General features: G+C 73.7%; 173 protein-coding genes, 1 tRNA gene and 2 pseudogenes (1 of these 176 cut by a window edge). 81 read left to right on the top strand and 95 right to left on the bottom strand.

Annotated elements, in window-relative coordinates:
* Nucleotides 1–9: 9 nt before the first annotated feature.
* Nucleotides 10–228 carry a hypothetical protein gene (locus ACIQVI_RS03690; RefSeq protein ID WP_351973764.1) on the bottom strand — a complete coding sequence of 73 codons (219 nt, stop codon included), beginning with the start codon at nt 226–228 and terminating at the stop codon, nt 10–12.
* Between the two features lie 323 nt (nt 229–551).
* Between ACIQVI_RS03690 and ACIQVI_RS03685 the strand changes: the two genes are divergently transcribed.
* Both ACIQVI_RS03685 and ACIQVI_RS03680 read left to right on the top strand, forming a co-directional pair.
* A complete protein-coding gene (locus ACIQVI_RS03685) occupies nt 552–1124 on the top strand; it encodes a potassium channel family protein (RefSeq protein ID WP_351973765.1) in 573 nt (190 codons plus the stop codon).
* 97 nt (nt 1125–1221) lie between these two features.
* Entirely contained in the window at nt 1222–2589 is a 1368-nt protein-coding gene (locus ACIQVI_RS03680; RefSeq protein WP_403590560.1) for a chloride channel protein, read from the top strand.
* A 51-nt stretch (nt 2590–2640) separates the two neighbouring features.
* Here ACIQVI_RS03680 and ACIQVI_RS03675 read toward each other — a convergent pair whose 3' ends face one another.
* From ACIQVI_RS03675 to ACIQVI_RS03635, 9 genes are all read right to left on the bottom strand, one after another.
* Entirely contained in the window at nt 2641–3780 is a 1140-nt protein-coding gene (locus ACIQVI_RS03675; RefSeq protein WP_403590557.1) for an agmatine/peptidylarginine deiminase, read from the bottom strand.
* Nucleotides 3781–3854: 74 nt separating this feature from the next.
* Complete coding sequence (locus tag ACIQVI_RS03670) at nt 3855–4652, bottom strand: ABC transporter ATP-binding protein (RefSeq protein WP_403590554.1); 798 nt, start codon at nt 4650–4652, stop codon at nt 3855–3857.
* Nucleotides 4645–5622 (bottom strand): ABC transporter ATP-binding protein, encoded by a 978-nt coding sequence (locus ACIQVI_RS03665; protein ID WP_403590551.1) that lies wholly within the window; start codon nt 5620–5622, stop codon nt 4645–4647. The genes ACIQVI_RS03670 and ACIQVI_RS03665 overlap by 8 nt, the downstream gene beginning before the upstream one ends.
* Nucleotides 5619–6473, bottom strand: a complete 855-nt coding sequence (locus ACIQVI_RS03660; RefSeq protein ID WP_403590549.1) for an ABC transporter permease — start codon at nt 6471–6473, stop codon at nt 5619–5621. The genes ACIQVI_RS03665 and ACIQVI_RS03660 overlap by 4 nt, the downstream gene beginning before the upstream one ends.
* On the bottom strand, nt 6470–7429 hold the full coding sequence (locus ACIQVI_RS03655; protein ID WP_403590546.1) for an ABC transporter permease: 960 nt from the start codon (nt 7427–7429) through the stop codon (nt 6470–6472). The genes ACIQVI_RS03660 and ACIQVI_RS03655 overlap by 4 nt, the downstream gene beginning before the upstream one ends.
* Entirely contained in the window at nt 7426–9087 is a 1662-nt protein-coding gene (locus tag ACIQVI_RS03650) for an ABC transporter substrate-binding protein (RefSeq protein WP_403590543.1), read from the bottom strand. Before ACIQVI_RS03650 ends, ACIQVI_RS03655 begins: the two co-directional genes overlap by 4 nt.
* A 78-nt stretch (nt 9088–9165) precedes the next feature.
* Complete coding sequence (locus ACIQVI_RS03645) at nt 9166–10242, bottom strand: agmatine/peptidylarginine deiminase (protein WP_403590540.1); 1077 nt, start codon at nt 10240–10242, stop codon at nt 9166–9168.
* A gap of 390 nt (nt 10243–10632) precedes the next feature.
* Nucleotides 10633–11226, bottom strand: a complete 594-nt coding sequence (locus ACIQVI_RS03640; protein ID WP_403590537.1) for a TetR/AcrR family transcriptional regulator — start codon at nt 11224–11226, stop codon at nt 10633–10635.
* 142 nt (nt 11227–11368) lie between these two features.
* Nucleotides 11369–12976: a serine/threonine-protein kinase gene (locus tag ACIQVI_RS03635; protein ID WP_403590535.1), complete on the bottom strand. Its 1608-nt coding sequence runs from the start codon at nt 12974–12976 to the stop codon at nt 11369–11371.
* Nucleotides 12977–13105: 129 nt separating this feature from the next.
* Between ACIQVI_RS03635 and ACIQVI_RS03630 the strand changes: the two genes are divergently transcribed.
* The 3 genes from ACIQVI_RS03630 to ACIQVI_RS03620 all read left to right on the top strand — a co-directional run bounded on the left by ACIQVI_RS03630 (nt 13106) and on the right by ACIQVI_RS03620 (nt 15481).
* A complete protein-coding gene (locus ACIQVI_RS03630; protein ID WP_403590532.1) occupies nt 13106–13687 on the top strand; it encodes a TetR/AcrR family transcriptional regulator in 582 nt (193 codons plus the stop codon).
* 261 nt (nt 13688–13948) lie between these two features.
* Nucleotides 13949–15124 (top strand): agmatine deiminase family protein, encoded by a 1176-nt coding sequence (locus ACIQVI_RS03625; RefSeq protein WP_403590531.1) that lies wholly within the window; start codon nt 13949–13951, stop codon nt 15122–15124.
* A gap of 21 nt (nt 15125–15145) precedes the next feature.
* Nucleotides 15146–15481: a DUF4436 family protein gene (locus ACIQVI_RS03620; RefSeq protein ID WP_403590528.1), complete on the top strand. Its 336-nt coding sequence runs from the start codon at nt 15146–15148 to the stop codon at nt 15479–15481.
* Nucleotides 15482–15518: 37 nt separating this feature from the next.
* Here the strand turns inward: ACIQVI_RS03620 and ACIQVI_RS03615 are convergent, their stop codons facing one another.
* Nucleotides 15519–16112: an MBL fold metallo-hydrolase gene (locus ACIQVI_RS03615; RefSeq protein ID WP_403590525.1), complete on the bottom strand. Its 594-nt coding sequence runs from the start codon at nt 16110–16112 to the stop codon at nt 15519–15521.
* 82 nt (nt 16113–16194) lie between these two features.
* Here ACIQVI_RS03615 and ACIQVI_RS03610 point away from each other — a divergent pair, with 82 nt between their 5' ends.
* The 6 genes from ACIQVI_RS03610 to ACIQVI_RS03585 all read left to right on the top strand — a co-directional run bounded on the left by ACIQVI_RS03610 (nt 16195) and on the right by ACIQVI_RS03585 (nt 23209).
* Complete coding sequence (locus tag ACIQVI_RS03610) at nt 16195–17151, top strand: helix-turn-helix domain-containing protein (RefSeq protein WP_351970216.1); 957 nt, start codon at nt 16195–16197, stop codon at nt 17149–17151.
* A gap of 582 nt (nt 17152–17733) precedes the next feature.
* Complete coding sequence (locus tag ACIQVI_RS03605; RefSeq protein WP_351970215.1) at nt 17734–18711, top strand: ketoacyl-ACP synthase III; 978 nt, start codon at nt 17734–17736, stop codon at nt 18709–18711.
* Nucleotides 18712–18783: 72 nt separating this feature from the next.
* Nucleotides 18784–20133, top strand: coding sequence for an aminotransferase class III-fold pyridoxal phosphate-dependent enzyme (locus ACIQVI_RS03600; protein ID WP_403590521.1), 1350 nt, complete (start codon nt 18784–18786; stop codon nt 20131–20133).
* A gap of 28 nt (nt 20134–20161) precedes the next feature.
* Nucleotides 20162–21307, top strand: a complete 1146-nt coding sequence (locus ACIQVI_RS03595) for an acyl-CoA dehydrogenase family protein (RefSeq protein ID WP_403590518.1) — start codon at nt 20162–20164, stop codon at nt 21305–21307.
* 47 nt (nt 21308–21354) lie between these two features.
* Nucleotides 21355–21771, top strand: a complete 417-nt coding sequence (locus ACIQVI_RS03590) for a thioesterase, FlK family (protein WP_351970212.1) — start codon at nt 21355–21357, stop codon at nt 21769–21771.
* A 91-nt stretch (nt 21772–21862) separates the two neighbouring features.
* Nucleotides 21863–23209: a hypothetical protein gene (locus ACIQVI_RS03585; RefSeq protein ID WP_403590515.1), complete on the top strand. Its 1347-nt coding sequence runs from the start codon at nt 21863–21865 to the stop codon at nt 23207–23209.
* 80 nt (nt 23210–23289) lie between these two features.
* Here the strand turns inward: ACIQVI_RS03585 and ACIQVI_RS03580 are convergent, their stop codons facing one another.
* Nucleotides 23290–23850 carry a CGNR zinc finger domain-containing protein gene (locus ACIQVI_RS03580; protein WP_351970210.1) on the bottom strand — a complete coding sequence of 187 codons (561 nt, stop codon included), beginning with the start codon at nt 23848–23850 and terminating at the stop codon, nt 23290–23292.
* Between the two features lie 61 nt (nt 23851–23911).
* On the opposite strand from ACIQVI_RS03580, the gene ACIQVI_RS03575 reads away from it, so the two are divergent.
* The 3 genes from ACIQVI_RS03575 (at nt 23912) to ACIQVI_RS03565 (ending at nt 27582) form a co-directional block, all read left to right on the top strand.
* Nucleotides 23912–25162, top strand: a complete 1251-nt coding sequence (locus ACIQVI_RS03575) for an MFS transporter (RefSeq protein ID WP_351970209.1) — start codon at nt 23912–23914, stop codon at nt 25160–25162.
* A 150-nt stretch (nt 25163–25312) separates the two neighbouring features.
* Nucleotides 25313–27124 carry a GAF domain-containing SpoIIE family protein phosphatase gene (locus tag ACIQVI_RS03570; protein ID WP_351970208.1) on the top strand — a complete coding sequence of 604 codons (1812 nt, stop codon included), beginning with the start codon at nt 25313–25315 and terminating at the stop codon, nt 27122–27124.
* Between the two features lie 5 nt (nt 27125–27129).
* Nucleotides 27130–27582 (top strand): response regulator, encoded by a 453-nt coding sequence (locus ACIQVI_RS03565; RefSeq protein WP_403592238.1) that lies wholly within the window; start codon nt 27130–27132, stop codon nt 27580–27582.
* On the opposite strand, the gene ACIQVI_RS03560 is transcribed toward ACIQVI_RS03565, so the two are convergent.
* From ACIQVI_RS03560 to ACIQVI_RS03540, 5 genes are all read right to left on the bottom strand, one after another.
* Complete coding sequence (locus ACIQVI_RS03560) at nt 27543–29963, bottom strand: ATP-binding protein (protein ID WP_403590510.1); 2421 nt, start codon at nt 29961–29963, stop codon at nt 27543–27545. The two genes, ACIQVI_RS03565 and ACIQVI_RS03560, sit on opposite strands and share 40 nt — an antisense overlap.
* Before the next feature lie 190 nt (nt 29964–30153).
* Nucleotides 30154–30576, bottom strand: a complete 423-nt coding sequence (locus ACIQVI_RS03555) for a secondary thiamine-phosphate synthase enzyme YjbQ (RefSeq protein ID WP_403590507.1) — start codon at nt 30574–30576, stop codon at nt 30154–30156.
* A gap of 70 nt (nt 30577–30646) precedes the next feature.
* Nucleotides 30647–31303 carry a hypothetical protein gene (locus ACIQVI_RS03550; protein WP_403590504.1) on the bottom strand — a complete coding sequence of 219 codons (657 nt, stop codon included), beginning with the start codon at nt 31301–31303 and terminating at the stop codon, nt 30647–30649.
* On the bottom strand, nt 31303–31836 hold the full coding sequence (locus ACIQVI_RS03545) for a SigE family RNA polymerase sigma factor (protein WP_403590501.1): 534 nt from the start codon (nt 31834–31836) through the stop codon (nt 31303–31305). The genes ACIQVI_RS03550 and ACIQVI_RS03545 overlap by 1 nt, the downstream gene beginning before the upstream one ends.
* A gap of 417 nt (nt 31837–32253) precedes the next feature.
* Nucleotides 32254–33303, bottom strand: a complete 1050-nt coding sequence (locus ACIQVI_RS03540) for a LacI family DNA-binding transcriptional regulator (protein WP_403590498.1) — start codon at nt 33301–33303, stop codon at nt 32254–32256.
* Between the two features lie 370 nt (nt 33304–33673).
* On the opposite strand from ACIQVI_RS03540, the gene ACIQVI_RS03535 reads away from it, so the two are divergent.
* The 4 genes from ACIQVI_RS03535 to ACIQVI_RS03520 all read left to right on the top strand — a co-directional run bounded on the left by ACIQVI_RS03535 (nt 33674) and on the right by ACIQVI_RS03520 (nt 38526).
* Nucleotides 33674–35008 carry an ABC transporter substrate-binding protein gene (locus ACIQVI_RS03535; RefSeq protein ID WP_403590495.1) on the top strand — a complete coding sequence of 445 codons (1335 nt, stop codon included), beginning with the start codon at nt 33674–33676 and terminating at the stop codon, nt 35006–35008.
* 91 nt (nt 35009–35099) lie between these two features.
* Nucleotides 35100–36104 (top strand): carbohydrate ABC transporter permease, encoded by a 1005-nt coding sequence (locus ACIQVI_RS03530; RefSeq protein WP_403590492.1) that lies wholly within the window; start codon nt 35100–35102, stop codon nt 36102–36104.
* 3 nt (nt 36105–36107) lie between these two features.
* Nucleotides 36108–37019 (top strand): carbohydrate ABC transporter permease, encoded by a 912-nt coding sequence (locus ACIQVI_RS03525; RefSeq protein WP_403590489.1) that lies wholly within the window; start codon nt 36108–36110, stop codon nt 37017–37019.
* Nucleotides 37020–37077: 58 nt separating this feature from the next.
* Nucleotides 37078–38526, top strand: coding sequence for a GH1 family beta-glucosidase (locus ACIQVI_RS03520; protein WP_403590486.1), 1449 nt, complete (start codon nt 37078–37080; stop codon nt 38524–38526).
* Between the two features lie 67 nt (nt 38527–38593).
* On the opposite strand, the gene ACIQVI_RS03515 is transcribed toward ACIQVI_RS03520, so the two are convergent.
* Nucleotides 38594–39064 (bottom strand): hypothetical protein, encoded by a 471-nt coding sequence (locus ACIQVI_RS03515; RefSeq protein ID WP_403590484.1) that lies wholly within the window; start codon nt 39062–39064, stop codon nt 38594–38596.
* A 192-nt stretch (nt 39065–39256) separates the two neighbouring features.
* On the bottom strand, nt 39257–39907 hold the full coding sequence (locus ACIQVI_RS03510; protein WP_351972706.1) for a helix-turn-helix domain-containing protein: 651 nt from the start codon (nt 39905–39907) through the stop codon (nt 39257–39259).
* Nucleotides 39908–40232: 325 nt separating this feature from the next.
* Here ACIQVI_RS03510 and ACIQVI_RS03505 point away from each other — a divergent pair, with 325 nt between their 5' ends.
* Nucleotides 40233–41159 (top strand): glycerophosphodiester phosphodiesterase, encoded by a 927-nt coding sequence (locus ACIQVI_RS03505; RefSeq protein WP_403590480.1) that lies wholly within the window; start codon nt 40233–40235, stop codon nt 41157–41159.
* A 230-nt stretch (nt 41160–41389) separates the two neighbouring features.
* Here the strand turns inward: ACIQVI_RS03505 and ACIQVI_RS03500 are convergent, their stop codons facing one another.
* Nucleotides 41390–41920, bottom strand: coding sequence for an HD domain-containing protein (locus tag ACIQVI_RS03500; protein ID WP_403590477.1), 531 nt, complete (start codon nt 41918–41920; stop codon nt 41390–41392).
* A gap of 125 nt (nt 41921–42045) precedes the next feature.
* Here ACIQVI_RS03500 and ACIQVI_RS03495 point away from each other — a divergent pair, with 125 nt between their 5' ends.
* Nucleotides 42046–42972 carry a TIGR03564 family F420-dependent LLM class oxidoreductase gene (locus tag ACIQVI_RS03495; RefSeq protein ID WP_351972703.1) on the top strand — a complete coding sequence of 309 codons (927 nt, stop codon included), beginning with the start codon at nt 42046–42048 and terminating at the stop codon, nt 42970–42972.
* On the opposite strand, the gene ACIQVI_RS03490 is transcribed toward ACIQVI_RS03495, so the two are convergent.
* Complete coding sequence (locus ACIQVI_RS03490) at nt 42969–45242, bottom strand: MMPL family transporter (RefSeq protein ID WP_403590474.1); 2274 nt, start codon at nt 45240–45242, stop codon at nt 42969–42971. The two genes, ACIQVI_RS03495 and ACIQVI_RS03490, sit on opposite strands and share 4 nt — an antisense overlap.
* 132 nt (nt 45243–45374) lie before the next feature.
* Entirely contained in the window at nt 45375–46079 is a 705-nt protein-coding gene (locus ACIQVI_RS03485) for a DUF2470 domain-containing protein (protein WP_121832426.1), read from the bottom strand.
* A 140-nt stretch (nt 46080–46219) separates the two neighbouring features.
* Between ACIQVI_RS03485 and ACIQVI_RS03480 the strand changes: the two genes are divergently transcribed.
* From ACIQVI_RS03480 to meaB, 3 genes are read left to right on the top strand one after another with little or no spacing between them, the layout of a single operon-like run.
* Nucleotides 46220–48034 (top strand): methylmalonyl-CoA mutase family protein, encoded by a 1815-nt coding sequence (locus ACIQVI_RS03480; RefSeq protein WP_403590471.1) that lies wholly within the window; start codon nt 46220–46222, stop codon nt 48032–48034.
* On the top strand, nt 48031–50205 hold the full coding sequence (gene scpA, locus ACIQVI_RS03475) for a methylmalonyl-CoA mutase (RefSeq protein WP_403590468.1): 2175 nt from the start codon (nt 48031–48033) through the stop codon (nt 50203–50205). The genes ACIQVI_RS03480 and scpA overlap by 4 nt, the downstream gene beginning before the upstream one ends.
* The gene (meaB, locus tag ACIQVI_RS03470; protein WP_403590466.1) at nt 50202–51185 is read left to right on the top strand and encodes a methylmalonyl Co-A mutase-associated GTPase MeaB; all 984 of its coding nucleotides are present in this window, start codon (nt 50202–50204) and stop codon (nt 51183–51185) included. Before scpA ends, meaB begins: the two co-directional genes overlap by 4 nt.
* Before the next feature lie 74 nt (nt 51186–51259).
* Here meaB and ACIQVI_RS03465 read toward each other — a convergent pair whose 3' ends face one another.
* From ACIQVI_RS03465 to ACIQVI_RS03445, 5 genes are all read right to left on the bottom strand, one after another.
* Complete coding sequence (locus ACIQVI_RS03465) at nt 51260–52132, bottom strand: geranyl diphosphate 2-C-methyltransferase (RefSeq protein WP_351969952.1); 873 nt, start codon at nt 52130–52132, stop codon at nt 51260–51262.
* Nucleotides 52133–52147: 15 nt separating this feature from the next.
* Complete coding sequence (locus ACIQVI_RS03460) at nt 52148–53374, bottom strand: family 2 encapsulin nanocompartment cargo protein terpene cyclase (RefSeq protein ID WP_403590461.1); 1227 nt, start codon at nt 53372–53374, stop codon at nt 52148–52150.
* A 144-nt stretch (nt 53375–53518) separates the two neighbouring features.
* Nucleotides 53519–54928: a family 2B encapsulin nanocompartment shell protein gene (locus ACIQVI_RS03455; protein WP_403590458.1), complete on the bottom strand. Its 1410-nt coding sequence runs from the start codon at nt 54926–54928 to the stop codon at nt 53519–53521.
* Nucleotides 54929–55175: 247 nt separating this feature from the next.
* Nucleotides 55176–55517 (bottom strand): GNAT family N-acetyltransferase, encoded by a 342-nt coding sequence (locus tag ACIQVI_RS03450; protein WP_121832431.1) that lies wholly within the window; start codon nt 55515–55517, stop codon nt 55176–55178.
* Nucleotides 55518–55618: 101 nt separating this feature from the next.
* The gene (locus ACIQVI_RS03445; RefSeq protein WP_403590455.1) at nt 55619–56074 is read right to left on the bottom strand and encodes a MarR family winged helix-turn-helix transcriptional regulator; all 456 of its coding nucleotides are present in this window, start codon (nt 56072–56074) and stop codon (nt 55619–55621) included.
* An 89-nt stretch (nt 56075–56163) separates the two neighbouring features.
* On the opposite strand from ACIQVI_RS03445, the gene ACIQVI_RS03440 reads away from it, so the two are divergent.
* Complete coding sequence (locus ACIQVI_RS03440; protein ID WP_403590452.1) at nt 56164–56862, top strand: NAD(P)H-dependent oxidoreductase; 699 nt, start codon at nt 56164–56166, stop codon at nt 56860–56862.
* Here the strand turns inward: ACIQVI_RS03440 and ACIQVI_RS03435 are convergent.
* The 4 genes from ACIQVI_RS03435 to ACIQVI_RS03420 all read right to left on the bottom strand — a co-directional run bounded on the left by ACIQVI_RS03435 (nt 56843) and on the right by ACIQVI_RS03420 (nt 63823).
* Nucleotides 56843–57439 (bottom strand): hypothetical protein, encoded by a 597-nt coding sequence (locus ACIQVI_RS03435; protein WP_403590449.1) that lies wholly within the window; start codon nt 57437–57439, stop codon nt 56843–56845. The two genes, ACIQVI_RS03440 and ACIQVI_RS03435, sit on opposite strands and share 20 nt — an antisense overlap.
* Entirely contained in the window at nt 57436–59118 is a 1683-nt protein-coding gene (locus tag ACIQVI_RS03430; protein WP_403590446.1) for a protein kinase, read from the bottom strand. The genes ACIQVI_RS03435 and ACIQVI_RS03430 overlap by 4 nt, the downstream gene beginning before the upstream one ends.
* A gap of 111 nt (nt 59119–59229) precedes the next feature.
* The gene (locus tag ACIQVI_RS03425) at nt 59230–61101 is read right to left on the bottom strand and encodes an RICIN domain-containing protein (protein WP_403590443.1); all 1872 of its coding nucleotides are present in this window, start codon (nt 61099–61101) and stop codon (nt 59230–59232) included.
* Between the two features lie 100 nt (nt 61102–61201).
* Nucleotides 61202–63823: a beta-glucosidase gene (locus tag ACIQVI_RS03420; RefSeq protein ID WP_403590440.1), complete on the bottom strand. Its 2622-nt coding sequence runs from the start codon at nt 63821–63823 to the stop codon at nt 61202–61204.
* A gap of 277 nt (nt 63824–64100) precedes the next feature.
* On the opposite strand from ACIQVI_RS03420, the gene ACIQVI_RS03415 reads away from it, so the two are divergent.
* A complete protein-coding gene (locus ACIQVI_RS03415) occupies nt 64101–64664 on the top strand; it encodes a TetR/AcrR family transcriptional regulator (RefSeq protein WP_403592235.1) in 564 nt (187 codons plus the stop codon).
* A gap of 22 nt (nt 64665–64686) precedes the next feature.
* On the opposite strand, the gene rpsR is transcribed toward ACIQVI_RS03415, so the two are convergent.
* The 4 genes from rpsR to rpmG are packed head-to-tail and all read right to left on the bottom strand — an operon-like array spanning nt 64687 to nt 66569.
* The gene (rpsR, locus tag ACIQVI_RS03410) at nt 64687–64923 is read right to left on the bottom strand and encodes a 30S ribosomal protein S18 (RefSeq protein WP_351969961.1); all 237 of its coding nucleotides are present in this window, start codon (nt 64921–64923) and stop codon (nt 64687–64689) included.
* Nucleotides 64924–64970: 47 nt separating this feature from the next.
* Entirely contained in the window at nt 64971–66122 is a 1152-nt protein-coding gene (locus ACIQVI_RS03405; protein ID WP_403590437.1) for a CobW family GTP-binding protein, read from the bottom strand.
* Nucleotides 66122–66367 carry a type B 50S ribosomal protein L31 gene (locus ACIQVI_RS03400; RefSeq protein ID WP_351969963.1) on the bottom strand — a complete coding sequence of 82 codons (246 nt, stop codon included), beginning with the start codon at nt 66365–66367 and terminating at the stop codon, nt 66122–66124. Before ACIQVI_RS03400 ends, ACIQVI_RS03405 begins: the two co-directional genes overlap by 1 nt.
* 37 nt (nt 66368–66404) lie before the next feature.
* Nucleotides 66405–66569, bottom strand: a complete 165-nt coding sequence (gene rpmG, locus ACIQVI_RS03395) for a 50S ribosomal protein L33 (protein ID WP_030493469.1) — start codon at nt 66567–66569, stop codon at nt 66405–66407.
* Between the two features lie 77 nt (nt 66570–66646).
* Here rpmG and rpmB point away from each other — a divergent pair, with 77 nt between their 5' ends.
* The 4 genes from rpmB (at nt 66647) to ACIQVI_RS03375 (ending at nt 68239) form a co-directional block, all read left to right on the top strand.
* Nucleotides 66647–66883 (top strand): 50S ribosomal protein L28, encoded by a 237-nt coding sequence (rpmB, locus tag ACIQVI_RS03390; RefSeq protein ID WP_403590433.1) that lies wholly within the window; start codon nt 66647–66649, stop codon nt 66881–66883.
* Nucleotides 66883–67188 carry a 30S ribosomal protein S14 gene (gene rpsN, locus ACIQVI_RS03385; protein WP_351969965.1) on the top strand — a complete coding sequence of 102 codons (306 nt, stop codon included), beginning with the start codon at nt 66883–66885 and terminating at the stop codon, nt 67186–67188. Before rpmB ends, rpsN begins: the two co-directional genes overlap by 1 nt.
* 148 nt (nt 67189–67336) lie before the next feature.
* Nucleotides 67337–67507, top strand: a complete 171-nt coding sequence (rpmF, locus tag ACIQVI_RS03380) for a 50S ribosomal protein L32 (RefSeq protein WP_403590430.1) — start codon at nt 67337–67339, stop codon at nt 67505–67507.
* Nucleotides 67508–67597: 90 nt separating this feature from the next.
* Nucleotides 67598–68239, top strand: coding sequence for a class I SAM-dependent methyltransferase (locus ACIQVI_RS03375; RefSeq protein ID WP_403590427.1), 642 nt, complete (start codon nt 67598–67600; stop codon nt 68237–68239).
* A gap of 60 nt (nt 68240–68299) precedes the next feature.
* On the opposite strand, the gene ctaD is transcribed toward ACIQVI_RS03375, so the two are convergent.
* Entirely contained in the window at nt 68300–70027 is a 1728-nt protein-coding gene (gene ctaD / locus ACIQVI_RS03370; RefSeq protein ID WP_403590424.1) for a cytochrome c oxidase subunit I, read from the bottom strand.
* Between the two features lie 313 nt (nt 70028–70340).
* Here ctaD and ACIQVI_RS03365 point away from each other — a divergent pair, with 313 nt between their 5' ends.
* Entirely contained in the window at nt 70341–70568 is a 228-nt protein-coding gene (locus ACIQVI_RS03365) for a DUF5133 domain-containing protein (RefSeq protein ID WP_351969969.1), read from the top strand.
* 23 nt (nt 70569–70591) lie between these two features.
* On the opposite strand, the gene ACIQVI_RS03360 is transcribed toward ACIQVI_RS03365, so the two are convergent.
* The 5 genes from ACIQVI_RS03360 to ACIQVI_RS03340 all read right to left on the bottom strand — a co-directional run bounded on the left by ACIQVI_RS03360 (nt 70592) and on the right by ACIQVI_RS03340 (nt 76206).
* Nucleotides 70592–71239 (bottom strand): class I SAM-dependent methyltransferase, encoded by a 648-nt coding sequence (locus ACIQVI_RS03360; RefSeq protein WP_403590420.1) that lies wholly within the window; start codon nt 71237–71239, stop codon nt 70592–70594.
* A 107-nt stretch (nt 71240–71346) separates the two neighbouring features.
* On the bottom strand, nt 71347–72765 hold the full coding sequence (gene pntB, locus ACIQVI_RS03355; protein WP_351969971.1) for a Re/Si-specific NAD(P)(+) transhydrogenase subunit beta: 1419 nt from the start codon (nt 72763–72765) through the stop codon (nt 71347–71349).
* A gap of 1 nt (nt 72766) precedes the next feature.
* Nucleotides 72767–74290 (bottom strand): Re/Si-specific NAD(P)(+) transhydrogenase subunit alpha, encoded by a 1524-nt coding sequence (locus ACIQVI_RS03350; protein WP_403590417.1) that lies wholly within the window; start codon nt 74288–74290, stop codon nt 72767–72769.
* Nucleotides 74291–74524: 234 nt separating this feature from the next.
* Nucleotides 74525–75400: a PhzF family phenazine biosynthesis protein gene (locus tag ACIQVI_RS03345; protein WP_403590414.1), complete on the bottom strand. Its 876-nt coding sequence runs from the start codon at nt 75398–75400 to the stop codon at nt 74525–74527.
* A gap of 92 nt (nt 75401–75492) precedes the next feature.
* A complete protein-coding gene (locus ACIQVI_RS03340; RefSeq protein ID WP_403590411.1) occupies nt 75493–76206 on the bottom strand; it encodes a hypothetical protein in 714 nt (237 codons plus the stop codon).
* Between the two features lie 103 nt (nt 76207–76309).
* Here ACIQVI_RS03340 and ACIQVI_RS03335 point away from each other — a divergent pair, with 103 nt between their 5' ends.
* Together ACIQVI_RS03335 and ACIQVI_RS03330 are read left to right on the top strand one after the other, a co-directional pair.
* Nucleotides 76310–77512, top strand: a complete 1203-nt coding sequence (locus ACIQVI_RS03335; RefSeq protein ID WP_403590408.1) for a serine hydrolase domain-containing protein — start codon at nt 76310–76312, stop codon at nt 77510–77512.
* 43 nt (nt 77513–77555) lie between these two features.
* Entirely contained in the window at nt 77556–78260 is a 705-nt protein-coding gene (locus ACIQVI_RS03330; protein ID WP_403590405.1) for a TetR/AcrR family transcriptional regulator, read from the top strand.
* A gap of 14 nt (nt 78261–78274) precedes the next feature.
* Here ACIQVI_RS03330 and ACIQVI_RS03325 read toward each other — a convergent pair whose 3' ends face one another.
* The 3 genes from ACIQVI_RS03325 to ACIQVI_RS03315 form a co-directional block, all read right to left on the bottom strand.
* Nucleotides 78275–78451, bottom strand: a complete 177-nt coding sequence (locus tag ACIQVI_RS03325; protein WP_351969977.1) for a hypothetical protein — start codon at nt 78449–78451, stop codon at nt 78275–78277.
* Nucleotides 78452–78777: 326 nt separating this feature from the next.
* Nucleotides 78778–79797 carry a hemolysin family protein gene (locus ACIQVI_RS03320; RefSeq protein WP_403590402.1) on the bottom strand — a complete coding sequence of 340 codons (1020 nt, stop codon included), beginning with the start codon at nt 79795–79797 and terminating at the stop codon, nt 78778–78780.
* Entirely contained in the window at nt 79794–81113 is a 1320-nt protein-coding gene (locus ACIQVI_RS03315; protein ID WP_351969979.1) for a hemolysin family protein, read from the bottom strand. The genes ACIQVI_RS03320 and ACIQVI_RS03315 overlap by 4 nt, the downstream gene beginning before the upstream one ends.
* 514 nt (nt 81114–81627) lie before the next feature.
* On the opposite strand from ACIQVI_RS03315, the gene ACIQVI_RS03310 reads away from it, so the two are divergent.
* Entirely contained in the window at nt 81628–81846 is a 219-nt protein-coding gene (locus ACIQVI_RS03310) for a hypothetical protein (RefSeq protein WP_351969980.1), read from the top strand.
* Between the two features lie 149 nt (nt 81847–81995).
* A complete protein-coding gene (locus ACIQVI_RS03305) occupies nt 81996–82226 on the top strand; it encodes a hypothetical protein (protein ID WP_351969981.1) in 231 nt (76 codons plus the stop codon).
* A 28-nt stretch (nt 82227–82254) separates the two neighbouring features.
* Here the strand turns inward: ACIQVI_RS03305 and ACIQVI_RS03300 are convergent, their stop codons facing one another.
* Nucleotides 82255–82620, bottom strand: coding sequence for a hypothetical protein (locus tag ACIQVI_RS03300; protein WP_403590398.1), 366 nt, complete (start codon nt 82618–82620; stop codon nt 82255–82257).
* Between the two features lie 126 nt (nt 82621–82746).
* Nucleotides 82747–83688 (bottom strand): pirin family protein, encoded by a 942-nt coding sequence (locus tag ACIQVI_RS03295; protein ID WP_403590395.1) that lies wholly within the window; start codon nt 83686–83688, stop codon nt 82747–82749.
* Between the two features lie 121 nt (nt 83689–83809).
* Between ACIQVI_RS03295 and ACIQVI_RS03290 the strand changes: the two genes are divergently transcribed.
* From ACIQVI_RS03290 to ACIQVI_RS03275, 4 genes are all read left to right on the top strand, one after another.
* Nucleotides 83810–84301, top strand: a complete 492-nt coding sequence (locus ACIQVI_RS03290) for a carboxymuconolactone decarboxylase family protein (RefSeq protein WP_403592232.1) — start codon at nt 83810–83812, stop codon at nt 84299–84301.
* A 124-nt stretch (nt 84302–84425) separates the two neighbouring features.
* Entirely contained in the window at nt 84426–84947 is a 522-nt protein-coding gene (locus ACIQVI_RS03285; RefSeq protein ID WP_403590392.1) for a SigE family RNA polymerase sigma factor, read from the top strand.
* A complete protein-coding gene (locus ACIQVI_RS03280) occupies nt 84944–85426 on the top strand; it encodes a hypothetical protein (RefSeq protein WP_403590389.1) in 483 nt (160 codons plus the stop codon). The genes ACIQVI_RS03285 and ACIQVI_RS03280 overlap by 4 nt, the downstream gene beginning before the upstream one ends.
* A 138-nt stretch (nt 85427–85564) precedes the next feature.
* Nucleotides 85565–86788 carry a mannosyltransferase family protein gene (locus ACIQVI_RS03275; protein ID WP_403590386.1) on the top strand — a complete coding sequence of 408 codons (1224 nt, stop codon included), beginning with the start codon at nt 85565–85567 and terminating at the stop codon, nt 86786–86788.
* Here ACIQVI_RS03275 and ACIQVI_RS03270 read toward each other — a convergent pair.
* Genes ACIQVI_RS03270 through ACIQVI_RS03250 form a run of 5 tightly spaced genes read right to left on the bottom strand, consistent with a single transcriptional unit; the run spans nt 86763 to nt 91519 of the window.
* Nucleotides 86763–87464 carry an HAD family hydrolase gene (locus ACIQVI_RS03270; RefSeq protein WP_403590383.1) on the bottom strand — a complete coding sequence of 234 codons (702 nt, stop codon included), beginning with the start codon at nt 87462–87464 and terminating at the stop codon, nt 86763–86765. The genes ACIQVI_RS03275 and ACIQVI_RS03270 overlap by 26 nt on opposite strands.
* A complete protein-coding gene (locus tag ACIQVI_RS03265; RefSeq protein ID WP_403590380.1) occupies nt 87457–88548 on the bottom strand; it encodes an ABC transporter ATP-binding protein in 1092 nt (363 codons plus the stop codon). Before ACIQVI_RS03265 ends, ACIQVI_RS03270 begins: the two co-directional genes overlap by 8 nt.
* A gap of 6 nt (nt 88549–88554) precedes the next feature.
* The gene (locus tag ACIQVI_RS03260) at nt 88555–89478 is read right to left on the bottom strand and encodes an ABC transporter permease (protein ID WP_403590377.1); all 924 of its coding nucleotides are present in this window, start codon (nt 89476–89478) and stop codon (nt 88555–88557) included.
* Nucleotides 89466–90401, bottom strand: a complete 936-nt coding sequence (locus ACIQVI_RS03255; RefSeq protein WP_403590374.1) for an ABC transporter permease — start codon at nt 90399–90401, stop codon at nt 89466–89468. The genes ACIQVI_RS03260 and ACIQVI_RS03255 overlap by 13 nt, the downstream gene beginning before the upstream one ends.
* Nucleotides 90401–91519: an ABC transporter substrate-binding protein gene (locus tag ACIQVI_RS03250; RefSeq protein ID WP_403592229.1), complete on the bottom strand. Its 1119-nt coding sequence runs from the start codon at nt 91517–91519 to the stop codon at nt 90401–90403. The genes ACIQVI_RS03255 and ACIQVI_RS03250 overlap by 1 nt, the downstream gene beginning before the upstream one ends.
* Nucleotides 91520–91814: 295 nt before the next feature.
* Here ACIQVI_RS03250 and ACIQVI_RS03245 point away from each other — a divergent pair, with 295 nt between their 5' ends.
* A complete protein-coding gene (locus ACIQVI_RS03245) occupies nt 91815–92564 on the top strand; it encodes a GntR family transcriptional regulator (protein ID WP_403590371.1) in 750 nt (249 codons plus the stop codon).
* Between the two features lie 8 nt (nt 92565–92572).
* On the opposite strand, the gene ACIQVI_RS03240 is transcribed toward ACIQVI_RS03245, so the two are convergent.
* Entirely contained in the window at nt 92573–97396 is a 4824-nt protein-coding gene (locus ACIQVI_RS03240; protein WP_403590368.1) for a DNA repair ATPase, read from the bottom strand.
* Nucleotides 97397–97494: 98 nt separating this feature from the next.
* Nucleotides 97495–99546 carry a flotillin family protein gene (locus ACIQVI_RS03235; RefSeq protein ID WP_403590365.1) on the bottom strand — a complete coding sequence of 684 codons (2052 nt, stop codon included), beginning with the start codon at nt 99544–99546 and terminating at the stop codon, nt 97495–97497.
* Between the two features lie 609 nt (nt 99547–100155).
* Here ACIQVI_RS03235 and ACIQVI_RS03230 point away from each other — a divergent pair.
* On the top strand, nt 100156–101202 hold the full coding sequence (locus ACIQVI_RS03230) for a PucR family transcriptional regulator (RefSeq protein WP_403590362.1): 1047 nt from the start codon (nt 100156–100158) through the stop codon (nt 101200–101202).
* A gap of 36 nt (nt 101203–101238) precedes the next feature.
* Here ACIQVI_RS03230 and ACIQVI_RS03225 read toward each other — a convergent pair whose 3' ends face one another.
* Nucleotides 101239–103194: an NAD-binding protein gene (locus tag ACIQVI_RS03225; protein ID WP_403590359.1), complete on the bottom strand. Its 1956-nt coding sequence runs from the start codon at nt 103192–103194 to the stop codon at nt 101239–101241.
* Between the two features lie 331 nt (nt 103195–103525).
* On the opposite strand from ACIQVI_RS03225, the gene ACIQVI_RS03220 reads away from it, so the two are divergent.
* Nucleotides 103526–104587 carry a BTAD domain-containing putative transcriptional regulator gene (locus tag ACIQVI_RS03220; protein ID WP_403590356.1) on the top strand — a complete coding sequence of 354 codons (1062 nt, stop codon included), beginning with the start codon at nt 103526–103528 and terminating at the stop codon, nt 104585–104587.
* Between the two features lie 19 nt (nt 104588–104606).
* Here ACIQVI_RS03220 and ACIQVI_RS03215 read toward each other — a convergent pair whose 3' ends face one another.
* The 8 genes from ACIQVI_RS03215 to ACIQVI_RS03180 all read right to left on the bottom strand — a co-directional run bounded on the left by ACIQVI_RS03215 (nt 104607) and on the right by ACIQVI_RS03180 (nt 117460).
* Nucleotides 104607–105641 (bottom strand): alpha/beta hydrolase-fold protein, encoded by a 1035-nt coding sequence (locus tag ACIQVI_RS03215; protein WP_351973295.1) that lies wholly within the window; start codon nt 105639–105641, stop codon nt 104607–104609.
* 137 nt (nt 105642–105778) lie between these two features.
* Complete coding sequence (locus ACIQVI_RS03210) at nt 105779–108274, bottom strand: penicillin acylase family protein (RefSeq protein ID WP_403590354.1); 2496 nt, start codon at nt 108272–108274, stop codon at nt 105779–105781.
* 48 nt (nt 108275–108322) lie between these two features.
* On the bottom strand, nt 108323–109903 hold the full coding sequence (locus tag ACIQVI_RS03205; RefSeq protein ID WP_403590351.1) for a serine/threonine-protein kinase: 1581 nt from the start codon (nt 109901–109903) through the stop codon (nt 108323–108325).
* Nucleotides 109900–110709 (bottom strand): serine/threonine protein kinase, encoded by an 810-nt coding sequence (locus ACIQVI_RS03200; RefSeq protein WP_403590348.1) that lies wholly within the window; start codon nt 110707–110709, stop codon nt 109900–109902. Before ACIQVI_RS03200 ends, ACIQVI_RS03205 begins: the two co-directional genes overlap by 4 nt.
* 448 nt (nt 110710–111157) lie before the next feature.
* Nucleotides 111158–113185 carry a family 43 glycosylhydrolase gene (locus ACIQVI_RS03195; protein WP_403590345.1) on the bottom strand — a complete coding sequence of 676 codons (2028 nt, stop codon included), beginning with the start codon at nt 113183–113185 and terminating at the stop codon, nt 111158–111160.
* Between the two features lie 77 nt (nt 113186–113262).
* Nucleotides 113263–114759 carry a hypothetical protein gene (locus ACIQVI_RS03190; RefSeq protein WP_403590342.1) on the bottom strand — a complete coding sequence of 499 codons (1497 nt, stop codon included), beginning with the start codon at nt 114757–114759 and terminating at the stop codon, nt 113263–113265.
* Nucleotides 114760–114805: 46 nt separating this feature from the next.
* Nucleotides 114806–116350 (bottom strand): peptidoglycan DD-metalloendopeptidase family protein, encoded by a 1545-nt coding sequence (locus ACIQVI_RS03185; protein WP_403590339.1) that lies wholly within the window; start codon nt 116348–116350, stop codon nt 114806–114808.
* A gap of 126 nt (nt 116351–116476) precedes the next feature.
* On the bottom strand, nt 116477–117460 hold the full coding sequence (locus tag ACIQVI_RS03180) for an esterase family protein (protein ID WP_351971366.1): 984 nt from the start codon (nt 117458–117460) through the stop codon (nt 116477–116479).
* 673 nt (nt 117461–118133) lie between these two features.
* On the opposite strand from ACIQVI_RS03180, the gene ACIQVI_RS03175 reads away from it, so the two are divergent.
* On the top strand, nt 118134–119084 hold the full coding sequence (locus tag ACIQVI_RS03175) for an aldo/keto reductase family oxidoreductase (RefSeq protein ID WP_403590335.1): 951 nt from the start codon (nt 118134–118136) through the stop codon (nt 119082–119084).
* A gap of 6 nt (nt 119085–119090) precedes the next feature.
* Here the strand turns inward: ACIQVI_RS03175 and ACIQVI_RS03170 are convergent, their stop codons facing one another.
* The 3 genes from ACIQVI_RS03170 to ACIQVI_RS03160 form a co-directional block, all read right to left on the bottom strand.
* Nucleotides 119091–119933, bottom strand: a complete 843-nt coding sequence (locus tag ACIQVI_RS03170) for an AfsR/SARP family transcriptional regulator (RefSeq protein WP_351971368.1) — start codon at nt 119931–119933, stop codon at nt 119091–119093.
* Between the two features lie 133 nt (nt 119934–120066).
* Complete coding sequence (locus ACIQVI_RS03165) at nt 120067–121191, bottom strand: IS701 family transposase (protein ID WP_403590331.1); 1125 nt, start codon at nt 121189–121191, stop codon at nt 120067–120069.
* A 307-nt stretch (nt 121192–121498) separates the two neighbouring features.
* Nucleotides 121499–122179, bottom strand: a complete 681-nt coding sequence (locus ACIQVI_RS03160) for a ScbR family autoregulator-binding transcription factor (RefSeq protein WP_351971370.1) — start codon at nt 122177–122179, stop codon at nt 121499–121501.
* Nucleotides 122180–122278: 99 nt separating this feature from the next.
* Here ACIQVI_RS03160 and ACIQVI_RS03155 point away from each other — a divergent pair, with 99 nt between their 5' ends.
* Nucleotides 122279–123244: a ScbA/BarX family gamma-butyrolactone biosynthesis protein gene (locus ACIQVI_RS03155; RefSeq protein ID WP_403590328.1), complete on the top strand. Its 966-nt coding sequence runs from the start codon at nt 122279–122281 to the stop codon at nt 123242–123244.
* Between the two features lie 92 nt (nt 123245–123336).
* Here ACIQVI_RS03155 and ACIQVI_RS03150 read toward each other — a convergent pair whose 3' ends face one another.
* From ACIQVI_RS03150 to ACIQVI_RS03115, 8 genes are read right to left on the bottom strand one after another with little or no spacing between them, the layout of a single operon-like run.
* Nucleotides 123337–124101 (bottom strand): SDR family NAD(P)-dependent oxidoreductase, encoded by a 765-nt coding sequence (locus tag ACIQVI_RS03150; protein ID WP_403590325.1) that lies wholly within the window; start codon nt 124099–124101, stop codon nt 123337–123339.
* On the bottom strand, nt 124091–125107 hold the full coding sequence (locus tag ACIQVI_RS03145) for a Gfo/Idh/MocA family protein (protein ID WP_403590322.1): 1017 nt from the start codon (nt 125105–125107) through the stop codon (nt 124091–124093). Before ACIQVI_RS03145 ends, ACIQVI_RS03150 begins: the two co-directional genes overlap by 11 nt.
* The gene (locus tag ACIQVI_RS03140) at nt 125104–126492 is read right to left on the bottom strand and encodes an NDP-hexose 2,3-dehydratase family protein (protein WP_403590319.1); all 1389 of its coding nucleotides are present in this window, start codon (nt 126490–126492) and stop codon (nt 125104–125106) included. The genes ACIQVI_RS03145 and ACIQVI_RS03140 overlap by 4 nt, the downstream gene beginning before the upstream one ends.
* On the bottom strand, nt 126489–127793 hold the full coding sequence (rfbH, locus tag ACIQVI_RS03135) for a lipopolysaccharide biosynthesis protein RfbH (RefSeq protein WP_383411729.1): 1305 nt from the start codon (nt 127791–127793) through the stop codon (nt 126489–126491). Before rfbH ends, ACIQVI_RS03140 begins: the two co-directional genes overlap by 4 nt.
* Before the next feature lie 10 nt (nt 127794–127803).
* Entirely contained in the window at nt 127804–128781 is a 978-nt protein-coding gene (gene rfbB, locus ACIQVI_RS03130; protein ID WP_351971375.1) for a dTDP-glucose 4,6-dehydratase, read from the bottom strand.
* Nucleotides 128778–129845 carry a glucose-1-phosphate thymidylyltransferase gene (locus ACIQVI_RS03125; RefSeq protein WP_351971376.1) on the bottom strand — a complete coding sequence of 356 codons (1068 nt, stop codon included), beginning with the start codon at nt 129843–129845 and terminating at the stop codon, nt 128778–128780. The genes rfbB and ACIQVI_RS03125 overlap by 4 nt, the downstream gene beginning before the upstream one ends.
* Nucleotides 129842–130456, bottom strand: a complete 615-nt coding sequence (locus ACIQVI_RS03120; protein WP_351971377.1) for a dTDP-4-dehydrorhamnose 3,5-epimerase family protein — start codon at nt 130454–130456, stop codon at nt 129842–129844. The genes ACIQVI_RS03125 and ACIQVI_RS03120 overlap by 4 nt, the downstream gene beginning before the upstream one ends.
* Nucleotides 130457–130488: 32 nt before the next feature.
* On the bottom strand, nt 130489–131640 hold the full coding sequence (locus ACIQVI_RS03115; protein WP_403590315.1) for a DegT/DnrJ/EryC1/StrS family aminotransferase: 1152 nt from the start codon (nt 131638–131640) through the stop codon (nt 130489–130491).
* A gap of 473 nt (nt 131641–132113) precedes the next feature.
* On the opposite strand from ACIQVI_RS03115, the gene ACIQVI_RS03110 reads away from it, so the two are divergent.
* From ACIQVI_RS03110 to ACIQVI_RS03100, 3 genes are all read left to right on the top strand, one after another.
* Nucleotides 132114–132983, top strand: coding sequence for an NAD(P)-dependent oxidoreductase (locus ACIQVI_RS03110; RefSeq protein ID WP_403590312.1), 870 nt, complete (start codon nt 132114–132116; stop codon nt 132981–132983).
* A gap of 117 nt (nt 132984–133100) precedes the next feature.
* Nucleotides 133101–134279 carry an acyl-CoA dehydrogenase family protein gene (locus ACIQVI_RS03105; protein WP_403590309.1) on the top strand — a complete coding sequence of 393 codons (1179 nt, stop codon included), beginning with the start codon at nt 133101–133103 and terminating at the stop codon, nt 134277–134279.
* A 163-nt stretch (nt 134280–134442) separates the two neighbouring features.
* The gene (locus ACIQVI_RS03100) at nt 134443–135339 is read left to right on the top strand and encodes an NAD(P)-dependent oxidoreductase (RefSeq protein ID WP_403590306.1); all 897 of its coding nucleotides are present in this window, start codon (nt 134443–134445) and stop codon (nt 135337–135339) included.
* 99 nt (nt 135340–135438) lie between these two features.
* Here the strand turns inward: ACIQVI_RS03100 and ACIQVI_RS03095 are convergent, their stop codons facing one another.
* The gene (locus tag ACIQVI_RS03095) at nt 135439–135645 is read right to left on the bottom strand and encodes a ferredoxin (RefSeq protein ID WP_403590303.1); all 207 of its coding nucleotides are present in this window, start codon (nt 135643–135645) and stop codon (nt 135439–135441) included.
* 18 nt (nt 135646–135663) lie between these two features.
* Nucleotides 135664–136800 carry a cytochrome P450 gene (locus tag ACIQVI_RS03090; RefSeq protein ID WP_403590300.1) on the bottom strand — a complete coding sequence of 379 codons (1137 nt, stop codon included), beginning with the start codon at nt 136798–136800 and terminating at the stop codon, nt 135664–135666.
* Between the two features lie 645 nt (nt 136801–137445).
* Between ACIQVI_RS03090 and ACIQVI_RS03085 the strand changes: the two genes are divergently transcribed.
* Both ACIQVI_RS03085 and ACIQVI_RS03080 read left to right on the top strand, forming a co-directional pair.
* Nucleotides 137446–138912 carry a flavin monoamine oxidase family protein gene (locus ACIQVI_RS03085; protein WP_403590297.1) on the top strand — a complete coding sequence of 489 codons (1467 nt, stop codon included), beginning with the start codon at nt 137446–137448 and terminating at the stop codon, nt 138910–138912.
* Nucleotides 138913–139230: 318 nt separating this feature from the next.
* On the top strand, nt 139231–140598 hold the full coding sequence (locus ACIQVI_RS03080) for a nucleotide disphospho-sugar-binding domain-containing protein (protein WP_403590294.1): 1368 nt from the start codon (nt 139231–139233) through the stop codon (nt 140596–140598).
* Between the two features lie 111 nt (nt 140599–140709).
* Here ACIQVI_RS03080 and ACIQVI_RS03075 read toward each other — a convergent pair whose 3' ends face one another.
* Nucleotides 140710–141477, bottom strand: coding sequence for an SDR family oxidoreductase (locus tag ACIQVI_RS03075; protein WP_403590291.1), 768 nt, complete (start codon nt 141475–141477; stop codon nt 140710–140712).
* 157 nt (nt 141478–141634) lie between these two features.
* Here ACIQVI_RS03075 and ACIQVI_RS03070 point away from each other — a divergent pair, with 157 nt between their 5' ends.
* Nucleotides 141635–145093, top strand: a complete 3459-nt coding sequence (locus ACIQVI_RS03070; RefSeq protein WP_403590288.1) for an AfsR/SARP family transcriptional regulator — start codon at nt 141635–141637, stop codon at nt 145091–145093.
* Between the two features lie 135 nt (nt 145094–145228).
* Here the strand turns inward: ACIQVI_RS03070 and ACIQVI_RS03065 are convergent, their stop codons facing one another.
* Both ACIQVI_RS03065 and ACIQVI_RS03060 read right to left on the bottom strand, forming a co-directional pair.
* A complete protein-coding gene (locus ACIQVI_RS03065) occupies nt 145229–145645 on the bottom strand; it encodes a YybH family protein (RefSeq protein WP_403590285.1) in 417 nt (138 codons plus the stop codon).
* A gap of 163 nt (nt 145646–145808) precedes the next feature.
* The gene (locus tag ACIQVI_RS03060) at nt 145809–146186 is read right to left on the bottom strand and encodes a nuclear transport factor 2 family protein (RefSeq protein WP_121831663.1); all 378 of its coding nucleotides are present in this window, start codon (nt 146184–146186) and stop codon (nt 145809–145811) included.
* A gap of 294 nt (nt 146187–146480) precedes the next feature.
* On the opposite strand from ACIQVI_RS03060, the pseudogene ACIQVI_RS03055 reads away from it, so the two are divergent.
* The 4 genes and pseudogenes from ACIQVI_RS03055 to ACIQVI_RS03040 form a co-directional block, all read left to right on the top strand.
* Nucleotides 146481–151100, top strand: a pseudogene (locus ACIQVI_RS03055) (type I polyketide synthase); the annotation flags it as partial.
* Nucleotides 151101–151189: 89 nt separating this feature from the next.
* Nucleotides 151190–157678: pseudogene (locus ACIQVI_RS03050) on the top strand (type I polyketide synthase); the annotation flags it as partial.
* Nucleotides 157679–157768: 90 nt separating this feature from the next.
* On the top strand, nt 157769–158302 hold the full coding sequence (locus tag ACIQVI_RS03045; RefSeq protein WP_351970691.1) for a flavin reductase family protein: 534 nt from the start codon (nt 157769–157771) through the stop codon (nt 158300–158302).
* A gap of 12 nt (nt 158303–158314) precedes the next feature.
* A complete protein-coding gene (locus ACIQVI_RS03040) occupies nt 158315–158818 on the top strand; it encodes a hypothetical protein (protein WP_403590281.1) in 504 nt (167 codons plus the stop codon).
* Between the two features lie 145 nt (nt 158819–158963).
* Here the strand turns inward: ACIQVI_RS03040 and ACIQVI_RS03035 are convergent, their stop codons facing one another.
* Together ACIQVI_RS03035 and ACIQVI_RS03030 are read right to left on the bottom strand one after the other, a co-directional pair.
* Entirely contained in the window at nt 158964–159584 is a 621-nt protein-coding gene (locus ACIQVI_RS03035; RefSeq protein WP_403590278.1) for a TetR/AcrR family transcriptional regulator, read from the bottom strand.
* Nucleotides 159585–159657: 73 nt separating this feature from the next.
* On the bottom strand, nt 159658–160563 hold the full coding sequence (locus ACIQVI_RS03030) for a zinc-binding alcohol dehydrogenase family protein (protein ID WP_403590275.1): 906 nt from the start codon (nt 160561–160563) through the stop codon (nt 159658–159660).
* A 265-nt stretch (nt 160564–160828) separates the two neighbouring features.
* On the opposite strand from ACIQVI_RS03030, the gene ACIQVI_RS03025 reads away from it, so the two are divergent.
* From ACIQVI_RS03025 to ACIQVI_RS03005, 5 genes are all read left to right on the top strand, one after another.
* On the top strand, nt 160829–161494 hold the full coding sequence (locus ACIQVI_RS03025; protein WP_403590272.1) for a ScbR family autoregulator-binding transcription factor: 666 nt from the start codon (nt 160829–160831) through the stop codon (nt 161492–161494).
* A gap of 187 nt (nt 161495–161681) precedes the next feature.
* Complete coding sequence (locus ACIQVI_RS03020) at nt 161682–162479, top strand: thioesterase II family protein (RefSeq protein WP_403590269.1); 798 nt, start codon at nt 161682–161684, stop codon at nt 162477–162479.
* 111 nt (nt 162480–162590) lie between these two features.
* Nucleotides 162591–164975, top strand: coding sequence for a BTAD domain-containing putative transcriptional regulator (locus tag ACIQVI_RS03015; protein ID WP_403590266.1), 2385 nt, complete (start codon nt 162591–162593; stop codon nt 164973–164975).
* 241 nt (nt 164976–165216) lie between these two features.
* Nucleotides 165217–166788: an aspartate aminotransferase family protein gene (locus tag ACIQVI_RS03010; RefSeq protein ID WP_403590264.1), complete on the top strand. Its 1572-nt coding sequence runs from the start codon at nt 165217–165219 to the stop codon at nt 166786–166788.
* A 132-nt stretch (nt 166789–166920) separates the two neighbouring features.
* Nucleotides 166921–180858, top strand: coding sequence for a type I polyketide synthase (locus tag ACIQVI_RS03005; RefSeq protein ID WP_403590261.1), 13938 nt, complete (start codon nt 166921–166923; stop codon nt 180856–180858).
* A gap of 69 nt (nt 180859–180927) precedes the next feature.
* On the opposite strand, the gene ACIQVI_RS03000 is transcribed toward ACIQVI_RS03005, so the two are convergent.
* Nucleotides 180928–181001, bottom strand: a tRNA-Pro gene (locus ACIQVI_RS03000).
* Between the two features lie 53 nt (nt 181002–181054).
* A complete protein-coding gene (locus ACIQVI_RS02995; protein ID WP_351971803.1) occupies nt 181055–183817 on the bottom strand; it encodes an AAA family ATPase in 2763 nt (920 codons plus the stop codon).
* Between the two features lie 200 nt (nt 183818–184017).
* Between ACIQVI_RS02995 and ACIQVI_RS02990 the strand changes: the two genes are divergently transcribed.
* On the top strand, nt 184018–184704 hold the full coding sequence (locus tag ACIQVI_RS02990) for a DUF309 domain-containing protein (RefSeq protein WP_403590258.1): 687 nt from the start codon (nt 184018–184020) through the stop codon (nt 184702–184704).
* 18 nt (nt 184705–184722) lie between these two features.
* Here the strand turns inward: ACIQVI_RS02990 and ACIQVI_RS02985 are convergent, their stop codons facing one another.
* Both ACIQVI_RS02985 and ACIQVI_RS02980 read right to left on the bottom strand, forming a co-directional pair.
* Complete coding sequence (locus ACIQVI_RS02985) at nt 184723–185106, bottom strand: DUF488 domain-containing protein (RefSeq protein ID WP_403590255.1); 384 nt, start codon at nt 185104–185106, stop codon at nt 184723–184725.
* Between the two features lie 29 nt (nt 185107–185135).
* Entirely contained in the window at nt 185136–185738 is a 603-nt protein-coding gene (locus tag ACIQVI_RS02980; protein ID WP_403590252.1) for a TetR/AcrR family transcriptional regulator, read from the bottom strand.
* Between the two features lie 150 nt (nt 185739–185888).
* Between ACIQVI_RS02980 and ACIQVI_RS02975 the strand changes: the two genes are divergently transcribed.
* From ACIQVI_RS02975 to ACIQVI_RS02945, 7 genes are all read left to right on the top strand, one after another.
* Nucleotides 185889–186764, top strand: coding sequence for a phosphatase PAP2 family protein (locus ACIQVI_RS02975; protein WP_403590250.1), 876 nt, complete (start codon nt 185889–185891; stop codon nt 186762–186764).
* A complete protein-coding gene (locus tag ACIQVI_RS02970) occupies nt 186761–187816 on the top strand; it encodes a DMT family transporter (RefSeq protein ID WP_403590247.1) in 1056 nt (351 codons plus the stop codon). Before ACIQVI_RS02975 ends, ACIQVI_RS02970 begins: the two co-directional genes overlap by 4 nt.
* 82 nt (nt 187817–187898) lie before the next feature.
* A complete protein-coding gene (locus ACIQVI_RS02965) occupies nt 187899–188927 on the top strand; it encodes an SPFH domain-containing protein (RefSeq protein WP_351971798.1) in 1029 nt (342 codons plus the stop codon).
* A complete protein-coding gene (locus ACIQVI_RS02960; protein WP_403590244.1) occupies nt 188924–189823 on the top strand; it encodes a hypothetical protein in 900 nt (299 codons plus the stop codon). Before ACIQVI_RS02965 ends, ACIQVI_RS02960 begins: the two co-directional genes overlap by 4 nt.
* A 613-nt stretch (nt 189824–190436) precedes the next feature.
* Nucleotides 190437–191294 (top strand): GNAT family N-acetyltransferase, encoded by an 858-nt coding sequence (locus ACIQVI_RS02955; RefSeq protein WP_403590241.1) that lies wholly within the window; start codon nt 190437–190439, stop codon nt 191292–191294.
* A 348-nt stretch (nt 191295–191642) separates the two neighbouring features.
* Nucleotides 191643–193445 (top strand): S8 family peptidase, encoded by a 1803-nt coding sequence (locus tag ACIQVI_RS02950; protein ID WP_403590239.1) that lies wholly within the window; start codon nt 191643–191645, stop codon nt 193443–193445.
* A gap of 227 nt (nt 193446–193672) precedes the next feature.
* The gene (locus tag ACIQVI_RS02945; RefSeq protein ID WP_403590236.1) at nt 193673–196762 is read left to right on the top strand and encodes an AAA family ATPase; all 3090 of its coding nucleotides are present in this window, start codon (nt 193673–193675) and stop codon (nt 196760–196762) included.
* Here ACIQVI_RS02945 and ACIQVI_RS02940 read toward each other — a convergent pair.
* On the bottom strand, nt 196752–197420 hold the full coding sequence (locus ACIQVI_RS02940) for a 1,4-alpha-glucan branching protein (RefSeq protein WP_403590233.1): 669 nt from the start codon (nt 197418–197420) through the stop codon (nt 196752–196754). The genes ACIQVI_RS02945 and ACIQVI_RS02940 overlap by 11 nt on opposite strands.
* Nucleotides 197421–197579: 159 nt before the next feature.
* On the opposite strand from ACIQVI_RS02940, the gene ACIQVI_RS02935 reads away from it, so the two are divergent.
* Both ACIQVI_RS02935 and ACIQVI_RS02930 read left to right on the top strand, forming a co-directional pair.
* Nucleotides 197580–198044 carry a GreA/GreB family elongation factor gene (locus tag ACIQVI_RS02935; RefSeq protein WP_351972195.1) on the top strand — a complete coding sequence of 155 codons (465 nt, stop codon included), beginning with the start codon at nt 197580–197582 and terminating at the stop codon, nt 198042–198044.
* 7 nt (nt 198045–198051) lie between these two features.
* Nucleotides 198052–198867 (top strand): hypothetical protein, encoded by an 816-nt coding sequence (locus ACIQVI_RS02930; protein WP_403590230.1) that lies wholly within the window; start codon nt 198052–198054, stop codon nt 198865–198867.
* Between the two features lie 21 nt (nt 198868–198888).
* Here ACIQVI_RS02930 and ACIQVI_RS02925 read toward each other — a convergent pair whose 3' ends face one another.
* Genes ACIQVI_RS02925 through ACIQVI_RS02915 form a run of 3 tightly spaced genes read right to left on the bottom strand, consistent with a single transcriptional unit; the run spans nt 198889 to nt 201329 of the window.
* Nucleotides 198889–199524 (bottom strand): DUF1345 domain-containing protein, encoded by a 636-nt coding sequence (locus ACIQVI_RS02925; protein WP_351972193.1) that lies wholly within the window; start codon nt 199522–199524, stop codon nt 198889–198891.
* A 3-nt stretch (nt 199525–199527) separates the two neighbouring features.
* Entirely contained in the window at nt 199528–200343 is an 816-nt protein-coding gene (locus ACIQVI_RS02920; protein WP_403590227.1) for a family 1 encapsulin nanocompartment shell protein, read from the bottom strand.
* A gap of 5 nt (nt 200344–200348) precedes the next feature.
* Nucleotides 200349–201329: a Dyp-type peroxidase gene (locus ACIQVI_RS02915; RefSeq protein WP_403590224.1), complete on the bottom strand. Its 981-nt coding sequence runs from the start codon at nt 201327–201329 to the stop codon at nt 200349–200351.
* Between the two features lie 489 nt (nt 201330–201818).
* Here ACIQVI_RS02915 and ACIQVI_RS02910 point away from each other — a divergent pair, with 489 nt between their 5' ends.
* A complete protein-coding gene (locus ACIQVI_RS02910; RefSeq protein ID WP_403590221.1) occupies nt 201819–204155 on the top strand; it encodes an FdhF/YdeP family oxidoreductase in 2337 nt (778 codons plus the stop codon).
* 6 nt (nt 204156–204161) lie between these two features.
* Here ACIQVI_RS02910 and ACIQVI_RS02905 read toward each other — a convergent pair whose 3' ends face one another.
* Nucleotides 204162–205733 (bottom strand): FUSC family protein, encoded by a 1572-nt coding sequence (locus ACIQVI_RS02905; RefSeq protein ID WP_403592224.1) that lies wholly within the window; start codon nt 205731–205733, stop codon nt 204162–204164.
* A 550-nt stretch (nt 205734–206283) separates the two neighbouring features.
* On the opposite strand from ACIQVI_RS02905, the gene ACIQVI_RS02900 reads away from it, so the two are divergent.
* The 3 genes from ACIQVI_RS02900 to ACIQVI_RS02890 all read left to right on the top strand — a co-directional run bounded on the left by ACIQVI_RS02900 (nt 206284) and on the right by ACIQVI_RS02890 (nt 210488).
* Nucleotides 206284–208584 carry an FdhF/YdeP family oxidoreductase gene (locus ACIQVI_RS02900; protein ID WP_403590218.1) on the top strand — a complete coding sequence of 767 codons (2301 nt, stop codon included), beginning with the start codon at nt 206284–206286 and terminating at the stop codon, nt 208582–208584.
* A 78-nt stretch (nt 208585–208662) separates the two neighbouring features.
* Nucleotides 208663–209499 (top strand): formate dehydrogenase accessory sulfurtransferase FdhD, encoded by an 837-nt coding sequence (gene fdhD / locus ACIQVI_RS02895; RefSeq protein WP_403590215.1) that lies wholly within the window; start codon nt 208663–208665, stop codon nt 209497–209499.
* A 59-nt stretch (nt 209500–209558) separates the two neighbouring features.
* On the top strand, nt 209559–210488 hold the full coding sequence (locus ACIQVI_RS02890; RefSeq protein ID WP_403590212.1) for a LysR family transcriptional regulator: 930 nt from the start codon (nt 209559–209561) through the stop codon (nt 210486–210488).
* A 13-nt stretch (nt 210489–210501) separates the two neighbouring features.
* Here the strand turns inward: ACIQVI_RS02890 and ACIQVI_RS02885 are convergent, their stop codons facing one another.
* The 3 genes from ACIQVI_RS02885 to ACIQVI_RS02875 form a co-directional block, all read right to left on the bottom strand.
* Nucleotides 210502–213039: an ATP-dependent Clp protease ATP-binding subunit gene (locus tag ACIQVI_RS02885; protein ID WP_403590209.1), complete on the bottom strand. Its 2538-nt coding sequence runs from the start codon at nt 213037–213039 to the stop codon at nt 210502–210504.
* A gap of 198 nt (nt 213040–213237) precedes the next feature.
* Complete coding sequence (recQ, locus tag ACIQVI_RS02880; protein WP_403590206.1) at nt 213238–215265, bottom strand: DNA helicase RecQ; 2028 nt, start codon at nt 215263–215265, stop codon at nt 213238–213240.
* A 156-nt stretch (nt 215266–215421) separates the two neighbouring features.
* Nucleotides 215422–217245, bottom strand: coding sequence for an ABC transporter ATP-binding protein (locus ACIQVI_RS02875; protein ID WP_403590203.1), 1824 nt, complete (start codon nt 217243–217245; stop codon nt 215422–215424).
* Nucleotides 217246–217428: 183 nt separating this feature from the next.
* On the opposite strand from ACIQVI_RS02875, the gene ACIQVI_RS02870 reads away from it, so the two are divergent.
* Entirely contained in the window at nt 217429–217680 is a 252-nt protein-coding gene (locus ACIQVI_RS02870; protein ID WP_351973710.1) for an EF-hand domain-containing protein, read from the top strand.
* Between the two features lie 44 nt (nt 217681–217724).
* Here ACIQVI_RS02870 and ACIQVI_RS02865 read toward each other — a convergent pair whose 3' ends face one another.
* Together ACIQVI_RS02865 and ACIQVI_RS02860 are read right to left on the bottom strand one after the other, a co-directional pair.
* On the bottom strand, nt 217725–218021 hold the full coding sequence (locus ACIQVI_RS02865) for a hypothetical protein (RefSeq protein ID WP_351973422.1): 297 nt from the start codon (nt 218019–218021) through the stop codon (nt 217725–217727).
* Between the two features lie 172 nt (nt 218022–218193).
* Nucleotides 218194–220365 (bottom strand): hypothetical protein, encoded by a 2172-nt coding sequence (locus ACIQVI_RS02860; protein WP_403590200.1) that lies wholly within the window; start codon nt 220363–220365, stop codon nt 218194–218196.
* Between the two features lie 166 nt (nt 220366–220531).
* Between ACIQVI_RS02860 and ACIQVI_RS02855 the strand changes: the two genes are divergently transcribed.
* The gene (locus ACIQVI_RS02855) at nt 220532–220720 is read left to right on the top strand and encodes a CsbD family protein (protein ID WP_351973420.1); all 189 of its coding nucleotides are present in this window, start codon (nt 220532–220534) and stop codon (nt 220718–220720) included.
* A 140-nt stretch (nt 220721–220860) separates the two neighbouring features.
* Here the strand turns inward: ACIQVI_RS02855 and ACIQVI_RS02850 are convergent, their stop codons facing one another.
* Nucleotides 220861–221655 carry a polysaccharide deacetylase family protein gene (locus tag ACIQVI_RS02850; protein ID WP_351973419.1) on the bottom strand — a complete coding sequence of 265 codons (795 nt, stop codon included), beginning with the start codon at nt 221653–221655 and terminating at the stop codon, nt 220861–220863.
* 377 nt (nt 221656–222032) lie between these two features.
* On the opposite strand from ACIQVI_RS02850, the gene ACIQVI_RS02845 reads away from it, so the two are divergent.
* The 7 genes from ACIQVI_RS02845 to ACIQVI_RS02815 form a co-directional block, all read left to right on the top strand.
* Entirely contained in the window at nt 222033–222566 is a 534-nt protein-coding gene (locus tag ACIQVI_RS02845; RefSeq protein ID WP_403590196.1) for a hypothetical protein, read from the top strand.
* A gap of 390 nt (nt 222567–222956) precedes the next feature.
* Nucleotides 222957–225083: a hypothetical protein gene (locus ACIQVI_RS02840; protein ID WP_403590193.1), complete on the top strand. Its 2127-nt coding sequence runs from the start codon at nt 222957–222959 to the stop codon at nt 225081–225083.
* Nucleotides 225084–225171: 88 nt separating this feature from the next.
* A complete protein-coding gene (gene pelF / locus ACIQVI_RS02835) occupies nt 225172–226686 on the top strand; it encodes a GT4 family glycosyltransferase PelF (RefSeq protein WP_351971725.1) in 1515 nt (504 codons plus the stop codon).
* Complete coding sequence (locus tag ACIQVI_RS02830; RefSeq protein WP_351971724.1) at nt 226683–228083, top strand: hypothetical protein; 1401 nt, start codon at nt 226683–226685, stop codon at nt 228081–228083. The genes pelF and ACIQVI_RS02830 overlap by 4 nt, the downstream gene beginning before the upstream one ends.
* A 66-nt stretch (nt 228084–228149) precedes the next feature.
* Nucleotides 228150–229151 carry a GDP-mannose 4,6-dehydratase gene (locus ACIQVI_RS02825; protein ID WP_403590190.1) on the top strand — a complete coding sequence of 334 codons (1002 nt, stop codon included), beginning with the start codon at nt 228150–228152 and terminating at the stop codon, nt 229149–229151.
* Nucleotides 229152–229182: 31 nt separating this feature from the next.
* Complete coding sequence (locus ACIQVI_RS02820) at nt 229183–229896, top strand: nucleotidyltransferase family protein (RefSeq protein WP_351971722.1); 714 nt, start codon at nt 229183–229185, stop codon at nt 229894–229896.
* A gap of 6 nt (nt 229897–229902) precedes the next feature.
* On the top strand, nt 229903–230686 hold the 5' portion of the coding sequence (locus tag ACIQVI_RS02815) for an NAD-dependent epimerase/dehydratase family protein (protein ID WP_351971721.1). It continues 167 nt past the right edge of the window; the window shows 784 of its 951 coding nt (coding positions 1–784); it begins with the start codon at nt 229903–229905; its stop codon lies off the right edge, out of view.

Genomic DNA, 230686 nt, shown 5'->3' with positions numbered 1-230686 from the left:
GTCCGGCCGCTACACGATCTGTCCGGCGCAGGCCGGAAGGCAGGCGGCGGCGAGGCGCTCCTGCGCGACGGCCTCGGTGAGGTGCGCCCCCAACTGCGCCGAGCTGATCTGCTGGGGCTTGGGCGACGACGGCTGCGCGGACGCGGTGCCCCCTCCGCCGAGGAGAAGCGCGGCAGCGGCGGCGGCCGCCGCGGCACCGCCGACGGCGGAACGACCCGAGTACGTCATGACGAAACCTCCTGGATTGACCTGTGGAAACGGGATGTACGAGGAAGGTAGGGCGCCTCCGGGACCACCGGCGGCAGTTCCGGCGGCGGCCCGGCGGCGGCTTCGGGCGCGTGCGGGGCTCGCCCGGGCGGGGTCGTACGCGAAGGTCCGGTCACCGGCGTACGTCTCCCGGCGGCATCCGGCGGGGTTTCCGGTCGCGGGATCCGGGAGGAGCGCTTTTGCTGGACGGGCGGCGGGTGCTTCGTCGCGCGCGAGTTCCCCGACGACGCCGGTGCGGTGGACCGGAGCGGCCGTCAGGAGGCCGGGAAGGAGCCGAGGCCCTCATGAATCCGCTGCCGGGACGTGCCGGGAGCCGGCCCGCGGGTCCGCGCCGCGCGCGTTCGTTCCTGCCGCTGCTGCGGTCGACGGTCGTGTCGGCGGCGGCCACCGTCGGCTACTACCTGCTCCCCTTCGACAAGGACCTCGACCGGCACACCGTCGTGGTGCTCGCCCTGGGCCTGACGGCGCTCGGCGTGCTGCTGGCCCTGCAGGCGGTCGGCATCGTCCGTTCGCCCCACCCCAGGCTGCGCGCCGTCGAGGCCCTGACCACCGCGATCCCCCTCTTCCTGCTGCTGTTCGCGGCCACCTACTTCCTGTACGCGCGGCAGCAGGGAGGGCAGCCCTTCTCCGAACCGCTCAGCAGGAACGACGCCCTGTACTTCACGGTGACCGTCTTCGCCACCGTCGGCTTCGGCGACATCGCGCCCGTGTCGCAGGCGGCCCGCGTGCTGACCACGTGCCAGATGGTGGCCGATCTCGTCCTGGTGGGCCTGGTCGCGAAGGTCCTGGTCGGGGCGGTCCGCATGGGAGTGGAGCGGCAGCGGTCCGCCACGGCGCCCGAGCGGCCCGAGCCGTGACGCCCGTACAGCCCGTACAGCCGGCTCCGCCCGTACAGCCGGCCCTGCCCGTACAGCCGACCCCGCCCGCTCCGTCCGCTCCGGAAGGACGGAATCCATGACCGCGCCGCACACGCTTCCGGCCTCCTCGCCGGAGCCCGAGGAGCGCTCGGAGGCCGACCGGCTGCGGGACCTCCTGCGGACCCCCGCGTACCTCAAGGCACTGGTCTTCAGCGCTCTGGTCGGCGTCCCCGTCTCGCTGGCCGCCTTCTGGTTCCTCGTCGGGCTGCACCAGCTGGAGCACGTGCTGTGGGCGGACCTGCCGAAGGCGCTCGGCCTGGGGACTCCTCCGGCCTGGTGGCCGCTGCCGCTGCTCGCCGTCGCCGGAGTCGTCGTGGGCCTCGTGGTGACCCGGCTGCCCGGCGCGGGCGGCCACGTCCCCGCCGACGGGCTGCGGGCCGGAGGGTCCTCGGCGGACGCCCTGCCGGGGGTGGTCGTCGCCGCGGTCGCGAGCCTGCCGTTCGGTGCCGTCCTCGGCCCCGAGGCGCCTCTGATCGCGCTCGGCGGCGGTCTGGCCCTGCTCTTCCGGGGGCTCGTCCGCGCCCCGGCCACCCCGCAGAGCACCGCGCTCCTGGGCGCGGCCGGTGCGGCGGCGGCCATCGCCGCGATCTTCGGCAATCCCCTCGTCGCCGCCGTGCTCCTGATCGAGGTGGCGGGCGTGGGCGGGCCGCGGCTGTTCGTCGTCATGCTTCCCGCGCTGCTGTCCAGCGGCGTCGGGGCCGTGGTGTTCACGGGCTTCGGACGCTGGACCGGTCTCGAGACGGGCGGTCTCACGGCCCGCTTCCCCACCGCTCCCCCGCGGCTGGACGCCGGGGACGTGGTGTGGTCGGTCGTGCTGGCGGCGGGGATCGGCGCGCTGGTGCACCTGGTGCTCGTCGGCGGCCGGCTGACCGCCGCCTTCGTGGCGGCCTCCCCCTTCGTACGGACGGTGGTCTGCGCCGTCGGCGCCGGGGGCTGCGCCGCCCTCTACGCGGTCGCCACGGGGCGCAGCCCCGCCGAGGTCGCCTCGTCGGGTCAGGCCACGCTGGTCGGACTCGCCGCCGACCCCCACGCCTGGAGCGTGGGCGCGCTGCTCGCCGTCCTGCTGTTCAAGGGCGCCGCGTACGCGCTCTGTCTGGGCGGTCTGCGCGGCGGCCTTGTGTTCCCCGTGCTCTTCCTGGGCGCGGCCGTGGGCGTGCTGCTCGCGCCGCTGCCCGGTCTCGGGGTGATCCCCGGCGCCGCCGCGGGCATGGCCGCGGCGACGGCCGCCGCCCTGCGGCTCCCGGTCAGCAGCGTGGTCCTGATCGTCCTGGTGCTCGGCAACTCCGAGACGATCCCGGTGGTGATCCTGGCGGCCGTGACGTCCTTCGTCGTCGCGGAACTGCTCCCTCCGGGCCCGTCGCCGAAGAAGGCCACCGGCGGTCCCGTACGGGTGCCGGGGGCGTAGGGGCCGGTGCGGGGGCGGCGGTGGCCACCGCACCGGCGGTCGTGCGGGGTGTCAGCGGACGGGCTGCTGCTGGGTGACGCAGTGGATGCCGCCGCCGCCCGTGCCGAGGCGGTCGATGTTCAGCTGCTCGATCACGCGGTCCGGGTAGAGGCCGGCCAGGGTCGCCTTCGCGGCCGCGTCCGCCCGCTGGTCGCCGAAGTGGGCGCTGATGACGGCGTCGTTGCAGAGGTAGAAGTTGGCGTAGGAGGCGAGGAAGTCCGGGTGGGCGGAGCGGATCTTGTCGTAGTCCGGGCCCTGGAGGCGCATCGTGTCCATCGGGACGCCGTCGGCGGACGTCGAGGCGGACAGGACGGCGTACTGCTGACGTGCGTCGCGGGCGTAGGCGTCGTTGTCGGACGCGAGGGGCAGCTGGACGAGGGCCTCGCCGGGGGCGAGGAAGCGGGACGTGGCGTCGACGTGGTCGTCGGTGATGTCCTGGCCCCGGACGCCGTCGAACCAGATGACCTTGGAGGCGCCGTACGCCGCCAGCATGGCCGACTCCACCTGGCGTTCGGTCATTCCGGGGTTGCGGTTGCGGTTCACGAGGCTGCTGCGGGTGGCCATGAGGGTGCCGGCGCCGTCCTGTTCGACGGCGCCGCCCTCGCCGACGAGACCGGCGTAGGTGATCGGTACGCCGACGTAGGAGGCGATCCGTCCGGCGACGAGCTTGTCCTTCGCGTGGGCCTGCTTGTTGCCCCAGCCGTTGAAGTTGAGGCCGACGGCGTCGAGGCCGCCCCGGCCGTCGGTCCGGAAGACGGGCCCGGTGTCGCGCATCCAGCAGTCGTCGACGGGAATGGAGCCGATGACGGTGACCGAGGAGCCGCACAGCGAGCGGGCCCTGGCGGCGCTGCCGGAGTTGGCGCACATGACGACCGGCTCGTACTTCGCGATCGTGCGGGCGATCAGGGCGATGTCCGCCTGCACTCCGCTCAGCCTGTTGGACCAGATCGCGGTGCTGTCGGGCCAGGCCATCCACGTACGGGTGTGGCGGACGTCCTCCACCGGGACGCGGAAGGCGCTCGCGGCCGCGTCGGCCCTGTTCGGGAGGGTCGTCGCGAGGGCGGCGCCGACGGCGGTCGCTCCGGCGGCGGCGAGGAATCCCCGTCTGTTCAGGGCTCCGCGCGAGGGGCGGTGTGTGGGGTGATCGTTCATGGTGACCTCCTGTTTCGGCGAGCGCTCGCGGGCGGGTCGCGGGCGAGCGACGTGGACCCGGGCGGGCCGGGTCGTCAGAGCGCCCGGCGGGCGGCGGCGATCGCCCGGGGATCCCAGCCGGGGCGGGGCACGGACTCCAGCAGGAGCCGCGTGTAGGGGTGCCGTGGCGCGGCGAGCACCTCGGCGGTGGGGCCGGCCTCGACGACGGCGCCCCGGCGCATGACGACGATCTCGTCGGTGACGCACCGGACCACGCCGAGGTCGTGGGTGATGAACAGGTAGCCGACCCGGGTCTCCTCGCGGATGTCGGCGAGCAGGTTGAGGATCTGTGCCTGTACGGACACGTCGAGGGCGGCGACCGCCTCGTCCAGGACGAGGACGGCCGGTTCGACGGCGAGGGCGCGGGCGATGGCGACGCGCTGGCGCTGGCCGCCGGAGAGCTGTCGCGGCCGGGCGTCGGCGGCGCGGGTCCCCAGGCCGACCTGGTCGAGGAGTTCCCGGACGCGCCGGTCGTGGTCGGTTCCGGGGAAGTGCAGGCGGAGGGTTTCGCGCAGGACGCCTTCGACGCTGGTCCGGGGGTCGAGGGAGAGGTACGGGTCCTGGAAGACCATCTGGACCTCGCGGGCGCGGGCCAGGCGCCGGGCCCGGCCCCGGCTCCGCGTGTCGCGGGCCCGGCCCCGTACCCGGACCTCGCCCGCGTCGACCCGTTCCAGGCCGACGACGATCCGGGCGGTGGTGGTCTTGCCGGAGCCCGATTCGCCGACGATGCCCAGGGAGCCGCCTTCGGGGAGGGTGAACGACACGTCGTCCACGGCGCGGACGCCGCCGAAGGCGCGGTGGAGTCCGACGGCCTCCAGCACGTTCTCAGGCATCGGCGTGGCTCCCTTCGAGCAGGTCGCCGTGGTGGCAGGCGGCGCGGTGGAGCGGCTGTCCGGGGGCGGGGCTCGGGTCGGGGGCGCTCAGGTCGCAGATCTCGGTGGCCAGCGGGCAGCGGGCGGCGAACGGGCAGCCGGTGAGTTCCCGGCGCAGGTCCGGGGGTTGGCCGTGGATGGCGGTGAGCCTGCCCCGGGGGGCTTCCGGGCGGGGGGTGGAGGCGAGCAGTGCCGAGGTGTAGGGGTGCCGGGGGCGGGCGAAGAGGGCTTCGGCGGGCCCGCTCTCCGCGATCCGGCCGGCGTACATGACGTAGACGCGGTCGCTGATGGCGGCGGCGAGGTCGAGGTCGTGGGTGACGAAGAGGAGGCCGGTGCCGAAGCGTTCGCGCAGTTCCGCGAGGAGGGCGACGACCTCGGCCTGGGTGGTGACGTCGAGCGCGGTGGTCGGTTCGTCGGCGAGGAGGAGGGCGGGGTCGCCCATCAGGGAGGCCGCGATCATGACGCGTTGCAACATGCCGCCGGAGACCTGGCCGGGGTACTTGCGCAGCGCGGAGGCGTCCAGGCCGACCGCTTCGAGGAGTTCGACGGCCCGTGCGGTGGCTTCCGTACCGCCCATGGTCCGGGTGAGGGTCACGCTCTCGGTGAGGAAGTCGCCGATGCGGCGCAGCGGGTTGAGGGCGGCGCGCGGGTCCTGGAAGATCATGGACACCGTGCCGGTGCGCAGGGCCCTCAGTTCCCCGGCGTTCATGGTGAGCACGTCCCGCCCGTGGACGCGGACGGCGCCTTGGACCGCGGCTCCGGGCGGCAGGAGGCCCAGGGCGCTGCGGGAGGTGAGGCTCTTGCCGGAGCCGGACTCGCCGACGAGGGCGACGGTCTCACCGGCGGCGACGTACAGGTCGACGCCGTCGAGCACCGGGCGGGCCGTGCCGGGCAGGGTGACGCGGAGGCCCCGGATGTCGAGTGTGTTCATCGGTCTCTCCTGGCGACGCGGTCGGCCCAGCGTTCTCCGACCACGTTGAAGGCGACGACGGTCAGCACGATGAGGAGGCAGGGCAGGATCGCGGACAGCGGGTAGCCGTGCTGGACGGCGGTCTGGCCGTCGAAGACCATGCGGCCCCAGTCGGGGGTGAGCGCGGGCACGCCGAGGCCGAGGAAGGACAGTCCGGCGAGGTCCATGAGCGCGTAGCCGAAGTTGATGGTGGACTGGGCGAGGACGACGGGCGCGATGTTGGGCAGGACGTGGCGCAGGCAGATCTGGAGGGCCGAGTGGCCCTGGACCCGGTAGGCGCTGACGTACGGGCGTTCGCGTTCGGCCAGGACCAGGGAGCGGGTGAGCCGGCTGACGTACGGCAGGTAGGCGAGGGAGAGCGCGAGGACGGGGGCGAGCAGGCCTTCGCCGTACACCGAGATGATCAGGATCGCCAGCAACATGCCGGGGAACGCGAAGACCAGCTCGGTGCTGCGGGACAGGACGGAGTCCAGCCATCCGCCGCGCCAGGCGGCCGCGGTGCCGACGGCGACTCCGGCGAGGGTGGAGAGGACCACGACTCCGAGGGGCCCGAGGAGTGAGGTGCGGGCTCCGAGGAGCAGCCGGGAGAGGGTGTCGCGCCCGGCCGCGTCCATCCCGAGCGGGTGCTCGGCGGAGGGGCCGGCCAGGGCGTCGCCGAGGTCGACCGCGTTGGGGTCGTGGGGCGCCGCCCAGGGTGCGAGGAGGGCGGCGGCGGTGACGAGCACGACCAGGCCGAGGCAGGTCAGGTACAGCGGGGACCGGGTCGCGCGGATCCTGGAGAGGCCGGGCCGGCGGGTGAGGACGGCGGTCATGGGGAGGAACTCCTCGATCCGAGGGCGACGCGCGGGTCGACCAGGGGCAGGACGAGGTCGACGATCAGGTTCACCGCCATGAACAGGGCCACGACGACGAGGGAGATGGCCTGGACGGTCGGGAAGTCCTTGGTGGTGGTGGACAGTTCCAGGAGCTGGCCGACGCCTCCGACGCTGAAGGCGGTCTCGACGAGGATCGTGCAGACAAGCAGGGTGGAGACGATCAGTCCGCCGGTGGTCAGGACGGTGCCGAGCGAGTTGCGGAAGACGTGACGGCGGACGACCCGCCCCTCGGGAACGCCCCGGCTGCGGGCGACCGTGACGTGTTCGCCGTCGAGCGCTTCGCGCATGGCGGAGCGGGTGACGCGGGCGAGCATCCCGATCAGGTAGAGCGCGAGGGCGATCGCGGGCAGCGTCAGGTGCCGGATCCTGTCCAGGAGGCCGTCTCCGGCTCCGCTGCTGGGGAACCAGCCCAGTTCGACCGCGAACAGCGCCTGGAGGAGCACGGCCGCGACGAAGGACGGGGTGCCGACGGCGAGCGTGGTCCCGACCAGGATCGCGGAGTCGGCGGCTCCGCCGCGTACGGCGCCGATCCAGCCCAGTGCCAGACCGACCACCACGACCACGACCAGCGCCATCGCGACGAGCAGCAGGGTGGTGGGGAGGCGGTCGGCCAGGAGCCGGGAGACGTCGGTGCGGTAGGTGAGGGAGCGTCCGAAGTCCCCCTGGACGACGTCGCCGAGCCAGTGGAGGTAGCGGACGAGGAACGGATCGTCCAGGTGGTAGCGGGTGTTGATCGCGGCGAGGGCCTCCGGCGAGGCGGACCGTCCCGAGAGCAGGAAGGCGGCCGGGCTGCCCGGGGCGAGGTACATGGCGCCGAAGACCACGAACGAGGCGGCGAGCAGGGTGGCCGTCATCTCCGCGACGCGGCGTACGGCGAATCTCGTGAAGTTCACCGCGCGGCCCCCACGCCGGCGGCCCACGGGTAGTACATGTAGGCGATGGTGGCGGGGGCTCCGGTGATCCTCTTGTTGAGGAAGAGGGCGGTGGGCCATTCGGCGACCGGGATCCACAGCAGTTGCCGTGCGGCGTGCTTCTGCAGCTCGGCCTCGATCCTCATGCGCTGTTCGGGCCGGTAGTCGGAGGTGGCCCGGTCGACGAGGGTGTCGTAGTGCCGGTCGCTGTAGCCGGCGAAGTTCAGGTACGCGCCGGTCTTGAAGTTCGTCAGCAGGTCGAGCGGGTCGGTGATCGAGTCGTAGTAGGTGAGCGGGAACATGTCGATGCCCTCGCGTGCCCGGGGATCGGTGAACAGGGCGGTGAAGGCGTTGGGGGCGATGGTCTTGAGGCGGATGTCGAGGCCGATCCGGGTGCCGGCGGCCTGGACCGCGGTGGCCAGGAGGGAGACGTCCTGGCCGATGGCGCTGGTGGCGACGGTCAGGGTCTTGCCCGTGGCGCCGGCCTCCTCGATCAGCGCTTTCGCCTTCCGGAGGTCCGGCTCGGTGGACGGCAGCGACGCGAAGGCGGCCCGCCGGGTCTCCTCCGAGGCGCTCGCCCAGGCGGCGCGGGTGGTGAGGGATCCGGTGGCGGTGCCCGCGCCGCCGAGGCCGGCCTTCACGAATCCGGACCGGTCCAGGGCCAGGGACAGCGCGCGGCGTACGCGGACGTCGCCGAGCGGGCCCCGCATGTTCGTGATGGTGACGTTGACCGTGCTCAGGCCCTCTCCGAAGTACAGCGTGCCCACGCCGCTGTCGCGCAGGCGGCCGTAGCTCTCGGTGGGGATGAGGTAGCCGCCGTCGGCCTCGCCGCTGAGCAGGGCGTTGGTGCGGGCCGAGGGGTCGGTGAGGATCCGGAAGACGGCCTTCTTCGCCTTGGCCCGGGTCCCCCAGTAGCCGTCGAAGCGGTCGAGCTCGATCGACTGGCCCTTGCTCCACGTGCCCAGTTCGAAGGGGCCGGTGCAGGCGAGGCCGCCGGTGGTGCCGTAGTCCCCGCCCGCCGCCTCGACGCCGGCCTTGGAGGCGATCACGCCCGCGGTGGTGGCCATGTACTGGGGGAACTGGGAGTCGGGCTTCTTCAGGTCGACCGTGATCTGGAGCGGGCCGGTCTTGCGTATGGAGGTGACGTTCTGGAAGGTCTGGGCCCAGGCGGCGGCGTTGTCCGGGTCCCGCTGCCGGTTCAGGCTGTGGACCGCGTCGTCGGCGGTCATCGTCCCGCCGTCGTGGAAGCGCACGCCGGGGCGCAGGTCGTAGACCCAGCTGGTGGGGGTGGGGTTGGTCGCCCGGCGGGCCAGGCCCGGTTCGAGGGTGAGTTCCGGCGTCCAGCGCATGAGGCTCTCGCACACGTTGGACAGGATCGTGTTCTGCGGGTAGTCGAAGGCCACCGTGTAGTCGAGGGTGGGGGGTTCGGCGTACACGGCCCAGGTGAAGGAGTCGATCTCGCCGCGGGCCGGGGGCGTGGTGGTGGAGAGTGCGACCTCCTTTCCGGTGAGGCCCGCGTCCTTGGGCGGGCCGGAGCAGGCCGCGAGGGCGGCGAGGGAGGTCAGGACGGCCGTCGTCGCGGCGATCCGTCGGCGTCCGCCCGGGGGGCGCCGCCCGCCGGGAGGCAGGGGTGGGGTCATCGTCGCGCTCTCTTTCCGTGAGGGGTGCGGCGGGGGAAGGCCGTGGGAGCGGCCCTCCCGGAGCGGTCCGGTGTCGGTTCAGGCGGGGAGGGCGGTGGCGGCGGGACGTGCGGTGGCGTTGGGGAGGACGGTGGCGGCGGGGAGGGCCGTGGTGGTCGCGGCGGGGATCTGCTGGGTGATGCAGTGGATTCCGCCGCCGCCGAAGGCGATCGCGGGCGTCCGCACCCCGACGACCTTCCGTCCGGGGTATGCCGCGGCGATGACCGCGAGGGCGTCCTCGTCCTGGGGCAGGCCGGCCACCGGGACGACGACGCCGCCGTTGGCCACGTAGTAGTTCAGGTAGGACACCTCGACCTCGCCGCCGGCGATGCCGACGAACGCGGTCTGCGGGACGTCGACGATCTCGAACCGCCGGCCGCGGGCGTCGGTGGTGGCCTCCAGGACCGCGCGGTTGGCCCGCATACGGGCGTGGTCGGGGTGATCGGGGTCGTCGGGCAGGGAGACGACGACCTTGCCGGGGGCGGCGAAGGCGCAGACGCCGTCGACGTGCCCGTCGGTCTCCGTGTCGAGGAGGCCTCCGTACGGGAGCCAGACCACCTTCTCGACGCCGAGCCGGGCCTTCAGCTCCGCCTCGATCCCGCTCCGGTCCCTTCCCGGGTTCCGGTTGGGGTGCAGCAGGCACTGCTCGGTGGTGATGAGCGTGCCTTCGCCGTCGACCGTGATCGCCCCGCCCTCCAGGATCATGTCGGAGGGGACGCGCTCGACCCCGAGGTGCTCCAGGAGGAGGGCGGCGACCCGGTCGTCGGAGTCGTACGGGTGGTGCTTGCGGCCCCAGGCGTTGAAGCGGAAGTCCACTCCGGCGCGGTTGCCGTCGCCGTCGAGCACGAAGAGCGGGGCGGAGTCACGGAACCAGGAGTCGTCCTGGGCGATCTCCACCACCGCGACCTGCGGGCCGCACCGCTTCGCGGCCTCCTCGCCGTGGCCGGGCGGCGCGACCATGGTCACCGGCTCGAACGCGGCGACGGCCCGGGCGACGTTCGCGTACTCCTCCTTGGCGTCGTCGAGCACGACGCCCCACAGGTCCTCGCGGACGGGCCAGGCCATCAGACATCCCTCGTGCTCGGACCATTCGGCGGGCATACGGAACGCAGTCATCACGGGTCTCTCTTCGTCGCGCCAGAAGCACCCGTCGGCAGTGGCCGGCTCGATCCGGCCGAAGCTCGGGAACGGGTACGCGGTGTGGACAGAATCCTGCCCTCGACTGAAAATTCAGTCAAGAGTCGTGGTGGCGAGATTTCTCCTGCCTGACCGGTAGGTTTCGGGTACTGATGGGCGTTTCGGGTGGAAAGAAAAGGCCGCCCTCCCGGTGGAGTGAACCGGGAGGGCGGCCTTGGCGGTGCGATTATTGAAATTATGGTCAGCTTGTGCGCCGACTGGTGGGTGCGCACCCGTTCGGCGCGGGCCGGGCCGGGCCGGGTCGGCCGGTCGGATCAGATCAGGCCGGTCGGTCGGTCGGTCGGTCGGATCAGGTCAGGTCAGGTCAGGTCACTGGGACGCGTCCGGGCGGCCCAGGCGTTCGACCTCGGCGTCGATGGCCTCGGTCATCAGGGTCCGGGCGTGGGAGATGCGGAGCGTGCCGCTGAGCCAGCGCATACTCAGCCCTTCCAGGAGGGCGGTGAGCCGTTCGGCGGAGGCGGCGAGGGCGGCGGCAGGGGCCGTCGGCCGGACGGCGCCCAGCAGGGCCGCCACCTCCTGGATCCAGACCAGGGTGGCGCGTGCCAGGTCTTCGCGCAGGACCTCGTCGAAGACGGCGCTGGCCCGCAACTCGCCCCAGGCACTGCTGTTCTCCCGGACCTCGGTGGTGTCCTGGAGTTCCAGCAGGAGCGTCTGGTCCAGCTCCTCCCGGGGGCTGAGCGGCTCGGCGTCCGGGTCGCGGTGGGTGGTGTAGCGCTCGGCGCGGTCGTTGATGAACTCCAGCGTCTTGAGCAGGATCCCGGTGCGGTCCTTGAAGTGGTAGTAGATCAGCGCGGTGGACACGCCCGCCTCGGCGGCCAGTTCCTCCACGCGCAGGCCACGGACCCCGCGCCGGGCGATCACCCGGGCTGCGGCTTCGAGAATCTGAGTGCTGCGAGACGCCATGGCCCGAACCATACCGGGCCCCTCCCGCCCACGGGATCACGGCCCTGACCAGTGACGGAGGAGGTCCGGCCCGTCGGGCACACGGCCTTCGCGGCGTCCCGCGCCGGTCGCGCGGGGCCGTGCGACGGAGGCGCGGAAGCCGCTATTTCCGTTGGTAGCGCGCGAAGGACGCGGTGACCGGCCCGCCGGGACGGGCCTCCAGGAGACGTACGACGACGAGGTCCAGCCCGTCGGGGCTGCGGACGCAGAAGGGGCGCTCGTCGGCCAGGTCCGCATAGGCGACCCTGGTGACCGGCCCCGTCTCGATGCCCCGCACGCAGTCGGCCGGGCCGAGCTCGTACCCCGTCGAAACGAAGGCGTCGCCGTCCTCGGGGAGTACGAACTCCGCCGCGTCGCGCGCCAGGTACCAGGCGGCCGTGTCCGCCGGGACGACCTTCCCGGTCTTCAGGTCGAATTCGTACGTGGCGTCGGGCGAGGTCAGCTCGACCTCGTCGCCGAGCGCGTACGAGGACGCCGGGACCGGACCCCCGCCCGACCCGTCCGGCTCCCGGAAGGGGGCGAGCAGCTGGACGGCACCGCCGAGGACGGCGAGGACCGCGCACGCCGCCAGGAGCATCGGGACCGGACGGCGCCCGCCCCTCCTCCTCGCCGCCCGACGCGGGGACGGAACGGCCGGGGCGCCGGGGCCGGGGCCGGCAGGAGGAGAAGGGGGTTCCGGGGCGGTGAGGGTGGCCTGCGCGTACACCGGTACCGGTACTGGTACTGGTACTGGTACCGGCCCTGATCCCGACCCCGACCCCGGTCCCGGCTCCCCTCCCGGCCCCGGCCGCTCCGCCCGCTCCGTCCGCCCCGCCACCTCCCCGCCGATCGACCGGGGCAGCCAACCGTCGGTGAACTCCGGCCGGGGCCCCACCAGCGGGTGGGCGTGGACGGCCGCGATCAGGTCCGCCGTCCCGGGGCGCTCCTCCGGCCGCTTGGCCAGGCACCGGGCGACGAGGTCCCGCAGGTCGTGGGGCACGCGCGCGAGGTCGGGCCGCTCGTGGACCACGCGGTAGAGCGCCGCCGACTCCGGCCCCGCGCCGAAGGGGAGTTCCCCGCTCGACACGTACGCGAGGAGCGCGCCGAGCGCGAAGACGTCGGTCGCGGGCGACACGGGCCGCCCCAGCGCCTGCTCGGGCGCCATGAACGCCGCGGTCCCGATGCGCAGCCCCGTGCCGGTCAGCGCGCCGGCGTCGGCCGCACGCGCGATGCCGAAGTCGATGACGCGGGGCCCGTCCTCGGCGATGAGCACATTGGCCGGCTTGAGGTCGCGGTGCACGACACCGGCCCGGTGGATCGCGTCCAGGGCCTCGGCGATGCCGGCCGCGAGGAGCAGCACGGTGCGCACCGGGAGCGGGCCGTGGCGCTGAACCGCCTGCTGCAGGGAAGGACCGGGGACGTAGGCGGTGGCGAGCCACGGGGTCGGGGCGTCGACGCCCGAGTCGACCACCTGGGCGGTGAAGAGACCGTGGATGCGCCGCGCGCTGGCCACCTCCCGGGCGAAGCGCTGCCGGAACCCGGGATCGCCGGCGAAGTCCTCCCGCACGACCTTCAGCGCGATCGGGCGGCCGCCGGGGGTGTGGGCCAGGTACACCACGCCCATGCCGCCCGAGCCGAGCCGGGCGTGGAGTCTGTAGCCGCCGATCTCGTGGGGGTCGTCGGCCGACAGCGCCGTGGGGGCGGGCCGGGCACCGGAAGGCTGAGCGGACATGTGAGGGCTCTTTCGACGGGGCGGAACGGCTGACGCGGGCGGTCGGCCGGATCCGCGCACAGCGACTCTAACTAAAGATTCAGTCAATATGCGAGACTGTCGGTTCAGACCGCTCCAGGAGGGGAACGCGTGGCGACCGACCGCAGAAGGGCCATCTTGGAAGGCGCCGCCCGGGTCATAGCCCGGCACGGGGTGCGCGGACTGCGCATGGAGACGCTGGCGGCCGAGGCCGGGGTGTCCACCGCGCTGATCTACTACCACTTCAAGGACCGGGCCGGCACCCTGCGCCACACCCTGGAGTTCATCAGCGACCGGGCCGACCGGTACACGTGCGAGGGGGACGACGACCCCGGCACCCGCGACGCCCGGCAGGAGCTGGAGCAGTCGCTCCTCCTGGAGTTCCAGGACGTCCCCGAGGTCCGCGAGAACAGCATCGCGTGGGGGGAGCTGCGGGCCAGCGCGATCTTCGAGCCCGAACTGCGCGGAGACCTAGCCAGGGCCACCCTGACGTGGATCCACGACGTCGCGGACCTGCTGGGACGCGTGCGGCCCACGGCCCCGGCACCGGCCCTCACGGCCTCCGCGGAAAGGCTCACCGGCCTCCTGGAGGGGCTCAGCACCCGCTGGCTGAGCGGCGTCCTGCCCCTGCCCCACGCCCACAATCTGGTGAGGGAGGCCGTCTCCGTCGAGATCGAGCGCCTGGGCCGCTGACGACGGACGAGCCGTCCACCCATCGGCGGGCGGATGACGGCATCGAGTTTGACTGAATTATCAGTCAGTGTCAGAGTGGCGACACGAAGGCCGCACTCACCCTCGCGGTAGAGGCGATTTCCGGGGGACCGGATGCACCCTGTTCCTCGGGGCAGCGAGTGAACCCGCCTCCGGCGACGGGCCGCGCTCCACCTCCCCGTCCCGCACGACGCCCGCCGTCACCGGACGCCTCGCCGCACACGTCCACGATCGGAGACCCCGATGTCCGACTTCCTCTCCTCCCGCCGCTCGGCTCTGCGAGCGATCCTCGGAGTCGGCGCGTTCGCCTTCGGCGCCGCGGCCTGCGGACCCGGCGATCCCGGCGGCCCTGGCGGGTCGGCCGGCTCCTCCCCCACGCCCACGAGCCGTGCCGGCCGGGCGAGAGAGGGCCGCCGTCTGGGCGCCGAGTGGGAGAGCCACGCCCGTACCTTCATGTCCTGGCCCGCCCTGGAGTCCGTCTGGGAGGACGACCTCCCCTCCGTACGGCAGGACATCGCGCGCGTCGCACGGGCCATCGCGGAGTACGAGTACGTCGTGATGATGGCGCGGCCGGACCAGCGGGCCGCGGCCCAGAAGCAGTGCGGTTCCGGCGTCGAGGTCATTCCACTGCCCGTCGACGACCTGTGGGCCCGCGACACCGTCCCCGTGTTCGTCGAGGAGGAGGGGGAGGTCGTCGGCGTCGACTTCCACTTCAACGGCTGGGGCGACAAGCAGGTGCACACGAACGACGGCCGGGTCGGCCGGGCCCTGCTGACGAAGTACGGGATCCCCCGCGTCGAGGCGCCCCTCGTCGCCGAGGGCGGCTCGTTCGAGACGGACGGCGAGGGAACCCTGCTGATCACCGAGAGCTCGATCGTCAACGACAACCGCAACCCCGGCAAGAGCCGCGACCGGATCGAGGCCGAGCTCAAGGAGCTCCTGGGCATGGAGAAGGTGATCTGGCTGAAGGGCGTGCGCGGCGAGGACATCACCGACGCCCACGTCGACAGTCTCGTACGGTTCACGGCCCCCGGCGTGATCCTGCTGGACCGGGCCTTCCCGGGGACGCCCCCCGACTCCTGGTCCCGCTCCTCGGACCAGGCCATGTCCGTGCTGGGCGAGGCGACCGACGCGCGGGGCCGCCCCTTCGAGGTCATCGACCTCCCGCAGCCCGATCCCGACCGGATCACCGGCTACAGCGACGACTTCCTGTCCACCTACGCGAACTTCTACATCGGCAACGACGCGGTCTACGTGCCCAGGTTCGGCGACAGGAAGGCCGACGACCGGGCGCGGGGCATCCTGCGGGAGCACTTCCCCAAGCGGGACGTCGTGCAGGTGAACATCGACACCATCGCCACCGGCGGCGGCGGGATCCACTGCGCCACCCACGACCAGCCCGGCAAGCCGGTCGACTGAGCACGAGCCGAGGAGCCCTCCGTGTCCGCCGTCCGACGCCGCGAACCGCGCCGAACGAGACTTCTCCCCGCCACACCGGCCTGCCTCGCGGTCGTGGCGGCCGTCGCCCTGGGCACCTGGCTCCAGTTCGGCGAGCGCCAGGCCCTGGACAGCACGTACGGCGCAGGCAGCACCGCTCCCGACCGCGTGGACGTCGACGCCTCGATCCAGTGCGTCGACGCCGCCGGCCGGGAGCCGGTCCTGCGCGTCCTCGCCACCCCGCGAGGAGACCTCGCGGAGGCCGGCGGCCCCTCCCCCACCGAGGACCTCACGCTCCAGACCTCGACCTCCACCCGGGGCGACCTGCCCACCCCTTGAGGTGCCGGAGGCCCCGGCCCGTACGCGGGCCGTGTGCTCAGCGCGGTGTGTTGGCGTCGCCCCTGAACGGACCTCCGTGCCCTGGCACGATCAGGTCCGCGGCGGCCAGCACCCGGAGTCGGGAGGCGCGCAGCAGTGCGCGGTCGGGGGCCACGGGGTCGTCCGCCGGGCCGTTCGCGTGCCACCACAGGTCACCGGCGAAGGCGACCACGCCCGACTCCGTGCCCGCCAGCAGGGTGATGTCCTCGGCGCTGTGGCCCGGAGTGCGGATCAGCCGCAGCGACGGGGTGAGTTCGTGCCCCTCCGCGTCCCGGTTCCGCCAGCCGTCGCCGGAGTACTCCACCTTGTGGTCGTGCACCCGGGCCCGCCCGAACAGGCCCGCGTTCATGGTGTTGTCCGGGTGGTGGTGGCTGAGCACCACGTCGGTGATGTCGTCGGGGCCGAGCCCCAGCTCCGCGAGCGGGGCGAGGATCAGGTCGCGGCTCGCCACCATGCCCGGGTCGAAGACCACGTGCCGGCCGGCGTCGGCGACGTAGGAGACGGTGGCGGCGACCCCGGGGCCGGTGGAGCCGACGTATCCGGTGGTCAGGATCGTGTACACGGCGCTGCGGCCGAGCGGTGCGTCTGTCATGCCCTCCATGTTTTCCGGCCGGAGGTCCGTTCACGAGTGGCACATCTGCCGCTGATCGCAGGATCAGTGCCACACTGCGCGCATGGCTCCCTTCGCGACCGTCGCCGCGTACGCCCCGCCCGGTGTCGGGATGCTCGCCGTCGGCATCGTCGCCGAGGTCTTCGGCCCGCACGGCGAGGCGCTGCCCGGCTTCGACTTCGCCCTGTGCGCCGAACGGCCCGGTCCCGTCCCCACCGACCTCGGGGTGCCGCTCGCCGTCACGCACGGCCTGGACCGGCTCGCCTCGGCCGATCTGGTGATCGCCCTGCCGTGGGCCGGCTTCCGCACGCCGCCCGCCCCCGCCGTGCTCGACGCGCTGTCGGCCGCGCACGGGCGCGGCGCGCTGGTCGTGGCCCACTGTGTCGGGACCTTCGCGCTCGCCGCCGCCGGGCTGCTCGACGGCCGGCGGGCCACCACCCACTGGCGGTTCGCCGACCTGCTCGCCCGCCGCCACCCCGACGTCACCGTCGAGCCCGACGCCCTCTACGTCGACGAAGGACGCGTCGTCACGGGCGCGGGAGCCGCCGCCGGCTTCGACCTCTGCCTGCACCTGCTGCGGCGGGAGCACGGAGCCGCGATGGCCAACGCGGTCGCCCGGGACATGGTGCTGCCCTCCCACCGCGACGGCGGGCAGGCGCAGTACCTGGCCGCCCCCGTCCCCGAGGGCTGCCGCGACGAGCGCCTCTCCGAAGTCCTCGCGTGGGCCCGCGAGAACCTCGACCAGCCCCTTCCCGTCGCGGAACTGGCCCGGCGCGCCCTGATGAGCAAACGGTCCTTCGCCCGCCGCTTCGCCGCCGCGACCGGCACCACTCCCCACGCCTGGCTGCGGAACCTGCGGCTGAGCGGCGCCGAGGAGCTCCTGGAGACCACGGACCTGCCGGTCGAGGAGATCGCCCGCCGCGTCGGCTACGGAAGCGCGACCGTCCTGCGCGAACAGTTCGTGCGCCGCCGGGGAGTGCCGCCCCGCGCCTACCGCCGCGCCTTCACCAACACGCCGTGACGAAGCGGATGTGAGGGGGCCGGTTCGAAGCCCCTCCGCGGACGCCCGCCCCGAACGCTCCGCCAGCCCCGGCCACTCCGCCCGCTCCGGCCACTCCCACTGCCGCAGTGCTTCGTGGCGCGCCCGGGTACCCCGTACCCCCCTTGAACAAAATCCATAGCCGGTAAACATCTGTCGACGAGCGAGTCGGATCGCCGCCCGGGGTCCACTTCGGCCATGGCGCGTCCCCCTCTCTTGCGCGGTCTTCGACCACCCGCCGGAACGGGCGTACGAGGCTGCCGCCGCGCGACGGAACCCCCTTCGCCCACCTGGGGTTTCCCGCCGTACGGGCCGAGTCGCCGCACCACGACACCCCGCCGCGACCCCGATCGGCGGGAACCGTCACGGCTTTCCTGAAGAGAACCTTCCGGCCGATTTCCGGTCCGAATCGATCAACAAACCTGTCCAGAAAGGAACTTGGTGACACCTCTCACAAGCCGGGACACCCGTGTTTACCGCCGTAGGCGTGAGGTAGGCGACCCTTCGCAGTCACCGACCGGTCATTACGGGATCAGGTCGATCATTTTCCTGAATGGGGAGAACATGCCGAACGGGATACTCCGGGTGGCCGGTCACGTGCCGTCCCGCGTGGTGGACAACAGCAGGATCAGCGACTGGGCGGGGACCGACGAGGACTGGATCGAGGAGCGCACCGGCATCCGCGAACGCCGTTACGCGGACGGGGAGTCGGCGACGTCCGACCTCGCCGCGGCGGCGGCCTCCCGGTTATTGGGCACGCGGTACGGGCCCCACGACATCGACGCCCTGATCGTCGCGACCACCACCCCCGACCAGCCGCAGCCGGCCACCGCCGTCTTCGTCCTGGAGCGGCTCGGCCTCGGCGCCCTGCCCGCCTTCGACCTGAACGCCGTCTGCTCCGGCTTCCTCTACGCCCTGGACGTGGCGGACTCGCTGCTGTGCGCCCACGCCGACTGGCGCAACGTCCTGGTGATCGGGGCCGACACCTACTCGACGATCATGGACCGGACGGACCGCAGGACCGTCAGCCTCTTCGGCGACGGCGCGGGGGCCGTGCTGGTGGGGCGTGTTCCCGACGGCTACGGCATCCACGCCAGCTCCCTGCTCGCGGACGGGACGACCACCGACCACGTACGGGTCGAGGGCGGCGGCTCGCGGCGGCCGGCCGCCACCCTCCGGGACCCCGGCGCCCACCACTTCCGCATGAACGGACGGGCCGTCAAGGACTGGGCCGTCCAGCACGTGCCCAAGGCCGTGCACCAGGCGCTGGACGAGTCCGGCGTGGGCCTCGGCGACATCGACCGCGCCGTCTTCCACCAGGGCAACCTGCGGCTGGTGGAGACCCTCGCCGACACGCTGGGCATCGACTCCCGCAAGGTCGCGGTCACCGCCGACCGCTACGGCAACACCGCCGCCGCCTCCATCCCGCTCACCCTCAGCGAGAGCCACCGCGCCGCGCCCCTGCACCGGGGCGAGCGCGTCCTGATGGCCTCCGTCGGCGGCGGCATGACGGCCGCCGCGTCCGTCATGACCTGGTACTGAGCCGCTTCACGACCCGGTACCGAACCGCTTCACGACCCGGTACCGAGCCCCGTCCGGCCGTACCGCCGCACGGTGGCCCCACCGTCCACCCCGCACCCCACACACCGCGTACACCACGCACACCACGCACACCACCAGGAGACACCCATGCTTCCCACCGTCAGCCACGGGGCCGGCGTCCACGTCTACGACACCGAGGGCCGGGAGTACCTCGACGGCTGCTCCGGGGCGATCAACACCAACCTCGGCCACGGGCTCCCCGAGATCACCTCCCGGATGCACCGGCAGCTCGACGCCATCGCCTTCGCCTACCGGACCCAGTTCACCTCCGAGCCGCTGGAACGGCTCTCCGCCCTCCTGACCGAGCTCGCCCCCGGCACCCTCGGCAACCCGGTGTACGGCAACTCGGGCTCCGAGGCCGTCGAGGCCGCCCTGCGCCTGACGACCCTGTTCCACTCCGAGGCCCACCGGCCCTTCAAGTGCACGGTGCTGACCGAGGAGCCCAGCTACCACGGGATGACCGCCGGAGCGCTCGGCGCCTCCGGGCACCCGGCCCGCAGGCACGGCCTCACCCCGCTCCTCGCGAACCAGGCCACCGTCGCCAAGGTGCGCCCCCGGCAGGGCGACATGCGCGCGGACGTCGAGCAGTGGGAGCGGGCGATCGAGGAGGTGCAGCCGCAGAACCTGGCCGCGGTGATCGTCGAGCCCGTCGGCGGCGCGTCCTCCGGAGCCGTACCGTGCGACCCGGCCGTCCTCAGGAGGCTGCGGGAACTCGCCGACGAGCACGGCTTCCTGCTGATCGCCGACGAGGTCATGACCGGCCTCGGCAGGACCGGCACGTGGTTCGGCTGCGACCACGCCGGGATCGTCCCCGACGTGCTGGTGCTCGGGAAGGGCGTGACGGCCGGATACGCGCCGCTGTCCGCCGTCCTGGTCCGCGACGAGATCGCCGCCGCCTTCGACCGGCCGCTGGGATCGGTGGTGTTCGGGCACACGATGGCCGGCGCGCCGCTCGCCGCCGCCGCGGGCCTGGCGACCGTGGAGTACCTGAAGGAGCACGACGTCCCCGCCCTCGCCGCCCGCTCCGGCCGCCGTCTGCGCACCCTCCTGGAGGGCCTGGTCGACCGCCACCCCGTGGTGCGCGACGTCCGCGGCCGCGGCCTGCAGCTCGCCCTCGGCCTGCACGCCACCCCCGGCCGGTCCCCCGGGACCGCCCACGACCTGGTCCTGGCGGCGCGCGAACACGGCCTGCTGCTGTACCCCGCCGGGGTGAACGCCCTGACGGAATCCGTACTGGTGGCACCGCCGCTGAACAGCACGGAGGCCGAGCTGGAGGAGCTGGCGGTCCGTCTGGACCACAGCCTCACCGCCCTCACCCCGGTCCCCGCCGACCGGGTCGACGCACTCGTCGCCGCCCACTGACCCGCCCCCTCGCACCGAAAGGCAGACCATGCTCCAGCACTTCACCGACCCGGCCCTGCGCACGCGCTACGCGGACCTGGCCGCCTCCACCGTCGCCAAGCGCGCCGACGGCTGCAGGGCCGAGGGCGTCCTGGACCGGGAGTCCTGGCAGGAGGTGAGCGACGCCGGCGTGTGGCGGCTGGCCGTGGACCGGGAGTGGGGCGGCGACGGCGGCACCTGGTGGGACTTCACCGCGGCCTTCGAGGGCGTCGCGGCGGGCGGCCGCGACCTCGGCTTCTCCCTGTCCATGGTGGCGCAGGCGGGCCTCATCCGTTCCCTGCTCACCTACGGCAGCGACGACCAGAAGGGGTACTGGCTGCCCCGGCTGCTGTCCGGGGAGGTCGGGGCCACCGCCCTGACGGAGACCACCGGCGGTTCCGACGTCACCCGGATCAGGACGGCCGCCACCCGCGACGGCGAGGTCTACCGGCTGAACGGGCACAAGGACCACATCACCAACGGCCCCGTCGCCGACATGGCCCTGGTCCTGGGCCGCGTGCCCGAGCAGGGCGCCCGGGACATCACCCTCTTCATGGTCGACCTCCACGACGAGGGCGTCAGCCAGGGCCCCGTGGAGCGGATGATCGGCAACCAGACCAGCCCGACCGGGCCCATCGGCTTCGACAACGTGCGGGTCGACGCCCGGAACCTCGTCGGCGAGATCGGCGGGGGCATCGAGGCGATCTACAACACCATCGCCCTCGACCGGCTGCTGTACGGGGTCCTCGCCGCGGCCTACCTCGATCCCCACCTGGACGAGGTGCTCGCGTACGCGCGCCGCCGCCAGGCCTTCAAGCAGCCGATCGCGGACCACCAGTACGTGCAGGGCCGGATCACCGACGCCAAGTTCGCCATCGAGGCGACCCGTTACGTCTCCTACGGGGCCCTGGACGCCCTGCTGAGCGGCGACCCGCAGGCGTCCCTGCTGTGCTCCATCGCCAAGTACCACGCCGGCGAGACGCTCCGGATCGGCACCGAGACCGCGCTGCGCGTCTACGGCCACCTCGGCTACATGGACGGTCCCGCCGCGCACGCCCTCCAGGACGCCCTGGGCACCCTCATCGCCGGCGGCACCGCGGAGATGCAGCGCAAGAACGTCTTCAACCAGATGCGGGCCCTCGCGCAGGCCTCCTGACCGCTCCCCCACCGACCGAAAGTCCGCCGCCCGACCGAAAGGCAGTCATGTCCGACACCACCACGTCACCGCGTCCCGTGCTCGACTCCCTCGTCGGCTCCTCGGCCACCCGCCACCACGTGGTCGGGCCCCGCGACTCCGCCACCGCCTGGGAGAACGACGTGGACGTCCTCGCCACCCCCGTGCTGCTGTGGCTCGGCGAGGTCACCGCCATGGACGTCCTGCGGGAGGAGATCACCGCGCCCTGGATGACCCTGGGCCTGAACCACGACTCCGCGCACGTGGCGCCGACGCCCGTCGGCGAGGAGATCACCGTCACCGCCACGCTGACCGAGGTCGACGGCAAGATCCTCACCTTCGCCGTGGAGGCGCGGGACAGCCGCGCCGTCATCCTCCGCGGCGTGCACGGGCGGGCCGTCGTCAACCGCGACTCGTTCGTGCGGAAGCTCGCCGAACGCGCCTGACCCCGCCCCGCCGTCCCCGGGGGCCGCGCCCGGCGCGGCCCCCCTCGTGCGCGGGAACGCGCGCGCCGGAACTCGTACGAAAGGACCTTCCGTGCCCCAGCTCGTCCTCGGCAACGTCACGAGCGAGTACATGTTCGCCAGCCCGCTCACCTCGTTCGGGCCCAAGGAGGCCCACAAGCAGCACGCCGTCTCCACCCGTACGGCCTGGCTGCTGGAGGACGGCGACGCGATGCTCGCGCACCGGCGGCCGACGCCCGACTTCCTGGACTACCTCGTCCCGTCGCTCGGCCTCGACCGCTCCGCGCTGACCTTCCTCACCCCCGACGGGCCGGACGAGGGCGTGTTCCTCGACGCGCGCACCGCCCTGGCCGAACCGCTGGTGGAGCGCCTGCGGGAGACCGTGGGACCGGACTGGACGCTGACGCCCTACCTGTACGACCGGACCGTCGCCGACCTCGCGGGCCGGCTCGGTCTGCGCGGCGCGGGTCCCGCGTTCTTCGCGCAGGGCGGCAGCGACTTCTTCAACAGCAAGTCCTTCTTCCGGGCCTGGGCGACCGGCACGGGCGTCCCGGTCGCCCGGGGGGAGGTCTGCCGCAGCCGGGGGGCCACCGCGCGGGCCGTGCGCGACCTGCTGCACCACACCGGCAGCGTGATCGTGAAACAGGACTTCAGCGCCAGCGGATACGGCAACGTCCTGTTCACCGTCGACGCCGGGGTCCCCGCCATCGGGGCCTCCGCGAAGCACGTCGTCGGGCCGCTCTCCGGGCTCCGGGAGATCGAGGCGGCGCTCGCCGACTCCTTCCCCGTGGTGGCGGAGGTCCGCGACTTCCCCACGGGCCTGCGCCCGAGCGAGGCCGTCGTCGAGGTCTACCACCCCCACAGCCGCACCCTCTACAGCGAGCTGTTCCTTCCCGACCCGCCCGGCGAGCCCGTCCTCCTCGACCACGGGGACATGCGCATGGAGCCGGTCTGGAACGGCTTCGCCATCCCCCCGGTGGCCCTGGACCCCGCGGTGGAACGGCGGATGCTGGAGGCGTCGCTGGCGATGGCGCGGACGATCCGGCAGCTCGGCCACCGCGGCTACCTGAACTGCGACTCCATCGTCACTCCCGAGGGCGAGGTCCTGTTCAGCGAGGTGAACGCGCGCATCGGCGGCTGCACCCACGTGCACGCGGCGGCCCGGCGGCTCCTCGGCGACGACTACCTGGACGCGTACACGGTGCTCACCCGCAACGACCTGCCGGTCCGGGACTTCGCCAAGCTCGCCCTGGCGATCGAGCGCGACCCCCGGCTGGCCCCGGACGGCGAGAGCGGCGCCGTCGTCCTCGTCGACGACAGCCCGTACACCCGTACGGTGGAGTACCTGGTCTACGACCGGGGTCCGGGGGCGGCCGAGGAGACGGAGCGGCTGCTGCGACAGGTCGCCTCGACCCTCTGACGGCCTCCGGGTCCTACGGGATTCCACGGAGGTTCCACGGGGGTTCTACGGAGGTGGGGGCGCCGGCCGGGCCGGTGTCCTCACCCCGCCTCCACGGCGGTCGTCCGCCGCTTCTGGGTCTCGCGCATCCGCTTGACCTTGGCGATGCTGCCGCAGGCCCGGCCGCTCTCGCCCGCGTACATGCTGCACCAGGTGCGCGTGTTGTTCCGCGACTGGTCGTAGAAGACCCAGCGGCAGTCGGGACAGGCCCTGAGCCGGCGCCAGCGCTCGGCGAGCACCAGTCCGGCCGCCTGGCGCAGGACGACGTCGACGGGGGCGGCCGGTCCTTCGAGCCGCAGTTCGCCCTCGCCGATGCGGACCGTCTGCGGTCGCCGGGCGAGCCATTCGTCGAGGCGTCGCGTGCCGCGCTCGCCCACGTCCTCCCGCAGGTCGTCGCGGAGCCGGAGCAGGTCCGCCAGTTCGTCGGTACGCGGACGCGGCAGCTGCGGCAGCGCCCGCGCCCAGTCGTCCGGGGACGCGGCGAGGTCCGGGAGGTTCTCCGTCTCCTGCCGCGTGTCGTTGGGGATCACCCAGGTGTTGAGGAAGGCCCTCATGTCCTCCACCTGCGGTCCGGCCACCGTCGTTCCCGTCCGATTTCCCATGCGTAAATCATAGCCGGTAAACAAGGTTTGACACCCGGGCGAACGGTTACCGGTAAAAACTATGAGTGGTAACACAGCGCCGGTCACGCGACCCACCCCGACCTACCGCGACGTGTTGTGCCGCGAGGGCGGCACCGCCTGGTACGTCGCCATGGGGCTGATCCGGGCACCCGTCGCCATGGCCCCCCTGGCCCTGGTCTTCCTGGGCCACAGCACGGGCTCGTTCTCCGCGGGCGGCGTCCTGGCGGCCTCGCACGCGCTCGGCGAGGCCGTCGGGGCCCCCTTCATGGGACGCGGCTTCGACCGGCGGCCCTTCCTGGGACAGCTCCGCTTCGCCCTGCTCGCCGAGGCGCTCGTCTTCGCCGCCATCGCCGTCCTGGCGGGCCACACGTCCCTGGTCCTCCTGGTGGCCATGGCCTTCGCCGCCGGAGCGGTGGCCGCGGGCGTCCCCGGCGGGATGCGCGCGCAGCTGTCCGGCACCACCCCGGAACACCTCCGGCACACCGCGCTCGGCCTGGAGAGCGCGCTGAACCAGGCCGTCTGGGCCGCCGGCCCGGTGCTGGCCTCGCTGGTGTCCACCCAGGCGTCGCCCCGGACCGCGCTCCTCCTCATGGCCGTCGTCTCGGCGGCCCCCCTGGCCTTCGCCGGACGCATCCGGCACGCCGCTCCCGACGTACGGGAGAACGCCCCCGAGCCCGCGGGGACGCTGAGCGTCGTCAGGATGGCCTGGCCCACCGTGCTGCTCGCCGCGGCCATCATGTTCCTGGTCGGCGCCATGGACGTGGCCCTGCCGGCCCGCCTGGAGTCGACGGGCCAGGAGCTGGCGCTGACCGGCGTCATCACGGGGGCGTTCGCCGTGGCGAGCATCGCCGCCGGGCTGGTCTACGGGCGGCGCACCTGGCCGGGCTCCCCCGGGACGCAGACCCTCTTCCTGCTGCCGGCCATGACGGCGGCGCTGACGCTGTGCGCCGTCACCGGCCGGCTCTGGGCGTTCTTCGCCGCGTTCCTGCTCGGCGGCCTCTTCTACAGCCCGCTCATGATCATCCGGAACCTGGCCCTGCAGAACCGCCTCCCGCAGAACGTGTGGGCCACGGGCTTCTCCCTCCTGTACGCGGCGGGCGGCCTCGGCTACGGCGCGGCCGCCCTCCTGACGGCCGGCCTCGTCAAGGCCACCACCCCGGTCGTCACCATCGTCGTCTGCACGGCGCTGACCACCGTGATCGGCCTGGTCGCGGGTATCGGGGAACGCCGGGGAACCGCACCGGCCGAGCGGTCCGGGGCACGGACCCCGGCCGCGCCGACGTCCTCCTGAGCGGCGGACCGGACGCCCCGGCTCCCGCCCGGGGCGCGACGGCGGCGACGTACGCTGGGACCTGCGGCCCGCCCGGAGTCACCCGACGTCCGGTCCCGGGGCGGCGGGGCGAGAGCTCCGGCCAGTACGGCCGACACGATCGAGGAGACTGTGAGGCGAGTCGAGGGAGCGACCGGTACGGACCCGGAGAACTGGTCCGCCGGCCTGCACCGCCTGTGGCAAGCCGCGCAGGACGCCCAGGACGTCACGGACATGGCCCGGCACGTCTACACGCTGATGCTGGCGGAGCGGGCCGTGGTCGCCGTCGCGGGAAGCCGGTGGGACGGCCTCGGGCTGCGGTACGTACGGCGGCTCACGGCCGACGGCGGCGAGTCGGCGGCCACCACCACCCCCCGCCCCGGCACGGTGCGGACCGTCCCCTCCCGGGTGCCCGCCGGGGGCGAGGAGGACGCCGCGAACCGCGCGCCGGTGCACCTGTACGAGCACGACCTCACGGTGGACGACGAGGAGTTCGCGCCCGAGGCGGCCCTGCTGACCGAGGCGGGGGCACGGTGGGCCCTGGAGGCCCGCTTCTCGCTCGGGGACGACGACTGGGCGTCCTTCTCGCTGGGCCTGAGCCGCCGGGAGGACGCCGACCCCCTCCTGCCGACGCGGCTGCTCCAGCTGAGCGAGGTCCTGGTGGCCGGCAACCGGCGGGTCCTGGAGCACAGGGCCGCGGAGCGCCGCCGGGTGGAGGAGGCGTTCCTGGCCGAGGCGTCCCTGCAGATGGACGCCAGCCTCGACGCGCGGGAGACGCTGGAGCGCGTCGCCCGGCTCGCCGTCCCGGCGGTGGCGGAGGCCTGCGTGGTGCACCTGTGCCGGCCGGGCGACCGGCTGTCCCCGGTGGCCGCCGTGCACGTGGCGGCGGCCGTACAGCCCTGGCTGCGCGGGGTGGCCTCGGACGACCCGTGGCTGGACGGGGCCCTGCGGGCCGCGGCGGGCCTGCCGCACGGCACCCTGCTCTCCGGCGAGGCCCTGGGAACGTCCGCGTTCGGCCCGCACGGCGAGGGGCCGGGCCGGGCGGTGCGGGCCCTGAGCATCAGCCCGCTGCGGGCCCGGGGGAAGCTCCTCGGCACGCTGACGTTCGTCTATCACCGTCCCGAGCCGGAGATCGTCGACCTGCGGGTGCTGGACGACCTGGCCCGCAGAGCCGCCCTCGCCATCGACACCACCACCGCCTACGAGCAGCGCCGCCGCAACACCGAGCAGCTCCAGCGGCACCTGCTGCCGGGCACGCTGCCCGACTGGCCGGGCGTCGGGCTGACCGCGGCGTACGAGGTGGCCGACGACTCCCTGGAGGTCGGCGGCGACTTCTACGACGCCGTGGTGCGCCGGGACGGGGCGCTGGCCCTCTTCGTCGGGGACGTGTGCGGCCGGGGCGCCGAGGCCGCGGCCCTCGCCGGCCTGGCCCGGCACACCCTGCGCGTCCTGCTGGAGGACAAGGCGCCGCCCGGCGAGGCGCTGAACCGCCTCAACAGCGTGCTGACCGGCCAGCAGGCCGCGCGGTTCGTCACCGCGTTCGTCGGCGTGCTCACCCCGGCCGGCGACGGCTACACCGTCGAAGTGGCCTCGGCCGGGCATCCGCGTCCGCTGATCCGCCGCGCGGACGGGCGGGTCGAGGAGGTCCGGGCGTCCGGGCTGCTGCTGGGGGTCGTGCCGGACGCCCTGTACGAGCCGGGGGCGACCGTACTGGAGCCGGGCGACGCGCTGGTGATGTTCACCGACGGCCTCTCGGAGGCGCGCTCGGCGGACGGGACGATGTTCGAGGACGTACTGCCCGAGGCGGTCGGGGAGTGCTGCCGCGACGGGAGCGACGCCGCCGGGCTGATCGCCCGCGCGGCCGCCTTCCGCGCCCTGGGCGACGACGACACCGCTGTACTGGTCGCCCGGGTGGCGGAGGAACGCGTGGAGGACGCACCATGAGCCGGATGCCGGAGACGACGGACGAGCGGCGCCCGGCCCCCGACCGGATCCTGGTCGTGGAGGACAGTCCGGAGGACGCCGAGGCGATCGAGCGCGCGCTGCGCCGCACCCACCCGGACCTGGAGCTGGAGTTCACCGACCGGGGAGAGGGCCTGGTGGACGCGCTGCTCGCGCGCGAGGACCTGCCCGGCCTGATCCTGCTGGACCTCAACATGCCGGGGGTCGGCGGGCACGCGGTCCTCGAGCGGATCCGCTCCCGGCCGGAGCTGGGCGCGGTGACGGTGGTGGTCTTCACCTCCTCCACCGCCCCCGCCGAGGTCGACGCCTGCTACGCGGCGGGGGCGGACAGCTACGTCTACAAGCCGGTCAACTTCGCGCTCTTCCAGACCGTGCTGAAGGGTGCCGTCGACTACTGGCGTCAGGCCGGGTCCGGGTCGGGCGACCCGAGCGTGAAGTAGAACGCCGTCCCGCCGCCGGGGACGGCCTCCAGCCAGATGCGGCCCCCGTGCCGTTCGACGATCCGCTTGACCAGGGCGAGGCCCACCCCCGTACCGCCGCCGTGCTCGGTCGGCCCGTGGAGGCGGCGGAACAGGTCGAAGACCTCGTCCCGCCGGTCCGCGGGGATGCCGATGCCGTTGTCCCGGACGACGACGACCTGCTCGGGTCCGGCGGGGGTGCCGGGGTCGTCCGCGTCCGCGCCGCGCGCCTGCGGGTCGCCCCCGGCGGGCGGGACCGGGCGGCGCTCCACGGTGACCTCGACCCGGCGCTCCCCGTCCCGCCGGGCGTACTTGGCCGCGTTGACGAGCAGGTTGACCAGGATCTCGTCCAGCCGGTCGGGGTCGGCCCACACCCGGGGCAGCGTGCCCCGGACCACGGCCACCCCCTGCTCGGCCAGCCGGGGCCCGGCCACCTCCAGGGCCGCGTCCAGGGCGACGGCGAGCTCCACTTCGCGCACCCGCAGCCCGGCGCGGCCGAGCCGGGCGTAGTGCAGCAGCGAGTTGAGCAGCTCGTCCATGCGTCCGGCGAGCCGCTGCATGGTCCGCAGCCGGCGCAGCGTGACCTCGTCGAGCTCCTCCCCGGCGTCCTCCATGGCGAACGTCGCCGCGTTGGAGATGCCGCGCAGCGGCTCCTTGAGGTCGTGGGCGGCGGCGTGGGCGAAGGAGTCGAGGTCGACGTTGCGCATCCGCAGCTCGTCGTTGATCGCGTCCAGGACCTCGGCGTGCCGCAGGACCAGGCCCGTGAGGAGCCGCCACAGCTCCTTGGCCACCGCCCGGTCACGGACGGTCCAGGGCAGGCTCCGGCCGCGCACGGTGGCCCGGAAGACGGCGCCGGAGCCGCGCGGCGTCAGCCGCTCGCCGTGCGGCCCGACCCGTACCGGCAGCGAGGGGTCGGCGGCCCACTGCCGGGGCATCGGCCGCTCCGGGCGGCGCCAGGCGATGTACTCCCCCGCCCCGGACAGCGGCACCATCAGCACCCCGGCGGGCCGTCCGCCCGGCCCTCCCTCCGCCCCTCCGTCCGGCCCTCCCTCCGTCCTTCCCTCCGGTCCTCCGTCCGCCGCCTCCGCGCCGTCTCCCGGTCCGTCCTCCTCGGCCAGCCGGTCGGTGCACCACGGCTCGCCCGGCGTGAGCCCGCGCGCCCGCGTCTCCAGGGCCCGGAGCAGGCCGGGCGCGAACGCCTCGCCCGCGCCCAGGGTGCGCTCGGCCCGCCGGAGCACCACCCCGTCCGCGTCGAGCAGCTCCATGAGCGGGCCGCCGGCGCCGCCGAGGCCCTCCTCCAGGCGTTCCCGTTCGAGCGCCTCGGCCACCGCGGCGGACCGTGCGGTGGACTCCAGGTGCGCGTCCGCCCGCTCGCGTTCCTCGATCGCGGACAGCTGCAACGAGAACGCGGCGCCGAACATCTCGCACGCCGAGCGGACTTCGGGGGTGATCCGCGCGGGCTCCGCCCCGTGGCAGGCGATCAGCCCCCACAGCCGGCCTCCGCGCAGCACCGACACCGACATGGAGGAGCGCACGCCGATGTTGCGCAGGTACTCCAGGTGGAATCCGGAGACGGTGCGCAGGGCGGCCTGCGACAGGTCCAGGGGCGCGCCGGTGGCCTCCCGCACGGGAGGGTGCAGTCCGACGGCGACGTCGTCCACGTCCCCGATGACCCGGATCCAGTTCTCCCGGTACAGCCGCCGGGCCTGGGGCGGGATGTCGGTCGCCGGGAACCACAGCCCCAGCCAGGGCTCCCAGTCCTCCCGCACGTCCTCGGCGACCACCTCGCCCGGGCCGTCCTCGCCGTCGAAGCGGTAGGCGACCACCCGGTCGAACCCGGTCAGCGCCCGCACCTCGCGCACCGCCACCCGGCAGCAGTCCTCGACGTCCTCCGCCGACCGCAGCCGGGCCAGCGCCCGGCGCACCCCCTGGTAGAACCCGCGCGCTTCGGCGCCGCCGGCGCCGCGCGGCTCGAACTCCATGATCAGCAGCCCGTCCCTGCGATGGGCGGACACGTCGAAGCTCCGGCCCGGGGCCGTCACGTCGTCCGACAGGGCGAGCGCGGCCGGCACCCCTCCCTCGTCACCGGCCGCCTCCACCGCCTCCTCGAAGAGGGCGGCGGACACCAGGCGCGTCACCGGCCCGCCGACGAGGTCCTCCGCCTCCACGCCGAGCAGGGGTCCCGTGTTGCGCGCGGCGACCTCGACCACACCGGTCTCCGGGTCGACCGCCACCAGCGAACCGGAGGACTGCACGCTCCCGAGCAGATGGATCGGCTCGCGCACGCACCGCGTGAGGTCGAAGCCCCCTCCCGAGGCCCCTTCGGCCTCCCGCGCCCGCCGCGACAGCCATGGCTGCTCCACTGCCTCACCACTCTCCCCGGACCCGACCGGCACCTCCGACCCGTCCCGGCCCCATCCTCTCCCGCCGACCGGAGCCGTGGGCGACGCCATGTCGGGGGTCAGCGGTTCGATGCCGCGCTTCCACAGCAGGCGGCGGTACTTGCCGAAGGGGATCGGCGGCCGCGCCCGGGGCCATCCCGGTCGCCCCGGGTCATCCCAGGAAGCTCAACCGCACCTGACGGTCGGGGTTGTCCTTGTTGGTGTCCACCAGGCACACCGACTGCCACGTCCCGAGGGCCAGTTCGCCGTCGATCACGGGGAGGGTCGCGTGGGGCGGGACGAGGGCCGGGAGGACGTGGTCGCGGCCGTGGCCGGGGCTTCCGTGGCGGTGTTGCCAGCGTTCGTCGGCGGGGAGGAGGCGGTGGAGGGCGGAGAGGAGGTCGTCGTCGCTGCCCGCGCCCGTTTCGATCAGGGCGATGCCCGTGGTGGCGTGGGGGGCGAAGACGTTGAGGAGGCCGTCCCGGCCCTGGGCCACGTCCGCCAGGAAGGCGGCGCATTCCCGGGTCAGGTCGTGGACCGTCTCGGAGGATCCGGTGGTGACGGCCAGGGTGCGGGTTTCGAATCCGTGGGTCATGGCTCCATGGTGGCCGACATGGTGGTTCCTCCGGGTTCTCCACGCGGGCCGCCCGGGATCGGTCTCCCCGTTATCCGAAGCCGCCCCGGAGGGTGGTCCGGCCGCCGTCCGGGGCCGTCAGGGTGACGCCGTACGTGTCGGACGAGGCGTCCCGTACCCCTTCGGGGTGGTTGTACTGGGCCGCGAAGACGTGCGGGCCCGGCGGCAGGGCGCGGCCCTCCTTCAGGGTCCAGCGGTAGACCAGGGCGCCGGGTTCCTCGGTCACCGTCACCGTGAAGTCCCCGGCGGGGCGGGTGCGCCAGTGGCCGGTGCTCACGACGCCGGCGGTACGGGCGATCCGCAGTTCGACGACGAGGCCCGTGACGGGCGACCCGGTCGTCACGCCGAGGTCGCTCTGCGCCCACCAGCTGTTGCTGCCGGGATTGATCGTGGCGGTCGCCCGGGCCGCCGGGCCGGGGGCCGGCAAGGGGGCGGTGGCCGGGGTCGCCGGGCGGTCCGGTGGCGCCGTCGCCATGGTTCCGGCCAGGCCCACCGCCCCCGCGACCGCCGCGGTCACCGCCGCCACCGCCGCCCAGCGGCGGCCGGACCAACGGGCCCGGGGACGCGGCCGGGCCCCGGGGGCGGGCGCGGCGAGGCCGCGTTCCACCCGGGCCAGGATCCGGGCGCGGTCGGGCCGGTGGGCGAGGGCCGCCTCGCGCAGCTCGTGGCGGAGCCGTGTGTCGTCCATCAGCGCCTTCCCGCGGTGAGTTCGGTCGCGGCCCGGTCGCCGAGCAGCCGCTGGAGGTGCGCCATGCCCTTGGCGGTCTGGCTCTTGACCGTACCGACCGAGACGCCGAGCGCCAGGGCCGTGTCGCGCTCGGAGAGGTCGAAGGCGTGCCGGAGGACGACGCAGGCGCGCTTGCGGAACGGCAGGGCGCGCAGCGCGGTCCGGACGTCGAGGACGGCGGGGACGTCCGGGTCCTCGGTGTGCTCGGGGCGCCGGTCCCAGAACGCGGTGATCCTGCGCCGCTCGCGCACGGTGCTCCGGATCCGGGTGCGGACGAGGTGGGCGACGACGCCCCGGGCGTAGGCGGCGGGGTGGTCGGCGGCGCGGACCCGGTCCCAGCGGTGCCACAGGGCGAGCATCGCGTCGGCCGCCAGGTCGTCGGCGGCGTCGGTCTCGCCCGTCAACAGGTACGCCAGGCGCGCGAGTTCGGCGTAGTGGCGCTCGAAGAAGACCCGGAACTCGGCCTCGGCGGCATCGCCCCCGGTGTCCGTCACGGCCACGGACGTTCCCGAGGGGCGTGGAGGGGGGTGACCACGTACGCGCTCCTGGACGGTTCCTGGTGTCACGGGCTGCCGCCCGACGGTTCGGGTCCCGACCCTAGGCGGCGGCGCGACGGGCTGTCCAGGCAGGTCGGGGGCGTGCTCGTTCTCTTGGTTCGCGGTGGGGAGTTCGGCGCGGGGTCGGTTCCCCTCGCCCGTCGTCGGCGCTACGGTCCGCCCGGCCCGGTGGGAGCGATTCCGTCCGGTCGGCACGCCGTCAGGCGCGTGCCCTCGCCGCGAGGACCCGCACATGCGACAGCCCGCACCTCTCGTACCTCTCGTACCTCTCTTACGTGTTCCGCGTCCGCCACGCGGGCGGCACCACCCGGCGCCGCAGCGGCCCGCGCGGTAGCGCCCCGCGCCCGAAGCCCCTCAAGAGGATTCCCGTACCACCAGCTCCGTCGGCAGTACGTGCCGACGGAGCCCGGCCGGCTCCTCCCGACCCTCAGCGCCCTCGGCGCCCTCAGCGATCCCCCGGATCAGCATCCGCGCCATCGTGCGGCCCATCTCCTCGATCGGCTGGCGCACGCTGGTCAGCGGCGGGTCCATCAGCCGTGCCACCGGCGAGTCGTCGACCCCGACGAGGGCCACGTCCTCGGGCACCCGGCGGCCCGCCTCCCGCAGGGCCCCGCGCGCCCCGGCCGCCATCACGTCGGAGGCGGCGAAGACCGCGTCCAGGTCCGGTCTGCGGTCGAGCAGCAGCCGCATCGCCCGCCGGCCGCCCTCCTCGGTGAAGTCGCCCGCCGAGACCAGCTCCTCGTCGGGCGCGAGACCGGCCTCCGTGAGCCCGGCCCGATAGCCGCCGAGCCGGGCGCGCGCCACGTACATGTCGAGCGGCCCGGTGACGGTCGCGATCCGGCTCCGGCCGCGCCCCACCAGGTGGGCGACGGCCGCCCGCCCCGCCCCGATGTTGTCGGAGTCCACGTACGGCACGGGTTCGGCCTCCGTGCGGCGTCCGTTCATGACGACCGGCAGGCCCAGCTCCCCGATCCGGTCGGGCAGGGGGTCGTCGCCGTGGACGGAGGCGAGCAGCACCCCGTCGACGCGCTGGGCCGCGAGGTACTGCTCGAAGCGCTGCCGCTCCTGCTCGGTGCGGACCAGGGTGAGCAGCAACTGCTTGTCGGAGTCGGCCAGTTCGGCGCTGACGCCCCGGATGAGGTCGAGGAAGTAGGGCTCCGCGAAGAGCCGGGCCTCGGCCTCGGGGATGACGAGCGCGATCGCGTCGGTGCGGCTGCCGGCCAGGGCGCGGGCGGCCTGGTTGGGCACGTAGCCGAGCTCCGCGACGGCCCGGGCGACGGCCGTCCTGGTCCGTTCGCTGACCCGGGGCGAACCGTTGATGACCCGGGAGACCGTGCCCCGGCCGACCCCGGCCCTGGCCGCGACCTGTTCCAGGGTGGGTCTGCCGCTCTGCCGTCCGTTCACGCCCCCACCGGCTCCCTTCGTGGGCAGAAGTGCTGTTCACGCGGCCCCCGTGCATTTGGGAGCGCTCCCACATTAGATCATCCGCGCCCCTCCGTGCCACGAGGCGCACCCCGGAGATCGTTCAGGAGGTGACGTCACGGGGGCGCCGGGAAGGCGCGAAACCCCCGGAAAACCTTCCGGTAACGAATCCGCCTTCATGTCTTGACACTTGAGCCCGGCAGGCAGCAACCTTCCGACAACGACGTGGGAGCGCTCCCATACGAGAGGCGCACACCCCGTGACGGGTCCCGGTCGGCCGCCGCCGAGCCGCGTTCAGCCGGCCGGACCCCTTGGCGCACAACGAGCACCACCTTTGGACGAGGAGAGTGGAATGCGCACTTCCAGCAGCAGACGCGGGCGCCGCACGGCGATCGCGGCGGTCGCCGCCGCCCTGACCGGCACGACCCTGCTCACCGGCTGCGGCAGCGACGATGACGACGGCGCCGAGAGCGGCGGCACGATCACGCTGCGGGTCGGGACCTTCGGTTCCTTCGGCTACGACGACAAGACCGGCGCCAAGCTCTACGCCGAGTACGAGAAGACCCACCCCGGCATCAAGATCGAGGAGTCGAACGTCGCCGACGGGCAGAAGTACTGGGACACGCTGAAGCTGCGCCTCTCCCGCAACAGCGGACTCGCGGACGTCCAGGCGATCGAGGTCGGCTACATCGCCGAGGCGACCGGCTCCACCATGGCGGACAAGTGGGTCGACCTGGGCAAGGAGGGCGGCGCGAAGCTCGACGCCTTCCTCGACTGGAAGGTGAAGCAGGCGACCACCGCCGACGGCAGCGTGATCGGCCTCGGCACCGACATCGGCCCCATGGCCGTCTGCTACAACAAGGACCTCTTCGCCAAGGCCGGGCTGCCCACCGACCGCGACGCCGTCGGGAAGCTGTGGGCCGGGGACTGGTCCACGTTCCTGGAGGTCGGCAAGACCTATCAGAAGAGCGCGCCCGCCGGGACCGCCTTCCACGACTCGGCGAGCGGCCTCTTCAACGCGGTCGTCTCCAGCGACCCGGTGCAGTACGCCGACGCGAACGGCAAGCTCGACTGGGAGAACAGCCCCGGCGTGAAGAAGGCCTGGGACACCGCCGTCGCGGCGGCGCGGGGCGGACTCACCGCCAAACTGCGCCAGTTCGACGAGAAGGGCACCTGGAACGCGGCCTTCAAGAACTCGAAGTTCGCCACCGTCGCCTGCCCGAGCTGGATGACCGGCATCATCAAGGACCAGGCCGGACCGGCCAACCAGGGCAAGTGGGACATCGCCGCGCCGCCGGTGGCCGGCAACTGGGGCGGCGCCTTCCTCGCCGTGCCGAAGTCCGGGAAGCACGTCAAGGAGGCGGCCGAGCTCGCCGCCTGGCTGACCGCCCCGGAGCAGCACGCCAAGGTGTTCGCGGTGAACGGCAACATCCCCTCGTCCAAGGACACGCTCACCTCGGTCGCCGTCCAGGAGGCGAAGCTGCCGTACTTCGGCGACGCCCCGGTCGGCAAGATCTTCTCCAGTGCCGCTGTCAAGATCACGCCCGCCGGCATCAGCCGCTGGGACGGCCAGGTGAAGACCTTCCTCACCGACAACGGCATCCTCGACATCGAGCAGCGCGGCACCGACCCGGCCAAGGCCTGGGAGAACGTCAAGAAGCTGGTCGACGACAAGATCGACCAGTAGCGGGGGCCGCGTGCCGGTCCGCCGCCGCCTGCCGGGCGGCGGACCGGCACCGTCCGCACCGGCGCACGCATCGACCTGGAAGGACGCCCCCGTGGCCACCTCCGTCCGGACGCGGTCCGACGGCTCCCCGCCGCCCGCCGCCCCGACCTCCTCCCCCGGCCCGCGCGGCCGCCGCCCCGCCCCCGGCGGCTGGCGCAGCACCCTCTACCGCTGGGACCTGAAGGCGGTCCCGTACGTCTTCGTCGCCCCCTTCTTCCTCACCTTCGCCGCCTTCGGCCTCTTCCCGCTGATCTACACGGGCTGGCTCTCCCTCCACCGGGTGGAGCTCGGCGGCGGTGCGCAGTGGAAGGGCCTGGAGAACTACAGCGACCTGGCGACCAGCGAGTTCTTCTGGAACGCGCTCTTCAACACCTTCACCATCGGCGTCGTCTCGACCGTCCCGCAGCTGCTCATGGCCCTGGGCCTGGCGCACCTGCTGAACTACAAGCTCCGGGGCCGCGGCTTCTTCCGGGTCGCGATCCTCGCCCCGTACGCCACCTCGATCGCGGCGGCGACCCTGGTCTTCGCCCAGCTGTTCAACACCGACTACGGGATGATCAACAGCCTCCTGGAGTGGACCGGCATCGGCCCGGTCGACTGGGAGGCCTCCAAGTGGCCCGCGCAGATCGCCATCTCGACGATCGTGACCTGGCGCTGGACCGGCTACAACGCGCTGATCTACCTGGCCGCCATGCAGGCCGTGCCGCAGGACCTGTACGAGGCGGCGTCCCTGGACGGGGCCTCGCGCTGGCGCCAGTTCCTCAGCGTCACCATCCCCTCCATCCGGCCCACCGTCCTCTTCACCATCGTGGTCTCCACCATCGGCGCCACCCAGCTCTTCGGCGAGCCGATGCTCTACGGCGGCAGCGTCGGCATCAGCGGCGGCAGCGGCAACCAGTTCCAGACACTGAGCCTGCTGATGTACGAGAAGGGGTGGGTCACCGGCGCCCTCGGGCAGGCCTCGGCCATCGCCTGGGTGATGCTGCTGCTCCTGCTGCTCGTCGGCGGCGTCCAGGCGCTCGTCGCCCGCCACAACCGCAAGAAGCTTGGGGGCTGACCCATGGCGCGCACACTCGACACGCCCAGGCCGACGGACCCGGCCGCCGGAAGGTCCGCGCCCGGCCGGCGCTTCCGCCGGGCGGCCGGAAAGCAGCACCACGCCGGACCGCTGACGTACGTCCTGCTCGCCCTCGCCGCGGTGGTCTCCCTCTTCCCGCTGTACTGGAACCTGGTGGCCGCCTCGCACACCGGCGAGCGGGTCGTGGAGGCCCCGGCGCCGCTGCTGCCCGGCCCCCGCCTCTTCGACAACCTCACCTTCGCCTGGAACCAGGTCGACATGGGCGAGGCCCTGGTCAACACGACGATCGTGGCGAGCCTGGTGGCCGTGTCCACCGTCCTCTTCTCCACGCTCGCCGGCTTCGCCTTCGCCAAGCTCCCCTTCCGGGGACGGACGATGCTGCTCTCGCTGGTGGTCGCCACGATGACGATCCCGCCGCAGCTCAGCGTCATCCCGCTCTACCGGATCGTCACGGACCTCGGCTGGGTCGATCAGCTCCAGTCGGTCGTCCTGCCCTCGCTCGTCGCCGCCTTCGGCGTCTTCTTCATGCGCCAGTTCCTCGTCGAGGCGCTGCCCGTGGAGCTGGTGGAGGCGGCCCGGATGGACGGCGCGCACAGCCTCCGGGTGATCTGGCACGTGGTCTTCCCGGTGGCCCGGCCCGCGATGGCGGTGCTCGGCATGTTGGTCTTCGTCCAGTCGTGGAACGACTTCTTCTGGCCGTTCATCGCGCTCACCCCGGACGGCAACCCCACCCTCCAGGTGGCGCTCGCCGGGCTCGGCGCGGGCAACCACAGCGTGGACCACGCCATCGTGCTGACCGGCGCCCTGATCTCCACCGTGCCGCTGCTGCTCGTCTTCGCCTTCCTCGGCAAGCACATCGTGGGCGGCATCACGGCCGGCGCCGTCAAGAGCTGACCGGCCCCTCCCCCACCACCACGTACCGATCCCGCACCAGCGTTGGGAGTTCCCTCCTATGACCGCGTCCGACACCCGGCCGCTCACCGCCGTCCGTTCGTTCCCGCCCGGCTTCCTCTGGGGCGCGGCCACCGCCGCGTACCAGATCGAGGGAGCGGCGGCGGAGGACGGCCGCACCCCGTCCATCTGGGACACCTTCTCGCACACCCCGGGCAGGGTCTTCGAGGGCCACACCGGCGACGTGGCCGTGGACCACTACCACCGGTTCCGCGAGGACGTCGCCCTGATGTCCGAACTGGGCCTGAACGCCTACCGGTTCTCCGTCTCCTGGTCCCGGGTGCAGCCCACCGGGCGCGGCCCCGCCGTGCAGAAGGGCCTGGACTTCTACCGGGCGCTCGTGGACGAGCTGCTGGCCGCCGGGATCGAGCCGGCCCTGACGCTCTACCACTGGGACCTGCCGCAGGAGCTGGAGGACGCGGGCGGCTGGCCGGAGCGGTCGACCGCCGAGCGGTTCGCCGAGTACGCGGGGATCGTCGCGGACGCCGTCGGCGACCGGGTCTCCCGCTGGACCACGCTCAACGAGCCCTGGTGCAGCGCCTTCCTGGGGTACGGCTCCGGGGTGCACGCGCCGGGCCGCACCGAGCCGGTGGCCGCCCTGCGCGCGGCCCACCACCTCAACCTGGGGCACGGGCTCGCGGTCCAGGCGCTGCGGGCCGCGCTGCCGGCGGGCCGTCCGCGGCAGCTCTCCGTCTCGCTCAACCTGCACGAGGTGCGGCCGCTGACCGGTTCCGCCGGGGACCTGGACGCGGTCCGCCGCATCGACGCCGTCGGCAACCGGATCTGGCTGGGTCCGATGCTGGAGGGTGCCTACCCCGAGGACCTGCTCGCCGACACCGCGCACCTCACCGACTGGTCCTTCGTACGGGACGGGGACGCGGCGACGGCGAAGCAGCCGCTGGACCTGCTGGCGGTCAACTACTACGCGCCGACCCTGGTGTCGGAGGTAGCGGAGGGCGCCGAGAAGCCGCAGGACGACGGGCACGGCGACAGCCCGCACTCCCCGTGGCCGGGGGCGGACCGGGTCGCGTTCCACCGGGCGCCGGGCGAGCGGACGGCGATGGGCTGGCCGGTCGACGCGGGCGCGCTGTACGACCTGCTGAAGCGGGTGTCCGCCGCGTACCCCGGCCTTCCGCTGGTGATCAGCGAGAACGGGGCGGCGTACGAGGACGTGGTCGGCCCGGACGGCTCGGTGCACGACCCGGAGCGGGCCGCCTACGTGCACGCGCACCTGGAGGCGGTGCACCGGGCGCTCGCGGACGGCGTGGACGTGCGCGGCTACTTCCTCTGGTCGCTGCTCGACAACTTCGAGTGGGCGTACGGCTACGCGAAGCGGTTCGGGGCGGTCCGGGTCGACTACGACACCCTGGAGCGGACGCCGAAGTCGAGCGCCCGCTGGTACGCGCGGGTGGCGCGGTCGGGCGAGTTGACGGCGCCGGACGCGGGCTGAGACGGGAACGGAAGCGGAGGGCCGTGCCGGGGTTCCGGCACGGCCCTCCGGGTCTTCCGGCCGGGTGTCAGATGTCGATCACCCGGTAGCCGATGACGTAGACGCCGCCGGAGCCCTCGACGGTGCGCCACTGGGTCTCGGCGCCGACCTCGGTGCCGGTGACCAGGGTGGCGCCGAGCTTGTCGTCCCCGCCGAAGGAGTCCTGGTCCCACAGGGTCAGGGTGCGGGCCTGCTGCTTGCCCAGGATGAGGGCCGCGTTGCCGTTGCCGTCGGCCATGGAGCGGACGTAACCGGTGCCCATGGTCTGGTACTTGAGGCCGCCGCCGGGCCAGACCTTGACGGCGTTGCCGTTGGCGTCGGTGATCTTGAGGTAGGCCTCGTCGTGGTCGCCCTCGCTGTTCTTCTGGCAGTGCAGCTCGACGAGTTCGATCTTCACGTAGTCGATCGGCTCGGCGTGCGCGGTGCCGGCGAAGGCCCCGAGGGTGCCGAGTCCGAGCAGGGCGGTGGCGGTCAGTCGGGCGGCTCGGTTCTTGCGCATGTGGTGTCCCCCCACACATCGGGTCACGGGTGTGACGTGGTGTCCGGTCCGCCGTTCCCGGCGGTCCCGGTGTGCCGTTTCCCCCCGGCACGACATCCACTGTGCCCGGCGCCCCCGTCTCGGTTCTACGCGCGTTCCACTGGACGGAACGGGGGCTGCCTGAGACCTCTTCGGGGGCTGCCGACGGCCTTCTCACGGTACGAGGGCGGCCGACGGGAGCGGTCCGCGCCGGCCCGCCCCGGCGAGCGCCCGGGTGATTGCGGCTCCGGCCCCGGCGACGGCGTGGGCGAGCCCGTCGAGCCGGCGGCCCGCCGGGACCAAGGCGGCGAGGGCCGCGACCGTACGTCCGTCCGGGGCGCGGACCGGCAGCGAGGCGCAGCACACCCCTTCCATCACGTCCTCCCGGTCGAGGACGGCGCCGCCCTTCAGGGGTCCGCGCAGGGCCTTTCCTGCGGCCGTGTCGAGCCGGAACGCGAGGCCGTTCCGTACGGGCAGGAGGGGTTCCAGGTCTCCCGGCACCGAGCCGACCGTGAGGGCCGTCTCCTCGCGCAGGACGACGAGGACCACGCTCGCGCCGGTGGCGGTCCGGAGCCGCTGGAGCGGCAGCCGGGCGGCGGGCCGGAGGCCGGGGTGCGGTTCCCAGGCCTGGCCGAGGCGGTAGAGCTGCGGGCCGACCCGGTAGCGGTTGCCGGTCCGCTCGACGGCGCCGACGCCGACCAGTTGGTCGAGCAGCCGGTGGACGCTGCCCTTGGGCACCCCGCAGGCGAGGGCCAGTTCGGTCACCCCGGCCTCGTCGCCGTTCCGGCGGAGGGCGTCGAGCAGGGCGAAGGCCCCTTCGAGCACGCCGCGCCCGCGTTCCCGCCGGTCCGGGGCGGTGCCCCGTCCGGCGCCGCCGGGTCCCCGGCCCGTGGCAGCGCCCGTATCCGTACTCCTCCCCGTATCCGTACCCGTGTCCGCACCCGTGCTCGTCCCCGTGTTCAATGAGTCCCCCTCACGTCGCACGCCCGGCCGTGGTCCCCCGACGGCACGGCTCCGGGCACGGTTCCTACGATGCCGCAGACCGGACGTTCCGGCGAAGGGGCTCGAACCGCGCGTCGTGGTGCGAACACGCCGTTCCCGGCGTCCCCCTTCCGCGGTGTGCGCCGGGAACGCTCTAAGGTGTGCGCTCATGAGAGACGCTCACCCGCCCGCCTCCCGGACGCGCCGGCGCCGGATCGCCGCCCTCGCCGCCGGGGCCGTCGCCGCGGCGGGGCTCACGACCGCGTTCATCGGTTTCGCCCCGGCCTCGCGGTCCGAGCCCCGGCCGGTGGCTTCGGACGCCGGGGCGTCGTCGAGCCCCTGGATCCGTCCCGCCGGGGCGCCCCTGACGGTGTTCGCCCACCGGGGGGCCTCCTCCGCAGCGCCCGAGAACACGCTGGTCTCCGACGAGGTCGCCCGGCGCGGCGGGGCGAAGTGGATCGAGAACGACGTCCAGCCGAGCAAGGACGGCGTGCCGTACATCCTGCACGACGCGACCGTCGACCGGACGACGGACGGGACGGGGGCGGTCCGGTCGCTGTCCTCCGAGCAGCTGGACGCCCTGGACGCCGGTTCCTGGTTCGCCCCGGCCTACGCGGGGGCCCGCGTCCCGACCCTGGCCGCCCAGCTGGCGGACCTGCGGGAGCGCGGCGGGAACCTGCTCCTGGAGATCAAGGGCCGGCACAGCCGCGCCGAGGTGGCGCGGATCGTGCGGGAGGTCCGGGACCAGGACATGGCGGCCCGGGTCTTCGTCCAGAGCTTCGACGTCACCGCCCTGCGGTACGTGCGCGAGCTGGCGCCCGAGCTGCCGCTGGGGCTGCTGCGGGACACGGTGGACGCCGATCCGGTCGCGCTCTCCGGGGAGCTGGGGCTCTCCGCGTACAACGTCTCGCACGTCGCCCTGGAACGGCGGCCCGAGGTGGTCGGGGCGCTGCACGCGGCGGGCGTGGCGGTGAACGTCTGGACGGTCGACGCCCCCGCCCGCTGGAAGACGATGGACGCCCTCGGCGTGGACGGCATCATCACCAACCGGCCCGCCGAGCTGGCGGGCTGGACGGCGGGACGGAGCGCGGGCTAGGACCCTGCCGGGCGCCGCTGCGCGTCTCGACGCAGACGTACCGGCCCGCGCGGCGGCGGCCGCCCGGTAGCGGCGGGTGCCCCGGCAGTGGTTGCGGGCCGCGTCGGTGGCGACGCCGAGCAGCCGGGGGGGGCGGAGCGATCCGCCGCCGGGGTCGTCCTTGTTCCGGAGCCGCCACGCCTCCAGGAGGGTCGCCGCCATGACGTCCTCGGCGACCGACCGGTCGTCCGTCAGCCGGAAGGCGTGCCGGTGTCCGGGGAGCGGCCGTCCAGTTCGGCCAGGAGGTCCGGGTTGACGACGCGCAGGATCGTGGCGATCCGGTCGGGGTCGGCGGCGGGCCAGAGGACGGCGCGGGCCGCGCGGTACTTGGCGGCGAGCCGTTCCCGCTGGTCGGGCGGGAGCGCGGCGGACCGGTCGGTGCGGCTGTTGTGCGCGTTGTCGGCGATCTTGACGAGGGTGGCGTCGGGGTCGGCCGTGATCCGCCGGATCTTCTCCTCGTAGGTGAGGTCCGGCCGGTTGGTGACGGCTTCGACGAGGTCGACGACCCGGTCGGGGATTCCGGCGGCGCGGAGCCCTTCCGCCGTCCACGCGGTGTCCTCGACGACGTCGTGCAGCAGTCCGGCCATGGCCAGGTGGGTGCCGAGGGGTGCCAGGCCGGCCGCGACCGCGCGGACGTGTGCGACGTACGGGACGCCGGTCTTGTCGACCTGTCCGGCGTGCGCGCGGTCGGCCAGTGCGTCCACCTCGGCGAGAGTCTTCATGCCCCCATCATCGCGGGGTGCGGCGGGCGGTGCCCCGGCGGGCCGCCGTTCCCCCCTCCCCCACGACACATGTTTGTCACACAGGAACGGGAATGCCGGTGCGGGAAGGGCCCGTTGGCGGGTGCATGACTCTCGGCGTAACGCTCAGCTCGACTTCCCGTCAGCTTCCGATCGACGACACGGTGCGGCTCGCGCGGGAGGCGCGCGACGCCGGCCTGCACTCCGCGTGGTTCGGCCAGTCCTTCGCGTACGACTCGCCCTCGCTCGCCGCGATCGTCGGGCGCGAGGTGCCCGGCCTCCAGGTGGGGACGGCCGCGATCCCGGTCTTCGGCCGGCATCCGCTGGTGGTCTCGGCGCAGGCGCAGACGGCGCAGGCCGCCACCGGCGGCCGCTACCACCTCGGGCTCGCCCTCGGCACCCGTCATCTGACCGAGACCGGTTTCGGCATCCCGTACGAGCGGCCCATCGCGCTGCTCAGGGAGTTCCTGACCGCCCTGCGTCCGCTCCTGGAGACGGGCAGTGCCGACTTCCACGGGGAGCTCCTGACAGCCACGACCCCGTACTCGGCGTCGGTGCCGGGCGCCGAGCCGCCGGTGCCGGTCCTGGTCGCCGCCATGGGGCCGCAGGCGCTGCGGGTGAGCGGTGAACTCGCGGACGGCGTCCTGCCGTTCCTGGCGGGTCCCCGGGCGCTCGCCGAGCACGTCGTCCCGGCGGTGAACGCCGCCGCCGAGGCCGCGGGCCGTCCCGCGCCCCGGGTCGTGGCCCTGGTGCCGGGCGTGGTCACCTCCGACGCGGACGCCGTGCGGGAGGCCTCGGCCGAGGCCCTCGCGCTCTACGAGCGGATCCCCTCCTACCAGCGGGTGATCGAGCTCTCGGGGGCGGAACGGGCCGCCGACCTGGCCCTGATCGGCGACGAGGAGACCGTGGCCGCGGGGATACGGCGCTACCGCGAGGCGGGGGCGACGGAGGTGGTGTTCACCGCGACGGACGTGAACGGCGAGGACGACCGGCGCCGCACCTGGAAGCTGCTCGGGGAGCTGTCCGGCTCCTAGGGGGTGCCCTTCGGGGTCGGCCGTTCCGGTTCGCCCTCGCCCTCGGTGTCCAGGTGGGGCAGGATCCGGTCGAGGCGGTCGGGGATCCACCAGGCGTGTCTGCCCAGGAGGGTCATCACGGCGGGGACGAGGAGCAGCCGGACCACGGTCGCGTCGATGAGGACGCTGGCGGCGAGGCCGAGGCCGAGCATCTTGACGACGATGTTGTCGGAGACGACGAAGGCCGCGAAGACGCTGACCATGATGAGCGCGGCGCAGGTGATGACCCGGGCGGTGATCTCCAGGGCGTGGGCGACCGCCGCCTCGGGGTCGCCGGTGCGCAGCCAGGCCTCGCGGACGCGGGACAGCAGGAAGATCTCGTAGTCCATGCTGAGGCCGAAGACGATGGCGAACATCATCATCGGGACGTAGCTCTCGATGGGCACCTTGCCGGAGACGCCGAGCGCGGGTCCGCCCCAGCCCCACTGGAAGACGGCGACGACCACGCCGTACGAGGCGGCGATGGAGAGGACGTTGAGGACGGCGGCCTTGAGCGCGACGAGGAGGCCCCTGAAGACGATCAGGATGACGAGGAAGGCGAGGCCGACGACGACGGCGATGATCAGCGGGAGCCGGCTGGAGACGAGGTCGAGGAAGTCGACCTGGGCGGCCGTGGTGCCGGTGACGTAGGTCTTCGCCTCCGTTCCGGCGACCGCCTGCGGCAGGACGTCGTCGACGAGGTGGTCGGTGAGTTCGGTGGTCCGCTCGTCCTGCGGGGAGGCCACCGAGTAGGCGGTTCCGACGAGGACCTGGCCGTCGGAGGTGGGCTGGAGGGGGGTGATGGAGGCGGCGTCCGGGACGTCGGTGAGGGACTGCTGGAGTTTGGTGGCGAGGGCCGAGCGGTCGTCGGCGGGGACGGCCGACTGGTCGACGACGAGGGTCAGGGGGCCGTTGGCGCCGGGGCCGAAGGCCGTGGCGACGAGGTCGTAGGCGCGCCGGTCCGTGAAGGACTTCGGGTCGGCTCCGTCGCCGATGTGGCCGAGCTGGATGAAGAGCAGGGGGAAGGCCAGGACGAGGAGGGCCAGGACGCCGCCGGTCAGGAACCACCAGGGGCGCCGTTCCACCCGTTGGGCGTAGCGGTGCCAGGTTCCGTGGGCGGGCTCCCCGGGTTCGGCGTCGGTCTCCGCGACGGGCTTGCGGACGTGGTAGCGGTCGATGCGGTGGCCGACGAGTCCGAGGAGGGCGGGGACGAGGGTGAGCGCGGCGAGCACGGCGGTGACGACCGTGAAGGCGGCGGCGAGGCCGAGTTTGCCGATGAAGGTGACGCCGGAGACCCACAGGCCGGACAGGGCGATGACGACGGTGCAGCCGGAGACCAGGACGGCGCGGCCGCTGGTGGTGGTCGCGAGGCCCGCCGAGTCGGCGGGATCGTGGCCGTTCATGAGGTTCTGGCGGTGCCGGGTGATGAGGAAGAGCGCGTAGTCGATGCCGACGCCGAGGCCGATCATGGTGGCGAGGGTGGGCGAGACGGTGCCGAAGGTGAAGGCGGCGGCCACGAGGCCGAGGAGGGCGAGGCCGCAGACGGCCCCGAGGAGCGCCGTGAGGAGGGGCAGGACGGCGGCGATCAGGCTGCCGAAGCCGATGAGGAGGACCACGATCGCGACGGCGAAGCCGATGGCCTCGCTGGTGCGGTCGTCGGCGGCGGGGCGGGCCAGCTCGCCGAGGGTGCCGCCGTACTCGACGGTGACGCCGGCGTCCCGGAGCGGCTGGACGGCGGTGTCGACGCCGTTCAGGTAGTCGGTGCCGAGGGTGGAGGGCGGCACGCTGAAGCGCACGGTGATGTAGGCGGTCTTGCCGTCGGTGGAGAGCGGTCCGGTGTCGGGGGTTCCGGCGGGGGTGGTGGGCGGGGTGGTGCCCGGCGGCGGCAGCGGGTTCTGGGCGCCGAGGACGTCGGGCAGCTTCTCCAGGGCGGCGACGGTCGAGTTGACGGCGGACGCCTCGTCGGTGAGGGGGCCCGAGGGCCGGTTCAGGACGATCTGGGCGCCGTAGCCGCCGGCCGCGGGGTCGTGTGCCTCCAGGACGTCGAGGCCTTGTGCCGACTGGACTCCGGGGAGGTCGAAGTCGTCGGAGTACTGACCGCCGACGGCCCGGTCGACGAGTTGGAGGCCCACCATGGCGGCCAGCCAGAGCGCGATGACGACGACGAAGTGGCGGGCGCACCAGTGACCGGTCCGGTACAGGGCGCCCTTCGGCGGTGGCGGTCGGTCCTTGGCCGGGCTTCCTGCGTTCATGGCATGGCCGTGTCCCGGTAGGGGATCCCCGAGCGGTTCCGGCGCCGGCGACGTACGGGCCGACCCGTCCATTCTTCGTCCACGGCCGTGCTTCGGCATCTCGGCGGGGCGCGGGCCCCGGGCCGGGGCCGTTCAGGTGAGCAGGCGGTTGGGGTGGGAGGAGCGGCGGGCGGCGGCGAGCAGGGCGTGGATGCGGGGGCCGGCCTCGTCGATGTCGGTGACGGGGGTGGGGAAGGGCAGCCGGGCGTCCTGGTGGCCGGTGGGGTGTTCGAGGCGCAGGGTGATGCCGTAGCGGTCCAGGGCGACGGGGAGGGCGCGGATCATGTCCCGCTCGGGGCGCGGCCGGACGAGGCGGAGCAGCAGGGGGACGAGCTCGGCGTGGTCGTCGACCAGGTGGGTGAGCATGGCCGCCTCGCAGGTGGCCATCGGGTCGGGCTCGGTCGCCTGAAGTTCGTCGAGCGCGACGAAGGTGCGGCCGTCGGCGTCCTCCAGGAGGGCCTGGCCGAACTCCATGCAGGTGCTCCGGGTCGCCTCGGACTCGTAGGGGGCGTCGAGGAGGCCGGTGAGGGTGACGCGGGCGCGGAGGCGGTCGCGGACCGGGGTGGGGGCGATGTCGGTGAGTTCGAGGCGCACGGGGAGGCGTGCGGTCCGTCCGGTGGGGCAGTCCTCGGAGGGGTCGTGCAGGTGGATGTGGCCCATCGGACCCGTGCCGTCCAGCCGGTGCACCTCCTGCTCGCCCCCGTCGGTGACGACGGTCATGGAGTGGGCCGCGGTCAGGATCGAGCGCACGCGTTCGGCGGGGGTGGGACGGGTGGCACGGGTGCTGAAGGGGCGCATGGTGGTTCTCCCGGGGCAGGGGACGGAAAGGCCGGAGCTCGATACTTAGGCAAGCCTAACCTAACCCATCATGGCGAAGAGAAGAAGGTCACAGTCGTGCGCTCTCCTGATCCTTTAGAGATCTCCCCTAGCATCCGAACATGACGGTCCTGCCTGACGACGGGCTCTCCCTGGCGTCCGAATTCCCAGACGCGCCACATGAGCAGTGGCACAACCTCGTGGCGGGCGTCCTGCGCAAATCGGGCAAGGAGGTCTCCGGCGCCGAAGCCGAGGACGCCCTGTCCACCCTGCTGGAGGACGGCCTCGACACGCGCCCGCTGTACACCGCGCGCGACGCCGCGCCCGACCCCGGCCTGCCCGGTTTCGCACCCTTCGTGCGCGGCGGCCGGGCCGAGGGCAACACCGCCGGCGGCTGGGACGTGCGCCAGCGCCACCTGGCCGCCGACAACGCCGCGGTCCTCTCCGACCTGGAGAACGGCGTCACCTCACTCTGGCTGGGCGTCGGCGGCACGGGCATCCCGGTCGACGCCCTCGACCGGACCCTCGCCGGTGTCTACCTCGATCTCGCGCCCGTCGTCCTCGACGCGGGCGAGGAGACGGCGGCCGCCGCCGAGCGCCTCTTCCGGCTGTACGAGGAGCGGGGCGTCGCCCCGGACGCGGCCCGGGGCAACCTGGGCGCGGACCCGCTGGGCCACGAGGCCCGCACCGGCCGGCAGGCGTACGACCTGGCCTCCGTCGCCGGACTCGCGCGCCGCTGCGCCGACGGGTACCCGGGCCTGCGGGCCCTGACCGTGGACGCCCTGCCGTACCACGAGGCCGGCGGCTCGGCCGCGCAGGAGCTGGGCTGCTCCCTCGCGACGGGCGTGGCCTACCTGCGCGGACTCACCGGGGCCGGGCTGAGCGTCACGGAGGCGCTCGGGCAGCTCGAGTTCCGCTACGCGGCCACCGCCGACCAGTTCCTGACGATCGCCAAGCTCCGCGCGGCGCGCCGGCTCTGGGCCCGGGTGGCCGAGGCCTCCGGCGCCCCGGAGGCGGGCGCGCAGCGCCAGCACGCGGTGACCTCGCCGGTGATGATGACCCGCCGCGACCCGTGGGTGAACATGCTGCGGACCACGATCGCCACCCTCGCCGCCGGGGTCGGCGGCGCGGAGAGCGTCACCGTGCTCTCCTTCGACGACGCGCTCGGCCTGCCGGACGCGTTCGCCCGCCGCATCGCCCGCAACACCTCCACCGTCCTCATCGAGGAGTCCCACCTCGCCCGGGTCATCGACCCGGCCGGCGGCTCCTGGTACGTGGAGCGGCTCACCGACGAACTGGCCCACGCCGCCTGGGAGTTCTTCCGCGCGATCGAGCGGGAGGGCGGCCAGGAGGCGGCCCTGCGCTCCGGCTTCACCGGCGAGCGCCTGGCCGAGACCTGGGCCGCCCGGAGCAAGAAGCTCGCCACCCGCCGCGAACCGATCACCGGCGTCAGCGAGTTCCCGCACCTCGCCGAGAAGCCCGTCGAGCGCGCCCCCGCGCCCGAGCCGCCCTCCGGCGGACTGCCCCGCGTCCGGCGCGACGAGGCGTACGAGGCGCTGCGCGCCCGCTCCGACGCCCACCTCGCGGCGACCGGCGCCCGGCCCCGGGTCTACCTGGCCGCGCTCGGCCCGGCGGCCGCGCACTCGGCCCGGCTGACGTTCGCCGCCAACCTCTTCCAGGCGGGCGGCATCGAGCCGGTCACCGAGGGCACGTTCGAGGAGAGCGGCGCCCCCGAGGCCTGCCTCTGCTCCAGCGACGCGCTGTACGAGGAGCGGGCGGAGGCCACCGCGGCCGAGCTGCGCGCGGCGGGGGCCGGGCACGTGTTCCTCGCCGGCCGTCCGAAGCAGTACTCCGGCGTCGACTCGTACCTCTTCGCGGGCTGTGACGCCGTCGCCCTGCTCTCCACCGCCCTCGACCGCATGGGAGTGTCCCGATGACCATCCCCGACTTCTCCGGGATCGAACTCGGGGTCCCCACCGCCGGCGGCGGCCCCGACGAGTGGCGCACCGGCGTCAAGAAGGCGACGGGCGGCGACGACCTGCTCTGGGAGACCCCGGAGGGCATCGGCGTCAAGCCGCTGTACACCGGGCAGGACCTGGAGGGCCTCGACTTCCTGGACACGCGTCCGGGCATGGCGCCGTACCTGCGCGGCCCGTACCCGACGATGTACGTCAACCAGCCCTGGACGATCCGCCAGTACGCGGGCTTCTCCACCGCCGAGGAGTCCAACGCCTTCTACCGGCGCAACCTGGCGGCCGGGCAGAAGGGCCTGTCGGTCGCCTTCGACCTGCCGACCCACCGCGGCTACGACAGCGATCACCCGCGCGTCACCGGCGACGTCGGCATGGCGGGCGTCGCCATCGACTCGATCTACGACATGCGACAGCTGTTCGACGGGATCCCGCTGGACAGGATGACCGTGTCGATGACGATGAACGGCGCGGTCCTTCCGGTCCTCGCGCTCTACATCGTGGCCGCCGAGGAGCAGGGCGTACCGCCCGAGAAGCTGGCCGGGACCATCCAGAACGACATCCTCAAGGAGTTCATGGTCCGCAACACGTACATCTACCCGCCCGGCCCGTCGATGCGGATCATCTCCGACATCTTCGCGTACACCTCGCAGCGGATGCCGCGCTACAACTCGATCTCCATCTCGGGCTACCACATCCAGGAGGCGGGCGCGACGGCCGACCTGGAGCTGGCGTACACGCTCGCGGACGGCGTCGAGTACATCCGCGCGGGCCGCGAGGCCGGGCTCGACGTGGACGCGTTCGCACCGCGCCTGTCGTTCTTCTGGGCGATCGGCATGAACTTCTTCATGGAGGTCGCCAAGCTGCGCGCGGCCCGCCTCCTGTGGGCCAAGCTGGTCAAGCAGTTCGACCCCAAGAACACCAAGTCCCTCTCGCTGCGCACCCATTCGCAGACCTCGGGCTGGTCGCTGACCGCGCAGGACGTGTTCAACAACGTCACCCGCACCTGCGTGGAGGCGATGGCCGCGACCCAGGGCCACACCCAGTCGCTGCACACCAACGCGCTCGACGAGGCGCTCGCCCTGCCGACCGACTTCTCGGCGCGCATCGCCCGCAACACCCAGCTCCTGCTCCAGCAGGAGTCGGGCACCTGCCGGGTCATCGACCCGTGGGGCGGCAGCGCGTACGTCGAGCGGCTGACCTACGACCTCGCGCGCCGCGCCTGGCAGCACATCCAGGAGGTCGAGGGCGCCGGCGGCATGGCGAAGGCCATCGACGCGGGCATCCCCAAGCTGCGCGTGGAGGAGGCCGCGGCCCGCACCCAGGCCCGGATCGACTCCGGCCGGCAGCCGGTGATCGGCGTCAACAAGTACCGGGTGGAGACCGACGAGCAGATCGACGTGCTCAAGGTCGACAACTCCTCGGTGCGCGCCCAGCAGATCGCCAAGCTGCGCCGGCTGCGCGAGGAGCGCAACGAGACCGCCTGCCGGGACGCGCTCGACGCGCTCACCCGCGCGGCGGGCGGCGAGGGCAACCTCCTCGAACTGGCCGTGAACGCGGCCCGTGCGAAGGCCACCGTCGGCGAGATCTCGGACGCCCTGGAGAAGGTGTACGGGCGCCACGCGGGCCAGATCCGTACCATCTCCGGTGTGTACCGCAACGAAGCAGGGGAGTCCCCCTCCGTGGAGCGCACCCGGACCCTGGTCGACGCCTTCGGCGAGGCCGAGGGGCGGCGCCCGCGCATCCTGGTCGCCAAGATGGGCCAGGACGGCCACGACCGCGGCCAGAAGGTGATCGCCACGGCCTTCGCCGACCTGGGCTTCGACGTGGACGTCGGCCCGCTGTTCCAGACCCCGGCCGAGGTCGCCCGCCAGGCCGTCGAGGCGGACGTGCACATCGTCGGGGTCTCCTCGCTGGCCGCCGGTCACCTCACCCTCGTGCCGGCGCTCCGGGAGGAGCTGGCGGCGGAGGGCCGCGAGGACATCATGATCGTGGTCGGCGGGGTGATTCCCCCGCAGGACGTGGCGACGCTCCTGGAGATGGGCGCGGCGGCGGTCTTCCCGCCCGGCACCGTCATCCCGGACGCGGCCCACGACCTGGTGACGCGCCTGGCGGCCGGACTCGGGCACGACCTGTGATCGGACTCGACACGTACGTGAAGGGGGTGCTCGACGGGAAGCGCGCGCTGATCGCCCGGGCGATCACCCTCGTCGAGTCCACCCGGCCCCAGCACCGGGCCCTCGCCCAGGAACTCCTCACCGAGCTGCTGCCGCACAGCGGCCGGGCGGTGCGGATCGGGATCAGCGGGGTGCCCGGGGTCGGCAAGTCGACCTTCATCGACGCGTTCGGGACGATGCTGACCGGGCTCGGCCACCGGGTGGCGGTCCTCGCCGTCGACCCGTCGTCGAGCCGTACGGGCGGCTCCATCCTCGGCGACAAGACGCGGATGGAGCGGCTCGCCGTCGACCCGGCGGCGTTCGTCCGCCCCTCCCCCACCGCCGGCACGCTCGGCGGGGTCGCGAAGGCGACCCGGGAGTCGATCGTCGTCATGGAGGCGGCCGGGTACGACGTGGTCCTGGTGGAGACGGTGGGCGTCGGGCAGTCGGAGACGGCCGTCGCCAACATGGTCGACTCCTTCCTGCTGCTCACCCTGGCCCGCACCGGCGACCAGCTCCAGGGCATCAAGAAGGGCGTCCTGGAACTGGCCGACGTGGTCGCCGTCAACAAGGCGGACGGCCCGCACGAGCGCGACGCGCGGGCCGCCGCGCGCGAACTGGCGGGCGCGCTGCGGCTGATGCACGGCGCCGACGCGTTCTGGACGCCGCCGGTGCTCAGTTGCAGCGCCCGGGAGTCCTCGGGCCTCGACGAGGTGTGGGGCCGCCTGGAGCGGCACCGCGCCCTGCTCGACTCGACCGGCCGCCTCACGGCCAAGCGGCAGGACCAGCAGGTCGACTGGACCTGGACCATGGTCCGCGACGAACTCCTCGACCGGCTGCGCACGAACCCGGCGGTCCAGGAGCTCGCGCCCCTGCTCGAACGGCAGGTCAGGGACGGCGAGTTGACCGCGACGCTGGCGGCGGAGCGGGTCCTGAGGGCGTTCGGTCAGCACGACGGTTAGACGTCGCCGGGGGCGACGGGACCGTAGGAGGTCGGTCCCGTCGCCCCCGGCGGGTTCGTGCGCCCCGGCCCGGTTCAGACCCGGTCGGCCGCGATCAGGACGTACTGGAAGGAGCCGTCCTTGTACGACTCGATGAAGGCCTCCTCGATGCCGGTGACCAGGGACGACGTGGCCCGCAGCTCCCAGTAGGGCAGGGTCGCCGGGGTCAGGTCGACGACGGCCTGCGGGACGAGCCGGTTGTCGGCCATCGCGCGCAGGTACTCGCGGCGGGAGTGGATGTTGCACTCGAAGTGCGCGTTGATCTGCGAGACCCACTTCGACGGCTGGCCGTACTTCGGGTTCCAGCAGCCGGTGACGGTGACGTACCGGCCGCCGATCTTCAGGAACCGGGAGTGCTCGGCGAAGAGGTCGTCCAGGTCGACGTACATGCTCGACTCGTTGTTCCACGAGGCGGTGACGGAGCCCTTCTCGAAGGGGGTGTCGAGCATGTTGCAGACGCGGGCGCGGACGTGGTCCTCGATGCCCAGTTCCCTGGCGCGCCGGTTGCCGAACTCGGCCTGCGCGGAGGAGAGGGTGACGCCCTCGACCTTGCAGCCGAAGCGCTGGTGGGCCATGACGCTCGAACCGCCCCGGCCGCAGCCGGCGTCGACGAGCGTGTCCCCGGGCCCGACGTCCCCGAGGTGGTCGAGGAGGACGTCGGTCTGCGCCGACTCCAGGCGGTGCAGCTCGGCGACGAGCCTCTTCTCGTACGCGGCGTCCTGCGGGTCCCCGAGGGCGGCGTGGTCGACGTCGCCGACGCCGTAGTGGTGGTGGTAGAGCCCGTCGACGTCGCCGAGGCGCAGGTTCACGGGCCGGGCCTCGGCGTTCCAGTAGCGCGCGATGTCGCCCTGGTAGGGGGTCGCGGGGCCGGGGACGAACGCGGCGGTGGTGGTGTCGGTGCTGGTCACTGAGGTTTCCGTTTCTTACCAGAAGTCGGGCAGGCTGTAGCGGTAGGTGTTGGTCCGGTGCCAGTGGTGGTTGCCGTCGACCCACACGGCGACGCCGCGCAGGAAGCGCAGCACGCTCGGGACGGGGCAGGCGACGGCCAGGGCGGCCGCCTCGGCCTCGAAGTCGCGCATGAGGTCGTTGTGGACCTCGATCGCCTTCAGGTACGCGTCCTTCTCGGAGAGGGACTCGCGCTCGGCGAGCACCACGGGCAGGTTCAGGTGGCGGCCGGGACTCGCGAGTTCCTTGGTGTACGAGTACAGGTCGTTGACGATGGTGCTGGCGTTGCCGGCGAGCGCCAGGACCCGCTGCATGTCCGGCCGGGCGTGCAGGTCGGCGGGGAGTTCGTAGCCGCCGACGGTGTCGGTGATGGTGGGGCAGGGGCGGAAGTTGTTGAACTGCCGCATCGCGAGGTACTCCCACACCTCCGGCAGGTGGTCCGTCTCGGCCCAGGCGGCCTCGGCGAGGTATCCGAGGTGCAGCCGGGCCATGTCGTGCCGGTAGCGGTCGGCCTGGGAGGGGGTGGCCTGCCGGACGAAGTACTCCATGGCGGAGCGGTACGCGCGCCGGGGGGCGTCCGCGTGGAGCGACTCCGCCCACTGCGGCTGGTAGTCCGCCGTCGTGTGCAGCGGGTCGAGGGCGGTGTGGGCGAGGAGGAGGCGGCCGCCGAGGCCGACGGGGGAACCGCCGTGGTCCTCGCAGTAGCAGTCGTCGACCGCGTTCTCGGCGACCATCAGCCGGGTGGCGACCATCAGGTGGTCGACGGTCGGGGCGTCGGGGTGGCAGGCGACCATGTAGCGGCCGACGAGGAAGCCGTCGAACTGTCCTTCCCAGTCGTCGGGGAACAGGTCGACCTCGTCCACCGCCCACTCCTTGATCCGGCGGCTGACCTCCGCCACGCGCGCGGGGTCGGGCTCCGGCACCGGGTGGAAGTAGAGGCCGGGGATCGGACGGCCCTCCGCGTGCTCCTCCGGCGGTTCTTCTGCCGCAGGAGGTGCGGGGGGGTCCGCGCGCGGGACCAGGGAGAGGCCCGCCGTGCCCAGGCCGCTGGGGCCGCGCAGGATCCGTTCGAGGTCGGGCCGGGGCGGGACGGCCGGGACGGCCTCGGGAGCGGCGGGGGCGGCGGGGGCGGTCGGCAGGGTGAGGGCGTGGGAGGCGGCGGTGGGCAGGCCCGACCGCAGGGGGGAAGGCCCGGGTTCGGGCATCCGTGACTCCTTGGAGGGGTGGGCGGACCGCCCGTTTCCGGGCGCGCCCGCCCGGCCCGGGGACTCCGGGCCGTGCTGAACGGGATGTGCTGAGGGGGGTGTGCTGAAGGGGATGTGCTGAACGGGGCCGGGGTCGTCCGGGCGCTAGCGCCTGCGGGCGATCTGTACGTTCTCCAGGACGCCGAGCGCGTTGGGCACCAGGACGGCGGCGGAGTAGTAGGTGGTGACCAGGTAGGAGGCGATCGCCTTCTCGTCGAGGCCCGTGAAGCGGACCGAGAGGCCCGGTTCGTACTCCTCCGGCAGGCCGGTCTGGCGCAGGCCGACGACGCCCTGGTTGTCCTCGCCGAGGCGCATGGCGAGGATCGAGCTGGTCTGCTCCGCGCTGACGGGGATCTTGTCGCAGGGCAGGATCGGGACCCCGCGCCAGGCCTGGACCCGCTCTCCTTCGAGGTCGACGTGGTCCGGGTAGATGCCCCGGGCGTTGAGCTCGCGTCCGATCGCCGCGATCGTCCGGGGGTGGGCGAGGAAGAGCTTGGTGCCCCGGCGGCGGCAGAGCAGTTCGTCGAGGTCGTCCGGGGTGGGCGGGCCGGAGTGCGGCTGGATCCGCTGCTTGAAGTCGGCGTTGTGGAGCAGGCCGAACTCCCGGTTGTTGATCAGCTCGTGCTCCTGGCGCTCGCGCAGCGCCTCGACGGTGAGCCGGAGCTGTTCCTCGGTCTGGTGCATCGGGCCGTTGTAGAGGTCGGCGACGCGGGTGTGGACCTTGAGGACGGTCTGGGCGACGGAGAGTTCGTACTCGCGCGGCGCGGGCTCGTAGTCGACGAAGGCGCCCGGAAGCGGGACCTCGCCCGTGTGCCCGGACGACATCGGGATCGCGGCCTCGCCGTACTTGTTCCGCGGCAGGTGCGCCCGGGCGCCGAACTCCCGTACGTGCTCCTGGAGTCCGGGGGACGAGTCCCGTACGGCGGCGAAGTCGGCGCGGGAGAGGGTGAGCAGGGTGCCGGAGGTCTCGGCGGTGGCGGTGCGGTCCCAGGCGGCGTCGGCGTCGAGGAGGGCGCCCTCGCCGAAGTGGTCGCCGTCGGCGAGGACGGCGACGGGGTCCTCGCCGCCGTACTTGCCGGCGGAGGTCTGGCCGATCCGGCCGTGGGCGATCAGGTGGATCCCCTCGGCGGGCTCGCCGCGCCGGACCAGCACCTCTCCGGGACGGAAGTCGCGCTGGACGCAGCGGGCGGCGAGCGCGGTGAGGACCTGCTCGTCGTCGAAGCCGCGCAGCAGGGCCAGTTCGCCGAGTTCGCGCGGGATGACGCGGACGCGGGCGCCGTCCTGGACGAACTCGACGCGGCCGTCGCCGACGGTGTGGCTGAGGCGGCGGTTCACCCGGTAGGCGCCGCCCTTGACGTCCACCCAGGGGAGCATCCGCAGCAGCCAGCGGGAGGTGATCTCCTGCATCTGCGGGGCGGACTTGGCCGTGTGGGCGAGCCTGCGGGCGGCCGAGGTGCTGAGACTGGACTGCCTGGGCGGCTCGGGCCGCACGTCCGGGCGGTCGTCAACGGTCATCGGGCGAGCTCTCTTCCACGAAGGCGGTGACCGGCGCCTGGGCGCGGCACATCGCCGAAAGGAGAAACGGGGTGCGAAGACCCGGCGGTTCGCCCGGATCCGGGGGAACAGTAACGGCCGTCGCACCCGCCTCGCCCCATGAGAACGGGGCCTTTACCTCCATGCAGTGATCTTGATCCGAACGGGGTTTACCGACCCGAACACAGGTTTTCGCGCCATCTGTTCGCGTGTCGGCCAATGGTCGGGGTCAGCGTCCCAGCTGGGCGTCCAGCCACTGGAGGACCTCGGGGGTGACCGGGTCGGCGAGGTCGGCGAACTCCTCGTGCTTCTTCAGGAACTTCGCCACGTACGGGCAGACGGGGACGAAGCGCAGGCCGGAGGCGCGCACGTCGTCGAGGGCCCGCTCGACGAGGATCCCGGCCAGGCCCTGCCCGGCGTAGGCGTCGTCGACCTCGGTGTGGAAGAAGACCCGCCGGTCGTCGCGGTCGCGGTAGGCCGTCAGGCCGGCGCGCTCGCCGTCGACGAGGATCTCGTAGCGGTGCCGGGCGTCCACCCGGCGCACGTCGGGGGAGGAGGCCTGCTGGGTCATGGGGATGCCTTTCGGACGACGGGGGGAGAGCGGGGCGGCGGCCGGATTCGAACGTCCGCGCCGCGCGGGGCCGACGATATCCGCGCGACCGGGGCCGGGACTCAGCGGTACGCGCCGAGCGCGTCGTTCATGCGGGCGAGGACGCGGACGGCGGCGCGCAGGTCGTCGGGGTCGACGAGCGGCAGGACGCCCTCGCGCTCCCGGTCGAACGCCACGTCGCCGCGCCGCACCAGGTCGGTGCCGGCCGGGGTGAGGCGGACCGCGTTCTCGCGGCGGCTGTGCGGGGAGGGCCGGACCTCCACGAGACCGGCGGAGACGGCGTGGTCGATCTGGCGGCTGACGGTGCCCTTGGTCAGGCCGAGCCGGTCGGCGACCTGCTGCTGGTTGAGCGTCCCGGGGTGGGCGTCGATGACGGAGAGCACGAGGAACTGCGCCAGGGAGATGCCCAACTCCTTTTGGAACAGGGCCTCTCCGTTGCGGTCCATCAGTCCCGCGACCCGGCGGGTGAGGTACCAGAAGGTGGCCAGGTCGTCGGGGAGCGGCGGCTGGTTGTCCATGGGGTCAGGGTAGCCCATACGTTTGACAGACAACCGTTTGGACTGCAACCGTTGCCTTCGAAACGGTCCTTCGTCCTCCGGGAGTCCCCGTGCGCGTCCTGCTGGTCCTCGACCACCCCTACACCCTCGCCTCGGCCGACAACGTGCCGCACCGGCGCAGCTTCACCGCCGCCGTCGCCGCGGCCGCCGTCCGGGGCGCCACCGCGGCCGGACACGAGGTGGACGTCATCGACCTGGCCGCCGACGGGTTCTCGCCCGCGATGACCCGGGAGGACCTCGTCGCCTGGCGGCAGGGCGCCGTGGCCGACCCCTTGGTGGGCGACTACCAGCGGCGGCTGCTGGCCGCCGACCACCTGGTGTTCGCCTTCCCGGTGTGGTGGGAGGCGATGCCGGCGGCCACCAAGGGCTTCCTCGACCGGGTGCTCACCAAGGGTGTGGTCTTCGCCGAACGGCCCGGCGCCCGGGGCAATCCCTTCCACAACCTGATGCCGCGCCTCGGCGGGGTCACCGTCCTGTCCGTCATGACCACCCCGGACAAGGCCTACCGCTGGTGGTACCGCGACCCGCTGACCAAGATCCTCTTCAAGGGCACCTTCGGCAAGATCGGCGTCCGGAACCTGCGGTGGATCAACTTCGACCGCGTCGCGGGGAGGACCCCGGAGCAGCGCGGGCGGCTGCTCGCCGACACCGAGAGGCGGTTCGCCGCCCTCGCCCCGGGCCGGGGAGCGGCCCCCACCCGCAAGGGCTCGCCCACCCGCGGGGGTCCGCTCACCCGCAGCGGTACGTGAAGGTCCCCTCGGCCGTGCGGGCGGCGGGCGACGTGATCACCAGGCGCGCCACGGCCCGGTGGGTGCCGGGTCCGTGGAAGGTCCAGAGGAGGTGGAGCCGGGCCTCCTCCTGTCCCCGGGCCAGGGTCTCGCGCAGGGGCGCCGACCGGGTGCCGTCGCTGCGTTCCCAGTGGTACGTCAGGGTGCCGGGCCGGCCGTCGGTGCGCACGACGCCCACGACGTCCGCCGTGCCGTCGCAGCCGAGCGGCCCGGGAGCGGCGACCGCGACGTCCCGCACCGCCGCCCGGGGGCCGTACTCCCGCCACGCGAGGAAGGCCAGGACGGCGACGAGGACCAGCGCGGCGAGCGCGTGGCGGCGCGGCCGCCGGGGGCGGGCCGGGCGCGGCGGCGGGGTGCCGGGCAGGGTGCCGTGCCAGATCTCGACCGCCGTGGGGGTGTTCCCGGCGCGGTGGGCGGCGGCCGCGGTCACCCCCGGTCCGAAGCGCAGGACGTCGCCCTCCCGCCGGTCGGGCTCCGGGTCGGGGCCCTGGAACCAGTGGCTGCCGAGTGCGGTGGCGCTGTAGTCGTCGTCGTTCACGCGATCACGCACCGTCGGACGAAGACCTGCTGGAGGGAGCCGCCGTTTCCGGCGGCCGGGTCGGTGGTCGCGCGCGCTCCCCAGTAGCAGCCGGAGCCCCGGAAGGAGTGCGGGAGCGTGAGGACGTAGTGGGTGTCCCCCTCGCGCCGGAAGGTCTCGGAGCCGTCCGGCGCGCCGGGCGACCCCTTCTCGTCGCCGGTGGACCACTCGACGAGGAGCGTCACCGGTCCCGTGCCGTCGGTCGTGATCTCGACGGTGGCCTCGGCGGTCACGGGCCCGGTCTGCCGCAGGCTCGTGACGGAGACGGCCGTCACGGAGACGGGCGGCGTCGTCGGGGGCGTGGTCGGCGGGGTGGTGGGGGGCGTGGTCGGCGGCGTCGACGGAGGTTCCGGGGTCGGAGGGGTCGGGGCGGTCGGATCGGTGGGGGCGGTGGGAGTGGCCGGGACCGTGGAGGTGGGCGTCGCGGTCGGTGTGCCGTCCGTCGGGGAGGGCGTGTCCGAGGTGACGGAGGGTTCGGGATCCGTCGGCGTGGGCGCGGGTGTGGACGTGGCCCCGGAGGAAGGAGTGGGGGACGTAAGCGGATCCGGCGGGGGCGCGGTCGACGCGGTGTCCGTCGTCGCGAAGGCCTGTGCGGCCCGGTCTCCGTCCGGCTCCCCTCCCCCGGCCCGTGCGGCGAGGGCGAGCAGCAGGGCCAGGACGAGCGCGGCCGCCCCGGCGGGCAGGCCTCGGGGGAAGCGGCGGCGGGGTCGCGGCGCGGGCGGCCGGGGCAGGGTGGTCGTGGCGAGCGCGGTCGTGCCCTGGGCCGTACCTCCGGAGGAGGGGAAGAGCAGCGGCAGGAGCGCGGCGAGGGCCGCGAGGCGGCCCCGGCCCCGCTCCTCCCAGTCCGGGCCGTACGCGGCCGTGGCGGCCGACTCCAGTTCGCCGACGAACGCGTCCGCGTTCTCGGGGCGTTCGTGCGGGGCCTTGGCGAGGCCCCGGCGGATGAGCGGGCGCAGCGGCTCCGGAGCCTCCGCGTCGGGGACGGGCGCCTCCAGGTGCTGGAGGGCGAGTTCGGCGAAGTTGTCGCCGGTGAAGGGCTTGCGCCCGGTCAGGCACTCGAAGAAGGTCGCGGTCGCCGCGTAGACGTCGGCCGCCGGGGAGGCGGGGGCGCCGTTCCACTGCTCGGGTGCCATGTAGGCGGGCGTCCCGGCGACACCGGGGCTGCTGTCGCGGCCGGTCGCGATGCCGAAGTCGACCAGCTTGGACGAGCCGTCGGCGGCGACCAGGACGTTCTCGGGCTTGTAGTCGCGGTGCACGACGCCCGCCCGGTGGGCGGCGGCCAGGCCCAGGAGCGACCCCTTGAGCACCACGAGGGCGGCCTCGGGGCCGGTCGAGCCCTCCCGGGCGAGGAGGGCGCGCAGCGCGACGCCGTCCACCAGTTCCATCACGATGGCCGCGCCCTCCGGCGCCTCGACGTACTCGTAGAACCCCACGACGTACGGGGTGTCCAGGGCGCCGAGCAGCCGGGCCTCGGACCGGAAGGCGCGGACGAACGCCCGGTCCGAGCGGAGCCGCTCCCCCAGGTACTTCACGGCCACCGGCGTTCCGGTCGCGTCGTGCGCGGCCAGCACCACGCGACCGCTGGCACCCGCCCCCAGTTCCCGGGTCTCCGTGTACCCCGGGACCACCCATGCGCTCATCCCCGTCCCCTCCCCGGCGCCGTGGCGACCCTCCTCCACAGGGACAGTTTCTCGCCACGGCCGGTTCCGGGGAGGGGGAAACGAGGAAAGGAGCGGTGGTTCCGGAGGGGGTCAGCCCGTCAGGGCGAACCGCTGGGCGGCCGAACCGTCGCAGTCCCGCTGGGACAGCCGGGCTCCGTCGGCGGTCGAGGCGTTGTCGACGGCGAGGCACTTGGCGCTGTGGCGGGCGACGAAGCGGTACTGGCCGGCGGTGCCGGTGGCCTCGGGGCGCCACTGCTGGTTGGTGCCGCCCACGTAGCTCCACAGGTGGACCCTGACGCCCGCGGCGGTGGCGCCGGAGCCGCCGTCGACGTCCCAGACGCGGGAGTTGAACTGGTTGACGACCTGGTAGTGGCCGTCGCTCGTGGGGCGGAACTGCCACTTCTGGTTGGCGCCCGTGCCGCAGCTCCACTGCTGGAGGGCGGTCCCGTCGGCGGTGCCCCAGTCGGCGGCGTCCAGGCAGGCGCCGCTGTGGGCGTTCGCGACGCGGTACCAGGCAGCCGGGTCGACCGGACCGCCGGGAGCGCTGCCGCCGCCGGTCCAGACGACGGTCGCCACGGCACCGGCCGGGAGGGTGTACGCGAGGGTCTTGCCGCCCTCGGTCAGGGAGAAGCGCTGGGCGCTCCCCGCGGTGTTGACGACGTAGGCGGCGAAGGAGCCGTCGGGGTTCTGGAAGGCGACGTTCCGCACGCCTCCGGCACCCTGGCTGGTGGAGCCGATCCGGGTGGCGCCGGGCTTGACGAACTTGGTGACGTGGCCGAGGACGTAGTACTCGGCGTTGCGGGTGACGGTGCCGTTCGCGATCTCGACGACGCCGTTGCAGCGGGTGGTGCAGTGGCCCTGGTGGGGGCCGCCGTTCCGGTCGAGCGCGAGGTTCCAGTTGACGACGGTCTCGCCGCCGTTGCGCATGTTCTGCACGACGAGGTTCTCGGCGTGCCAGCGCAGGGTGTCGCCGAAGGTGGCGGCCGGGTCGGCGCTGTCGGTGCCGGAACACTCGGTGAAGAAGACCCGCTTCCCGGCGTCGACGACCTGCTGCTGGGCGGCGGGGGCCCCGCCGTAGCAGTGGAAGGCCGCCCCGATGACGCGCTGGATCCCCTGTGTGGCGGCGAAGACCTCCAGGGGGTAGTTCGGGTGGTCCCAGTTGTGGTCGTAGGCGAGGACGTTGGTCGGCAGCCCGGCGGCGGTGAGGGTCCGGTCGAGGACCTTGAGGAACGCGGCCTGTTCGGCCGAGGTCATCGCCATGGAGGGGTAACTGGTCGCGAACTCGGGCTCGTTCTGGACCGTGAGGTCGGTGAGCGCGATGCCCTGCTGCCCGTACGCCTTGATCGCCTTGACCAGGTAGTCGGCGTACGCCTGGTACTGGTCGGTCCTCAGGCCGCCGCCGTTGAGCGAGTTGCCGGTCTTCATCCAGGCGGGCGGCGACCAGGGCGAACCCATGAAGCGGATCGAGGGGTTGAGGGCGGTCGCCTGCTTGACGACCGGGATGATCTTCTCCTGGTCGCGGGCGATCGAGAAGGAGCCCTTGGTGTCCTCGTACGTGTAGAAGCCGCCGGAGTTGAAGTCGGTGCTGCCCAGGGGCTGGCGGAGGTAGTTCAGTCCGATGCCCTCGCTCGGGGAGAAGAGCGACTTCATCAGGTCGGCCCGCTTGTCGGCGGGCAGGCCCTGGACGAGGTGGGCGGAGGCCTCGGTGACGGAGGCGCCGGCGCCGGTGAACCGCTGTCCCCTGCTGCCGGCGTCGACGCGGATGTCGACGGGCTGGACCGTGCCGGTGAAGGGGACGGTCTCGGCGGCGAGCTTCCTGGTTCCGTCCGGGGTGGTGACCCAGACCTGGGCGGTGGGGTCGGCGGCCTGGGCGCTGCCGGTGCCGGAGGCGCCGAGACAGGCGACGGCGAGGACGAGTGCGGCGCCCGCTGCGCGGGCCCGTGCGGTCGTTCGGTGGGACACGGTGCGGCTCTCCTTCGGTGGGGATGACCTGACACGAGGGGGTGGTGCGTCCGTGCGGAACGTGGCCCACCGCGCCCGGTGAACGGCGGGGCGGGGAGCGTCAGTCGAGGTCGGTATCCGGGTCCGGGCCGAGGCCGAGGCCCAGGTCCAGGTCCAGGTCCAGGTCCAGGTCCAGGTCCAGGTCCAGGTCGAGTGTCAGTCGCAGGTCGCGGCTGGAGCGGCCGACGCGCAAGCGGCGGCGTCCGGCGGGCGGGCGCCAGGCGCGGTGCCGCTCGTCCCAGGTCTGGAAGATCCGCCGGGGCAGGGTCAGGACGACCGTCGCGGTGCCGCCCGCCGGGACCTCGGCGACGGCGAACCCCGCCAGGACGCGGACGGGCTCGCCGGGCTCGCCGTCGGGGGCCTCCAGGTACGCCTGGACGACCTCCCGTCCGGTCCGGGGGCCGGTGTTGGTGAGGGTCACCGCGATCCGGGGCCCGTCCCCGCCCGCGAGGACGGGGGAACCGGCGGGGGCGGAGGGTTCGCGGGCCTCGGCGCGGTCGTAGGACCAGGTGGTCCAGCCGAGTCCGTGGCCGAAGGGGAAGGCGGGCTCGGTCCCGGCGCGGTCGTAGCCGCGGTGGCCGATGTGGAGCCCTTCGCGGTAGTCGAGGACGCCGTCGGCGGGGAGGGCGTCGGGGACCGGGACGTCCCCGGCGCGGGCGGGCAGGGTCCACGGCAGGCGGCCGGAGGGTTCGGCCCGGCCGAACAGGACGTCGGCGAGGGCGTGTCCCGCCTCCTGGCCGGGCAGCCACGCCCAGAGCAGGGCGGGGACCTCGTCGGCCCAGGGCAGCAGGACCGGCGCTCCGGCGTTGACGACCACCACGGTACGGGGGTTGGCCGCGGCGACGGCGCGCACGAGCCGGTGCTGCTGCGGGGTCAGCTCCAGGTCGGGGCGGTCCCAGCCCTCGGACTCGACCTCCTCGTTGGTGCCGACGACCACCACGGCGACGTCGGCCGCGCGGGCCGCCGCGACGGCCTCGGCGATCTCGTCGTCGACGCCCGGGCCGGGCGGCCGGTGGCGTACGTGGGCGGTGACGAAGCGGCCGTAGGAGTCGGCGTCGACGACCCGGAGGTCGATCCTGAGGTCCAGGTGGACGGGGTCGGCGTCCACGCGGACGGTGTGGCGGTGGGTCGCCGGGTGGTTGTGGCTCGACTCCAGGATCAGTTCGACGCCCCGGTCGTCCTCGCCGGTGTGGACGGGCGCGCCGTCGAGGGCGACCGTGAAGCGTCCGGCGCAGCCGAACTCCAGGAGGTGGTCGCCCGGTTCGGCGAGGGTGACGCGGCCGGTGAGGACCACGTCGGCGGTTCCGTCCGGTACGCCGAAGGCCCCCCAGTCGCCGGTGCGACGGACCTCCTCGCCCAGCGGCGTGCCGTTCCCGTCCAGGTACACGGCGCGCATCCCGGTGAGGAGGGCGGGGTCGACGAAGGGGGCGTGCCGCCGGGACGAGCCGCCGCGGTGCACGGTCAGCGCGACCCCGTCCGGCAGGGCGGCCCGCAGCCCCTCGGCGTACCCGACCGTGCGGACGGCGGGGACGTAGGCGCTGCCGCCGCCCTGGAGGTAGGGCTCGACGGCGTTCGGCCCGATCAGCGCCACGCTGCCCAGCCGGTGCGCGTCCAGGGGCAGCAGGGCCCGCTCGTCGCGCAGCAGGACGGTGCCCCGGGTGAGGACCTCGCGCAGTACGGCGAAGTCCGCCTCGCCGACCGGTGCGGGCGCGGGCGCGGCCGGGAGCGGCGGGGGCTGCCCGCCGGGCGTCCAGGGCTCGGTCAGCTTGCCGACGCGGGCGGCGAGCCGCATCAGCCGCAGGACCTTGTCGTCGACGACCGCCTCGTCCACCTCGCCGCAGCGGACGGCCTCGACGAGGGCGTCGCCCCAGGGTCCTTCGGGGCCGGGCATCACCAGGTCGAGGCCGGCGAGGGCGGTGGCGGCGGTCGTCCGGGTGGCGGCCCAGTCGCTGATCACGACCCCGTCGTAGCCCCACTCGTCCTTCAGCACGCCCCGCAGGATCCGCCGGTGTTCGAGGACCGGCGCCGACTCGGTGCCGTCGTCCAGGCCCGAGTACGCGCCCATCACGCTCCACGGTCCGGTCTCGGCGAGGATCCGCTCGAACGGGGCGAGGTAGACCTCGCGGAGGGTACGGGGGTCGATCCTGGCGCGGTAGCGGGTCCGGTCCGTCTCGGAGTCGTTCGCGACGAAGTGCTTCAGGCAGGCGGCGACGCCCTCGTCCTGGAGGCCCCGCACGAGCGCGGCGCCGAGCGCGCCGGACAGGAGGGGGTCCTCCGAGAGGCACTCGAAGTGGCGGCCGGCGACCGGGGTGCGCTGGAGGTTGACCAGCGGGGCCAGGACGACGTCCACGTTCTTCCGGCGGGCCTCGGCGGCGAAGACGCGTCCGAGGCGCTCGGCGAGCTCCGTGTCCCAGGTGGCTCCGGTGGCGCTCGGGGCGGGGGCGAGGAGGCCCGTTTCGCCGGGCACGTCGCCGGTCCCCCGGACGCCCTGCGGTCCGTCGGACGTGGTCACGGGGTGGAGTCCGAGGCGCGGCTCGCCGTGCAGCGTCCACAGGGACGCCCCGGTCAGCAGCCGCACCTTGGCCGTCAGGTCGAGGTCCCCGATCAGCGCGGCCCAGCGGCTCTCGTCCGCCGCCTCCGGCCGGGCCGGGGAGGCGGGAAGTGCGGGCGACGGGGCAGACATGGGCTTCCCTCCGGCCGTGACGACGGCAGGTCGTCGTGACGACGGCGTGTGGCGGTGGCGGCGTGCGGTGGCGACGACGGCGTGTGGTGGTGACGAGGGGGACGCGTCGTGATGACGGCCACATGAAAGCACACCCGCTAAGTACTTAGTAAGTGATGCGGCCCACACGCCTCCGGGGACGCCTATGCTGACGCGCGTGAGCAACCACCCGGTAGGCAAGACGAAGCGTCCGCCCCGTACGCCCCGCAGCGCGGAGGCCAAGCAGCGCCGGCAGGACATCCTGCACATCGCGATGGACACGTTCGCCGCCCGCGGCTACCACAACGCGCCGCTCCAGGCGATCGCCGACCGCGCCGGTCTCACCCAGGCCGGGGTCCTGCACTACTTCCGGACCAAGGCCCAGCTGCTCACCAGCGTCCTGGAGCTCCGCGACCAGTCCGACATCGAGCAGCTCGGGCCCGACCGGCCGCGCGGGACGGAGTTCCTGCGCCACCTCGTCGACACCGCCGCCCGCAACGCCGAGCGCGAGGGCATCGTGCGCCTGTACGCGGTGCTCTCGGCCGAGTCGGTCACCGACAACCACCCCGCGCAGTCCTACTTCCGCGACCGCTACACCGGGCTGCGCGCCTTCGTGGCCGACGCGCTGCGCGAGGCGGGCGGCCTCGCCGCCGACGACGTCCGCGTCGAGCCGGCCGCGAGCGCGATCATCGCCGTCATGGACGGCCTCCAGGTCCAGTGGCTCCTCGACCCCGACTCGGTGGACATGGCCGTGTCGACCGAACTCGCCCTGGACTCCCTGCTCACCGCGCTCGCGCCGGACCGCTTCCCCTCCGGGGGGTGAGCGGGTCCGGCCGCGACGGGCGTCAGCGGCTCGCGTACGGCAGGAGGGCCATCTCGCGGGCGTTCTTGATCGCGGCGGCGAGGGCCCGCTGCTGCTGGGCGGTCACCCGGGTGACGCGCCGGCTGCGGATCTTGCCCCGGTCGGAGAGGAACCTGCGCAGCAGGTCGGTGTCCTTGTAGTCGATGTACGTGATCCCGGCCGCGTCCAGCGGGTTGGGGCGGGACTTGGCGGGCTTGCGGGGCTCGGGGCGTCGGGCCACGGGGGTTTCTCCTTCGGTGGGCGTGTCGTGCGTGTCGTACGGCGGGGTCAGGCGGCGTCGAGAAGCGGGGCGAAGGCCGCGGGCAGGCGCTTCCAGGCCTCCGGCCCCGACGCGTACTCCGCGTCGGTCAGCAGGCAGGAGTCGAGGAGCCGTTCGAGGCCGTCCCGGTCGAGGCCGGGCGAGGTGAAGACGAGGTGCTGGCAGCAGTCGCCGTGCTCGGCGTGCCAGTCGAGCGCGGCGGCCGCCCGGCACACGGGCGGGACCATCTCCCAGGCCGCGTCCGGCAGCGAGGCGAGCCAGGGCCCGGCGCTCTCCACGCACAGCGCCCCGCCGGCCGCGTCCCAGGCGAGCAGCGTGTCCGGGCGGTCGGCGAGCCAGAACCGGCCCCGGCTGCGGGCCGCCGCGCAGCACAGGTCCTCCAGGGCCTGGTAGAGGCGCTCGGGGTGGAACGGCCGCCGCCGGTGCCAGACGAAGGTGGTCACGCCGGCCTCGTCGGCGTCCTGGGGCAGGAGCGCGCACGCGGGGTGCTGGGCGGCCGCCGCGGCCTCGACGTCGAAGCCCGCGAACGCGGCCCGGGCGAGGTCGGCCGAGGCGGCCGGCACGCGGCGGGCGGTGGGGTGCAGCTGGGCGAGGAGCGCGTGGTCCTCGTCGTCCGCCTCCGCGCTGTCGACCACGGCGAGGACGGGGGCGTACTCCAGCTGGCGGGCCCAGGTGTCGCCGACGGTCCGCCGGTCGGTGGGGGCGGCGGCGAGCCCCGCCTCCGCGAGGTCGTCGCCGTTGGCGAGGTAGGGCAGGACGAGCGCCGGGTCCACGGCGGTGATCACGCCCGTCACGGCCAGACGGTCCCCGCCGTGTCCGGCGATCACCTCGGCCATGGCCTTGGGCTCGACCGAGTCCCACAGCTCGACCACCGCGAGACGGGTGAGGCCGTCGTCCGCGAGGCGTTCCAGCTCGGGGACGAGGTCCTCGCGCAGCGCGCAGCACGCGCAGTCGTTGACCAGCGGCGTCTCGCCCCGGGAGACGGGCCCCGAGGCGTCCCGGACGAGCCGGAGCACGGTGCCGTCGGGAGCCGAGGCGAGGTCGTGGTGGAGCGCCACGCTCCCCGGGACGGCCCGCAGGAGGCGGTCGACGACCTCCTTCCGGGCCTCCGCGTGGAGTCCGGCGACGATCACGACGGGGAGTTCGCGCACGTGCTCCATCAGCGGGCTCCGTAACGGCGCTCGAAGCGCTCGACGCGACCGGCGGTGTCGAGGACGCGGGCGGTGCCGGTGTAGAAGGGGTGGCTCGCCGAGGAGATCTCGACGTCGACGAGCGGGTAGGTGTTCCCGTCCTCCCAGTCGACGGTCTTGTCGCTGGTGATGGTGGAGCGGGTGAGGAAGGCGGTGCCGGAGGCGGAGTCGCGGAAGACGACGGGGCCGTAGGCGGGGTGGATGCCGGGCTTCATGGCCGGGGCCTTTCAGTGCTGGGGGACGGGGGTGGGCTCAGCGCTCTTCGCGGAAGTCGACGTGCCGGCGGGCGACGGGGTCGTACTTGCGCAGCACCATGCGGTCGGGGTCGTTGCGGCGGTTCTTGCGGGTCACATAGGTGAACCCGGTGCCCGCGGTGGAGCGGAGCTTGATGACGGGGCGGATCTCGTTGCGTGCCATGGGGCTAGTATATGACAACGGTTTTCATTATCGAAAACCGTCCAGCCACGACCCCGCCCCCGAGAGGTGACCCACCGATGTCCGCCCACTGCCAACTGACCGGCGCCAAGCCGGGATTCGGCAACACGATCTCCCACTCGCACCGGCGCAGCTCGCGCCGCTTCGACCCGAACATCCAGCGCAAGCGCTACTGGCTGCCCAGCGAGGGGCGCCACGTCCGCCTCACCCTGAGCGCCAGGGCGATCAAGACGGTGGACGCGATCGGCGTCGAGGCGGCCGTGGCCCGGATCCGGGCGCGGGGAGGGAAGGTCTGATGGCGAAGAAGAGCAAGATCGCACGGAACGAGCACCGCAAGGAGGTCGTCGAGCGGTACGCCGCCCGGCGGGCCGAGCTCAAGGAGATCATCCGCCGCCCGTCCACCGCCCCGGCGGAACGGGAGGCCGCACAGGCCGAGTTGCGCCGGCAGCCGCGCGACGCCAGCGCCACCCGGGTGCGGAACCGTGACAGCGTGGACGGGCGCCCCCGGGGCTACCTGCGCACGTTCGGCCTCTCCCGCGTACGAACCCGGCAGCAGGCGCACGCGGGCTTCCTGCCCGGGGTGACCAAGTCGTCCTGGTAGCCGCCGATGCCGGCCCGGCCGCGCCGTTCCGCGCGGCCGGGCCGGTCGGGAGGCATTGATTTGAAAATGGCACCCATTTCCACCTAGCCTCTTCCCCGCCCCTTTCTCCCCCCTCACTCCCTTCTCGCCCTCACTCCAGGAGCCGACCATGGCCGTTCCCAAGCGCAAGACCTCCCGCAGCAACACCCGCCACCGCCGGGCCCAGTGGAAGGCGACCGCCTCGCAGCTCGTGCCGGTCACGATCGACGGGACCGTCCACCGGGTCCCCCAGCGGCTGCTGAAGGCGTACGAGCGCGGTCTGCTCCGCCCCGAGGGCTGAGCGCGCGGTCGCTCGCGGGGGCTCTTGTGGGTGGCTTCCCGCCGGTGGAACGATGCCACGGCACCGGATCGCCCGACTGGAGGGACCCCCGTGACCGACGAGCAGCGACGACCGCCCGCCGCAGCCGTGTTCGACGCGCTGGGAGCGTCGTACGAGAAGGCGTTCGCAGGCTCCGGGGCGCACCGGCGCTCGCTGGAGTGGCTGCTCGGGCGGCTCGCGCCCGGCAGCCGCGTGCTGGACGTGGGCAGCGGCACGGGCCGGCCCACCGCCGAGGCGCTCGCGGGCGCCGGGCACGAGGTGCTGGGCGTCGACGTCTCCCCCGTCATGGTCGAGCTGGCGACCCGGCAGGTGCCGGCCGCCTCCTTCCGGTGCGCCGACGTCCGCGAACTGCCGCTCGACGACGCCTCGTTCGACGCGGTCTGCGTGTACTTCTCCCTGCTCCAGCTGGACCGGCGTGAGCAAGCGGATACGGTGCGGCGGCTGGTCCGGGCGCTGCGGCCGGGCGGTCATCTGGTCCTGGCCACCGTGCCGCTGGACGTGGAGGGCGTGGACGCCGTCTTCATGGGGCAGCCCGTGCGCGTGACCAGCTTCGCCGCTGCGGACCTCGCCGCCGTCGCCGAGGAGGCCGGTCTCGACGTGCTGGAGCGCGAGGAGACGCTGTTCACTCCGGCCCACCCGGACGCCGGACCGGAGCCGCACGTCTTCCTGCACTGCCGCCGGGCCGCCGCCTAGGTTCTGCGTCCGGCCCCGATCCGCCGGACGGGCCGCAGGAGCCGGTGGAGCCGTACGCGGTCAGGTGTCCCGGCCCGCGTCGGGGCCGTCGTGGGTGGCGGCGCCGGAGTCGTCGAGCACGTCCCGCTTGTGGTCCTTGCCCTGGTCCAGGCCCGCGACGACCGGGTGGTTGAGGTCGAAGGCCGGGGACTCGGAGCGGATGCGCGGGAGGGTGACGAAGTTGTGCCGGGGCGGCGGGCAGGAGGTGACCCACTCCAGGGAGCGCCCGAAGCCCCACGGGTCGTCGACCGTGACGCGCGGGGCGGTCTTGGCGGTCACCCAGACGTTGTAGAAGAACGGCAGGGTGGACGCCCCGAGCAGGAACGCGCTGATGGAGGAGACCGTGTTCAGGGCGGTGAACCCGTCGGCCGACAGGTAGTCGGCGTAACGCCTCGGCATTCCTTCGGCACCGAGCCAGTGCTGGACGAGGAAAGTGCCGTGGAAACCGACGAAAAGGGTCCAGAAATGGACCTTGCCCAGGCGCTCGTCGAGCATCTTCCCGGTCATCTTGGGCCACCAGAAGTAGAAGCCGGCGAACATCGCGAAGACGACCGTGCCGAAGACCACGTAATGGAAGTGGGCGACGACGAAATAGCTGTCCGTGACGTGGAAGTCCATCGGCGGCGAGGCGAGGATGATGCCGGTCAGACCGCCGAACAGGAAGGTGACCAGGAAGCCGATCGACCACAGCATGGGCGTCTCGAAGGAGAGCGACCCGTTCCACATCGTGCCGATCCAGTTGAAGAACTTCACCCCGGTCGGGACCGCGATGAGGAAGGTCATGAAGGAGAAGAACGGCAGCAGCACCGCCCCGGTGGCGAACATGTGGTGCGCCCACACCATCACCGAGAGGCCGGCGATCGCGATGGTGGCGCCGACGAGCCCCACGTAACCGAAGATCGGCTTCCGGGAGAAGACCGGGAAGATCTCGGTGACGATGCCGAAGAACGGCAGCGCGATGATGTAGACCTCGGGGTGCCCGAAGAACCAGAAGAGGTGCTGCCACAAAAGCGCCCCGCCGTTGGCCGGGTCGAAGACGTGGGACCCGAACCGGCGGTCCGCCTCCAGGGCGAACAGGGCGGCGGCCAGGACGGGGAAGGCGAAGAGGACGAGCACCGAGGTCAGCAGGACGTTCCAGGTGAAGATCGACATCCGGAACATCGTCATGCCGGGTGCGCGCATCCCGATGATCGTGGTGATGAAGTTGACCGCGCCGAGGATCGTGCCGAAGCCGGCGAGCGCGAGCCCCATGATCCACAGGTCGCCGCCCACGTAGGGCGTGTGTTCCGCGCCGCTGAGGGGCGTGTAGGCGGTCCAGCCGAAGTCCGCGGTGCCCTGGGGGGTGAGGATTCCCGCGAAGACGATGACGCCGCCGAAGAGGAAGAGCCAGTACGAGAACATGTTGAGGCGGGGGAAGGCGACGTCGGGCGAGCCGATCTGCAGGGGCATGATCGCGTTGGCGAAACCGGCGAAGGTGGGGGTGGCGAACAGCAGCAGCATCACCGTCCCGTGCAGGGTGAAGATCTGGTTGTACTGCTCGGGCGAGACGATCTGCAGCCCCGGCCGCGCCAGCTCGGCCCGGAGCACGAGGGCCAGCAGGCCTCCCAGCAGGAAGAACACGAACGACGTGATCAGGTAGAGGTGCCCGATCTTCTTGTGGTCGGTCGTCGTCAGCCAGTCCACGACGGCCTTCCCCCGGCTCTTCCCCTTCACGGGGGCGAGGGCGGGCGGCTCCGTGGAGACGGTCATGGGAACTCCTGCGGGGGCTCGGGCGAATGCACGCGGCAGGGCGACCGTAGACCAGCTTTTTCCGCAAACCGATCACATGCGGACGTGTGGGCGAAATCGTTTCATCGCACGAGCCATGACCTGCGGCATTCGTCCACCCGGGAGAAAAAGCACCCGCACGGCGGGCACGGATCCGTCGCGCGTGCCGGACGGTTTCCGCCGCGCGGTTCGGGGCACACGCGCGGAACGGAACGTGTGTTCCCCGTACGGAACTTCAGAACTACAGAGCTTCAGAACTACAGGGCTTCAGGACTTCGGAACGAGGAGACGGTCGATGCGGATGGCGCACCCCCTGGTGCTGGAGAGCCTCGTCGAGCAGTACGGGGTGCTGCGGGGCCTGTACGCCGAGAGCCGCTCGGCCGAGGCCCGGCGGCAGATCGAGGACCTCACCCACACCCTGTGCGCGTCCACCGGCGCCCGCGACATCGACGCCGCCCTCGCCGCCGCCCGTCGCCAACTGGCCCGCGCCCGCTCCGAGAGCGACTTCGCGCTCGTCGGCTGAGCGCGCGGCCGGGCGGCTCCCGTTCAGGCCTTGCGGGCCAGCAGGTGGATCTCCTGGAACTGCCGCCGGTCGGTCGGCTCCGGCTGGCGGACCGTCCGGGCCGTCTCGGCGAGTCCGTGCGCGCGCAGCAGCGCGGAGAGGTGGTCGGGCCACCACCGGTGGGCCGGTGCGACCGCGTGGTCGAAGACCTGCGTCGGGTGTGCGGGGCCCTCGCTCCCCGAGAAGGCGATCAGGAGGTGGCCGCCGGGTGCCAGTACCCGGTGGAACTCCGCCAGGACGGGCGGGAGTTCGTCCGGCGGGAGGTGGATGACGGACCACCGCGAGAGCACGCCGTCCAGCGTGCCGTCGGCGATGTCGAGGGCCTCCATCGAGCCCACCTCGAACCGCAGGTGCGGATGGGCCCGCCGGGCCAGTTCGATCATCGCGGGAGAGGCGTCGACCCCGAACGCCGACAGCCCCAGGCCGTCCAGGTGGGCGGTGACGTAGCCGGGCCCACAGCCCAGGTCCGCGACCCGGCCGCCCCCGGCCGCGCGTACGACCTCGGCGAAGACGGCCAGGGCCGCACGGTCCAGGGGGCGGTCCCGCAGGGTGTCGCGGAACATCTCCTCGTACGTGGAGGCGACGGCGTCGTAGGCCTCGCGGACGGCGCCGGGAGCATCGTGTTCGACCATGCCCGCGACAGTAGCCCGGGGTGACGGCCGAAGGCCTCCCGGGCCCGGCGCGGGCGTCCTTCCGCCGCGCCGGGCCGGGAAGCCCTCCCCTCGTCCGCCGTCGTGCCTCAGAGGGCGCCGACGATGTCCTCCACCCGGGCCTTCGCGTCGCCGAAGAGCATCGAGGTGTTCTCCTTGAAGAAGAGCGGGTTCTGCACGCCCGCGTAGCCGGAGGCCATCGAGCGCTTGAACACGATGACCTTGCCGGCCTCCCAGACGGTGAGGACCGGCATTCCCGCGATCGGGCTGCTCGGGTCCTCGGCCCCGGCCGGGTTGACCGTGTCGTTGGCGCCGATCACGAGGACGACGTCGGTCGCGGCGAAGTCGTCGTTGATCTCGTCCATTTCGAGGACGATGTCGTACGGCACCTTGGCCTCGGCGAGGAGCACGTTCATGTGGCCGGGCAGGCGGCCGGCGACCGGATGGATGCCGAACCGCACGTCGACGCCCTTGGCGCGCAGCTTCGAGGTGAGCTCCGCGACCGGGTACTGGGCCTGGGCGACGGCCATGCCGTACCCGGGCGTGATGACCACGGACCGGGCCGAGCCGAGCAGTTCGGCGGCGCTCTCGGCGGTGATCTCGGTGTGCTCGCCGTAGTCGACGTCCGAGCCCGACGGCGCCTCGATGCCGAAGCCTCCGGCGATGACCGAGAAGAAGGAGCGGTTCATCGCCTTGCACATGATGTAGCTGAGGTAGGCGCCAGACGAACCGACGAGGGCGCCGGTGATGATCAGCAGGTCGTTGCCGAGCAGGAAGCCCGAGGCGGCCGCGGCCCAGCCGGAGTAGCTGTTGAGCATCGAGACCACGACCGGCATGTCGCCGCCGCCGATCGAGGCCACCAGGTGCCAGCCGAGGGCGAGCGCCAGGACCGTCACGACGACGAGCAGCCACAGCTCCGGGGTGATCACGAACCACACCGTCAGGGCGACGAACAGGGCGAGGGAGCCGAGGTTCAGGGCGTTCTTGCCCGGGAGCACCAGCGGCTTGGAGTCGATCTTCGCGGAGAGCTTCAGGTACGCCACGACGGAGCCGGTGAAGGTCACCGCGCCGATGAACAGGCCGATGAACACCTCGGCGTGGTGGATGCCGAGCGTGCCGAGCGCGTCCAGGGCCTTCGCCTCGTGGCCGTCCGGGTCGTGCTCGACGTTCAGGAAGCCGTTCCAGCTGACCAGGACGGCGGCCAGACCGACGAAGGAGTGCAGCAGCGCGATCAGCTCGGGCATCCCGGTCATCTCGACGCCGCGGGCCCGCTGGAGGCCGATCAGGGCGCCGACCAGCATCGCGACGCCCATCAGGCCGAGGCCCGCGGTGCTGACGTCGCCGTCCACCGCGAGCACGACCGTCGCGACGAGCGCGACGCCCATGCCGAGCATCCCGAACGCGTTGCCGAGCCGTGCCGTCTCGTGCTTGGAGAGTCCTGCCAGCGCCAGGATGAACAGCAGCGCGGCAACGAGGTACGCCGCCTGTGCGGCAATGGTCGCAGACATGTCAGCTCCGGTTGAACATGGCGAGCATACGACGCGTCACCGCGAAGCCGCCGAAGACGTTGATACTGGCCAGGAGGATCGCCACGGACGACAGCACCGTGACCGCCGTGCTGGTGTGGCCGATCTGCAGGAGCGCGCCGACGACGATGATCCCGGAGATCGCGTTCGTCACCGACATCAGCGGGGTGTGCAGGGCGTGGTGCACGTGGCCGATGACGTAATAGCCGATCACGATCGCGAGCACGAAGACCGTCACGTGGGGCAGCAGCGCCGCCGGCGCGAACGCGGCGGCGAGGAAGAGGGCGAGGGCGCCGAGGGTGACGCCGCCGAACTTCTGCCCCGCCGTCATCGGCGGCTTCTTCGGCGCGGGTTCCACCGGGGCGGCGGGCGCGGGGGCCGGGGCGGCCGAGACCTGGACCGGCGGGGGCGGCCAGGCCGACTCGCCCTCGCGCACGACGGTGATCGAGCGCTGGACCGGGTCGTCCCAGTCGAGGACGAGGCGGGCGTCCTTGTCCGGGGTCATCAGCTTCAGCAGGTTCACCAGGTTCGTGCCGTACAACTGTGAGGCCTGCGCGGGCAGTCGGCCCGCGAGGTCGGTGTAGCCGATGATCGTCACGCCGTTCCCGGTGACGGTCCGCTCGCCCTTCACGGTGCCCTCGACGTTGCCGCCGTTGGCGGCCGCCATGTCGACGATCACCGAACCCGGCTTCATGGCCGCCACCATCTCGGCGGTGATCAGCGTCGGCGCGGGGCGGCCGGGGATCAGCGCGGTGGTGATGACGATGTCGACGTCGCGGCACTGGGCGGCGTAGAGCTCGGCCTCGCGCGCCTTGTAGTCGTCGCCCATCTCCTTGGCGTAGCCGGTCTTCGAGACCTCGGTCTCGGGGGACTCGATCGACAGGTACTCGCCGCCGAGGGAGCGGACCTGGTCGGCCACCTCCGGCCGGGGGTCGGTGGCGCGGACGATCGCGCCGAGCGAGCCCGAGGCGCCGATCGCCGCCAGTCCCGCGACGCCGGCGCCCGCGATCAGCACCTTCGCCGGGGGCACCTTGCCCGCCGCGGTCACCTGGCCGGTGAAGAAGCGGCCGAACTCGTGCGCCGCCTCGATGACGGCCCGGTAGCCGGCGATGTTCGCCATCGAGGACAGCACGTCCATGGACTGCGCGCGGCTGATGCGCGGCACGGCGTCCATCGACAGGGCGGTGAAGGGGCGGCGGCCCAGGTCCTCGACCATCGCCGGGTCGAAGGCGGGGGCGAACAGGGCGATCACCGTGGCCTCCGGCCGGACCCGGTCGAGCTGGTCCGGGGCCGGGGCGTTGACCCCCAGCACCACGTCCGCCGCCACCGCGTCGCCGACGGTCGCACCGGCGGCCTCGTAGGCGCCGTCGGTGAAACCGGCCGCGACGCCCGCGCCGGGGTCGACGACCACGCCGTACCCCAGCTTGCGGATCTGTTCGACCGTGGCCGGCGTGGCCGAAACGCGACTTTCACCTGCCCGCGCTTCCTTGAGGACTCCGACAATCACGAGTGTTCTCCGTTCGCTGCTCTGGCCGTCAACGGCGTGTTCCGACTCGATCAGAAGTGCGCCCTCGACGCTCCGGAGCACGCCGCTCAGCTTGGCCGCCCGGAGCTCTCCTTGAACAGCGTCCACGGGTGAGGCACACGCAACACTTGACGGACCGGCTCCCGTACCCCAAGGGACGGCGCGCGTACGGGAACGGCGACCGCCGGATGCCGCGCGGCGGTCGCCTCCGGCGCCTCAGCCGATACGGGCTCCCTCGCCGCCGACCCGGACGCGCGGGTCGCCCGCGCGCAGCGTCACCGTGAGCTCGCCGGGGCGGCCCATGTCCTCGCCCTGGCGCAGGGTGAGGACGGCGTCCTCGGGGACCAGGCCGAGTTCACGGGCGTAGGCGCCGAACGCGGCGGCCGCGGCGCCGGTCGCGGGGTCCTCGACGACGCCGCCGACGGGGAACGGGTCGCGGACGTGGAAGACGGTGGCCGACTCCCGCCACACCAGCTGGACCGTGGTCAGGTCCAGGCGCCGCATCAGGGCTTCGAGGCGCGCGAAGTCGTAGGCGAGGTCCGCGAGGCGGGCGCGCGTGGCCGCCCCCAGGACGAGGTGGCGGGCGCCGGCGAAGGCGACGCGGGGCGGGAAGGCCGGGTCGAGGTCGGCGGCCGGCCAGCCGAGCGCGGCGAGCGCCTCCGCGAGGTCGGCGCCGTCGATCTCCTCGACGTGCGGCTCGACGCTGGTGAGCGTGGCCCGGAGCGTCCCGCCCTCCCGGACGACCTCCACCGGCACGGTGCCGGCGGGCGTGGCGAAGACCAGCTTCCCGGGGCCCGTGCGCTCGGCGAGCGCGACGGCGGTCGCGACGGTGGCGTGCCCGCAGAACGGCACCTCGGCCCTGGGGCTGAAGTAACGGATGGCGTACGCCCGTTCCTCCCCGCCGCCGAGGCCCTCCGGGGGCGCGGTGAGGAAGGCGGTCTCCGAGTATCCGAGGTCGGCGGCGACGGCCAGCATGGCGTCGTCGTCCAGGCCGGTGGCGTCCAGGACGACACCGGCGGGGTTTCCGCCGCCGGGTGCGCTGGAGAAGGCGGTGTAGCGCAGCACCTCGGGCCGCGGCGTATCGGTCGTCATGATCGTGGCAACTCCGGTGGGGACCGGGGCTATTCCTGGGGGTGGGCGGGGGCTATTCCTGAGGGCGGGCGGGGGGCAGCCCGTGCTCCTTCTCAGCCGCCGCTGAGCGGGGACGCCCACGCGGGATCGTGTCGGGATCTCCTCGCGAGGTGGGCGAGCAGGTGGTCCGCCGTGGCGGAGGCGGTGTGCGCGGGCGCGCCGACCTCGGTCAGGGCGGCGGCGACCCGCGCCGAGGCCTCTTCCGGTATGTCCGGGTCGGTGAGGAGGGGGAGGAGCAGGAGGAGGCGGGACGGGGTGTCCCGAACGCCTTCGGCCGGTTCGGAGGCTTCGGCCGGTTCAGGCGCTTCGGGCGCTTCAGGTGCTTCGGCCGGTTCAGCCGCTTCGATCGCTTCGGTCGCTTCGGCCGCGGAGGAGGCCCCGTCGGCGATGCCGGTCAGTTCGCGCCACGTCAGCCCGGCGCCCGTGAAGTACGCGTCCCAGCGGGCGATCCGCCGGGCGCCGCTCCCGTCCGGGTCGGTGAGGAGGTAGTCGGTGCCGTGGTCGCCGACCAGGTTGCGGTAGACCACCACGGCTCCGGGGCCGGTCCCGGCGGGCACCCGGAACACCGGCCAGTGCCCGGGATCGAAGAGGACCTCGGACAGGGCGTCGGCATCGGCGCCGTCGTCGCCGAACCACTCCGGATCCGGCCGCTCGGCGCAGTCCCCGTCAGCGCACAGCACCGGAAGGTGGTTCGACCAGAAGCCCGGACGGTCGAGGAGTGGTTCGCCCGCCGTCAACGGGCCGTCGTCGTATCCCTCGATCAGCATCCCCCGATCCTGCCACCGGCCACCGACACGACCCCTCCTTGCTCTTTCGTCACCACTGGTGTCACCATTGGTTCGAAATAATGGAGCGAGAGTGGAGGACGGCATGGGGCTCAACGCGCGAGGGCTCGGGGGCGCGGCGGTCGCGGGGGCGGGCCTGGCGGCAGGGGCGGTGTGGCTGTGGCGCAACCAGGGGGCGGTGGCCACCGGGCGGCCGGTCAACGAGTGGACGTTCACGCACATGTCGGCCCTGATGCCCACGGACACCGTGCCCCGTTCCCCCCGGCCGAGGCCGTTCGTCCGGCGCGTACGGACCCTGGAGTGCTCCTACGAGTTCGACGGGCGGCGCACCCTGGAGGACCTCCACCGCCGCACCCACACGACCGGGTTCGCCGTGGTCCACCGGGGCGTCCTGGTCCACGAGAGCTACCCCGGCCGCTTCGCCTCGCCCGGCGCGCGGTTCCAGCTGTTCTCCCTGACGAAGTCGGTGACGTCGATGCTGGTGGGCATCGCCCTGGAGGAGGGCGCCCTCTCCCTGGACGACCAGGTGGTCTCCCACCTCCCCGAGCTGGCCGGTTCCGCCTACGACGGGGCGACGGTCGGGCACCTCCTCGACATGTGCAGCGGCGCCGGCGGCGTCGAGGACTACACCGACCCCGACGCGCCGATCGGCCGCTTCGAACGGGCGGTGACCGGGGGCGGGTCGATCCTGGACGTCCTGCGCTCGCTGCCGCGCGCCGCCGAGCCCGGGACCGCGTTCAACTACTCCACCCTGGACACCCAGGTACTGGGCCAGGTGCTGGAGGCGGCGACGGGCACGCCGCTGGCCCGCTACGCGGCCCGGCGCCTGTGGGATCCGGTCGGGGCGGAGAGCGACGCGTACTACTTCCTGACCCGGGGGCGTCCGCGCACCGCGCTCGGCGGCGGCTCGTTCAACGCGACGGTCCGGGACCTGGCACGGCTCGGGGTGCTGATGGCGCACGGCGGGGTCTGGGACGGACGGCAGGTCGTACCGGCGGCGTGGGCCGAGCGCAGCCGGGGGGCGGGGCTGCCGCACCTGGAGGTCGGGGCCCTCGGCTGCGACCTGCCCGCCCACTACGGGTACGCGAACCAGTGGTGGACGCTGGGCGGGGAGCACCGGGCCTTCACCGGCCTGGGCATCCACGGCCAGTTCCTCTGGGTCGATCCCGTCGCGGACGTGGTGGTGGTGAAGACCAGCGCCTGGCCGACGGCCGACGATCCGGAGCGGGACGCCGAGACGGTGGCCGCGCTCACCGCGCTCACGGCCCGGCTGGCCCAGGACGGCTGAACGGACCGGAGAAGCCCTGGTGGCGGCCGGTAGGATGGCGGCCATGACGGAATCCACAGGGCGGGACGCGCCCCCGGGGAAAGCCCGCCGTGGCCGTCCGCCCACCACCGCCCTGAACCAGAAGCGGATCCTGGACACCGCCCTCGCCCTGGTGGAGCGCGAGGGCCCCGACGCGTTGACGCTCCGCCGCCTCGGCGCCGAGCTGGGCGCGAACCACACCGCGGTGCTCCGGCACTTCTCCGGCAAGGACGAGATCCTGCTCGGCCTCGCGGACCGGCTGGTCGAAGAGGCCCTCGACGGCTTCGCGCCGGCGGACGACTGGCGGCGGACGCTGGAGACGCTGGCGCGCCGGATGCGCGCGGCCTGCCTCGCCCACCCCCAGGTCGCCCTCCTCTCCACCACCCGGGTGTCCCGGCGCGCCGCGGAGTTCCGGGGCGCGGACGTGGTCGTCGGCGCGCTCCGCGCGGCGGGCTTCGGCGAGCGGGACGCGGCCCGCTACTACCGTTCCCTGGTCGACACGGCCCTCGCGCTCTCCTCGTACGAGGCGGCCGCGGCCGCGCTCGACGGCCGCTCCAGGGAGGGCGACAGGATGGCCTGGCGCCGGGAGTACCTCGCCGTCCCGCCGGCGCTCCACCCCCATCTGGCCGCCGTCGCCCCCCACTTGGCCGAGGCCGACGACGACGACCAGTTCGAGACGACCCTCGGGCTGCTCCTCGACGCGATCGCCGCGCGCGCGGACGCGGCCTGACGGGGCCGCCGGGATCACTCCTGCGGCGTGACCGGCGGCGTCTCGTCGACGGTGTCCCCCTCCAGCAGGTCGTACAGCTTGTCGGCCGACGGCAGGGGGGCGGTGCGGCTGGTCAGTTCCGCGGGCGCGGTCATGGCCGTACCCGCGGCGAAGGCGCCGGTGAACAGTGCGGTTGCGATGAGCTTCTTCACGGTTTCTGTATCTGTAGCGACGGTGGCGGGACGCCACGCCGAGGTGCGGAACCCACCCGGTGAGCCACCCCGAAGCGGAGTCGCAGATACGTTCCTGCGAAGGGAATCGCGGTGGCTCGGGCGAGCATCGGTCGGTTGTGATCGGTTTCGGAATTCCAGACTCCCCAACGACCCCGCCCACCGAAGGGAACGCCCCGTTCGGGTGATCTCACCGGATCCGCTCCCGCGACGCGGCCGGACGACGGGCCGGGGGTCCTGCTCCCCCGGACCTCAGGTCGTCTCCGGCTCCCCCGGCACCTCGGATCGTCTGCGGCTCCCCCGGGATCTCAGGTCGTCTGCGGCCCCATCAGCCGGACCAGCAGGTCGTCGAGGCTGACCAGTCCGGTGAGGGTCCCGTCCTCGTCGCGCACGACGGCGAGGGAGGAGCGGCGGCGGCGCAGTTGCTCGACGGCCTCGGAGACCGTGGTGGCGGTGGTCAGCTCGGGTACGGGGCGGGCGAGGTCGCGGGCGGTGAGGTCCCGGCCGCGGGTGCGGGCGACCAGGGCGTCGCGGGCGTGGACCGAGCCGAGGAACCGGTCGCCGTCGCGGACCAGGAGGCGCGAGCGGCCCGCTTCGGAGGCCCGGGCCAGGAGGGCGTCGAGGTCGGCGTCGGCCGGGACCGTGACGATGTCGGCGGTCGGGGTCCGCAGGCCCGCCACCGGCGTCTGGGGCTCGGTCAGCGAGCGGGTGATGAGCTGGGAGTCGGTCTTGTTGATCAGTCCCAGCCGTTCGGACTCCACGACGAGGTGGGTGAGCTGTTCGCGGTTGTGGACGGCGGTCAGTTCGTCGCGGGGCTGGACGCGGCACAGCCGCACGAGCGCGTTGCTGACCTTGTTCAGGAGCCGGATCAGCGGGCGCACGGTCTTGACCAGGGCCCTGAAGGGCGGGGCGAGGAGCATGGCCGAGCGCTCCGGGCGGGCGATGGCCCAGGACTTGGGGGCCATCTCGCCGACGGCCATGTGGAGGAAGACCACGACGATCATGGCCACGGCGAAGGAGATCCCGTAGCTGAGGCTCGCGGGCAGGCCCAGCCCGACCAGCAGCGGGTCGAGTTCGTGGGAGACGGCCGGTTTGGAGATCGCGCCGAGGCCGAGGGTGCACAGGGTGATGCCGAGCTGGGCTCCGGCGAGCATCAGGGACAGTTCGCGCATACCGGCGAGCGCCGCCCTGGCGCCGCGCCGTCCCTCGGCGACGGCCTTCTCGATGCGGTGGCGCTTGGCGGCGACGAGGGCGAACTCGGCGGCGACGAAGAATCCGCTGCCGATCAGCAGCAGGACGGTGACGAAGAGTGCCATGGGGAAGCTCATGTCCGGGCCTCCTCGGCCTGCTCGGCGCGGACCTTCTCGATGCGGACGCGCTCGGGGACGTGGCGGTCGAGGCCGAGGACCTCGATCCGCACGTCGTCGACGGTGAGCCGGTCCCCGATGGTCGGGAAGCGGCCGAGGCGGTCGATGATCAGGCCGGCCACGGTGTCGTAGTCGTCCTCCTCGGGCAGGGCGATGCCGGTGGCCTGTTCGATCTCGTCGAGGCGCCGGCCCGCGTCCACCCGCCACCCCTCGCCGTCCCGGGCGGCGACGGCGACGATCCTGTCGTTCTCGTCGGCGATGTCGCCGACGAGTTCTTCGGCGATGTCCTCGTAGGTCACGATGCCGGCGACGCCGCCGTGTTCGTCGAGGACGACGGCGAACTCGTCGTCGCGCTCGCGCATCTGCGCCACCGCCCTCGGCAGCGGCAGCGTGTCGGGCAGCAGGAGCGGGCGGCGGGCGGCCTCGCCCGCGGTGGTGGTGTCGAAGGCGGCCCCGGGCAGGCGCATCAGCTCGTTCACGCCCAGGACGCCGGTGATGTCGTCGGGGTGGTCGCCGAGGACCGGGTAGTTGGAGTGGCCGTGCCCGGCGATCAGCTCCACGGCTTCGGTGAGGGTGGCGTCCTTGCGTACGAAGACGGCGTCGGCGCGCGGCACCATGACCTCGGCCATGGTGCGTTCGGAGAACTCCAGGGCGTGGTCGAGCAGCTCGGCGGTGGCGGGCGGCAGCTCGCCCTGTTCGTGGGACTCGCCGATCAAATGGCTCAGCTCCTCCAGCGTCGCGCCGTGGTGCAGCTCCTCGACCGGCTCGATGCCGACCTTGCGCAGCAGCTTGTTGGCGGCGCCGTCGAAGACGCGGACGACCGGGCCGACGACCTTCAAGTAGAGGAGGGTGGAGGGGGCCAGCGACTTGGCCAGTCGCTCGGGCACCGCCAGTGCCAGGTTCTTGGGCGCGAGTTCGCCCAGGACCATCTGCAGGACGGTGGCCAGGGCGAAGGCGAGGACGACGGAGATCGCGGAGACCGCGCCGGCGGACAGGCCCGTGCCCTCCAGAAGGGGCCTGAGGAGGGCGGAGACGGACGGTTCGGCGAGGAAGCCGACGACCAGGCCGGTGACGGTGATGCCGAGCTGCGCGCCCGACAGCATGAACGAGAGGCGTTCGAGGACCTTCAGCGCGCGGGCCGCCCGCCTGTCCCCCGCTTCGGCCTCCCGGGCGAGCGCGAGGCGGTCGGCGGCGACGTAGGCGAACTCCTGGGCGACGAAGTAGCCGGTACCGGCCGTCAGCACGAGGACGGCCAGCAGGCCGAGAGCGGCGTTCATCGGCCACCGCCCCCGGGCACGTGGGGGCGGGTCGTTCTGGCGGACAAGAAGGTGCTCCTTCTGGGGACGGTGGTCGGAACCCGAGTATCCGCGGGTACGTGACGGGGGCGCGGGATCACACGGCGGCGGGGCCGACGAGTTCCCCCGGGACGCCCTCCGTCGTCACGTGGCCCGGGACGACGTCGTCCGTCGCGGGTCGCTCGCTCCTTCTCGCTCCGGAGGGGGAGGCGATCATGGAAGCGCACAGACCTCTACGTAACTGTAGAGGAGAGGCGAACGGGCATCGAGGGCCGGGGGACGTCCACCGGGGCGACCGGCTCGACGGTGGGCCGTACGGCCTTCGTCACCACGTGATCATTTTCGGACTTTCTGGCCGGAGGTCCACGAGGAGCACCCTCGTCGAGGTGTCCACCCTCTACGCTTCTACAGCACTGTAGAAAGTTCGGGGACGGGGCGCCCGCGTGTCGGCGGGCGGGTCCTTCCCGTGCCCATTCGTTTCCCCCGGGAGGGTGTCATGGCTTCGATCGACCTGGACAAGGTGCTGGACAAGGCGTGGGCGGACAAGAGCCTGCCCGAGATCCTCGCGGCCCCGGTCGCCGCGCTCAAGGGCGTGTCCGACCGGGACGGCGAACTGCTGCGGGAGGCCTTCGGGGTCGAGACGGTCTCCGACCTCGCGGAGCTGAAGTACGCGCGCTGGGCGCAGGCGCTCGCCGCGCTCGCCACCACCAAGTAGCCCTGCCACCGCCAAGCAGCCCTACCACCCCTGAGTAGCCCGCCACCGCCGAGTGGTCCGGCCCCGTTCCGCCCGGCACCCCCTGCCACTCGGGGGTGCCGCCGCGGTCCGGTGCCCGCCCGCTCCCGTACCGCCTTCGAGGTGCCACCATGCCCAGGAACGAGGACGAGCACGCGTACGGGTCCGCCCTTCTCGTCGGCGGTCCGGCCGACGGCGTGCGCATAGAGGTGCGAGGGTCCCCCGACGTGATCCAGGTGACCGTGCCGTGCCGGGTCGAAACCCCCGGCAGCGAGGTGCGAGCGGCCGCCGTCTACGTCTACCGCCGGGAATCCGGCGGGTCCGCGAGCCCGCGCTACGGCTTCGACCCGGCGAGCCCCTGAGGGCGGCAGCCCGTACGCCCGGATCCGGTCAGGCCCGGTCCGTCAGCTCTTCCGCGAACACCTGGGAGAGGGGCTGCGGCCCCACGTACTGCTGGCAGTTGCACTGTCCGGCCTCGTAGCGCAGGGGCTTCTTTTCCTCGTCCCAGGCGGTCGGCACCTCGACCCGCTCGTGGCACCGGCCCTGCTTGTCGTGCTTGGCGAGGTGGTGCGTGCATCCGCACACGGGCTCCGGCGACCTGTGCGCCGCCTCGATCGCCAGCCGCTCCTGCTTGGCGGCCTCCAGCAGTTCCATCCTGCGCTCGTGCCGGTGCTTCAGCGCGGTGCGGATGTTGTCCGCCGCCCACGCGAAGCCGCCGGTCCAGAAGAGTATGAGAACCACCCAGATCCAGTTCATCCGCTTCCCCTTCCCCGTTCCCACGGATTCCAGGATAGGACGAGGACCCCGAGGACCCCGAGCCGCGAACGCGCCGGGTTCCCCGCCGACGGAAGCACGACCGGCCCGTCTCCGGGTTTCCCCGGGTCAGCGCACCCGTCCGCGCGGCTTCAGAGGAGTCGCGGGCAGTTCCGGGGCGGGCAGGCGGGTCCCGGGGTAGCCGGTGACCTCGCCGAAGCGGTCGGAGGCGGCCGCCCAGTCCTCCCGGGCCCGCCGGATCTCCTCGTCCGTGCGGGCGACGAAGTTCCACCACATGACGATCTCCTCCTCGAACGGCGGGCCGCCGAGGAGGACCGTGCGGGCCGGAGCGTCCGATGTGTTCGTCAGGGTGAGGGCGGTGGAGCCCGGGGCGGTGTAGCCCAGTTCGGCCGGGTGCAGGAGGGTGTCGGAGAGGCGGACCTCTCCTTCGTCGACGAGCAGGCCGTGTTCGAAGGCGGGGTCCGTGGCGAGCGTGACGGTCGCCCCCGGGTCGAGGAGGAGTTCGGCGCCGAGCAGGGGGGTGAACGTCCGTACCGGGGAGGTCTCGCCGGCCAGGGAGCCGAGGAAGACCCTGACGTCCGCCCCGTCGAGGCGGACGGTCCCCGGCGCGTAGTGCTGGAAGTCGCGGGCCGCGTCCCGGTGCTCCCCGGGGAGGGCGACCCACAGCTGTACGCCGTGCAGGAGCGTGGTGCGGGCGGTGGAGACCTCCGAGTGGCTGATGCCGCGGCCGCCCGTCATGAGGTTGAGCTCGCCGGGCCGTACGAGGGCGTGGCTGCCCAGGCTGTCGCGGTGCTCGATCTCCCCGCCGAACAGCCAGCTCACGGTCTGCAGACCGATGTGCGGGTGCGGGGCCACGTCCATGCCGCCGGACTCCGCGACGTCGTCGGGGCCGTAGTGGTCGGCGAAGCACCAGGCCCCGATGAGGGTGCGGGCCCGCTGCGGGAGCGTGCGCCGTACGGTCATCGCCCGCGGGCCGCCCAGGGGGACGTCCCGCGCGGACAGCACCTCGACCCCGAAGGGCCCGGGCCCCGTCTCCGTCTTCCCGCTCATCCTCGACCCCTTCGGAAGCTTATAGTTTCATTTTAAACAATCATGGGCGATGATAGCTTCCACGGCCGCCGAGATCCCGGAGATCCCGAAGATCCCGGAGATCCCCGAGAAGGAGTGCGCAGTGAGCGACACGGCAGGAGCCCCCGCCGCCGGGCGGATCCACCTCGACAAGCAGAGCCCCCAGGCCTATCACGCCCTGGTCCGGACGGCCGAGGCGGTGCGGGCGACGGCCGCCGACGCCGGGCTCGACCGGCGCCTGGTCGAACTCGTCAACCTCCGGGTGTCCCAGATCAACGGCTGCGCCTCCTGCCTCGACGTGCACACCCGGGCCGCCCTGCGCGCCGGCGAGACGACCCGCCGCCTCGGCGTGCTCGCCGCCTGGCGGGAGACCGAGCTCTTCACGGCGCGCGAGCGCGCGGCGCTGGCCCTGGCCGAGGCCACCACCCACCCCGCCGACGCCCTCGCGCAGAAGGGCGCCTACGCCGACGCCCGCCTGGCCCTCACCGACGACGAGGTCTCCGCCGTGCTCTGGGTGGCGATCACCATCAACGCCTTCAACCGCGTGTCGATCCTGAGCAAGCACCCCGTACGGGACGCCTCCCCCGAGGCCTGAGCGACGGGGCACCCCTTAGGGTCGACGGTCGGCGGACGACCGCGCGGATCCGCGGTGTGACCGGGCTCACGCGCTTCCCTCGGAAACCGTGTAGACCGTCGAGGCCGTGCCAGGCGTATGCCCGGTGAAGCGAGAGACCCGGGAGTTGCCGTTGACCGTCGAAGAGTTCGAAGCGTTCTACGTCCAGTCGGTCGGGCGGCTCACCGGACAGCTCTACGTCATGCTCGGCGATCTGCAGGAGGCTGAAGACGTTGTCCAGGAGGCGTTCATCAAGGGCTGGAACCGGCGGCGCCAGCTGGACCGCGACAGCGGACCGGAGGCGTGGATCCGCACGGTCGCCTGGCGCCTCGCCGTGAGCCGCTGGCGCTTCCGGAGGCGTACGGCCGACGCCTGGAGCCGGCGGGCGGCCCCGGCCGACACCGCCGGGCCGGGACCGGAGCACGTCGTCCTGGTCGACGCCCTGCGCACCCTCCCCGCCCAGCAGCGGCGCACCGTCACCCTGCACTACCTGTGCGACCTCACCGTCGAGCAGATCGCGGGCGAGACCGGGCTGTCCGCCAGCACCGTCAAGACCCACCTCGGCCGGGGGCGCACCGCCCTCGCCGACCGGCTCAAGGACACCGAGCAGGAGGCCGGATCCCGGTGAACGATCACTCCGACCCCTCCCTGAGGGCCCTCTTCCGGGCCGCCGCCGACCACGGCAGCCGGGAGGCCACGACGCCCCCGGTCGCCCAGGTCGTCGCACGGGGCAGGCGGGCCCACCGGCGCCGACTGGCCCTCGCCACGGCCACGGCGGGCGTCGCCGCCGTCCTCGGCGTGGCGACGGCCGCCACGCTCGCCCCCGGCCCCGCCGGTCCCGTCCTGCCCGCGACCAGTCCCTCCGTACCCCTGCCCGGCCCCAGCTCCACCGACCTCCCCGGGCCTCCGCCCCGGGAGACGGAGGGCGCCACTCCGCCGCACCCCGGCAGCACGACGGAAGGCCGGCGGACCCACCCGCCGACGACTCCCGGCGGCTCGGCGACCACGTCCCCCGGCGGCTCGGGCACGACGACGGCACCGGTGGGGACCGAACCGGCGACGACGGCACCGGCGACCGCGACGACGACGGCAACGACGCAGGGCTGACCCGCCCGCCCCCGCCCCCGCCCCCTCGCCTTCCCTTCCCCCTTTCTCGCGCGCTCGTACCCGCTCACCCCCGTGCCGCCCTCGCCGCCCCACGGGTGTGACCGTGCGTACCCATGCCCTCACGGAGAGACCTCACCCATGCCGATTTCGGCACCGCCCTCCCCCCGGCGCGCCCCCGTACGGGGCGCCTCCGCCGTGCGCCCGGTCCCCCCGGAAGTCCCCTCCCGGGCCGCGCCGCCCCGGCTCCGCCCCGCCGACCGCGAGGTCCTGTGGCTGTACCTGATGACGCGGGTGGCCGTGTGGACGACCGCGTACTGCACCCGCTGGCTGTTCCCGGCGTCCGGTGACGCCCGGGTGCCCGCGCCGGTCCTCTCGTCCTTCGAGCACTGGGACTGGGGGCACTTCCTGAACATAGCCAGGGACGGCTACTTCCCCGGAGGGCCGGGCCCCGGGGACAACCGGGAGGCGTTCTTCCCCGGACTCCCCCTGGTCCTGCGCGCCGTGCACGTCCTCGTGCCGCACTGGACCGTCGCCGGGCTCCTCGTCTCCCTCGTCGCCGGGGCCGTCGCCGCCGTGGCCCTCGCCCGGATCGCCGAGCTCCACCTGCCCGGTTCCGGCGCGGGCCGCCGCGCCGCCCTGTTCCTCCTGCTGTCGCCCTGCGCGGTCTTCCTGGCCGCCGGGTACAGCGAGGCCCTCTTCCTGGCCCTCGCCCTGCCGGCCTGGCTCGCGGCCCGGCGGCAGCGGTGGCTCCTCGCCTCGGTGCTCGCCGCCGGCGCCACCACCGTCCGCGTCAGCGGCCTCTTCCTCGCCGCCGCGCTCGTCGTCCTCTTCCTGACGACGCGGCGGGACGAGGGGGCGGGCCGGAAGCGCGATGCCGCCTGGCTCGTCCTCCCCGGGCTGCCCGCGCTCCTCTACTTCCGCTACCTGTACGGGCGGACCGGCGACCCCATGGCGTGGAAGCACGCGCAGGAGCGCGGCTGGTACCGCCACTTCCGCGCCCCCTGGGAGGCCTGGTCGCAGACCTGGCACGAGGCCTTCGACCGTACCCAGGCCACCGGTTACGCGGCCCAGTTCCAGGCTGACCTGCTCGCCATGACCCTCGGTGTGGTGCTGCTCGCCGTCCTCGTCGTGCGGCGCCGCTGGCCGGAGGCCGTGTACGTGGCGCTGACGCTGTGGGCGCTCGGCACCTCGTACTGGTACATGTCCGTGGCCCGCAGCACCCTCCTGTGGTGGCCGCTGTGGGTCGGGCTCGCGGTCTGGAGCGTGCGCCGGCGGTGGGTCGCGCTCGCGTACCTCTGTCTGGTCGCGCCGCTGAGCACCGTCCTGGCGATCACGTTCATGTCGGGACGCTGGGCGGGCTGACGGCCGGGGAGCGGCCGTGCCGCACGTGGTCGCGCAGGGTGGCGAGGGAGACCTCCTCCAGGCTCTCCGCGAAGACCCGCCCCGGTCCCGGCTCCACCGGGAGCAGGGAGGGGACGACCAGGACGACGCAGCCCGCCGCGTCGGCCGAGGCGGTTCCGTCCGGCGAGTCCTCGACGGCCACGCAGGATCCGACCGGAACTCCCAGGCGGTGGGCGGCCGTTCGGTACGGGTCGGGGTGCGGCTTCGTCCGGGCGGTGTCGTCGGCCGAGAGGGTGAAGGCGAACGGGACGCGGGCGAGCGCGCCGCCGGTCACCGCGTCGACCACCGACCGGGGAGAGGCGCTGACCAGAGCGAACGGCACGCCTGCGGCCTCCAGTTCGGCGAGCAGCCGTCCGGCGCCCGGGCGCAGCGGGGCGCCCGCGTCGACGCGCCGCCGGAACGCGGTGGTGAGCGCGGAGGCGACCCCGGCCGTGCCCGACGTGCCCGACGTGCCCGTGGCCCGTACGAGGTGGGCGGCGGTGTCCTCGACGGCGCGGCCGACGACCTCGGGGGCGTCGGCGGCCGTCAGGCGGTGGCCGAGCCGGGCGGCGACCTCCTCGACGGCGTCCCACCAGAGGGTCTCGGTGTCGACGAGGGTGCCGTCCATGTCGAAGAGGACCGCGGCGAGTTCACTCACCGGCCGTCTCCCGGGCCACGACGAGGGCCGGGTGGTGGACCACGCCGAGGGCGACGCGTACGTCCGGGGCGAGCGCGCCGGCGTCCCGCGACGGCAGGTCGGCCTTGACCGGCGCGCCGGCGCGGTCGAGGTGGACGCGGGTGACCGGGCCGAGGAAGGAGGTGGAGACCACCGTCGCGTCGCCGTCGGGGGCCTCGGTCACGGTGAGGTTCTCGGGGCGGACGAGGACGTCGACCCCGGGTCCTTTCGGCGCCTCGCCGTCGACGGGCAGCCGGACGCCCGCGACCTCCACGAGCCCGGGGCCCGCGAGGCGGCCCGGCAGCCGGTTCATGGTGCCGATGAACGAGGCGACGAACGCGGTCGCGGGGCGCCGGTACAACTCGGCCGGGGTCGCGCACTGTTCGAGGCGTCCGGCGTTGAGGACGGCGACGCGGTCCGCCATGGACAGCGCCTCCTCCTGGTCGTGGGTGACGAAGACCGTGGTGATGCCGAGGTCGAGCTGGAGCCGCCGGATCTCCTCGCGGAGGCTGAGGCGGACCTTGGCGTCGAGCGCGGAGAGCGGTTCGTCCAGGAGCAGGACGCGGGGGCGCAGGGCGAGGGCGCGGGCCAGGGCCACGCGCTGCTGCTGGCCGCCCGACATCTGGTGCGGGTAGCGGTCGCCGTGCTGCGGCAGGCCCACCAGGTCGAGGAGTTCGGCGGCGCGGGCGTGCCGCTCGGCCGCCCCGGCCTTCCGTACGCGCAGGCCGAAGGCGACGTTGTCGCGGGCGGTGAGGTGGGGGAAGAGGCTGTACGACTGGAAGACCATCCCGGCGTCGCGGCGGTTGGCCGGGACGTGGGTGATGTCGGCGCCGTCGACGAGGACCTCGCCCGCGTCGGGCCGCTCGAAGCCGGCGAGGACGCGCAGGGCGGTGGTCTTGCCGCAGCCCGACGGGCCGAGGAGGGCGAGGAGTTCGCCCGGTTCCACGGTCAGGTCGAGTCCGTCGAGGGCGGTGGTGGGGCCGAACGAGCGGCGCAGGCCGCGGAATTCGACGCGGGCGCCGGTGACGGGGGCGGTCCCCGTCCGTTCCGCTGTTGCTGAGGTCATGGCGGGTCAGGACTCCTTGGGGGCGGTACGGCGAGCGGGGCGGGGGCCGGTCGGCGCCGTTCCCGCCCGGGACAGGACGAGCAGCAGGACCCAGGTGACGAGCAGGCTGAGCAGGGAGACGGCCACCGACATCCGGGCCTGGGCGCCGGAGACGGAGACGATCCACACCGCGAACGGCCGGAAGCCGAGCAGCGAGGCGACGGTGAACTCGCCGAGCACCAGGGCCAGGGTGAGGAACGCGGCACCCGCGAGCGAGGGCCGCAGGTTGGGCAGGATCACGCGGACCAGTACGTACGTCCGGCCCGCCCCGCAGTTGCGGGCGGCCTCGACGAGGGTCGGGACGTCGACGGCGCGCAGTCCGGCGTCGAGGGAGCGGTACACGAACGGCAGGGCCATGACGGTGTACGCGAGGACCAGGACGACGGGGAAGTCCTCGTTCTGGACGGCGAGGAACGTCTGGTAGAGCGGGGTCCGCGCGAGGTGGTCGGGGCCCCAGCGCAGGACCGTGGTGATGCCGGTGACCAGGGCGATCGGCGGCACCACGAGCGGCAGGGTGCACAGCACCTCGATCACCGGGCGCAGCCGGGGCGCGCCGAGCCGCACGGCCACCAGGGCGGGCACGGCGAGCAGCAGGGACAGCGCGATCGTGGCGGCGGCGAGGCCGAGGGAGAGCGTCAGGCTGCTCAGGAAGCCCTCGGCGCCGAGGAGTTCGGTGTACGCGGCGAAGGAGACGCCCTGGCCGGGGGTGTGGACCGTGAACACGAACGAGGCGATCAGCGGGACCAGGAAGTACGCGCCGCCGAGGCCGAGGACGAGTCCGCGCCACACCCGGGGGCGGGGGCGGGCGTTCCGTGCGGGAGCGGCGGGCCGGGCCGTCCGCGCCCCGGTGTCCGGCGCGGTGTCCGGTGCGGTGGGGGTCATCGCAGCCATCGGGCGCTCCTGCGCTGGAGGGGGAGGTAGAGGGCCATGACGAGTCCGGCGACGAGGACCATGTCGAGGCCGAGGGCGAGGGCGACGTTCTCCTGGCCGACCAGGACGTTCCCGGAGAGCGCGTCGGCGATCTTCAGGGTGACCAGGGGGACGGAGCCGCCGACGAGCGCGGCGGCCGTCGCGTGGGCGGCGAAGGCGCTGCCGAAGAGCAGGACGAACCCGCCGAGCAGCGAGGGCGCGAGGACCGGGAGGCCGACGTGGCGCCAGTACTGCCACCCGCCGGCACCCGCGTTCCGCGCGGCCTCGCGCCACTGGGGCCGCAGGCCGTCGAGGGCGGGGGCGATGACCAGGACCATCAGCGGGATCAGGAAGTACAGGTAGACGACGGTGAGGCCGGTGAACGAGTACAGGTTCCAGCCGAGGGAGGTGAGGTCGGCCAGCTGGGTGACGACGCCGGAGATGCCGAGGGTCGCGATGAACGCGAACGCGAGCGGAACGCCGCCGAAGTTGGCGAGGACGCCGGAGGCGGTGAGGACCGCTCCGCGCAGGGCCCGGGAGCGGGAGGTGACGACGGCCTGGGCGATGAGGACGCCGAGGACGGAGCCGAGGAGCGCGGTGAGGGCGGAGAGCTGCACGCTGCCGATCAGGGAGCCGAGGTAGGGGCCCTGGAGGGAGCGGGCCAGGTGCTCGCCGGTCGGGGCGGTGGCTCCGGTGGCCGGGTCGGTGCGGGTCACGGCCCCGTACAGCAGGGCGCCGAGCGGGAGCCCGAAGCACAGGGCGGTGAAGGCGATCAGCGGGAGGGCGGCGAGCCAGGGGCGGGGGCCGCGCCGCCGGCGGCGCGGGCCGCCGGCGGCTCCCGTGGCGGGAGCGGCCTCCGTCGTGGAGGCGGTTCCCGTGGTGGGGGTGGAGGAGGCGGAGGACATCAGGAGACGGCCTTGTCCCACTTCTCGGCGAGGGTGGCCTTGGCCTTGTCGAGTTCGGCGGAGGCCGGGAAGGAGGGGGTGCCCTCGACCTTCGGCAGCTTGGCGACGAACGTCTTGTCGGCGGTGCCGTCGGCGGTCATGGCCGGGAGCAGGACGGGGCGGGCGTACCCCTTGAGCCAGAGGTTCTGGCCCTCGGCGCCGTAGAGGAACTCCATCCACAGGCGGGCGGCCGCCGGGTGCGGGGCGTCCTTGTTGATCGCCTGGGAGTAGTACTGGGCGTAGACGCCGTCGGTGGGGACGGCGACCTTCCAGTCGACGCCCTTGGACCGGAACTGGTCGGCGTAGCCGGCGTTGAGGTAGTCCCAGTCGATGCTGATGGGCGTCTCGCCCTTCTCGACGGTGGCCGGGGTGGACTCGACGGGGATGAAGTTGCCGCGCTTCTTCAGCTCGCCGAAGAAGTCGATGCCGGGCTGGATGTCGGCGAAGGAGCCCTTGTTGGCGAGGGCGGCCGCGTAGACGCCGCCGAAGGCCGAGCCGGACTTGGTCGGGTTGCCGTTGAGGGCGACCTTGCCCTTGTACTCGGGCTTGAGGAGGTCGGCGAAGGTCGTCGGGCAGTTCGGGATCCGCTTGGCGTCGCAGCCGATGGAGACGTAGCCGCCGTAGTCGTTGTACCAGCGGCCGGCCTCGTCCTTCTGGCCCGCCGGGATCTTGTCCCAGGCCGCGACCTTGTACGGGGCGAAGAGGCCCTCCTCAGCGCCGCTGCGGGCGAAGGCGATGCCCAGGTCGAGGACGTCGGGGGCGCGCTTCTGGCCCTTGCGGGACTTGACGGCGGCGATCTCGTCGGCGCTGGAGGCGTCCGGGTTCTCGCTCTCGACCTCGATCCCGTACTTCGTCTCGAAGGCCTTGATCAGCTCGCCGTAGTTGGCCCAGTCCGGCGGCAGCGCGATGACGTGGAGCGCGCCCTCCTTCTTGGCCGCCGCGACGAGGGCGTCCAGGCCGCCGAAGTCCTCGGCGGAGGCCGCGGTGGCGGCCTTCGCGCCGTCGCCCTTCGCTCCGGCCTCGCCCTCGGGGGCGGCGCCGCAGGCGGTGACGGTGGTGAGGACGACGGCGCCGAGCAGGACGGCGGCACCGCGGACGGGGGTTCTGCGCACGGGTTCTCCCAGGAGCGAGGCGGAAACTTGTCTGGACAAGACGCCCCCAGTTCGCCCGGACGTCCTGTCCGGCGGGTGAACGGCGCGTGACGGGTCCCCCACGCCTTCCGGAAGAGCCGGTGGTGGACAATCGCAGGTGGGAGCGGTGGAGTTGGGATGCTCCGGCGGGGCCTTCCCCCGCCCTTGCCTCGGGTTAGGGTGGGCGGGGAACAGCGCGCGCCGTGACCGGGTGTGCGCGGTCACGTGCGAGAAGGGGGACGCCGTGCCGGTGCTCTACGTGGAGATCGCCGAGGGACTCCGCCGCTCGATCCTCAGCGGCGAGTACCCCGTCGGCGCCCGTCTGCCGTCCGAGAGCGACCTCGCCGTCCGCTGGTCCGCCTCGCGCGGCACCGTGCGCCAGGCCGTCGCCCTCCTCACCTCGGAGGGGCTGATCGGCTCCCGCCAGGGCGCCCGCCGCATCGTGCTCCGCCGCGAGCGCCGGCACAGCTTCGCCGAGTTGCACAGCTTCGCCCAGTGGGCGCGGGCCATGGGCTACCGGGCGACGAGCCGCTTCCTGCACCGCGAGCGGCGCCCCGCCACCCCGGAGGAGGCGCGCCGGCTGGTCCTGCCGGAGGGGGCCGGGGTCCTGGACGTGCTGCGGCTGCGGTACCTGGACGGGGAGCCGGTGATGGTGGAGCGCACCGCGTACGCGGCCTGGGTCGCCCCCGCCGTGGAGGCGCTGCCGGTCGACTGCGCCTCGATCATGGACAGCATGGCGGAGGAGGCCGGGATCGTCGCCCACTACGGCGAGCACCTGATCGACGCCGTGCCCGCGGGCAGCGACGACGCCCGGCTGCTCCGCGTGCGCCGGGGCAGCCCCCTCCTGCGCCAGCGCCACCTCACCAGCAATCCGGACGGCCGTCCCATCGAGTGGACCGAGGACCGCTACCGGGCGGGGAGCGTCACCTTCAACGTGAGCAATTCCGTCGGTACGGCCCCGCTGGTCCGGGACCCGGGCGCGCTCCTCATGTGAGGCCCCCCTCAGCCGTGGCGCGGGGCCCGCAGCAGGTTCCTCGGGTCCGCCGCCCGGTCGATCGCGGACTCGACGGCGGCGACCCGGTCGGCGAGCAGCCCGAGGGCGGCGACCGCGCGGGCGAGGGGGTCGTCCTCGGAGCCGCCGAGCGCCCGCGCGCGGACGTACGCGGCGCTCACCTCGGCCCAGCGCGCGGCCTGTTCGGGGGTGAGCGTGCCCCGGAGTTCGGCGAGGCGGAGGAGGTTGGCCTCGGCCTCGGTGGTGAGGGTCTGGGCCTCGGCGGTGTAGTGGTCGTCGATCACGGCGGCCAGCTCGGCGTCGTTCATGGCGGGCGAGATCCGGGCCGCGATCTTGTTCATGGTGCGGTAGGAGCCCTGGAGCCGGAACGGCGGCGCGGTGCGGGCCGCGTCGCTGCGGGCGGCGGAGGCGATGTACTCCTCGTTGACGGCGAGGACCGTCTCGCGGGCCGTGAGGAGCCGGCCGAGGACGGCGAGGATCCGCTCCAGCTCGGCCGGGGCGTACGGGTGGACGAGCCGGTCGCGGCGCGCGGTCGGGTCGCCGGACGCGATCCGGACGAGCAGCTCCAGGTCGGCCCGGTCGCGTCCGGCGAGCGGGGCGAGGGCCGGGTGGGAGGTGAGGGCGTTCTCGACGAAGCTGAGCGCGAAGACGTCCTCCTTGCCGGTCAGGACGTCGCCGAGGTTCCACACGTCGGCCCGGTTGGCGAGCATGTCGGGCACCCGGAAGGCCTGCCCGGACTCGGTGTACGGGTTGCCGGCCATGCAGACGGCGAAGCGCTTGCCCCGCAGGTCGTGCCCGTTCAGGGTGCGGGTGGCGTCGCAGAGCGGGATGAACTTCTGGAGGAACTCCGGCGAGGTGTGCTGGATGTCGTCCACGTACAGCAGGACGTTGTTGGCGGCGGACAGCGCGAAGGCGATCTTCTCCAGCTCCCGGCGGGCGGTGGCGTCGGGCGCCTCGGCGGGGTCGAGGGAGGTGGTGCGCTGCCCGAGGGCCGGTCCGTCGACCTTGACGAGGAGCAGGCCGAGGCGGTCCGCGACGTACTCGATCAGGGTGGTCTTGCCGTAGCCGGGCGGGGAGAGGAGCAGCAGCAGGCCGTGGGAGTCGCTGCGCTTGGCGTCCCCGGCGGCGCCGAGCTGCTTGGCGAGGTTGTCGCCGACGAGCGGCAGGTAGACCTCGTCCACGAGCCGGTTGCGGACGAAGGAGGACATGACCCGGGGGCGGTACTCGTCCACGCGGAGCCGGGCCCGCTCGGCCGCGACCAGCCGCGTCCTGCGCTCCTGGTAGGCGCGGAAGGCGGGCACGTCGCCGGTGGCGAACTCCCGTGTCCTGGTGAGGAACTCGTCCAGCCGCAGGTCGAGCGAGCGGTTCCGTACGCGGGGGTGGGCGCCCAGGAGTCCGGTGACCGTCGCGGTGGTCGGGGCGTCGACCTCGTACCGTGCGAGTCCGGGGCAGAGTTCGACGGCGACGGCCTCGGTGAGCGCTCCCCCGTCGAGCACGTCCCCGTCGAGCGGTTCGCCGGAGGCGGAGGCGTAGGCGGTGAGCCAGGCCTCGACCAGCTGGCGCCGCGCGCCGAGGTCCGCGAGCCCGGCGAGGGCGTCGTCGTACGCGGAACCGCCCACGGTGCGGCGGAACTTGTCGAGCAGGGTGCGGGAAGCCGCCGAGACGGCGAAGCCGGACGGGGCGGCGGCGAGTTCCTCGATCAGGTACTCGGCGGCCACCGGGTCCCCGATCTCCCCGGCCAGTTCGTCGCGCAGCCCGTCGACGGCCGACGCGGCGCCGAAGAGGTCGCGGGCGCGGGTCAGCGAGACCGCCCGCCGGGTCCACTGCTCGCGGGCCTCGTCGTCGGCGGTGTGGGCCCAGAAGAGCTGGGCGGCGGCCCGCGCCGCCGCCGGGTAGCGCAGCGGTCCGGCCCCCTCGCGGAGGGCGAGCAGCGTCTCCAGGATCGCCGCCGCGTCGTGGTCGTGGACCCCGCGCTCGTACCCCTCGTCGTAGGCGGCCCCGGCGGCGGACCGGGTCAGCGCGGGCAGGTCGGCGTCCGCGAGGCCGCCCGCGCCGTGCTCCGCGAGCAGCCGGGCGGCCAGGTGCTCGGCCCGGTAGACGGCGGGCGACTCGGAGGGCAGGGTCCGGTCCCAGAACGGGCGGGTGGCGGCGAAGTCCGGGTCGGTGACGGGCGTGCGGTGGTCGGTCCCGGTGAGGGCGAGGGCGAGGGTGTCCCCGTACGGCACGAGGGTCAGTTCGGGCGCCTGCCGGTTGACGGCGAACCGGTGGCGGCCGAGGCGGAGGGTGTCGCCGCCGTCGGAGAACAGCTCGGTGCGGTCGCGCAGCGCGCGCCCGGCCTCCTGGCGGGCGGCGCCGAGCCGCCCCTCCAGCTCCTCGGCCCGTACCTGGTCGCCGAGTTCGCGCAGTTCGGCGGCGGTGCGCCGGACCTTGGCGACCATCGGGTCGGAGGCGAAGTACGTGTGCACCTCGTCCGGTCCGGTCAGGGTGGCGGCCCGGCGGGCGATCGTCTCCAGGACGCGGTCGGCCGATCCGGCGAGGCGCTCGGCGCGGCGGGCGCGGGCGTCCTGGAGGGACTGCTTGCGGGCGGTGAAGGCGTCGTGGATCTCGGTGCGCCGCTCGGCGATGTCGTCGAGGAAGCCGTCGTGCTCGGCGAAGCGGGACTCCAGGTTCTCCAGCTGGAGGAGCAGGAGGCCGAGCTGGTCGTCGCAGTGGTCGGGGGTGTCGGCGGCGGCGAGCGCGCCCGTGACGGCCTGGCCGAGCAGGGCGAACTCGGCGGCGAACTCCGCCCGGCCCTCCCGGTCGAGGAGTTCGGCGCGGCGGGCGGCGAGGACGGCGCGGGCGCGGTTGAGGACGCCCAGGACGTCGGCGACCCGGCCCAGGATCGCGGTGCGGACGGTGGCGTCGCCGATGTCGAGCCCGGCGATGATCTCGCTGAGGGTCCGCAGGCCGGTGGTGCGGCCGTCGATCAGCTCCGCGACCGGGCCCGTCTCCGCGACGGTGGCGACCTCCCCGGCCTCGGCGGCGAGCCGCTCCGCCTCGGCGTGCGGGCCGGCGAAGGCGTCCTCGCCCCGGAGGAAGGCGACGGCCCGCCGGCCGGCCGCGGCGATGTCGGACTCGACGTCCGCCGCGAGGGCGTCGACGGCGTCCACGTCGGCGTACCGCATCTCCTTCAGGGTGATCAAGTGACCCTGGGTCTGCCGGAGTTCGGTGATGCGGGAGATCCACTCCTCCGCCGTGGCGGGCGCCTCGCCGCGGACGCGCCGGACGAGCCGGGCGATCCGCTCGGTGGCCCCGGCGAGGGCGTCGGCGGCCTGCCGGGTGAGGGTGGTGACGGTGGCGAACTCGTCGAGGACCTGCCCGGCGGTGGCCCGGAGTTCGGTCAGCGGGGTGCGCAGGTCCCCGGTCTCCGGGTCGCCCAGCCAGTGGTGGACGTCGGCGGCCCGCTCGCAGGCGGCGACGAGCGCCTCGTACACCTCGCCGGCGGGGGTGAGTTCGGTGGCCTGCCGGGCGATCGACAGGCAGTCGGAGACGCCCCGGACGAGGTCCGCGTTGCCGATGCGGGCCAGCGGGTCGTCGCTCACGGGAGCCACGTGCGTGTCGGAGACGTACGGCGTCTTCCAGACCTGCACGGGGTGGACCCGGCCGGGCTCGCCGGACTCGCCGCGCAGGACGACCATCGTCCCGTCGTCGAGCAGCGCGTGTCCCCGGCAGGCGAGCGGGGTGGCGATCTCCTTGCGGATCAGGTTGTACGGCAGGAGGAGGCCCCGGCCCTCGGCCTCGGCGTGGAAGGCGAAGAGGAGGTCCTCGCCGTTGGGCGAGCGGACCGCCCGGTCGAAGGCGAGGCCGGAGGTGTCGGTGTCGAAGGTCTTCACGGCCCCGGAGGAGAGGCAGTAGCCGCCGGGGAAGACGACGCCCTCGTCGTCGGGCAGCCGCAGACAGGCCTGCCCGATGCCGTCGAGCCGGACGACGCTCCCGGTCAGCGCGTTGAAGACGAGGTACCGGACGGCGTCTTCCTTGTACGGGCGGACCCGGATCAGGGTCAGGGCGCCGACGACGGCGTGGGCGACCTCGGCGTCGGCGAGGGACTGCAGCGGCTCGTCGACCGGCTCCGTGTGGATGCCGTCGGCGGTCTCGGGGTCGTTCTCCGTCTTGACGGTGAGCGCCCCGCCGGTCGTGGAGACGTAGAGGCGTCCGCCGAGCGAGATGTGCGGGTGGCGCCCGGAGACGTGGTCGTCCCGGGTGCTCTCCGTCCAGTCGAGGTCGTGCGCGGGCGGGAGGACGTGGTCGCGCTCGCCCCGGGCGTCGAGGAAGCGCGCCCCGCCGGACGGTTCGAGGGCCCAGCGCAGCACCCGCAGGTCGTCGGCCTTCTCCCCGGTCCGGAAGACGGCGAGGAGCCGGTCCTCCACGCGCCGCAGCCGGAGCAGTCGAGCGCCCCGGAAGTAGCGGTGCAGCGCGGCGAACTCGCGGAGGAAGCCGGGGTCGTCCAGGAGGCCGGGGACCGCGTCCCCGGGGAGCTGGTTCAGGTCCCGGTCGTGCAGGGTGAGGACGTCGGCCACCGCCGGTCCCTCGCCGCCCGTGGCGACCGCGCGGCCGCCGAAGAGCAGGACGCCGTCCCCGACGGCGGCGACGTCGAGGAGCGTCCCGGGGCGTTCGGTGCGGACCCGGTCGGTGCCGGTGAGGGCGAGTCCGCCGGAGCCGAAGGCGGCGGTACGGGCGGTGTTGAGCGCCTCGGCGCGCCGGGCCAGTTCCCCGGCCTGCGCGGTGAGGCGGTCGCGGAGCACCGCGTACGTGTCCTGGTCGATTCCGCCGCTCATTCCTGTGCTCCCTTGTACCGTAGTGACTGCGGGTCCGGTGCCGGCCACTCCCCCGTTCGCCGGCACCGGACCCGTGCTGACCACCCCCCCGTGGGCGGTCAGTCCTTGGCCGCGCCGTTCAGCGCGGCGGTCTCGACCGGCGCGGACGGCGTCGGCAGGTGGCCGTCGAGCGCGCCGGACTTCATGAGCTTCGCGAGCAGCGCCGAGACGCTGAGGTCGCGCACGTCGGAGCTGGAGAGCGAGCCGAGCACATTCGTCAGGTCCTCGGTGAAGGGCTGCGAGCCGTCCAGCCACGGGCCCGCGAGGGCCTGCGCGGTCCGCGAGCTGCCGACGAAGCCGTCGACGGACTTGCCGAGCGAGACGGACTGCACGAGCCGGTCGAGGAAGACGGACTCGCCCCCGACGATGTTGATGTCGGCGTTCTCCAGGCCGGTGGCGAGGACGGTGGCCTGCGCCTCCGCGACCTGCCGCTGCACGTCGAGGCCGGCGAGCCGGACCTCCTTCTCGGCCTCCAGGCGGAGGCGGTACTCCTCGTGGGTGCGGGACGCCTCGTCGAGGGCGGCCATCGCCGCCGCCTTCTCGGTCAGGCCCGCGGCCTCGGCCTTCAGCTTCTCGCCGATCGCGGTGGCCTCGGCGAGGGCCTTCTCGCGGGCGCCCTCGGCCTCCGCGAGCGCCTTCTCCCGGGCACCGGCGGCCTCGGCGCGCAGCCGGGCCTCGGTGGCCTCGGCCTCCGCGCGGCCCGCCTTCTCGATGACGTCGGCCTCCTTGTCCCGGACCTGGACCGCCGCGAGCCCCTCGGCTGCGGCCTCGGCCTGGACGCCCTCGGCGAGACGGATCTTGGCGCGGGCGTCCATGTCGGCGGCCTTGTTGCGGGCCTCGGCGAGGGTGAGTTCCTCGGCGGCCCGGTGCACGGCGGCCTGCTCGGCGGCCTCCGCGGCCTTGATGTCCTTGACCAGCCGCTCCTGGGCCTCGGCCTCGGCGGCGATGACGATCGCCTGACGGTTGCGCTCGGCCTCCTCGACCGCCCGCAGCCGCTTGATGGACTCCTCCTGCTCGGCGACCGTGCGGTCCACCGCGACCCGCTCGCGGATCACCTCGGCGATGTCCCGGCGCTCCGCCTCGACCTCCTTCTCGGCGGAGATGCGGGTCAGTTCGGTCTCCCGGTCGCGGGCGATGACCTCCAGGAGGCGGTCCTTCTCGATCCGCTCGTTCTCGACGGCGATGACCCGCTCGCGGTTCTTCTGCGCGACCGCGACCTCGCGGGCCTGGTTCTCGCGCTGGACGCCGAGCTGCTCCTCGGTCTTCAGGAAGGCGCTCTGCGCCCGCAGCCGCTCCTCCTCCACCACCCGGGCGGTCTCGGCCTCCTCGCGGGCCCGTACGGTGTCGATCTCGCGCTTCTGCTTGATCTCGGCGTCGGCCTGGCGCCGCTCCAGCTCCAGGATGGCCTCGCGGGCGTCGACGTTCTGCCGGGTGATCTCCTTCTGCTCGTGCTGGCGGAACTCGTTGGTGCGCACGTTCTCGGCGGCGGTCAGCTCGGTGATCTTGCGGATGCCCTGGGCGTCGAGGATGTTGCCGGGGTCGAGCTGGCCCAGCGGTGTCTGCTCCAGGTAGTCGATGGCCGCGTCCTCCAGGCTGTAGCCGTTGAGGTCGATGCCGATGATCTCGATGATCCGGAAGCGCAGTTCCTCGCGCTTGGTGTAGAGGTCGGTGAAGTCGAGCTGCTTGCCGACGGTCTTGAGGGCCTCGGAGAACTTGGCGTTGAACAGCTCCTGGAGGGTGTCCTTGTCGCTGGCGCGGGCGGTGCCGATGGCCTGGGCGACCCGGATGACGTCCTCGGCGGTCTTGTTGACGCGGACGAAGAAGGAGATCCGGATGTCGGCGCGGATGTTGTCCCGGCAGATCAGGCCGTCGCGGCCGGTGCGGGAGATCTCGATGGTCTTGACCGAGATGTCCATGACCTCGGCCTTGTGCAGCACGGGCAGGACGACCTGTCCGGTGAAGGTGACGTCGACCTTCCGCATCTTCGAGACGATCAGCGCCTTGCCCTGTTCCACCTTGCGGAACAGTCTGCCGACCACGAGGACGAGAACGAGGACGAAGAGCAGGACGACGGCGACGAGCACGCCGATGCCCAGGGTGATGGCATCCATGGAAAACCCCGTGTGTAGGAAGGAGAGGGGAGAGCAGGGCGGCGTCGCGTCCGCGCCGCGGGCCGGTGGGGGGCCGCGACGGGGCCGCCCCGCGCGGGCGCTGTCGCCCGCCGGCCGTGGAGGAGCCGTGCCCGGGGACCGGAGTCCTCCCGGGACGGCTACGGTTCGTCGGGGAAGAGCTTCGCCGTGCGCCGCGCGAGGCCGCGGCACGCCGGCGCGACCGGGAGACGGTCGCCGGACGGGAAGCGGAAGCCGGCCGGAAAGCGTTCGTGGGCCGGGAAACCGGCACGGACGAGGAGATCGGTACGGACCGGGGAACCGGCACCGGACGGGAAGCGGGCACCGGTCGGGGACTCACTCATCGTGTTTCCCTCCCCCTCGGTGCGCGGCTGTCGTTGCCCGTCCACGGCGTCCCGCCGGTGGACGTGCTCTCCGTGGAACCATCGTGGCATGGCCATCTACTTGTTCGCATTGCCGGTTTCCGGCAATCTTGACGCATCCTTGATGCCGGTGGCCGCCCCTGGGCGGTGCCCGGCCGCGACCGGGCCGGTGCGTCGAGGGGGTTCGAGTGAGGCAGAAGGGGCGGGGAGTCCGATGGTGGAACGGGTGATGTCCGAGGAGTATCTGGAGGGGTACGCGGAGATCCTGGCGGGGGCCTCGGCGACGGGCCGGCGGCTGACCCGCGACGAGCTGGAGACGCTGCGGGACCGCGGCGAGCGGGCCGCCGAGGCGGGGGTCGGGCTGCGCGCCCTGATACGGGCGCACCTCTCGGCCGCCGGGGAGCTGCGGACGGACCTGCCGCGCGCCTCCGTCGACCACCTCCTCGCCGCCGTCGAGCAGGCGGTGGACGCCTTCGCGGAGGGGCACGAGCGGGCGGGGCTCCTGGCCGTGCGTCAGGAGGAGGCGTCACGACGCGAGTTCATCGACGACCTGCTGTACGGGCGGAGCGACCTGGGGCGCCTCGCCCAGCGCGCCGAGCGCTTCGGCCTGCTGCTCGCCCACGCGCACGCGGTGGCCGTGGCGCAGGGCAGGGAGCCGTACGAGGACGGGGCGTCCGTCACCCGGACCGTCGAGACGGCCCTCACGGCCCGGTTCGGCCGGCGGCGCATCCTGATCACCACGAAGGAGGGACGCCTCGTCTGCGTCGCCCCGGCGGACCAGCAGGAGGTGCTGTCCTTCTTCGCGAAGCAGGCGTACGCGGCGACCGACGGCGGCCAGGTCGCCCTCGGGCGCGCCCACTCGGGGCCGGGCGGTGTCGTCCACTCGTACGAGGAGGCCCTGAACGCGCTCGACCTGGCGGCCCGGCTCGACCTGAACGACCCGGTCCTGCGCGCCGCCGACCTGCTCGTCTATCCGGTCCTCACCCGTGACCGCCAGGCCATGGCCGACCTGGTGGTCAGCGTCCTGGGCCCGCTCCAGGAGGCGCGGGGCGGCGCCCGGCCGCTGATCGACACGCTCTCGGCGTACTTCGACACCGGCTGCGTCGCCGCCGAGACGGCCCGGCGGCTCTCCCTGAGCGTCCGGGCCGTGACCTACCGGCTCGACCGCGTCCACCGCCTCACGGGCGCCGACCCCGGCGACCCGGCCCAGCGCTACACCCTCCAGACCGCCGTCATCGGCGCCCGCCTGCTGGGCTGGCCGGGTCAGGAGCTGTGACGGCGGCTCCCGGGCCCGGGTCCGGGAGCGGCGGGTTCACCGCCCCCGGTCGGCGGACGTGCGGGAGCGTTCGAGGAGTTCGGCGAGGCCGGCGCGGGTCGCCGCGATGACGACGCGGTCCTCGGGGCGCAGGACGTAGCCGGAGTGGAGGTCCCACAGGAGGCCCGGCGGGGCGTCGGGGTCGTGGGCGGCGGTGAGGTCGGGGCGGCGGGCCTGGGGGGCGGTGGTGTCGAGGGCGAGGACGCGCCAGGCGCCGGGCCGGAAGGCCTCCTGGACCGTGCGCCCCTCCCACTGCGGCTGCCCGGCGACGTCGAGCGCGGCGAAGAGCAGCACCCGGCGTTCGACGGGGATGGCGCCGAGGATCTGGCGGCCCATCATGGCGGTGGCGAAGGCGGGCGCGGCCAGGGTGGACACGCTGCGGCTGCGGGTGAGGGCCTCGGGGTGGGCGGCGCGCAGGGTGCGGTAGACGGCGGTGGCGAAGTCGTCGTCGTACAGGCGCAGGGCGACGAGCAGCTCCGGGGCGAGTGTGCGCGCGTACAGCGCGGCCTCCAGGTTGGTGGTGTCGGCGCTGGTGAGGGCGAGGAGCGCGTGCGCGCGGTGCACCTTGGCCGCTTCCAGGACGCCCTCCTGGGTGACGTCGCCGAGGACGACGGGGACGCGCAGGCTCCGGGCGAGCGCGACGCCCCGGGCGTCGGGGTCGTCCTCCACGCACACCACCGGGATGTCGAGCTCGCGGAGCCGGGCCAGGACACGGGTGCCGATCTTGCCGAGACCGAGCAGGACGACGTGCCCGGCGAGTCCGCGCGGCGGCCGGCGCAGCGCGGCGGCGCTGCGGTAGGCGCCGAACGCCTCCAGGGCACCGGCGACGAGCAGGGGCAGCAGGGCGAGGCCGACGAAACCGGTGAGGAGCTGGAGGATCTGGCGGGGGGCGGAGTCGTCGACGGCGGGTTCGGCGATCGCGAACAGGTCGAGCAGGGTGATGTAGACGGCGTGCAGCGGGGAGTCGTCGGTGATGACCGAGGAGACGACGGCCAGGACGGTGACGGCCGCGACGACGCCCGCGAGGGCCCAGCGCAGCCGGCGCGAGAGGAGTTCCTTGAGCGAGGCCCCCCGGCTCGTGCGCCTGCGGGGCGTGACCGGCTCGTGGGTGACGGCCTCCAGGACGATGGTGCCGCGCCCGGTGGCGGCCCGTACGGCGGCGTCGTCGGGGAGCAGCTGGGGGGCGTGCGGGCCGCTGCGGTCGGAGCCCTCGGCGCCGGCCGGGTCGCTGGTGGTGGAGGACAGCAGGGCGAGGGTCGCGAGGCCGGGCGCGGCCACGTCCCCGGGGCGGCCGGGCAGCCGCTCGGCGGCGCGCAGCAGCAGTCCGTCGGCCTGGACGATCTTGCGGGTCCCGGCGACGGCGGTGGCGGCGAGCGCCGGGGCGGTGGTGTCGGCGTCGGAGAGGACGATCGTCGAGGCGTCGTGCCGGCCCCGGTCGTTCTCGGGGAGCGTGAGGTCGGTGGCCTGGTCGAGCAGTTCGGCCATGCGCCGGCCGAGGTTGCGGTTGTACATCCTGAGGACCAGCCGGATCCTCGGGTTGAGGCGCCGGGCGAGGAACGCGGCCCGCATGTTGGCCTCGTCGTCCTCGTAGAGGAGGGCGAGGGCCGAGGCCCGTGCCACGCCGACCTCCGACAGGGTCCGGTCGTCGGGCAGGGCGGCGGTCACCTCCCGCACCCCCGCGCCCGGCGCGGCCTCCACGACCTCGCCCGGCGGTCCGCCGGGCCGCCCGACCGCCGCGCTCATCCGGCCGAACAGCGCCGAGGCCCGGGAGAGGCTCGTCGGTTGGCTCGCCGCTCCCTCGAAACCGAGCGGCGGCGGTACGACCAGGGTGACGGACTGCCGGTACACGTCGGCGAGTTCGGCGGCGATCCGGTGCGCGAGCGCGTCGTCCCCGCACACGACCATGTGCCCGCCGGTGTGCAGCCGCCCGTTCGCCTGAGGCACTACGGTCATGGTTCCCCCCTCGGATGCCAGGGTCCGGAACCGGCGCCGTTCCCGACGGCCCCTCATGATCGCTCCGGCGCGGGCCGGTCCATGGTGCCACGCGGCGGTACGGGGGTTCACTGCCGGATCCCGGAAGTCTTCCCGGCCGCCGGCTGCCGCCTCCCGCTCCCCCGCGCGGGCGGGGCCCTCCGGGCCCGGCCGCGCGTGTCACTCCGGATCGTTCCGGATGCCCCGCGCGGCGCTCCCGCGGCTACCTTGTCGACCGCGTCCGCCGGGCCGGCCGGTTCGCGGACCGCAGTCCGTAACTACCGGGTTGGGATTCGCAGTTCGGGGAGCAGTGTTGTCGACGACCGCCACCACGGACCGGCCGACGGCCGCCGTGCTCGGGCCCCGGGAGCGCGAGGTGCTCTCCGCGGTCGGCTGCGGCCTGCGGGACGACGAGATCGCCGCCGCCCTCGCCGTGCCGGAGGACGCCGTGGCCGAACACCTCGCGCGGATCCTGGTGAAGCTCGGTCTGCGCGACCGGGCCGCCGCCATCGTCCACGCCTTCGACTGCGGTCTGGCCGTCCCCGGCCGCGGCCCCCGCGCCCGGCGGGCGGAGCGGGTGCCGGGGGCCGCCGTCCGCCGGGCGGCCGGACCGGAGGTGCGGATCTCCGTGCTCGGGCCGGTGCGGGCGTGGCGGGACGGGCGGCCGCTGCCCCTGGGCCACCTCCGCCAGCAGGCCGTCCTGGCGGCGCTGGCGCTGAGCGCGGGGCGGACGGTCAGCCGACGGGTGCTGCTCGACGGGGTGTGGGGGACGGAACCGCCGGTCGCGAACGTGGTGCCGGTGTACGTCTACCGGCTGCGCAAGGCCCTGTGTGCCGGGGACGGCCCGGACCGGGTCATCGAGTACGACCGGCGCGGCTACCGGCTGGCCCCCGGCGCGGTGGACGTGGACGCGGCGCGCCTGGAGGAGCTGATCGCCCGCGTCGGGGCGGCGGAGCGGGCGGACGCCCCGGACGAGGTGGTCCGCCTGTGCTCCCTGGCCCTCGGGCTGTTCCGGGGGGAGCCCCTGGAGGGCCTGCCCGGTCCGCTGGCCGAGCTGGAGCGGCTGCGGCTCGGCGAGCGCAGGACCGCCGTCGTCCAGCGGAAGCTGGAGTGCCAGCTGCGCCTGGGGCAGTACTCCGAGACGATCGCCGAGCTGTTCGCCCTGTCGGCGGCCCGCCCCCTGGACGAGCCGGTGGCGGCGATGCTGATGCGCGCGCTGCACCGGACGGGCCGGCAGGCCGACGCGCTGGCCGTGTTCGACGGCGTCCGCCGCCGGCTCGCCGAGGAGCTGGGGGTTCCGCCGAGCCCGCTGCTGCGGCGGACGCACCGGAGGATCCTGCGCGGGGACGAGGCCGGTCCCGTCACCGGGCGGTGACGGGACCGGCCCGTACGGGTCAGGAGGCGAAGGACCGCTCCAGACGGGGGATCAGGTCCCGGAGGTCCTCCTCCCAGCAGCCCGCGTTGTGGTTGCCGTCGCACCGGGTGCCCCAGCCGGAGCCGTCGCCGTAGTTGACGTAGTAGTACGGCATTCCGAGGGCGTCCAGCCGGGCCTTGACGTTCTTGGCCGCGCCCGCGACCCAGAACTCCAGGGTGCCGATCGAACCGCCGCCGTCACCCGTGTAGATGGAGATCCCGATCCCGGCGAGCTTGTCCATGTGCTGCTGCGGGTCCACCTGGTTCCACCGCCAGTCGGCGTTGAACACCGGGTAGGGCGAGCCGAACGCGGCGTCGCTGTCCACGCCCGGCTTGTACGGCGAGTCGTTCGGGTCGCAGAACCCGGACGCCGAGGCGCAGACCGCGCCCTGGGCGTCGATGAGGGAGGCGACGACCGCGAACCGCAGGTCCATGGACCTGGCCGACAGGTCGATGTCTCCCGACAGGGACGCGGTCTGGCTGAACAGGTCGGGCCGGACCTGGGCGTAGTGGAAGGCGCCGAACCCGCCCATGGAGACCCCGGCGACGGCCCTGCCCTTCTTGGTGGCGACCGTTCGCAGGTTGGCGTCGATGAACGGGATGACCTGCTTGAGGTGGAAGTTCTCCCAGTTCTGGGCGCCGGCCGCGGTCTTCTGGTTGAGCCAGTTGGCGTACCAGCCCCGGGCGCCGCCGTCCGGAATGACGGTGATCATCCGATCGGACATGCGCAGCGCCGGATAGTTCTGCCCGACCGGGTCGTCGGGCGAGCCGTGCAGGAAGTAGAGCACGGGGTAGCGCCGGGTCGGGTCGTCGTAGTACCCGCTCGGCAGGATGATCTTGATGTGCTGCTCGCCGGCCACCTCGGGCGTGGTGACCGTGAGGTGGAAGTCGCGGGCGGTGCCCACGGGCGGGGCGGCCTGGGTGAGGCCGAACCCGTCCTCCAGCTTCGGCGGGACGGTGGGCTCGGCGGCCCGCGCCGTCCCCGCCGGGGCGAGGACGGCCACGGCCGCGACCATCCACGCCACGGCGGTCCTCCACCAGTGCGACGCCCTGTGCGACGTCCTGCGCGATGTCCCCCTGGGGGATGTGCTGCGCGGTGTCCCGTGCGGTGTTCTTGTCATGGCGTTCCCTTTCGTGAGGGTGCGGAGCGGTTTCAGTCCAGGACCTTGATCCGCAGTTCCGGCGAGGCCGCGATCTGCTCCTCGGTGAACCGCCCGGTGACCCATCCGCTCGCCGCGAACAGCCTGGTCTGGTCGGCGTGGTGCGGCGAGGTCGGGTCGGCCGACTGGGAGTAGGCCGTGACGGAGTACGCCTCGGGCGGACCGTCTGCGGTGAACCGCACCTGCTGGACGAAACTGGATCCGAAGGTGACGTCGAACTTCCCGTCGACCCGTCCGGGAGTGATGACGTTCAGCACGCCCAGCTCGCCGAGCGAGCCGTGGATCGGGATCTGCTCGCCGGCGCGGGTGATCCGCTGGACGTCCGACAGCTGCGCGTTCAGCGGGACGCCCGCCTTGCGCAGCGCGAGTACGGCCCGGGCGAGGGCGTCGCGGACGGCGGAGTTCCCGGAGTCCAGCGAATTCGGCGTGTGCACCGGGCTCTTCGGGTCGAAGGGGACCTTCCACGGCAGGTCCCCGAGCTTCTTCCCGCCGCTCAGGTACGCCCAGTAGTGCGCGAACAGCCAGGATCCCCGGCTGTCCGCCGTGAAGTCGTGGCTCTTCCAGGCGGCGAGGACCGGGCACGCCTCCCGGACGTCGACCAGGTTGCCGTCCACCAGGACGAGTCCGAAGGGGACGTCCCGGCAGGCCTTCACCGTGGCGTCGAGGGTGAGGTCGGCGGCCCTGCTGTTGTCGGAGAAGAGCAGTCGCCCCATGGTCTCCGGCGTGAAGCCCCGGCCCGGGAGGCCGTCGGTGCCGTCGATCCGCTTCCGCGCGGTCAGGATCAGTTCCTGGGTGCGCAGCGACCGGGGCGCCGCCGTGTCGCCCATCACCCGGGGGTAGGACAGGGGCTGTTCGGGGTGGGCCAGCCAGGGGCTGTCGTTGGCGTTGCCCACGAAGTCGGACCGGATCAGGCGCGGCTGCGCGTGCGGGTCGAGGAGGCCCGGCGCGGCCGCGTCGGGGTCGTCGGGCCAGTCGCAGGCGCTGCGCTTGCCGTCGAGGATGGAGACCGGCGGGGCGTTCGACCCGGGGACCGTCTGGTGGAAGAGGAGCTTCCCGGTCTCGGTGAGGCACGCCCGCGCGTGCTCGTCGGTGATGTTCGGTACGGCCTGGATGTTCGCGTACAGCGCGTTGCCCCCGCGGTCGGCGGCGACCGTGTTGAAGAAGGGGACGCCCTGGGTGGTCTCCAGGACGTCCACCACGTCGTGGACGTCCCGGGCCCGGTCGAGGCCGAACCAGGTGTTCAGCGCCCGCAGGTTGTCCCTGTTCGGGTCGCGCACCACGTGCGCGCTGACCACCCAGGGCAGCGGGTAGCCCATGATCGAGTTCGTGACCGGCCCGTAGCGGGTGGACCACAGGGTCCGGGTGACCTTGCCGAGCGAGCCGTCCGCGTTCCGCACGTCGACGGAGACCCGCTGCGAGGTCATCTTCTCCCAGGCGCCGTCGACCAGGTACGTGGTCGGGTTCAGCGGGTCGACCTGCACGTCGAAGAGGCCGAAGGGGGCCACCGTGGCGACGGTGTGGCTCCAGGCGACGTCGTCGTTGTGCCCGATGTTCACGGCGGGCAGCCCGAGCAGACTGGCGCCGGAGACGTTGAGCTTCCCCGGGATCGTCAGGTGGCTCTGCCACATCCGGTTCTTGCCCTGCCAGGGGAAGTGGGGGTTGGCGAGCAGCATCGCGGTGCCGCCTGAGACGCCCTGCGAGCCGACCGCGAGCGCGTTGCTGCCCATGCTGTCCCGGCGGTTGGCCTCCAGGGCGGCCCGGATGCCCTTCGCGACCTCCTCGGGCTTCGCCGGCTTCACCGGCTTCGAGGGCTTCGCCTGGCCCGCGTTCCCGGCGGACGCGGACGCCGCCGACGCGCCCGGGGGCACGGCGTTCACCTGTCCGTCGAGGAGGGCGTCGGCTCCGCCCATGATGATCTCGGCGTGGGCGTGCCGGTAGACGTCCAGCTCCGTGATCGGCCGCACCCAGGCCGCTCCCTTGCAGGCCGGGTCGGTGATGCCGGACGCGCCCGTCTCCGCCAGGTACCGGTTGTACCCCCGGACGTAGCCGCGCACGGTCTCCCGGACCTCCGGCTCCGGCCCGTCGGGCGCGGGCAGGTCGAGCAGCCGCTCCACCACGCGGTCGTCCTTGAGGCGCTGGAAGTACAGGTCGCTGTTGAGGTTGGTGGTGGTGTCCTGGTTCTGCCCGGGGCTCGCCCTGCCGTCGGGGCCCAGGTACCGGGACCGCTGGGCGTCGACCATCAGATAGGTGTCGGCCAGGACGCAGACGTTGTCCTTGGCCGCGGCGTACCCGTAACCCGTTCCCAGCCCCTCCCAGTCCGAGGCGATGATGTGCGGGATCCCGTACTCGGTGTAGCGGATCGTCGGCCGGTCCGGTCCGGCGGCGGGCGTCGCGGCGGCCGGTGTTCCGGTGGAGGCCGTCGTGCTCGTCACCGCCAGCGCGGCCATGACCGCGACCGGCAGTCTCGCTCTGGTTCTCCTGCGTGGCACGGAGGCGTCCTTCCCTGGGGTACTGGCCTTCGCCCGGACGCGGCCACGCTAGGGAGGACCGATGAAATCCCGATGACGCCACCGCGTCTCGGCGCACCGGGGCAGCGCCGGGCGGTCCTTCGTGCGGACGGCGGGGAGCCAGGCGCCGGACGGTTCGGAGCCGTACGGGAGGCGGACGCGGAACCACCGGGTGGACCGCAGGTCCTCCTCGTCGACGACGGGCTCCCCGTCGGGCACCTGGCAGTCGGCCGTGAGGAGGTCGCCGTGCCACACCCGGGTCGGGACGACGTTGTCCGCGGTGTACGGGCTCCGGGGGTCGACCGCCAGGCCGAGGCTGCACTGCGGGTCCCGGTCGGTCCGGTCCTGGCAGCCCCGCTCCGCGTTGAAGACCCGGACCGTGCCGTACGGCGTGGCCGCGCCGCCCTGCGGTGCGGGGGCGCCGCCCCGGACGGCGTCCGACCAGAGGGTCGCGCCGGCGGTTCCGCAGAGCGCGGCGGCGAGGACGACGGCACGGGTCCTCCGGCCGCGCGGCCGTCCCGCCGCCGCCTCCCGTTCCTCCGGCCGGGCGGCGGCGCGGGCGAGCAGGCTCTCGGCCGTGTGCGGGGCGCGGGCCGCGTGGGTCGGGGCGAGGCAGTCGGTGACGAACGCGCGCCAGAACGGGGGCAGGGCGTGGCTCGTCCGGAGGGGCGCGCGCCCCTCGCCGTACGCCTGGACGGCGGCGCCCCGTGCGACGGGCGTGGCCCCGGGGAACGGCGGGACGCCGGAGGCGAACAGCTCGTGGACGACGATGCCGAGGGCCCAGACGTCGGCGCTGGGCCGGATCCGGACGCCGAGCTCTCCGAGGGGCGCCCGCCAGCGCTCGGGCGGGAGGTAGTCGAGGGTCCCCATCGGGGGCACGTGGCCGTGGGTGCCGGTCAGTTCGGTGGCGAGGCCGAAGTCCGAGAGCTTCACGGAGCCGTCCCCGCCGAGGAGGACGTTCTCCGGCTTGAGGTCGGCGTGGACCCAGCCCGACCGGTGGAGGTGGGCGAGCCCTTCGCAGATGCCCTCGACGATCCGGCCTCGATCGGCCTCGGGCACTCCCGCGTCGATGAGGTCGCGGAGGCTGCGCTCGGCCCGCTCCATGACGAGCACGATCGCGCCGTCCAGGGAGGGGCGGTCCGGCGCGGAGAGGACGAAGGAGTCCAGGAGGCCGATCAGCCGGGGGTGTCCGGCCCTGCGGCCGAGTTCGACCTCGCGGCGCGCGGACTCCACGATCCCCCGGGCCTGACGCGGCGCGAGCCCGGCGGTCGGCATGATCTTGAGGGCGACGTCCGCCCCGCTGGTACGGGAGGCCCCGTCGGTACGGGAAGCCACGTCGGTACGGGAGGCCCCGTCGGGCCGGGAAGTCACGTCGGTACGGGAAGTCACGTCGGTACGGGAAGCCACGTCGGTGCGAAAGGCCATGTCGGCGCGGGAGGCCCCGTCGGCCCGGTCCTCGGGGCCGCCGGCCGGACGGCCCGCGTAGACCGTGGCCCAGCCGCCGGATCCGATCGGTTCGACGACCTCCCACCGCCCCACCCGGTGGCCGGGCGGGAGCAGGTCCGTACCGTCGCGTCCCGTGGTGCCGTCCACGGCGTGCGGCGGTGTCATCGCGCGGTCTGCCGCTCCCGCCCGCCGGCCCCGGTCACGGGCGGCAGCAGCGCGAGGTGTTCCTCCCGTACGAGCCCGAACCTGAGGGCGAGCCCGACGATCTCCTCCCGTTTGCCGTTGCGGCGTTCGCCCTTGCCCGGGTCGTGGGCGCCGGGGACCTCGATGCGCAGCTTCTCCTCGGCGAGGTAGTCGATGTGCGAGCTGATCGCCCGGGCGGTCAGGGCGGCGTGGGCGGGATGGGCCCTGAGCCGCTCGGCGATGCTGGGGGTGGTGGGGACCGCCACGCGGGACTGGTCGCGCAGGCGCGGCTCGCAGAGCGCGACGAGGACGAGGAAGTAGGTGGCGGTCTCGTCCAGGGAGTACGCGGTGACCGTGCGGCTTCCCCAGGGGCCGTCCACGGCCTCGGGGTCGAGGTAGACGTGGTCCGGTGCGAACACCTGGAAGGAGACGGGGGTTTCGCCCCGGGCGGGCAGGACGACCCGGGCGAACTCGAAGGGGACGGGCGCCCCGACCCGCCGGGGCGGGACCCTGAGGTACTCGCCCGCGCCCTCCGGGTTCTCCACCAAGTAGCTGTGGCTGGTGCTGTGGTTCGTCAGCTGCCAGTGGTCGTCGGTCACGCGGATCTCCCCGGCGAGCCGGGAGACCGCCGCGTCGGCCAGGCGGAGTTCGACGGGGACGGCCGGGGAGCCGCGCCCGAAGCGGGCGACCTCGCCCGGGCCGAGCCGCAGCGTCACCGCGCCGGTGCGCCGTTCGTCGCCGTCGGCGCCCCCGACGCCCTGCGGCAGATGGACGACTACGCCGCTCACCGTTCCCCCCGTTCCCCGTCCCGGTTGTCGGACGAGCGGAACGATACCCACCCGTCCGGGCGGTTCACCGCCGTGCTTCGGCCACTTCGGCCGGGACTCGACGTTCGGGTTCCACGGCCGTCCGGCGGGCGGGCGAGGGGGTGTTCCGGGGCGCGGGGCCGTCCCGGCCGCGTTGTGACGCGGGACACCACGACTCCCCCGCCGAAACGGTCATGAGAGCTTTTTTCCGGTTCCCGGAACGGCGGAAGGTGGCGTTCCGGTGTCTGCGGGGAGACGGGCCCCGGCGAGAGGGACCCCGACCCGGGGCGGACACAAGGTGGGAAAGGTCACTGCCCCGGACGGCGGCGGAGGCCGGTCCTTCACGGTCTCCGCCCCGCCGGTCCCCCTTTCTCCCGCACCTCTCTTGGCGCGATCCGAGCGGCCCGGCCGGAGACCGGAGCGGCGGGGGTCAGCCGGAAGGGGTTCCGGACACGAGCGGCGCGACCGGGCGGTCGCCGAACGCGCTCCACGGGCGCCAGCCGCCGCTGGGCCGTTCCTGCACCCGGGTGCGGACCAGTCCGTCGGTGGTGACGGCGAGGACGTGGATCCGTCCGGTGGCGTCGACCGCGGCCGTGGGCGTGGCGGCGAGCCGGAGACCGGGCTCGCCGAACTCCCGGGCGGGGTCCCAGGGTCCGCCGGGGCCGGTCTGCCAGCGGTGTACGAGCCGGGCGCCGCCGGGGGCCAGGGAGAAGGCTTCGAGGCGCCCGTCGGCGTTGACGGCGAGCGCGGGGGCGGCGGCGCTCCAGCCGAAGAGCGGGAGCCACTCGTCCCAGCCGCCGCTCGGCACGGTCTGGCGCCGGGCGAAGGTTCCCGCGCCCGAGGGTCCGACGGCGGTGACGGTGAGCCGCCCGCCGCCGTCCCTCGCCGCGCGCGGTGCGGTCCCTGCGACGGTGCCGAACCGGTGCCACGCGGCGGTCCAGGCCCCGCCGGGGCCCTCCTGCCACCGGTGCCGGATCCCGGAGCCGCCGGGTTCGAGGGCGAAGACCTCCAGGCGCCCGTCGGCGTTGACGGCCACCGAGGGAGGCGCGCCCACGGCCCCGCAGAAGCCCGGCTCCCACGGGTCCCAGTCGGGCGACCCGGGCGTCCGCTGCCGGCGCCGGGCGACGGAGGCGCCGCCGGGGCTCGGCGCGAAGACCTCCAGACGGCCGGCGGCGTCACGGGCGACGGCGGGGGCGGCGCCCGCCGGGCCGCCGAACTCCTCCCAGCCGTACCAGCCGCCGTCGGGCCGCTGGACCCGGTGGTGCAGGTTCGCTCCTCCCGGCGCGAGCGAGAACACCTCCAGGCGGCCGTCCGCGTTCCGGCCCAGGGTGGGGACCGCTCCGGCCGGGCCGCCGAAGGCCTCCCAGCCCGACCAGGTGTCGGCGGCCGGGTCGAGCTGGACGCGCCGGAGCATCGAGCGGTCGGCGGCGGCGAGCGCGAACACCGTGAGGCGGCCGGAGGCGTCGAGGGCGGCCACCGGGTTGTCCGGGCTCTGCCAGGGCGGCGGGGTGTCCCGCCACTCCAGGGGCGCCACGTACAGCCCCTGCCGGAACCAGCCGGCGGCACTGGCGTACCAGGTGTCCCCGTCGGCGACCACCTCGACGGCGTGGCCGGCCACGTGGCCCGCGTACCCCGTGACGTCGAAGCGGTGGGGGTCGCGGGACGCCAGGACGTCGGTCCCCTCGTAGCCTCCCCTGGGGCCGAGGAACAGGTAGTACCAGCCGTCGCGCGCGACGACGTACGGCGACTCGGTGACCGAGACGGTGGCGTCCGTGCTCGCGTCGGCGAAGGCCACGCCCGGCGCGCTCCAGCGGACGAGGTCGGCGGACCTGCGGTGGGCCACGACGTGGTGGCCGCCCGGGCCCGAGAGCTCGGTGTAGTACATGGTCCAGGCGTCGCCGGTCCGCAGCACCATCGGGTCGCGCGCGACGAGGCCCCGGAAGAGCGGTCCGGACGGCTCGCGGGTCCAGGTGAACAGGTCGGTGGAGGTGGCGAGGTTGATCGCCGCGCCGCTCGCGCCGCCGGCGGCGTAGAACATCCAGAACCTGCCGTCCGCCTCGATGACGTGCGGCGCCCACAGGTGTTCCTCGCCGTGGTACGACGGGTCGACGGTGAGGGCGTCGGCGTGGGTGGTCCAGGGCCCGTACGGGGTGGGGGCGGAGGCGTGGGCGAAGGAGGTCTCCGCCGCGCTGTCCGGGGACTCGCCGCGCGGGGCGCTGTTCCCGACGATGCTGAACAGGTGCCAGCGGCCGCGCGCCCTGATCAGCGTGTGGTCGTTGAGGTAGCGCGGACCGGCGGCGGTGGAGGGGTCGTACACGTGCGTGAAGGGGCCCGCGCCGATCCACCTCGGGGCCGGGACGGTCCCCGCTATCGCGGCGGTCGCGCCGGCTCCGAGGAGGGGGAGGGCTCCCGCCGCCGCGGTGCCCCGCAACAGGTTCCGTCTGCTGATCGGTCGCATGTACGTCTCCGGAAAGGGGCCCGAGGCCGGCCGTGCGGGGGGCTCGGCCGGCCTCGGGCCGTGAGGGTGGGGGCGGGTCAGTCGAGGGCGGGCCCCGCGGTGTTGTTCACCCAGGCCCAGTCGGACCAACTGGCGAACCCGGTCTGCCACTTGTGGTAGACGCCCGCGCGGCTGGTACCGAAGACCTCGATCCGGCCGTCCGCGTTGGTGGCGGCGACGACCTCGGTGCCGCCGGTGCCGAAGGTCTCCCACGGGCCGTAGGGAGCGTTGACCCCGGTCTGCCAGATGTGCGCGGCCGTACTGCCGTTGATCGCGAACACCTCGACGCGCCCGTCCGGGGTGCGCTCGCTGCTGAGCCGCGAGTCGGCGGGCCCGCCGGTCGGCTCCCATGCGGACCAACTCGTGGCGCTCGTCTGGTACTTGTGGAAGACCCCGACGGGTCCGGAGGCGAACACCTCGATCCGGCCGTCGGCGTTGTGGTCCACGGTCACGTCCTTGCCGCCGCCGCCGAAGTCCTCCCACCGCGACCAGCCGCCGCTCGGCGCCGTCTGGTACTGGTGCTGGAAGGTGTTCCCGTTGATCGCGAAGACCTCCAGGCGTCCGTCCTTGGCCTTCTCCATCTCCACCTGGCTGTCGGCGGGGCCGCCACCGGTCGGCTCCCAGTCCGACCAGCCACCGTTCGGCGCCTTCTGGTACTTGTGGAACAGCCCCACCGGACCTGAAGCGAACACCTCGATCCGACCGTCCGCGTTGACCCCGGCGGCCACGTCCTTGCCACCGCCACCGAAGGACTCCCAACCCGACCAGCCACCCGACGGGGCCACCTGGTAGCGGTGCTGGAAGGTGTTCCCGTTGAGCGCCAGCAGCTCCAGGCGCCCGTCCGCGTTCGGCGCGATCGCCAACTCCGCGTTGCCGGGACCGCCGAGGGGCTCCCACGCGGACCAGGCGCCGTTCGCCTCGACCTGCCAGGCGTGGTGGATCCCGTCGGCTCCGGCCGCGAACACCTCCAGACGCCCGTCCGCCGACCGCGCCGACACCACACGGCCCGACTCCGCCGGGTAGACCAGGGGCTTGGGGCCGGGTTCGCCGGGACGGCCGAGGCGGTCCACCGCCGACCGCGCCTCGCCCAGGTGTCGCTTGTGCGCGCCCTGGTTGTAGGTGGACCAGGGCTGCCAGTTCGTACCGCCGGAGGAGATGCGGAAGGCCTCGTCGGCGTTGCACTGGGCGTCGTACGCGCAGGCGTCGCCGACCTCGGAGTGCCAGTAGTCGTTGATCTGCCACAGGCCCCGGTCGGTGGAGGGGGGCGTGTTGTTCTGGACGTTGGACGCCGACGGGTTGCAGCTGGACTCCGCGAGGGCGACGGCGACGGCGGTCACCAGGCTGTCGCCCCGGAAGCCGGCGTTGTACCCGACCTGGGCGCACAGGTCGCTCGGGGCGGCGTGGGCGGGCGAGGCCCCGACGAGGACGCCGGCGGCGACGAGCAGGGACGTCAGGACCGAGAGAGCGAACCGGTGCGGGGCGCGGCGTCGGGGTGGCGTGGTGCTCGTCGGCGAGAAGCGCTGGACGCTGGTCACCTGCTGTCTCCTTCGGTGTCGTGGTGCGTGGGGTGGGCGTGGCGGGTCAGTCGAGGGCGGGGCCCGCGGTGTTGTTCACCCAGGCCCAGTCGGACCAACTGGCGAACCCGGTCTGCCACTTGTGGTAGACGCCCGCGCGGCTGGTACCGAAGACCTCGATCCGGCCGTCGGCGTTTCCGGCCGCCGTGATCTCCGTACCGCCGGTGCCGAAGGTCTCCCACCCGCCGTACGGCGCGTTGACCCCGGTCTGCCAGATGTGCGCGGCCGTACTGCCATTGATCGCGAACACCTCGACACGTCCGTCCGGGGTGCGCTCACTGGTGAGCTGCGCATCCGCCGGTCCGCCGGTAGGCTCCCAGTCCGACCAACTCGTGGCGTTTTTCTGATACTTGTGGAAGACGCCCACGGGCCCGGAGGCGAACACCTCGATCCGGCCGTCGGCGTTGTGGTCCACGGTTACGTCCTTGCCACCGCCACCGAAGGACTCCCAACCCGACCAGCCGCCGCTCGGCGCCGTCTGGTACTGGTGCTGGAAGGTGCTCCCGTTGAGCGCGAAGACCTCAAGACGCCCGTCGGGCGACTTCCCCATCTCCACCCGGCTGTCGGCGGGACCACCGCCGGTCGGCTCCCAGTCCGACCAACCGCCGTTCGGCGCCTTCTGATACTTGTGGAACAGCCCCACCGGACCCGAGGCGAACACCTCGATCCGACCGTCGGCATTGACCCCGGCGGCCACGTCCTTCCCGCCCCCGCCGAAGCCCTCCCAGCCCGACCAGCCACCCGACGGGGCCAGCTGGTAGCGGTGCTGGAAGGTGTTGCCGTTGAGCGCCAGCAGCTCCAGGCGACCGTCCGCGTTCGGCGCGATCGCCAACTCCGCGTTGCCCGGGCCGCCGAGGGACTCCCAGGCCGACCAGGAACCGTTCCGTTCCGTCTGCCAGGCGTGGTGGATCCCGTCGGCTCCGGCCGCGAACACCTCCAGACGCCCGTCCGCCGACCGCGCCGACACCACACGGCCCGACTCCGCCGGGTACACGAGCGGCTTGGGGCGCGGACCGCTGCCCGGGAGGCAGGGCAGGGTGATGCCGCCCTGCGCGAGGTAGATCTCGGGGTCGATGCCGTACGAGGTGGAGGCGTTCGCCCAGATCCGCAGGTGGAGGTGGGGGCCGGTCGAGTTGCCCTCCTGGCCCATCAGCGCGATCTGCTGGCCGGCCACGACGCGGTCGCCGACGGAGACGTCCCGCCGGTACATGTGCCCGTACTCGGAGATCTTCCCGTCGGGGTGCAGGACGCGGATCCATTGGCCGTAGTCCGATGTGTAACCGGAGATGGTCACCTCTCCGTCGCCCACGGCGTAGATCGGCGTTCCGACGGCGTTGGCGATGTCGACGCCGTTGTGGCCGCTGTGGAAGGGCTGGCTCACCATGCCGGCGGCCGGGCACGCCGAAGCGGACACGGCGGCCGCCGCCCGGGGCGCGGCCGGGGCGGCGGCGGCCGGAACCGCCAGTGCGGGCAGCAGCGCGGCCGCCAGGACGAGGACGCGGCTCAGCACGCGTCGGGAAAGACCGGGGAATCCGGAGGGACCGGGAGACACGGAACGCTCCTCACCTTGGGGGGTCTGGCTTCGCATCGGGACGGGCGGCCCGCTGCCGGGGTGTCGTGCGGAGGACGCGGAAGACGCGGAGGGTCCGGAGGGCGCGGAGGACAACGAGGACTCCGCTCACGCCTTGCGGAGACGGGCGATGACGCCGTCGATGTCCCGGCGCATCATGTCGTGGCGGATGAAGTGGCCGCCCGACGGCTCGTGCCACTCGTGCGGGATTCCCGCGTTCCCGAGGAGGGAACGGAACTCCCGCTGCCCGGCCAGGACATGGGTCTCGTTGGCGGTGTCGAACCAGTTCACCGGGTCGGGGCTGGTGCCGGCGACCAGGAAGACGCGCTTGTGGCGGTAGCTCTCGATCCGCTGGACGGGGTTGTCGGCGTTGACCCGGGCCTCGTCCCAGAACGGTGCTCCGTAGACCGTGCCGCCGCCCAGTTCCAGGGCAGCGGAGGTGGCGTTGGCCCAGTGGACCACCATGCCGTTGTCGCGGCGGAGGCTGGCCGGGCCGGAGTGGGCGCTGACGGAGGCGAAGTGCCCGTAGTACTTGGCGGCGTACTTCAGCGCCCCGAAGCCGCCCATCGAGAAGCCGGACACGGCACGGCCGTCGTACTCGGCGTAGGTGCGGAAGTTCGCGTCGATCCACGGGATCAGCTGCGCGATGTGGAAGTGCTCCCAGTTCCGCGGGCCGACGTTGGAGCTCACGGGGTTGGAGTACCAGCCGGTCCGGCCGCCGTCGGGCATGACGACGATGATCGGCTTGCCCGCGGTCCAGGCGCGGACGCCCTCGCGGTCGAAGGTGATGAAGTCCTGTTCGCCGCCGTGGAGGAGGTAGAGCACCGGGTAGCGACGGCCGCTGCCGTGGTAGCCGTCGGGCAGGAGGACGTTGACGGCGGGGTTCCAGCCGATCGCGCTGGTGGCGAACCGGTAGTACCACATGCGGTGGTCGGTCTCGCCGCGCTCCACGATGCGCAGCCCGAAGCCGTCTCCGACGGCGGAGGCCGGTCCGGCCGCGGCCAGGACGCCCGCGCCGCCCAGGGCCGCCGCGGCCGAGAGGCCGCCCGCGGCCCTGAGGAGGTTCCTTCGGGAAGGGTGCTGTGCGCTCAACGTGACCTCCGGGTCGGAAAGCGTGGGAAGGCGCCCGGCGCGGCGGAGAGCACCGTTCCGCCACCGGACCGCGCGGACCCGGCGGCCGGGCCGTGTGGCCGGGCGGTCTGGAACGTAGCAACGGGGTGGCGTCCGGGAGACCCCGGAAGGTTACGGACTGACAGCCGGGGGCGCGTGGGTTAGGGGGCCCTACCGGACGGGCCGGACACCGCGCACCCGGCGTGACACCCCTACGGGGTGTACGCCTCGGGCCCATGGCGGAGGATCCGGCGTTCCCGGTGGCCCGGAGGGGGCGCCGCTGCCGACCGGGGTCGAGGTGTCCGGCGTACGGGGGCGGGACGCGGTGCGCGGGGGACGGGCGGACGGGCGGACGGGCGGACGGGCGGACGGGCGGACGGGCGGACGGGATACGCGTACGGGCGCGGCCGTGGGTACGGGTACGGCCGTGGGTACGGGTACGGGTACGGGCGCGACCATGGGCACGGCGCGACCGTGAGTACGGGTACGACCGGTCTTCGCGCCCCGCGCGGGAACGGCAGGGCGGCCGCATTCCGCCGCGTGCCGCCCGGGGTAGCATTCCACCGGCCGATCCACCAGCGGCCCACCACCGGTCGGGCGTGCCGGCCGGCCCGGTGCCGGGTCGGTCGCCCCGTGCCCCGCAGGAGGCTCCCTCGTGACCACATCCCCGAGAACGGAGCGGCTGGTCCTCGGCTGCATGGGGCTCGGCGGCCCCTGGGACGCCGAGTCGTACGCGGCCGCCGACGTCGAGGCCGCGGAGAGGGCCGTCGAGGCCGCGCTGGACAGCGGGATCACCACCTTCGACCACGCCGACATCTACGGGCAGGGCAAGGCCGAGGCGGTCTTCGGCGAGGTCCTGTCCCGGCACCCCTCGCTCCGCGCGCGCATGAGCATCCAGTCGAAGTGCGGCATCGTGCTCTCCCGCGGCGACCGGCCGGGCCTGTACGACCTGCGGGGCTCGTCGATCCGGCGGAGGGTCGAGGAGAGCCTGACCCGGCTGCGCACCGACGTACTGGACACGCTCCTGCTGCACCGTCCCGACCCGCTCGCGGACCCCGAGGACGTGGCGGAGGCCCTGCACTCGCTGCACGCGCAGGGGCTCGTCCGCCGGTTCGGCGTCTCCAACATGAACGCCCCGCAGATCGCCCGCCTCCAGGCCCACCTCTCGCTGCCGCTGGCGGTGAACCAGCTGGAGATGAGCCTGGCCAGGCGCGACTGGCTGGAGGACGGGGTCCTCGTCAACACCCCGGCCTCGGCCGCCAACGGCTTCCCCGCCGGCACCGTCGAGCACTGCCTGGCCCACGGCGTCGGCCTCCAGGCGTGGGCGCCGCTCGCCCAGGGGCGCTTCACCGGGCGGCAGGAGACCAAGGAGGAGCACGCCACCGCCGATCTGGTGGCCCGGCTGGCCGAGGCCAAGGGCACGACCCCGGAGACGATCGTCCTGTGGTGGCTCCGGCGGCACCCGGCCCGCATCGTCCCCGTCATCGGGACCACCAGCCCCGCCCGCATCAAGGCCTGCCGGGACGCCGCCACCGCCGAACCGCGCCTCACCCACGAGGAGTGGTACGAGCTCTGGATCACGGCGCGCGGCACGCCCCTCCCCTAGGGGCCGTTACAGGGGTGCGCCGCTCGTCAGCCGGCGCGCCGAGAGCCGGCCGGTGTGCCCGTGCGGGGCGCGGCGCGGCTCGGGGACTTCGGTGTGGAGGATCTCGGACCGGAGGATCTCGGACTGGAGGCGCTGGAGTTCCGCCGAGGGCTCCAGGCCCAGTTCGCTCCTGAGGATGTGGTAGAGGCTCTGGTAGGCCTGCAGGGCCTCGCCGCGGCGGCCGGCGCGGTGCAGGGCGGAGATGAGCTGGCCGTGGAACCACTCGTGCAGCGGGTGGTCGTTGACGAGGGCGCGCAGTTCCGGGAGGAACTCGCGGGAGCGGCCGAGGCGCAGCTCGGTCTCCACGCGTAGCTCCAGGGCGTGGATGCGCAGTTCCTGGAGGTGGGCGATGCGTCCGGTCAGGACCGCGTTGACGGAGAGGTTGCTGAGGACGGGGCCGCGCCACAGCCGCTGGACGTCGGCGAGGAACTCGGCGGCGCGCTCGGGGTGTCCGTCCGTGAGGGCCGACCGGGCCTGGCGGACGCGCCGTTCGAAGACGAGGGCGTCGACCTGGTCCTCCCCGATGTCGAGGAGGTAGCCGGGCGCCCGGGTCGTCAGGAGTTCGTCGGCGAGGGGCAGCACGTCCTTGAGCAGTCGGCGCGCGTGGTAGATGTGCGTCTGCAGCGTCCTGAGCGCTCCCGCCGGTGCCTGTTCGCCCCAGAGCTCGCGGGCCAGGGTGTCCGTGGCCACGGCCGTGCGGGGCTGAAGGGCGAGCACGGCGAGCATCTGACAGATCTTGGGCGCGCGCGGCGCGTGGGAACGGCCGTCATCGGTCACGATCTCGAAGGGGCCGATGAGGTTGAACTGCACGGTGCACGCTCCCGTTCCGGCATGTGGCCGCCTGTATCGGTGTGCTGCGGTGTCCTTGTCGACCCTAGGGACCATGGGGGCCCGGGGTCTCGGAATGGCAAAGAGAGTGTCAAGTTACCGGACGGTAGTCCCGTCACTTTCCGTCACCTCGGTGGGCATGCGCGGCGGCGACCTGATGGGCGATGGAGGCGAGGGTGATGTGCCGGTGCCAGCCGGCGAAGGAACGGCCCGCGAAATCGGTGACCCCGACCCGGAGGGAGACGTCCGCGAAGTCGCGCGCGACGACGGTCGGCAGCCGCATCAGGCGCACCAGCGCGGGCAGTTCGGCCGGGTCGGCGTTCGTCAGCCACAGCCCGCTCCCGGCCGGGCCGTTGAGCCACTCCCCCACCAGCAGGAGTTCCCTCCCGCGCGCGCGGGGCTGCGCGACGGGCACGACCACCACGGTCGCCGGCCCGCCGGCCGCGTCGATCCTCCGGCGCAGGCGCGGCAGCGCGGCGGCCAGCTCCCCGGCGGTCCGGTCCCGGTCGCCGAACCGGGGTAACTTCGCCCGGTTCAGGCGCAGGGGGGTGTCCCCGTGGACGCGCACCAGGAAGCGCCCGCCGCCGGAGGCGAGCCGGCCGGCGAGCGCGGAACCGTCGATCCCCTCGGCGTCCACGACGACCGGACCGCGGGGCACGCCCTCGAATCTGCCCAGGTCGGCGACGGTCTCGCGGAGGAAGTCCTCCAGCGTTCCGGAGGAGGCGCCGGGGGGTATGCCGACGCGCCGCCGCAGCGGTTCCTCCAGCCAGCGGCCGGAGAGCCGCAGCCGCCAGTCGACCGGCACCGCGTACCGGCTCCCGGCCAGCCACATCCCGACCGCCTGCTGGCCGTAGAGCCCCCGGTCCTGCGGATCGGCGCCTATCGAGTGCGGTCCCGCCTTGGGGATCACGGTCGGCCTGATCACCCACGCCTCGGGGGCGAGCGTGCGGTGCACGTGCCCGGCCAGGGCGTCGCGCACGGGCATCCAGTCCCAGGGGGAGGCGCTGATGAAGTGGTGCACGCTCTGCTGCGCGGAGCCGCCGCCGAACTGCTGGGCGATGTTGCGGAGCGTCTTGCGGCCCGGCTGCGCGAGCAGTCCCCGTACGTACCACCCCGCCTTGCGCCGCTGCTCGGCGCGGGGGAGCGAGCCGAACAGCACCTCGCCGAGACCCGCCTCCAGAGCGGGAGGGGGTGAACTGCCGTCCTGTGCGCGGGCGTCGGGCGGAGCGTGCCGGTTCAAGTTTCCCCCATGATGTGTGACGGACCGGTGTACGGGCCCTGGGAGTCCCGGTCGGCACGGACCGAAACCGGACGTCGGTCCTCTTTCGGTGAGCGGGTGTCGGCCGCACGCCGGGACCACCTCGCAGGGAAACACGCGTCGGACCGGCCCGCCCCCGCCCGTTCCGCGCGCACGGTGGATCGGGATCGCATGACGACGGACCGGCCCGACTCCCCGGGATCGAGGGCCAAGACGGTCGGAAACAGTACAGGCAGCAGGTTACGGCGGCGAGCGGGCGCGCGCCGGTAGTCCGGGGCCGCTGTTCCCCTCAGGCGGAGCGGTCGAGCGACCGGCCGGGCGAGGGGAGCGGAGCGCGATCGTCCGCGCGCGCGTCGGCGAGCAGACGCTCGGCCCGGTACGGGGAGGTCTCCAGCTTCGCCAGGACGCCGGGGGAGGCGACGTTGGGCAGCATCATCGCGTAGAGGGCGGAGATCTCCCGGGAGAGGTCGCCGTCGGGGAGCGCCTCGGTGACGAGCTGGACGCCCGTCCAGGCGCCGACGAACAGCCGGGCGGTCTCGGCGGGGTCGACGTGGGGCAGGAGCTCGCCGCGCTCGGCGGCCTCGGCGAGCAGCTCGGTCCCGAGGGTGATCCAGTCGGGCCACCTGGTTCCGAAGAGGGCCCGGGCCCGGGGGTCGACCGACAGCCGGACCGAGGCGCTGAGCAGGGGTTCCTTGGGCAGCCGGTGGGCCAGCAGCAGCCCCAGGTCCACCCACTCCTGCAGCTTGAACCGCTGCGGCACGGCGCCCTCGGTCGTCACTGCCTCGTCCAGGACCGCCCGCGCCAGCTGCTCCTTGGAGGTGAAGTGGAAGTACAGCCCGCCGCGCGTGAGTTGGATGCGCTCGATGAGGCCGCCGACGGTCGTGGCGTCGTAACCGAGCTCGTCGAACATCTCCGCCGCGGTCTCGAGGATGATCCTCCGCGTGCGGATGGCCCGCTCCTGTCTCGCCACGCCCAGCCTCCAATTGACACTTTCTTTGCCCGCGCTTGAACTCTCGTTGACCCACCCCGTAAAACCGAACGGAGGGCCGGTACTTTACAGCCACAACACATGACAGCGCTCACAGGACAGACCCAAGGGGGGGCCTTGCCCGCAGTCTCTGTTGCCCGTCAGCCGTCGGACGGATCCGGTTCCGAAGCCGGTGGCACCACCGGCCCGCCGGAAATCCTCGGCCGTTACACCCACTTGACGGACCCCGGGTCGATCCTGGTGTCCGGCTGGAACCGCTCCGGGGAGAACTCCCTGGCCCTGACCGTCCACTGGCCGCCCGTCACCGGGGAGCGGCCGTACGACCCGCGCGTCCTCGCCCAGACCGTCCGGCAGAGCGGCCTGGTCGTCGCCCACGCGGAGTACGGCGTCCCGCTCGACCACCAGACCGTGCTGAGCTTCCTGGACTTCACGATCCCGGACCGGCTCCCCCCGGGCGGAGGGAAGGCCGCGCGGCTGGACGTCGACGTGCTCGTCTCCCCCGCCGGGGACACCGGACGGGCCCGGCGGTCCCTGCGCATGTGCTTCCTGCTGCGCCACGAGGGCGTCACGATCGCCCGGGCCGACTCGGAGTTCGGCTGGATACCTCCCCGGGTCTACCGGCGCCTCAGGGGAGACCGGATGCCGGCGGTCTGGGGGGCCTGGGAGCTTCCCGAGCCCCTGGATCCCGCGCGCGTGGGGCGGACCGGCTCCGGCGGTGTGCTCCTCTCCCCCACCGGCGAGCCGAACCGGTGGCGGCTGCGCAACGACGTGTCCGACACGGCCCTGTTCGACCATCCCGTCGACCACGTCCCCGGTCTGGTCCTCGTCGAGGCGGCCGACCAGGCGGCGCACGCGGTCCTGGGGCCCCGGGCGTTCCGGGCCGGCGAGATCGCGACGCGCTACTTCCGGTACGTGGACTTCGACCGGCCGTGTCTGATCGAGGCCCGGACGCTGCCCGCCGAGCCGGGCCGGTTCGCCCTCGCGGTCGACGGGACCCAGGACGCCGAAGTCGCCTTCTCCACCGTCCTGCGCGGCCCCGCGGACTGACGGGCCCGGGTCCGCCGTACGGCGGGTGCGCGGGCGGACCGCGGTGCGCGGGCGGCGGGCCTTCTCCTCCCGTCCGTCCGCGCACCCCCGGGTCACTTGTTGACGAAGCCGCCGTCCACCGGCATCACCGTGCCGGTCAGGAACGGACAGCGATCGCTGAGGAGCCACGCCACCGCCTGCGCGATCTCCTCCGGCTCGGCCGTACGGCCCTGCGGCGTCAGCGAGTTGGCGACCTCCTCCAGGCCCGGGTTGCGTCCGAACCAGTCGCGGGTGATCTCGCTGCGCGTGGTCCCGGGCGCCACCGCGTTCACCCGGATGCCCTGCTGGGCGTACTCGTCGGCGGCCGCCCGGGTCAGACCGATCACCGCGTGCTTGGAGGCGATGTACGGGGCGGCCGTGGGGATCGCGACCAGGCCCCCGACGCTGCTGTTGTTGACGATGGACCCGCCGCCGCCCTCCAGCATCGCCGCCAGCTCGTGGCGCAGGCAGTTGAACACCCCCCGGACGTTGGTGTCCATGATCGACTCGTAGACCTCGTCCGGCATCAGGTGCAGCGGAGTGCGGTCCCCGCCTATGCCGGCATTGTTGAACGCCCCGTCCAGGCGGCCGTACGCGGAGACCGCGAAGTCCACCGCCTTCCCGGCGTCCCCGGCGGCGGTGACGTCCGCGACGACGTACGACGCCCTGGCTCCCCCGGCGTTCAGTTCCTCGGTGAGAGCCGCGAGGCGGTCCTCCCTCCGTGCCGCGAGGACGACCGCCGCCCCCTCCTGGGCGCAGGCCCGTGCCGTCGCCGCGCCGATACCACTGCTCGCCCCCGTGATCAGGACGACCTTCCCGGACAAGAGATCACTCGACATGGCGGAAGTCTTTCAGCTCGTCCTCCCCGGGGCATGGCTTTGCCGCGACGGCGGCCCGGGCCGCGATGTCCTCCAGCAGCACCGCCTGCCGCAGGACGTCCGGGTCGGGCGCCCCGCCCGTGCGCACCGCGCGCGCGAACGCCCCGACGGCGCGGGCGACCTGGTCCTCGGCGGCGAGGCGGACCTCCGTGACCTCGCCGCCGCGCTCCAGGCGGAGCACCGGGGCGTGGTCGGCCGGGGGCGTGAAGGCCCTCCCGACGGTGAGGCGCCCCTCGGTGCCCGCGTAGGCGTACGTGTTGCGGTAGGCGTCGTCGAGGCCGAAGGCGAGCTGGGCGCTCACCCCCTCGGGGGTGTGGAGCAGGGCCGTGCCCCCGGTGTCGACGTCCAGCCGGGCGTCCCGGACGGCGACCGCGCCCGCGACCCGCAGGTCGCCGCCGAGGGCGAGGAGGGCGGCGCGGACCGGGTAGACGCCGGTGTCGGACAGCGCTCCCCCGCCGAGGTCGGCGCGGTAGCGGATGTCGTCCTCGGCCCGCCGGGGGACGGTGAACTCCGCCCGGAAGGAGCGGAGTTCACCGATGGCGCCGGAGGCGACGAGTTCCCGTGCCCGGGCGTGCTGGGAGTGGTGGGGGAAGAGGACGTTCTCGACCAGGGCGAGGCCCCTGGAGCGGGCCAGGTCCAGGAGTTCGGCCGTCTCGCCCGCGGTGGTGGCGAGGGGCTTCTCCGCGAGCACGTGCTTGCCGGCGAGCAGCGCCGCCCGCACCCAGCGGGCGTGGAGGGCGGCGGGCAGGGGGACGTACACCGCTTCGACGTCGTCGTCCTCCAGGGCGGCGGCGTAGCCGTGCAGGGCGCGGCAGCGGTGGGCCCCGGCCAGCGCGCGGGCCCGGTCGGGGTCGCGGCTGGCGATCGCGGTGAGGGCGACGTCCTCGCGGGCGGCGAACGCGGGGATCATCCGCCGCCGGGCGAAGTCGGCGGAGCCGAGGACCGCGATCCGTACGGGTGGGGTCACAGCCGCACCGCGCCGGTGTTGAGGAGCGCGAGCAGGGTGCGCGCCTGGACGTTCACGTAGTGGCTGTGCCGCACCAGCCACCGCAGCTGGCCGGGGGTCACCCAGGCGTATCCGGGCGGGGCGTCCAGGGGGGCCTCGTCCTCGTCGGCGTCCAGGAAGAGGTAGCGGCTCTCGGCGTTGAGGAAGCGGCCGCCCTCCTCCGAGTGGAGCACGTCGTACCGTACGCGCGCCGGGTCCGCCGACAGGACGAGGTCCAGGAACGGGGGCCGGTCGTCGCCCGTGCGGTCCGCGTGGTTGGCGGCGGTGTGCTGGACGGTGGGGGCCAGCTCGATCCGGTCGAGGAAGCCGCCTTCGAGCTTGGCGTGCGCCAGGAGGTGGGGGACGCCTCCGAAGCCGCGGGTGACGAAGGCGGTGTGGCCGGTGCCGCGCGGCTCGAACAGGGGCTGCGACCAGCCGCGCACCTCGCGGTTGCCGGCCTCGACGGAGACCGCGACCACGCGGAAGTACCGGCCCTTCGCGTGGTCGAGGGACCACGCGCCGCGCACCCAGTCCCTGACCTCCCCCAGCGGGATGCGCTCCGCGCGCACGTCGGGTGCGGAGCGCCGGGCGGTGAACCAGGAGAGCAGGGCCGTGTCGGGCAGGACCGCGCCGGGCTCGTCGGAGGCGACGGGGGCGCAGGCCAGGACGGTGCGGGCGTCCATGTTCACCACGTTGTCGCGGCGCAGGAGTTCGCCGATCTGGCCGAGGGTGAGCCAGCAGAAGTCGTCGTCCACCGGGACGTCCTCGTCCGTCTCGACGATCATGTTGCGGTTGGCCTTGCGGAAGAACCAGGCGCCGTGCTCGGACTGGAGGACGTCCGCGAGGACCCGGCCGCGGCCGGGGGCCGTGAAGTGGTCGAGGTACTTCACGTCCGCGCCCCGGTGGACCTTGGTGTAGTTGCTGCGGGTGGCCTGCACGGTCGGGGAGAGCTGGAGCAGGTTGCGGTTGCCCGGCTCCATCTTGGCCTGCATGAGGAAGTGCAGGACCCCGTCGAACTCCTTGGCCAGGATGCCCAGGATGCCGACCTCGGGCTGTTTGATGATCGGCTGCTGCCAGTGCCGGAAGGGGCCGGTGTCGGTCTCGACGGAGAGTCCCTCGACGGTGAAGAACCGGCCGCTGTGGTGGCCGAGGTTGCCGGTGGCGGGGTCGAACGACCAGCCGTCCAGGTCCGCGAACGCGATGCGCCGCACCCGGAAGTGGTGGGCGCGCCTGCGGCCGTCGAGCCAGTCGTCGACGTCCGCCGTCCGCAGCGCGGCCCCCTCGCCGGTGGCGTCGGCCGAGCGGGCCAGCCTCGCGGCGACCGTCTCGTCGTGCCGCGGGCGCAGGCCCGGGGGGAGGGTGCTCATCCGCGGGCCTCCACGAACTCCCTGACCGTGGTGATCACGTAGTCGAGCATCGGTTCGGTGAGCCCCGGGTAGACCCCGATCCAGAAGGTGTTCTCGGTGACGACGTCGGAGTTGGCGAGGTCGCCGACGACCCGGTGGGGGCGGTCCAGGTAGGCGGGGTGGCGGGTGAGGTTGCCGGCGAAGAGCCTGCGGGTGCCGATCTTGCGCTCTTCGAGGTGGTGGACGAGTTCGGCCCGGCTGAAGGGGGCGTCGGCGTCCACGGTGATCACGAACCCGAACCAGCTGGGGTCGCTGCCGGGGGTGGGTTCGGGCAGCAGCAGGTGGGGGACGCCGTCGAGCCCTTCGCGCAGCCGCCGCCAGTTGCGCTTGCGGGCGTCGACGAAGCCGTCGAGCTTGTCCAGCTGGGAGAGGCCGAGGGCGGCCTGGAGGTCGGTGGCCTTCAGGTTGTAACCGACGTGGGAGAAGATGTACTTGTGGTCGTAGCCCTCCGGGAGGGTGCCCATCTGGTACTCGAACCGCTTGAAGCAGGTGTTGTTCTTACCCGGTTCGCACCAGCAGTCCCGGCCCCAGTCGCGCAGCGACTCGACGATCCGGGCGAGCTTCAGGTCGGAGGTCAGGACGCAGCCGCCCTCGCCCATGGTGAGGTGGTGGGCGGGGTAGAAGCTGACGGTCGTGACGTGCCCGAAGGTGCCGGTGAGCTGCCCCCGGTAGGTGGAGCCCACCCCGTCGCAGTTGTCCTCGACGAAGAACAGGTCGTGCTCGGCGGCGAGTTGGGCGATCTCGGCGGCTTCGAAGGGATTGCCGAGGGCGTGCGCGATCATGATGGCGCGGGTCTTGGGGCCGATGGCCTCCGCGACGCGGTCCGCCGTGGTGTTGTAGGTGCCCAGCTCCACGTCCACGAAGACGGGGACGAGGCCGTTCTGCACGATCGGGTTCACGGTCGTGGGGAAGCCCGCCGCGACGGTGATCACCTCGTCTCCCGGGCGCAGGCGGCGGTCCTCGTAGAGGTGCGAGGTGTACGCCGAGAGCGCCAGGAGGTTGGCGGAGGAGCCCGAGTTCGTGAGGTGGGCCTTGCGGCGGTGCAGCCGGCGGGCGAAGGCCGACTCGAACTTCCGGGAGCTGGGGCCCGCCGCGATCCGCAGGTCGAGGGCGGCCTCGACGAGGGCGACCCGGTCGTCGGCGTCCAGGACGGCGCCGGAGGGCCAGATCTCCGTGACGCCGGGCACGAATCCGCCGGTGTCCTGCCGGTCGAGGTGGTACTTGCGCACCTCGTCCAGGACCAGCGCCTTGTGGTCCGTCATCGTTCGCTCCTCAGTCACGGGCCCGCTCCTCGGACGCCTTCCACCACTGCCCGTTGTCCCGGTACCAGGCGACGGTCTCGGCCAGGCCCTCGGCGAAGTCGACGCCCGGCGCGTATCCCAGCTCTTCTCGGATCTTGGTCTCGTCGAGCGAGTAGCGCAGGTCGTGGCCCTTGCGGTCCGCGACGTGGCGGATGCTCGACCGGTCCGCCCCGCAGAGTTCGAGGAGGCGCTCGGTGACGGAGAGGTTGGTCTGCTCGTTGCCGCCGCCCACGTTGTAGATCTCCCCGGCGCGGCCCTTGGTGAGGACCAGCTGGATGGCCCGCGAGTGGTCGTCGACGTGCAGCCACTCCCGTACGTTCAGGCCGTCGCCGTACAGCGGGACCTGCCGGCCCTCCAGGAGCCGGGTGATGAACAGCGGGATGAGCTTCTCGGGGTGCTGGTGGGGGCCGAAGTTGTTGGAGCAGCGGGTGATCGACACTTCGAGGCCGTGGGTGCGCCAGTAGGCGCGGGCGATCAGGTCGGAGGCCGCCTTCGAGGCCGCGTACGGGGAGTTGGGCATCAGCGGCCAGTCCTCGGTCCACGAGCCCTCGGCGATGGAGCCGTACACCTCGTCGGTGGAGACGTGCACGACCCGGTCCACGCGTGCGGCGAGGCAGGCGTCGAGGAGGGTCTGGGTGCCCAGGACGTTGGTGCGGACGAAGGCGTCGGGCAGGGACAGCGAGCGGTCGACGTGGGACTCGGCGGCGAAGTGGACGACGGCGTCGTGGCCGGGCAGCACGTCGAGGAGCAGGTCGCGGTCGCAGACGTCGCCCTCGATCAGGTCGAGGCGGGGGTGGCCCAGGGGGATGTTGTCGCGGTTGCCGGCGTAGGTGAGCTTGTCGAGGACGGTGACGCGGGCCCGTTCGTAGCCCGGGTAGCCGCCGGCCAGCATGGTGCGGACGTAGTGGGAGCCGATGAAGCCGGCCCCGCCGGTGACGAGCACCTTCACGCGGCCACCTCCACGTGGGTGTGGTCGCCGACCACGAGGCGGTGGTGGGCTTCGGCGTGGTCGCTCGGGCCGATGTTGGCGGAGCGGCCGATGAGGGAGCCGTGCAGTCCGGGGACCTGGGTGATCGTGGCGCCGGCCATCACGATGGAGTCGGCGAGCCGGGTGGCGCGCAGGACGCAGTCGCGTCCCACGGAGGTGTCCGGTCCGATGCGGCAGTCCTCGACTAGGGTGCCGGCGCCGATGACGGCCGGGCCGACGATCCGCGAGCGGACCACGCGCGCGCCGGGCTCGACGACGACCCGGCCGACGAGTTCGCTCGTCGCGTCGACGTCGCCCTCGACGCTGCGGTCCAGCGTGCCGAGGAGGTGCCGGTTGCACTCCAGGACGTCGTCGGCCCTGCCGGTGTCCTTCCAGTAGCCGTCGTACTCGCCGGCCTTCACCTCGTGGCCGTGGGTCAGCAGCCACTGGATGGCGTCGGTGATCTCCAGTTCGCCCCGGGCGCTGGGCTCGATGGCGCCGACGGCCTCGTGGATGGCGCCGGTGAAGAAGTACACGCCGATCAGGGCGAGGTCGCTGCGCGGCCGGCTCGGCTTCTCCACCAGGGCGACCACGGCGCCTTCGGCGTCGAGTTCGACGACACCGAAGGGCCGGGGGTCGGGGACCTTGGAGACGACGATCTGGGCGGCCGGGCGGCCGGAGCGGAACTCGTCGGCGATGGCGGTGATGCCGTCGGGCAGCATGTTGTCGCCGAGGTACATGACGAAGTCGTCGTCGCCGAGGAACGGGCGCGCCAGCTCGACGCAGTGGGCGAGGCCGCGCGGCTCGTCCTGGTGGATCGGGGTGATGCGGACGCCGAAGCGGCTGCCGTCGCCCAGGGCCTCGGTGATCTGCGCGGCCCGGTCCCCGACGATGACGGCGACCTCGGTGACGCCGAGCGCGGCGATGTTCTCCACGGCGTATTCGAGGACGGGTTTGTTCACGATCGGGATGAGCTGTTTCGGCATCGAATAGCTGAAGGGGCGCAGGCGTGTTCCCGCCCCGCCCGACAGCACCAGAGCCTTCATGGCAGTGCCTTCCTTGAAACAGGGGAATGTGTGTCGCGGACGGCTTCCTGCCAGGAGGCGAGGAGTCCCGCGGCCGCGGCTTCGCGCACGCCGGGGGCCGTCGCGTCCTTCCGGGACATCAGCGGGGGTTCGGTGAAGCCCCAGGGCAGGGCGAGTTCGGCGTCCAGGGGGTTGATGTCGATCTGCGTTCCGGGCACGTACACGCTGGAGAGGACGTAGCAGACGCACGTGTCGTCGGTGAGGGTGAGGAAGCCGTGGCCGACGCCCTCGGGGACGTAGACGGCCCGTCCCGACGCGGCGTCGAGTTCGTGGGTCGCGTACGCGCCGAAGGCGGGCGATCCGACCCGCAGGTCCACCACGATGTCGCGCAGGGCCCCGCGCACGCAGGTGACGTACTTGGCCTGTCCCGGGGGGATGGCCACGCCGTGGATTCCGCGCAGGGTGTTGCGGCGCGAGGTGGAGTAGTTGATCTGGCGGGGGACGAAGGGGTGTCCGGTCGCGGCTTCGAGGTGGTCGGTGCGCAGGCCCTCGAAGAAGTCGCCGCGTTCGTCGGTGTGCGGCTCGGGGGTGACGACGTAGGCGCCGGGGACCGCGGTGTCGGCGATGTGCACGGAGGTGACAGCCTCTCCTGGTCGCGTCCGGTTCAGCGGGCGAGCTCTGCGAGGCGGTGCTCGACCGACTTGCGCAGCTCGTCGGCGACGGTCCTCACCTCGGTGTCGTCCAGGCCCTGGTGCAGCGGCAGCAGGAGGGTGGTGTCGGCGGCGTGGTCGGTGCCGGGCAGGTGGGTGCCGGGGTCGCCGTAGGCGGGGACCTTGTGCAGCGGGGGGTAGCGGAAGGTGGTGTAGATGCCCTTGTCGAGGAGGTCGGCGGCCACGCGGTCGCGGATCCCGGCGTCCATCTGCACCCAGTGGAAGTAGTACGTGGAGTCGTGTCCGGCGGGCAGGGCGGACGGGAGCCGCAGGCCCTCGACGTCCTGGAGGAGGCGGTCGTACTGCTCGGCGACGGCGCGGCGGCGGGCGACGAAGCCGGGGAGCCGGCGGAGCTGGACGCCCCCGATGGCGGCGGTGACGTCGTTGCCGATGACGCGGCGGCCGAACTCCCTGACGTTCAGCTCCCACCAGCGGTGCGAGACCTTCGCGGCCGAGAAGCCGCTGGACTGCTCCAGGCCGTGGTAGGCCAGGCGGCGGGCCGTACGGGCGAGTTCGGGGTCGCGGACGTACAGCATCCCGCCGTCGCCAGTCACGAGGACCTTCATGGAGTCGAAGCTCCACATCGCCACGTCGCCGAAGGTGCCGCACCTGGCGCCGTCGACGGACGAGGCGACCGCGCAGGCGGCGTCCTCGACGAGCCGGACGCCCCGGGAGCGGCACAGCTCGGCGATGGCGACGACGTCGCCGGGGCGGCCGCCGTAGTGCAGGAGCAGGACGGCCTTGGTGCGCGGGGTCAGGGCGCGTTCGACGTGTTCGGCGGTCGGGTTGAGCAGGTACGGGTCGACGTCGCAGAAGACCGGGCGGGCTCCGGTGGCGGCGACGGCGTTGCCGGCGGCGACGAAGCTCGCGGAGGGCAGCACCACGTCGTCGCCGGGGCCGAGGCCGAGGAGTTCGGTGCTGAGGAACAGGCCGGCGGTGGCCGAGTTGATGAAGATCATCCGCTCGGGTTCCACGCCCACGTGCGCCGCGAAGGCGGCCTCGAACTCCTTGGTGCGAGGACCGTGTCCGAGCCAGTTGCTCGCGAAGACGGCCGCGACCGCTTCGAGCTCTTCGGAGCCGAGGCTCGGCTGGAAGACGTTGATCATCGTGATGCTCCGATCGGGAATCGCGCGCACTTTTCGCGCCGTCTGAAGCTGCGGCTTCCGGGCAGGTCGACCGCTACTCCGGCCCGATCGTCCGCCGATCGATTCCAGTCGGCCCCGGGACATCCGCATCCCGCGAACGCCCCTACACCGAAAGGGAATTGACGATGCGTCTCGCGAGACCGCCGCAAGTAGCGTCGAAAAACTACCGACCTCGTTCAAACGGGCAGTAATGGGCCGGTAATCAGGGTCCGTGCGACGGCTCCGCCGGTCCGCGGTCCGCTCCCGGGCCCGCCGACCTCCGTTCCGCTCCCTGGGTAGAGCGTTCGTTCCAGAGCTGTGCTACGTTCTGCGCGAGCGCTGAATAAAGCGTTCGTTCTAGTCCTGGGGCGGTCTTCCGGTCCCCGAGCGGCCCTCCGGCTCTCGGGCGGTCTTCCGGCCCCCGGACGGCCGACGACCCAGGAGGTTCTCCGTCCATGAACAGCAAGCAGCCCGTCACCGTCATCGGACTCGGCCCCATGGGGCGGGCGATGGTCACCGCCTTCCTCGACAAGGGACACCCCGTCACCGTCTGGAACCGCACCGCGTCGCGCGCCGACGACCTGGTGGCGCGTGGGGCGGTCCTCGCGGGAAGCGTCGAAGAGGCGATCGGGGCGAATGAGTTGGTGGTGCTGAGCCTGACGGACTACGACGCGATGTACGCCGTGCTCGAACCGGCCGCGGAAGCCCTGGCGGGCCGGGTCCTCGTCAACCTGAGCTCCGACACCCCCGACAGGACCCGCGCCGGCGCCCGGTGGATCGCGGAGCGCGGCGGCATACACGTCAGCGGCGGCGTCACCGTCCCGCCGTCGGGCATCGGGGACCCCGGGTCCTCGACGTTCTACAGCGGCGCGCGGGCCGGGTTCGACCGCCACAAGGCCACCCTGGAGGCCCTGACGGGCACGGACTTCCGCGGCGAGGACCCGGGGCTGGCCGCGCTGGAGTACCAGATCGGCATGGCCGTGTTCTGGACGTCCATGCTGGGCTACTGGCAGGCCGTCGCGCTCGCCGACGCCCACGGCCTCCGGGCGACCGACGTCCTCGCGAACGCCGAGTCCACCGTGGCCTCACTGCCGGGCTTCCTGTCCTTCTACGCGAAGCGCATCGACGCGGGCGACCACGGAGGCGACGTGGACCGGCTCGCCATGGGCCTGGCCAGTGTGGAGCACGTGCTGCACACCCTCGTCGACGCGGGCGTGGACACCACCCTGCAGTCCGCCGTCGTCGACCTCTTCCGGCGCGGCGCGGAGGACGGCCACGGGGCCGACAGCTTCTCCAGCCTGGTGGAACTGATGAAGCGGGCATAGGCGCCGGCCCGCGGCGGGAGGAGGGCCGGGGCGGGGATTACCGCCGCGTTACTGCGCATGAACTGGGCCCGTGCAGGATCGATCCGGTTGTTTCCGGCCGAGATGCGAGGAGTCACGATGGTCACGTCCGCGAACGAAGCCGAGTCCGTTCTCGACGCGGTGAGGGAAAGCGTTCCCCGGCTGCGCGAGAACGGTCTCGCAGCCGAAGAACGGGGCTGGATCCCGGACGAGAACATCGAACTGCTGGAGAAGGCGGGCGTCTTCCGCATCGCGGTCCCCCGGCGCTTCGGCGGCCTCGACCTCCCCGTCGCCGACCAGGCGGAGATCGTCGCCGAGATCGGTCGCGGCTGCGGCTCCACCGGCTGGATCTCCTGCGCCTGGGTCTCCAGCGCCTGGATCGTCACCCAGTACCCGGACAAGGCGCAGGAAGAGATCTTCGCCGACGGCTCCGTCCGCATCTCCGGCGGGTTCACCCCCACCGGCACCGCCGTCGAGACCGAGGGCGGGTACGTCCTCAACGGCAGCTGGCGCTTCAACACCGGCATCAAGGGGGCCGACTGGAACATCTACGCGGCCATGCTGCGGCGGCCCGGCCAGGAGGACGCCGAGGTCTTCGCCGTCGTCCCCGCCTCCGAGGTCTCCGTCGCCGACGACTGGGACGTCACCGCCGCGTCCGGCACCGGCAGCTCGACCACCACGGTCGAGAACCTCTTCGTCCCCGCCCACCGCGTCGTGGACGGCATCGAGGTCCTCGAGGGCCTCGTCGGCGACCGCTCCAACGCGGGGGCCACGGGCCGCAACTACGGCCTCACCGCCTACGTCATGGCCCTCTCCGTCCCGGTCTACATCGGCCTCGCCCGCGCCGCCCTGGAAGTCTTCCTCCAGCGCCTGCCGGGCAAGGGCATCGCCTACACCCACTGGACCGAGCAGCGCGACCACCCGTACACCCAGGTGAAGGTGGCCGTCGCCGCCAACAAGATCACCGCCGCCGAGCGCCTCTCCGACGGCTGGCTCCGCCTCATGCAGACCGGAGCCGACACGGGCGAGCAGCTGACGGTCGAACAGAAGGTGGCCATGCGCGGCCAGTTCGGCTACGCCGTCCAGCTGGCCAAGGAGGCCGTCCAAGAGCTGCACGACATCAGCGGCGCCTCGATCATCGCGCGCACAGCCCCCTTCCAGCGCATCCAGCGGGACATCGAGGGCCTCTACCTGCACGGTCTGATGACCCCCCTCGGCAGTCTGGAGGCCCACGGCCGCGTCCTCGTCGGCCTCGACCCCGACAACGACTACCTCTAGCCGGTTCGCCACCGGCGCGTGCGCGCCGGTGGCGGCCCGGCCGGGAGTTACCCGGGCATGACCTGCGGGTGAGGGGGACGCGCCTAGCCTCCTGCGCGTGGGCACGGCACCCCCCAGGGCCGTGCGTTCGGCTCTGCACGCATCGAGAGAAAGTTGCCTCCTGATGAACTCCACCCCCCGGGCCGGCTCCGCGCGGGCCGCGGTCTCGGTCGTCGGTCTCGGTCTGATGGGGCAGGCGCTCGCCGGCGCCTTCCTCGGGTCCGAAGTCCCCACCACCGTGTGGAACCGCTCGCCGGAGAAGGCCGAAGGGCTCGTCGCGAAGGGCGCGGTGGCCGCCGCGTCGGCGGCCGACGCGGTCGCGGCGTCCCCGCTGGTCGTCGTGTGCCTCACGGACTACGACGTCTTCCGCACCGTCCTGGAACCGCTCGCGGACGCGCTGCGGGGAAAGACGGTCGTCAACCTCACCTCGGGCCACTCCGACGGCGCCCGGGAGATCGCCCGGTGGGCGGCCGGGCACGGCATCGCGTACCTCGACGGCGCCATCATGGCGATCCCGCCGGTCATCGGGACGGAGCACGCCACGCTGCTGTACGCCGGCGCGCGGGACGTGTTCGACGCGCACGAGACGACCCTGGCGGCCCTCGGCGCCGCCACCCACCTGGGCGAGGACCACGGCCTGGCCTCGCTGTACGACGTGGCGCTGCTCGGCATCATGTGGGGGGTCCTCAACAGCTTCCTGCACGGCGCGGCCCTGCTGGAGACCGCGAACGTGAAGGCCTCCGCCTTCGCCCCGCTCGCCAACGACTGGATCGCCGCGGTGACCAACTTCGTCTCGGCCTACGCGGGCCAGATCGACGAGGGGTCCTACCCCGCCCACGACGCCACCGTCGACACCCACCGGGCGACGATGGCGCACCTCCTGCACGAGAGCGAGGCGACCGGCGTCGGCACCGAGCTGCCGGCGTTCGTGAAGGAGCTCGCCGACCGCGCGATCGCGGCGGGCCGGGGCGGCGACAGCTACGCCGCCGTGATCGAGCAGTTCCGCAAGCCGGCCGCATAGCCCCCATGGTCCCGTGAGCCGGGTTCCGCGCGGTGTGCGCGGAGCCCGGCTCACGGGGTCGTGGGCCGGGCTCGTGGCAGGCGTCGCGGCGCGCGGTCGTCAGGTCGCCTCGGGGGTCACCAGGACCGCCTCCGTCGGACAGCACTCCGCCACGTCCCTGGCGGCTTCGATCGCCTCCTCGCCCTCCAGCACGGCCCGGAGCGGCACGCCCGTGCCGTCCTCCACCCGGAAGAGGCCCGGGTTCATGGCGACGCAGGTGCCCGCGCCGGCGCAGGCCTCGCGGTCGATCGTGAGCAGCATCCTCATCCGGATCTCCTCCCCGGCTCAGCGCGGCCCGGTGCCGTGCAGGTCGACCGGGAGCGCGGTCAGGCTGCGCAGCAGCCAGCTCTCCCCGTACCGGATCTCGTCGCGCGGCACGGAGAGCCGGGCGTCCGGGAACCGTTCGAAGAACGCCGGGATGGCGATCCGGGACTCCAGCCGGGCCAGGGCCGCGCCCAGGCAGTTGTGCAGCCCGTGGCCGAGGCCCAGGTGCCGGGGTCCGGAGCGGGTGATGTCCAGCCGGTCCGGGTCCTCGAAGACCTCGGGGTCGCGGTTGGCGGACTGGAGCGCGGCGATGACCGTGGCGCCCTTGGGGATGGTCGTGCCCAGCAACTCGACGTCCTGGGTGGCGAAGCGGATCAGGGCCACCGTGAGGGCGCCGTCGTAGCGGAGGAACTCCTCCACCGCGGAATCGGCCAGCCCGGGCCGCTCGGCGAGCAGTTTCCGCTGGTCCGGATGGTCCAGGAGGGCGAGGATCGCCGAACCGATCAGGTTCCGGGTGGTGTCGAGACCGACCATGATCATGAGCGCCACCATGGCGATGAGCTCGTTCTCGTCCAGGCGGTCGTCACCGTCGCGGGCCTGGATGAAGACCGAGGTCAGGTCCTCGCCCGGGTCGCGGCGCTTCTCCTCCACGACCTCGCGGCCGTAGTCGACGATCTCCTGGTAGGCGAGGGTCGACTCGGTCATGTGCTCCGGGTCGACGTGCAGCGCCCGCTCGATCGCGTGGAGGATCTGCCGGAACTTGGCCAGCGGGATCCCCATGACCCGTCCGATGACCTCGGCGGGGACGGTGGAGGCGAACTCCATGACGTCCGGCTCCTCCATGGCCTCCAGGCGGTCGAGGGCGGAGGCCACGATCTCCCGGGTCGGCTCCTCCCACAGCGCCGTACGGCGGGGGGTGAAGGCGCCCATCGCCAGTTTGCGCACCCGGGTGTGGTCCGGCGGGTCGAGGACCGACAGGATGCGCTCGATGACCGTGCCCGAGCCGAACACCAGCCCGGACTTCTTGAACTCCTCGGTGGCCCACACGGTGGCGTCGCTGCTGAAGCGCTGGTGGTCCCCGAGCAGCTCCCGCACGTCCTCGTGGCGGGACACCATCCACATGGGCAGGTCGCCGACCGGGAACGTCAGCCGGTGCACCGGGGCGTTCTTCCGGAGCCACGAGAACGCGGGATACGGATCCTGGAAATAGTCGTGGCCGAAAAGATCTGGCGCAAGCGCCGAGGATGTCATCGCTGACCTCTCCCTCAGGAAGGTGACGCGGTTTCCGGGTCGAACGTCGAACGACGTCCACGTGCTCTGCTCAGGAGGCTACGAGCGGAGGACAACTGCGCAGTCACGTGCGGGCAATCGGCCGGCGGCGCCCCGGAGCCGTCCCGTAGTCGTCCGGAGGCGCCCCGGAGTCCTTCCGGTGGCTTCCGGTGGCGGGGCCGGCGACGGCCGGTGGCGAAAAGGCCGACCGAAGCCGACCGACGCCGACCAGCATCGGCCGGTGGACCCGGCGGGCCTCGGCGGACCCCGGCGGCGAAATCAAGCCCTCCGCTCTCCCGCCCCGCCGCCCGATGACCGGCCGATGACCGGCCGATGGGCGTCCGGTGGGTGACGCCCTGGCCTGCGCGGCAACGGGTGTGGTGAGGTGAATCCGCCTTCGCGGGCCCGGCTCGATTCGGCCAGCGTCGTCAGAAGTGCACGTCCGTTTCCGGCCGTTGCCATGTCGCCGACTCCTCGCCCGTCCCGGATCGATCCGTCCGGACCCGTCCGTTCCAGTCCACTCAGGGAGAGACCTTGGCCGCCGAGTACACCCCCACGACGGGAACATCCCGCAGACGGACCGTCCTCAAGGCGGCGGGCCTGGCGACGCTGGCCGCCACCACCGTCGTCGGAGCCGGCGACGGCGCTTCGGCACGTCCGGGCCGAGGCCACGGCGCGCGGCCGGACGACGCGTACGACGTGATCGTGGTCGGCGCCGGCTTCGCCGGGGTCGCCGCCGCCCGGGCCGTGCGGGCCCAGGGGATGAGGACGCTGCTCCTGGAGGCCCGGGACAGGATCGGCGGACGGACGTGGACCGGCACGTTCGCCGGTGAGCTGGTGGAGATGGGCGGCGCCTGGGTCCACCCGGTCCACACGAAGGTCTGGCACGAGATACGGAGCCACGGCATACCCCTCGTGGCCGACGACACCCCGCCGGACCGCCTGATCCTGCCCTCCGGCAGCGGGTACGCCGACTTCGACCTCGCCGTCGCGGGCACCCGGCTCGGAGAGCTCCTCACCTCGTTCTTCGCCGGTTCCGATTCCTACTTCCCCCGACCCCACGAACCGCTGCACCGGGCGGACCTGCTCGCCGGGCCCGACCGGCTGACCCTGCGCGACCGGCTCGACCAGCTGCGGCTCGGGCCGCGGGACGAGGCCTGGCTGAACGGGCACACGGCCACCGCGGGCGGCAGCAACACCCGCGGCGCCTACACGGCCCTCGTCCGCCAACTCGCCCTCTCCGGGGACCTGGAGACGTACAACGGCCTCAACGCCTACCGTCCCGTCACCGGAATGGGCGGCCTGATCAACGCGATGCTGGCCGACCAGCCCGTCACCGTCCGGCTCGACTCTCCGGTGGCGGCGATCACCGACACCGGCGCCCGCGTCCACGTCGACACCCGCGGCGGGAAGCGGTACACCGCCCGGTCGGTCGTCGTCGCCGTGCCGGCCAACGTGTGGAACTCCATCTCCTTCCGCTCCGGGCTGCCCAGGGAGTTCGCCGCGGCGTCCACCGCCGGCATCGCCGTGCCGCACGCCAAGAAGATCTGGATGAAGGTGCGCGGGGACGTCGGCCGGTTCCTCGCCCAGGGAGCGGAGTCGGGCGCCCCGCTCATCGGGGTGGTGCCCCACACCACGCTGTCCGACGGCAGCCGCCTGATGATCGGTTTCAGCGTCGACCCGGCGTTCGACCACACCAGCACCGCCCGGGTCCAGGCGGCCCTGCGCACGTTCGTGCCGCAGGCGGTGGTGGAGAGGATCGTCTCGCAGGACTGGGGCGGCGATCCGTACGCGCGGGGCGGCTGGTCGTTCATGCGGCCCCTCCAGCTGACCCGGCAGCTGCGCACCCTCCAGCAGCCCCAGGGCCGGCTCGTCTTCGCCGGCAGCGACATCGCCTCGGGCTGGTCCGGCTTCGTGGACGGCGCCATCGAATCGGGTGAACACGCGGGCGTGCTCGCCCTGGAGGCGGCGACGCGCAGGGCCACGCCGGCCCGCGTGTAGCGGCACCGGCCCGGGGCCGCGCCCGTACCCGTACCCGTACAGCGGTGTCGGTGTCCGGGAGAGTGGGGGGCGAGAGGGGCCGGAGCGGAGGAGTGCGTCCTCCGCTCCGGCCCCTCTCCGCTCCTGAAAACTCCCGGGAAGCTCCCGCGCCGGTCGGAAGTGCGGGGCGGGGAGGGCTGGTTACCCGGCGATGAGGGGTCGGTGCCGGCTCCCCGGCTACGGTCGGGAGAACCCCGATTGCGCCGCGTGTCGACGACGCACTCCGTCCGCACGCGGCGCGACTGAGAAGCGACCCACGGAGTAACTCCCTTGCGAGTCTTGTTCACAGTCTGGCCCGCGACCGCGCACCTCTATCCGGTCATCCCGCTCGCCTGGGCCCTGCAGAGCGCCGGACACGACGTCCGGGTGGCCGCGCATCCCGGCATGGCCCCGACGATCTCCTCCGTGGGGCTGACCGCCGTACGGCTCGGCGACCCGGCGGTGGTCCCGGCGCCCAGGGCGGCCAACAGGCCGCTCTCGCCGGAAACGGAGAGCCGGCTCGACCGGCTGACCGAGAAGCTCGATCTGGACCCCGCCGGCCAGTACGCGTGGGGCGCCTTCCGCCGCTTCATGATCGCCTGCCTGCGGGACTTCCACCCGGCCGACGCCTCCCCCTCCGACCCGATGCCGGCCGTGGACGACCTCGTCGACTTCGCCCGCGACTGGCGGCCGGACCTGATCGTCTGGGACCCGTGCTGGCCCTCCGCCGCGGTGGCCGCCCGCGTCTCGGGCGCCGCCCACGCCCGCCTCATGTGGGGGCTGGACTACTTCGCCTGGACCACCGAGACCCTCGCCGCCCGGCACGCGGTCCTCGGCACCTCCCCGGGTGAGAACCCCCTCGTCGAGGCCGTACGGCCGGTGGCGGAGCGCTACGGAGTGGACGTCGACGACGAACTGCTCCACGGGCAGTGGACCATCGACCCGATACCGGAGCCCATGCGGCTGCCGACCCGCACGCGGACCGTGCCGATGCGCTGGGTGCCCTTCACCGGCGCCGCGCCGCTCCCCGACTGGCTGCACGCCCCGCCCGAGCGGCCGCGCGTCGCCCTCTCCCTCGGGGTGTCGGTGCGGAAGTTCTTCAAGGACGGGGCCGACCGCATCCAGGCGCTCCTCGAAGCGGTCGCGGACCTCGACGCCGAGGTCGTCGCCACCCTCGACGACGAGCAGCTCGACGGGCTCTCCCGGCTCCCCTCCAACGTCCGCACCGTCGACTACGTCCCGCTCAACCAGCTGCTGCCGACGACGTCGGCCCTCATCCACCACGGCGGCATCGGAACGTTCGCCACGGCCGCCGCCTTCGGCGTCCCCCAGCTCATCAACGACGAGGAGAGCGAGTTCATCGTCGTCGACGACCACGGGGTGCACACGACCTTCCGCGAGCGGCACATGGACGCCCCGCCCACCTCCGCGTACGTCACGGAGCGCGGCGCGGGACTGTCCCTGGACCGCCACACCCAGTCCACCGCCACGATGCGCGAGCGGATCGGGCGCGTCCTGCACGAGGACTCCTACCGGCGGGGGGCCGCGAGCATCCACCACGACATGCTGGCCATGCCGAGCCCCCGCGACCTCGTCCCGGTCCTGGAGGGCCTCACCGCCCGGTACCGCCGGCCCGGCGGCGACGCCGGCCGTCCGTCGCCGCGGTAGACGTCCGCGCCCGGGTGCCCCGGGACGCACGACGCGGCGGGGGCCGCGCACCGAAGTGCGCGACCCCCGCCGTCTCCGTCCCCGGTCCGGCCTCCCGGCCGGGAGGGGCGCCTACTCGAACAGCGGCGGGATGCCCTGGCCCATGCCGCCGTCCGCGTGGAGCACCGTTCCGGTGCTGAACGTGGCGTCGAAGCCCAGGTACAGCACGGCCGCCGCGATCTCCTCCGGGTCGGCGTGCCGGCCGAGCGGGGTGAGCTGCGCGCCCTCCTTCTCGTTGGCGGCCTTCTCCTCCTCCGTCATGTTCGCGTAGCCCATGGTCGGGGTCAGCGTGAAGCCGGGGCTGACCGAGTTGACCCGGATCTTCCGGGACAGCAGCTCGGCCGCGAACACCTTCGCGAAGCCGCCCACGGCCGCCTTCATGCCGGTGGCCACGCTGGTGCCGGGGTAGCCGTGGCCGACCAGGACGGCCGTCGTGAAGACGATGGAACCGCCGTCGTTGACCAGCGGGGCCAGCTGCTGGGTGGTGAAGAACGCGCCCTTGGTGTTGATGTCGAAGGACTTGTCGAAGGAGGCCTCCGTCACCTCCTCCAGAGTGCCCAGCTCGGCGTACCCGACGTTCACGAAGAGGAAGTCGATCCGGCCGAGCTTCTCGCCGACGACCCCGCCCAGCGCGTTGATGTCGGCCATGCTGCCCGCGTCGGACCGCACCACGTGCACCGGGCGGCCCGCGAGCTCCGTCCGCACCGCCTCGATGTTCTTCTCGTTGCGCCCGGTCAGCAGCACCTCGGCGCCGCCGTCCAGAAGCGCCTTGACGACCGCGAGGCCGATCCCGTGCGTACCGCCCGTGACCACGGCCTTCTTGCCTGCGTACTTGCTCATGAAAAACGACCCGCTTCCGTCGTACAGGACCTCTGCGTCCGGCTGGTGCCACCGATCCTGCGGGCCCGCCCTGTCGCCCCGCTGTCGTCCGGCGGCGGCGGACTGTCGCCCGGCTTTCGGCCCTGCCGCCGGGGCGCCGGCGGTTATCCTGATCATCATGCGTTTCGGGGTGCTCGGCTCACTGACCTTACGGACGGCCCAGGGCGACCCGGTCCCGGTGACGGAGACGAAGGTCCGGGCGCTCCTCGCCGTCCTGCTCGTCCACGCGGGCCGTCCCGTCCCCGCCCACCGCCTCGTGGCCGACCTGTGGGACGCCGGGACCGGGAACGACCTCCCGCGGAACCCGGCCAACGCCCTCCAGAACAAGATCTCGCGCCTCCGCCACCTCCTGGACGCCGCCGTCCCCGACGGCCGCCGGCACCTCCTCCTGCGTCCCGGCGGCTACGTGCTCGACGTGGCCCCCGACGCGGTCGACGCCACCCGCTTCCGCGCCCTCACCGCCCGGGCGAGGGCCGAGGCCGCCCCGCGCGCCAGGGCCGCGCTCCTCACCGACGCGCTCGCCCTGTGGCGCGGCCCCGCCTACGCGGACTTCCCCGACGCCGCCTTCTCCCGCGCCGCTGCCGCCGCCCTGGAGGAGGAGCGCCTCGCCGCCGTCGAGGACCTCGCGGAGGCCCGTCTCGACCTCGGCGCCCACGACGCCGTCGCCGCCGAGCTCGCCGAGAGCGTCGCCCGCCACCCCCTGCGCGAACGGCTCCGGGCCGCGCACGTCCGCGCCCTCTACGGGGCCGGCCGCCCGACCGAGGCCCTCGGCTCCTACGAGGAGCTGCGCACCCGTCTCGCCGACGACCTGGGCCTCGATCCCGGGCCGGCGCTCACCGCCCTCCACCGGGCGATCCTCCGCCACGACCCGGACCTCACGGCTCCCGCCGGGCCCGGCGCCTCCCGGACCGCCGCGCCCGCGCCCGTACCGATACCGCCCGGCTCCCCCGGTCGCGGCAACCTTCCCGCGCCGCACGCCGGCCTCGTCGGCCGGAGCGACGCCCTGGCCGCCGTCGGCTCCCTGCTCGCCGCCCACCGTCTGGTCACGCTCACCGGTCCCGGCGGCGTCGGCAAGACCCGCCTCGCCCTCGCCGCGGCGGCCGACCGCGCCGCCGTCCATCCCGACGGCGTCTGGCTCGTCGAACTCGCCGCGCTCGACACGCCGACCGCACCGGACCCCGGCCACACCGCCGCCCTCACCGCCCTGGCCGAAGCGATCACGACCACCCTCGGCATCCGCGACGACGCCTCCGCCTCCGCCGCGCCGCTCGACCACCTCACCCGCACCCTCCGCGACCGCGCCCTGCTCCTCCTCCTCGACAACTGCGAGCACATGACGGCCCCGGTCGCCCGGCTCGCGGCCCACCTCCTGCGGACCGCGCCGGCCGTACGCGTCCTGGCGACCGGCCAGGAACCCCTCGGCATCGCGGGCGAGCAGGTCTGGACGGTCCCCCCGCTCGACCTCCCGGAGACGGGCCCCAGCCCGGACGCCGAGCCCTCCGGCACCGACCGGGACCCGGGCCCCCGCGCCGCCGACAACGGTCCCGCCGCCGTTCCGGCGGCCGTGGAGCGCTCCAGCGCCGTACGGCTCTTCGTCGCCTGCGCCACCGCCGCCGCCCAGGACTTCGCCCTCACTGCCGACAACGCGCGGGCCGTCGCCCTCATCTGCCGGCGCCTCGACGGCATCCCCCTCGCCCTCGAACTCGCCGCCACCCGCCTCAAGGTGCTCGGCGCGCAGGGCCTGCTGGACCGCCTCGACGACCGCTTCCGCCTCCTGTCCGCCACCCGCCGCGACGCACCCGTGCGCCAGCAGACGCTCCGTGCCATGATCGACTGGAGCTGGGAGCTGCTCACCGCCTCCGAGCAGATCGTGCTGCGCCGCCTCGGCGTCCACGCCGACGGCTGCACCCTCGAAGCCGCGGAGGCCGTCTGCGCCGGTGACGGCGTGAAGGAGGAGGACGTCCTCGACCTCCTCGGCCGGCTGGTCGACCGCTCCCTCGTCGTCGTGGTGCACGGTCCCCACGGCCCCCGCTACCGGCTCCTCGAATCGGTCGCCGCCTACTGCCACGAACGCCTCCACGAGGCGGACGAGTACCGGGCCGTCGCCCGCCGCCATCTGCTCCACTACACCGCCGTGGCCGAACGGGCCCGCCCCCACCTGCGCGGGCACGGGCAGCACGCCTGGCTGCGGCGCCTCGACCTGGAGACCGCCAACCTCCGCAAGGCGGTCGAGAACACCGACGACCCCTCCAGCACGCTCCGCCTCGTCGATGCGCTCGCCTGGTACTGGATCCTTCGCGGCCGCCTCCGGGAAGCGCGCCGCTCCCTGCGCGCCGCCCTCGCCGCGACCGAGGGCGGCGCGACCGCCCCGACCGGCCCCCGCGCCACCGACGGCACCCGCCGTGACGGCGCCGCCGACAGCGTCCGCCCCGACGCCGCCACCGACGCGTCCGGCCCCCTGCACCGGCTCCGCGCCTCCGTCACCGCCTGGTGGACCTGCGTCGCCCTCCTCCAGGGCGACGGGGACGACGGCACGGCCCGCATCGACGCCGCGCTCGACCTCCACGCCCGGCTCGACGACCCCCACGGCCTCGCCCACACCCAGTGGCTCCTCGGCTTCGCCCTGATGTCCACCGGCGACCTCGACACCAGCGAGACCCTCGTCCGCCGCTCGCTCCTCGGCTTCGCCGCCCTCGGCGACACCTGGGGCACGGCCGCCGCCCTCGGCGTCACCGCCACCCAGGCCCTCGTACGCGGCGACCTCGGCGCCCTCCGCAGCGCGGGCGAGGACAGCGCCCGGGCCTTCGCGGAGATCGGCGACCGCTGGGGGCGGCTGCAGACCGTCCATCCCCTCGCCTCCCTCGCCGAGGCGGACGGGGACTACGACAGGGCGCTGGGCCTCCATCAGGAGGGCCTGCGCATCGCGGAGGAGCTCGGTCTGTGGACCGAGGCCTCCCACCGCCTCTCCGGGCTCGGCAGGATCGCCCTCCTGCGCGGCGACTTCGCCCTCGCCCGGGAACTCCACGAGCGCGCCGCGCGCCTCTCCGCGGACCACTCCGACCGGCCCGGTGTCGTCCACGCGGAGATCGGCCTCGGACTCGGCGCCCGCCGCACGGGCGACCTCGACCTGGCCCAGGGCCACTTCGGCAGCGTGCTCGACTGGAGCCGCCGGGTCGCCTTCGAGACCGGCCGGTCCCTCGTCCTGGCCGAGCTGGGCTTCGTCGCCGAGCTCCGCGGCGACCACGCCACCGCCCGCGCCCTCCACCTGGAGGGCCTCGCCGCGGCCCGCGCCACCGGCGATCCCCGCGCCCTCGCCCTCGCCCTCGAAGGCCTGGCCGGGGCGCAGGCCCTCGCCGGCCACCACCACCACGCGGCCCTCCTCCTCGGGACCGCCGCGGCCACCCGCGCCTCCGTGGACGCCCCCCTCCCGCCCGCCGAACGCGGCGACGTCGACCGCGTCACCCTCGCCGCCACCCGTGCCCTCGGCCCCGAAGCCTTCACCGCCGCGCACGCCCGGGGTGCCCGGCTGCTCCCCGACGACGCCCTCGCCGCCGGCCCGCTCGTCCCGGCCTCCTGAGGCCCGGCACCGGCCGACGTACCGGCCCGGCGTAACGGTCCGGAGCCCGAACACACCGATCCCCGTGCGCCGGGTGGAGCGATGCGGCACACGGGGATGCGGGAAGACGTACGGAGACCGGGACCGGCCCGTCCGCTACTCGGGCAGCAGGCTTCCGGCGACCGGGCGGTCGACGGCCATCAGCCAGCGGCCGTCCTCGCCGCGCCGCAGGACGTCGGTGCAGTTGCCCTCGATGTGCAGCGGCTCGCCGTCGTCGCCGGTTCCGTCGATGACGAACCGCACGCCGATCAGCGCCACGTCGCCGGCCACGTAGGAATGGGTGACCTCCGCCCGGAGCACGGGCTTGGACGCGAGGAATTCCTTGAAGAACGCGAGGCGGGCCCCGCCGGTCAGCGGCGTGCCCGAGAAGTTGGAGATCGCGTCCTCGCGGTAGAGCTTGTCGAAGAGTTCGCCGTCACCGGAATTGAACACCTGCAGGAAGATCTCGTTCTGCAGATCGGTGTCGGCGGTCAGGTCGGGCTTGTCGAAGTCGATGTCGACGGTGATGGCCATGGAGATGCGGACCCCTGCTTTCCTGGTGGACGGTGGTGTGGCGACGACGGGTCCCGGTACGGCGGCACCCGATGGCGTACGGACCGCGCGGGCGGGCCTGCTGCTCGCCGTACGGGCTGCGCGGGCAGGCCTGCTTCTCGCCGTACGGAGCGCGCGGACCGGTCTACTGCTCGCCGTACGGGTCGTCGATGGCGTACCGCCAGTTCCCGTCGGCGCCCAGGCGCAGGACGTCCACCCCGACGCCCGTGAGGCGCTCGCCGTTGCCGTCGGAGTCCTTGGTGTCGATGGTCCAGTCGACGATCAGCAGGGCGGTGTCGCCCGTCACGAACGACTGCCGGGGAACCGCCGTCATCGTCGGCCCGGCGGCGAGGAACTCCCTGACCGAGTCGATCCGGGCCTGTCCGGTGAGCGGAACGCCCCGCTCCCAGACCGCCACGGCGTCGTCGGTGTACATCGCGTTCACGGCGTCCACGTCACCCGCGTTGAACGCCTCGACATAAAGCGCCGTGTGCTTTTCGACGTCATTCGTGAGTTGTGCCACGATCGAACTCCTCTGTTTCGGTGCGCGCTCGACCACCCATGAGCATTCCGGGCTGATTGCCGAAGAGGTTAGTGACGGGACGGGAATCCCGTACCCACTGCGAAGTAACGAGGCGTCCATTTCCGTGGAATCCCGCGCAGTTACCGAACCGTGCGCAGGTCCGCATTACGATCTACGGGCCCTTCTCGAAAAGTCGCATTCACGGCCGGCCCGCATTGTTTCCACGAGATGTTCCCGGCCCGTGTGGCGCACGGCAGGGGAGCACGGGCACACCACACCGGGGAGCTGAGCATCATGGCGGACGAGAACACCCTCCGCGAGTACCTCAAGCGTGCGATCACGGACGCCCGTGACGCGCGGGACCGGCTGCGCACGGTCGAGGAGAGAGCGCGGGAGCCGATCGCGATCGTGTCGATGGGCTGCCGGTTCCCCGGTGGCGCGGTGTCGCCCGAGGACCTGTGGCGGCTGGCGGCGGACGGCGTCGACGCCGTCACCCCCTTCCCGACCGACCGGGGCTGGGACCTCGAAGGCCTCTACGACCCGGATCCGGCACACGTCGGGACCAGTTACGGGCGCGAGGGGGGCTTCCTCCACGACGCCGCGCGGTTCGACGCGGCGTTCTTCGGGATGTCGCCGCGCGAGGCGCTGACGTCGGACCCCCAGCAGCGGCTGCTCCTGGAGACGGCGTGGGAGACCTTCGAGCGGGCCGGCATCGACCCCGACGCGCTGAAGGGCAGCCGGACCGGCGTGTTCGCGGGGGTCATGTACAACGACTACGGGTCACGGCCGGGGCTCCCGAAGGAGACCTCCGAGGGCTATCTGTTCAGCGGCAGCGCGGGCAGCATCGCCGCGGGCAGGCTCTCGTACACCTTCGGGTTCGAGGGTCCGGCGATCTCCGTCGACACCGCCTGCTCGTCCTCCCTGGTGGCCCTCCACCTCGCCGCCAACGCCCTGCGCCGGGGCGAATGCGACCTCGCCCTCGCAGGCGGCGCGACCGTGATGTCGACGCCGGTGGCCTTCGTGGAGTTCTCCCGCTTGCGGGGCCTGGCGCCGGACGGGCGGATCAAGTCGTTCGCGGCGGCAGCTGACGGCACCGCGTGGTCCGAAGGTGTCGGGCTCCTCCTGGTCGAACGCCTCTCCGACGCCCAACGCAACGGACACCGGATCCTCGCCATACTGCGCGGCTCCGCCGTCAACCAGGACGGCGCCAGCAACGGACTCACCGCACCCAACGGCCCCTCCCAAGAACGCGTCATCCGCCAAGCACTCGCGGATGCCGGCCTCACCACCGACGACATCGACGCCGTCGAAGCCCACGGCACCGGAACCCGCCTCGGCGACCCCATCGAAGCCCAAGCCCTCCTCACCACCTACGGCCACCACCGCACCACCCCCCACCCCCTCTACCTCGGCTCCCTCAAATCCAACATCGGACACGCCCAGGCAGCGGCGGGGGTCGGCGGGGTCATCAAGATGGTGCAGGCCATGCACCACGGCATTCTGCCGAAGACGTTGCACGTGGACGAACCCACACCGATGGTCGACTGGACGACAGGAGCCGTCGAACTCCTCACCGAGCAACGGAAGTGGCCGGACACGGGCCGCGCGCGCCGCGCGGCGGTGTCGTCCTTCGGCTTCGGGGGGACGAACGCGCACGTCGTACTGGAGCAGGCACCCGTCGAGACCCCGGCCGACCCGGCTCCTGCGGCGGCGACGCCCGTCGTGACGCCGTGGCTGCTGTCGGCCAAGAGCGAGCAGGCGCTTCGGGCCCAGGCCGCGCGCCTGGACGACTTCCTCACCCGTAACCCCACCCTCTCCCCCGCCACTATCGCCTGGTCCCTGGCCACCACACGCACCACGCACTCCCACCGCGCCGTCATCCTCGGCAACGACATCCAGGAGTTGCAGGGTCGGGTAAGGGCTTTGGCCGAGGGACGAACAGAGACCGACGTCATCACCGGTGTCGCCGCCCCCGGGAAGACAGCTTTTCTGTTCACCGGTCAGGGTGCTCAGCGGGTCGGTATGGGCATGGAACTGTACGAGACCTTCCCCGTGTTCGCCGAGGCTTTCGACGAGACCTGCGCGGCGCTGGACCCTCACCTCGACCAGCCGATCGCACAGACCATCCGCAGCGGGATGCATCTCGACCAGACGCTCTACACACAGCCGGCCCTCTTCGCCGTGGAAGTCGCGCTCTACCGGCTGGTCGAATCCTTCGGACTCCGCCCCGACTTCGTGGCCGGGCACTCCATCGGAGAAATCGCCGCCGCCCACATCGCAGGCGTCTTCGACCTCACCGATGCCGCGCGCCTTGTCACCACCCGCGCCCGCCTCATGCAGAACGCCACACCCGGCGGAACCATGATCGCCATCCAAGCCGACGAGGAAGAAATCCTCCCCACCCTGGCCGAACACGAAGACCACGTCAGCATCGCCGCCCTCAACTCACCCCACTCCACCGTCATATCCGGCGATAACCGTGCCGTCGAAGAAATCGCTGACATCTGGAAACAGCAGGGGCGCAAAACCACCCGCCTCACCGTCAGCCACGCCTTCCACTCCCCCCACATGAACCAAGCCGCCGAAGAATTCCGAACTGCGGCAGCCGGAATTACCTACCACCCGCCAACGATCCCCCTCGTCTCCACCCTCACCGGCCAACTCGCCCACCACGAAATAACCAAGGCCGACTACTGGGCCAACCAGCTCCGAGGAACCGTCCGCTTCACCCACGCCCTCACCACCCTCAACGACCAGGGCAGCACCACGTACCTCGAAATCGGCCCCAACGCCGTCCTCACCCCCCTCGCCCTCGACCAAGCCCACATCACCCCTCTCCTCCGGGCGGGCAAGCCCGAGGTGAGCACCCTCCTCGCCGCCCTCGCCGCCACCCACACCCGCACCGCACTCGACTGGCGACCCCTCCTCACCCCCCACCACACCACCGACCTCCCCACCTACGCCTTCCAGCGCGAGCGCTACTGGCTGATGCCGGAGGCCGGCGAGGTGTCAGACCCCGCTGCTGACGCGTTGTTCGCCGTGGAGTGGCAGGAGACCTCGGCGCACGTGGACGAGGCACGCCCACGACAGTGGGGGATGCTGGGAGAGGGGAGCGAAGCCGTCCTGGACGGCGGCAGCGTCGAGGTGTTCGACGGTCTCGGTGCCGTCGCCGAGGCGGCCGGGCGGGTCGACGCGGTGCTGCTGCCGTGGTCGCAGGACACGCAGTCGCGGCCTCCCGCCTCCGTGCACGAGGCGACGGAGCGGGTTCTGGGCCTCCTCCAGCGGTGGCTGGCCGACGAACGGCTGCCGGCACTTCCGCTCGTCGTGCTGACGCGGGGCGCGGTGCGGGCGGTGCCGGAGGACGTACCGGATCCGGTGGCCTCGGCGGTGTGGGGGCTGCTGCGTTCCGTACAGACCGAGCATCCCGGCCGGGTCGTACTCGTCGATGCCGACGGCACGGTCCCCGCTTCGGTACTGTCCTCCGTCCTGGCCGGTTCGGCCCCCGAGAACGTCCTGCGGCACGGCGTCCCGATGACGCCTCGGCTGCGGGCCCTGCCGGTGGCGGCCCGCAGGCCGGACGCGCCGCGTTGGTCCTCCTCCGGGACCGTTCTCGTCACCGGCGGTACGGGATTGCTGGGCGCGGCCGTCTCGCGCCATCTGGTCGCGGAGCACGGGGTCAGGAACCTCCTGCTCCTCGGTCTGCACGGCGAACAGGCTGACGGGGCGAGCGAGTTGGCGGCGGAGCTCAAGGAGCTGGGCGCCGAGGTGACCATCGCCGCCTGCGACGTGGCCGACCGCGACGCCCTCGGTGACCTGCTGTCCGGGCTCTCCGGTGAGCGCCGGCTCACCGTGGTCGTCCACGCCGCGGGGGTCCTCGACAACGGCCTGTTCGAGTCCCTGGAGCCGGAGCGGTTGCACGCGGTGCTCCGCCCGAAGGCCGACGGCGCCTGGAACCTGCACGAACTGACGCGGGACCTGGACCTCACGGCGTTCGTGACGTTCTCCTCGACCGTGGGCGTGTTTGGCGCTCCCGGGCAGTCCAACTACGCGGCCGCCAACGCCTTCCTGGACGGTCTCGCGCACCACCGCCGGGCGCGGGGGCTGCCGGCCACGTCCATCGCGTGGGGCCTGTGGGAGGAAGGCGGAATCAACGGGCGCCTGGACGGCAAGGACCGGGAGAGGTTCGCCCGGAGCGGCTTCGGCGTCACCTCCCGCTCGCGCGGGATCGCGTTGTTCGACCGGGCGGTCGGGTCGGGCGTGCCGGCCGTCGTCGCCACCCCGCTGGACCGTACGGAGATACGTTCCGGCGGCCCGGTCCCGCACCTGCTGCGTACGGTGGTGCCGGGCGGGCCGGAGGAATACGCCGGGGAGTCCCCGGCCGGTGCCGGTGCGGCGGCGCAGTCCCCGGCGGACCGGCTGGCCTCGATGTCTCCCCGGGAGCGGGAGGAGTGGGCGCTGTCCCTGGTGCGGGCCGAAGCGGCGTCGGTGCTCGGGCACGCGTCGTCCCGGGCCGTCACGCCGGAGAGTTCGTTCCAGGATCTCGGGCTCGACTCGATGACCGGTGTCGAGTTGCGCAACCGGCTCAACGCGGCCACGGGCGTCCGGCTCGCGGCGACCGTGGTGTTCGACCGTCCGACGCCCGAGGCCCTCGCCGGACACCTGCTGGAAAGGCTCGGTCCGGTCGCGGGCGACACGATGAGCTCGGTCCTGGCCGATCTCGACAAGGTCGACGCGCTCCTGGCGGCGGCTCCGCCCGGGGAGGCGGAGCGCGAAGAGCTGGCCGCGCGGCTCCAGTCCCTCGTGGGGCGGCTGAAGAAGCCGGAGCCCGCCCCGCCGGTACAGGAGGAGGACGACGCGCTGGCCTCGGCGTCGGCGGAGGAACTCTTCAGCTTCATCGACTCCCGGCTCAGCTGATCCGCAGCCCGTACGGCCCGATCCCGCCGCTCCGCAACCCCTACGGCCCGCTCGCCCACCCCGTGGTCCCGAGGAGAGATTGATCCGCCATGTCGAACGAAGAGAAACTCGTCGCGTACCTCAGGCGGGTGACCGCAGATCTCCACAAGGCTCAGCAGCGGCTCGCCGAACTGGAGAGCGGCACGGGCGAGCCGATCGCGATCGTGTCGATGGGCTGCCGGTTCCCCGGTGGCGCGGTGTCGCCCGAGGACCTGTGGCGGCTGGCGGCGGACGGCGTCGACGCCATCACCCCCTTCCCGACGGACCGGGGCTGGGACCTGGAAGGGCTGTACGACCCGGACCCGAAGACGCCGGGCACCTCGTACACCCGGGAGGGCGGGTTCCTCCACGACGCCGCGCTGTTCGACGCGGAGTTCTTCGGCATCGCGCCCCGCGAGGCCCGCGCCATGGACCCTCAGCAGCGGCTGCTCCTGGAGACGGCGTGGGAGACCTTCGAGCGGGCCGGCATCGACCCCGACACGCTCAAGGGCAGCCGGACCGGCGTGTTCGCGGGGGTGATAGAGCAGAGCTACCTGGGTCTCGAAGGGCCGCAGGAGTCCGAGGGCTATCTGCTCACCGGCAAGCTCAGCAGCGTGGCCTCGGGCCGCATCGCCTATACGTTCGGTCTTGAGGGCCCGGCGATCTCCGTCGACACCGCCTGCTCGTCCTCCCTGGTGGCCCTCCACCTCGCCGCCAACGCCCTGCGCCGGGGCGAATGCGACCTCGCCCTCGCAGGCGGCGCGACCGTGACCGCGACCCCGAGCGGGTTCGTCGATTTCTCGCGCCAGAGCGGGCTGGCGCCGGACGGGCGGATCAAGTCGTTCGCGGCGGCAGCCGACGGCACCGCGTGGTCCGAAGGCGTCGGACTCCTCCTGGTCGAACGACTCTCCGACGCCCAACGCAACGGACACCAGATCCTCGCCATACTGCGCGGCTCCGCCGTCAACCAGGACGGCGCCAGCAACGGACTCACCGCCCCCAACGGACCCTCCCAAGAACGCGTCATCCGCCAAGCCCTCACCGACGCAGGCCTCACCACCGACGACATCGACGCCGTCGAAGCCCACGGCACCGGAACCCGCCTCGGCGACCCCATCGAAGCCCAAGCCCTCCTCACCACCTACGGACACCACCGCACCACCCCCCACCCCCTCTACCTCGGCTCCCTCAAATCCAACATCGGACACACGGTCGCCGCGGCGGGCGTGGGCGGAGTCATCAAGATGGTGCAGGCCATGCGCCACGGCATCCTGCCGAAGACCCTCCACGTGGACGCACCCACACCGATGGTCGACTGGACGACAGGAGCCGTCGAACTCCTCACCGAGAAGAGGCCATGGCCCGAGACGGGGGCACCTCGTCGGGCCGCCGTGTCCGCGTTCGGGGTCAGCGGGACGAACGCGCACGTGATCCTCGAACAGGCTCCGTCCGAGAACGGCTCCCCTGCCATCCCTGAATCCGCGCCGAAAGCCCACTCCCTGCTGCCCTGGGTGTTGTCCGCGAAGAGCGAGCAGGCGCTTCACGGCCAGGCCGCGCGCCTGGACGACTTCCTCACCCGTAACCCCGCCCTCTCCCCCGCCACTATCGCCTGGTCCCTGGCCACCACACGCACCACGCACTCCCACCGCGCCGTCATCCTCGGCAACGACATTCGAGAACTGCACGACTCCGTAAGGGCTTTGGCCAACGGACAAACGGGGCCCGACATCATCACGGGCACCTCAGCACCGGGCAAGGTGGCGTTCTTGTTCACCGGTCAGGGTGCTCAGCGGGTCGGTATGGGCATGGAGCTGTACGAGGCCTTCCCGGTGTTCGCCGAGGCTTTCGACGAGACCTGCGCGGCACTGGACCCCCACCTCGACCAGCCGATCGCACAGACCATCCGCACCGGACTCCACCTCGACCAGACCCTCTACACACAGCCGGCCCTGTTCGCCGTAGAGGTCGCGCTCTACCGACTGGTCGAATCCTTCGGACTCCGCCCCGACTTCGTCGCCGGGCACTCCATCGGAGAAATCACCGCCGCCCACATCGCAGGCGTCTTCGACCTCCACGACGCAGCCCACCTTGTCGCCACCCGCGCCCGCCTCATGCAGAACGCCACACCCGGCGGAACCATGATCGCCATCCAAGCCACAGAAGAAGAAATCCTCCCCCTCCTGGCCGGACACGACGACAAAGCATCCATCGCCGCCCTCAACTCACCCCACTCCACCGTCCTCTCCGGCGACACCCACACCGTCGAAGAAATCGCCGCACACTTCACACAGCAAGGACGCAAAACCACCCGCCTCACCGTCAGCCACGCCTTCCACTCCCCCCACATGAACCAAGCCGCTGAAGAGTTCCGTGCCGCAGCGGCCGACATTACGTACCACCCGCCGACCATCCCCCTCGTCTCCACCCTCACCGGCCAACTCACCAACCACGAAATAACCAAAGCCGACTACTGGGCCGACCAACTCCGGGGAACCGTCCGCTTCACCCACGCCCTCACCACCCTCAACGACCAGGGCACCACCACCTACCTCGAAATCGGCCCCAACGCCGTCCTCACCCCCCTCACCCTCGCCACACAAGGCACCGCCATCGCACTCCTGCGAGCGGGCACACCCGAAACCCACACCCTGCTCGCCGCCCTCGCCGCCACCCACACCCGCACCGCACTCGACTGGCGCCCCCTCCTCACCCCTCAGAACACCACCGACCTCCCCACCTACGCCTTCCAGCGCGAGCGCTACTGGATCGAGAGCACGAGCCCCCGTGTCGACCCCGAGAGCCTCGGGCTGCGGACCGGGGATCATCCGCTCCTTGGCGCGTCCGTCCCGCTGGCCACGGCCGACGAGGGGCTGTTCACCAACCGGATCTCCTTGCACACTCACCCGTGGCTGGCCGATCACGAGGTCCACGGGTCCGTCGTCGTGCCCGGCGTCGCCCTGGTGGAACTGGCGGTCCGGGCCGGCGACGAGTTCGGGTGCCCGGTCCTCGACGAGCTCGTGGTGGAGGCCCCGCTGGTCGTCCGGCGCGGCTCCGGGACGGACCTCCAGGTGGCCGTGGGCGTGCCCGACAAGGCAGGGAGGCGGCCGGTCACCGTGCACGCGCGGCCGGACCGGGGGGACGCGCCGTGGACCGTCCACGCACGCGGGCTGCTCTGTCCGCAGGCTCCGGAGGCCCCCTTCGACCTCGGCACGTGGCCGCCCCGGGACGCGCAGGCCGTGTCCCCGGACGAGATACGGGAGCGGCTCGCCGGGTCCGGCGTGCGGCGCGGCCCCGCGTTCCAGTCGCTGAAGTCCGTGTGGCGGCGGGGGGACGAGGTCTTCGCCGAGGTGAGCCTGCCCACGGAAGCGGACGGATCGGGCCATCTGCTCCATCCGGTGCTCCTCGACGGGGCCCTGCTCGCCTCCCAGGTCGCCGTGGAGGGGCCGCAGGCGCCGGGCACGCCCTCGGTCGCCTCGGTGCGGGGAGTGCGCGTGTACGCGAGTGGCGCCTCCGAGGTGCGGGTCGCGATCACCCGTACCGAGGAGGGCGGTCCGCTGACGGTCCGCCTGGCAGACCGGAACGGTGCTCCGACGGCGCTGCTCCGGTCCGTCGCGTGGGGGCGTACGGAGGGCGGCGAGATCGCGCGCGCGGCCGCGCGGACGTCCGACAGCCTGCTGCACGTCGCGTGGGCGTCTCTCCCGGCCACCGCCGGCGGGGCTCCGAAGCGGTTCGGCGTACTGGGCGCCGGGGCGGGTCGTTTCGGCGACGTGGCCGAAGTGGCGCGGGCGGTCGCTTCCGGGCAGCCCCTCGACGCCGTCGTGCTTCCCGTCGGCTTCTCGCCCGCGACCGACCCGGCGGCTTCCGCCCGGATCCGGACGCGCCGGCTCCTCGAAGTGGTCCAGCGGTGGCTGGCGGACGACCGCCTCTCCGACGTGCCCCTCGTCGTGGTCACGCGGCAAGCGGTGGCGGTGGACGAGGGGGAGCCGGTGGACCCGGGCAACGCGGCCGTCTGGGGTCTGCTGCGCTCGGCCCAGTCGGAGACGCCCGGCCGCTTCTGGCTCGTCGATGTCGATGCCGATGCCGAAACGGACGAAAACGGAAGCGCAGACGGAGACGGGCGCACGGACGCGAGCACCGCCGCGCAAGCCGCCCTCCACTCCGGCGAGCCGCAGGTGGCGCTGCGCCGGGGCCGGCTCCTCGTGCCGCGCCTCCAGTACCTCCCGCAGTACGGCGAAGTGTCCTCCACTGCGTACAGAAGCCCGTACGGAAACCGCGAAGGAACCGTCCTGATCACCGGCGGCACCGGTTCCCTCGGTGCGCTCGTCGCCCGGCACCTCGTCCGTGAACACGGCGTGGGGCATCTGCTGCTGACCAGCCGCAGGGGTGAACAGGCGGAAGGCGCTGCGGAGTTGGCGGCCGAGTTGAAGGAGCTCGGCGCCGAGGTGACCGTCGCCGCCTGCGACGTGGCCGACCGCGAGGACTTGGCCGAGCTGCTGTCGAACGTGCCCGTGCGCCATCCCCTGACCGCCGTGATCCACGCGGCGGGCGTGCTGGACGACGGGCTGGTGGGGTCCCAGACTCCCGAGCGGCTGGCCGCGGTGCTCCGGCCGAAGGCCGAAGCGGCCTGGAACCTGCACGAGTTGACGCGGGAGGAGGAGCTGTCGGCGTTCGTCCTGTTCTCCTCGATCGCGGGCGTGGTGGGGGGCCCGGGCCAGTCCACGTACGCCGCGGCGAACTCCTTCCTGGACGGTCTGGCCCGGCAGCGCGCCGCGGAGGGCCTGCCCGCCACGTCCGTCGCGTGGGGCCTGTGGACGCAGGACGGCGGCATGTCGGGCGGGCTGGACGCGGCCGACCTCGGGCGCATCGCGCGCGGCGGTTTCCTGCCCGTGACCGCCGGGGCGGGGACCGCGCTGCTGGACCTCGCGCTCGGTACGGGCCGCCCCGCGCTGGTGGCGACCCCGCTGGACCTCGACGCCGTACGGAAGCTGGAGACGGTCCCGGCGCTGTTCCGGGGGCTGGTCCGCGCCCCCGCGCGGCCTCGGGCCGGTGCGGGCGGGGCGGACGGGACGGCCTGGGCGGAGCGGCTGGCGTCGGTGCCCGACGGCGAGCGGTCCGGTCTGGTCCTCGAGGCGGTACGGGAGGAGGTCGCGCGGGTGCTCGGGCACGGCGACGCGCGGCGGATCAAGGACGACGAGCCGTTCCTCGCCCAGGGCTTCGACTCGCTGACCGCCGTCGAGCTGCGCAACCGGTGCAACGCGCTCGTCGGCGCGCGGTTGCCGGCGACGGTGGTGTTCGACCATCCCACTCCGGCGGCGCTGGCCGCGTTCGTCCTCGGCGAGCTGTTCGCGGGGCAGGGCGCCGGGCGGTCCGGCGGGGCGGAGGCGCCGGACTTCGCCGCCGAGGTGCGTCTCGCCGAGGACATCCGGCCCGCGGCCGAGGTCGTCCGCTCCGTGGAAGACCCCCGGGAGGTGCTCCTGACCGGTGCGAGCGGGTTCCTCGGCGCCTTCTTGCTGCGGGACCTGATGCGCTCGACCACCGCGCGGGTGCACTGCCTCGTCCGGGGCGACGACGAGGCGCGGGCCCGCGCGCGGCTGTGGGCGAACCTGGAGCGCTACATGGTGGCGGGAGCGGTCGATCCCGAGCGGCTCTCCGTGGTCGTGGGCGACCTGGCCGAGCCCCGGCTCGGTCTGAGCGAGGCGGACTTCGACCGGCTGGCCGAGACCGTCGACGTGGTGTACCACAACGGCGCCCAGGTGCACTGGCTCCACCCGTACGCGACGCTGAGGGCGGCGAACGTGGGCGGGACGGAGGAGGTGCTGCGGCTGGCGGCGCGCCACCGGACCGTTCCGGTGCACTACTTGTCGACCGTCGGCGTCTTCGAGTCCGCGGCGACCCCGGGCGTGCCCCTGAAGGTGACCGATCCCACCGGCCCGGCCGAGCGGCTGCCCAGCGGCTATCTGCAGAGCAAGTGGGTCGCGGAGCAGGTCGTCGGGCTGGCCCGCGAGCGGGGGCTTCCGGTGTCCGTCTACCGCGTGGACGTGATCTCGGGCGACCGGGAGAACGGCGCCTGCCAGACCAACGACTTCGTCTGGCTGAGCCTCAAGGGCCTCGTGCAGGCCGGTGCGGTGCCGTCGGACGCCGACGGGCGCTTCCACCTCCTGCCGGTGGACTACGTCAGCGCGGCCGTCCTGCACGTATCCCGGCGCGCCACGGCGGCGGGCCGCACGTTCCACCTGTTCAATCCGGACGCGCTCGGCCTGCGGGAGTGCGTGGAGCGGTTGCGGGCGCTCGGCCACTCCGTGGCGGAGGTCGACCGGGAGACCTGGCGCGAGCGCATCCACGCGGACGGGACGAACGCGCTCGCGCCGCTCCTGCACGCGTTCGAGATGATGACGGCCGACACCGACGCGTTCTATCCGGCGATGGACACCTTCGAGACCGAGGCGGAGCTGGCGGGCAGCGGGATCGTCTGCCCGCCGCTGACCGGTGAGCTCTTCCGGAAGTACGTGGACTTCTTCACGCGGACCGGTCACTTCCCGAAGGCGGGGGAACGTGACTGACGCGATGCCGCCTCGCCGCCGCCCGCCGGCGTCCACCCGAGTTTTCGTTCGTCCCAGGGTTCTCCGAATGGTTCTCTCGAAGGGTTCGGCATGAGTTATGTGTCCGTAGGCGGAGCTGTCGGCCGAAGCCCGATCGCGCCGGCCGCGCTGCGCGAGACGATGTCGCGCTTCGCGACCGGGGTCATCGTCCTGAGCGTCGGCGGCGAGCACCTGCACGCGATGACGGCCAACGCGTTCAGCTCCGTGTCGCTCGAACCGCCGACCGTGCTCTGCTGCGTGTCGCACAGCGCGGTGATGCACAAGGCGATCACCTCGGCGCGCAGCTTCGGCGTCTCGGTGCTGAGCGCCGAACAGGAGCCGCTGGCACGGCACTTCGCCGACAAGCGCCGCCCCCTGGGGCGGGCCCAGTTCGACGGGATCGGCTGGCGGCCGGGGGAGGTCACCCGGGCTCCGCTGCTGGACGGCGCCGTCGCCTGGCTGGAGTGCGAGCTGGCCGAGGCGCACGACTCGGGCGACCACTCCGTCTTCATCGGCGACGTGGTGAGCTCCGCGACGTCCGCCGACGAGTCCGGGCTGCTGTTCTTCAACGGCCGTTTCCAGCAGGTCGTCACCGCTCCCCGGTGAGACGGAGGCACTGTGGACAGGCGCGCCGAGAGGCACGACGGAAACGCTTTCTGGGACGCCGCGGGGCCGGTCTTCGTCGCGGCGCTGAACGACGGGCTCGCGAGGGCCGGGCACCCGACCCTGCGGCCACGGGGCGGCGCCCGGCGCGCGACGCGGCCGCCGGAGCCGCCCCACCCCTTCGCGACCGCGGTCATACGGGCGTACGAGACGGCCCTGCCGGCCGCGCTGGCCGCGGAGGAGGAGGGGAGCCGGGTGCCGCAGGCCGCGCTGCGGCGCCGTGGCCGGGAGGTCCTCGCCGCCGCGCTGGGCCTCCCGGGATCCCGGAGGCCACGGCCTCCGTACCGTACGGCGGGGTCCCCGCTCCCCCGGTACGAGAACCTGGTGGTGACCCTCCTGATGGAGTCCGCCGCGCTCGTCCTGTCGGAACGTCCCGAGCTCGGCGGCGCCGACGGCGGGCCGGCCGCGCTGATCCGGGCGCTCGGCCGGTCGGCGCGGAGCGGCCTGACGGGCGGCTGACGGGCTCCGTCCCCGAAGGCACGGCGGGGCAGCGTCTCCGGGGCACGGCGGGGCGGCGTCTCCGAGGCGCGGCGGGCGCCGTCTCCGGGGCACGGCGGGGCGGCGTCTCCGGGGCGCGGCAGGGCGGCGCCTCCGGGCGCGGCTCCTACCGGTACGCGTCGACGAGCCGGGCCAGGTGCTTGGCGGCGATCTCCAGGGGCTCGCGGCTCCCGGAGACCTGGGCGGCCAGCTCGGCGCCCTCCAGGGTGCTGATCACCGTGTGGGCCAGCTCGTGCGCGTCCTCCCCGGCGATCCCGGCCTTGACCAGCGCGTCGGAGACCACCTCGCGCCAGTGCCCGAAGGCCCGGGCGGCGGCGGAGCGGACGTCGGGCAGGCGGCCGACCGAGCCCAGCGCGGTCGTGGAGACCGGGCAGCCGTCGACCCAGTGCGACTCGGCCAGCCGGTCGGCGAGGGAGACGGCAAAGTCGGCGATCGCCCGGGCGGGGTCGTCGGCGCCGTCGAGGGCCGCGCCCAGGGCCTCGGCGAATTCGCGGTCGCCGTGGTCGATCGCCACGGTGGCCAGCTCCTGCTTGCCCCCGGGGAAGAAGTGGTAGACCGACCCGAGGGTGGCGTCGGCCTCCTGGGCGATCTGCTTGATGCCCGTCCCGTCGTACCCCTGCCGCTGCATCAGCAGCGAGGCCGCCCGGACGATGCGCGCGCGGGTGCCGAGTGCGGGCTCCGGTGCGGGACCGGCCTGCTCCGCGTTGCTCCGTGGGGATTCCTTCACCCCGCGAGGATAGCAGCTAGAGCGTTCTTTCCAGAGGGTGGAGGACAGGCCGGGACGTGCACGTCCGCGAGGGTCACGGGACCAGGATCAGCTTGCCGGTCGTACGCCGCGCCAGCAGGTCCTCGTGCGCCCGGCGGGCCTCCGCGAGGGGGTACGGGGCGGCCGCCAGCGGGGTGAGCCTGCCCTGCTCGACCAGGGCGAACAGCTCCTTGAGCGGCTCGTCGAACCCGCCCGGGGCGGCCAGCGCGGGCCGCAGCCAGAAGCCGACGACCGAGGCGTTGAGCCGGCCCAGGCGGGCGGGGTCGACCGGCGTGAAGGCGCTCCGCGAGGCGTTGCCGTAGCTCACCAGCCGTCCGAAGGAGGCCAGGGACCCCAGGGCCTGGTCGAAGAGTTCTCCGCCGGCCGCGTCCAGGACGACGTCGGCCTTCTCGTCCAGGGGGTAGCTCACGACCGCGTCCGCCCCCAGCTCCAGGGCGAGTCCCTCCTTGCCCGGGGACACCTGGGCGAGGACGCGTCCCGCGCCGAACTCCCTGGCCAGCTGCACCGCGAGGCTGCCCACGCCGCCCGCCGCCGCGTGGACGACCACGGTCTCCCCGGGGCGCAGCCGGGCGGCGGAGCGCAGTAGGTGCCAGGCGGTCAGGCCCTGCGTCACGAGCGCCAGGGCGCGGCCCGCGTCGAGGTCCTCGGGGATCCCGACGAGGGCCGACCGGCGGGCGACGGCCTGCTGCGCGTAGCCGCCGGACACCCGGGCGAGCACGCGCCGGCCGTCGGGCGTACGGCCGACGACCTCGCTCCCCGGGACGTACGGCAGCAGGTCGGCGCTCAGGTACGAGCCGTCGACCTGGTGCGTGTCGGCGAAGTTCACGCCGGCGGCCTCGACGTCGAGGAGCGTCTCGTCCGGACCGGGCACGGGCGCCGGCAGCTCCACCGCGGAGAGGACCTCGGGGCCGCCGAAACGGTCGAACTGGATGGCAAGCATGGCGCACCCTATCGCGCGGCCGGGCCGACGCCTGGTTGCCGTCCGGCCGCCGGGCATACAGTTGCCCCCGCACACACAGATGCTCGAGAGCCGCGCCACGGGGGCGGTGACGTGGTGAGGGACCACGCGACGGGCACCGGCCGACGACAGCCGAACTCCGGCCAACTCGTGGGCCCGTTAGGTGCCTTGTCAACAACTCACCTATTTACTGTGGCATGTTCTCGTGCGCCCGACCAGTTGCTCACAGCCCGTATCGGAGTGCCACATGGCCATGCAGCCCCGTGCCGTTCGCACACGTCAGGATCTGATCCGTTCCGCCGCCGTCGTCTTCGAACGCGCCGGGTTCGCCGACGCCTCGATCGCCGCGATCAGCTCCGGGGCGGGCGTGAGCAACGGGGCGCTGCACTTCCACTTCCGGAACAAACGAGCCCTGGGCGAGGCGGTCGAACTGGCCGCCTCGCAGACGCTCGTGCACATCACCGGGCGGGTGCCGCTCCGGCATCCTTCGCCGCTGCAACTCCTCGTCGACACCTCGCAGGTGCTGGCCGAGTGCCTGCTGCACGACCCCGTCCTCCGGGCCGGATTCAGCCTCGCCAGCGACGCGACGTGGCAGGGCCGGATCAATCTGTGGGAGGAGTGGCAGGACTGGGTGCAGCTGATGCTGATCGTCGCCCGGGAGCGGGACGTGCTCACCCCCGAGGTGGTCATCGAGGAGGCGGTCTTCGCCATCACCTCGATCGTCGCGGGGTTCGAGGTGCTGTCCCGGATCGGCGCGGAGTGGACCTCGCGGAGCGCCGTCACCGGGTTCTGGCGTCTGATGCTGCCGCAGTTGGCGGGCCAGGAGACCGCCGCGACGCTCCTGCCGGAGGGGACGGACTGCCCGTTCTCCGCCCGGGACTGGGACCTGGCCGAAACCTGCGGCGCCGCCTAGGGCCTGTCCGGCGGCACGGGGCCGGACGGCCCCCGGGGCTCCCGCCTCCACGCCGAACAATCCTCCCTCCGAGGCGAGTTGTGCGCGGTTTGTGCGCTCTTTGAACCGTGCCGCGCAGGATGGGACGAGGAGCGAGCCGCGACCACGCTCGGTACGGCGGCGCGCGGACGAGCGGAGGAGGTTCGACGTGGCGCGAGCGACGAGCGGATGGCTGCGCGGGTTCGAGCCGCCGCCCGGGCGGGCCGGTCCGCCGCCCGGTGCGGTACGGCTCTTCTGCTTCCCCCACGCGGGCGGGGCGGCCAGCGCGCTGCGCCCCCTGGCCCAGGCCCTGGCGGGCACGCTCGACGTGCTGGTGGCGCAGTACCCCGGCCGGCAGGACCGCCGCCTGGAGGAGCCCCTCGACGACATCGGCGCACTCGCCGACGCCCTGGCGGCCGAGGTCGCCGGGCGGGCCGAGGGGCCCTACGCCCTCTTCGGCCACAGCATGGGCGCGGTCCTCGCCTACGAGGTCGCCCGGCGGCTGGCGGCGGACCGGGGGCCGGCCGCACTGGTCCTCTCGGCGCGCGGCGCGCCCGGTCCCGGGCCGGGGCGCCACGACCGGCTGCGCACCGACGACGACATCGTGCGGGCGGTGGCGAGGCTCGGCGGCACCACTCCGGAGGTGCTGCGGGATCCGGAGCTGCGGGAGATGGTGATGCCCGCGCTCCGCGCCGACTACCGTGCGCTCGGCGCGTACGCGTGGCGGCCGGGGCCGCCCCTGACCGTCCCGTTCACCCTCCTCGTCGGAGACCGCGACCCGGTGGTCGACGTCGAACAGGTCGAGCGCTGGGGCGGGTTCACCACCGGCGGCACGCGCCTCCACGTCTTCGGGGGCGGGCACTTCTTCCTCGACGCCCACCTCGCGGAGGTGGCCGGGGCGATCGTCGCCGCGTGCCGCGCCGGGCACGTTTCCGGCGGGGTGACCACCGGGAGCGGGCCGTTCTGACCTTGTCCGGGTTTTGTGCGGACTTGGACCGGCCTCGTGCACGCTGACAGGCGCGGAATGCGCGGCCGAGGACACCGCCGTGCGATCACGGAGGGTAGCGTGGGGGAATCGATGCAGTTCCGAGTGCTCGGTCCGATGGAAGTGGTCGACGACGGCAGGACGGTGGGGCTCGGCGGCACCAAGCAGCGGGCCACCCTGGGATTCCTGCTCCTGAACGCGAACAAGGCGGTCGCCACCAGCCGGCTCCTGAACGCCCTGTGGGGCGTGGACGAGGCCCCGATGACGGCCCGCAAGATCCTTCAGAACGCGGTCTACGGCCTGCGCGGCGCCCTGTCGGCGTCCGGTGCCGCCGGGGCGAACGGCACGGCCCTGCTGACGCGGCCGCCCGGCTACATGATGCGGGTGGATCCGGAGAAGGTCGACCTGCACCGGTTCCACGCGTGGGTCGGCCGGGGCCGGGAGTCGCTGGCGAGGTCCCGGCCCGAGGAGGCGGCGCCGCTGCTGCGCGACGCGCTGGCGCTGTGGCGGGGTCCCGCCCTGGCGGACCTGGTGGAGAACGGCGTCCAGTGGCCCGAGCTGGTGGCCCTGCAGAACACCCGGCTCAACGTCATGGAGGAGTACTTCGAGGCGCAGCTCGCCTGCGGCAGGCACCACGAGATCCTGACCGAGCTGGAGGCGCTGGTACGGGCCGAGCCCCTGCGGGAACGCTCCTGCGGGCAGTGGATGCTGGCCCTGTACCGCTGCGGCCGGCAGGCGGACGCCCTCGCCGAGTACAGCCGGCTGCGGGCCGTCCTGGTCGAGAACCTGGGCCTGGAGCCCGGCCGCGGCCTCCAGCTCCTGCAGCATTCGATCCTCGCGCAGGACCCGGCGCTGACCCTGCCGCGCGTACGGGCGACGGACGGCGGGGGCGGGTCCGGGCCCGTGGTGGAGCGGGTCGAACTCGTCCGGGCGGCGGACACCGCCGGCGCTCGCACCGACGCCGACGGCTTACGCGCCGGGGCCCCCGCTCCGAGCGCCGCCGACGCCGCGCCGATCCCCGGTCCGCCCGGTATCGGCCCGTCCGGCCCCAACCCGTCCGCTCCCGCCTCGTCCGATCCGGGCCCGTCCGGCCCCGGTCCGTCCGCTCCCGCTCCGGTCCGGTCCCAGGCGTCCACCCACCGTCGCCAGGTCAGCGTCGTCTGTCTGCGCACCCGGCTGGCGCCCTCCCTCGGCGAGGGGGCGGACCAGGAGCTCGACGCCCTCCTCGACGGTGCCGCGCTCCTGGTCAGGGAGCAGGTCGAGCGGTTCGGCGGCAGGGTGACGGCCTCCATCGGCTCGGTGTCCCTGGCCCTGTTCGGCCTCGACGGCCCCGAAAACCCCGAGAACCCCACGGACCCCGAGGACCCCTACAGGGGCGACGGGGACGACCGGGACGACGCCGCGCGGGCGGTCCTGTCGGCCCTCGCGGTCCGGGACGTCCTGGACGTCTCCGCGGGGCCGGGCTCCGGCACGGCCCAGTCGGCGGTGGCGGCCGCCGTCACCCGGGGAGAGGTGCTGCTGCGCCGGCGCCCCGGGCAGGAGGGACCCACCGTGGTCGGCGCCGTCCTCGACGAGTCCCAGGCGCTGCTGGGGGCCGTGCCCGAGGGCGAGGTACGGGTGAGCGACGCCGTGCGGCGCGCCAGTGACCACGCCGTCGTCTACCGGTCCTGCGACGGCGCGACCGGCGGCTGGCAGGCGCTCGGCGCGCGGGGCGCGGACGCCCCCGGCACCGAGCAGGCGCTGGAGCTGGACATCCTCAAGGGTCTCGCACAGCGCACCTGGCGCCGCTCCGTACCCCATCTGGTGACGGTCCTGGGAGAAGCGGGCACCGGGAAGAGCAGGCTGCTGGGCGAGCTCGCCCGCTGGTCCGACGAACTGCCCTCGACTCCCCTGGTCCTGACGGCCCGTCCGCTACGTGGCGAGGAGTCGCCCCTCGCGCTGGCGGGCCGGATCCTCTCGGCCTACTGCGGCATCCGGCCCGGCGACGAGGAGAGCGCGGTGTTCTCGGCCCTGGAGCGCGAGGTCCGTGCCGTGTACCCCTCCGGCCGGGCGGCCGACGTGCCCTGGCAGCGGCTGCGCCCGCTCGTCGCCTCGTCCGGCGCGGACGTGCACTTCGGCGACCTGTGCCCGGGCGAGGTCCTGGAGGCCTGGCGGGAGTTCCTCCAGGACGCGGCGCAGCGACGGCCCGTCGCGCTGTGCCTGGACGACCTGCACCGCCTGCCCGACCTGGCCCTGGACGCCGTCGAGGAGCTGGCCGAGTCCGCCGGGGCGGTGCCCCTCTTCGTCGTGGCCTGCGCCGGGCAGGAGCTCCTCGCCCGCAGGCCGTCCTGGGCCGGCGGCAAGAGCCACACCACCACGGTCACGCTGGACCGGCCCGAGCCCGTCACCCAGGAACAGCTGGTGGAGTTCCTGCTGTCGGCGTCCCGCGACGAGCCCGCGCGGAACCCGCCCGGGCCGAGGGACACGGCCGCGGCCTGACCCGGCCGGAGCACGTACGTGTCCCGAGCGGCCGGAGTACGTACGTGTCCCCACCGGCCGGAGTACGGCCGCCGCCCGGCCGGTCGGGACACGGCCGCGGGCACCCGTCCCCGTACCGCCCACCGTCGGGTAACCGACCGCCCACCCCCGCCCCCGCACGGGCCGATGACTTCGTCGTGACCGGCAACTGACACGCGCGGAACAGGATGGACCGACCGTCCACACCACCTCAGGAGCTGCCATGTCGGAACTCGCCGAGCCCAACCTCCGCGCGCTGCTGGCCACGGCGGGGCTTGACGTCGAATACGTACGGGGCGAGGGCAACACGCTCTACCGCCGAGGTGAGGACGGCGGCGAGATACCGGTCGTCGACTACGCGGGCGGCTACGGTTCGCTGATCCTCGGCCACCACCACCCCGCGATCGCGGCGCTCGTCCGGCAGCTCGTCGATGAACGGACGCCCGTGCACGCCCAGTTCTCCTCCCACCCCTACGCCAACGACCTGGCCGCCGCGCTGAACCGGATCGTGCACCGGGAGACCGGTACCGACGAGCCGTACTACGCCACCTTCGCCAACAGCGGCGCCGAGGCAATCGAAGCGGCCGTCAAGCACGCGGAAATGGACCGGGTGATCCGCCTCGGGGAGATCCTCGCGGACGTCACCGCCGGCCTGGAGGAGGTCCGGGCGGCCGTGGACGCGGGGCGCGCGACCGTACCGGAGGAGCTGTTCGCCCGGCTGGGGGTCGCGCGGCCCACCACCGCCGGGGACGCGATCGGGGCGGTGATCGCCGAGGTCACGCGGCGGAACGACGACCGGAGCGCCAAGGCGCCGGTCCTGCTGGCCCTGGAGAACGGGTTCCACGGCAAGCTGATGGGCAGCGTCCAGCTGACCCACAACGCCGGATACCGCACCCCGTTCGCCGCCCTCGGTCTGCGCACCCGGTTCGTCCCCCACGATGCCCCGGAGGTGCTGCGCGCGATCCTCGCGGAGGAGCGCGGCGTCCTGCTGCGGCCCGCCGTCGAGGACGGCGAGGTCCGGCTCGTCGAGCGGGCTCACCCCGCCTTCTGCGCCTTCCTCCTGGAGCCGATCCAGGGCGAGGGCGGCATCCGGCCCCTGTCGGAGTCGTTCGCCCGTGACATCCAGGAGTTCGGCGAGGCGGCCGACTGCCCCCTGGTCGTCGACGAGATCCAGAGCGGCATGGGCCGTACGGGAGCGCTGCTCGCCAGCTCGCACCTCGGGCTGCGCGGCGACTACTACGCGCTCGCCAAGTCCCTGGGCGGCGGGATCGCGAAGGCGGCCGTGATGCTGGTGCGCGAGGCCCGCTACCAGCCGCACTTCGAACTCGTGCACAGCTCCACGTTCGCCAAGGACAGTTTCTCCTGCCACGTGGCGCTGAAGGTGCTCGAACTCCTGGAGGCGGACGACGGCCTCCTCTACCGCCGGGCCGTCGAGCGGGGGGCCGCGCTCGAAGGGATGCTGGACAAGCTCCGGGCGTCCTTCCCCGACGTCGTGAAGGAGATCCGCGGCCGGGGCCTGATGCTGGGCATGGAGTTCCACGACCAGTCCGGGGCCGCGTCCGAGGAGATCGGCGCGGCGGCCCGCTCCGGAATGTTCGGCTACGTCGTCGCCGGACACCTCCTCAACGCCCACCGCATCCGCACCTTCCCCACCGCCAGTGCCGTGCACACGCTGCGCTTCGAGCCCTCGGTGTTCCTGACCGACGAGGAGATCGACCGCCTGCGGGTCGCCCTGACGGACGTGTGCGTGATCCTGCGGGACCAGCGGGCGGACCGCCTGAAGTTCTCCGCCTGACGCTCTCCGTCCGACGCCCGACGCCTGCCGCCCGACGCCTGCCGCCCGACGCCCGTCGGCGGGGCCGGCCGTACCGGAACTCCGTGGAACCCCTGAAACCCCGTCTTCCTGAAAGGTCAGCCGAAGGTCATGATGACTGAGAAGCCTGCGACCCGGACCGCCGCGGACACGGAGCGGGACGAGCCGATCGCCGTCGTCGGCATGTCCTGCCGGCTTCCCGGGGCCGACGGGCCCGCCGCGTTCTGGGAGCTCCTGTCCGGTGGTGCCAGCGCCATCGGGGACGTGCCGGGCGACCGGTGGGCCGAGGGCGCCCCGAGCGCGCTGGCCCGCGGCGGGTTCCTGGAGGCCGTGGCGGACTTCGACGCGGCCTTCTTCGGCATCTCGCCGCGCGAGGCGGCGGCGATGGACCCCCAGCAGCGGCTGGTGCTGGAGTTGGCCTGGGAGGCCCTGGAGGACGCCGGGATCGTGCCCGGCTCGCTGCGCGGCAGCCGGACCTCCGTCTTCGTCGGCACCCTGCGCGACGACTACACCAACCTGCTGTACCAGTACGGTGCCGAGGCCGTCACCCAGCACACCATGACCGGCGTGAACCGGGGCGTCATCGCCAACCGGGTCTCGTACCTGTTCGGTCTGCACGGGCCCAGCCTCACCGTGGACTCCGCCCAGTCGTCCTCGCTCGTGGCCGTCCACCTGGCCTGCGAGAGCCTGCGGAACGGCGAGTCGACGGCCGCGCTCGCCGCAGGCGTGAACCTGAACCTGCTCGCGGAGAACACCGTCACCGAGCAGCGGTTCGGCGCGTTGTCCCGGGACGGGGTCACGTACGCCTTCGACGCCCGCGCCGACGGCTTCGTGCCCGGCGAGGGCGGCGGCGTGCTCGTCCTGAAGCCGCTGCGCCGCGCCGTCGCCGACGGCGACCGGATCCACGGGGTGATCCGCGGCAGCGCCGTCAACAACGACGGGACCACCGACGGCCTGACCGTCCCGAGCCCCGCCGCACAGGAGCAGGTGATCCTCGCCGCCCATGCGCGTGCGGGCGTGGCCGCCGAGGACGTGCAGTACGTCGAGCTGCACGGCACCGGGACACCGGTCGGCGACCCCGTGGAAGCCGCCGCCCTGGGGGCCGCGCTCGGCGCGGGACGCGGTGCCGAACGGGCCCTGCGCGTCGGCTCGGTCAAGACCAACATCGGCCACCTGGAGGGCGCGGCCGGCATCGCGGGGCTCATCAAGACGCTGCTGAGCATCCGCCACCGCCTGCTGCCGCCCAGCCTGAACTTCAGCAGCGCGAACCCCGCCATCGACCTGGACGCGCTCGGTCTGGCCGTCCAGCGCGAACCGTCCGCGTGGCCCGACCCCGAGCGGCCGCTGGTGGCCGGGGTCAGCTCCTTCGGCATGGGCGGCACCAACTGCCACGTCGTCGTCGCCCAGCCCCCCGCCGTAAAGGGCGTGGAGGACGAGGAGACGGTGTCACACGGGGCGGCCCCCACCCTGCTCCCGTGGGTCGTCTCCGGGGCGGGGCCCGAGGCCCTGCGCGCCCAGGCCGCGCGGCTCGCCGCCTTCGTCGCGACCCGGGACGCGGCCGGGGAGCCGGTGCCCTCGGCGGACATCGCCTGGTCCCTCGCGACGACCCGGACCGTGCACAGCCACCGTTGCGTGGTCCTCGGCTCCGACCACTCCGCCCTCCTCGACGGCCTGCGGGCCTGCGCCGAGGGCAGGACGGCACCCGGGGTCGTGACAGGCACCGCGACGCCGGGGAAGACGGCGTTCTTGTTCACCGGTCAGGGTGCTCAGCGGGTCGGTATGGGCAGGGAGCTGTACGAGGCGTTCCCGGTGTTCGCCGATGCTTTCGACGAGACCTGCGCGGCGCTGGATCCTCACCTCGACCAGCCGATCGCACAGACCATTCGCAGCGGGATGCATCTCGACCAGACTCTCTACACCCAGCCGGCCCTGTTCGCCGTAGAGGTCGCGCTCTACCGGCTGGTCGAATCCTTCGGGCTGCGACCGGACTTCGTGGCCGGGCACTCGATCGGGGAAATCGCCGCCGCCCACATCGCAGGCGTCTTCGACCTCACCGATGCCGCGCGCCTTGTCACCACCCGGGCCCGCCTCATGCAGAACGCCACACCCGGCGGAACCATGATCGCCATCCAAGCCACAGAAGAAGAAATCCTCCCCACCCTGGCCGGACACGAAGACCACGTCAGCATCGCCGCCCTCAACTCGCCCCACTCCACCGTCATATCCGGCGATAACCGTGCCGTCGAAGAAATCGCTGACATCTGGAAACAGCGGGGACGCAAAACCACCCGCCTCACCGTCAGCCACGCCTTCCACTCCCCCCACATGAACCAAGCGGCCGAAGAATTCAGGGCCGCAGCAGCCACCGTCACCTACCACCCGCCGACGATCCCTCTCGTCTCCACCTTCACCGGCCAACTCGCCAGCGATGAACTGACCACACCCGACTACTGGGCCGACCAACTCCGGGGAACCGTCCGCTTCACCCACGCCCTGAACACCCTCAACGACCACGACACCACCACCTACCTCGAAATCGGCCCCAACGCCGTCCTCACCCCCCTCACCCACACCACCCTCGACACCCAAGCCATCGCACTCCTCCGAGCGGACAGGCCCGAGGCGGACACCTTCCTCACCGCCCTCGCCACCACCCACACCCGCACCGAACTCGACTGGCGACCCCTCCTCACCCCCCACCACACCACCGACCTCCCCACCTACGCCTTCCAGCGCAAGCGGTACTGGATCGAGGACGCGGCGCGTGCGACCAAGGCGCCGGTCCCGGGGTTGCCGCGCGACGAAAGGGCCGGGACCGACGACCCGCGCGGTGCGCTGCTCGCACGTCTGGGCACGCTCTCACCGGCCGCCCGTAGCCGGGCCGTGTCCGACCTCGTGGACGAGCACGTCGCCGCCGTCCTGGAGTACGGGCCCGGGGAGCGGGTCGACCGGCACACGGCGTTCCAGAAGCTCGGTTTCAGTTCGCTGATGGCCACCGAGCTGCGCGCCGCGCTCGTGGACGCCACCGGGCTGCGGCTGCCCACCGGGCTGCTCTTCGACCGTCCCACGCCCGAGGCGCTCGCCAGGTTCGTGGAGGGCGAACTGTTCGGCGCGGGCGGGCCGGACGCCGAGGCGGTCGCGACGGCGGCCGACGACGATCCCATCGCGGTCGTCTCGATGGCCTGCCGCTACCCCGGCGGCGTGGCCTCCCCCGAGGACCTGTGGCGTCTGGTGTCCGAGGGCGGCGACGCGGTGTCCGCGTTCCCGACGAACCGGGGCTGGGCCGAGGACCTGTACGACCCCGACTCCGAGCGCCAGGGGAAGAGCGCGGTGCGGCACGGCGGGTTCCTGCACGACGCGGGCGAGTTCGACGCCGCGTTCTTCGGGATCTCCCCGCGCGAGGCCCTCGCCATGGACCCGCAGCAGCGGCTGCTCCTCCAGACCGCCTGGGAGGCCGTCGAGCGCGCGCGGCTCCTTCCCGAGTCGCTCCGGGGCACCCGTACCGGCGTGTTCGTCGGCGCGACCGCCCTGGAGTACGGGCCCCGGATGCAGGACGCGCCCGCGTCCGTCCAGGGCAACGTGCTCACCGGTTCCACCACGAGCGTCCTGTCGGGGCGCATCGCCTACCAGTTAGGGCTGCTCGGGCCCGCCGTGACCGCCGACACGGCCTGCTCGTCGTCGCTGGTCGCCCTGCACCTGGCGATCCGCTCGCTGCGCAGCGGGGAGACGAACCTCGCGCTGGCCGGCGGCGTGACCGTGATGTCCTCGCCGGGGATGTTCGTGGAGTTCTCCCGTCAGCACGGCCTCGCCGCCGACGGCCGCTGCAAGTCCTTCGCCGCCGGTGCGGACGGCACGGGCTGGTCCGAGGGCGTCGGGCTGCTGCTCCTGGAGCGCCTGTCGGACGCCCGCCGCAACGGTCACCGGGTCCTCGCCGTCCTTCGTGGTTCGGCGATCAACCAGGACGGCGCGAGCAACGGCCTGACGGCCCCCAGCGGGGTCGCCCAGCAGAGCGTCATCCGGCAGGCGCTGGCCGACGCGGGTCTCGCCGCGTCCGACGTCGACGCGGTGGAGGCGCACGGTACGGGCACGCGGCTCGGCGACCCCATCGAGGCCGAGGCGCTGATCGCGACGTACGGCACCGGGCGCGAGGACCGGTCCCCGGTGTACCTGGGGTCGTTGAAGTCCAACATCGGGCACGCGCAGGCGGCGGCCGGTGTGGGCGGGGTCATCAAGATGATCGAGGCCATGCGGCACGGCGTCCTGCCGAGGACGCTCCACGTGGACGAGCCCACGCCGATGGTCGACTGGTCGACGGGGGCGGTCGAGCTCCTCGCCCGGGAGAAGGAGTGGCCCGGCACCGGCCGGCCGCGCCGGGCGGCCGTCTCCTCGTTCGGGATCAGCGGCACCAACGCCCACGTCGTCCTGGAGTACGACCCCGAGGCCGAGGCGCCCGTGCCCCGGCCGTCGGACGGGCCCGCCGCCACGACGGACGAAACGGTCCCCGAGGCGGGCGGGCTGCCCGCGCCCTGGGTCCTCTCCGGCCGGGACGGACGGGCGCTGCGCGCGCAGGCCGCCCGGCTCCTGGACCACCTCGCCTCCGGGGCCGACCTCGTCGCCGTGGGACGGTCCCTGGCGGCGACGCGGACGGCCTTCGAGGAACGGGCCTCGGTCCTGGGCCCGTCCGTCGAGGAGCGCCTCGACGCGCTCGCGGCACTCGCGGAGGGGCGCGACCACCCGAAGGCGATCACGGGGAACGCGGCGAACGCGGGCCGCACGGCGTTCCTGTTCACCGGCCAGGGCGCCCAGCGGGTCGGCATGGGTCGCGAACTCCGCTCCGTGTCACCGGTGTTCGCCGCAGCGCTCGACGAGGTCTGCGAGGCCTTCGATCCGCATCTCGAACACCCCCTCGCCACCGTCCTCTTCACAGAACCCGACTCCCCTCGGGCCGAACTCATCCACCAGACCGCCTACACCCAGCCGGCTCTGTTCGCCGTGGAAGTCGCGCTCTACCGACTGGTCGAATCCTTCGGACTCCGTCCCGACTTCGTCGCCGGGCACTCCATCGGAGAAATCACCGCCGCCCACATCGCAGGCGTCTTCGACCTCCACGACGCGGCCCACCTCGTCACCACCCGCGCCCGCCTCATGCAGAACACCACATCCGGCGGAACCATGATCGCCATCCAGGCCACAGAAGAAGAAATCCTCCCCATCCTGACCGGACACGAAGAGCACGCCAGCATCGCCGCCCTCAACTCACCCCACTCCACCGTCATATCCGGCGACACCCACACCGTCGAAGAAATCGCCGCACATTTCACGCAACAGGGACGCAAAACCACCCGCCTCACCGTCAGCCACGCCTTCCACTCCCCCCACATGAACCAAGCGGCCGAAGAATTCAGGGCCGCAGCGGCCGGCGTCACCTATCACCCGCCGACAATTCCTCTCGTCTCCACCCTCACCGGCCAACTCACCGACCACGAACTGACCAAGGCCGATTACTGGGCCGACCAGCTCCGGGGAACCGTCCGCTTCACCCACGCCCTCACCACCCTCAACGACCAGGGCACCACCACCTACCTCGAAATCGGCCCCAACGCCGTCCTCACCCCCCTCACCCACACCACCCTCGACACCCAAGCCATCGCACTCCTCCGGGCGGGCAGGCCCGAGGCGGAGACGGTGGTTGAAGGGTTGGCGCGCGCTCACGCGGTGGGGGCGGCTCTGGAGCCGGGGGCGTTCTTCCCCGAGGGGGAGTGGGTGGACCTGCCGACGTACGCGTTCGGCCGTGACCACTTCTGGCTCGCGCCGCAGCCGGTCTCCGGTGCGCACAGCCCCGGTCTCGACGCCGCCGACCATCCGCTGCTCTCCACCGCCGTCGACCTGGCCGACCGGGACGACACCGTGTTCGCGGGCCGCTTGGGGATCGGCGGGCAGCCGTGGCTGGCGGACCACGCCGTCGGCGGCTCCGTCCTCCTGCCCGCGACGGCGTTCCTGGAGCTGGCCGTCGCCGCCGGTGGGCACCTCGGGCTGCCGCAGGTGGAGGACCTCACCCTGGAGGCGCCGCTCGCCCTTCCCCGGGGCGAGGCGGTCCGCGTCCAGGTGGCCGTGGGCGCGCCCGAGGGCGAGGGCGTGCGGCCGTTCACGATCCACGCGTGCCCCGACGACGACGGCGGGCACCCGCGCCGGTGGACCCGCCACGCCGTGGGCGTGCTGGCTCCGGAGGGGCCGGGTGCGGTCGACGCGGCCGACGAGGAGCTGTCGGGCGCGTGGCCGCCGGCCGGTGCGGAGCCGGTGCCCGTCGAGGGCGCGTACGAACGCCTGGCCTCGCTCGGCTACTCCTACGGGCCCGCCTTCCGGGGGCTGACCGGGATGTGGCGCGCGGGCGGGGACCTGTACGCGGAGGTGTCGCTGCCCGCGGGCCCGGAGGACGCGGCGGGGTTCGCCCTCCATCCGGCGCTGCTCGACGCCGTCCTGCACCCGCTGGTCCTGGACGCGGCCGACGGAGACGACGGAAGCGACGCGAGCGACGGGGCCGGCAGCGGCTCCATCCGGCTCCCGTTCTCCCTGGCGGGCGTCACCGTGCACGCCACCGGAGCCGCCGACCTCCGGGTGCGGATCCGGCCGCGCGCGCCGGGCTCCGGCTCCTACGGACTGACCCTCGCGGACGGCACCGGCGCGCCGGTGGCCGTCGTGGAGTCGGTCACCCTGCGCCCCGTCGACAAGGACAAGCTGGCCGACACGGCCCGGTCCGGGGGCGCCGCCCTGTACGAGCTGCGCTGGCCCGTGCTGCCCGCGCCCGAACGGCGGGACGACGTCCCGTGGGTCGAGGTCACCGGCGAGGGCCTCGCCGGCACGGAGCCGGGCGAGCTGCTCCTCGTACGCTTCCCGGCGACCGCACCCGGAGACACGCGGAACGCACGGAACGCACCAGACTCACCGGACACCGCGACCGTGTCCGTGTCCGGGGAGGCACCGGGCGCGGGTGCCACGACCGCACGTGCCCTCCGTCTCGTACAGGAGTTCCTGGCCGACGAGCGGTTCGCCGACGCGCGGCTGGCCGTGGTCACCTCGGGCGCGGTGGCCGCGCTGCCCGGCGAGGACGTCACCGACCTCGCGTCCGCCCCGGTGTGGGGTCTGGTCCGGTCGGCCCAGTCCGAGCACCCCGGCCGCATCGTCCTCGTGGACACGGACGGCGGTCCCGGGGCCGACGGGCTGCTGTCCGCGGCGCTGGCCGCCGACGAACCGCAGGTCGCCGTGCGCGCGGGCGCGCTGCGGGTGCCCCGCCTCTCCCCGGCCGGCCGGGACGCGGGCGGTGCGCCCGTCGTGCTCGATCCCGGCGGGACGGTCCTCGTCACCGGTGGTACGGGAGGCCTGGGCGCGCTGCTCGCCCGTCACCTGGTGGCCGAGCACGGCGTGCGCGAGCTGCTCCTGACGAGCCGTCGGGGCGATACGGCTCCGGGCGCGGCCGAGCTGGTCGCCGAGCTCTCCGGGGCCGGGGCGACCGTCCGCGTGGTGGCCGCCGACGTCTCGGACCGGGACGCCGTGGCGGGGCTCCTCGACGGGATCGACCCCGCCCGTCCGCTGACCGCCGTCGTGCACACGGCGGGCGTCCTCGACGACGCGACGGTCCTGTCCCTGACCCCCGGGGGGCTGGAGGGCGTCCTGCGGCCGAAGGCGGACGCCGCACGGCACCTGCACGAGCTGACGCGCGGGCTCGACCTGCGGGCGTTCGTCCTGTTCTCCTCCGTCTCGGGCCTCATCGGCACCGCCGGGCAGGCCAACTACGCGGCGGCCAACGCCTCGCTCGACGCCCTCGCCCAGCACCGTCACGCCCAGGGTTTGCCGGCGACGTCGCTGGCCTGGGGCCTGTGGGACGCCGCGCACGGCATGGGGGCGACGCTCACGGACGCCGAGACCGCCCGCTGGGAGCGGGCGGGGCTGCCGCCGCTCACCCCCGGGCAGGGGCTGGCCCTGTTCGACGAGGCGCTGGCGCGCGGCGGCCCGCTGTTCGCCCCCCTCGTACTGCGGCCCGCCCTCCTCGCGGCCGGGGAGGCGACCCCGCCGGTCCTGCGCGGTCCGGTCGCTCCGCGCGCTCGTGCGGCGGCCGGGCGTCCCCGTGCGGGTGCCGGGAAGGAGGCGGGCGGCGCGTCGGCCTGGAGCCGCCGGATCCTGGCCCTGGGCGAGGACGGGCGGAAGGAGGCCGCCCTCGACCTGGTGCGCGGCCAGGTCGCCGCCGTCCTGGGGCACGCGGGGGCGGCGGCCGTCGCCCCCGACCGGGCCTTCAACGACCTCGGGTTCGACTCGATGGCCGCGGTGGAGCTGCGCAACCGGCTGGGCACCGCGACCGGGCTGCGGTTGCCGTCCACGGTCGTCTTCGACCATCCCGCGCCCCGCGCGCTCGCCGCGTACCTGCTCGGCCGGGTCACGGCCGACGGGGCGCCGGCCGCCGTGGCCGCGCGGCCCCCGGGCCGGGCGGACGAGCCGATCGCGATCGTCGGCATGGCGTGCCGGTATCCCGGCGGGGTGTCCTCGCCGGGGGACCTGTGGCGGGTGGTGTCCGAGGGGGTCGACGCGGTGAGCGGGTTCCCGACCGGCCGGGGCTGGGACGTGGAGGGGTTGTACGATCCCGATCCGGAGCGGCCCGGGACGAGCTACACCCGGCACGGCGGGTTCCTGCACGACGCCGGCCTCTTCGACGCCGACTTCTTCGGGATGTCGCCGCGCGAGGCCACCGCGACCGACCCGCAGCAGCGGCTGCTCCTCGAAACGACGTGGGAGGCCTTCGAGAGCGCCGGGATCGATCCGGGCAGCGTGCGCGGGAGCTCCACGGGCGTGTTCACGGGGGCGATGTACGACGACTACCCGGTCCGCGCGAACGCCGCGCCGGGCGAGTTCGAGGGCTTCCTGCTGGCGGGCAACCTGTCCAGCGTGCTGTCCGGCCGGGTCGCGTACACCTACGGCCTGGAGGGTCCCGCCGTCACGGTCGACACCGCCTGCTCGTCGTCGCTGGTCGCGCTGCACCTGGCCGCGAACGCGCTGCGTTCCGGCGAGTGCGACCTCGCGCTGGCCGGCGGCGTGACGGTGATGGCGCAGCCGACGACGTTCGTGGAGTTCTCGCGCCAGCGGGGCCTGTCGGCCGACGGCCGCTGCAAGGCGTTCGCCGCGTCGGCCGACGGCACCGGCTGGTCGGAGGGGGTCGGCGTGCTGCTGGTGGAGCGACTGTCCGACGCGCGCCGCCACGGTCACCGGGTGCTGGCCGTGGTGCGGGGCAGCGCCGTCAACCAGGACGGGGCGAGCAACGGCCTGACCGCGCCCAACGGCCCGTCGCAGGAGCGGGTGATCCGGCAGGCACTGGCCAACGCGCGGCTCGCCCCGGCCGACGTGGACGCGGTCGAGGCGCACGGCACGGGCACCACCCTGGGCGACCCCATCGAGGCGCAGGCGCTGCTCCACACCTACGGGCAGGAACGCGCGGGCGAGGACCGGCCCCTGTGGCTCGGGTCGCTGAAGTCCAACATCGGGCACGCGCAGGCGGCGGCCGGCGTCGGCGGGATCATCAAGATGGTCGAGGCGATGCGGCACGGGGTCCTCCCCCGGACGCTGCACGTCGACGAGCCCTCGTCGCACGTCGACTGGGAGTCGGGCGCGGTGGAACTGCTCACCGAGGCCCGCCCGTGGCCCGAGAGGGACCGGCCGCGCCGGGCCGGCGTCTCGTCGTTCGGGATCAGCGGCACCAACGCCCACGTCATCCTGGAGGAGGCGCCCGCCGCGCCCAGGACGGCGGACGCGGACGGTACGGAGGGCGGGGACGGTACGGAGGGCGGGGACCGTGCGGACGGCTCGGGTGGCGAGGGCCGTACGGACGGTTCCGCACCCGGCGCCGCGGGCCGCGCCCCCGTCGTGCCCTGGATCGTGACGGCCCGGAGCGAGGACGCCCTGCGGGACCAGGCCCGCCGTCTGCACGCCCACCTCGGTGAGCGTCCCGAACTGGCGCCCGCCGACGTCGCGTTCTCGCTCGTCACCGAGCGCGCGGCGCTGGAGCACGGTGCCGCAGTCGTCGGTGCCGGGCGCGCGGAGCTCCTCGAAGGGCTCGACGCCCTCGCCCGGGGCGGCTCCTCCGCGCGTCTCGTGCGCGGCCGGGCGGCCGGTGAGGGCGGGACCGCGTTCCTGTTCTCCGGCCAGGGCAGCCAGCGCCTGGGCATGGGACGGCAGTTGTACGCGTCCTCGCCGGTGTTCGCCGCGGCGCTCGACGAGGTGGCCCGCCCTCTCGACGGCGAACTCGTCCGCCCGGTCAAGGACGTGCTGTTCGCCCGGGAGAACACGGCCGACGCCGCGCTCATCGACCAGACCGCCTTCACCCAGGCGGCCCTGTTCGCCGTGGAGGTGGCCCTCTTCCGCTGGTTCGAGCACCACGGGCTGCGCCCCGACCACCTCCTGGGCCACTCGATCGGGGAGGTGGCGGCCGCGCACGTCGCCGGCGTGCTGGACCTGCCCGACGCGGCCGTCCTGGTCGCCGAGCGCGGACGGCTGATGCAGTCCGCGCCGGAGGGCGGCGCGATGGCGGCGGTCGAGGCCGCCGAGGACGAGGTGCGGGCCCTGCTGCTCGCCCACCCGCCCGGCAGCGGCACCGTCGAGGTAGCCGCCGTCAACGGGCCGCGGGCCGTCGTCGTCTCCGGCGACGCGGCGGCGGTCGAGGAGCAGCTGGCCCTCTGGAGGGCCAGGGGCGTACGGACCAAGCGGCTGACCGTCAGCCACGCCTTCCACAGCGCCCACATGGACGACGTCCTGGAGGAGTTCCGCGAGGTCGCCGCCGGGCTGACGTTCCGCCCGCCGCGCATCCCCGTCGTCTCCAACGTGACCGGCACCCTGGCCACCGACGGGGAACTCGCCTCGCCCGACTACTGGGTCCGGCACGTCCGCCAAGCCGTCCGGTTCCACGACGGCGTGCGGTACCTCGCCGCGCAGGGCGTCACCCGGTTCGTCGAACTCGGGCCGGACGGCACCCTGACCGCCCTGACCCGCGACACCCTCGATGCCCTCGATGCCCTCGGCGACCGCACGGCCCTGGTGACACCGGCGCTGCGCAGGGGCCGGGACGAGTCCGAGACCCTGCACGGCGCGCTCGCCGAACTGCACCTGGCCGGCGCCCGGCCGGAGTGGAAGGCGCTCCTGCCCTCGGCGCGGCCCGTGCCGCTGCCCACGTACGCCTTCCAGCACCGGAACTACTGGCTCAGCACGCCGCCGGCCGCCGCGAACGCCGACGGTCTGGGCCTGAACACCGTCGAACACCCCCTCCTGAACGCCGCGCTCGCCGTGGCGGGCCGGGACGAGACCGTCCTGACGGGGCGTCTCGCCCTGTCCACGCACCCGTGGCTCGCGGACCACGCCGTCGCCGGAACCGTGGTGCTGCCCGCGACCGCGCTCCTCGAACTGGCCGCCCGGGCGGGCGAACAGACCGGTGCGGCCCGGGTGGAGGAGCTGACCCTGACGGCCCCGCTGGTCCTTCCCCCGGCCGAGGCCGTCCAGCTCCAGGTCGCCGCCGGGCGTCCCGACGCCGACGGCCGGCGCTCCCTGGAGATCCACTCCCGTACGGGCGGGGGCGACTGGCAGCTCAACGCCCAGGGCACCCTGGCCCCGGAGACGGACTCGGCGCCGGGCGGCGACGCCCCGGCGGCGTCCTGGCCTCCCGCGCGGGCCGTCGAGGTCGGTCTCGACGGCCTCTACGACCGGCTGGCCGAAGGGGACTACGCGTACGGTCCGGTGTTCCAGGGGCTGCGCCGACTCTGGCGCGGGGAGGGAGAGGTGTTCGCGGAGGTGGTGCTGCCCGATCCGGCGGCCGACGACGCCGGCCGGTTCCTGCTGCACCCGGCGCTGCTCGACGCGGCGCTGCACCCGCTGCTGCCCGGGGTGGCCGGTGACGAGAACACCGCGGTGCTCCCGTTCTCCTGGTCGGACGTGCGGCTGCACACCGTGGGCGCCGGGCGGCTGCGCGTCCGCATCGCCCGCGACGGGGCGGACCCGCGCGTGGTGTCGCTGACCGTCGCCGACTCCACCGGCGCGCCGGTCCTGTCCGTGGGGACCCTGACCCTGCGGCCGCTGTCGCGCGCGGCCCTGCGCGGCGCCGACGCCGGCCGGGACGGGCTGTTCCGGGTGTCCTGGCCGGAGGTCCGGGCTCCGGAGACGGCGGCCGACCTGTCGGAGTGGGTGGCCTGGGGGGCCTGGCCCGCCGGTCCCGGCGACGCGTCCGCACCCGTCCTGCCGGTCTGCGCCGACCTCGACGGGGCGGCGCGTGCCGGGGCGCGTACGGTCGTGTGGTCGCTGATGTGCGACGACGCTCCGGCGCACGGCGAGGGCATCGCCGCCCTGGCGCGGGTCGAGCTGTGCCGTGCCCTGGAGCGCGTCCAGGAGTTCCTGGCCGACGAGCGGCTGGCCTCGTCCCGGCTCGTCGTCGTCACCCGCGGCGCCGTCGCGGCCTCGGACGCCGACGGGGTGCCCGACCTCGTCCACGCCGGGGTCCGGGGGCTGCTGCGCACGGCGCAGACGGAGAACCCCGGCCGGATCGTGCTGATCGACACCGACCTCGGCCCCGACGCCCCCGACCACACGGCGCGGATCGCCCGCGCCGTCCACAGCGGGGAGCCGGAGGCGGCGCTGCGCGACGGGCGGATCCTCCGGCCCCGTCTGACCCCGGCGCCCGCGCCCGACGCCGCCTCTCCGGCGACGGCCGGGCGGTGGGACCGGGGGACCGTACTGATCACGGGGGCCACCGGCGCGCTCGGCCGGGTCCTGGCCCGGCACCTCGTCACCCGGCACGGCGCGCACACCCTGCTCCTGCTCAGCCGCCGAGGCGAGCGGGCGCCGGGGGCCGCCGCACTCCGCGCCGAACTGGAGGGGCTCGGCGCCACCGTCGGCTTCGCGGCCTGCGACGCGGCCGACCGCCGGGAGCTGGCCCGCGTCCTCGCCGGTCTCACCACCCCGCTGAGCGCCGTCGTGCACACCGCGGGCGTCCTGGACGACACCGTCGTCGCCGACCTCACTCCCGAACGGCTCGACGCCGTCGTGCACCCCAAGATCGGAGCAGCCTGGAACCTCCACGAGCTGACCCGCACCGCCGATCTCGACGCCTTCGTCCTGTACTCGTCGGTCGCCGGTCTGATCGGGAACGCGGGCCAGGCCAACTACGCGGCGGGCAATACCTTCCTGGACGCGCTCGCCGCCCACCGCAGGGCCCACGGCCTGCCGGGGACCTCCCTGGCCTGGGGCCTGTGGGAGGAGTCGAGCGACCTCAGCGGGGCGCTCGCCGAGAACGACCTGCGCCGGCTCTCCCGCCTCGGCCTGGCCCCCCTCGCCACCGAGCACGCCATGGCCCTGTTCGACCGGGCCACCGCCGGCGCGCACCCGCTGCACGCCGCCACCGGTGTGAACACCGCGCTGCTGGGCCGGGACCCCGACCGCGTCCACCCGCTCCTCCGGGACCTCGCCCCGGCCGCTCCGCCCCGGCGGGCGGCGGCCGCTGCGAAGGCGGCCGACGACCTGCCCCGGCGGCTCGCCGGGCTCGACGCCCCCGGTCGCGAACAGGCCCTCCTCGACGTGATCCACGTCCAGGTCAACGACATCCTCGGCCACGCCCCGGGCACTCCGGTCCACCCCGGGAGGAGCTTCCAGGAGATCGGTTTCGACTCGCTCACGACGGTCGAGCTCCGCAACAAGCTCAACGCCGCCACGGGCCTCCGCCTGCCCACGACCCTCGTCTTCGACCACCCCACCCCCGAGGTGCTCGCCCGGCACGTCGCCGGGCTCGTCACCCCGCCCGGGGACGACTCCGGCGCGCCCTCCCTGGACGCCGTCCTCGCGACCCTCGACCGGACGAAGGCCCTCGTCGACGCCCTCGACGGCGCCGATCCGACCCGCACCGTCCTGACCGCGCGCCTCAGGAGCCTCCTCGACGCCATGACCCGGGAGGCCGCCCCCCGGCCCGACCGCCACGCCGACCTCGACGACGCGACCGACGAGGAGCTGTTCGCCTTCCTCGACCACGCCGAGTAGCCGCCCGGAAACGCCCGAGGGCCGCTCCGGATTTCTCCGGAGCGGCCCTCGGGTGACGACTCTCACGAGTCGGGACGACAGGATTTGAACCTGCGACCCCTTGACCCCCAGTCAAGTGCGCTACCAAGCTGCGCCACGTCCCGATGCGCGTCTTCGGCGGGTTGTTCCCGCGTCGGCGTGCAGGGAAGACATTACCTCACTCCGGAGGGTGGGACGACGCACGGGCTGTCACCGCGTCGGTGGTGAGGAGGGACGCGCCGCAGGCGGTGGCCAGGGCGGTCGCCTCCGCGAGGGCGGCCCGGGAGCCGGTGACGCGGGCCAGGTCGAGGCGGGCGCGGGCCTCCTCGTAGCGGGAGGGCGACGCGGCCAGGTGGGCGACGGCCTCGGTGAGGAGGCGGCGGGACTCGGGCGGGTCGGCCAGGAGGGCCGCGCAGCGGAGGGCTTCGCCGAGGGCGGTGGGGGTGCCGATGCGCTCGGCGTGGGCACGGGCGCCTGCGGCGATCCCGGCCGCCCGGTCCGGGTCCGTGGGAGCGAGCGCCCGCGCGAGGTCCAGGGGCCAGGGAGCCCACACGACGTGGTGGCGGCCCCGGCCGACCAGCGCCTCGGCCGCGGCCTCCAGGGTGGCCACCGCCTCCTCGACGCGGCCCTCCGCGAGCAGGAGCCGGCCGAGGACGCTGGGACCGTCGGGCAGGACGATCGCGCCGGGCCACGGCGGTCCGAAGGAGTAGCGGTCGGCCACGCTCCGCGCCTCCGCCGTGCGTCCCCGGGCGACGAGCGTGTCGACGAGGAGGCAGGCGGTGTCCCAGTGCACGGGGAGGCCGTTGCCGACGCGGTCGGCCAGGCGCAGGCCCTCCTCCAGGTAGTGCTGCGCCTTCGGCAGGTTGCCGCGGCGCCGGTGGACCAGGCCCAGGAGGGTGTGGGCGAAGGCGAGGTGGGCGCCGCTCCAGCCCGAGATCTCGAAGGCGCGGACCGCCTCCGTGAAGAGGATCCCGGCCCGGTCGGGACGGTCGGAGAACGCGTACGCGATGCCGGTGAGGGCCGGGATCTCGAAACCCCAGGTGGCGTCGGTCCAGCCGAGTCCCCTGGCCGGTATGCCGTCGACGAGGGCGAGGTCGCAGAGGCGGACGACCTCGTCGGCGGGTTCGCCGCGCATCATGGCGTCGAATCCGCGCACCGTGAGGAGGGCCCGCTCGGAGTTGTCCGCGCCGGTGAAGTTCGCGGTGAGGTCGGCCAGCCGGCGGGAGCGGCCGGGGCCGTCCTCCTCGACGGCCTGGAACCCCTCGTACATGAAGTTCGCCGCCTGGAGGCGGCGCCGGTCCGTGCCGGGCGGGGTGCGGACGGCCTCGGCGGCGAGGACCCGCGCGGCCTCCCGGAGCTGGTTGTTGTGGGCGAGTGCCTGGGCGAGCCGGTAGGTCGCGTCGATGCGGAGGTCGTCGCCCAGGCCCGGCAGGTCGAGCGCGGAGCTCAGGTGACGGACGGTGGCGGCGGGCGCGGTCAGCAGGGAGGCGCAGCCGAGTTCGTAGAGGACCGTGGCGTACGCGTCGGGGCCCGGCGGTTCGGCCAGGGCCCGCTCCAGACAGCGCCGGGCCGCGTCGGGAGCACCCACGGCGAGGTGTTCGACGGCGGCGGCCCGCAGCTGGCGGACGACCTCCTGGTCCTCTTCCGGGTGCACTTCGAGGAGGTGCCGGGAGACGGCGGCCGGTCCGTGGCCCGCCGCGGTGAGCGCCCAGGCGGCCTGTCCGTGCATGGCGGTCCGCGCGGCCGGTGACATCGAGCCGTAGATGGCGGACGCGATGAGGGGGTGGGCGAACTCCAGGTGGGCGGAGCCCTCCGGGGTCGTCGCGGCCGGGTCGCCTCCGGTGCCGGGTCCGGTCGTCGCGGAGTCCCGTTCGGGTTTCGCGGCGGGTCCGGTCCGTGCCTCCCGGTCCGCCTTCGTGGTCACGATCCGCGCCTGGCGGAGGAGTTCGGTGTGTTCGGCGACCTCCGGCTCGCTCGTGCCGGTGAGCGACGCCAGGAGGCGCGGGGTGCTGTCCGCGCCGAGGACGGCGATCGTCCAGGCCAGGCGGGTGGGGCCGGCGCCGAGTTCTTCGAGGCGGGCGACGAGTCCGCCGCCGCGCGCTTCGGCGCCGAGGCCGCGCAGGAGGGAGGCGGAGCCCGCGACGGGTTCGAGCATCCGGTCGCGGGCCTTGGCGAGGAGTTCGACCGTCTCGTACGGGTTGCCGGAGGTCACCTTCCACAGTTCGCGGCAGAACGGTTCGTCCGCGTGGTCGCCCAGCGTCTCCCGGGCGAGCGCGGCGGTGGCGCCGAGCGTGAGGGCGTGCAGGCCGAGGGTCACGACGGCGCGGTCGGCGAGCGCCGCGAGGACGGCCGGCACACCGGTGCGGTGCGGCCCCTCCGCCAGGGGACGGTGGGCGAGGACGACGAGGGCGGGCAGCCTGCGGTCCCGCCGGATCCGGGTGAAGGCGTCGAGCCACGCCAGGGATTCGGCGTCGGCCCAGTGCGCGTCGTCCACGAGCAGGACCGGCGGCCGGTCCCGCAGCCGGTCCGCGAGCCGTCCCAGGAGCTTGGCCAGACCGTCCCGTACGCCCTGCGGGTCGGCCGGCGCGGCCGACGGCGGAGGCGGCGGGGCGAGCCCGAGCGCGGGGGCGAGCAGGTCGAAGTGGTCGCCGAAGAGGAGGCGGACGTCCTCCTCGTCGAAGCGGTCGAGCGCGGGCTGGAGCAGCTGGCGGGTGACGTGGAACGGGACCGAGGTGAGGGTCTCGCCGCCCCGGGCCGTCAGGACGGTGCACCGGTCGCCGGCGGTGCGGCGGATCTCGCGGAGGAGGGTGGTCTTGCCGATGCCCGCCTCTCCCCGGTAGACGAGGATGCCGCCGCGCACCGGGCCGCCCGCCGCCGCTCCGGCGACGAGTTCGTCGACGGCATGGGCGGCCGCGGCGAGCTCCGGGTCCCGTTCGAGCAGCCCGCCGTGGGACCCGTCCGGGACCGCGGGAACGAACGGCGTGGCGGGCGACGGCTGTTCGGGATCCGACGGCACCGGTGACTCACTCCCCTACCCGAGCTCCTTGCGCGCCGCGGCCGGCGAGACCCACGCGGACCGGCACGAAGCGCTTGTCGGACGAGCCTAGCGTTCCTGATCGTTCCGGGGGCGACAATGGAGGGGTGAACCGGACCACGAGTGACCGAGGCAGGGACCGCGACGAGGAGGGGCGGGCCCGCAGCGCCCGCCCCCGCGACGGGCTCGGCCGACCGCTGCCGTACGGGACGGAGGGGGTGCCCCGGCAGCCCGAGGGGGTCGTACGGGATCCGGACGCGACCCTGCGCGAGGCGCAGCGGCTGCTGGACGCCGGGATGCCGTTCCACGCGCACGAGGTCTTCGAGGACGCCTGGAAGTCCGGTCCGGAGGCGGAGCGGGACCTGTGGCAGGGGCTCGCCCAGCTCGCCGTGGGCCTGACGCACACGGCCCGCGGCAACGCGGCGGGCGGGGCGCGCCTGCTGCGGCGCGGCGCGGACCGCCTGGCGGACGTAGCGGGGGCGGGCGTATCGGTGGCGGGCGGGCCGGGGACGGGCGTACGGGGAACGGGCGTACCGGGGGCAGCGGAGTCCGGGCCCTACGGGATCGACGTCGGCGGGCTCGTCTCCTGGGCACGGGAGTTGGCCGACCGCGCGGGGAGGGACGCGGGCGTGGGGAAGGGCGAGAGCACGGAGACGGACGGAAGCGCGGGGAAGGGCGGAGGCGCCGGAAAGGACAGGGGTGCGGGGAAGGGCGGAGGCACCGGAAGGGACGGTGGTGCCGTCGTCGTCGACGCGGCCGCCGAAGCGCCTCGGCTGCGCCGGGACGCCCCCTGACCCCGTGCGCCGGTTCCGCTACCCGCCTTGCTCCCCCGCCGCCTCGATCTCCCGGCGCAGTACGGCCGTGTGGCCGGTCGACGGGTCCTTGACCGCCGTGAGGAGCGTGACCGTGCCGCGGCTCGCGAGGTCCTTCAGCCGGGCGAGGGCCTCGGCGGCGGCCGGGGCGGCGAGTTCGGCCTCGTAGCGGCGGCGGAACTCCTCGTCCCCGCCCTCGGGGCCGTGGTACCAGCGGCGGAGTTCCGTGGAGGGCGTGAGGGCCTTGGGCCACTCGTCGATACGCGCGTCCGCCTTGGCGAGGCCGCGCGGCCAGAGGCGGTCGACGAGGACCCGCACCCCGTCGTCGGGCGACGGGGTCTCGTAGACGCGGCGGACGCGGACGGCGGGGGTGGTGGCGGCCATGGGTCCAGGGTGCCGGACGGCACCCCGGCTCACCCGGTGGCGCGCAGCGCCGGGAGGAGGACGGCGTCGACGAAGGCCCGCATGGCCGAGGTGTCCCTGAACCGCTCCTCGCAGATCCGCTCGATGCGGAGCATCCCGAGGAAGCCGGGGGCCACGAAGTCGACGGCCGGGTTGTCCGCCTCGACCTCGCCCCGCTCGACCGCGCGGGCCACGATCGCGTCGATGGCCGCGATCTCGGGGGCGATGACGGTCTCGTGGAAGGCGGCGCGCAGGTCGGGGTACTGGATGTACGCCTGGGCGACGGCCTCCATCAGTCCGGCGTCGCGCTCGTGGTGGGAGGCGGCGATGCGGGCGGCCTCGCGCAGGTCGCCGGCGAGGGTGCCGGTGTCGATGCCGCCGAAGACGACGCACCGGCGGCGGGCGAGGGCCGCGGTGACGAGCCGCGGCTTCGTGCCCCACTGCCGGTAGAGCGTGGCCTTGCCGCACTTGGTGAGGGCGGCGACGCCCTCCATGGTCACCGCGTCGTAGCCGCCTTCGCGGAGGAGGCGGAGCACCGCGTCGTAGAGCTCGGTCTCGCGCTCCGGCGTGATCTTGCTGCGCCGGGCCGCGGCGGTGGCGGCCTGTGTGGACATCGGTCCCTCCCGTACGGGTCTCCCTCTGCACATACGAGAGTAGGGGGTGCACAATCGAGACGCAAACGTATCGAGACGCTTGCGTCTCGCTGAAAACGGATCTAGGCTTCCTCCGTTTGTTGCCGATTTGACGGATTAGAGGGCCGCGCGATGGCTGCCGGGACACGCGGGATACGAGGACCACGTCCTGCCGGACCTGGGGCGACGCCTACCCCCGGCCCCGCCGGTCCCGACGCCGGAGAGGGGGAGGAGGCGAACGGAGAGGCCCCGAGAGCGGCCCCCCGGCCGCCCCTGCTGCGCGAGCTGCTGCTCGTCACCGCCCTGTTCCTCGTCTACAAGTTCGGCCGGCTCTTCGCCAATGGTCACGAGACCCGCGCCTTCCGGAACGCCGACCGCGTCTGGGACGCCGAGCGCGCGCTCCACCTGCCGGGCGAGGGAGCGGTCCAGCAGCTCCTCATGCACGGCGAACCGCTGGTCCGGGCCGCGAACACGTACTACGCGGCCGTGCACTTCCCCGCCACGGTCGCCTTCCTCGTCTGGCTGTACCTGCGCCGCCCGGACCACTACCTGTGGTCGCGGCGCGTGCTCGCGCTCCTCACCGCCGCCGCGCTCGCGCTGCACCTGCTGATGCCGCTCGCGCCGCCCCGGATGCTCGCCGCCGCCGGACTCGTCGACACCGCCCGCGTCTACGGCCCCTCCGTCTACGGGGCGGTGCCGGAGACGGACTCGATGGCGAACCAGTTCGCCGCCATGCCGTCGCTGCACTTCGGCTGGGCCCTGATGGTCGCGATCGGCCTGATCGCCGCCACCCGCTCCCGGTGGCGGGTGCTCTGGCTGCTGCACCCGCTGGTCACCCTGCTCGTCATCGTCGGGACCGCGAACCACTACTGGTTCGACGCGCTGGCCGCCGCCGCGCTCCTCGGTCTGGCGCTGCTCGCCGTCCGCGCCCCCGGGCCCCGGACGGCACCCCCACCCGTACGCCGCCGCCCGAAGACGGCCCCCCTCCCGGTCGGAGCCCTGCGATGAACCCCGCCGCCGGCACCGCGCTCGCGGTGCTCCTCTCCCTCGTCTCCGCCGCCGGGTACGCGCTCGCCGCCGTCGCCCAGTCCCGGCTCGCCGCCGCGTCGCCCGCCGCCCCCGACGGGCGCGGGGCGCTGCGCGCGCTGCTCGCCCGCGGGCAGTGGTGGTGGGCCGTCGGCCTGAACGCCGCCGGAGCCCTCGCCCACGTGGCCGCCCTGCACTACGGGCCGCTGACCCTGGTCCAGCCGCTCGGCGCGCTGACCCTGGTGGCGGCGCTGCCGCTCGGCGCGTACTGCGCGCGCCGGCGGGTGACCCGCACCGAGTGGCGCGGGGCCCTGTGGACCCTGGCCGGTCTCGTCGGCCTGGTCGCCGTCACCGGGCCCGCGGCCCCCGGCGAGGCGCTCAGCCTGCGCGAGTCGCTGGTCGTCGCCGCGGTGACGGCGCTCCTGATCGCCGCGCTCGCCTCGGGCCGCCTCCAGGGGAGCGGCGGGCGGGCCGGGCGCGGACTCGGGCACGCCACGGCGTCCGGGATCGCCTCCGGCGTCGCCTCGGCGCTCACCCAGACCCTGACGGCCGCGCTCGCCCTGAACCTTCCCGGCACCGAGCCGACCTGGTGGCAGACCGCGCTGCTCGCGGTCCTCATATCCGGCTTCGCGACGGGCGGGCTGCTGCTCTCGCAGGCCGCCTACCGGGGCGGGCTCGCGGCGCCGCTGGCCGTCGTCAACCTCTCCAACCCGGCGGCCGCCGCGGTGATCGGCGTGGCCCTGCTCGGCGAGACCTTCCGGGCCGGGGCCTGGGGCTGGCTCGCCGCCGCCGGCGCGTCGCTGATCGCGGCGCGGGGCGTGGTGCTCCTGACGAAGGGTGGCGGCGGGACGGGAGAGACGGGGACCGTCGCCAGCACCGGGGTCGGAGTCGGCACCGGAGCGACCGCCGGTACCGGGGTCGGAGTCGGCACCGGGGTCGGGGTCGTCGCCGGGTCCGGGGGTCTTCCGGCGGCCCGGATCGCCGGTCTCGCCGCGCCGGAGGCCGAGCCGGTGGGCGTCCCGCTCACGGGGTGAGGGCGGGCGGCACCCCTCATTCGTCACCTTGACGACAACTGAATCCACCCCCTATCGTCAACATGACGACAAGGGGGTTTCCATGGCCGACATCACCCGGCGGGCCGGCTGGCGCCATCTGCGCTCCGCGCCCACCGCGCACATCCGCCACCAGCGACGCGGAAAGCTCGTCCACGACGGCGAGGGGCTCAGCTTCTGGTTCCGGCCGCGCACCGCCGCCCTCTCCGAGGTGCCGGTGAACGACCGGGAGCTGGCGATGGCCTTCCACGCCCGTACGGCCGACTTCCAGGACGTGAGCGTGCAGTCCACCGTCACGTACCGGATCGGCGACCCCGGCGCGGCGGCCACCCGGCTCGACTTCTCCGTCGACCCCGACACGGGCGCCTGGCGCGGCACCCCGCTGGAGCAGATCGCCACCCTCCTCACCGAGACCGCCCAGCAGCACGCCCTCGACGTCCTCGCCCGCACCACCCTCGCCGCCGCGCTCGTCGACGGCGTGGCGGCGGTCCGGGACCGCGTCGCGACCGGCCTCGCCGCCGAGCCGCGCCTGCCGGACACCGGCATCGAGGTCGTCGCCGTCCGGGTCGTGGCCATCCGCCCCGAGCCCGAGGTCGAGCGCGCCCTGCGCACCCCCGCCCGCGAGCAGATCCAGCAGGAGGCCGACCGGGCCACCTACGAGCGGCGGGCGGTCGCCGTCGAGCGGGAGCGCGCCATCGCGGAGAACGAGCTCGCCAGCAAGATCGAGCTGGCCCGGCAGGAGGAGCGGCTGGTCGAGCAGCGCGGCACCAACGCGCGCCGCGAGGCCGAGGAGAACGCCGCCGCCGACGCGGTGCGGGCCGAGGCCGAGGCCGTACGGAAGGTCCGGCTCGCCCGCGCCGAGGCGGAGGCCGCGCGCGAGGTGGGCGAGGCGCGCGCCGGGGCGCAGTCCGCGTGGCTGCGGGCGCACGCGGAGACCGATCCGGCCGTCCTGCACGCCCTCGCGGTGCAGCGGGCCGCCGAGAACCTGCCCCGGATCGAGCACCTGACGCTCTCCCCGGACGTGCTCACCGGCCTGCTCGCCCGGCTCGGCGGCGAGCACGGCGGAGGCGGGACCGGCGGGGTCCGGCCGTGAGCCTCGCGCCGCGCGCGGTGCTCGTGCACCGGACGACGGAGTACGAGGAGCTGCTCGCCCGGCACGGTACGCACGGGCAGGCCGCGTTCTTCCTCTCCGCGCGCGGCCGCTCGGTCGAGGCCGTGCGGGAGCGGCACGAGCGGGCCCACCGGGCGCTCGCCGAGGTGGCGGGCGCGGTGCCGCTGGCGTGGCGGCAGACCCGGGTGGAGCGCGCCGATCTGGACCGGTTCCTCTTCGGGCCCGAGGACGTCGTCGTGGTGGTCGGTCAGGACGGCCTGGTCGCCAACGCGGCGAAGTACCTGACCGGGCAGCCCGTCGTCGGCATCGACGCGGACCCGGGACGCAATCCGGGCGTCCTGGTGCGGCACCGGGCGGCGCAGGCGCGGCGGCTGCTGCCGTACGCGGCGGGGGAGGGCGCGGCGGCCGACGAGCTGACGATGGTCGAGGCCGTCACCGACGACACGCAGCGGCTCCTCGCGCTCAACGAGATCTACGTCGGCCCGCCGGGGCACCAGACCGCCCGCTACACGCTCGGGCTCGACGGCACGGACGCCCCGGCCGAGGCCCAGGCGTCGTCGGGGGTGCTCGTCGGCACCGGCACGGGGGCCACGGGCTGGCTGCGCTCCCTGTGGGAGCAGCGCTCCAGCGCCCTCGCGCTGCCCGCGCCCGCGGACCCCCGCCTCGCCTGGTTCGTACGGGAGGCCTGGCCGTCGCCGACGACCGGCACCAGCCGTGTCGAAGGCCTCCTCGGTCCCGGCCGGGGCCTGCGCCTCACCGTCGAGTCGGACCGCCTGATCGCCTTCGGCGACGGCGTCGAATCGGACACGCTCGAACTGACCTGGGGCCAGACGATCCACCTCACGATCGCCTCCTCCCGCCTGCGCCTGGTGCACTGAGCCGGACCTGCGCGACTCGGGGCGGGGGCGGTTCCGGCCGCGCCTGCGGGAGGCGGCGAGGCACCGCACACGGGCGCACGCCGGCGGGCCACACCCGCTGACAACCGGCACCCCCCGGACGGGAACGGGCACGGTCCCGGCCTCGCTCGCCGGGAGGCGTCGGGGCCGCACGGACGCGCCGGTGAGCCGCGCCCACCGATGCCCCCCGGGGCGGGGGCGGTTCCGGACGGCCCGAGGGGAAGCTGTGGGGTCACGCGAGCGACCCGGCGAGGCCTCCGCACACAGAGACTCACCGGGGGCCACACCCGCCGGCACTCGGCACACTCCGCCCCTCGGGACGCAAACGGCCACGGTCCCGGACGCGCCCGCAGGAGGCGGCGGGCCACGCGGGCGACCCTGCGGGGCCTCCGCACACGGGCGCGCGTCGGCGGGCCGCGCCCGCCGCTCCCCGGCCCGCTCCACCCCCCGTCCCCGACACGGCCGGATTCGATCGGTCCGGGTCGGGCGGCAGCCCGTACGGCGTTATGCTCGGCGCGCTTTGCCCGGGTATCCGGCCCGCCGTCCGGGCGTCGCGGCACGCTCCCGTTTCCTCCCGGCCGTTGAAGGACACCCCATGGCCCCCGGCTCGCCGACCGTCTCCCCCGCCACACCGCAGGACTGGGCGCTGGTGCGTTCCTGGGCCGTCGAGGAGGGGTGGAACCCGGGGGTCTCCGACGTCGCGGCGTTCTTCGCGCAGGACCCGCGCGGGTTCTTCCTCGGGCGGATCGACGGGGAGCCCGTCTCCGCCGTCTCGGTGGTCGGCTACGACGACGCCTACGCCTTCCTGGGCTTCTACCTCGTGCGGCCCGAGCTCCGCGGCCTCGGGTACGGCCTGGCCACCTGGCGGGCCGCGCTCGTCCACGCGGGCGACCGGGCCGTCGGGCTCGACGGCGTGCCCGCGCAGCAGGACAACTACCGGCGCTCCGGCTTCACGGCGGCGTACCGCACGGCGCGGTACGTGGGCGGGGTCCCGGCCCCGGACGCCCCGCCGGCCGGCCTGGTGCCCGCCGGGCGGGTCGGCCCGGACGCCCTCGCGGCGTACGACGGCGCCTGCCACCACGCCGACCGGCCGCGGTTCCTCTCTGCCTGGCTGACGACCCCCGGACACCGCGCCCTGGCCCGGGTCGTCGACGGACGTCTGACCGGATACGGGGTGGTTCGTCCCGCCCAGGACGAGGCCCGGATCGGGCCGCTGTTCGCGGACGGCCCGGCGGACGCGGCGGCCCTGCTCGACGGACTCGCGGCCGAGGCGCGGGACTTCGGCGCGGACCGGATCGCGGTCGACATGCCGGAGGTCAATCCGGCGGCGGCACGCCTGGCCCTGGAGCGCGGTCTGGAGCCGACCTTCGAGACGGCCCGGATGTACACCGGCCCGGTCCGCCCGGTGGCCCGGGAACGCGTCTTCGGGATCACCACGCTCGAACTGGGCTGAACCGGCCGGCACCCCCTCCCCCTCACCGACCCCCCGCCACCCCCTGAGGGGTGACAAGGGTTTTCCCCGTATCGGGTTCACCCCCCCGTTCCCTACTGTCCTCCGCACCGGCAGATATCATCCTCCGAGTCGCACCATGACAGGTGCATGAGAAGGGTGGCATCCGCCGGTGACGGCCTTGACCCGGGCCGTCGCGCCGGTGGCGGCGCACGGGCCCCCCAAGCCCAGGGAACGCCGGATCGCGACCCCACTTCGCCCCGTGTGTCCCGCGCCGCCGCCACTGCTTCGCAGTTACGTCGTCATCGAAAGGGCCACACCTTGAACGGTTCCAGGCGGAGAGTCATATCCGTGGTCGCGGGTGCCGCGATCCTCGGTGCCGCTGCCACCACCTCCGGGGCGTTCGCCGCCGCCCCGGCCGCTCCCACCCCGAAGCCCGCGCCGGTTTCGCAGGCGATCCAGGCGCTGCCCAGCGCCCCGGTCGAGAAGCTCATCGTCACCTACAAGAACCAGGCCGCCGAGGCCGGTTCGAACGCCGCCGCGAAGAGCGACACCGCCGAGAAGGCCGCGAAGACGGGCGAGAAGCTCTCCTTCGAGCGCCGGCTCGCCGCCGGCGGGGCCCTGGTCGACCTGGGCGAGGGCGTCGGCAAGCAGGACGTGGCGAAGGTCATGGACGCGTTCCGCGCCGACCCGGCCGTCGCCTCCGTCGAGCCCGACATCCGCGCCTACGCGATGGCGGTCACGCCGAACGACACCGACTACGCCAAGCAGTGGGACCTCTTCGAGCCCACCGGCGGCATGAACGTCCCGACGGCCTGGGACAAGACGACCGGTTCCGGCGTCACCGTCGCCGTCATCGACACCGGCTACGCCGCCCACTCGGACCTGGCCGCCAACGTCGTCGCCGGTTACGACTTCATCTCGACCTCCGCCGACGCCCGCGACGGCAACGGCCGCGACGCGGACGCCAAGGACGAGGGCGACTGGAACGCCACCGACAACGAGTGCGGCGCCGGCTCCAAGGCCTCCACCTCCTCCTGGCACGGCACCCACGTGGCCGGGACCATCGCCGGCGTCACGAACAACGCCAAGGGCATCGCGGGCATCGCGTACAACGCGAAGATCCAGCCCGTGCGCGTGCTCGGCAAGTGCGGCGGCTCGTCGGCCGACATCGCCGACGCCATCACCTGGGCCTCCGGCGGCACCGTGCCGGGCGTCCCGGCGAACCCGACCCCGGCGAAGGTCGTCAACCTGAGCCTGGGCGGCGCGAGCTCGACCTGCCCGAGCGTCTACCAGACCGCCATCAACGGCGCCGTCTCGCGCGGCACCACCGTCGTCGTGGCCGCGGGCAACAGCAACGCCAACACCTCCGGCTTCACCCCCGCCAACTGCTCGAACGTCATCACCGTGGCGTCGACCAGCCGTGAGGGCAACCGGTCGTTCTACTCCAACTACGGCACCGTCGTGGACGTGGCCGCGCCCGGCGGCGAGACCCGCCGCGCCACCGACACGCCCGGCACCGTCACCACCCCCGAGAACGGCATCCTCTCGACGCTGAACTCGGGCACGACGACCCAGTCGGCCGAGAACTACAAGCCCTACCAGGGCACCTCCATGGCGGCGCCGCACATCGCCGGCCTCGCCGCCCTCCTGAAGTCGGCCAAGAGCACCCTCACCCCGGCCGACATCGAGTCCGCGATCAAGGCCAACGCCCGCCCGCTGCCGGGCACCTGCACCGGCGGCTGCGGCGCGGGCATCGCCGACGCGGCGAAGACGGTCAACGCCGTCACCACCACCACGCCGCCGACCGGCACGGTCTTCAGCAACTCGACGCGCGTCTCGATCCCGGACAACACCACCGTGTCGTCCTCGATCGGCGTCAGCGGTCGCACCGGCAACGCCCCCGCCGCCCTCAAGGTCGGCGTGGACATCAAGCACACCTGGCGCGGGGACCTGGTCATCGACCTGGTCGCCCCCGACGGCACGGTGCGCAACCTGAAGACCTCGTCGTCCTCGGACAGCGCCGACAACGTCGTGACGACCTACACGGTCGACGCGTCGAGCGAGGTCGCCAACGGCACCTGGAAGCTCCAGGTCCGCGATGTGGCCACGGGTGACACCGGCTACATCAACGGCTGGAGCCTCACCTTCTAAAGCACCACCGCACCACCTTCGACCCACCCCCCACATCAGCATCATTGCTGGTCAGCGACGCGCTCGTGGTCTACACCACGGGCGCGTCCTGGCGTTGGGGGAGCGCGCGCGACCGGAGCGCGCTGTCCGTATGCCGGACAAGGGGCCTGGACTCCGCCGGTGGGCTCCGTATTCTCTGCGCACGGGGCTCATGGGCCGGGGGCCCGAGCGGCCGGAGGTGGTGGACAGTGACGACAGCTCCGCACGTCGCCCTGCGCCCCGCGGGCGTGGGGGCGAATCCCGCGCCGGTGGGCCGCGAAGAGCTCCTCGCCCGGCTGGAGCGCGCCCTGCACACGCGGGGCCGCGCCCTGCTCACCGGACCCGCGGGGGTGGGCAAGACCGAGGTCGCGCTGGCGGGGGCGGCCCGCGCCGAGGCGCGCGGCGAGACCGTGCTGTGGCTCGCGTCCCTGCCGTCCGACCGCGAGATACCCGGCGCCTCGGCCGCCGCGCTCGTCGCCTCCGTGGCGGCGACGGTGACCTGGCCCGGATCCGGCGCCGTCCGCCCCGAGCCGTCCGACGCGGCCGGGCCCGGGACGCCCCTGCCGGCCGTCCCCGCCCCCGGCTCCTCCAGGACCTCCGCCGCCGCGCAGACCGCCGGGGCCCATGGCGCCGGCCCGTACGCGAGCGGTCCGTACGCCGCCGACCCGTCCGCCCCGGGGCCGCACGCCACCGGGCCGTACACCACCGGCCCGTACACCACCGGCGTGTTCGCCTCCGGGGTCTTCGACGAGCTGCCCGGTCCCCAGCGCACCGCCGTCGCCATGCTCTGCCGCGAGGCGCCGATCGACGCGGACGGCTGGGACCCGATCGCGCTGCGCCTCGGCATCGCCCAGATCCTGCGCACCCTGACCTGCCGGGGGCCCGTGCTTCTCGTCGTCGACGGGGTGCAGCACGTGGACCCGGACAGCGCGGACCTGCTGCGCTTCGCGCTCCATCTGGCGCCGCCCGCGCTGCGGGTGGTGGCCGTGGAGACCCCCGAGCCGTACGGGGAGGCCCACGACCCGTACGGCGAGGCCCACCGCTCCGAGGACCCGCACGCCAGCCACCTCTGGGTGCCCTCGGAGGCGGACGTGCTGCGCGTCCCGCCACTGCACGCCGACGAGATCGCCGAACTCCTCATCCACCACCGGCTGCCGTCCCGGATGGCCGGCCGCATCCACCGGGCGAGCGGCGGCAATCCGCGGCTCGCGCTCGCGGTGGGCCGCTCGCTGGCCGACGCGCGGACCCCCGTGCACCACGCCGAGGCCCTGACGCTCTCCGGGCGCGCCCGCGACCTCGCCCGCCAGCTCCTGGGCGCCGCGCCGCCCGCCGTACGGGAGACGCTGCTGCTCGCCGCCCTGGCGCTGCGCCCGTCGGCGACGCTGGTGCGCCGGGCCGGGCGGCCCAACGCGGAGGCTGACCTGGCGGCGGCCGAGCGGGCCGACCTGGTGTCGCTCGCCGAGGACGGTTCGGTGACCTTCACCGCCGGGCTGCTGCCGTCCACCCTGGTGCACGACGCCTGTTGGGCCGAGCGGAGCGCCGGGCACGCGGCCCTCGCGGAGGTGGTGGACGACCCCGTGGAGGCCGTACGGCACCGGGCGCTCGCCGCCGAAAGCCCGGACGAGGAGCTGGCCGCCGAGGTCGCGGCCGCCGCCGATCTGGCCCGGCGGCGCGGGAACAGCGCGCTCGCCGCCGAACTGGCGCTGCTCGCCGCCGAGTCGACGCCCGGCCGGCTCGGCACGCGGCGGATCGCGCGGCTCGTGGACGCGGCCGAGGAGGCCGCGCGGGCGGCCCGCGCCGACCTCGCGATGCGGGCCGCGACCGATCTGCTCGCCCGGGACGCCGTGCCCGCCGACCGGGTGCGGGCGCGCCTCGCCGTCCTCGACACGGCGGGCCAGGGCCTGACCGGCCTCGACGAGATGTACGTCCACGCCATGGAGGACTCCGAGGGCGACACCGCCCTGCGGGCCGCCGTGCAGCTCCGGCTCGCCGTCAAGTACGTGCTCGCGGACGGCGATCCGCAGCGGTCGCGGACGGCGGCGGTCGAATCGGCCGCGCTGGCCGCCTCGATGGGCGATCCGCGCACCGCCGCGCAGGCGCTGACCGTGCAGGCGCGGATGGAGCGGGCGCTCGGCTCGCCGGACGCGGATGCCGTGCTCGCCCAGGCGCGGGCCCTGGAGCTGGCCGAGCGGCCCCTCGGCATCCGCAACGCCGCCCAGATCCTGACGATCCGCCACGCCCTCTTCGACGACCGGCTGGTGGAGGCCCGCGACGAACTGGGCGCGCTCCTGCCGCTGGTGCAGCGGCGCGGCTCCGTCGAGGACGCCATCGAGCTCTTCCGCACGCTGGCCGAGATCGAGTCCCGGATCGGCCCGTGCGGGGCGGCCCTCGCCCACGCCGGGCAGTCGCTCGCCCTCACCCTGGAGGCGGGGCTCTCCCCCGGTCCCGCCTGGTACGCGCTGGCGCTCGCGGAGACGGCGGGCGGCAGCTTCGCGCGGGCCGCGAGCTACGCGCGCCGCAGCGTGCAGGCCTCGGAGGAGGAGGGCGACCGGGTCTTCCTCTCCCGCAGCCGGTACGCGCTCGGCCGGGTCCAGCTGATCAACGGGGACGTGGCGGCCGCCCTGGAGACCCTGCGCCGGGTCCAGGCCGACGAGCGCGCCCAGTCGACCGTGGACCCGTCGATGCTGCGCTGGCACGAGGAGCTGGCCGAGGCGCTCCTCGCGCACGACGCGGTCGGCGAGGCCCTGACGCTCCTCGCGGAGGTGCGGCCGGTGGCGGAGCGGCTCGGGCGGTCCACGGTCCTGCTCGGCTGCGACCGGGCGTACGCCCTGTGCCTGGCGGCCGAGGGGCGTACGGACGAGGCGGCGGAGCTGCTGACCCGTACGGCCGGGGACTTCGGGCGGGCCGGGCTGCCCCTCGAACGGGGCCGGGCGCTGATCGCGCTGGCCCGGGTGGAGCGCCGCAGGAGGCGCAGGTCGGCGGCGCAGAGCGCCCTGCACGAGGCGGCGTCGGTGTTCGAACGGGCCGGAGCGGCGCCGTGGCTGGCCCTGGCGGGCGAGACCCCGGCGGGCGAGGGTGCAGCGGGGGGCGCCGGGGGCGAGGAGACGGTGTCCGCGCTCTCCTCCCTCACCGAGGCGGAGCTGCGCCTGGCCCGGCTCGTGGGCCAGGGCGCCAGCAACCAGGAGGCGGCGGCGAAGCTGTACCTGAGCGTGAAGACGGTGGAGGCGCGGCTCACCCGCATCTACCAGAAGCTCGACGTGCGCTCCCGGGCGCAGTTGGCGACGGCGCTCAGGCCTTGAGGGCCGTGAGGGCCGTGAACGCCGTGGCGTAGGTGCCCCGTGCGGTGGTGCCGTCGGGCCGCAGCCACTCCCCGGTCACCCGGGCCGGGGCACCGTCGTCCGGTCCGCCGTCCGGTCCGTCGTCCGTGCGCAGGACGCGCCGCACCCGCAGGACGAGCGGCGCGGGCGCGCCGGGCTCCCGCAGCACCACGTCGGTGTGGTCGGGGCCCTCCTCGACCCGTACGGGCTCCGCGTCCGCCCCGCTGCCGTCCGGGGTGAGTGGCACCACGGCGACGGTGGGGTCGGGCGTGTCGGTCGCGGTCTGCTCCTGCGGCTCGGCGCGGCCGTCGAGCAGGGCGTGCAGGCGCTCGACGAAGACGGGGTCGTGGACGCCGTCGTAGATCCAGCGCTTCCCCAGGACGCCGTGCTCGGCTCCCGCGAGCGGGTCCGCGCGGTAGGTCAGGGGGACCTGGTGGGCGACCGCGTCCGGGCCGGTGCCGTCGGTCACCACCATGAACTCGATGCCCACCTCGCCCCCGGGGTCGTCGAGGCGGAACCCGCCCGCCCTGGCCAGTCGCGGGCCGTCGGCCCCGCCGGCGTACCAGGGGCGGGTGGGGAGCCACGCGGCGAGCAGCTCCAGTTTGGTGGGCCGCATCGTGGTGCGGTGGACGACGGCCATGGTGCGCTTCTCCCTGTCGGCGGGGCTTCTCCGGGTCACCGTACGAGGTCGTGCGGTCGGTCCTCGCGTTCCCCGCGCGCCACGCCTGATAACGTCCTGAATTACTCATTTGGGACCTTTGCGGCACTCGTCCGCGTCCTCGTCTGAACGGGAGCAGGAATGACCGGTGGACCCGAGCCCATCAACGCCGTCGCCCGCGAGGAGCTGGAGAAGGAGCTCGCCGAGCTGCGCGCCGAACGCGATTCGGTGACCGCCACCCTGCGGGACGGCGGCGGCGACCAGACGGGCGACAGGGCCGACGAGGCCGACGAGTTGATGCGCGCCGACGAGGCCGACCGGCTGAACGGGCGCATCAAGGAGATCGAGGGCCGTCTGGAGGAGGCCTCCGCCGCCGCTCCCCCGCCGGCCGGCACGGTCGGCGTCGGCAGCAGCGTGACCGTGCGGTTCGACGACGGCACCGAGAGCACCGTGCGGATCGCCGAGCTGGCCGACGCGCTCGACCCCACCCTGGTGACCGGGGACAGCCCGCTCGGCAAGGCGCTGCTCGGCCACGGCGCCGGGGACACCGTGACGTACGAGACGCCCGGCGGCCGGACGACCGCGACCGTGGTCTCGGTCGGCTGACGGCGCCGTGCGGGAGGCGGACGCCGGGCGGGAGCGGAAGGGGCTCAGGGAGGCCGACCGCAAGGGCGGGCCCGGACACACCGTCCTGGTGGCCCTGCTCTTCGCCGTGCCGGTCACCAAGCTCACCTACACGGTCGGCGGCGGGGACGCGGTCCGGGACGTGCTCGTGGGCATGGAGCCGGCGAACTGGCCGGACATCCTGCTCGGCATGGTGATCACCGATCCGCTGCTCGGGTCGGTGCTCGCCGTCGTCGTCTCCCGCGTGGTCTTCGCCCTCTTCGCCGCGCGCGGCGCGGTGCCGGCGGGCGGCGGGCGGACCCGGTCCCTCCAGCGGCTGGGGCTCACGGCCGTCACCCCGATCGCCGTGGGCGTCGTCGACGCCTGCTTCTTCGGGCCGTGGTGGGGACTGGGCACCGGGCTCGCCTCCTTCGCGCTGCGGCAGGGCGTGATCGAGGAGTACCGGACGGGCCGGCGCCGGGTGCACCGGTCGCGGGACCGGGAGGAGCACCACGACACCGGGTACCGGCCGCCGGGCTGGCTGCGCCGGGCCGCCGGGGCGGAGCAGTGGGTGGCGCTGGTCCTGACCGTGGTCGTGCTGCCGGTCCTGTTCTTCGTCTCGGCGCTCGACGGGCAGGCGTGGACGTCGATCGTGACGTGCCGGGTGACGAGCGGCGCCGGGACGTCGGACGAGCGGCTGATCGAGCTGAGCCGCAAGGGCAACGGCGTCGTGGGCTGGAACCTGGACGCCGGGGAGATCTCCAACGGCCTCGACTGCGTGAGCGAGGAGAGCCGGTACGTACGCGAACCGTGGTGGCGCGACTGAGCCCCCGGGGCGCCGGGGGCGTCAGCCCGTGACGATGCCGGTGACCAGGTTGATGGTGGTGGCCAGGATGCTGGCCCCGAAGACGTACGACAGCAGGCAGTGGCGCAGGACGATGGCGCGGAGCCCGGCGGTGGAGACGTTGGTGTCCGAGACCTGGTAGGTCATGCCGAGGTTGAAGCTGAAGTAGAGGAAGTCGCTGTAGCGGGGCGGCTCCTCGGTGTTGAAGTCGATCCCGCCGCCCGGCTCCGGGACGTAGTAGTGGTACGCGTAGCGGGCGGCGTACATCAGGTGGAGCGCCGCCCAGGCCATGAAGACGCCGCAGAGGGCCGTCGCGGCCGCCGCGTGGCTCAGGTCGGTGCGGCCGACCAGGAGCAGCACGATGATGCCGACCAGACCGGCCAGGGAGGTCGAGACGACGGCGAGTTCCTCGACGACGGGCCGGAACTCCTCGCGGCGGACGTTGCGATGGGTGGTGGCCGCGTCCATGGGCCACAGGACGGCCCAGCCCGTGACGACGAAGGCGGTCTCCGCGGCGGCGATGCCGGCGAGGACGCCGAGCGGGGCGTGGGTCGGGACGGCGACGAGGGCGCCGACCGCCGCGCCGACGAGCGCCGACCCGACGAGCCGGGGCACGGCGCCGCGCAACCGGGCGCGCACGGCTCAGGCCTCCAGGACGACGACGGCCTCGTCCGTGTACGTCAGGAAGGTCAGCGTCTCGTGGAAGTACAGCTCGACCGTGTCCGCGTCGTGGGAGGCGTAGCCGATGGCCACGTCCTCGCCGAGGCGCAGCTCGAAGTCGCCGCCCCGGGTGGAGAGGACGAAGCCGCCGTCGAGGGCGGGCGCCCAGATCGGGGGCCCGTCCAGCATCCGGGCGAGGTGCGCGGCGACGGGGTAGCCGTGGTCGGAGGTCTCGCTGACGGCCCGGTACTGGTCGGCGCCGAGGAGCAGCGCGTAGGGGCCGTCGACGCCGGCGAGCCGCAGCGCGGTCAGGGCGCGGCTGACCGCGTCGGGGTAGTCGCGGGGCTCGGCGGGCAGCCGTACGACCGGGTTCGAGCTGCGGGCGCGCAGCCCCTCGACGCCGGCCGCCGCGTACCCCTCGAAGACCGTACGGTCCTCGGCGAACGCCAGGGCGCGGGCGGCGTCCTTGACGGGCTGCCAGTCGGAGTCCTGGGCGCCGCGCTCGACGTCGTCGACGGCGGCCCGGGTGACGGTGAACGGCACCCTGAGCTCGACGAGGGGCCGCGCCTCGCGGAGCCGGGCCGTGACGCCGGGGGCGGGCGGGTCCACGGCGGAGAGGTGTCCGGTGCCGACGGCGGCGAGTTCCGGACCCGCCGGGTCAGGGACGTCCACGACGCGGCGGCCCGCGACGTGGCGCCGGAAGGTGCGGCGGGCCTCCTCCTCGATCCCGGCCCAGGCGGCCGGGGTGATCGGGGCGAGTTCGCGGTGCAGGTTGGTGGTGCCCTCGGGGGTCGTCATGGGGCTCAGGCTCCTTTCAGGCCGCCGATGCCCAGGGACTCCCCGGGGGCGGCGGTGTCCGGCGCGCCGGGGAGCTCGTCGAGGAGGTCGGCGCTCGGCACGAAGAAGAGGCCGCCGGTCACGGCCCGGGAGAAGTCGAGGATGCGGTCGGTGTTGCCGGGCGGGTCGCCGAGGAACATGTTGCGCAACATGCGCTCGGTGACGGCGGGCGTCCGCGCGTAGCCGATGAAGTACGTGCCGAACTCGCCGCTGCCGACCCGGCCGAACGGCATGTTGTCGCGCATGATCTTCTGCTCGTCGCCGTTCTCGTCGGTGACGGTGTTGAGCGCGATGTGCGAGTTCGCGGGTTTGACGTCGTCGGGCATCTCGACGTTGGCCGCCTTGCTGCGCCCGATGACCCGCTCCTGCTCCTCGACGGCGAGCGCGTCCCAGGCCGCCATGTCGTGCACGTACTTCTGGACGACGACGTAGCTGCCGCCCTCGAAGCCGGGGTCCTCGTCGCCGATGTGGACGGACTCGGCGGCCAGGGTCCCGGAGGGGTTCTCGCTGCCGTCGACGAAGCCGAGCAGGTCGCGCTCGTCGAAGTAGCCGAAGCCGTGCACCTCGTCGACGACGGCGACCGAGAGGCCGAGCCGGTCCAGGAGGAGGCGGGCCAGTTCGAAGCAGAGGTCCGCGCGCCGGGCCCGCAGGTGGAGGAGCAGGTCACCGGGGGTGGCGGGCGCGCGGTGGCGGGGGCCCCGGAGGGCGGGGAAGGGGTGCAGGTCGCGCGGGCGCGGGTCGCCGACGAGCCGGTCCCACGCCTCGGAGCCGATGCCGACGACGCAGGTGAGGCCGTCGGCGGGGGCCCGGAAGGCGACCGAGCGGGTCAGCCCGGTCACGTCCTGGAGCGCGTCCCGCACGGCGGCCTCGGCGCCGGGGTGCACGGTCACCACCAGGAAGAGGGCCGCCCGGGAGGGCGGCATGAGGACGGGCTGGGGTACGGCCATGGCGCTCCCGCCGGAGAGGGCCCCGCAGAACGGAACGAGAACGATGAGTCGGGCAAAAGGTACTCAAGGGACAGCGTCAGCGTAGGCGGGCGTGATCCTTCGCGCAGCCCGGCGGGGCCCCGCCGGGGGCGAGCGGCGTGCGGTCCGTACGGCGGTCGCTTCCGGACCGGGTGGCCGCCGCCGGGGGGCGAGCGGCGCGCGCCCCGTACGACGGTCACCGCCGGGGCGGGCGGCGCACGACCCGTACGACGGCCGCCACCGGGGCGGGCGGCGCACGACCCGTACGACGGCCGCCACCGGGGCGGGCGGCGCACGACCCGTACGACGGCCGCTTCCGGACCGGGCGGCCGGCGGTCACCGCCGGGGCGGGCGGTGTGCGGCCGGCCCCTCCGGGTCGAGTGGCATGGGTACGGGGGCGGACATAGCCTGCCCGAAGGGGCTGTTTCGCCCTGTACCGCCCAGGCCCCGGGGGGCGAGAGGGTGAGATCCTTGAGCACCGACCAGGAAAAGCCGGAGACCCTCCAGGACACCCCGGAGACCCTGGAGCCCCGCGTGGGCCCGGCTCCCGAGGGCGATCCGGAGTTCCACCCGTACCACCACCCCGCCGCCGGCTGGGGCGCCGCCAAGAGCGTGACCGGCTTCATGGCGCGCGAGGGAGCCCTCCCGCTCGACGGGCCCCGGGCGATCATGAAGATGAACCACGAGAACGGCGGGTTCGACTGTCCCGGCTGCGCCTGGCCCGACGACACCAAGGGCCTGCACCTGGACATCTGCGAGAACGGGATCAAGCACGTCACCTGGGAGATGACCCGCAAGCGGGTCGGGCGCGAGTTCTTCGCCGCCCACTCGGTGACCGAGCTCGACGGGTGGAGCGACTACGACCTGGAGAACGAGGGCCGGCTCACCGAGCCGATGGTCTACGACCCGGAGACCGACCACTACGTGCCGATCACCTGGAAGGACGCCTTCGCCCTCGTCGGAGAGACGCTGCGCGGCCTCGGCCACCCGGACGAGGCGACCTTCTACACCTCCGGCCGGCTCGGCAACGAGGCCACCTTCCTCTACCAGCTGATGGCCCGCGAGCTGGGGACCAACAACCTGCCCGACTGCTCCAACATGTGCCACGAGGCCAGCGGCCGGGCCATGCAGGCCGCGCTGGGCACCGGCAAGGGCACCGTCGACCTGGAGGACTGGCAGACCGCCGACGCCCTCTTCATCCTCGGCGTCAACGCCGCCTCCAACGCGCCCCGGATGCTGACCGCCCTCGCGGAGGCGTACCACCGGGGCGCGCAGATCGTGCACGTCAACCCGCTCGTCGAGGCGGCGGCCACCCGCACGATCATCCCGCACGACTTCAAGGACATGGCCACCTTCCACTCCACCCGCACCGGCACGCTCAACCTCCAGGTGCGCGTCGGCGGCGACATGGCGCTGTTGCGGGGCATGGCCAAGGCGGTCCTGGAGCAGGCCGAGACCGACCCCAAGGCCCTGGACCGGGAGTTCGTCGAGCGGCACACCACCGGTTTCGAGGAGTACCGGGCGCTGTGCGGGGCGACCCCGTGGGAGGAGCTGGAGACCCAGTCGGGGCTGAGCCGGGACGACATCCTGGAGGCGGCCCGGGTCTACCGCGAGGCCGACCGCTCCATCGTCAGCTGGTGCCTGGGTGTCACCCAGCACGAGCACGGCGTGGACACCGTCCGCGAGATCGTCAACCTGCTGCTGCTCCGCGGCAACCTGGGCCGCGAGGGCGCCGGCCCCTCCCCCGTGCGCGGACACAGCAACGTCCAGGGCAACCGGACCTGCGGCATCGACCACCGCCCGACCCCGGAGTTCCTCGACCGGCTCGCCGAGGTCTGCGGGATCGACCCGCCCCGCGAGCACGGCAAGGACACCGTCACCAGCATCGGGGCGATGCGCGACGGGAAGATCAAGGTCTTCGTCGGCATGGGCGGCAACTTCGCGCTCGCGGCCCCCGACACCCCGGCCACCTACGAGGCGCTGCGCACCTGCGAGCTGACCGTCCAGGTGAGCACCAAGCTGAACCGCAGCCACGTCGTGCACGGGCGGCGGGCACTGATCCTGCCCTGCCTCGGCCGGACCGAGAAGGACCACCAGCGCAAGGGGATCCAGAGCACCTCGGTCGAGGACTCGATGAGCATGGTGCACATGTCGGTCGGCATGAAGCGCCCCGCCTCGCCGCACCTGCTCTCCGAGCCGGCGATCATCGCGGGCATGGCCCGGGCCGCGCTGCCGGACAGCGCCACCCCGTGGGAGTGGTACGTCGAGGACTACGACCGCATCCGGGACACCATGGCCAGGGCGCTCGACGGCTTCGAGGACTTCAACCGGCGGGTGCGCCTGCCGCTGGGCTTCCGCATCAAGCAGCCCGCCCGCGAGCTGGTCTTCCTCACCCCGTCAGGCCGGGCCGAGTTCTCCGCCGCCGCGCTGCCCGACGTGGTGCCCGCCCCCGGCGAACTGGCCCTGGGCACCATGCGCTCCCACGACCAGTGGAACACCACGATCTACTCCGACAACGACCGCTACCGGGGCGTCAAGAACCTGCGCACGCTCGTCTTCATGAACCGGGCCGACATGCGCGAGCGCGGCATCGCCGACATGGGCCCGGTCGACATCACGAGCACCGCGCGGGACGGCAGCCACCGGCACCTCAACGGCTACCTCGCCGTCCCGTACGACATCCCCCGGGGGTGCGCGGCCGGCTACATGCCCGAGATGAACGTGCTGTGCGCGCTGGGCGACTACAGCACCCAGAGCGACCAGCCGATCATGAAGCACGTCAGGGTCACGATCGTCCCGGCGGCCTGAGGGCCGCTAGGCCGGGGGGCGGCGCGGGTCGACGAGCCGCTCCAGGAGGAGGTGGGCGCGCCGCTCCGTCGCGGCGAGCTCGACCGGGTCGATCTCGGCCGGCCAGAGCTCGCCCGCCGCCGCGTCGTCCGCCTCGCGCAGCTCCACCACGGCCGCCGCGAGGCGCGTCTGGACGACCGGGTACGCCTCGACCGCGCCCCCGTCCAGCGCCCGCTCGGCCCGCTCCGCCGCCTCCTCGCAGGCGGCGAGGGCGCGCGCCGCCCGTACGGCGGCCCGGTCGTGGACCACGAGGAGCGCGCAGCCGAGGGCGACGGCGATCCCGAGGAGGCTGCCCAGGGCCCGGTCCTGGACCAGGGCCCCGGCGGGCCCGGGGTCGGCCAGGTCGCTGAGCAGCAGCGCCAGCGGGGTGAGGAAGACGACGCCGAGGCCGTAGTTCCGGGCGACGACGTACTCCAGGAGGAACTCGAAGAGCACGATCACCAGGACGAGCGCCACCGGGTCCGGGCGCAGGGCGAGGACGCCGAGCGCGAGCAGCAGCCCGGCGACCGTGCCCAGGGTGCGCTGCACGGCCCGCTGGGCCGCCGTGCGCACGTTGACCGAGTGCAGGACGGCGGCGGCGGAGACCGCCGCCCAGTAGCCGTGGCCGAGGCCGAGGAGGAGGGCCGCGCCGCCCGCGAGGCCGGTGCCGAGGACCATCCGCAGGGCGGGGACGAGCAGGACGGCGGTACGGGCGCGGGGCGGGCCCGCCACCAGCTCCGCCGCGCGCAGCTCGGCCGGGACCGGTCCGGGGCGGACGGGGTCCGGGGACGACCGCGCGAGCTCGGGCAGTACGGGCGGGGTGCGCCGGCCCCGGCCGGCCAGCAGCCCGGCCTGGCGGCGCAGGGCCCGGGCCGGGCCGGGGGGACCGGCGGGCGGGCGGCGGGCGGAGCCGACCAGGAGCGACCAGGAGAGGTCGGCGAGGCGTACGCAGGTGTCGTTCCGGCCGCGCCGGTCGGCACCCGGCGGGGGCAGGACGCCGAGGGTCCGGTACGCCTGGAGCACGGCGGCCGTCGCCCGGTGCCGTGCGGTCCGGCCGCCCCGCTCGTACAGGTCGGCGAGCTCGCGCAGGGCGGCGGCCACGGCGAGCCGCCCCGGCCGGTCCGGGTGCGTGAGCCGTCCCGCGACGGCGAGGGCCCAGGCGACGGCCGCGCCGGTCGCGGCCAGGGCCGCGTGCGGCAGGACGTCGGAGGGGACCGAGGCGCTGTTGGCCGCCACGGCGAAGGAGAACAGCAGCAGCACCGCGCCGAGACCGCGCAGCCCGGCCGCGTCGCAGGCGAGCTTGGCGAGCCCCGCCACCAGGGCCGTCGCCGCGACCGTCACGGCGGCGCCCGCTCCCCCGTCCGGCGGGCGCGCCCACGCGGCGAGCGCCGTCCCGCAGCCCACACAGGCGGTCATGGCCACGGCGACGAGGGCGAGCACCCGGGCCCGGCGCGCGTACGGCAGATCGCGGCCGAAGGTGGTCGTGAAGGAGCCCAGCATCGCGTAGACGGCCAAGTCGGCCCGCCCGGCGAGCACCAACGGCAGGGCGGGCACCGCCATCGCGAGCGCGGCGCGCAGGGCGAAGGCCGGGGCCCCGTCCACCCCTTGCAGCGCGAGCGCTCCCCGGGGCGAGAGCACCCGCCCGACTTGAACGACGACGTGCCGGGGGATGCGCGGCGCGTCGCGGTTGCGGTTGCGGGGCGCCGCCCGGTCGTCCGGTGTCTGTCCGTCGTTCAGCACGCTCCGACCCCTTCCTCGGCTCCGTCCGCGATCACAGCGCGAGGAGCGGCGGGGAGCACGGTCGCGCCTCCTTCCTCGAACTTTCTCGAAACGCGTTTCATCGAAGGAACGCGACGACACCGAATTCATGACTCGATCACCTTCGGAGGATTTCCCCGACAAGTCAAAGAGGACTTCCCGATGACACGATCGGAGCCGCTTATAAGGCCCCATGAAAACCCCCCTGAACAGCAGGAACACCGACCGATAGGCGGCACCTATACGGACATCGAAAACATCTCTTTGACTTTTCTCCGGAGACGTCCGAGCCTGCTCTGCGGCACGCGTCGAAGCACATCGAATACGGCGAGGAAACGAGGCGGATCAGAACATGAGCGGCATCGAGGACCCAGACGACGACCTCAGGGTCACCCCGCCGAAGACGTGGGCGACGGGCCTGCCCGCCGTGACGCACGCGCTGGAGTACTCGCTGGGCCAGACGTCCCCGCGCCGCACCGCGCTGACGCTGCTCACCATCAACCAGGCGAAGGGCATCGACTGCCCGGGCTGCGCCTGGCCGGAGCCCGCGCCGGGGCGGCGGCACCGGAACGAGTACTGCGAGAACGGCGCCAAGCACATCAACGACGAGGCCACCTCGCGGCGCGTCACCCGGGAGTTCTTCCGGGAGCACTCGATCGCCGAGCTCGACGGCATGTCCGACTACTGGCTCAACCAGCAGGGGCGGCTCACCGAGCCGATGGTGAAGCGGCCCGGCGCGACCCACTACGAGCCGATCGGCTGGGACGAGGCGCTCGGTCTGCTCGCCGGGGAGCTGAAGGCGCTCGACTCCCCCGACGAGGCGCTGTTCTACGTCTCGGGCCGGCTGAACAACGAGGCCGCCTTCCTGCTCCAGCTCTTCGCCCGCGCGTACGGCACCAACAACCTGCCGGACTGCTCCAACATGTGCCACGAGTCCAGCGGGGCCGCGATGTCGGAGACCCTGGGCATCGGCAAGGGCAGCGTCTCCCTGGACGACATCCACCACTCGGACCTGGTCTTCGTCGTGGGGCAGAACCCGGGCACCAACCACCCCCGGATGCTGTCGGCCCTGGAGGAGACCAAGCGCAACGGCGGGCAGGTGGTGGCGGTCAACACGCTGCCCGAGGCCGGTCTGCTGCGCTTCAAGCACCCGCAGAAGGCGCGCGGCGTCCTCGGCCGGGGCACGCGGATCGCCGACCAGTTCCTGCACATCCGGGCGGGCGGCGACCTGGCGCTCTTCCAGGCCCTGAACCTGCTGCTCCTGGAGGCCGAGGACGCCGCCCCGGGAACCGTCCTGGACCACGCCTTCGTCCGGGACAGCACCACGGGCTTCGCCGAGTTCGCCGAGCACGCGCGGAAGACCTCCTGGGACGACGTCCTGACGGCGACGGGCCTGTCCCGCGAGGAGATCCAGGAGCTCTTCGAACGGGTCCTGGCCAGTGAGCGGATCATCGTCTGCTGGGCGATGGGCCTCACCCAGCACAAGCACGGCGTCCCCACCATCCGCGAGGTGGTCAACTTCCTCCTGGCGCGCGGCAACATCGGGCGGCCCGGCGCGGGCGTGTGCCCGGTGCGCGGCCACAGCAACGTCCAGGGCGACCGCACGATGGGCGTGTGGGAACGGATGCCGCGGGAGTTCCTGGACGCGCTGGGGCGCGAGTTCGGCTTCACGCCGCCCGCGCACCACGGCCTGGACGCGGTGGACGGCATCCGGGCCATGCGCGAGGGGCGCGCGAAGGTCTTCCTCGGGGTCGCGGGCAACTTCGTCCGGGCCACCCCGGACAGCGCGGTCACGGAGGAGGCGATGCGCGGCTGCCGCCTGACCGCGCACGTCTCCACCAAGCTGAACCGCTCCCACACCGTGTGCGGCCAGACCGCCCTGATCCTGCCCACGCTCGGCCGCAGCGACCGGGACGTGCAGGGGGGCGTCGAGCAGTTCGTGACCGTCGAGGACTCGATGAGCGACGTCCACGCCTCCCGGGGCAAGCTGCCGCCCGCCTCCCCGCACCTGCTGAGCGAGGTCGCGATCGTCGCCCGGCTGGCGCGCGCGACCCTGGGCGACGAGCCGGCCGTCCCGTGGGAGCTGTTCGAGCGCGACTACGGCGCCGTCCGCGACCGGATCGCGCGGGTCGTGCCGGGCTTCGAGGACTTCAACGCCCGGGTGGCCGTGCCCGGCGGCTTCCACCTGCCGAACCCGGTGAACGAGGGAGTCTTCCCCACCCCGAGCGGCAAGGCCGTCTTCACGTGCAACGCGTTCACGATGCCGCACGTCCCCGAGGGGCACCTGCTGCTCCAGACCCTGCGCTCGCACGACCAGTGGAACACCGTCTGGTACGCGCCGAACGACCGCTACCGGGGCATCCACGACGCCCGCCGGGTGGTCATGGTCAACCCCGACGACCTGGCGGAGCTGGGCATCGAGGACCGGGCCCGGGTGGACCTGGTGGGCGTCTGGCACGACGGCCGGGAGCGGCGCGCGGAGGGCTTCCGGGTGGTGGCGTACCCGACGAGCCGCGGTTCCGCCGCGGCCTACTATCCGGAGACCAACGTCCTGGTGCCGCTGGACAGCGTCGCCGACGTCAGCAACTGCCCGACCTCCAAGGGCGTCGTGATCAGGCTGGAACCCGCGGATGCCCCCGTACGACCGGCGTGACACCGTGGACCCGGGGGTCCGGCGTACGGATCCCCGGGCCTGAGCACCGAGAAGGCCGAGCCGGAGGAAGGAAGAACCATGGGACGAGTGACCGCGCGGCGGCGCGTCCTGCGCGTGCGGGAGGGAGGGGCCTCCTACCGCCCGGACACGCTGGCCGCCGAGGAGCCGATGGAGATCCGGGTCGGCGGGCGTCCGCTGACCGTGACCATGCGGACCCCGGGCGACGACTTCGACTTGGCGGCCGGGTTCCTGGTCAGCGAGGGCGTGGTGCACTCCGCCGGGGACGTGGCGGGGATCCGGTACTGCGCGGGCGCCACCTCCGACGGCGGCAACACGTACAACGTGGTCGACGTCGTCCTGGCCCCCGGCGTGGCCGCCCCCGACGCCTCCCTGGAGCGGAACTTCTACACGACGTCCTCGTGCGGCCTGTGCGGCAAGGCCAGTCTGGACGCGGTGCGCACCACGGCCGCCTGGTCCGTCGCGGAGGATCCGCTGCGGATCGGCGCGGAGGTGCTCACGGCCCTTCCGGACCGGCTGCGGGCGGCCCAGCGGGTCTTCGACAGCACGGGCGGGCTGCACGCGGCCGGGCTCTTCTCGGCCGAGGGCGAGCTGCTCTGCCTGCGGGAGGACGTCGGCCGGCACAACGCCGTGGACAAGGTCGTCGGCCACGCCCTGCGGTCGGGGCTGCTGCCGCTGCGCGGGACGGTCCTGATGGTGAGCGGCCGGGCCTCCTTCGAGCTGGTGCAGAAGGCGGTGATGGCGGGGATCCCGATGCTCGCGGCCGTCTCCGCGCCGTCCTCCCTCGCCGTGGACCTGGCGGCGGAGAGCGGCCTGACCCTGGTCGGGTTCCTGCGGGGCACGTCGATGAACGTGTACTGCGGGGACGAGCGCCTGGAGACCGTGCCGGTGGCCTGACCGCCCTCCGGCCGGGCCGCCGACTGGCGTTCCCGGGGGCGGTCGGGTAGACCCGGGGGGTGCTGTTCCGTCAACTCGAATACCTGGTGGCCCTCTCGCGGGAGCGCCACTTCGCCCGCGCCGCCCGGGCGTGCCACGTCTCCCAGCCCGCGCTGTCGGAGGCGATCCGGAAACTGGAGGACGAGCTCGACGTCCCGCTGGTGCTGCGCGGCCGGACGTACGAGGGACTCACCCCCGAGGGCGAGCGGATCGTGGTGTGGGCGCGGCGGATCCTGGCCGACCGCGACGCCCTCACCAGCGAGGTCGGCGCCCTGCGCACCGGGCTCGGCGGGCGGATGCGGATCGGCGCGGTGCCGACCGCGTCGGGGGCCGTCGCCCTGCTCACGGCCCCGTTCTGCCGGGCGCACCCGCTGGTGACCGTGGAGGTGACGACAGACCTCCAGTCGGAGGACGTCCTGCGCCGGCTGCGGAGCTTCGAGCTCGACGCCGGGATCACGTACCTGCACGAGGGGCTCGCGGAGGGCTTCGAGACGGTCCCGCTGTACGAGGAGCGGTACGTGCTCCTCACCGGCGCCGCCGACGCCCCCGCCGACCGTCCGACGGCGACCTGGGCGGAGGCCGCGCGCCTTCCGCTCTGCCTGCTGACGGGGGCCATGCAGGGGCGCCGGGTCCTCGACGGGCTGTTCGCGGAGGCAGGGGTGCGGCCGGTGCCCCGGGTCGAGACGGACTCCGTGGCGACGCTCTTCGCGCACGTCAGGACAGGCCGGTGGGCCAGCGTCGTGCCGCACGCCTGGCTGCACGTCTTCGGCGTGCCGCACGGGATGCGGGCGGTGCCGATGGACGGGCCCGCGCGGGCGGTGCCGGTCGGTCTGGTGACCGTGGCCCGGGACCCGGAGACGGCGACGGCCCGCGCCCTCAGGGAGGTCGCGGGCCGCGCCGGCGTGGCCGCCGCTCTGGACCGCCTTCCGGGAGACCCCGTACAGCCGTGAGCGGCAGGGGGCCTTACGCCGCCTCGGCGGGGCTCTCCGCGTCCTCGCGGTGCGCGCCGCCCCCGGTGTCGCCCTTGCGGACCGTGCAGTGGATCGAGTCGTCCACGACGTCGGCGACGATCGTGTCGCCGGGCTCGGCGTCGCCGCCGAGCAGCAGGGAGGCGACCCGGTTGTCGAGCTCCGTCTGGATGGTGCGGCGCAGCGGCCGGGCGCCGAACGCCGGCTGGTAGCCGTGGGCGACGAGGAGCTTCTTCGCGGCCTCGGTGACCTCCAGGGTCATGCCCTGCGCGTGGACGCGGTGCTTGCTGCGGTCCAGGAGGTGGTCGACGATCGTCGACAGGTCCTCCTCGGTGAGGCTGTGGAAGACGATGATGTCGTCGATGCGGTTGAGGAACTCGGGCAGGAAGCGTCCCCGCAGGTCCTCCATCAGCTGGTCCTTCAGCTCGGCCGCGTCGCCCTGGTGGTCGAGGATGCGGTGGGCGCCGATGTTGGACGTCATGATGACGACGCAGTGGCGGAAGTCGACCGTGCGGCCCTGCCCGTCGGTGAGGCGCCCGTCGTCGAGGATCTGGAGCAGGGTGTTGAAGACGTCCGGGTGCCCCTTCTCGATCTCGTCGAACAGGACCACGCTGTAGGGCTGGCGGCGGACCTTCTCGGTGAGCTGCCCGGCCTCCTCGTAGCCGACGTACCCGGGAGGCGCCCCGACGAGCCGGGCGACCGTGTGCTTCTCCTGGAACTCGCTCATGTCGAACCGGATCATCCGGTCCTCGTCGCCGAACAGCAGGTCGGCGAGGGTCTTGGCGAGCTCGGTCTTGCCGACCCCGGTGGGGCCGAGGAAGAGGAAGGAGCCCACCGGGCGGTTGGGGTCGCCCATGCCGGCCCGGTTGCGGCGCACGGCCTCGGAGACCGCCGTGACCGCCTCGTCCTGGCCGACGATCCTGGCGTGCATCTCCTCCTCCAGCTTGAGGAGCTTCTCCTTCTCGCTGGCGGTGAGCTGGGAGACCGGGATGCCAGTACGGCGGGACACGATGTCCGCGATGTCGCCGGCCGTGACGGAGACGACGCCCTCGCGGCGCTCCTCGATGCCCGCGAGCTCGCCCTCGACCTCGGCGATCCGCCGCTTGAGGTCGGAGGCCTTCTCGAACTCCTCGCCCGCGACGGCCTGGTCCTTCTCGCGGCGCAGCTTGGCGAGTTCGTCCTGGCGGCTGATCACCTCGGTGGAGCGGCCGCCGCTGCGCAGCCGCACCCGGGCCCCGGCCTGGTCCATCAGGTCGATGGCCTTGTCGGGCAGGAAGCGGTCGCTGATGTAGCGGTCGGAGAGCTCCGCCGCCGCCGCGAGGGCGCCGTCGGCGAAACGGACCCGGTGGTGGGCCTCGTAGGCGTCCCGCAGCCCTTCGAGGATCTGCACGGTCTCCTCGACGGTCGGCTCGGGGATCAGGACGGGCTGGAAGCGGCGTTCGAGGGCGGCGTCCTTCTCGATGTGCTTGCGGTACTCGTCGATGGTGGTCGCGCCGACCACGTGCAGCTCGCCCCGGGCGAGGGCCGGCTTGAGCATGTTCCCGGCGTCCATCGAGCCCTCGCCGGTGGCACCGGCCCCGACGACCGTGTGCAGCTCGTCGATGAAGAGGACGATGTCGCCCCGGGCCTCCTGGACGTCCTCGATGACCTTCTTCAGGCGCTCCTCGAACTGCCCCCGGTACTGGGCGCCGGCCACCATCCCGGAGAGGTCGAGGGAGACGACCCGCTTGTCCTTGAGGGTGTCGGGCACCTCGCCCGCCACGATGCGCTGGGCGAGGCCCTCGACGATGGCGGTCTTGCCGACGCCGGGCTCGCCGATCAGGACGGGGTTGTTCTTGGAGCGCCGGGAGAGGATCTCGATGGTCTGCTCGATCTCCTCGGCCCGTCCGACCACGGGGTCGAGCTTCCCGGCCTTCGCCTCCTCGGTGAGGTCCCGGCCGAACTCGTCGAGGGTGGTGGCCGGCTGCTTCGGGGCGGCGGGGGCGGCCTCGCCGCCGAAGGCCGCCTGGTCGGCGGCGCCGCGCAGCTTCGAGACGTCCAGGTCCTCCGCGCGCAGGAAGCGGGAGGCGCCGGAGTCGGGGTCGCCGAGGAGGGCGCCGAGGATGTGCTCGGGGCCGATGTACGAGACGCCGGCGGCCTGCGAGCGGGCGTGGGCGAGCGCGAGGGTCCGCTTGGCGGCCGGGGTGAGGCCGGGCTCCGAGGAGGGCTCGGCGGACTCCCGGGGCAGCACCTCGGCGATCCGGGCCGCGAGGGCGTCGGGGTCCACCCCGCCCTGGGCGAGCAGCCTGCGGGAGGGGTCGACCTGGGTGGCGGCCCACAGCAGGTGCTCCGTGTCGAGGTCGGACGTGCCGTCCTCGGCCGCCTTGCGGGTGGCCAGGTTGAGCAGTTCGTACGAGGACTCCGTGAGCAGCCTTCCGATGGGCACGCGCTGCACGGCCGGGGGCGAGGAGGCCGGCGACATGCCGAAGAACCGGTTCAGCATCTCGCTGAACGGATCGGAGGAACCGAAAGGGGAACCGAACGCCATCGACATGTCTGCTCCAGAGAAGCGTGGGGGGGAATCCCTCTCACTGAAACGCCATGTCCACCGCTCCGCAAACGGAACGAACGCGGGCGGTCACCGGGGAGGACGCGACCGGCACCCCTCTCCCGACGGGGGCCGGAAGGCCGGTGCGGACGGGCCAGGACCCGGCCCCGTCCGCTCCTCTCCCGGGCCTCTCCCCTTCCTCCCCTACTCCTCGTCCCACGGCGGTTCGGACTCGTCGAAGTCGAAGGGCGGCTCGTCGTCGTACGGGGCGGCGGGCGCGGACCCGGACGCTGTGGCCGCACGGGCGGGCGTGGCCGGGCCGTCCGGTGCGGGCGCGGCCGTCTCCCGCGACCCCTCGGCCGGCGCGGCGGCCCCGGCCCCGCCCCCGGCCTCCGCCAGCGTCTCCAGGACGCCTTCGGCGTACTTGGTCAGCTTGGCCTCGCCGACCCCGCCGACTGTGCCCAGCTCCTCGACCGTGGTGGGGAGCAGCGTGGCGATCTCCCGCAGCGTCGCGTCGTGGAAGACGACGTACGCCGGGACGCCCTGCTCGCGGGCGGTCGCGGCCCGCCAGGCGCGGAGCGCCTCGAAGACCGGCACGGCCTCCGCCGGCAGGTCGACCGGCACGCGGGCGCCCTTGCCGGAGCGGCTCCCGGACTCCTTCCGGGCCGGGGCGACCGCCTTCTCCTTGCGCATCTGGACGGTGCGGCGCCCGCCCAGGACCTCGCCGCTCTGCTCGGTGAGGACGAGCGTCCCGTAGTCCCCCTCGACCGCGAGCAGGCCCTGCGCGAGGAGCTGGCGGACGATCCCGCGCCACTCGGCGGTGCTCAGGTCGGAGCCGACGCCGAACACCGAGAGGGCGTCGTGGTCGAACTGGATGACCTTGGCCGTCTTCTTCCCCTGGAGGATGTCGACGATCTGCCCGGCGCCGAACTTCTGGCGCCGCTCCTTGGCGAGCCGCCACACCGTGGACAGCAGCTTCTGCGCGGCGACCGTGCCGTCCCAGGACTCGGCCGGGGTCAGACAGGTGTCGCAGTTGCCGCAGGGCTCGCCCTTCTGCCCGAAGTACTCCAGGAGGCGCACCCGGCGGCAGTCGACGGTCTCGCAGAGCGCCAGCATGGCGTCCAGGTGCCGGGCGAGGCCCCGGCGGTGCTGCTCGTCGCCCTCGGAGCCGTCGATGAGCTTGCGCTGCTGGACCACGTCCTGGAGGCCGTACGCCAGCCACGCCGTGGCCGGCTCGCCGTCCCGGCCCGCGCGGCCGGTCTCCTGGTAGTAGCCCTCGACGGACTTCGGCAGGTCGAGGTGGGCCACGAACCGCACGTCCGGCTTGTCGATGCCCATGCCGAAGGCGATCGTCGCCACCACGACGACGCCGTCCTCGCGCAGGAAGCGGGCCTGGTTCGCGGCGCGCGTGCGGGCGTCCATGCCGGCGTGGTACGGCACGGCGTCGACGCCCTGCTCCACCAGGAGCGCGGCGGTCTTCTCGACGGAGGAGCGCGAGAGGCAGTAGACGACTCCGGCGTCCCCGGCGTGCTCGGTCCTGATCAGCTCCAGGAGCTGCTTGAACGGGTTGTTCTTGGGGACGATGCGGTACTGGATGTTCGGCCGGTCGAAGCCGGCGACGAAGTGCCGGGCGTCCTCCAGGCCCAGCCGCTTCGCGATCTCGGCGTGGGTGGCCTCGGTGGCCGTCGCCGTCAGCGCGATCCGGGGCACCTTCGGCCACCGCTCGTGCAGCATGGACAGGGCGAGGTAGTCGGGCCGGAAGTCGTGGCCCCACTGGGAGACGCAGTGCGCCTCGTCGATCGCGAAGAGCGACACCCGGCCCCGGTCCAGGAGCCGCTGGGTGCCCTCGGTCCGCAGCCGCTCGGGGGCCAGGTAGAGCAGGTCCAGCTCGTCCGCGAGGAACGCCTGCTCGACGGCCTGCCGCTCGTACGGGTCCTGTGTGGAGTTCAGGAATCCGGCCCGCACCCCGAGCGCCCGCAGTGCGTCCACCTGGTCCTGCATGAGCGCGATGAGGGGCGAGATCACGATGCCCGTGCCGTCCCTGACCAGGGCGGGGATCTGGTAGCAGAGCGACTTGCCGCCGCCGGTCGGCATCAGGACGAGCGCGTCGCCGCCGCCGACGACCTGCTCGATGATCTCCTGCTGCTCCCCCCGGAAGGAGCTGTAGCCGAAGACACGGTGGAGCACCCGGGCGGGCTCGGAGATCTCTGGGGAAGCGTCGGAGAGGACCATTCGTGAAGCGTATCCGTCCCCGCCGACACCCCGGTCCCGTCCGCCGCAACCTGTGGAAAACCCATGCGGGCCGGTCCCCGGCCATGCGTGGAGGACCCGCGCGGACCGGCTCCGGCCAAGCTTGGCGAATCCGCCCGGACCGGCCCCGGCGGCCCGTCATCGACTCAGGTCGGCCTCCTCGCGGGTGTCGTCGAGGAAGCCGCCCGACTGGTGCCGCCACAGCTTGGCGTAGGCGCCGTCCGCGTCGAGCAGCGCCTGGTGCGTGCCCTGCTCGACGATCCGGCCCCGGTCGAGGACGACGAGCCGGTCCATGCCGGCCACCGTGCTCAGCCGGTGGGCGACGACGAGCGCGGTCCGCCCCTCCATGAGGCGCCACAACGCCTCCTGGACGAGGATCTCGCTCTCGGAGTCCAGGGCGCTGGTGGCCTCGTCGAGGAGGAGGATCGGGGCGTCGCGCAGGATCGCCCGGGCGAGGGCGACCCGCTGGCGCTGGCCTCCGGAGAGCTTCACGCCCCGCTCGCCCACCATGGTGTCGAAGCCGTCGGGGAGCCCGTCGACGAACTCCGTGACGTGCGCCGCGTCGGCCGCGCGCCGGATCTCGGCCTCGGTGGCGTCCGGCCGGGCGAAGGCGATGTTGTCCCGCAGGCTCCGGTGGAACATCGCCGGGTCCTGCGGCACGTAGGCGATCATGCTCCGCAGGTCGGCCTGGCGCAGTCCGCCGATGTCCTGGCCGCCGACGAGGATCCGGCCGCCGTCGACGTCCGTCATCCGCAGCAGCAGCCGGGTGAGGGACGTCTTGCCGCCGCCGGACCTGCCGACGAAGCCGATCTTCGCCCCGCCGGGCACGTCCAGGTCGAGCCCCTCGAAGAGGGGCTTCGCGCCCGCGTGGGCGAAGGTGACCTTCTCGAAGCGGACGCCGGTGCCCCGGGGCGCCAGGGGCTCCGGGGTCTCCGGGTCGAGCACGGTGGGCGGTTCGAGGAGCAGTTCGGTGAACTGCCCGGCCTCCGTCATCGCGCTCTCCAGGCGCCGGTAGATCTGGTTGAACTCGAACATGATCCGGGTCGCGTTGGAGTAGTAGGTGAAGGCCACGATGACGGCCTCCACGCCGTGTTCTCCGCCGCCGAGGGCGACGGCGAGGAGGAGTCCCAGGACGTTCGTCAGGACGGACATCGGCGCGACCAGCGTGTCGATGCGCAGATTGCCGTAGTCCCAGGACCGCAGGGTGAGCCGCCGCGACTCCGCGACGCGGGAGCGGTGCTCGGCGGCCTCCCGGTCCTCGGCGGCGAACGACCGGACCGTGTCCATGTTCATGAGGGTGTCGGCGACGTGTCCCGAGACCCGGGCGATGGCCTGTTCCCGCTGGGCGACGAGCGCCTGGCGGCGGCGGATCAGCGGGGTGACGCACAGGCCGGTGAAGGCGATCAGCGTCAGGAGGCCGACCACGAGCAGCGGGTCGTACTGCCAGAGCACCACCGAGGCGAAGAGCAGCGGGACGACGTTGCCCATGACGGAGAAGGTCAGCGTGTCGACGAACACCTCGAAGCGGGAGGCGAAACTGAGGACCCGCTTGGTCAGCGATCCGGCGAAGTTGTCGTGGAAGAACGAGGAGTCCTTGGCGAACAGTTCGTCCATGCCGACGACGTACAGGTCCTCGATGCCCCGGGCGTCGAGGCGGTTCAGGCAGTGCAGTCCGACGCGCCACAGCCCCTCGCCGAGGAGCAGCACGCCGGCGAACCCGAGGACGTACGGAAGGTGCGCGCCGATGTCACCGGCGCCGGCGCCGTCCCCGGCGACCTGTGCGACGAGCTTGGCGACGACGAGCGGCGCCACGTAGAAGATGCCGATGTTGCCGAGCGCCGGCAGCAGCATGGCCGGCGCGGTCAGCCACCGCAGACGGAGCAGTTGCCGTCCGTAGTGGCGCAGTGCGAGGAGCACCGAGCCCTTGGACGGTAATCCTTCACGCGTTTCAGGTGATCCCATACCCAACCCTGTGCTGTCGTGCCGAAGGTGAGGAAAGGGAGTCTCCCGCGCAAACGTCTCCGCGGTCCACGTGTTTTCGACGGCCCTCCGGGGGCCGGGGCAACCTGTCGCGCCCGTCCCGCGTCCTTCCGCACAGGACCCGACGCCGCCCGGCGGCCACCGACCCAGGAGCCAGGACATCCCATGAGCGACAAGGCCCGGACCCTCTTCGACGCGCTCGACCTCGACCGGGACGGCACCCTGACCCGGAGCGAGGTCATCGACGCCCTGCGGTCCAAGGGCCCCACACTGGCCGCGCGGGGCGTGATCCCCTTCTGGGGCGTGGGGACCGAGGACGATTCCTCGGCCCTGTTCGACGAGGCGGACATGAACGGCGACCGCGTGCTGTCCTTCGAGGAGTTCGCGACGCTGGTGAACCGGCGTTTCGGCTGGTGAGCCCCGGGCCGTCACCGGCCCGGGGAGGGGTGGGGAGGGACGGGTCAGACGGAGACCGCGGGGAGCACCCCGGTGACCGGCGCGGCCAGGTCGGTGAGCTGGTGGAGCTGCTGGAGGTCGTGGATCCGGTCGAGCCCGCCGAGCTGCTCGGCGAGGCCGGGGAGCTGGGCGGCCTGCTCCTCGGGGAGGCCGGTCGCGGCGAGGGAGTCGAGCTCCGTGACCGGGTTGACCGGCGGGCCGAGCGGGCCGGCGGCGGGAGCGGCGCTCGCCGCGGACGCGCCCAGGCAGGAGAAGGCGGCGGCGACGGCGAGGACGGAGGAGATGCGTCGTGTGGAGATCATGCCCTGACCAACGCGACCGGTCGGCCGGCGGACACGGCCGCCCCCGTTCGTACCGTCCGAACGGGGGCCGCCGAAGCCGAAGGGCGAGGAAAGCGAAGGGACTAGCGATAACTTTTTGGAGAAGTTGGAGAAGGAAGCCCCTTCATGGCCTCGCCCGGTACGACCGTAGCAGTCAGGCGGGGATCAGGTCGCGCAGATTTTCCGGGGTGAACACGCGGGAGCCCGGGGGCAGTCCGACGGGGCGGTCCAGACCGACGTACGTGACGGGGCCGTCCGGCACCGTCGTCCCGTCCCACGGGGTCGTCGTCAGGGCGTCGGCCGCCATCAGGTCCACGAGGTGGCGGACCGTCAGCGGGGTGCGGGCGAGCAGCCCCCGGAGCAGGACCGCGACCGACACCCGGTTCTCCTCGACGCGGTTCGCCGACGGGCTGCCCTTGAGGTACAGGTGCAGCCAGCGGGCGTGCCAGCGGCCGTCGTCGTCCCGCGCGAACGCGAGCGGCAGCGCGACCCGGCCGGGACCGCGCAGGTCCGACTTCATGCGGACCGTGCGCGGTTCGAACGGGCGCCCCTTCTGCTCGGCGTCGCGCAGCATGAAGCCGAAGAACGACTCCTCGACCTCCTCGAAGCCCTCGCCGGAGTAGATGTTCACCTGCGGGACGACGTACGTGCCGCGCACGGCTCCGAGCCGCAGGTCGATGAACTCCGAGGCGCCCTCGGGGGCGTCGGTGATGTCGCCCGAGTGCGCGCCCTCGACGGCGGTGAGGGCGGTGTACGAGAGCCAGGTGACGGTCTGATGATCGGCGTCCAGGACGAGGGCCGAGAGGTCGTAGTCGGTCCTCCGGCCCGTCTGCTTCCAGTACGTGAAGAAGCGCAGCAGGTCGCCCTCGACGGGCGAGACGGAGCCGCGCGGCAGGACGCCGAGGCCGTCGGCGGTGGCCCGGCCGCTGAGCGGGAGCGCCACGTCGAGGACGGCGGGGTCGACGAGCAGGTGGCCGGGCGCGGGGAGCCGTCGCCGGGTCTCGGCGTCGAGGACGGCGCACAGGCGCTCGCGCACGGCGGCCGGCAGCGGCGGCCTGGTGTCGGCGGTGACCCAGGCGCCGCCGAGCCGGTTGACGAAGACCCGGGGCTCCCCCTCCCCGTCCGTCCGGTTCCGGAGGTGGTCGCGGAGGGAGAGGACGACGCGGCCGGACACCTGCGGGAGGGCCTCCTCGCACGCGGTGACGACGGCGTCCAGCTCCTCGGGGCCGTCCGCCGCGCGCAGCAGCCGGTCGAGGGCGCGCAGGAGCCGGCCGGGGGCGGAGGTGAGGAGCGCGGCCGCGCCGGTGACGTCGTTCCGGCCGAGCAGCGCCTCCACGCGGCCGTCGAAGGACGGGGCCGCCTTCTCGCCCCGGGCAACGGCGAAGACCTCGGCGGCGTGCGGCCACCGGGGGTGTTCGTGCGGGTGGAGCCGCTCGCCCAGGCGCTTCCAGGCCTCGCGGTGCGCGGAGACGTCGGAGAGCTTGGCGGGGCTCGCGGCGACGACGGCGTCCAGGCCGCCGAGCAGGGCGCGGCGGACCGGCCGGGACAGGGCGCGGAAGCGGGTCGGCTCGCGCAGGGTGACGTCGCCGCCGGCGAGCGCGCACGCCAGCCGGAGGACGTCGGTGACGGTGTCCAGGAACGGGTCGGCGCCGGCCGCGAGCCGGGCCCGGTTGACGACGGCGCGGATCTCCCGGACCGGGATCGCCTCGGGCTGGGGCCCGTCGGCGCGGCGCTCGGCGAGGACGGCGAGGTCGCGCAGGTGGTCGTCGCCGAGCGGTGTGGTGCTTCCGGCCAGGGCGAGGTAGAGGGCGGTGGCCTCGTCGGCGAGCGGGCGGCCGGGGCGGAGGACGGTCAGGCGGTCGGCGGCGGAGGCGATCAGCTCGTCGTGGGCGGCGATCAGCTCCTCGTAGGTGTGCCGGTAGGTGCCGTAGGACGGCAGGTCGAGCAGGTTCACCACTCCGGCGCGCAGCCGCTCGGTCACGGTCTTGCGCGTGGCGGGGGCGGTGAGGGCCTCGGCGAGGCACTGCGCCCAGAAGTCCTGGGTGTCGGGCACGCCGGCCGGGAAGTCCTTGAAGTAGGCGTTGTGCCGGACGTGGTCGCCGACCAGCTCGCGGACGGTGTCCAGGGTGCGGGCGGCGGTCGCGAGGACCGTTTCCCGGGCGAGGCCGGAGAGCGCTTCGAGGAGGTCGGCGGAGAGCTTGAAGCCCACCGAGATCAGGGCGGCGTCGAACTGCCGGGCCGCCCCGGCGCCCTCTCCGGCGGGGCCGGCCGGGACGGGGAGGCGGTGGGTGTGCCGGACGACCAGACGTTCGAGGGCGTGATCCATTCCGGCATGGTGTCAGCCGTTCGCACGCACGTGCATACGGTTTTCGCCCCGGGCGCGGAGGCCCCGGTCGCCGGGATCGTGCCGGGAGGGTTGCCGAGCGGGATTCGGGGAACCCGCCTAACGTGACCGAAGTACCCCAGTCGACCAGAAAAGGGGCGTATCAGTCATGGGTGAGAGCCACATGGACAAGGCCAAGGGCAAGCTCAAGGAGGCCGCCGGCAAGGCGACCGGCAACGAGCGCCTGAAGAGCGAGGGCCAGGCGGACCAGATGAAGGGCCGGGCCCGCGAGGTGGGCGAGAAGGCCCAGGGGAAGGCCGAGGGCGTCCGCGACTCCCTCAAGCGCGACGACTCCTAGGCTCGCACCACCGCTCGGGCCGCCGTACCGCGCTCTGGAGGACGGTCCGAACAGGAAGGACCGCCCGGCACCCGCCGGGCGGTCCTCCTCGCGTGTACGGACCTCCGGAGGGCCACAAGGGCCCTCAAGGCCCCGGGGCCTCAGGGGGTCGTGCGGACGGGGAAGCTGAAGGCGTGCCCCTGCTGCTTGAGCCACGGCAGCACCTGCCGCAGGGCCGCGACGGTCTGGCCGCGGTCGCCGCCGCCGTCGTGGAAGAGGATGGTCGGGCCGTTGGACAGCTCGTTCTTGACCGTGTTCACGATCGCGGCCGTGCCGGGCAGCTCGAAGTCCTTGGTGTCCACGTTCCAGCCGAGCGGCCGCATCCCCGCCGCGGCGGCGATCCGCCGGCTGTCCGGGGTGAAGGCGCCGCCCGGCGCCCGGTAGTACTCGACCTTCGCTCCCCCGGCCGCGTCCTCGATCATCTTCTTCGCGTCCAGGATCTGCCGCTTCTGGTACTCGACGGACTTCTTGTCCATCGTGGTGTCGTGGGAGATCGTGTGGTCGCAGAGCCGGTGGCCGTCCGCGACGACCCTCCTGACGAGGTCGGGGTGCCGCTTCGCCTCGGGTCCCACCATGCAGAACACGGCCTTGACCCCGTGCTCCTTCAGGATGTCCAGCATCTGGGGCGTCCAGCGCGGGTCGGGCCCGTCGTCGATGGTGATGTTCACGGCCGTGCCGCCCGCCTCGGCGTCGTGCGCGATGCTCTCGGGCATCTTCTTCGGCGGCGCCTGGGCCGGCCCCTTGGCCCCCGGCGTGGGCCCGGCCGTCACGCGCCCGGTCCCGGCGTCGGCCTCCGCCTCCGTCTGCGTCACCGCACTGGCCGCCCACACCGCCAGGCTGAGTCCGACCGCGGAGGCGACCACCGCTATGTGCGCCGTGTACTTGTTCCGCCCCATGGAATTGTCCACTCCCCGTTGTCGCAGGTCCTGCTCCCGGGTGAGAGGACGGTGCGAACGGCGGGAAGGTTTCATCCCGCGGGGTCGAAAGTCGGCCCCTTGGCCGGGACCGGGCCCCCTCCGGCCGACACGGCGGACATCGTGGACTGTTGCGTACGCGCCAATGGTGTACGCCACACTGTGGGCACGCGCCGGGTTCCGGTCCGGCCGGCGGCGCGCGGGCGCACCCGTCGCGGCGTGCGCGGATGCGCCCGGCCGGCCCGCGTCACACTTTCTCCGCAAGCCCTTCACGGGAAGCGCGCTTTCGGCCGCGAACCGCCCGGACGGCCCGTGCGGGGGCAGACGCCGGGCCGCGCCCGTCCCTAGCCTCCCGGGCCATGCGATCCCACCTCACGAGACGCCTGGGTCTCACCGCCGTCCTCGCCCTCTTCCTCGCCGTCTTCGGCCTGGCCCCGGCCGCGAGCGCGTCCGAGCCGCTCGCCCCCGCCGAGCTGACGTTCAGCACCGACGCCGCCACGACCGCCCCCGGCGGCACGGTGAACCTGTCCGTCACGCTGACGAACAACAAGACCCACGACATCTGGTTCGTCTACCAGACGATCGACCCCACCTGGCTGACCACCCAGCGCCCGGACCTGAAGTACTCCTTCACCGGCTGTTCGCTGGCCGGTCCCGGCGGCAGCAGCACCCCCTGCGCCGGCACCGGACCCGCCAACCTCGGCTCCAACTACGGGGCCACCGTGCCGCCCGGCCAGAGCCGCACCGTGACCCTGACGCTCCAGGTCGCCGCCGACTCCGGCTGCAACGGCAACATCGGCTTCTACTCGTACTTCTACGCCGAGTTCAGCGACAGCTCCAGCACCAGCGGCGGTCCGGTCTACACGCCCGAGACCCGCGTCCTCTGCGCCTGACGGTCCGTCGGCCGGGCGGGGCGCGTCCGGAAACAGACCACGCCCCGATCGGCCCACCGGTCTAAACCAATGGCGGTCGTCCCGGCGGTCCCACGGTCCGCCGGCGCCCCTCCTCCCCCTCCCACCTGGGCATCGAGCCCGCGGCGGGAGGGGCGGCCGGGGCCCGGGACGCCTTCCGGTCCGATCGTCACACCGGAACCACCGCCCCGGGCGCCCGCGTTTTTCCGTCAGCTTTCGCGGCGGGACCACAAAAGCTCCACAGATACCTCACCATTTGACGCGACGGATGCGTGAACGACCGGCCTTCGAGGGGGATGCCGGCGTCCACGAGGGGGTGCGTCCGCTCCTCGGAGCCGTACTCACCCCTGCTCCGGGAGGGGACACCACCGCATGAAGCGGCTCATAGGCACCACCTTGTTCACCACGGGCGCGCTCGTCGCCGCCCTCGTCCTGCCGGGCGCCTCGGCGCAGGCGGTCGAACTGGACCCCCGCGTCGACCTGAGGGTCCTCGTCGTGAGCGACGGCGGTCCGGCCACCGCCGCCATCGCCGCCGAACTGGAGGCCGCGGGAACGCCGTACACGGAGATCGACCTCACCCGTGCCGACCGCCCCGTCATCAACGCCGGATACCTCGCGGACAGCGTGGGCAACCGGAACCGGGCGAAGTTCCAGGCCGTCGTCCTGCCGAACGACAACCCGTTCCCGGCCGGCTCCGCCGAGATGACCGCGCTCGCGAACTACGAGCGGGCCTACGACATCCCGCAGGTCGACGCGTACACCTACGCCCGGCCCGAGGTCGGCCTCCAGTACGCCGTCTACGGCGGGTACGCGGGAAGCCTCGACGGGGTGCAGGCCCAGACCACCGCGGCCGGGCTCTCGGGCCCGTTCGGCTACCTCGAGGGAGCCGTGCCGTTCGAGGACAACTCGCCGACCGTCGGCGAGAGCTACGCCTACCTGTCGACGCCGGTGGCGGGCGCCGACTTCACCTCGTACGTCGACGCCGCGATCCCCGGGACGGCCCAGCGCGGGTCCCTGGTCGGCGAGTACCGGCATGACGGGCGCCGCGAACTGGTCGTCACCTTCGTCTACAACCAGTACCAGCAGCAGTTCCGCCTCCTGGCCCGCGGCATCGTGGACTGGATGACCGGCGGGACGCACCTGGGCGCCTCCCGGAACTACTTCGCCGTCCACGTCGACGACGTGTTCGCGGCGGACGACCGCTGGAACTCCACGCTCAACTGCACGCCCGGCGACGTGGACTGCACCGACCCCAACGCCGTGCCGGACCCGATCCGGATGACGGCCGCCGACGTGGACCACGCCGCCTCCTGGCAGACCTCGCGCGGCTTCACCCTGGACATGGCCTACAACGCCGCCGGCACCGTCGACTTCCGCGCGGACAACAACGGCGCGGACCCGCTGGCCGACCGGTTCGTCGCGAAGCGGAACGACTTCCGCTGGATCAACCACACCTACACGCACGCCTTCCTCGGCTGCGAGCAGAACACGAGCGTGGTGCCGTGGCAGTGCGCCACGAACCCCAACGGCTCGGTCAAGTGGGTCTCCCGGCAGGACATCTCCGACGAGATCGCGCTCAACCGCGTGTGGGGCCAGACCGCCGGACTCCCGCTGGAGAACGACGAACTGGTCACCGGCGAGCACTCCGGACTGCGCGTCCTGCCCCAGCAGAACGTCGACAACCCGAACCTGGGACCGGCCCTCGGCGACAACACCATCGGCTGGCTGGCCTCGGACAACTCCCGCGAGCCCGGACAGCGCCAGGTCGGAACGGCCACGACCGTCCCCCGCTACCCCATGAACGTCTTCTACAACGCGGGCCGGGCGGCCGAGCAGGTCGACGAGTACAACTGGATCTACACCAGCCGCGCGCAGGGCGGCAGCGGGATCTGCGAGGACAACCCGGCGACCACCACCTGCCTGGCCGCCCCGCTCGACCCCGCCACCGGCTACACGGACCACATCGTGCCCCTGGAGCGGCAGATCGCCCTGGGCCACGTCCTCGCCAACGACCCCAAGCCGCACTTCATCCACCAGTCGAACCTGGCCGAGGACCGCATCGCCTACCCGGTCCTGGACGGCGTCCTCGACGCGTACGACGCGCTGTTCGCCCCCAGCACCCCGGTGGTGAACCTGCGGATGAAGGACATCGGCCAGGAGCTCCAGCGGCGCTCCGCCTGGCGCACGGCCGTGCAGAACGGCCAGATCACGGCGTACCGCATCGGCGAGACGGTGACCGTCGAGGGCCCGAGCGGCACGACGGCCCCGGTGACCGTGCCCGAGGGCACCCTGCGCTCCGGCTCCGCCTTCGGCGAGGCGTACGCGGGCGGGCGCTCCGCCTGGACGTCCCTCGCGGGCGCCCCGCTGACCCTGGAGCTGCCCTCCGCCCCGGCCCTCGGCGCGGGCGGCTCCGCCCCGGCCGCGGTCACGGCTCCGGCCCCGGCCGCCCGCGTCCCCGAGGGCGTGGCCGAGCCGGTCGCCCCCGGCACGGACGGCTGACCGCCGCACGCCCGGCGACGTCCCGGCCGCCCCACCGGCGGCCGGGACCGGCACGACCACTCCCACCACGGCCGTGGAGCACACACCTATGCACGTTCACCACGGCGCGCCGCGCTCCGGCGCCCCGCGCGTCACCCTCCTGACCGAAGGCACCTACCCGCACAGCCACGGGGGCGTCAGCGTCTGGTGCGACCAGCTCGTCACCGGGATGCCGGACGTCGAGTTCGACGTCCTCGCCGTCACCGGCTCGGGCCGCGAACCGCTCGCCTGGGACCTGCCGGCCCACGTCTCCCACGTCCTGTCCGTGCCCATGTGGGGCCCGGCGCCGGAGGGCAGGCCGCCCCGGGGCAGGGCGGGCAGGCGGCTCGCCGACGCGTACGAGAAGTTCCTGACGGCGCTGCTCGACCCGGCCGCCGAGGCCGGTTTCGGCCCCGCCCTGTACGCCCTCGCGCACGCCGCCGGAGACGGGCGGCTGAGCCCGTTCCTGCGGAGCGACGCGGCGATCGCGGTGCTCACCTCCGTGTGGCGGCGGCCGGGGCTCGCCGTGCGGGAGGCCCGGCCGACCCTGCACGACGCGATCACGGCCACGGCGCTGCTCGAACACGCGCTGCGGCCGCTGTCCGCGCCGCCGCCGACGGAGGGGGTCGCGCACGCCGTCAGCGGCGGAGTGGCAGCCCTGCCCGGCCTCGCGGCCCTCGAACGGAACGGGGTGCCGCTGCTGCTCACCGAGCACGGCGTGTACCTGCGCGAGCGCTACCTCGGCTACCGCACCGCCCCCTACCGCTGGCCGGTGAAGGCCGTGGTCCTGGGCTTCTTCCGGCTGCTCGCGGAGGAGAGCTACCGCCGGGCGGCCCTGATCACCCCGGGCAACCGCTACAACCGGCTGTGGGAGGAGGAGGGCGGCGCCGACCCCGAGTCCATCCGCACCGTCTACAACGGCGTCGACCCCGCCGCCTTCCCGCCCGCCGGACCCGAGCCGGACGCCCCCACCCTCAGCTGGGCCGGGCGCGTGGACCCGATCAAGGACCTGGAGACGCTGATCCGTTCCCTCGCCCTGGTCCGGGAACGGATGCCCGACGTGCGACTGCGGCTCTTCGGCGGCACGCCCCGGGGCGGCGAGGCCTACCGGGAGCGCTGCGAGGCCCTGGCGGCCGAGCTCGGCCACGCGGACGCCGTGACCTTCGAGGGACGCGTCGACGACATCAAGGACGCCTACGCGGCCGGGAACGTCGTGATGCTCTCCAGCATCAGCGAGGGCTTCCCCTTCACCCTGATCGAGGCGATGTCGTGCGGGCGCGCGACCGTCTCCACCGACGTCGGGGGCGTGCGGGAGGCCGTCGGCGACACCGGGCTCGTGGTGCCGCCGCGCGACCCGGCCGCGATGGCGGAAGCCGCGCTCACGCTCCTCCGCGACCCCGCCCGGCGCCGGGCGATGGGCGAGAACGCCCGGCTGCGGGTGATCGAGCGGTTCACCCTGCGGCAGACCGTCGACACCTTCCGCGCCATCTACCACGAACTGGCCGCCGGGCAACGGCGGCCGGAGCCGGTCCGGATCGTCCTGCCCGTCCCGGCGGTCAGCGGCACGGGGAGCCTCGCCGGATGAGCGGCCCGATATTCCTCGAACCCGGCGGGGCCGAGCAGGACACGCTCGCCATCCGGCTCGCCGTGCCGCGCGCCCGCCGCTTCCTGGACGACGCGACCCTCGCGATCCGGCTCCCCGCGAAGGGACCCGACGAGGAGGCGGTCAGCGCGCTCGCCGCCGAACTCGCCGACCGCATCGGCCCGGCCGTCCACCCCTACGAGGTGGCCGCGCTCCTGGAGGCGGACGGCCTGTCGGCCTCCGTGATCAAGGAGCGGTACGGCCACCCGACCCTGTTCTCGCTCGCGGCGGCGCTGTACGAGCGGGTGCCCCGGGCGTTCCCCGAGCCGGCCGCGCCTCCCGACCCGTGGCGGCCGGACACCGTGCGGTGCCTGCTGCGCGGCCTGCTGTTCGCGCTCCCGGCCCTGGCGTACCTGCTCACCTCCCCGCTGTGGCGGATCGACGAGCACGCCCCCGTCCTGGTCACGGCGGGCGTCGTCTCCTGGGCGTGGGGGCAGGGGCTCGGGCACCGGGCGCACCTGCGGCTCACCACGGGCCGGCGGGAGGCGTCCCGCACGCTGCTCTCCGGTTCCGTGCTCGGGGCGTGCGTGGCCACGGGCCTCGCCGCGATCCCCGCCGGGGGCGGCCCGGCCACCGTGGCGGCGGCGGCCCAGTCGCTGTACCTGGCGGCGGCGGGCGTGCTGCTGGTGCTCGGCCGGGAGCGGCTGCTGCTCGTCGCGCTCAGCCCGCTGATCGCCGGTGCGGCGGTGCTGCCCTGGTGGGAGCCCGGCACCCTGCTGCGGCTCACCTTCCCGCTGCTCGCGCTGTTCGCCACGCTCGCCGTCGCCCTGCGGGTCCTGGCCTCCGGCCTCGCCGTCCCGGCCGCGTCCGAGGGGCCGCGCCCCCGGATGCGCGGCTCCGTGCCGTACGGCCTGTTCGGGCTCGCCGCTGCGGTGCTCGTGATGCTGGAGGGCCGGCAGGACCCGTACGCGGTGATCGTCCTGACGCTGAGCATGGGCCCGGCGGAGTGGCTGCTCTACCGCTACCGGGGCTGGTCGGTCGCCGCGCTGCGCGCCAGCGCGACGCCCCGGGCGTTCCTGCTGCGCTCCTCCGGCGTCCTCGCGCTCTGCCTCGTCTGCTACCTGCTGCTCCTGCTGGTCCCCGCGCTGCTCCTGGGCTCGGGACCGGTCGCGCTGCTGTCCCTCGCGGCGGTCCTGTGGACCGCCCTGCTGCTCCAGGCGTTCGGCGTGGCCTGGCCGCCGGCGGTCGTCTGCCTGACGACGGCCGCGGGCGCCGTGATCATCACCCGGGCGGACCTGCCCGACGGGTCCGCCGTGCTGCCGTCGGTCTGCGCCGCGGCCGCGGTCTGTCTGGCGGCCTGTGTCGTCGCCCTCCTGGGCCGGCCGTCCCCGCACGCCTGACGGACCGCCCGTCCTCCGCTCCTCCGCCCCACCACCCTGCCGTCCCCCGTCGAAAGGACCGAAGAGTTGACCTCCGCACCGCTCGCCGCCGTCACCGGAGCCGAAGGATTCATCGGCTCGCACCTCACGGAGGCGCTCGTCGCCTCCGGCCACCGGGTCAGGGCCATGGCCCAGTACAACTCGTTCTCCTCGTACGGCTGGCTGGAGACCCTCTCCCCCGAGGTCCTCGACCAGGTGGAGATCGTGCTCGGCGACGTCCGCGACCCGGGCTCGGTGCGCGGCCTGCTCGAGGGCGCCGACTGCGCCTACCACCTGGCCGCGCTCATCGCGATCCCGTACTCCTACCAGGCGCCGCACAGTTACGTGGACACCAACGTGACCGGCACCCTGAACGTCCTCGAAGCGGTGCGCGCCCTGGGGACGCCCCGGCTCGTGCACACCTCGACCAGCGAGACGTACGGCACGGCGCAGACGGTCCCGATCACCGAGGACCACCCGATCAACACCCAGTCGCCGTACGCCGCGTCGAAGGCGGGCGGCGACCGGCTCGCGGACAGCTACCACGCCAGCTTCGGCACCCCCGTGGTGACGCTCCGCCCGTTCAACACCTTCGGCCCCCGGCAGTCGATGCGGGCCGTGATCCCCACCGTCATCGGCCAGGTGGCGGCCGGGGAGCGCACCCTCACCCTCGGGGACCTGCGCCCCACCCGGGACTTCACCTACGTGAAGGACACCGCGCGGGCGTTCCTCACGGTGGGCACGGCCCCGGCGGAGGACGTCGTGGGCCGCACCTTCAACGCGGGCACGGGCGGGGAGATCTCCGTCGGCGACCTGGTCGCGCTGATCGGCAAGGTCATGGACACCCCGCTCGACGTCCGCGAGGACCCGGCGCGGCTGCGTCCGGCCGACTCCGAGGTGATGCGGCTGGTCGCGGACGCCTCCCGGCTGACCGCGGCGACCGGCTGGGAGCCGGGCCACTCCCTGGAGGAGGGCCTCGCGCGGACCGCCGAGTGGTTCACCGACCCCGCGAACCTGGCCCGCTACAAGACCGGCATCTACAACATCTGACCCGTCCGGCACGTCCCGCAGGAGGTATGCCATGCACGCTGTGATCCTGGCCGGTGGAAAGGGCGTCCGGCTGCGGCCGTACACCACCGCGCTGCCCAAACCGCTCGTCCCCATCGGCGACGAGCACGCGATCCTGGAGATCGTGCTGCGCCAGCTGTCCCAGGCCGGCTTCACCCACTGCACCCTCGCCATCGGGCACCTCGGCGAGATCATCCGCGCCTACGTGGGCGACGGTTCGCAGTGGGGCCTCAGCATCGACTACGCCACCGAGGAGAACCCGCTCGGCACCATGGGCCCGCTGCTCAACCTGCGCGACCGGCTGCCGGAGCACTTCCTCGTCATGAACGGCGACGTGCTCACCGACCTCGACTACGCCGACGTGCTGAAGCGGCACGAGGTGTCGGGCGCGCCGCTGACCATCGCCACGTACGCCCGCAAGGTGCACATCGACTTCGGGGTGCTGACCACCGACGACAGCCGGGTGGTCGCCTTCACCGAGAAGCCGAGCATCGACTACCGGGTGTCCATGGGGGTCTACGGCGTCTCGCGGAAGACCCTCGACGCCTACACGCCGGGGCTGCCCCTCGGCTTCGACGAGCTGGTGCTCGACCTGCTCGCCGCCGAAACCCCGCCGCACGCCTACGAGTTCGACGGCTACTGGCTGGACATCGGCCGTCCCGACGACTACGACCGGGCCAACGCGGAGTTCACCAGCCGCAAGTCCCTCCTGCTCAAGGGAGCCTGAACAGCAATGCGGATCCTCGTCCTCGGCGCCGGCGGATACCTGGGCGGCCACGTCACCGAGCGGCTGCGCGCGCTGCCGGGCGCGCGGGTGCTCGTCGGCGGCCGTTCCCCGGGGGCCGACGTCGCCGTCGACCTCGCCTCCGACCGCCCGTACCTCCTGGCGGGGGCGCTCGCGAAGGCCGCGCCCGACGTCGTGGTCAACTGCGCGGGCGCGACCGGCGGCGACGCCGTCACCCTCGCGGAGGTGAACGCGCGCGGGCCCGCCGCGCTGTGCGCGGCCCTGCGGGAGGCCGCTCCCGGGGCCCGGCTCGTCCATCTGGGGTCGGCCGCCGAGTACGGGCCGGGGACGCCCGGCCTGCGGGTGGCGGAGTCGGAGCCGTGCGCCCCGGCGGGGCCGTACGGCGCGACCAAGCTGGCGGGCACGGTGGCGGTGACGGCCTCGGGCCTGGACGCGGTGGTGCTGCGGGTGGGCAATCCCGTGGGCGCCGGGGCGCCGGTCACGGGCCTGCCGGGCCGGGTGGCCGCGCTGCTCGCCGAGGCCGAGTCGGCGTCCTGGGACGGGCCGGAGGGGGAGCTGCGGCTCGGCGACCTCTCCGCGTACCGCGACTTCGTGGACGTACGGGACGTGGCGCGGGCGGTGGAGCTGGCGGCGACCGCGCCCGGTCCGCTGCCGCCCGTCCTGAACGTGGGCGGCGGCGAGGCGCTGCCCGTACGGGAGTTGGTGCGGCGGCTCGCGGACGCGGCCGGGTTCCGGGGCCGGATCGTGGAGGCGGTCGGGGACGGGGACGGCG

Origin of the sequence: Streptomyces sp. NPDC098101 (genome assembly GCF_044760185.1) — a bacterium.
In the GTDB taxonomy this organism is placed as follows: domain Bacteria; phylum Actinomycetota; class Actinomycetes; order Streptomycetales; family Streptomycetaceae; genus Streptomyces.
Note: the sequence above shows the minus strand (reverse complement) of the source record. Positions and strands in the feature narration are given on the sequence as shown.

Excerpts from the sequence above, each read along its gene's own strand:
- ACIQVI_RS03690 (WP_351973764.1), bottom strand. The coding sequence starts at position 228 with ATGACGTACTCGGGTCGTTCCGCCGTCGGCGGTGCCGCGGCGGCCGCC.
- ACIQVI_RS03685 (WP_351973765.1), top strand. The coding sequence starts at position 552 with ATGAATCCGCTGCCGGGACGTGCCGGGAGCCGGCCCGCGGGTCCGCGC.
- ACIQVI_RS03680 (WP_403590560.1), top strand. The coding sequence starts at position 1,222 with ATGACCGCGCCGCACACGCTTCCGGCCTCCTCGCCGGAGCCCGAGGAG.
- ACIQVI_RS03675 (WP_403590557.1), bottom strand. The coding sequence starts at position 3,780 with ATGAACGATCACCCCACACACCGCCCCTCGCGCGGAGCCCTGAACAGA.
- ACIQVI_RS03670 (WP_403590554.1), bottom strand. The coding sequence starts at position 4,652 with ATGCCTGAGAACGTGCTGGAGGCCGTCGGACTCCACCGCGCCTTCGGC.
- ACIQVI_RS03665 (WP_403590551.1), bottom strand. The coding sequence starts at position 5,622 with ATGAACACACTCGACATCCGGGGCCTCCGCGTCACCCTGCCCGGCACG.
- ACIQVI_RS03660 (WP_403590549.1), bottom strand. The coding sequence starts at position 6,473 with ATGACCGCCGTCCTCACCCGCCGGCCCGGCCTCTCCAGGATCCGCGCG.
- ACIQVI_RS03650 (WP_403590543.1), bottom strand. The coding sequence starts at position 9,087 with ATGACCCCACCCCTGCCTCCCGGCGGGCGGCGCCCCCCGGGCGGACGC.
- ACIQVI_RS03645 (WP_403590540.1), bottom strand. The coding sequence starts at position 10,242 with ATGACTGCGTTCCGTATGCCCGCCGAATGGTCCGAGCACGAGGGATGT.
- ACIQVI_RS03640 (WP_403590537.1), bottom strand. The coding sequence starts at position 11,226 with ATGGCGTCTCGCAGCACTCAGATTCTCGAAGCCGCAGCCCGGGTGATC.
- ACIQVI_RS03635 (WP_403590535.1), bottom strand. The coding sequence starts at position 12,976 with ATGTCCGCTCAGCCTTCCGGTGCCCGGCCCGCCCCCACGGCGCTGTCG.
- ACIQVI_RS03625 (WP_403590531.1), top strand. The coding sequence starts at position 13,949 with ATGTCCGACTTCCTCTCCTCCCGCCGCTCGGCTCTGCGAGCGATCCTC.
- ACIQVI_RS03615 (WP_403590525.1), bottom strand. The coding sequence starts at position 16,112 with ATGACAGACGCACCGCTCGGCCGCAGCGCCGTGTACACGATCCTGACC.
- ACIQVI_RS03610 (WP_351970216.1), top strand. The coding sequence starts at position 16,195 with ATGGCTCCCTTCGCGACCGTCGCCGCGTACGCCCCGCCCGGTGTCGGG.
- ACIQVI_RS03605 (WP_351970215.1), top strand. The coding sequence starts at position 17,734 with ATGCCGAACGGGATACTCCGGGTGGCCGGTCACGTGCCGTCCCGCGTG.
- ACIQVI_RS03595 (WP_403590518.1), top strand. The coding sequence starts at position 20,162 with ATGCTCCAGCACTTCACCGACCCGGCCCTGCGCACGCGCTACGCGGAC.
- ACIQVI_RS03590 (WP_351970212.1), top strand. The coding sequence starts at position 21,355 with ATGTCCGACACCACCACGTCACCGCGTCCCGTGCTCGACTCCCTCGTC.
- ACIQVI_RS03580 (WP_351970210.1), bottom strand. The coding sequence starts at position 23,850 with ATGGGAAATCGGACGGGAACGACGGTGGCCGGACCGCAGGTGGAGGAC.
- ACIQVI_RS03575 (WP_351970209.1), top strand. The coding sequence starts at position 23,912 with ATGAGTGGTAACACAGCGCCGGTCACGCGACCCACCCCGACCTACCGC.
- ACIQVI_RS03565 (WP_403592238.1), top strand. The coding sequence starts at position 27,130 with ATGCCGGAGACGACGGACGAGCGGCGCCCGGCCCCCGACCGGATCCTG.
- ACIQVI_RS03555 (WP_403590507.1), bottom strand. The coding sequence starts at position 30,576 with ATGACCCACGGATTCGAAACCCGCACCCTGGCCGTCACCACCGGATCC.
- ACIQVI_RS03550 (WP_403590504.1), bottom strand. The coding sequence starts at position 31,303 with ATGGACGACACACGGCTCCGCCACGAGCTGCGCGAGGCGGCCCTCGCC.
- ACIQVI_RS03535 (WP_403590495.1), top strand. The coding sequence starts at position 33,674 with ATGCGCACTTCCAGCAGCAGACGCGGGCGCCGCACGGCGATCGCGGCG.
- ACIQVI_RS03525 (WP_403590489.1), top strand. The coding sequence starts at position 36,108 with ATGGCGCGCACACTCGACACGCCCAGGCCGACGGACCCGGCCGCCGGA.
- ACIQVI_RS03520 (WP_403590486.1), top strand. The coding sequence starts at position 37,078 with ATGACCGCGTCCGACACCCGGCCGCTCACCGCCGTCCGTTCGTTCCCG.
- ACIQVI_RS03515 (WP_403590484.1), bottom strand. The coding sequence starts at position 39,064 with ATGCGCAAGAACCGAGCCGCCCGACTGACCGCCACCGCCCTGCTCGGA.
- ACIQVI_RS03505 (WP_403590480.1), top strand. The coding sequence starts at position 40,233 with ATGAGAGACGCTCACCCGCCCGCCTCCCGGACGCGCCGGCGCCGGATC.
- ACIQVI_RS03500 (WP_403590477.1), bottom strand. The coding sequence starts at position 41,920 with ATGAAGACTCTCGCCGAGGTGGACGCACTGGCCGACCGCGCGCACGCC.
- ACIQVI_RS03495 (WP_351972703.1), top strand. The coding sequence starts at position 42,046 with ATGACTCTCGGCGTAACGCTCAGCTCGACTTCCCGTCAGCTTCCGATC.
- ACIQVI_RS03490 (WP_403590474.1), bottom strand. The coding sequence starts at position 45,242 with ATGAACGCAGGAAGCCCGGCCAAGGACCGACCGCCACCGCCGAAGGGC.
- ACIQVI_RS03485 (WP_121832426.1), bottom strand. The coding sequence starts at position 46,079 with ATGCGCCCCTTCAGCACCCGTGCCACCCGTCCCACCCCCGCCGAACGC.
- ACIQVI_RS03480 (WP_403590471.1), top strand. The coding sequence starts at position 46,220 with ATGACGGTCCTGCCTGACGACGGGCTCTCCCTGGCGTCCGAATTCCCA.
- scpA (WP_403590468.1), top strand. The coding sequence starts at position 48,031 with ATGACCATCCCCGACTTCTCCGGGATCGAACTCGGGGTCCCCACCGCC.
- ACIQVI_RS03460 (WP_403590461.1), bottom strand. The coding sequence starts at position 53,374 with ATGCCCGAACCCGGGCCTTCCCCCCTGCGGTCGGGCCTGCCCACCGCC.
- ACIQVI_RS03455 (WP_403590458.1), bottom strand. The coding sequence starts at position 54,928 with ATGACCGTTGACGACCGCCCGGACGTGCGGCCCGAGCCGCCCAGGCAG.
- ACIQVI_RS03450 (WP_121832431.1), bottom strand. The coding sequence starts at position 55,517 with ATGACCCAGCAGGCCTCCTCCCCCGACGTGCGCCGGGTGGACGCCCGG.
- ACIQVI_RS03445 (WP_403590455.1), bottom strand. The coding sequence starts at position 56,074 with ATGGACAACCAGCCGCCGCTCCCCGACGACCTGGCCACCTTCTGGTAC.
- ACIQVI_RS03430 (WP_403590446.1), bottom strand. The coding sequence starts at position 59,118 with ATGAGCGCATGGGTGGTCCCGGGGTACACGGAGACCCGGGAACTGGGG.
- ACIQVI_RS03420 (WP_403590440.1), bottom strand. The coding sequence starts at position 63,823 with ATGTCTGCCCCGTCGCCCGCACTTCCCGCCTCCCCGGCCCGGCCGGAG.
- ACIQVI_RS03405 (WP_403590437.1), bottom strand. The coding sequence starts at position 66,122 with ATGGAGCACGTGCGCGAACTCCCCGTCGTGATCGTCGCCGGACTCCAC.
- ACIQVI_RS03400 (WP_351969963.1), bottom strand. The coding sequence starts at position 66,367 with ATGAAGCCCGGCATCCACCCCGCCTACGGCCCCGTCGTCTTCCGCGAC.
- rpmG (WP_030493469.1), bottom strand. The coding sequence starts at position 66,569 with ATGGCACGCAACGAGATCCGCCCCGTCATCAAGCTCCGCTCCACCGCG.
- rpmB (WP_403590433.1), top strand. The coding sequence starts at position 66,647 with ATGTCCGCCCACTGCCAACTGACCGGCGCCAAGCCGGGATTCGGCAAC.
- rpsN (WP_351969965.1), top strand. The coding sequence starts at position 66,883 with ATGGCGAAGAAGAGCAAGATCGCACGGAACGAGCACCGCAAGGAGGTC.
- rpmF (WP_403590430.1), top strand. The coding sequence starts at position 67,337 with ATGGCCGTTCCCAAGCGCAAGACCTCCCGCAGCAACACCCGCCACCGC.
- ctaD (WP_403590424.1), bottom strand. The coding sequence starts at position 70,027 with ATGACCGTCTCCACGGAGCCGCCCGCCCTCGCCCCCGTGAAGGGGAAG.
- ACIQVI_RS03365 (WP_351969969.1), top strand. The coding sequence starts at position 70,341 with ATGCGGATGGCGCACCCCCTGGTGCTGGAGAGCCTCGTCGAGCAGTAC.
- ACIQVI_RS03360 (WP_403590420.1), bottom strand. The coding sequence starts at position 71,239 with ATGGTCGAACACGATGCTCCCGGCGCCGTCCGCGAGGCCTACGACGCC.
- pntB (WP_351969971.1), bottom strand. The coding sequence starts at position 72,765 with ATGTCTGCGACCATTGCCGCACAGGCGGCGTACCTCGTTGCCGCGCTG.
- ACIQVI_RS03345 (WP_403590414.1), bottom strand. The coding sequence starts at position 75,400 with ATGACGACCGATACGCCGCGGCCCGAGGTGCTGCGCTACACCGCCTTC.
- ACIQVI_RS03340 (WP_403590411.1), bottom strand. The coding sequence starts at position 76,206 with ATGCTGATCGAGGGATACGACGACGGCCCGTTGACGGCGGGCGAACCA.
- ACIQVI_RS03335 (WP_403590408.1), top strand. The coding sequence starts at position 76,310 with ATGGGGCTCAACGCGCGAGGGCTCGGGGGCGCGGCGGTCGCGGGGGCG.
- ACIQVI_RS03330 (WP_403590405.1), top strand. The coding sequence starts at position 77,556 with ATGACGGAATCCACAGGGCGGGACGCGCCCCCGGGGAAAGCCCGCCGT.
- ACIQVI_RS03320 (WP_403590402.1), bottom strand. The coding sequence starts at position 79,797 with ATGAGCTTCCCCATGGCACTCTTCGTCACCGTCCTGCTGCTGATCGGC.
- ACIQVI_RS03315 (WP_351969979.1), bottom strand. The coding sequence starts at position 81,113 with ATGAACGCCGCTCTCGGCCTGCTGGCCGTCCTCGTGCTGACGGCCGGT.
- ACIQVI_RS03310 (WP_351969980.1), top strand. The coding sequence starts at position 81,628 with ATGGCTTCGATCGACCTGGACAAGGTGCTGGACAAGGCGTGGGCGGAC.
- ACIQVI_RS03305 (WP_351969981.1), top strand. The coding sequence starts at position 81,996 with ATGCCCAGGAACGAGGACGAGCACGCGTACGGGTCCGCCCTTCTCGTC.
- ACIQVI_RS03300 (WP_403590398.1), bottom strand. The coding sequence starts at position 82,620 with ATGAACTGGATCTGGGTGGTTCTCATACTCTTCTGGACCGGCGGCTTC.
- ACIQVI_RS03295 (WP_403590395.1), bottom strand. The coding sequence starts at position 83,688 with ATGAGCGGGAAGACGGAGACGGGGCCCGGGCCCTTCGGGGTCGAGGTG.
- ACIQVI_RS03275 (WP_403590386.1), top strand. The coding sequence starts at position 85,565 with ATGCCGATTTCGGCACCGCCCTCCCCCCGGCGCGCCCCCGTACGGGGC.
- ACIQVI_RS03265 (WP_403590380.1), bottom strand. The coding sequence starts at position 88,548 with ATGACCTCAGCAACAGCGGAACGGACGGGGACCGCCCCCGTCACCGGC.
- ACIQVI_RS03260 (WP_403590377.1), bottom strand. The coding sequence starts at position 89,478 with ATGGCTGCGATGACCCCCACCGCACCGGACACCGCGCCGGACACCGGG.
- ACIQVI_RS03255 (WP_403590374.1), bottom strand. The coding sequence starts at position 90,401 with ATGTCCTCCGCCTCCTCCACCCCCACCACGGGAACCGCCTCCACGACG.
- ACIQVI_RS03240 (WP_403590368.1), bottom strand. The coding sequence starts at position 97,396 with ATGAGCGGCGGAATCGACCAGGACACGTACGCGGTGCTCCGCGACCGC.
- ACIQVI_RS03235 (WP_403590365.1), bottom strand. The coding sequence starts at position 99,546 with ATGGATGCCATCACCCTGGGCATCGGCGTGCTCGTCGCCGTCGTCCTG.
- ACIQVI_RS03230 (WP_403590362.1), top strand. The coding sequence starts at position 100,156 with ATGTCCGAGGAGTATCTGGAGGGGTACGCGGAGATCCTGGCGGGGGCC.
- ACIQVI_RS03225 (WP_403590359.1), bottom strand. The coding sequence starts at position 103,194 with ATGACCGTAGTGCCTCAGGCGAACGGGCGGCTGCACACCGGCGGGCAC.
- ACIQVI_RS03215 (WP_351973295.1), bottom strand. The coding sequence starts at position 105,641 with ATGGTCGCGGCCGTGGCCGTCCTCGCCCCGGCGGGGACGGCGCGGGCC.
- ACIQVI_RS03205 (WP_403590351.1), bottom strand. The coding sequence starts at position 109,903 with ATGACACCGCCGCACGCCGTGGACGGCACCACGGGACGCGACGGTACG.
- ACIQVI_RS03195 (WP_403590345.1), bottom strand. The coding sequence starts at position 113,185 with ATGCGACCGATCAGCAGACGGAACCTGTTGCGGGGCACCGCGGCGGCG.
- ACIQVI_RS03155 (WP_403590328.1), top strand. The coding sequence starts at position 122,279 with ATGACAGCGCTCACAGGACAGACCCAAGGGGGGGCCTTGCCCGCAGTC.
- ACIQVI_RS03150 (WP_403590325.1), bottom strand. The coding sequence starts at position 124,101 with ATGTCGAGTGATCTCTTGTCCGGGAAGGTCGTCCTGATCACGGGGGCG.
- ACIQVI_RS03140 (WP_403590319.1), bottom strand. The coding sequence starts at position 126,492 with ATGAGCACCCTCCCCCCGGGCCTGCGCCCGCGGCACGACGAGACGGTC.
- rfbH (WP_383411729.1), bottom strand. The coding sequence starts at position 127,793 with ATGACGGACCACAAGGCGCTGGTCCTGGACGAGGTGCGCAAGTACCAC.
- ACIQVI_RS03125 (WP_351971376.1), bottom strand. The coding sequence starts at position 129,845 with ATGAAGGCTCTGGTGCTGTCGGGCGGGGCGGGAACACGCCTGCGCCCC.
- ACIQVI_RS03115 (WP_403590315.1), bottom strand. The coding sequence starts at position 131,640 with ATGATCAACGTCTTCCAGCCGAGCCTCGGCTCCGAAGAGCTCGAAGCG.
- ACIQVI_RS03110 (WP_403590312.1), top strand. The coding sequence starts at position 132,114 with ATGAACAGCAAGCAGCCCGTCACCGTCATCGGACTCGGCCCCATGGGG.
- ACIQVI_RS03105 (WP_403590309.1), top strand. The coding sequence starts at position 133,101 with ATGGTCACGTCCGCGAACGAAGCCGAGTCCGTTCTCGACGCGGTGAGG.
- ACIQVI_RS03100 (WP_403590306.1), top strand. The coding sequence starts at position 134,443 with ATGAACTCCACCCCCCGGGCCGGCTCCGCGCGGGCCGCGGTCTCGGTC.
- ACIQVI_RS03095 (WP_403590303.1), bottom strand. The coding sequence starts at position 135,645 with ATGAGGATGCTGCTCACGATCGACCGCGAGGCCTGCGCCGGCGCGGGC.
- ACIQVI_RS03075 (WP_403590291.1), bottom strand. The coding sequence starts at position 141,477 with ATGAGCAAGTACGCAGGCAAGAAGGCCGTGGTCACGGGCGGTACGCAC.
- ACIQVI_RS03070 (WP_403590288.1), top strand. The coding sequence starts at position 141,635 with ATGCGTTTCGGGGTGCTCGGCTCACTGACCTTACGGACGGCCCAGGGC.
- ACIQVI_RS03065 (WP_403590285.1), bottom strand. The coding sequence starts at position 145,645 with ATGGCCATCACCGTCGACATCGACTTCGACAAGCCCGACCTGACCGCC.
- ACIQVI_RS03045 (WP_351970691.1), top strand. The coding sequence starts at position 157,769 with ATGAGTTATGTGTCCGTAGGCGGAGCTGTCGGCCGAAGCCCGATCGCG.
- ACIQVI_RS03030 (WP_403590275.1), bottom strand. The coding sequence starts at position 160,563 with ATGCTTGCCATCCAGTTCGACCGTTTCGGCGGCCCCGAGGTCCTCTCC.
- ACIQVI_RS03025 (WP_403590272.1), top strand. The coding sequence starts at position 160,829 with ATGGCCATGCAGCCCCGTGCCGTTCGCACACGTCAGGATCTGATCCGT.
- ACIQVI_RS03015 (WP_403590266.1), top strand. The coding sequence starts at position 162,591 with ATGCAGTTCCGAGTGCTCGGTCCGATGGAAGTGGTCGACGACGGCAGG.
- ACIQVI_RS03010 (WP_403590264.1), top strand. The coding sequence starts at position 165,217 with ATGTCGGAACTCGCCGAGCCCAACCTCCGCGCGCTGCTGGCCACGGCG.
- ACIQVI_RS03005 (WP_403590261.1), top strand. The coding sequence starts at position 166,921 with ATGACTGAGAAGCCTGCGACCCGGACCGCCGCGGACACGGAGCGGGAC.
- ACIQVI_RS02985 (WP_403590255.1), bottom strand. The coding sequence starts at position 185,106 with ATGGCCGCCACCACCCCCGCCGTCCGCGTCCGCCGCGTCTACGAGACC.
- ACIQVI_RS02980 (WP_403590252.1), bottom strand. The coding sequence starts at position 185,738 with ATGTCCACACAGGCCGCCACCGCCGCGGCCCGGCGCAGCAAGATCACG.
- ACIQVI_RS02975 (WP_403590250.1), top strand. The coding sequence starts at position 185,889 with ATGGCTGCCGGGACACGCGGGATACGAGGACCACGTCCTGCCGGACCT.
- ACIQVI_RS02970 (WP_403590247.1), top strand. The coding sequence starts at position 186,761 with ATGAACCCCGCCGCCGGCACCGCGCTCGCGGTGCTCCTCTCCCTCGTC.
- ACIQVI_RS02965 (WP_351971798.1), top strand. The coding sequence starts at position 187,899 with ATGGCCGACATCACCCGGCGGGCCGGCTGGCGCCATCTGCGCTCCGCG.
- ACIQVI_RS02955 (WP_403590241.1), top strand. The coding sequence starts at position 190,437 with ATGGCCCCCGGCTCGCCGACCGTCTCCCCCGCCACACCGCAGGACTGG.
- ACIQVI_RS02940 (WP_403590233.1), bottom strand. The coding sequence starts at position 197,420 with ATGGCCGTCGTCCACCGCACCACGATGCGGCCCACCAAACTGGAGCTG.
- ACIQVI_RS02935 (WP_351972195.1), top strand. The coding sequence starts at position 197,580 with ATGACCGGTGGACCCGAGCCCATCAACGCCGTCGCCCGCGAGGAGCTG.
- ACIQVI_RS02920 (WP_403590227.1), bottom strand. The coding sequence starts at position 200,343 with ATGACGACCCCCGAGGGCACCACCAACCTGCACCGCGAACTCGCCCCG.
- ACIQVI_RS02915 (WP_403590224.1), bottom strand. The coding sequence starts at position 201,329 with ATGGCCGTACCCCAGCCCGTCCTCATGCCGCCCTCCCGGGCGGCCCTC.
- ACIQVI_RS02905 (WP_403592224.1), bottom strand. The coding sequence starts at position 205,733 with ATGGCGGTGCCCGCCCTGCCGTTGGTGCTCGCCGGGCGGGCCGACTTG.
- ACIQVI_RS02900 (WP_403590218.1), top strand. The coding sequence starts at position 206,284 with ATGAGCGGCATCGAGGACCCAGACGACGACCTCAGGGTCACCCCGCCG.
- fdhD (WP_403590215.1), top strand. The coding sequence starts at position 208,663 with ATGGGACGAGTGACCGCGCGGCGGCGCGTCCTGCGCGTGCGGGAGGGA.
- ACIQVI_RS02885 (WP_403590209.1), bottom strand. The coding sequence starts at position 213,039 with ATGTCGATGGCGTTCGGTTCCCCTTTCGGTTCCTCCGATCCGTTCAGC.
- recQ (WP_403590206.1), bottom strand. The coding sequence starts at position 215,265 with ATGGTCCTCTCCGACGCTTCCCCAGAGATCTCCGAGCCCGCCCGGGTG.
- ACIQVI_RS02875 (WP_403590203.1), bottom strand. The coding sequence starts at position 217,245 with ATGGGATCACCTGAAACGCGTGAAGGATTACCGTCCAAGGGCTCGGTG.
- ACIQVI_RS02870 (WP_351973710.1), top strand. The coding sequence starts at position 217,429 with ATGAGCGACAAGGCCCGGACCCTCTTCGACGCGCTCGACCTCGACCGG.
- ACIQVI_RS02865 (WP_351973422.1), bottom strand. The coding sequence starts at position 218,021 with ATGATCTCCACACGACGCATCTCCTCCGTCCTCGCCGTCGCCGCCGCC.
- ACIQVI_RS02860 (WP_403590200.1), bottom strand. The coding sequence starts at position 220,365 with ATGGATCACGCCCTCGAACGTCTGGTCGTCCGGCACACCCACCGCCTC.
- ACIQVI_RS02855 (WP_351973420.1), top strand. The coding sequence starts at position 220,532 with ATGGGTGAGAGCCACATGGACAAGGCCAAGGGCAAGCTCAAGGAGGCC.
- ACIQVI_RS02850 (WP_351973419.1), bottom strand. The coding sequence starts at position 221,655 with ATGGGGCGGAACAAGTACACGGCGCACATAGCGGTGGTCGCCTCCGCG.
- ACIQVI_RS02845 (WP_403590196.1), top strand. The coding sequence starts at position 222,033 with ATGCGATCCCACCTCACGAGACGCCTGGGTCTCACCGCCGTCCTCGCC.
- ACIQVI_RS02840 (WP_403590193.1), top strand. The coding sequence starts at position 222,957 with ATGAAGCGGCTCATAGGCACCACCTTGTTCACCACGGGCGCGCTCGTC.
- pelF (WP_351971725.1), top strand. The coding sequence starts at position 225,172 with ATGCACGTTCACCACGGCGCGCCGCGCTCCGGCGCCCCGCGCGTCACC.
- ACIQVI_RS02830 (WP_351971724.1), top strand. The coding sequence starts at position 226,683 with ATGAGCGGCCCGATATTCCTCGAACCCGGCGGGGCCGAGCAGGACACG.
- ACIQVI_RS02820 (WP_351971722.1), top strand. The coding sequence starts at position 229,183 with ATGCACGCTGTGATCCTGGCCGGTGGAAAGGGCGTCCGGCTGCGGCCG.